This window comes from Pseudomonas sp. CYM-20-01, assembly GCF_023169845.1.
Lineage (GTDB): Bacteria > Pseudomonadota > Gammaproteobacteria > Pseudomonadales > Pseudomonadaceae > Aquipseudomonas > Aquipseudomonas azotoformans.
This window is the reverse complement of record NZ_AP025169.1, coordinates 6520701-6687537: the sequence shown is the minus strand read 5'-3', so window position 1 is coordinate 6687537 and position 166837 is coordinate 6520701. Positions and strand designations below refer to the sequence as shown.

The window sequence follows — 166837 nt, the reverse complement described above, 5'->3', positions numbered from 1 at the left end:
ACAGAATTCAGGGAGTCGTTGTTCAAAAGGGCGGGCATTTTAACAGGCTGGCAGGATTCTGCTCTGTCAGAACGACAGTGTGACGTACCACTCGATCTAAATTTGCCGGTTTTGATACTTTGCCGCAGGATGTGAGGGTTGTTTTGAGGCTAATGTTCACAGTTCGCGTGTTTGATAACCCCTATCATTGGTGATTCTCAGGCCGCACGTCATAATGCGCGTCGCCACGAATTTTTGCAGAGTCTAGGGAGCTAGCTTGTCTACGCCTGTCGAACCCTTGCGTTTGCTGCTGCTGGCCGATGAGCCCGCGTGGGCAGCGTTATTGCGCGAGTGCCTGGCGCCGATGGGCGATGGGGCTGTGCTGATCAGCGCACCAAACTGGGAATCCGTGAGCCGTCTGTTCGATGACGACCACAGCGCCGTACTCTTGACCACGCCCGGCCTGCAACCCGGGCCTGGCCGTTGCAGCCTGCCGTGTGTGTTGTTGCTGGAACAGGAGCCGCTGGTTTCACCGCTTGGCGTCAGCGATTGGCTGGTGCGTGATGTATTGGATGCCGATACAGTGCGCCGCTGCCTGCGCCACGTCCGCGAGCGTGGGGTGCTGGAAAACACCCTGCAACGCCTGGCTGAACAGGACCCGCTCACCGGCATTGCCAACCGCCAGGGCTTCCAGACCCTGTTGACCGCGCGCCTGGCCGAGAATGAAGGCCGTGGCCTGGCCCTCGGCCACTTGGACCTCGACAACTTCCGCCACGCCAACGATGCCCTCGGCCACCAGGCCGGCGACCGGTTGATCCTGCAAGTGGTGTCGCGGCTCAAGAGCCAGCTCGAGGTCGGCGACCAACTGGCGCGCCTGGGCAGCGATGAATTCGCCCTGCTGATCGACACCCGTCGTGCGCCCCAGCGTGCCGAGTGGATGGCCGAGCGCATCACCGAAGTCATGGCCGAGCCCTATTGGGTGGATGGCGAAAGCCTGCTGATCGGTTGTAGCCTGGGCGTGGCCCATGCCAGGGCCCGTGCCGGTGCCGACCCGCTGATGTGGCACGCTCATATCGCCATGCAGCAGGCCAAGAGCACCCAGGGCTGCACTTTTCATATCTTCAACGAACGTATCAACCGCAACGCGCGCAGCCTCGCCGACCTGGAAAGCGAGCTGCGCCGCGCCTTGCGCCGTGACGAACTGGAGCTGCATTACCAGCCGCGCCTGGACCTGGACGACGGCCATATCGTCGGCCTGGAAGCCCTGGTGCGCTGGCGCCATGGCGAGCGCGGCCTGTTGCCGCCGAGTGAGTTCGTGCCACTGGCCGAGCAAAGCGGCCTGATCGTGCCGCTGGGCTACTGGGTGATCTCCCGGGCCCTGCGCGACATGCAAGACCTGCGCGAACGTGGCCTGCCGCCGTTGCACATGGCGGTCAACCTCTCGTTCCGCCAGTTCCAGGACAGTCAGTTGCTCTCGACCCTCAGTCGGCTGATTGCCGAGCGGGGCGTGGAGGCGCAATGGCTGGAGTTCGAGCTGACCGAAACCGCCGTGATGCGCCGCAGTGACCTGGTCAAGCAGACCATGGATGCCCTCGGCCGCCTGGGTGTGCGGTTTTCCCTGGATGACTTCGGTACGGGCTTCTCATCGTTCGTGCACCTCAACAGCCTGCCGATTGCCTTGTTGAAGATCGACAAGAGCTTTGTTGGCGGTATGGAGGAGCGCGAAGAAAACCGCAAGCTGGTGCATGCCATGATCAACCTGGCGCACAACCTCAACCTGGAAGTGGTGGCCGAAGGTGTTGAAACGCCTGAGCAACTGGCGCTGCTGCGTTTGTTTGGCTGCGACCAGGCCCAGGGTTACCTGATCAGCAAGCCGCTGCCGTTGCCGGAGTTGGTGGAGTACCTGACTTTCGGCAAAAGCCAGCAAGCGCTGCTGGGCTGAGGTGGCAATCCAATCAAAAAGTGGGAGGAGGCTTGCCTCCGATTGCGGTGGGTCAGTCAAAAAACCAGTGACGGGCACGCCGCAATCGGGGGCAAGCCCCCTCCCACATTGTTAATCGTGCAGGGCCTCGGCTTGGAATGAGCCTTGAGGTTCAGGCTCCTGGCGAAGCATCCGCTTCATCTTTGCCTCAAACGCCCAGGTCAGGCTCACCGCCGCGCACGCCAGGCCCAACGCCAGGCCCCACCACACGCCGGTCGGTCCCCAGCCCAGGGTGAAGGCCATCAGCCAGGCCGACGGTGCGCCAATCAACCAATAGCAACCCGCGCCGATCAGGAAGGTGGTCTTGGCGTCCTTGAGCCCGCGAATGCAGCCCATGGCGATGGTCTGCACGCCATCGAACAGTTCGAACCAGGCGGCGACGGCCAGCAGGCTGACGGCCAGGACGATCACGTCGTGGAACGCCGGGTCGTTGTGGTCGATGAGCAGTCCGATCAGCGGGTCGGAATAGAGCCACAACACGCCAGCAAATCCCAGCATGATCGCCGCGCCAAAGCCAATGCCGACACGACCGGCCAGGCGCGCATGCAGCAACTGCCCGGCGCCGTAGTGCTGGCCGATGCGCATGGTCACCGCGTAGGACATCCCCGCCGGCACCATGAACGCCACCGAGACGATCTGCAATGCGATCTGGTGCGCGGCCAACTGCGTGCTGCCCATGGTGCCCATGCACAGTGCCGCAAACGCGAACAGCCCGACCTCCACCGCATAGGTGCCGCCGATCGGCAGGCCCAGGCGCCACAACTCGCGCAGGTACTGGGTGTTGAGGCGCAGCAGGCCGGTACTCAGTGGGTAGGCCGCATAGGTGCGGTTGCTGCGGATGTACCAAATCAGCGTCAGCGCCATGCCGTTGGCGACGATGGCTGTGACCAGGCCGATGCCCATCAGGCCAAGCTTGGGCAGGCCGAACATGCCTTCGATCAGCGCGTGGTTGAGCAGGTAGTTGATTACCGTACCGCCAAGGCTGATCACCATCACCGGCGTCGCCTTGCCGATTGCGCTGGTGAAGCCGCGCAGGGCCATGAAACTCAGGTAACCGGGCAGGGCGAAGGGCAAGATCGTCAGGAATTGCCCGGCCGAGTGCACGTTGGTCTCGGTCTGGCCAAACATCAGCAGCACAGGCTTGAGATTCCACAGCAGCAAACCGGCCGCCAGGGCCATCAGCCACGCCAGCCATAGCCCGGCCTGGGTCAGGCGGGTGGCGCCTTCGATATCGCCCGCGCCGTGACGGATGGCCACCAGAGTGCCCACGGCGGCAATCACGCCGATGCAGAAAATCGCCACGAACGAGTAGGTCGCCGCGCCCAGGCCGCCACCGGCCAGGGCTTCGGGGCTCAGGCGCGCCATCATCAGGGTGTCGGTCAGCACCATCAGCATGTGCGCCAACTGTGAGGCAATCAACGGCCCTGACAGCCGCAGAATGGCCCAGAGTTCGGTACGTGCCGGATGTTGCATGATCATCACGCTCGACAAGTCAGAGGGTTGGGGAAGGCTTGATTCTCGGCGCTCTGGGTTAATTACACAAAAGGATTAAAGCGATGGTGTACATGACTTAAACTCATGTGTATTGATCTGATAGTGTTGGTGGATCGCTATGCAGGAATTTACCGATGTCTCGTCGCCTTGCTCCGCTGTATGCCTTGCGCGCATTCGAGGCCGCCTCTCGGCACAATTCCTTCACTCGGGCAGCGGAGGAGCTCTCCATCACGCAAAGTGCGGTGAGCCGGCATATCCGCACGCTGGAAGAGCATTTCGCCTGTCGCCTGTTCCAGCGCAGCGGCCGCACCTTGCAGCTCACCGAAGCGGCGCGCCTGTTGTTGCCGGGCGTGCGTGAAGGTTTCGCCGCATTGGAGCGGGCCTGCCACACCCTGAACGCCGAAGACGACATCCTGCGCATGAAGGCACCGTCGACCCTGACCATGCGCTGGCTGCTGGCGCGGCTCAGCCGCTTCCGCGCGTTGCAGTCAGGCAATGAGGTGCAACTGACCAGCGCGTGGATGAGCGTGGACGAGGTGGATTTCAACCAGGAGCCCTTCGACTGCGCGGTGCTGCTGAGCTACGGGCACTTCCCGGCGGACTGGGAGGCCAGCTACCTGTTTCCGGAGCTGCTGATCCCGGTAGGTGCGCCGAACCTGCTGGAGGACGGGCCCTGGGATGCTGCACGCCTGGCCACCGCTGAATTGCTGCACCCCACGCCCGACCGTCGCGATTGGCGCAATTGGTTGGAGCGCATGGGGTTGTCATCCCAGGTGTCGCTCAAGGGCGGGCAGGTATTCGATACCCTCGAACTGGGCATGATCGCCGCTGCGCGGGGCTACGGTGTGTCCATGGGCGATTTGCTGATGGTGGCCGAAGACGTGGCCCAGGGTCGATTGAGCCTGCCCTGGCCAACGGCGGTGGCCAGTGGCGAAAACTACTACCTGGTATGGCCGAAAACCCGCCCCGGCGGTGAGCGTTTGCGGCGCTTGGCGGAGTTTCTGCAGGCGGAAGTCAAGGCGATGGAATTGCCTCAGGTCGAACGCCTCGAGTGAGGGGCGACAGACTGTTTGTGCAATCGTTTGCGTGATACCCCTGCGGATCGCTCAAGTATTGCCTCGGCTCGCCGAAGTAGGTGTGTTGGAACCATCGTACACCAACGTTTCCCACTGGATAATTTGCCGAGCAACGCTATGAGATCAGGATGATCCTGGCCTCGGCCAGGAGCCGTCATGTCTCAACCTCGCGCCCGGATAGCCTCCCAGTTAGGCCTGGCATTAGCCGTGATTCTGGCTGTCGTCATCAGCGGCAGCACCGTGTTTGCCTTGCGTTCCCTCGACTCCGCCAACCTCGCTACCCGCGAGGAGCACCTGGCCAGCGAGGCACGTTTGCTCGCCGACCAACTCAACACCTTCCACAGCACCTTGCGCGAAAGTACCCAGCGTTTGAGCGGGCTGTTTGAAAAGCGCTTCGGCGCTGGCTTGAGCGTGCATGCGGACCAGCTTGTGACCGTGGCCGGTGTGCAGACGCCTAGCCTGTACCTGGGCAATCAGGTGTTGAACAACAACTTCAATGAAGTGGATGAGTTCAAGCAGATGTCCGGCGGCGTGGCCACGGTATTCGTGCGCAGCGGCGAAGACTTTATCCGTATCAGCACCTCGTTGACCAAGCAGGACGGCAACCGCGCCATCGGCACGGTGCTGGATCGCCAGGGCCCGGCTTACCAGCGGGTGCTCGGCGGGCAGACCTATATCGGCCGCGCGGTGCTGTTCGACCGCTCCTACATGACCCAGTACAGCCCGGTGCGCGACAGCAGTGGGCAGGTGATCGCGGTGTTGTTCATCGGGTTCGACTACACCGATGCGCAGAATGCCCAGTTCGAGAACCTCAAGCGTTTCCGCATCGGCCAGACCGGCTCCCTCGCCTTGCTGGATGAACAGAAGCGCTGGCTGGTGCCGCCGGTGGGCGTGCAGGCGCTGGATCAAGCCATTCCCGTGATGCTGGACCTGGCCAAGACGCCGGGTACAGGGCGTTTCTGGGCAGACAAGAACGAAGACTTCTACAGCGTGTCGGTGCCTTTCGAAGGCGGGCCGTGGGCCGTGGTCGCGAGCATGCCCAAGGCCGAAATCCGCTCGGTGACGTGGGACGTCGGTATCCGCCTGGTGATCGGCAGCGTGCTGGCCATGCTGCTGGCGGTCGGTGCAACGGTGTGGCTGCTGCGCAGCAAGCTGGCGCCGTTGGGCGACCTGGTGCGCCAGGCCGAAGCCTTGGGCGCGGGCGACTTGAGCGCACGCTTGAACGTGTCCAGCCATGACGAAATCGGCCAATTGGCGCGCAGTTTCAACCAGATGGGTGAAGCGCTGTCGACCATGGTCTCGCATATCCGCAAGGCGGCCGAAGAGGTCAACAGCCGTGCCCAGGCGCTGTCCGGTTTGTCCGGTGGCGCCTATGAAGGCATGGAGCAGCAGTCCGGCGAGATCACCAGCATGGCCGGGGCGGTGGAAGAGTTCAGCGCCACCTCGCTGAACATTGCCGACAACATGGGCAGCACCGAACGCCTTGCCCAGGAAAACGCCCAACAGACCCGCATCGGGCGCAACTCGATGCAAGAGGCGTCGTCATCCCTGGAACACATCGCCACCGCGCTCAACAGCACGGCCACGGTGATCAACACCCTGGGCCAACGCTCCCAAGAGATCGGCGGAATCGTCGGCGTGATCACCTCGATTGCCGAACAGACCAACCTGCTGGCGCTCAACGCCGCCATCGAGGCCGCCCGCGCCGGTGAACAAGGCCGTGGGTTTGCCGTGGTCGCCGATGAGGTGCGCAACCTGGCGTCGCGTACCCGGGAGGCCACTGACGAAATCTCCGGAATGATCCAGAGCATCCAGCAGGAAACCGGCAACGCCATCAGCACCATGGAGCGCGGCAATGTGTTGATGCAGGAAGGCCTGTCGCGTAACGCCGACGTGGCGTCGGCCCTGGCGCGTATTGACGAGCAAAGCCGCTCGGCCGGTCAGCAGTTTGCTGCGATTACCACCGCCACCCAGGAACAGAGCAGCACCGCGACCTTGCTCAGCAGTAACCTGCAGAGCATTGCGCTGGCCAACAGCGAGCAGCGGGAAGTGGTGTCGAACCTGGCGATCACCGCCAAGGAACTCGAAACCCTGGCGGCGGGCTTGCGGCATGAGGTGGACCGGTTTCGTTGAGGCCTAGCGATCGCCCAGGCCAGGGTCAACGCGCTTGCCGATGTCCTTCAGGCGCGCCAGTTGGTCGACCATGCCGGGGGCTTCGTCCATGCTGGTGACGAAGGTCCACAGGTAGGTCATGACCGCGTAGATATGGCCAGCCTTGACCGCGGGTGACAGCGCCAATTGGCTGATGGCGACCACAAACAGCAAGGCGGCCAGCGTACCCAGAAACAGGTACGCAGCCGCCTCACGATCCGACAGCCAGATGCGCAGGCGTGAAAGCACTTGGTAGTGGCGCCGCAGGGTCGGTGCGCCGACCTTTTCCACCAGGCCGATTTCTTTTTCCAGCCGGTTGTTCAGCCGTTCATGCAGCTCCTGGTTGCGCCGGGCAAAGCGTGGCAACAACGTGATGCACAGCACCAGTGCGCCCAGGCACGCCAGGCCTACCCAGGGCTCGATCACGATCAACATCACCGCCGCGCCGATAATCGACACCAGCGCCGTGGCAATGATCGGTACATGCTTTTCAAAGAAGTCGACGAACTCCCGGGCGAGCACCACCCGTGCCGCCGATTTCGACGTGCTGTGGTTCTGCAGGCGTTGATTGAGGATCACCGGCACCGCCAGATCGGCGTAGATCCGTGTGAAGGTCCGCGTATCCAACGCCCGCCGCGCCGCGCCGACCACCCAGAATGCCAGGACCACGGCGGCGTAGAACAGCGCGTTGCTGGCGTCGCCACGGATGATCGCGTCCACCGCAAACCCGGCAAACAACGGGTAGGCCAGCAGCAGCGCGTTCTCCAGCGCGACCAGCGACAGCGTGGCAAACAGCTTGCCCGGATAGGCTTTGGCAATGGCCTTGAGCGTCTGGCCGGCGGATTGCTGGCCGATTTTCCGGCTTTCTTCGATCAGGATTTGAGGTGTGGCGGATGACATGGGGTGCACCAAAGGAGTGATAGACGCTATTATTGAGCGACTGCTCAAGTATCCTTGAGCGATCGCTCAAAAAGCAAGCGCCGCTTATCTGCCGGTGCCTGGAAGGAATTGCCCATGTCGCGTATCGACCGTAAAGACCAGATCATCGCCGCCGCCCTTGAGCTGTTTCGCAGCAAGGGTTTTGCCGATGTGTCCACCCGCGACCTGGCCGAACATGCCGGCCTGTCCCGCAGCCATGTCTATCACTACTTCAGCGACTGGAAGGAACTGCGCCGCGAAGCCTTCGTGCGGTTTGCCAACGAACAGTTGGACGAAGTGCGCGCGCCCCTGGCAGAAGCAGCGCCCCTGGACGCCTTTGTGGGTTTTTTGCGTGACTGCCTGCCAAGCACCGCTGATGCAGGGTGGGCACTGTGGCTGGATGCTTGGGACGAAGCGATGCAGGACCCGGAAATGGCCCAGGCTTACCTGGCGATCAACGCCCAATGGCAAGGCATGCTCGCCGAGGTGATCGAGCGGGGTGTGGCTGCCAATGTCCTGCGTTGTGACTCGCCACAACGCGCTGCCCGCCAGATCTTTGCCGTGGCGATGGGCTATGCCGACGACCTGATGCTCAAACCCTCCATGGAGTCGGCGGAAGCGGCCTTGGATGAAGTGATGGAAGTGGCGCGCCTGCTGTTGGACTTCCCAGAGGCACCCTAGCCGACGGCCGCGGGCCGATACTGCAACGCTTCCGCCAAGTGCGGTCGAGTAATGCTCTCGGCGTGCTCAAGGTCGGCCAGGGTACGCGCCACTTTGAGCAGGCGATGGGCAGCGCGCAGGGATAGTGTCAGCCGTTCACAGGCGGTTTCCAGCCAGCCTTCATCGGTCTTCGTCAGCTTGCAGTGCTTGCGCAGCCCCGGCAGATCAAGGAACGCATTTGCACAGCCCTGGCGTTGCTGTTGGCGATCGCGGGCCTGGGCGACCCGTGCCGATGCCTCGGCGGTGTTATCGCCCGCCTGCTGGGTTGGGTTCAATGCGGTGGTTTCTCGCGCCACAGTGAGGTGCAAATCAATACGGTCCAACAAGGGGCCGGAGAGCTTGTTGCGATAGCGCTGAATCTGCTCCGGCGTGCAGCGACAACGCCCGCTGGGTTCGCCCATGTACCCGCAAGGGCAGGGGTTCATGGCGGCTACCAGTTGGAAGCGGGCCGGGAAGCTGACGCGATCGCGGGCGCGGGAGATGACGATGTGACCCGATTCCAGAGGCTCGCGCAGCACCTCCAGCACCTTGCGGTCGAACTCAGGCAACTCATCGAGGAACAGCACGCCGTGATGGGCCAGGGTAATTTCCCCCGGCTGCGGTTTCGACCCGCCGCCCACCAATGCCGGACCTGAGGCAGAGTGGTGCGGCTGGCGAAACGGTCGGTGTGGCCAGTGACTCAGCGGCGCAAGGCTGACGACCGACTGGATCGCCGCCACTTCCAGGGCTTCCTGCTCGCTCAACGGCGGCAACAAACCCGGCAGGCGACTGGCGAGCAAGGTCTTGCCGGTGCCGGGCGGGCCGCTGAACAGCAGGTTATGCGCGCCCGCCGCTGCAATCAGCAATGCGCGCTTGGCGGCGAGCTGGCCCTGTACTTCGCTCAGGTCCGGGTATGGCTTGTTCAGGTACAGCAAGCCGTCGGATTTGTAGGGTTCTATAGGCTGATGCCCATTCAGGTGCGCCACCACCTGCAGCAAATGATCCACCGCGATCACCTTCAACCCCGAGGCCAGGCACGCTTCCTCGGCATTCGCCCGAGGCACTATCACGGTGCGCCCGGCCTTGCGTGCCGCCAATGCCGCAGGCAACACGCCTTTCACTGCGCGCACCTCGCCGGACAGCGCCAATTCTCCCAGACATTCCACGTCGTCGAGCAGCAAGGCTGGCACCTGCACGCTGGCCGCCAGGATGCCCAACGCAATCGCCAAGTCAAAGCGCCCGCCGTCCTTGGGCAGGTCGGCGGGCGCCAGGTTGAGGGTGATGCGTCGGGCGGGGTATTGCAGGGCGGAGTTGAGAATGGCGCTACGCACCCGGTCCTTGCTTTCCTTGACGGCTGTTTCCGGCAAGCCGACGAGTGTCAGGGACGGCAAACCATTGGCCATGTGCACTTCGACGGTGACGGCAGGCGCTTCGACGCCGATCTGGGCGCGGCTGTGGACGATGGCGAGGGACATGCTCGTTCCTTGAAAAGAGGGCCGCTTCCTGCGGGTTTTTCAAGGGTAGACGAGGTGGGGAAATGCGAGGCGAGGGAGGTTTTACAGAACGTATCCAGAGTCGTTCGCAGCGCTTTATGTGGGAGCAGGCAAGCCAGCTCCCACACTGACCGCGTTTATTCAGCAGAGGGCGGCGTCAACCTAGCTTCCAACTCCGCTACCTTCGCCTCCAGGCTCTCCAACCGCGCCCGCGTGCGGGCCAGCACCACCATCTGGCTATCAAACTCTTCCCGGCTCACCAGGTCGAGCTTGCTGAAGCCGCTTTGCAGCAGCGCCTTGAACTGGCTTTCGATTTCATTGCGGGGCAGCGGGGTGTCGCCGCTGAACAGGCGAGAGGCGTGGCCGCTCAGGGCGTCGAGGAGGTCTTTGGGCGCGAGCATGGGAAATATTCCGGAAAACTGTTGGCCGGCAGTGTATCACGCAGCGTCTATAGTCTTTTCCGTGGCGGCGAGCGCACGCTTTTCGCGCAGCGGGCCGGGCGGTGGCGCACTGTTTTTGTGCGCATTGACGCCATCAAAAAGCCCCGCAGTTGGGAGAAAGTGGGCAAAGGACTGATTTCAGTGATTTTTACGGAGCTGGCAAGGTTTCTGCTTAGACGATCATGACCCATGCACTGATGCAGTCGCTGTGACGAATGCAGTGCGCCGACGGATCAGGGGTACAGGTTTCGTCACCAGTGGTTCGCTGGCGTCGCAACGGCAAATGCCGAGGCGACGACGCGTTACAAAGCCAGGCACTGCGCTTAGACTTGAGACGGGTTTGTTTTCCTGGGGCAAGTCCACCAATTCGGGAGAGAGTTTTCATGAAGCTAGTCACTGCCATCATCAAGCCGTTCAAGTTGGACGATGTACGCGAGTCGTTGTCCGAGATCGGCGTGCAGGGCATTACCGTTACTGAGGTCAAAGGCTTCGGTCGGCAGAAGGGTCACACCGAGCTGTATCGCGGCGCGGAATACGTAGTCGATTTCCTGCCGAAGGTGAAGATTGATGTCGCCATTGACGACAAGGATCTTGACCGGGTTATCGAGGCGATAACCAAGGCTGCCAACACCGGCAAGATTGGTGACGGCAAGATCTTCGTGGTCAATCTGGAACAGGCTATTCGCATCCGTACCGGCGAAACCGATACCGACGCAATCTAAGCCGCCAAACCCCAACGCCCCAGGAGAAAACAATATGACTCTGCGTAAATTCGCAGGGCTCGGAGCCCTGTTGTCCATCGTAATGCCAAGCCTGGCCATGGCGGCAGACGAAGTGGCGGCTCCAGTCCTCAATTCCGGCGACACGGCGTGGATGCTCACATCCACCGCGCTGGTGCTGTTCATGACCATTCCAGGCCTGGCGCTGTTCTACGGCGGCATGGTGCGCTCCAAAAACATTCTTTCCGTGATGATGCAGTGCTTCGCCATCACCGGCCTGATCACCATCCTGTGGTTCGTGTACGGCTACAGCATGGCGTTCGACACCACCGGGATGGAAGCGGGCGTCGTCAACTTCAACTCGTTCGTGGGCGGTTTGTCCAAGTTGTTCCTCGCGGGTGTGACCCCGGCGAGCATCACCGGCCCTGCGGCGCTGTTCCCTGAGGCGGTGTTCGTCACCTTCCAGATGACCTTCGCCATCATCACCCCGGCGCTGATCGTCGGTGCGTTCGCCGAGCGTATGAAGTTCTCCGCGATGCTGATCTTCATGGGCGTCTGGTTCACCCTGGTGTATGCGCCGATTGCCCACATGGTGTGGGGCGGTCCGGGTTCGTTGCTGGGTGACTGGGGAGTGCTCGACTTCGCTGGCGGCACCGTGGTGCACATCAACGCCGGTGTGGCTGGCCTGGTGGCGTGCATCGTGCTCGGCAAGCGTAAAGGCTTCCCGACCACCCCGATGGCACCGCACAATCTCGGTTACACCCTGATCGGCGCGGCGATGCTGTGGATCGGCTGGTTCGGCTTCAACGCCGGCTCTGCCGCTGCGGCCAACGGCACTGCCGGCATGGCGATGCTGGTCACCCAGATCGCTACCGCTGCTGCGGCGCTGGGCTGGATGTTCGCCGAGTGGATCACTCACGGTAAGCCAAGCGCACTGGGCATCGCCTCGGGTGTGGTGGCGGGCCTGGTGGCAATCACTCCGGCTGCTGGCACCGTAGGCCCAATGGGCGCCCTGGTGATCGGCCTGGTCGCCGGTGTGATCTGCTTCTTCTGCGCCACCAGCCTCAAGCGCAAGCTGGGCTACGACGACTCCCTGGACGCATTCGGTGTGCACGGTATCGGCGGTATCGTCGGTGCGATCCTCACCGGTGTGTTCGCAGCCCCAGCACTGGGCGGCTTCGGCACAGTGACTGACGTGGCTGCACAGGTCTGGATCCAGGCCAAAGGCGTCGGCTTCACGGTGATCTACACCGCTATCGTGACGTTCATCATCCTCAAGGTGCTGGACATGGTCATGGGCCTGCGGGTGACCGAAGAGGAAGAGGCGGTCGGCCTCGACCTGGCGCAACACAACGAACGCGGCTACAACTTGTAAATACGCGAAAAAAAGATGCCCGGCTTGCCGGGCATTTTTTTGCCTGGTGTTTGTCAGTCGTAACACGCTGTAGCGGTTTTTAAGCGATGTTTGTGATGGGATGCACACGGCACTTTTCCGCATGCCAATGTCTTACAGGCATGTAGGCGTATTCGGCACTTTGTTTTTTCCCTGAGCGCGCTAGAATGCGCGCCGATGGGCGGAGAACTGTATGTGGCAACAGACCCTGATTACCCTGCGGGCCAAGCCCCGGGGCTTTCACCTGGTAACCGATGAGTTGCTGGCCGGCTTGCCTGAATTGAAGGCCTGTCGTGTGGGCTTGTTGCATCTGTGGCTGCAGCACACCTCGGCCTCGTTGACCGTCAACGAGAATGCCGACCCGGCGGTACGCCGTGACTTCGAACGTTATTTCAATTCGCTGGTGCCGCAAGGCCGTGCAGGGTTCGAACACAACGACGAAGGTCCGGACGACCTGCCGGCGCACTTCAAGGCCAGTCTCCTGGGCTGCCAGCTGAGTTTGCCGGTGAAGGCCGGCCGCTTGGCGATGGGGACCTGGCAAGGTGTTTATCTGGGCGAGCACCGTGATCATGGCGGTGCTCGTAAAATCCTCGCCACCTTGCACGGTGATGGGGCATAAGCCACTGGTTAACCAGTGGATGTTGATTTTTTTCCGGCAGCCGTCGACAGAGGGTGAAGCTGGGCTATAACTAATCTGCTTTTCGCAAGTCATGAGGTAGAACATGAGCGACGATGATCTGGAAAACGACGAACTCGAAGTAGGTGACGAAGACGACACCGAAGAAGGCCTCGAAGCGGCGGCGGAAGACGTTGCCGACGACGACGGTGGCGATGATGCACCTGTCCCGGCCGCCAAAGGCAAAGCCAAGGCAGCTGTGTCGGTAGACGAATTGCCAAGCGTTGAAGCCAAGAACAAAGAGCGTGATGCCCTGGCCCGTGCGATGGAAGAATTCCTCGCTAAAGGCGGCAAAGTGCAGGAAGTCGAGGCCAACGTGGTGGCAGACCCACCGAAGAAGCCGGATAACAAGTACGGCAGCCGACCTATTTGAGGTCCGTCACCTGCTTGTAAGAAAAAGCCCGCCGTCGCTGTGGGCTTTTTCATGCCTTGAGTAAAGGCCTGGAGGTCACCGGCGATAAAAAATGTGGGAGGGGGCTTGCCCCCGATAGCGGCGTATCAGCCAACGAATATATTGGCTGACCCACTGTAATCGGGGGCAAGCCCCCTCCCACATTTTGACCTGCGGTATTACTTCCAGCTGCGCAGCAGTTCCGGCAACTCTGTCAGGCTACGAATCTGCGCATCCGGTCGCTTGTCTCCCTCCCATACCTTACCCGTCGGGTTAAACCACACCGCCCGTAACCCCGCCTGCTGCGCCCCGGCAATATCATCCCCCGGGTGATCGCCAACATGCACCGCCGCACCAGCGTCTACGCCACCACGCTGCAACGCCTCCTGAAACAACCGCGCATCCGGCTTGGCGATGCCGATATCTTCGGCGCGCAGCGCAAAATGGAAGTAGTTCGCCAGGCCAACGCGCTGCACATCCGCATTACCATTGGTGATCACACCCAGCAGGAAGTGCTGGCGCAGTGCCTGGAGCATAGGCTCGGCTTCGGGGAACGGGGTGAGCTGGTGGCGCGCATGAATGAATGCTTCGAAGCACTCATCCGCCATTTCCGTGGCCTCAGGCTGTGGATAACCAGCCTCTTCAAACGCATGCTTCAACACCCGGTGGCGCAGGATGCTGATGCGGTGTTTCAGCTCGGGATGGCGCTCCAACACCTGCTGGCGAAGACTGGCGAAGTGCTCCAGCGGCAAATCGCCGACTTTGGCGGCGTTAAGCGCCAACCATTCGCGCATCGACGCTTCGGCGCTGATGATGACGGGTACGTTGTCCCAGAGCGTATCGTCCAGGTCGAAGGTGATCAGCTTGATACTCATGAGTCGCCGTCCTTGATGCGTTTGGCCCGTGGGTGGGCGCTGTCGTACACCGTTGCCAGGTGTTGGAAATCCAGATGGGTATAGATCTGTGTGGTCTTGATGTCCGAGTGGCCAAGCAGCTCTTGAACCGCGCGCAGGTCCTGGGACGATTCCAGCAGATGGCTGGCGAAAGAGTGTCGCAGCATATGTGGGTGCAGGTTCTGCCCCAGCTCTCGCTCCCCGGCGGCCTTCACCCGCACCTGGATCGCCCTTGGTCCAAGACGCCGGCCTTGCTGGCTGACGAACACCGCATCGTCCGCCGGGTTGGTCAACAGGCGCAGCGGCAACCACAGCTGCAACGCCTCCCGTGCCTTGCGGCCTACCGGCAGGACGCGGGTCTTGCTGCCCTTGCCGAGCACTTGCACCAGGCCGTCTGCCAGGTCCAGTTGATCCAGGTTCAGGCCGGTCAGCTCAGAAAGGCGCAGGCCCGAGGAATAGAACAGTTCCAAAATCGCCTGGTCGCGGTGGGCCAGGAAGTCATCCTCGACCGCACCATCGAGCAGTTGCAGGGCACGGTCAGTGTCCAGGGTCTTGGGCAGGCGCCGCTCGCCCTTGGGCGGCGACAGGCCGTTGGCCGGGTCGTGGTCGCACAGGCCCTCGCGATTCAGGTAGTGATAGAGCCCGCGCACCGCCGAGAGCAGGCGTGACAGGCTGCGCGAGGATTGGCCGGCCTGGTGCAGGCGCGCGATCAGGCTGCGCAGGCCCTGGATATCCAGGGCCTTCCAGCTGTCGATCCGTTGTTTCTCGCAGTACGCCAGGACCTTGTTCAAGTCCCGCCGATAGGCTTCCAGGGTATGGGGCGACACCTGGCGCTCGTTGCGCAGGTGAGCGCAGTAAGCGTCCAGTTGCCGTTCCATGGCTAGCGCACCGCGCGCAGGGCGGTGGTGAACCGCGGCAGGACGCGGCCCAGCACTTCGGCGATGTAGGTCAGGAACAAGGTGCCCACGGAGCTTTTGTAGTGCTGAGGATCGCGGCTGGCGATGGCCAGCACGCCATGCAGGCCTTGATGACTGAGGGCGACGACGGCGGTGGAGCCGATCTGCTTGCGCTGTTCGGCGCCGAACAGGAAGTCCAGCTCATGCTCGCGCAAGGTGCCGCTGATGGTCTTGCCCTCGGACAGCAGGCCGCCGATTGCGGTTTGTGCGTCGCTGCCGCTGACCCATCGACCCACCGGCATCGGGTTGTCGCTGAACAGGATCAGGCTCACGAATGGCACCTGGAAGTCCTGGCGCAGGCTGTCTTCCACCGCGATCACCGTTTCTTCCAGGCTGGTGGCGTCCATCAGGGTCAGGATCAGGCGGCGGGTTTTCTCGAACAGGCGATCGTTGTCGCGGGCGACGTCCATCAGGTGCGAGAGCTTGTGGCGCATTTCAATGTTGCGCTCGCGCAGGATCTTCATCTGCCGTTCCACCAGCGATACGGTATCCCCACGTTGATGGGGGATGCGCAGTGCCGGCAGCAACTCTTCGTGCTCGACGAAGAAGTCCGGGTTAGCCTCAAGGTACGCCGCAACAGTGGCGGCCTCCAGGCTGTCGCTCGGGGTAGCGGGTGCGGGTACTTGAGGCTTATCGGTCATTGGCTTGGCTCACTCATAGACGGACCTGTCCTTCGTATACGCGCGAGGCCGGCCCGGTCATCATCACCGGGTGGCCAGGGCCTGCCCACTCGATGGACAAGCGTCCGCCGGGCAGGTCGATCAGCAGTGGCGAATCCATCCACCCCTGGCTGATCGCGGCCACGGCAGCGGCGCACGCACCGGTGCCGCAGGCCTGGGTTTCGCCGGCGCCGCGTTCCCACACGCGCAATTGCGCGCGGGTACGGTCGATCACCTGCAGGAAGCCCACATTCACCCGTGCCGGAAAGCGCGGGTGGTGTTCGATTTTCGCGCCCAGCTCATGCACCGGCGCGTTGTTGATGTCGTTGACCCGCAGCACGGCATGGGGGTTGCCCATGGACACTGCAGCGATGTCGACGGTCTTGCCGTCCACGTCCAGCGCATAGCTGACGGCCTGCTCGGTGGCCTGGAACGGAATATCCGCCGGCACCAGGCGTGGCGCGCCCATGTTGACGCTGATCTGGCCATCGCTGCGGATATCCAGCTCGATCACGCCGCTCTTGGTCTCGACGCGGATCTGCCGCTTGGCGGTCAGGCGCTTGTCCAGCACAAAACGCGCGAAGCAGCGCGCACCGTTGCCGCACTGTTCCACTTCGGAACCGTCGGAGTTGAAGATCCGATAACGGAAATCCACTTCCGGGTTGCTCGGTGCCTCGACGATCAGCAACTGGTCGAAACCAATGCCAGTGTGACGATCGCCCCACTGTTTAGCGTGCTTGGGCAGGATATGCGCGTGCTGGCTGACCAGGTCGAGGACCATGAAATCATTGCCCAGCCCGTGCATCTTGGTAAAACGCAGCAGCATGGCTTACTCCGGCAGCAGGCTTTCGCCAGCATACAACTCGGCTACCGTCTCGCGGCGACGCACTTCAAACGCTTGATCACCGTCCACCAGCACCTCGGCGGTACGCCCGCGGGTGTTGTAGTTGGAACTCATGACAAACCCATAGGCACCAGCCGAATGCACGGCCAGCAGATCGCCTTCTTCCAGGGCCAGCTGACGATCCTTGGCCAGGAAGTCGCCGGTCTCGCAGATCGGGCCGACGATGTCGTAGGCGCGGGCTTCGCTGGCGCGAGGCGTCACGGCGGTGACATTCATCCAGGCCTGGTACAGCGCCGGGCGGATCAGGTCGTTCATCGCCGCGTCGACGATGGCGAAGTCTTTGTGCTCGGTGTGCTTGAGGTACTCGACCTGGGTCAGCAGCACGCCCGCGTTGGCGACGATATAGCGGCCCGGCTCGAACATCAGCGTCAGGTCGCGGCCTTCGATGCGCTCGCGCACGGCCTGGATATAGTCGGCAATCAGCGGCGGCTCTTCGTCGCGATAACGCACGCCTACACCACCACCGAGGTCGATGTGGTGCAGGTAGATGCCGCATTCACCGAGACGGTCGATCAGCGCCAGCAGGCGATCGAGGGCATCCAGGAACGGTGGCAGGCTGGTCAGTTGCGAGCCGATATGGCAGTCGACGCCCAGCACTTCCAGGTTCGGCAGTTGGGCGGCGCGGATGTACACGTCTTCGGCGTCGGCAATGGCGATGCCGAACTTGTTCTCTTTGAGACCGGTGGAAATGTACGGGTGGGTGCCGGCGTCGACGTCCGGGTTGACGCGCAGGGAGATCGGCGCGCGAACGCCCATCTCGGCGGCCACGACCTGCAGGCGCTCAAGTTCGTCGGTGGACTCGATGTTGAAGCAATGCACGCCGACTTCCAGGGCGCGGCGCATGTCTTCGCGGGTCTTGCCGACGCCGGAGAACACGATCTTGTCCGCCTTGCCGCCAGCCGCCAGTACACGTTCCAGCTCGCCACGGGAGACGATGTCAAAACCAGCGCCGAGGCGCGCCAGGACATTCAGTACACCCAGGTTGGAGTTGGCCTTGACCGCGTAGCACACCAGGTGCGGCACGCCGTCGAGCGCATCGGTGAACGAGCGGTACTGGGCTTCGATATGCGCACGGGAGTACACATAGGTCGGGGTGCCAAAGCGCTGGGCAATCGCGGACAACGCCACGCCTTCCGCGAACAGCTCGCCGTCCCGGTAGTTAAAAGCGTCCATGGAGTACCCTTATTCGTAGGTGTCGTGCTTATGCGCTTTGGATGGTTTTTGCGACGATTGCGCCTGTTCATTCGGGTCTTTGCTGTCATCAGGCAGGTACAGCGGGCCTTTTTGACCACAGGCACTAACGAGGCAAGCGACCGCGACGAGCGCAGCAAGGGAAGAGATCAGGCGCTTCATGGCGAAATCCTTGAATATGCATTAATTGCGCCCGAGTATACCGACCACCCGCCAGCTTGCCTATGCGCTGGAATACCCGTCCGGCGGGGGTTTGCCGACATGGTTACGAAGTGGACTACGCTGGCCGTGGATATTTCGTACCGCCAATCGCGATGGAATCGGTATCCTTTGCAATCGGCGGGGCTCGCCCGTATCGTGCGGCGCTTGAGCAAAACCAGACACTTTTGAGGTTGCCACAATGAGTTTGACCGAAGCCCGTTTTCACGACCTGGTGGATTCGACCCAGCAGGCGCTGGAAGATATTTTCGATGACAGCGGCCTGGACGTGGACCTGGAAAACTCGGCTGGCGTGCTGACCGTCAAGTTCGAGAGCGGTCAGCAACTGATCTTCAGCCGCCAGGAGCCTTTGCGTCAGCTGTGGCTTGCAGCACGTTCCGGTGGCGTTCACTTCGACTATGACGAAGAAAGCGGCAAATGGCAGTGCGACAAAAGTGAGGAGCTGTTGGGTGAAATGCTCGCGCGCCTGGTCGAGGAATATACCGGCGAAGCGCTGGACTTCGACGAGATTTGATCGTGACCCAGTCTGCAACCGTACGTCCGCCCAAGCCACTGTTCAGTAATGTCAGCCCGGCGGTGCCGTCACCTTGTATCAGTTTGTGTCGCCTGGATGAGCAGAAAGTCTGCCTCGGCTGCTTCCGCCATGTGGAAGACATCCGTGAATGGCGCTCTGCCGACGATGCACGGCGCCGGATCATCTGCGCCGAGGCCGAGCAGCGCCGGGCCCACGCCTGAGGCTGTCTTGTTTATTTGTGACGCTGTGGTAGTGTCCGGATACGCCTCAACTCATCGAGGCCCGTGAGAACCCCGCCTTTCCTGGCGGGGTTTTGCTTTTTTGTGCAGAAAAAAGGAGTCTGCCTGAATCATGACCACCGCACCGTCCATCATCCTCACCCGTCTTGACGTGCAGCGTCTGGAGCAACTGATCGACCGCCTGGGCGACGAATCTCCCGGCGTCGAAGCGTTGCAAGCCGAACTCGACCGCGCCGAAGAAGTGGTTGGCCACGATGAAGTGCCTGCGGGTGTCGTGACCATGAACTCCAGCGTGCATTGCCGTGAGCAAGGCAGCGGCAAGGATTACCACTTGACCCTGGTCTACCCGAAAGACGCCAATGCCGATGAAGGCAAGATTTCGATCCTGGCGCCGGTGGGCAGCGCCTTGCTGGGTCTGCAGGTTGGCCAGCACATCGACTGGCCGGCCCCGGGTGGCAAGACGCTCAAGCTGGAATTGCTCAGTGTTGAAGGCCAGCCTAAAGACGGCGGTGCCTTCCCCCTTTAAATCTGGCCCAGCGCCTCGTTGAGCGACAGTTCCAGCTCGGCCTTGTACCGCAGGTACAGGTTGCTTGGGCTTTGCACATCACCGAGCAGGCCGGACAGGTCGAGGTCGGTGATGTAGCAGCGGTAACGTTCGGGCTCCCGGCGTTGCCCGACGATTTCCTGGGCGACCACCGCAAACAACTGGTCGCCAAATTCCAGCTCGGAAAACTCCCGCTGATTGCAGTACAGGGTGATCCCCACCTGGCCCAGCGCTGCCTTGCCGATAATCGCCTGCACGTCATAGAACGGTTTGTTCGCCGGGTTCAACGGCGCAGGACGAGGCTCGATGCCGCGCGCGCGACCGCTGCCCGACGGCAACAGTTGGTAATACAAGGTTTGCACTGCGCCCAGTGGCTCATGCGGGTCCAGCGGTGACAGCGCGTCGCGGCGATAAATGATCGACTGCAAGAAACGCTGCAACGGCGCCAGCAGGCTCTGTTCGTCATGGAACGGCAAGCGCTGTTGCCACAGCGCGTTGAACTCATCCAGCACATACAGCTCGGCGAAGCCCTCGTTGACCCGGTAAAACACCTGCACACAATCGGCCAGGCCCATCGGCAGCAGCAGCGCCAGGTCATGGTCTTCCAGTGCCATGGCGTCCAGGTGCAGCGGGCTGTAGCTGGCCAGTTCTTCGCTGAGGTAGGCGATCAGCGCCTCCTGGGTCGGCAGTGACACGTGAGTGGCCTGGCCCGGTATCAACTCCATCACGTGATAGTGCTGCTGCACCTGGAGCAGGTAACGATGATTGCCCTGGCCCAGCAGCAGGTTCTGCGCGGTGTCGAAGATTTCTTCCACGCGCTGGGCAATGAACTGCGCACGGTTGTGACAGAAGCAGCGCACCCGCAGCCGTGGCAGATGGTCTTCCGGCAACTGGTTGAGGTAGTCGCGCAGGCAGTCGAGCAGGGCGTGAGGGCCGTCGTAGCGGCTGACCATCACCTCGTTCCAGCTATTGAGCGTGACTTGGTCCAGGGTCAGCACGAGGTTGTCGCGCACCCCGGCATAGCTCAGGGAGTCGGTGCGCTCGGTGGTCATCAGGATGTTCAGGTCGCGGTGGTGCTTGAGCGGGTCGACGCCGACGTTGATCAGTAGCAGCACTTCCTCGGGTACTGCCGAGCGCAGCAGGCGCTCTTCATCGACGCTGGCCAGGGGCAGGGCGATGCTCTGTTGCAGGCTGCCCAGCAGGTTGAACAGCTCGAACTCGGTCATGTCGCTGGTGCCGGGGTGCAGGGCCAGGCGGGTGCTGCTGTCGATCACGCCGTTGCGATGGCACCAGGTGAGCATCTCCAGCAGGTCGCGGCTGCGCTTGATCGGCGCGAAGTGCTCCCACTCCAGGGCTGTCAGGTTGCCGTTGTACAGGCCCCAGTGGTGCTGGCCCGGCTCCTTGCGATTGGGTGATTGCACCAGGGTCAGGGTGTCTTCGGCCAAGTCCGGGGCGATGCCGGGGTTGATGAACTCGACTTTGCCGGCCTTGCGTTCAAAGGCGGCGTACAGGCGCCGGCCCAGCACATTGAGGTCGCGCTTGTTGATCAGGCTGACGGTCTGTTCGGTGCGGGCGAACTGGGTCAGGAAGCGATAGCTGTAATTGAGCTCGTTGACCAGTGCGCGGCGCTCGGAGGCGACCTGGCGTACTTTCCACTGGCTGCGACTGTCCAGCAGTGTCAGTTGGCGCTGGTCCCAGCCCCATTCATGGGCCAGGCGCTCCAGCAGTAGGCGTTGCCAGCTGGTGCTGCGCTGGCCGGCGCTGAGTTTGCGGTTGACCTTCAGGTACAGCGCGCGCCGCACCAGTTCCAGGCGCTCGGGCTCGTTGCGGGCCTTGAGGTATTCCTCGATGCGGCGGTACACCACGATGTACGGGTCCAGCTCATCCAGATCCATCTGGTTGGCGAATACCGCGCGCTTGAAGCGCAGGCTCAGGCAGTGCACGTTCGGGTGTTCGCTGGCATAGACCTCGGTCAGCAGCAGCTTGAGCACCGACTTGTAGGGCGACTCGATACCCTTGAATAGTTGCCACAGCCCGGCGCCGATGAACTCGCCCGGGGGGATGCGCGCCAGATGGCCAAGGTCCAGGGTTTCGTCGGCGCGGATAAAGCGCTTGGAAATCAGCGTGTGGGTGAACTCGGCATAACGAGTCTCTTCATACACCGGCACCAGCCACCAGATCGGCGTACGCCCGGCCAGCCAGATGGCGGTGCGGTAGAACTCGTCCAGCAGCAGGTAATGCTGGGTGGTGCCGCAATCGTCGGAACTCAGTTGGGTGTCGCGCTCACCGAGCACGAAGCGTGTCGGCTCGATCAGGAAGAAGTGTGCCTCGGCGCCCATGGTCAAGGCCCAGGCTTCCAGCAGTTGGCATTTCTTGCGCAGTTCGGCCAGTTCGTTTTCGCCGAGATCGGGGGCGTGACACACCCACACGTCCATGTCGCTCTGGTCGGCCTGGGCCAGGGTGCCAAGGCTACCCATGAGGAACAGGCCGTGGATTGGCCGTGGTGGGTTGCCGTGGCGTGGCTTGTAGGAGAACGAGCGGGTCAGGCGCTGGGCTTCGGTCAACGCCTGGGCGTCGGGCTCGAAATTCGAGAGGCCGGCCGGTGTACTGCCCGACACATAGCCAGGCAGCAGCGGGTGATTGACGTGGAAGAACAGCGGCAACAAGGTCAGCACGCTTTGCTGGCGCGGTGTCAGCCCTTCGACAGCCCGGGCCATGCGGCCTTCGTTGAGGGCCATGAAACGCGCACGCAATTGGGCCAGCACCTTGCGGTCGATGCCTTCGTCCAGGTCGGGGCGGATTTCATGGGTGCGGGTCATGTCGAGGTCGGTGGCTCGCAGGGCCCGACGTGGGCAGCCGTGTAGGAGTTTACAGCCAGTAGCGTAGGAGGTTTAGAGAGAAATGGTTTTTGACGTCAGATTTTTTGCGCGTGCACGGCAACGCCCTCGGAATCCGCACGGGGCGGACTCCATGGGCGGTGTCAGGTATCAGGCGGCTTCTTTGGTGGTGGCGGTGGTCAAGATAGTCAGCAGGGTCTGGGCTTGTTCTGCAGCGTCCCGGCCAAGGCTGGTCAGGTAGCCCCCGTCCGGTTGGTCGATAAGTCCTTTCGCGTGCAGGCGCATGGCAGCGGCGATGGCAGTGGGCGCAGCGGTCTGGTGAACTTTCAGACCTTCCTTGGTGCTGTCCAATGGGAAGAGCACAAGGATTTCCAGTTCGGCAACCAACTCAGGGGTATACGACATAAGGACTCCAGACTTTCTAAGAATTTATTAGAGGCTAGCAGGCCATAAGGTGAACGCACTTTGCCGAACTGTCCAGCGTGTTGCTGCGCCCCTGGATTATTGCTTTTCCGGAGGCAGTTCTGGCAGGGCGCGCAGTGCAGTTTCATACCATTCGGTATTGAAGGCGCGGTCTTCTTCCAGCAGCGCATCGATTTCGACAGCCAGCACGTGGGCCATCAGTTGCAGAATCTCTTCACGTTCGTAACCCACCAGGGTCAGCTTGTTGAACGTGGCTTTGGCCGCCGGTGGGTTTTCGCTTTCGATCTGGTTTTCGATCGCTTCGATCAGGGTGGTTTCGGCGAATTCTTCTTCGTCGTTGTCGATATCGGTAGGCTCGCTCATGGCAGGCTCCTCAAGGAAAGGGCGCCAGTCTACCCCCATTCAGGCGGCTGATGCTGCTGGCAAGGCCGGGCCCTCGGGGCTATAACCCTTGCAGCCAACCCCATTCCCGGCCTGGAGGCACCTGCAATGCTCAAGCTCTACGGATTTTCGGTCAGTAACTACTACAACATGGTCAAGCTGGCGCTGCTGGAGAAAGGGCTGCCTTTCGAAGAGGTGCCTTTTTTCTCCGGGCAGACCCCCGATGTCTTTGCGGTCAGCCCACGTGGCAAGGTGCCGGTCCTCGGCGTCAAGCAGGGGTTTATCAACGAAACCAGCGTGATCCTCGAATACATCGAACAGACCCAGGAAGGGCCTTCGCTGCTGCCCGCCGAGCCGTTCCAGCGAGCCCAGGTGCTGGCGCTGTGCAGGGAGATCGAGTTGTACATCGAGCTGCCGGCCCGCGCGTGTTACGCCGAAGCGTTTATGGGCATGCCGGTGCCGGAGGCGATCAAGGAGAAGTCCAGGTCCGAGTTGCTACTGGGGGGCGGTGCGCTGAGCAGGCACGGCAAGTTCGCGCCGTATGTGGCGGGGGAAAGCTTCACGATTGCGGATTTGTACTTCATGTACAGCGTGAACCTCGCCTGTGCGGTGGGCGAGAAACTGTTTGGCCTGGATTTGTTGGCTGAACTGCCGAAGGCCAAGGCGTTGCTGGAGCGGTTGCATGTCATGCCCAACGCACAGAAGGTGGCGGCGGACAGGGAGGCGGCGATGCCGGCGTTTGTGGCGATGATCGCAGCCAAAAAGTGATCAAGTGTGGGAGGGGGCTTGCCCCCGATAGCAGAGTGTCAGGCAACACATGTGCTGGCTGGCCCACCGCTATCGGGGGCAAGCCCCCTCCCACATTTTTCAGCGGCTAGACAGTAAAGCCTGGCCGCGTACGACGGCTGCCTTGACCTGCGCCGGCGCAGTCCCGCCCACGTGGTTACGGGCATTCACCGAGCCTTCCAGGGTCAGCACGGCAAACACGTCCTGCTCGATCTGGTCGCTGAACTGACGCAGTTCTTCCAGGCTCATTTCCGCCAGGTCCTTGCCGGTGTCCACGCCGTACTTCACAGCGTGGCCGACGATTTCGTGGCAATCGCGGAACGGCAGGCCACGGCGCACCAGATAGTCCGCCAGGTCGGTTGCGGTAGAGAACCCGCGCAGCGCCGCTTCACGCATGATCGCGTGCTTGGGCTTGATCGCCGGGATCATGTCGGCAAACGCGCGCAGCGAGTCTCGCAGGGTGTCGGCGGCGTCGAACAGCGGCTCCTTGTCTTCCTGGTTGTCCTTGTTGTAGGCCAGGGGTTGACCTTTCATCAGGGTCAGCAGGCCCATCAAGGCGCCGAACACGCGGCCGCTCTTGCCACGCACCAGTTCGGGCACGTCGGGGTTTTTCTTTTGCGGCATGATCGAGCTGCCGGTGCAGAAGCGGTCCGGCAGGTCGATGAACTGGAATTGCGCGCTGGTCCACAGCACCAGCTCTTCGGAGAAGCGCGACAGGTGCATCATCGCAATACTGGCGGCGGCACAGAATTCGATGGCGAAGTCACGGTCCGACACGCCGTCCAGCGAGTTGCCGCCAACAGCGTCGAAGCCCAGCAATTGTGCGGTGTACTCGCGGTCGATCGGGTAAGTGGTGCCGGCCAGAGCGGCGCTGCCCAGAGGCATGCGGTTGGCACGCTTGCGGCAGTCCACCAGGCGCTCGTAGTCGCGACTGAGCATTTCGAACCAGGCCAGCAAGTGGTGGCCGAATGTCACGGGTTGCGCGGTCTGCAGGTGAGTGAAACCCGGCATTATGGTGTCCGACTCACGCTCGGCCTGCTCCAGCAATCCTTTCTGCAGGCGGGTGATTTCGGACAGGATCAGGTCGATTTCGTCACGCAGCCACAGGCGGATATCAGTGGCCACCTGGTCGTTACGGCTGCGACCGGTGTGCAGCTTCTTGCCGGTCACGCCGATGCGGTCGGTGAGGCGGGCCTCGATGTTCATGTGCACGTCTTCCAGGTCGACGCGCCAGTCGAACGTGCCGGCTTCGATCTCGCCACGGATGGTGGTCAGGCCGTCGATGATGCTGTCGCGCTCGGCATCGGTCAGCACGCCGACCTTGGCCAGCATCGTCGCGTGGGCGATGGAGCCCATGATGTCGTGGCGGTACAGGCGCTGGTCGAAGGTGACGGAGGCGGTGAAGCGGGCGACGAAGGCGTCGACGGGTTCACTGAAGCGGCCGCCCCAGGACTGGTTGGTCTTGTCGGTGCTCATGGATTCGCTCGTGATCTGCTTAATAAGAGGCATGGAAGTGTGCCGGCGATAATAACAGGGTTGCCCGTGGACGCGGTGCCGCGGGTCGTCGGCATTTTTATTTGTGCAAAGGATGGCTAAGTGCCTTGCCGCCGACCGCGTCCAGGACGAGACTGAGTGAAGGGGCTTATTGAAACGATATTTGACGATTGAGCAATATCGTCTCAGCGAGCGTCTACAGTTGGACTGATAGTGTGTGAATGCACCAAAGTCGGGTAATGCGGTCAGAGCCCAGACTATCCATTGAAAAGGGGGGTATTCGGATTGTGTATCAGCAAACCCTACGACGATGCCCGAAGGCAGCAGGTCTTGGGCGCTATTGAACAGGTCCGGGTAAATATGGGTGCCACTCCCAGGGCACTTTTTGCCGCTCGCGCTAGTCTTAGCGTGGATCGCTGTGACGCAAGTCACCGCACCTGTCTACGCTATCCTTGTGCGAGACTCACGCAGGAATCCAGCGCAATATGAATGTCCTGATCGTTGATGACGAACCCCAAGCCCGCGAGCGACTGAGCCGTCTGGTCAGTGAGCTCGAGGGTTACGCAGTATTAGAACCGAGCGCCACCACGGGCGAAGAGGCGTTGACGCTGATCGACAGCCTCAAGCCGGATGTGGTGTTGCTCGATATCCGTATGCCGGGCCTCGATGGCTTGCAAGTTGCGGCTCGATTGAGCGAACGAGAGTCGCCACCTGCCGTGGTGTTTTGCGCAGCCGGTGAAGAGTTTTCCGCGGAAACGCTGGAAGCCAGCGGTGTCAGCTTCCTCACCAAACCGGTGGTGGGTGACGCCTTGCTCAAGGCCCTCAAAAAGGCTGAGCGCCCAACGCGCGTCCAGCTTGCCGCCCTGACTCAGCCTGCCGCCCAAAGTGGTAACGGGCCACGCAGTCATATCAGCGCCCGTACCCGCAAAGGCATCGAACTTATCCCGCTGGGTGAAGTGGTCTATTTTATTGCCGATCACAAGTACGTGACGCTGCGTCACCAGGGCGGCGAAGTGTTGCTCGATGAACCGCTCAAGGCGCTTGAGGATGAATTCGGCGACCGCTTCGTGCGTATCCACCGCAACGCGCTGGTGGCCCGTGAGCGCATCGAACGGTTGCAGCGCACGCCCCTGGGGCATTTCCAGCTATTCCTCAAAGGCCTTAACGGCGACGCGTTGATCGTCAGCCGACGGCATGTGGCCGGTGTGCGCAAGATGATGCAGCAGCTTTAGCCCACGGGCTGTAGCGAGGCCTGCATTCCATATCCCGGTGCGACGTGGCCAGGGAGGCCCCGCACTTGCTGATTCAAATCAAAGCGTATTTGCCTGAGCTGTTATTATCTGCCGTATCTATTCAGTACGGATTGATCCATGTCCTCTCGCGAAATCCGCATCGCCACCCGTAAAAGCGCCCTGGCCTTGTGGCAGGCCGAATACGTCAAAGCACGCCTGGAGCAGGCCCACCCTGGCCTGAAGGTGTCCCTGGTGCCCATGGTCAGTCGCGGCGACAAGCTGCTCGACTCGCCACTGTCGAAGATCGGCGGCAAGGGCCTGTTCGTCAAGGAACTGGAAACCGCGCTGCTGGAAAACGAAGCCGACATCGCCGTGCATTCGATGAAAGACGTACCCATGGACTTTCCCGAAGGCCTGGGCCTGTTTTGCATCTGTGAGCGTGAAGACCCGCGTGACGCCTTCGTTTCCAACACGTATGCATCGTTGGATGAGTTGCCCCTGGGCAGCATCGTCGGTACGTCGAGCCTGCGCCGCCAGGCACAGCTGCTGACTCGCCGCCCGGACCTGCAGATTCGCTTCCTGCGCGGCAACGTCAACACCCGCCTGGCGAAGCTGGACGCCGGTGAATATGACGCGATCATTCTCGCCGCCGCCGGCTTGATCCGCCTGGGCTTTGAAGACCGTATCACCTCAGCCATTAGCGTCGAGGATAGCCTTCCCGCTGGTGGACAAGGCGCCGTGGGTATCGAATGCCGCACCGCCGACAGCGAAATCCATACCCTGCTCAAACCCCTCGATCACCACGATACCGAAGTGCGCGTCACGGCCGAGCGCGCCCTGAACAAGCACCTTAATGGTGGTTGCCAGGTGCCGATCGCTTGCTACGCCGTGCTCGAAGGTGAAAACCTGTGGTTGCGTGGCCTGGTGGGTGATCCGGAAGGCGGCACCCTGCTGGCCGCCGAGGTCCGTGGCCCGCAACGGGATGCCACGGCCCTCGGTATCCAGGTGGCTGAAGCGCTGCTGGAGAAGGGCGCCGGTGCCATTCTGCAAAAAGTCTACGGCGAGGCCGGCCCGCAGTGACCGAATGGCGTGTGCTGCTGACGCGGCCTGCCGAGGAATCGATGGCCCTGGCGGCCACGTTGTCCGATGCGGGGGTTTTCAGCAGCAGCTTGCCGTTGCTGGATATTGAACCGCTGCCTGTCACTCCTGAACAGCAGGCTGTCTTCCATGACCTGAGCCTCTACTGCGCGGTGATCGTAGTAAGCAAGCCGGCGGCGCGACTTGCGGTCGCGCAGCTGGATCGCCCATGGCCGCAGTTGCCATGGTTCAGTGTCGGCGCCGCCACCGCGCAGGTATTGGCTGATCACGGCCTCAACGTTCACTATCCCCCCACTGGCGACGACAGCGAGGCCTTGCTTCAATTGCCTGCGTTGCGCGAGGCTATCGCACGCCCTGATGCCCAGGTCTTGATCCTGCGAGGCGAGGGGGGGCGTGAGCTGCTGGCGGAGCGTTTGCGTGAGCAAGGTGCTAGTGTCGACTACCTGGAGTTGTATCGCCGTTTCCTGCCGGCCTACGACGCCGGGGTACTGATGCAACGCATCCAGTTGGAACGCTTGAACGGCCTGGTGGTCAGCAGTGGGCAGGGTTTTTTACACCTGCAAGCCCTGGCCGGAGCCGATTGGCCCCAAGTGGCACAGCTACCGTTGTTCGTGCCGAGCCCGCGAGTCCAGGAGATGGCGCGGGCCGCCGGTGCAGAAAAAGTTGTGGATTGTCGTGGTGCGAGTGCCGCGGCTTTGTTAGTGGCGATACGGAGCTATACCGTTCCCACTCTCTGAAACGCAAAGGACGGATACGTGAGCGAAACAGCCTTGCCTAAAGATGAAGCCCAGCCCGCGCTTGATGCGCCGGTTGAGTCACCGGTCACCGCGCCGCGCCGTGGCAATGGCCTGGCAATCATCGCCCTGCTGCTCGGCGCCGCCGGTGTTGCCGCCGGCGGTTGGGGGATTTGGCAGGTCCGCGCCCTGCAGGCCAGCAGCCAACAGCAGTTGGGCCAGGTGCAGACCCTCGATGACCAGTCCCAGTCCCTCAAGCAAAGCCAGCAACAACTGGCGGCGCGCCTGGCGCAGTTGCCGGGTGCGGATGAGCTGGAGGAGCGCCGTCGCCTGGTGGCCCAGTTGCAGGGCGACCAGCAACGCCTGAGCCAGCGCCTGGAAACCGTGCTGGGCGCCAGCCGTAAGGACTGGCGCCTGGCCGAGGCCGAACACTTGATTCGCCTGGCGAGCCTGCGCCTTTCTGCCCTTCAAGATATCAACAGCGCCCAGGCATTGGTGCAGGGTGCCGACGAGATTCTTCGCGAACAAAGCGACCCTGGCTCCTACGCTGCCCGCGAACAATTGGCTAAGAGCCTTGCCGCGCTGCGCAGCACCGACCAGCCGGACCGCACCGGGCTGTACCTGCAACTGGCGGCCTTGCGCGACCAGGTCGTGCAGTTGGCGGCCATCGCCCCTGAATATCAGTTGACCGAGCCGGCTTCCCAAGGACGCCCGACCTCGGACACCGAAAGCCGCTGGAGCCAATGGTGGGAGCAGATTTCCCGCTACTTCCGCATCGACTTCAACCCGGACGACAACATTCGTCCGCTGCTGGCCGGCCAAGGCTTGAACCAGGTGCGCCTGGCCCTGAGCCTGGCCCTGGAGCAAGCACAATGGGCTGCGCTCAATGGTGAGTCGGCGGTCTACAGCCGCTCCTTGGGCGAAGCGCGCAGCGTCTTGCAGGACAACTTCAACCAGGACAACCCGCAGAGCAAGGCGATGCTGGCACGTATCGCCGAGCTTGAGCCCAAGGCGGTGTCGGTAGTGACGCCGGACCTGGCTGCGAGCCTGGCGGCTGTGCAGGCGTACCTTGAGCGGCGTCATCTGTCTGCCGACGAAGCCAAGGCGGCGGCGACGCCGGCGAAGCAGGAGTAGAGCCGATGAAACGTTTCTATGTGATCCTGGTGCTGGCGATTGCCATCGCGCTGGCGCTGGCGGTGGGCATTTCGAAACACACTGGCTACGTGCTGGTCACCTATCCGCACGTGCTGCATTACGAGTCGAGCCTGTGGGCGACCGTGGTGGCGGTGTTTGCCATGGGTTTGACGATCTATCTGATCCGCGTGCTGCTGAGTCTGGTCACCACTTCCGGTGGCGTGGTCAACCCGTGGTCACGGCGCAACCGCAGCCGCCGCGTGCAGATCGCCATCGAACAAGGCCAGATGGACCTCGCCGAAGGCCGCTGGGCCAGCGCCGAGCGTCACCTGCACCGCGCTGCCGAAGCCGAGCGTCAGCCGCTGCTGTACTACCTCGGCGCAGCCCGTGCTGCCAATGAACAGGGGCGCTACGAAGAGTCTGATGGTTTGCTGGAGCGTGCCCTGGAGCGTCAGCCCCAGGCCGAGCTGGCGGTTGCCTTGAGCCATGCCCAGCTGCAACTGGACCGTGGTGATACAGAGGGTGCGCTGACCACCTTGCAAGCGATGCACGAGCGCCATCCCCATAATGCGCAGGTGCTGCGCCAATTGCAGCGCTTGCATCAGCAGCGGGGCGACTGGTCATCGGTGATCCGCCTGTTGCCGGAATTGCGCAAGGATAAAGTCTTGCCCGCCAGTGAACTGGCCGAGCTAGAGCGTCGTGCGTGGGGCGAGAACCTCAGCCTTGCAGCCCAACGCGAAGAACAGGGCGAGGCCGGCTTGCAGTCCCTTGAACGGGCTTGGCAACAACTCACCTCCGCACAGCGTCAGGAGCCGCAATTGGTCCTGGCTTACGCCGAGCAATTGCGCCAACTGGGTGCCGACGCCAAGGCTGAGGAAGCATTGCGTGGCGCGATCAAGCGTGGTTACGACAGCCACCTGATCCGGCTGTACGGTCTGTTGCGTGGCAGCGATCCGGCTCGGCAGCTGAAGTTTGCCGAAGGTTGGCTGAAGGATCATCCTGGCGATGCCAGCCTGCTGCTGACGTTGGGCCGTCTGTGCCTGCAAAACAGTTTGTGGGGCAAGGCGCGGGATTATCTGGAAAGCAGCCTGCAGGTGCAGCGCAACCCTGAGGCCTGCGCCGAGCTGGCGCGCTTGTTGGCCCAACTGGGTGACACCGAGCGCAGTAACCAATTGTTCCAGGAAGGGCTGGGGTTGCTGGATAACCGTTTGCTGGCTTCACCGCTGCCCGTCCCGGCGCGGGTTTGAGGTAGGAAGACAGGCGAGGGTTGGCTCGGATAGTTCTGGCAGCCAATCCCTCAGGACCTCAGAAAGCGGCTATCAGCGCGATTGTGGGCAAAGTCCGACACTCTGTTGTCCAAAGTCTTCCATCTTCTGGCGGGATCTCCTTACTCTCTCGCGGAATCGTCTGCTCCAGCATGTATTGAAAGCGGTCAGGCCTTTCCTCTACCGTAGCGACCTATCTTTCGCGATGCGGATAAAGCATGTCTTTGGCCCCTTCACGCTCCTTGTATGTCCTTGCGTTCCTGGCGGGTGCGCTGACATTGGGCGCCTCGTTTTACCTCGAGTTCGGGGTCTCGTTGCGTCCTTGCTTTCTGTGCCAGATGCAACGGGGTTTCCTGGCCGGTTTCACATTGGTCAATCTGGTCGCCGCCCTCCATCACCCCAAGCGCTTGGTTATCTACCTGTATGGGCTGGCGAGCATGGGCTTCGCACTGCTGGGTGCCATTACCGCCATACGCCAAGTACTGCTGCAAAACGCCGCACCGGGACAGTCGGCTGATTGCTGGCCCAGCCTGCATTACATGATCGAAAACCTGTCGTTTTGGCAGGCTCTGCAATTGACTGTCAAAGGCACCGTCGACTGCGTTGAGATCAACTGGACGCTGTTTGACTTGAGCCTGCCGGAGTGGAGCCTGCTGTTCTTCATTGGGATGTTGATACTGGGCGTCATGCAATTTTCACAGCTGTTTTTGAGCCAACGTTTGCGTCTGGCGAGGCGCTGATATCGGGTCGCAGTTTGTAGGGCGGGATTAAACACTTGTATGAACTTTCTCTCCTGCGTACCTTGAAGCCATAGTCATGCGGGCATAATCTGGCCCGCACGTGTTGTTGAAACCGTTTGTCAGATGCGGCCTTGTCCGGCTGCTGCTTTATCCTTGAAGTGTTGCGCGGGCACCAGGCGGCAGCGCCCCTATTAGGGAAGAGAGATCATCATGCTGGAAAGTTGTCAGAATGCTCAGGAACGCTGGGGTGGGGTGCACAAGCTGATCGACAGCTGGTTGAAGGCACGTCACGAACTGGTTCGGGCCTTTGATGCTCTTGGCGCCAAGCCTGAAGCACTGGCCGAGAACCGTGAACCGTTGCAGGACTTTTGTGGTGTGTTGGTTGACTACGTGTCAGCCGGCCATTTCGGTGTCTACGAGCAACTGACCAAGGAGGCGGAGGCCTTCGACGATCAGCGTGGCCTGGACTTGGCGGAGACCATCTACCCGCGTATCGATGTCATCACCGAGAAGCTGCTGGAGTTCACCGACCTGTGTGATGCCGGTAACTGCGTGGCGGATAAATTCAAAGAATTGGGCGCGTTGCTTCACGAGCGATTCGAACTCGAAGACTGCTTGATCGAAGTGCTGCACAACGCCCACAAGGAAGAGTCTGCTACTCAAGCTTGATCCACGACGGCGGTACAAAAAAACGGTGCGCATGGCGCACCGTTTTTTATTGCCTCAGTGTCGGGTACCGAGCAATTCGATCTCGAACACCAGGGGTGTATAGGGCGGAATCAATTCGCCGGCACCGTCGGCGCCATAGGCCTGGGCTGATGGAATCACCAGGCGCCATTTGGCGCCCACCGGCATCTGTTGCAACGCGCTGCTCCAACCGCTGATCACACTGTCCAGGCGAAACCATTGAGGTTGCGCGCTCTGGTCGAACACTGTCCCATCGGGTAGCCGTCCCACGTACTTCACTTGAACCTGGTCGCTGGCCCTCGGCTTGTCGCCAGTGCCTGGGGTGAGTTCGGTGAGCAGGACGCCATCCGCCAATTCGCGCACACCTTTTGCGGCTTTTTCTTTGCTCAGGAATTGTTGTTCGGCCGCGAGCGCTTTTTCGCTTTGAGGTGCCTGCGCATCAGCTTCGTTTTGTGCTTCGTGCTGGGCCAGAATCTGTTCGATGCGTGCGTTGTCCAGCGCCAGGGGTTTGCCTTGATAGGCTTGCTTGAGGCCGTCGATCAGCGCCTGGATCTGCAGGTCGGGAACCTCCTGGCGCAAGCGTTCACCGAGGCTGGCGCCCAGGCTGTAGGCGAGGTCGTGCTGGTTCTGCCCAGGGTTTTTTACCGGCGATTGTTCGCTCGCATTGGCCACCGAAATTGCCAGGCCGAGCACAAGAAAAAGGTAACGCGACATGGGCATCCTCCCGCCGAAAGTGCAACGGATTATGCCAGTGTGGTGACGTAAAAAGTGCCGCGTATTTTCGTTATATCGATAAGAATTTTCTCACGGTGCAACGCAAGGCAAACGATACTGTCAACATGCCCTAGCGGCGGTAAGAGCAGAGGGCTAGTATGAGCCGCACCCACGTCAGCCAGGAGGTAAACCATGTCGGCCAAACAGAAGCCTGTTAATACCCCGTTGCATTTACTCCAACAACTCTCGGGCAGCTTGCTCGAACATCTGGAAAGCGCCTGTTCCCAAGCGTTGGCCGATGCAGAAAAACTGCTCGCCAAGCTGGAAAAACAACGCGGTAAAGCGCAAGAAAAGCTGCACAAATCCCGCACCAAACTGCAAGACGCCGCTACTGCCGGCAAGGCCAAGGCACAAGCCAAAGCCAAAGACGCTGTCAAAGAACTTGAGGATCTGCTGGACGCCCTCAAGGATCGCCAAGCTGAAACCCGCGCCTACATTTCCCAACTGAAAAAAGATGCTCAGGAAAGCCTGAAACTGGCCCAGGGCGTTGGTCGTGTGAAGGAAGCCGTGGCTAAGGTGTTGGGCGCTCGCACCCCAGCCAAAGCTGTTGCAGCGAGCGCGGCGAAGAAGCCGGCGAGCAAAGCTGTTGCTGCCAAGGCACCCGCTAAAGCCGTAGCAAAACCTGCTGCTGCAAAGCCAGCCGCCAAGCCAGCTGCTAAAACCGCTGCTGCAAAACCAGCCGCCAAGCCAGCTGCTAAAACCGCTGCTGCAAAACCAGCCGCCAAGCCAGCTGCTAAAACCGCTGCTGCAAAGCCAGCCGCCAAGCCAGTTGCTAAAACCGCTGCTGCAAAGCCAGCCGCCAAGCCAGTTGCTAAAACTGCTGCTGCGAAACCAGCCGCCAAGCCGGCTGTTAAAACCGCTGCTGCAAAGCCAGCCGCCAAGCCAGCGGCTAAACCTGCTGCTGCGAAACCAGCCGCCAAGCCAGCTGCTAAAACCGCTGCTGCAAAGCCAGCCGCCAAGCCAGTTGCTAAAACTGTTGCTGCGAAACCAGCCGCCAAGCCAGCGGCTAAACCTGCTGCTGCGAAACCAGCCGCCAAGCCAGCGGCTAAACCTGCTGCTGCGAAACCAGCCGCCAAGCCAGCGGCTAAACCTGTTGCTGCAAAACCAGCCGCCAAGCCAGCGGCTAAACCTGCTGCTGCGAAACCAGCCGCTAAGCCAGCCGCCAAACCGGCTGCTGCCAAGCCAGCAACTCCTGCTGCCGCCCCGGCTGCATCCACCGCTCCAACTGCTCCGGCCAGCAGCACGCCTGCCCCGGTAGCGCCAAGCGCCACTCCAACCAGCGCTTCCTAAGTGCTGGTGGCCACGACGCGCAGCTGATGCAGCGCGTCGTGGTCAAGGTTGGCGGCATCCTCAGCCGCCAGTCCTTCCAGCCACCCTCGCCGGTCCCCCGCATCGCCAGTCGGCCACGTTTGTGCCAATGCTTCCAGGCGTGCCAGCAACTGCCGTTCGGCGTCCAGCTCCAGGGCCTTGACCCGCTCGCGTAACCTCGCCAAGTCCTCATCCTGCTGCGCTATGGCGCGCCATTGCATGCGCACCTCTCGTAACGGTTTGATTACGTGTGTCTGCCAAGGCCCGGCGATCTGTTTCAGCGCCTGCATGCGCTCGGCGGTCGCTGTCACCGCGCGCTGCTCCAGCCACGCACCACACAGCAACAGGCACACGTCCGCACCTTGCTCCTGCAAACGCAGGCAAGCGGCCTCGCACCCTGAGCGGGCGTAAGTCGAAAGGGCAAAGCTCCACAGGTCAGCGCACATATTCACACCCAAGCCAGCGGCCAACGAAGCTGGTAGACTCCGCCGCCATTATGATCCGACTTCAAAGCCTAACATTACAGCGTGGCCCGCAACGTCTTCTCGAAGACGCCGAGCTGACCCTGCACGCCGGTCACAAAGCCGGCCTGATCGGTGCCAACGGCGCCGGCAAATCCACGTTGTTCGCCTTGTTGCTGGGTGAGCTGACCCCGGATTCCGGGGACTGCTTGCTGCCGGCCGACTGGCGCATCGCCCATATGCGCCAGGAGATCGACACCCTGGACCGCATCGCGATCGACTACGTGCTCGACGGCGACCTGCGCCTGCGTCAGGTGCAACACGACCTGGCCGAGGCCGAGAAAGCCCAGGACGGCGCCGCACAGGCGCGCCTGCACTCGGAACTCGACAGCGCCGACGGCTACACGGCTGACGCCCGCGCGCGCAAAATGCTCGCCGGCCTGGGCTTTACCAACGAACAGATGGACCGCCCGGTCGCCGACTTCTCCGGCGGCTGGCGCATGCGCCTGAACCTGGCGCAGGCGTTGATGTGCCCGTCTGACCTGTTGCTGCTCGACGAACCGACCAACCACTTGGACCTCGATGCGATCCTGTGGCTGGAAGACTTCCTCAAGAACTATCAGGGTACGTTGCTGCTGATTTCCCACGACCGGGATTTCCTCGACGCCGTGGTCGACAACATCGCCCACGTCGAACAGAAGAAAATCACCCTCTACCGTGGCGGCTATACCGCGTTCGAACGCGCCCGCGCCGAACGCCTGGCCCAGCAGCAACAGGCCTACGAGAAGCAGCAGGCGCAACGTGCGCACATGGAAAGCTACATCGCCCGCTTCAAGGCCCAGGCCACCAAGGCTCGCCAGGCCCAGAGCCGGATCAAGGCCCTTGAGCGCATGGAAGAGCTGTCGGCGGCCCACGTCGACTCACCGTTCGACTTCGTGTTCCGTGAGTCGGTGAAGATCTCCAGCCCGTTGCTGGATCTTTCCGATGCGCGCCTGGGCTATGGCGACAAGACCATCCTGGAAAAAGTGAAGCTGCAGCTAACGCCGGGTGCACGTATCGGTTTGCTCGGCCCCAACGGCGCGGGCAAATCGACGCTGATCAAGAACCTGTCGGGAGAGCTGTCGCCCCTGGCCGGGCGCCTGACCCGTGGCGAGAACACGGTGGTGGGTTACTTCGCCCAGCATCAGCTGGACTCGCTGGACTCCAAGGCCAGCCCGTTGCTGCACCTGCAGCGCCTGGCACCGACCGAGCGCGAACAGACCCTGCGCGATTTCCTCGGTGGTTTCGACTTCCGTGGCGCGCGTATCGACGAGCCGGTGCTGAACTTCTCCGGCGGCGAAAAAGCCCGCCTGGCCCTGGCGCTGATCGCCTGGGACCGCCCGAACCTGCTGCTGCTCGACGAACCGACCAACCACCTCGACCTGGAAATGCGTCTGGCGTTGACCATGGCCTTGCAAGAGTTCAGCGGTGCGGTACTGGTGGTGTCTCACGATCGCCACCTGCTCAAGAGCACCACCGACAACTTCCTGCTGGTGGCGGATGGCAAAGTCGAAGAGTTCGACGGCGACCTGGATGACTACGCGCGCTGGCTGACGGATTACCGCCTGCGCAACGCGCCGGTCAGCAACACCCCGGTCAACCCGGACAAGACCGACAAGAAAGCCCAGCGCCAGGCCGCCGCCGCACTGCGTCAGCAGTTGGCGCCGCACAAGCGTGAAGCCGACAAGCTGGAAGCCGAGTTGGGCAAGGTGCACGAGCGCCTGGCCAAGATCGAAACCAGCCTGGGCGACAGCGCCGTCTACGAGGCGGCCCGCAAGGATGAATTGCGCGACCTGCTGGCTGAGCAGGCCAAGCTCAAGGTACGCGAAGGGCAATTGGAGGAAACCTGGATGGAAGCCCTCGAACTGCTGGAAACCCTGCAAGCGCAGCTGGAGGCGCTGTCCTGATGGAAGCGTTGCAACTGCCGATCCCGACGCAGTGGGTCGAACCCGTATGGGTCGGCGTGCAAATCCTGCTGATCCTGCTGGCCGGCTACCTCGCCCAGCGTTTTGTCGCCAAGGGTCTGACTCGCCTGGGCGAGCGCTACCCGTTCCCGCCGCAACTGCTGATGCCACTGCGCGGTGGCCTGCGCTGGCTGATCATGGGCAGTGCGCTGATCTTTGTGCTGGGGCGCCTGGGCGTGTCCGCCACGGTGTTGTGGACGGCGCTCTCCGGGTTTGTCGCGGTGGCCGCCGTGGCGTTCTTCGCCATGTGGTCGGTGTTGTCCAACCTGCTGTGCGCCATTCTGATCTTCACCGTCGGGCCGTTCCGCCTGGGTGATATCGTCGAGCTGGTGGACACCGTCGACAAACCGGGCGTGAAGGGCCGGGTCGTGGCGATCAACCTGCTCTACACCACGTTGGTCGAAGTGGCCGAGGCCGGTACCGACAGCGCGATGGTGCAGGTGCCTAACAGCCTGTTCTTCCAGCGCTCGGTGCGCCGTTGGCCGGGTACCCATGTCTTTCCGGGCGACCGCTAGCATTCACATCCTGTAAAAATCTATAGCCATCCTTTGGTCGGCGGAGTTAGCTTAAGGCACAACAGCAAACTCCCTCCTGAGGTGTGTAATGGCACTCGATACGTGGCTGGCCTTTTTCCTGGCCAGTTGGATCATCTCCCTTTCCCCTGGCGCTGGCGCCATCGCCTCGATGTCCAGCGGCCTGCAATACGGTTTCCTGCGCGGTTACTGGAATGCCATCGGCCTGCAACTGGGCCTGGCAATGCAGATTGCCGTGGTCGCGTGCGGCCTGGGTGCCATTCTGGCGACGTCGTCCACGGCGTTCTATGCGATCAAATGGTTTGGCGTGGCGTACCTGGTGTACCTGGCCATCAAGCAATGGCGTGCCTTGCCCATGGACATGGCCGATGACGCGAGCGTGCGCCCGATCGGCAAGCCGATGGCGATGATGTTCCGTGGCTTCCTGGTCAACGCCAGCAACCCCAAGGCCCTGGTGTTCATGCTGGCGGTGCTGCCGCAGTTCGTGAACCCGCAGGCGCCGCTGCTGATCCAGTACCTGATCCTGGGTGCGACGATGATCTGTGTCGATATGGTGGTGATGGCGGGGTATACGGGGCTGGCGTCGAAGGTGTTGCGTCTGTTGCGTACGCCTAAGCAGCAGAAGCGGATGAATCGTACGTTTGCGGGGTTGTTCGTTGGGGCTGCGGGCTTCCTGGCCAGCTTGCATCGTGCCACGGCATAACTGACACAACCGGATTAAAAAATGGGGGAGGGGGCTTGCCCCCGATGGCGGTGTGTCAGTCAGCTAACTTGTAGTTGACCCACCGCTATCGGGGGCAAGCCCCCTCCCACAATAGTTTTGCGGTGTTTGTGAATAGGGCGTCAGCGCAAAATTTTCGGCGCTTCATCCCTTGGCAGGTTATTGCGCAACGCAGGCTTGCCCGGGTCTTGATACCCACCACCCAGTTGCTCTGCCAACTGCCGCGCTACATCTTCACCCAGCGCTTTCGACACTTCCTTCACCACCCGCGGCCGGTTCAGGCTGACGCGTACATCGCGGTTGTTCACCAACTTGGTGTCCTGACCTTCACCCATGGCGGTGAACGCCGAGGTGATCTCGTAGGTGCGTGTATTGATCAGGCTGAAATCCGCCACCAGCGTCAGGCCCAGCACCGCCGAGTAGCTGTTGGTGTGGTCCAGGGCGTTGATGTCCTGGGTGAAGTCGATATCCGACAGCGTGCCAAACAGCACATAGTCCGCACCCTTGAAGTGGCCGGCCTTGATGCGCTTGATCACGTCGTAGACGTCACCCTTGGCATCGGCGGTGTAGGGCGTGCCCTGTACCAGCTGGAACTGGTGGGACTTGAGGATCTCGCCCTTGATATCCCCGCTGAATTTACGCAGCTCGGTCTGTTCGATGTAGCTGGTGCGGCTTTCGTACTCGCTGTAGTTCGACGCACCGCTGGCGTGGTAGGCGCTGGCCTGGAAGTTGTTGCTCGCCGACACCTGGTGAATGTATTCCTCGACCCGCGCCTCGTAGGCCAGGTCAGTCACCGCGATCTTCGGGGCGGCCGAGGCGCCGAAGGCGCACAGCAGGCCGATCATGCCGATCCATGCACGCATTGCTTAGCGCTCCGTGGTCTTGCGGATTTCTTTTTCGTCCATCCATTCGGCCAGGCCGCTCTCGACGTCGATCAGTTGCAGGCTGAATTTGTAGAACACGTCCTTGTAGTCCGAGCTGCGCTTGACGATGGAGCTGATGGAGCCTTCCAGGCGGTACTTGGCGGCGACCATGTTGCCGGTCTTGCTGACGGTGGACTTCTTGTACAGGCCGCTCTGGTTCTGCAGCTTGAGCTGGTCGACCTGGCTCTGCATGTCGGTGTTGTCGCTGGCGAAGCGTGCGGTGCCGGTCTTCATCAGCTGGGTCTTGATCGACGTGGTGATCTCGCGGGTATCGATGTACTCGCTGGTCTTGTTCTTCACGTCATACACCTGCACCACCGGGCGGCCTTGCAGGATGCCGGACTGGGCCAGGGAGCGGGTCATGCTTTCGGCGATCATCTGCAGGTCGGTGGAGCCGAACTCGTTGGTCACCAGTTCCACGGCCTTGGTATCGCCGTAGCTGATGTTCTTACCGCCCAGTACCGGCGAAGTGTTGGAGCAACCGCTGGCCAGGATGGCGACGACGGCAAGGATCGAGAAGCGTGCAAACATGGGGAAATCTCTCAGCAGCAAAGAAGGACGGCTCAAGGGGTTTTCACTTCAAGACGGAAGTCCGCCGCCTGCGGCAAATTGGCAATCGCCGGCAGGAAGGTCGCCTGGTTGGCGTACAGGTTCAGCACTTTCCAGGTTTCTTCATCGCCCACCGGGAAGCCATCGGCACCCAGCCAGGCAAAGCGGTAGTACATCATCTGGTTGCTGCTGGTGATGTTGCTCAACTGCACCTTGGCGGTCAGGAAGCCGTTCTCGCGGGCCACACGGATGGCGCCGACGGCGATGCCCTTGAACTTGCCCATCACCACGATTTTGCTCGCGGCGCTGCCGGGTTCCGGCGGTGGCGGGGTGGCGCAGCCGGCCAGCAGGACCAGCGCCAGGGCGCCGAGGATGAAATGACGCATAGCGTGCTCCTTAAGGTTGTTTGAGGGCGATGGCCTGGGCGGCGGTGCTCGGCACCACATGGGCGGCCAGGCCACCGGCGAATACCTGGTTGCCGACCACGCGCAGGGTGATCACCTGATAGCGCTGGTCGGCCTTGACCGTCACCAGCGTGCCACCCAGGGCGTTGGGCAGGCTGACCTGGTGCTCGCCGTGCTTGAGGCGCAGGCGGGTCACCTGGGTCATGTCCGGCAGGGTGCGCCAGGTGCGGGTGTCGGCACCTTCGGTGACGGCCGAAGCAATACCCAGCACCAGGCCGGCCATCGGGTTGGTCTTGTTCAGGTTGTTCTGCGCCACGCCACGGGTGACCGCCCGCACGGTGGTGCGCAGGATGATCCCTGGCATGTCATCGCGCAGGGCGCGGCGAGACATGGCCGTGGTGCTGTTGAGTGCGGTGAGGTTCTGTTGCTGGCCGTCGACGCCGATCTGGGCAAACGTGGCGGTGGATGTATCTGCCTTGATCACCGGGAACGACAGCGGGGTGATCACCAGGTTGCCATTGATCGGGATCGGCAGCGGCAGGCGAATCGAGTCGCGGGCCGGTGCCAGGCCGCTTTGCACCACGATCAGCACGTCGGTTTCATCGGCGCCGACCCTGGATTTGTCCAGGTCCAGCAGGGCCTGTTCCAGCAGCGGGGTATTGGGGCGTAATTCGGCAGCCTTGCGATAGCCGGGCGCGGCCAGGTCTTTTTCGCCCAGTGCTTCGTAGACGAAGCCCGCCAGGTAATGGCTGAACGCACTCTGGTAGCAGTTTTTCAGGCCGACCACTTCCGGTGCGTCGAGGGCTTCTACTGGGTAGCCGCGCAGGTCTTTCATCTGGGTGGTTACGCCTTCGCGCTGGGCTTCGTCCTCACGCTTGAGGTATTCCTTGTCGCGCAGGTCGGCGATCACCGCTTCGCGTTCGTGGGTCTTCTTGATTTCGGTGCGCGCACCGTCGAAGTCGTTCAGGGCCAGCAGGTTCAGCGCCATCTGGGTGGTCAGCATGACCTTTTCGTAGTCATAGCCTTCGTAGCGACGCACCTTGTCGTTGGCCAGGAAACTGCCGAACTGGGCGAGGTATTTTGCGCTGTCGAACTTGACCGACTCTTCCCACTTGTAGACTTGCAGGTCGGCGCTGCGCCAGGCGGTCTGGCTGCCGGTCAAATCACCCTTGGCACGCAGCAACTCGCCCTTCTCGAAGAAATAGAGCAAGTCCTTGTCGTCGCCGGTGTTGTTCTTTTCCAGCAGTGTCAGGGCTGCATCGACATTGCCGGTGGCCAGTTGCTGGTTGGTGGCTTGCAGTTCCGTGTCGTAGCTGCGGAACATCGAACAACCGGACAGCAAGGTCACCGCCACGAGCGCGAGCGAAGGTAAGGCGCGAAATGCCATGCAGACTTCTTCCCTGAAAGTATCAACTGATGTGGTCATTCCTTATAAAAAACAGGAATGAAATTCCCTTTCGCACTAACAGGGCGCGGCATTATAAGCGTCATTGCTGGCAAAACAATGGCTTTTTGCCCGGCTAAGTCGACAAAAGCGCCACTAGTCCGCTCCTGAAAATGCCTCGCCTCAAACAACGACAAATCACTTACGCCTTGAGTCAAACCCTTTAAGGCTTAACAATGTGTTACTTCGTATTTCCCTTTGAGATTCGTTCATGATTGCCCCCCTTCGTTTTCTCGCCTGGCTGATATTGCCGGCGTTGATGTCGTGCAGCGTCAACCTGTTGGCCGCGACGGCCGAGGGCGCGCCCCAAGCCCTGCATTTGCTGGATTACATTGGCGCTGACTACCCAGCGACGGTGGAGGCGGGCAAGGTTATCGATGAATCCGAATACCGCGAACAGCTGGAGTTTCTCGGGGTATTGCAGGGGCTGGTGGCAGAGCTGCCGCAGCGCCCGGAACGCGTGGCGCTGGTCAAAGGCGTCGACGAATTGTTAGCAGCCGTAACCGCCCATCAGGACGGTACGACAGTCGCCCGCCAAGCCCGTCAGTTAGGTGCCCAACTAGCCGTGGCCTATGAAGTCAGTCAGGCCCCGGCGATCACCCCTGATCCAACGCGAGGCGCGCCGCTCTATGCCCAGCATTGCTCGGTGTGCCACGGCACCGCTGGCGCGGGTGACGGCCCGGCCAGCGTGGGCATGACGCCACCACCGGCCAATCTGCGTGACGCCGTGCGCCTGGACCGCCTGAGCCTCTACGCGATCTACAACACCCTGGGCCTCGGTGTTGAAGGCACCGACATGCCGTCTTTCGCCGACCAGTTGGACGACCGCCAGCGCTGGGACCTGGCCACCTACATCGCCGGCTTTACTGCCGACCCGGTGGCTGCAAAAAGCGAGCAACCGTTCAACCTTGCCGACCTGGCCCGCCAGACCCCCAATGAAGTGCTGGCTGCCAACGGCCCAGCCGCCGCCGCGACGTTCCGCGCCCAGCGTGCGCAACCGCCGCAGGTCAAGCGTGGCCCTGCGCAGTTGCTCGACTACACCGCTGCCACCCTGGACAAGAGCCTGGCGGCGTTCCAGAAGGGTGATCATGAGCAGGCCTACGACCTATCCGTGGCTGCGTACCTGGAGGGTTTCGAACTGGTAGAGAGCTCGCTGGATAACGTCGACGCCAACGTGCGCAAGGACACCGAGAAGGCGTTGATGGCCTACCGGCAGTCGTTGCAGGACGGTTTGCCGGTTGAACAGGTGCAGCAACGCCTGGACGTCGCCAAGGGCAAGCTCACTGAATCCGCCGGCCTGCTCGGCGGTGATGGCTTGAGCTGGTCGTTGAGCTACATCTCCGGGTTGCTGATCCTGCTGCGTGAAGGTCTGGAAGCGATCCTGGTGCTGGCAGCGATCCTTGCGTTCCTGCGCAATACCGGCCAGCAATCGGCGGTGCGTAGCGTCAACGTCGGCTGGGGTCTGGCGCTGCTGGCGGGCCTGGCGACCTGGGCATTGGCCGCGTATGTGATCGACGTGAGCGGCGCCCAGCGTGAATTGCTTGAAGGCTGCACAGCGCTGTTTGCCAGTGTGATGGTGCTGTGGCTCGGCGTGTGGATGCATGACCGCCGCCACGCCGCCGCCTGGCAGGACTACATCAAGAGCAGCCTGGTAGGCGGCGGTGGGCGCTTCGGTTTTGCGGTGCTGGCGTTCTTCTCGGTGTACCGCGAGCTGTTCGAAGTGATCCTGTTCTACGAAACCCTGTGGCTGCAAGCCGGCCCGGCCGGGCACAACGCGGTGCTGGCGGGGGGCGCCACAGCGCTGGTGCTGTTGGTGGGCCTGGCGTGGGTGATTCTGCGGGGTTCGGCGAAGCTGCCGCTGGCGTTGTTCTTCGGCATCAACGCGGCGTTGCTGTGTGCGCTGTCGGTGGTGTTTGCCGGGCATGGCGTGAAGGCGCTGCAGGAAGCCGGCATCTTCGGCACCCGGCCGGTGGCGTTCTTTGACTTTGACTGGCTGGGTATCCACGCCGATGCGTACTCGTTGAGTGCACAGGCGGTGGCGATCCTGGCGATTGTGGTGCTGTATGGCCGCAGCCGCCTGGCCGAAAAGCGCCGGGTGGTTGCCTGAGCATGCGGGTGTGGATCGATGCCGACGCCTGTCCTCGGGCAGCCAAGGACCAGGTGGTGAAGTTCGCCCTCAAGCGCCAGTTCGAGGTGGTGCTGGTGGCCGGTCAGAGTCAGATCAAGCCGAGCTTCTCGTGTGTGAAGCTGATTGTGGTGCCCAGCGGCCCGGATGCGGCGGATGACTACCTGGTGGAGCACGCGGTGCCCGGGGAGCTGGTGATCTGCAGCGATGTGCCGCTGGCCGACCGCCTGGTGAAGAAGGGCGTCACGGCGCTTGATCCCCGCGGCAAGGAGTTCAGCCCGGCGAACATGAGTGAACGGTTGGCCGTGCGCAATCTGTTCACTGATCTGCGTGAGCAAGGCCAGATGGGCGGCGGGCCACCGCCCCATGGGGAGAAGGAAAAGCAGGCGTTTGCCAATGCGCTGGACCGCATTCTCACAAAGTTGATGCGTCCGGCTTGACCCTATGGTGATCCGGTTTCTTGTGGCGAGCGGGCTTGTTGTGGTGAGCGGGCTTGCCCCGCGCTGGGCTGCGCAGCAGGCCCAAACCCTGCAGTCATGTTCTAATTGACCCACCGCATCGCCTGAATTGGGGCGGCTTCGCCACCCAACGCGGGGCAAGCCCGCTCACCACAACAAGCCCGCTCACCACAACTAGCGATTTGCCACAGTTGGGGGCTATCAGTCGTTCTCGTGAGTCAGTTCCAGCACCCGATCCACCAGTTTGTTGATCCCCGAAGCGACTTCGCTGATGTTCTTGCCGAGCATATAGGCCGGGGTGCTCACCAGTTTGCGCGCCTTGTCTTCGACGATATCTTCCACCCCGCATTCCTGGTGCGTAGCGCCCATCTTGTCCAGTGCGGCGGCGGTGTCGGCGCAGTTGCCGATGGTGCAGATCACGCCGGGGCCGTAGATCTTAGCCGCCAGGGCCGGTGAGATGCAGATCAGCCCCACCGGCTTGCCCGCTTCGGCAAAGGCTTCGGCCAGTTCCAGCACCTGCGGGTTGACGCTGCAGCCAGCACCCTCCACGGCAAAGTTCGAGAGGTTTTTCGCCGCGCCAAACCCACCGGGCACGATCAGCGCATCGAAGTCGCCGGCGTTGGCTTCGCGGATATCTTTCACGTCACCCCGGGCGATCCGCGCCGACTCCACCAGCACGTTGCGAGACTCGGGCATCTCTTCGCCGGTGAGGTGGTTGATCACATGCAGTTGCGCAATATCCGGGGCAAAGCATTGGACCTGAGCGCCACGCTGGTCCAGGCGCAGCAGGGTGATCACGCTTTCGTGGATCTCTGCGCCGTCGTACACGCCGCAGCCGGAAAGGATCACTGCAATCTTTTTGCTCATGGGCATTTCTCCTGGGGTCTTGGCGTTAAATGTCTACTAATTTGTCATCTGTTGCCAATGGGATCTCACGCCGCTGCACCTAATCTTGATGTAACAAAAATAGACCGGACCAGACCATGGACTTCGTGCCTTACGCGGTACCGTTTTTCATCGCCTTGATCGTGGTAGAGCTGCTCGCCGATCGCTGGCGCGGCCAGCGCAACTACCGGGTGGCGGATGCTATCAACAGCCTCAGCACCGGGGTGCTGTCCACCACCACGGGGCTGCTGACCAAAGGCGTGGGGATTTTGACCTACGCGTTCGCCCTCAAGCATCTCGCCGTCATCGAACTGCCTGCCCAGAGCGTCTGGACCTGGGTGTTCGCTTTCGTGTTCTACGACTTCTGCTATTACTGGCTGCATCGCATGGGCCATGAACGCAACATCCTGTGGGCCGCGCACTCGGTGCATCACCAGAGTGAGGACTACAACCTCAGCACAGCCCTGCGCCAAACCAGTACCGGCTTCCTGCTGAGCTGGATTTTCTACCTGCCCCTGGCCGTACTCGGCGTGCCATTGGTGGTGTTTATCAGCGTGGCATCGCTTAATTTGCTCTATCAATTCTGGGTGCACACCCGGCACGTGCCGAAGCTCGGCTGGTACGAGTGGTTTTTTGTCACGCCATCCAATCATCGGGCTCACCATGCGCAGAACGCTCTCTACATGGATCGTAACTACGGCGGTGTGTTCATTATTTGGGACCGGCTGTTCGGCACCTTCCAGGAGGAAGACGACAACGAACCGGTGATTTTCGGCGTGACCACACCGTTGGCCAGTTGGAACCCGCTGTGGGCCAACCTGCAGTTCTATGCCCAGTTGTGGAGTGATGCGCGGCGCACCGAGCGCTGGTGGGACAAGCTGCGCATCTGGTTCATGCGCACCGGCTGGCGCCCGGCGGACGTGAAGGCCAAGTACCCGATGGTCAAGCATGACCTGAGCCAGTTCCGTAAATTCGACGTGTCGCTGGATGTGCGTCAACAGGTCTATATCGCCCTGCAATTTGCGGCGTATGTGGGCTTTGGCAGCTATCTGATGAATTTTGGCGAGGGTATGCCCACGGCGGCACTGATCCTGGGTTGGAGTGCCATGGCACTGGGCCTGTTTACCTTAGGAGTGGCGCTGGAGAACCGGCCGTGGGCGTGGAAGGCCGAGCTTTCGCGGCTGGTGCTGAATGTGCCGCTGGTGTGGCTGGCACCGTTGGTCGGGTTATGGCCGGCCAGCAACCTGGGCTGGCTGGGCCTGCTGAGCTATAGCTTGCTGAGTGTGATTGGCCTCTACTGCTGCAGAAGCCGGCTTACTCGACTGGCGTCTTAGGCGGCTCGACCGGGACCGGCTCTGCCGCGAGCCGGGCCTTGGCGTCGGCACAGGCTTCACGGGCAATGCGCGCATTCTTGATGCGGCGGCGCAGCCACAGGCCGAAGCCCAGTATCAGTAAGGCACCCAATACCCACAGCTCGTATTTCTTGATGCTGCCCAACATACCTTCCAGCACCGCGCCGAAGTGATAGGCCGCAGCGCCCAAAGCCAAAGCCCAGATCGCAGCGCCAATGCCGTTGAGGATCAGGTAGCGCAACGGCGGGTAGCCGGACAGGCCGATCGCCACGGGCATGACGGTGCGCAACCCGTATACGAAGCGAAAGCTCAGTACCCAGATATCCGGGTGCTTGCGGATGTGCTCCAGGGCCTTGTCGCCCATCAATTGCCAGCGTGGCTTGCGCGCCAACAGCTTGCGGCCGTGTCTGCGGCCCATGTAATACCAAAGCTGATCGCCGGCGTAGCTGCCGAAAAAGGCAACGACCACCACCAGGTTGATATCCATGTATCCACGGAACGCCAGGAAGCCCGCGAGAACCAGAATGGTCTCGCCTTCAAAGAAGGTGCCCAGGAAGAGCGCAAAGTAGCCGAAGTCATGCAGGAATTGTTGAAGCATGGTCTGGGGTGCTGGCGAAATGAACGCGCAGCCTACGCCTTCATGAAGATTCATGAAAGTATCGAGATGTGTCACGAAGTGAACAATTCCTACAGAAATGCCGAATGCGACTACAGGTCGCATCCTTAAGCACAACTGTCATACCTTCGTCATAATGGCCGCTTATAACTGCAACGCTCGCCCGTAAACCCGGGCTCAGGAGTCTGTCGTGAGCTTTACCCCTGCCAATCGCCTGTTCCCCGCCACCCGTCTGCGTCGCAATCGTCGTGATGATTTTTCTCGCCGTCTGGTGCGTGAAAACGTGCTGACGACCGACGATCTGATCCTGCCGGTGTTTGTGCTGGACGGGGAAAACCGTCGGGAAGCGGTGGCTTCGATGCCGGGCGTGGAGCGTTTGAGCATTGATCTGCTGCTTGAAGAGGCCGCGGGTTGGGTTGAATTGGGGATTCCGGCCTTGGCGCTGTTCCCGGTCACGCCGTCTGAACTCAAGTCGCTGGATGCTGCCGAAGCCTGGAACCCGGACGGGATCGCCCAGCGTGCTACCCGTGCCCTGCGCGAGCGTTTTCCGCAGCTTGGGGTGATCACCGACGTGGCGTTGGACCCGTTCACCACCCACGGGCAGGATGGCATTCTTGACGAAGACGGCTATGTTCAAAACGACATCACCGTCGATGCGCTGGTCAAGCAAGCCTTGTCCCATGCGGCAGCCGGCGCCCAGGTGGTTGCCCCGTCAGACATGATGGACGGCCGCATCCAGGCGATTCGCGAAGCCCTGGAGCTGGCCGGCCACGTCAACGTACGGATCATGGCCTACTCGGCCAAATACGCCAGCGCCTATTACGGCCCGTTCCGCGATGCGGTGGGCTCGGCGCTGAACCTGGGCAAGGCCAACAAGGCCTCGTACCAGATGGACCCGGCCAACAGCCATGAAGCCCTGCACGAAGTGGCGGCCGACCTGGCCGAAGGCGCTGATATGGTGATGGTCAAACCGGGGATGCCGTACCTGGACATCCTTTATCGGGTCAAAGACGAATTCAAGGTGCCGACCTTTGTTTATCAGGTCAGTGGCGAATACGCGATGCACATGGCTGCAATACAGAATGGATGGCTGAGTGAAGGGGTGATCCTTGAATCCCTGACAGCCTTTAAACGCGCCGGGGCTGATGGCATCCTGACCTACTTCGCCGCCCGCGCCGCCCAATTGCTTAGAGAGCAACAATAGCCCTCACAGGAACACTCGATGAATACCGAAGGACTCACAGAAGTTGCCGTAAAAGACGCTCACCCGGTGGTTGAACAAGTCACCGAGACCCCGCCGGAGCATGAGCCCGCCGCGCCCGTCGTGGTGGCCGAACCGCCCGTGCCGGCCCCGGTAGCGGCGGTGACCAACCTGGATGACAGCAGCCTGTACATCCACCGCGAGCTGTCACAACTGCAATTCAACATTCGCGTGCTGGAACAGGCGCTGGATGAGTCCTACCCGCTGCTGGAGCGGCTCAAGTTCCTGTTGATCTTCTCCAGCAACCTGGATGAGTTCTTCGAGATCCGTGTTGCCGGCCTCAAGAAGCAGATCACCTTCGCCCGTGAACAGGCCGGCGCCGACGGCCTGCAGCCGCACCAGGCACTTGCGCGCATCAGCGAGCTGGTGCACGGCCATGTGGATCGCCAGTACGCGATCCTCAACGACATCCTGCTGCCGGAGCTGGAAAAACATCAGGTCCGCTTCATCCGCCGCCGTCACTGGACCACCAAGATCAAGACCTGGGTGCGTCGTTACTTCCGCGACGAGATCGCGCCGATCATCACACCGATCGGCCTGGACCCGACGCACCCGTTTCCGTTGCTGGTGAACAAGAGCCTCAACTTCATCGTGGAGCTGGAAGGTATCGACGCCTTTGGCCGCGACTCGGGCCTTGCGATCATCCCGGCGCCGCGTCTGTTGCCACGGATCATCAAGGTACCGGAAGAGGTGGGGGGCGCTGGTGATAACTATGTATTCCTGTCGTCGATGATCCATGCCCATGCCGATGACCTGTTCCAGGGCATGAAGGTAAAAGGCTGCTACCAGTTCCGCCTGACCCGTAACGCCGACCTGGCGCTGGACTCCGAAGATGTCGAAGACTTGGCCCGTGCCCTGCGCGGCGAGCTGTTCTCGCGACGCTACGGCGATGCGGTGCGCCTTGAGGTGGCCGACACCTGCCCGAAACATCTGTCGGACTACCTGCTCAAGCAGTTCAACCTGGGCGAGACCGAGCTGTATCAAGTCAATGGCCCGGTGAACCTGACGCGCCTGTTCAGCATCACCGGCCTGGACAGCCATCCGGAGCTGCAATACACGCCGTTCACCCCGCAGATCCCGAAACTGCTGCAAAACAGCGAGAACATCTTCAGCGTGGTGAGCAAGCAGGACATCCTGCTGCTGCACCCGTTCGAGTCCTTCACGCCCGTGGTCGACCTGCTGCGCCAGGCCGCCAAGGACCCGCATGTGTTGGCTGTACGCCAGACCCTGTACCGTTCCGGTGCCAACTCGGAAATCGTCGATGCCTTGGTTGACGCCGCGCGTAACGGCAAGGAAGTCACCGCGGTGATCGAGTTGCGTGCGCGGTTCGACGAAGAGTCCAACCTGCAACTGGCCAGCCGGCTGCAAGCAGCCGGTGCGGTGGTGATCTACGGCGTGGTCGGCTTCAAGACCCACGCCAAGATGATGCTGATCCTGCGCCGTGAAGCCGGTGAGATCGTGCGTTACGCCCACTTGGGCACCGGCAACTACCACGCTGGCAACGCCAAGCTCTACACCGACTACAGCTTGCTGACCTCCGACGACGCCTTGTGTGAAGACGTCGGCAAATTGTTCAGCCAGTTGATCGGCATGGGCAAGACCTTGCGCATGAAGAAGCTGCTGCACGCGCCGTTCACGCTCAAGAAGGGCATGCTCGACATGATTGCCCGCGAAACCCAGTTCGCCCTCGACGGCAAGCCGGCGCACATCATCGCCAAGTTCAACTCGCTGACCGATCCGAAGATCATCCGCGCGCTGTACAAGGCCAGCCAGTCCGGCGTACGCATTGACCTGGTGGTGCGTGGCATGTGCTGCCTGCGCCCTGGCATTGTCGGGGTTTCGCACAACATTCATGTGCGCTCGATCATCGGCCGCTTCTTGGAGCACACGCGGGTGTTCTACTTCCTCAACGGCGGCGAAGAGCAGATGTTCCTCTCCAGCGCCGACTGGATGGAGCGCAACCTCGATAAGCGTGTAGAGACCTGCTTCCCGGTCGAAGGCAAGAAGTTGATCATGCGGGTCAAGAAGGAGCTGGAAAGCTACCTCACCGACAACACCCACAGCTGGAGCCTGCAGTCGGACGGTCGCTACGTGCGCAACACGCCGACCGGCAACCAGAACCCGCGCAGTGCGCAGGCGACGTTGTTGGAGAAGTTGGGTAGCCCGATTCTGTCGGTGAATTAAAAACCGACGCGGTCTGAAAATGTGGGAGGGGGCTTGCCCCCGATGACGGAGTGTCAGTCAACAGATTCATTGACTGGTCCACCGCCATCGGGGGCAAGCCCCCTCCCACATTTGTTTTGCAGCGTTCTTCAGGTCAGGTCAACGCAGGTTCAGGCTGAACCCCACTCGCGTCAACCACTCCGCTTCCTGGCCAAAATCCGCCTGGGTCAGTTGGTTCTCATCCAGCCAGCCTTTCGGGAACACCACGTCCAGGCTGTCGCCGTCGGCACGCAGCGTCACCTGGGGCATTTCCTGGGTGCCACGGATGTGGTGGAACAGGATCGCAAAGCGCAGCAGCACGCACAGGCGGATCAGCTTGATGCCTTCGTCGCCGAATTCAGCAAATTTGTCCTTGGGGATGTTACGGCGATGGCCGCGCACCAGCAGGGCGAGCATTTGCTGGTCTTCACGGGAGAAACCGGCCAGGTCCGAGTGCTCGATCAGGTAGGCGCCGTGCTTGTGGTAATGGTAGTGGGCGATGTCCAGGCCCACTTCATGCACCTTCGCGGCCCAGCCCAGCAGTTCGCGCCAGACGCCGTCTTCCAGGTCCCAGTCTTCGGCCACCTGGTCGAAGGCGTGCAGGGCTTTACGCTCGACGCGGGCGGCTTGTTCCAGGTCGACGTGGTAACGCTCCATCAACGAAGTGAGCGTGCGCTCACGCACGTCTTCGTGGTGATGGCGACCCAGCAGGTCGTAGAGCACGCCTTCACGCAGGGCGCCGTCGCAGTGGTCCATGCGTTGCAGTTCAAGAGCATCGAAGATCGCCTCGAGAATCGCCAGACCGGCCGGGAAGATCGCGCGACGATCAGGCTTGATACCGTCGAAGTCGATTTTCTCGGCATCCCCCAGCTTGAACAGCTTGCGCTTGAGCCATGCCAGGCCTTCGGCGTTGACCTCGCCGGTGCCATGGCCGCCGGCTTTCAGCGCCAGGCCGATGGCGCGGATGGTGCCGGACGAGCCGATGGCTTCATCCCAGGTCAGGCGATGCAGGGCGTGCTCGATGCTCATGATTTCCAGCCGCGCCGCCGTGTAGGCCTGGGCGTAGCGCGCCGGGGTGATCTTGCCGTCTTTGAAGTAGCGCTGGGTGAAGCTGACGCAGCCCATCTGCAGGCTTTCGCGCAACAATGGCTCGAATCTTTGCCCAATGATGAATTCGGTACTGCCCCCGCCAATGTCGGCGACCAGGCGTTTGCCCGGGGTGTCGGCCAGGGTGTGGGACACGCCCAGATAGATAAGACGGGCTTCTTCACGGCCGGAGATGACTTCTACCGGGTGCCCGAGGATCTCCTCGGCGCGGCGGATGAATTCGCCACGGTTGCGCGCTTCACGCAACGCGTTGGTGCCGACGATTCGAACGGCGCCCAGCGGCATGCCGTTGATCAGTTGCGCAAACCGCTTCAGGCAATCGAGCCCGCGTTGCATGGATTCTTCATTGAGCTGGCGCTCGTCGTCGATCCCGGCAGCCAGTTGCACTTTCTCTCCGAGCCGCTCAAGGATGCGGATTTCGCCGTTCTGGGCCTTGGCCACGACCATGTGAAAGCTGTTGGAGCCCAGGTCGATGGCGGCGATCAGGGACAGATTCTTGGCTTGGGATTGCGGCATGGTTTGGGGTCTCGGTCGATAACCTGACCATCGTGCCACGATCGACCGCTGGAGCCAACGCGTAGTGCGCCGGTAATTTTCCTGCGGGTGTCTGTGAGGAATTCTTGTGGGAAATGTAAGGCGGTTTTCAGGGCTATCAACGAAAGCGGTTTTATCTTTGTAGGAGTCTTTAACTTTTTATTGTCATCATGCTGTTTATGATTTTGCCTACAAGGGGGCGGTTAATAATTTATTGGTTATGTATTTGTGCCTACTCGGTGTTTTGATATGGCTCACTGTTTGTTTTTACGGTTCCCACAACAACTGGCGCCCCATCTGATTCTTTAATCGGGCGCCAAAACGACAGACTGTCATCCGGCAATTTCGCCGTGGTGTTATTTATGTATGGTCAGAATTCTTATCATCGTAAATTCACCTGCTGATTACAGATGACAGGTTAACTATGAAAAAAATGCTTGGTATGACAGTGGGTGTTCTTTGCCTGGCCGCGAGTATCGGGGCTCATGCAACGAATGTGGCTGAACTGATTGTACGAGGGACTATCAAACCGGTGGCCTGCAACCTTAGCCTCACCGGCGGCGGCATCGTCGATTACCAGACAATTCCAGCCGCAAGCCTGTCCCCGACGCAGTTCACTTCTCTTGCACCAAAAACGGTCAACTTGAACATCAGTTGCGGCCAAACGCCCGCGCAGTTTCGAGTAGCGCTGAGTGACCTGCAATCCGCGAGCAAGGTGCCAGGCATCCTCGGTGCTGGGTTCACCGAGGCTCAAAACTACGGCCTGGGTATCGCCAATGGCAAGCGTACCGGTGGGTACTCCGTTACTCTCAAAAACCTGCAATCGTCCAGCGGGGCCCTGAACCCCATCATGCGCAGCAGTCAGGGGGCGGCGTGGGGAAGCAGTGACGGCAAGGTCGCCCAATCGCCTGCCCAGTATTCGTGGCGTAGTGGTACCACTGCGGTGCCTGCATTCATCACCAGTCTGACTGGCATGCTTGAAGTGAAAGCCGTTATCAACCGCACGAACGATTTGGACCTGACCCGCGATGTAACGCTGGACGGTCGCACCAGTCTGTCAGTGGATTACATCTAACTACGCCTTTAACAGCCGACATTAAGCTGAAGATACTTTCGTGTCTCCGCTAAATGTCGGCAGTTTTAATGTGTGCAATTGTTGATGTTCGACTTTTTGGCTGTGGGGAAAATCGGTGAATGTTTTATCAATAACCGTTATGTCGCTGTTGCGATATATAAGCGTGTCCCTTTTTTTGTGCGGCATGGCCGTAGCCGACGGCATGCAGCCCGAAACAACCGTTGTTATTCTGAATGAAGAAGAAGGCGAGGCAACGCTTAATATTAAAAACACGGATCCTGGCCCTGCCTTGCTTCATTCAGTCATACAAAACATACCCGAAGACCTCGAACACTTGTTGATCGTGACGCCCCCGATTACTCGGGTTGAAGCGGGCGAGACACAACTTGTTCGCTTCATCAGTACCGCCAAGCAGCCGCTCAAGACCCAGCGCCTGAAACGCGTTTCCTTTGAAGGTATCCCTGAGGCACGTGCGCCCGGCGCTGCGACCATTGGTATCACCTTGCGCCAGAGCCTGCCATTGATCCTGCACCCCAAAGGCTTACCCAGGCATGACGCGCCCTGGCAGTTGCTGACATGGGAACGTAAAGGGGATCAGTTGAGGGTCCACAACAACAGCGCTTACGTCGTCCGCCTGGGGATGGAAGTACAGCTGCATCCGCAGGCAAGCGTAGCAACGTTGCCGCGAACCTACATCCTGCCGGGCGAAGTGCTGACGCTCGCGTCGGCAGGCTCGGTGGCGGGAGTGGTGGCGGTGGAGATTCACCCGGCCACGGTGTATGGGTTTACGGTGGACAGTTACCGCACGCCCGTCACGGCAGAAGCGGATTGACGGGCCTATGAAAAAGATCCGGCAATCAGGTCGCCCCGCCAAACGGGTACCGTGCAGTGGTTCCGCCCAGGCGCGCTCCAGGTTTTTATTGGGGCTCGCGACGCTGTGGAGTCTGCCAGGCACGAGCGCAGCGGTTGGGCTGGGGGAAGGCTTTGACCTGGTCGCATTGAACTCCCTCGGGATTGATCCACAGGTGTCTGAATACTTTCGCAGCGCAGCGCGCTTTCGCGAAGGTGTCCATATAGTCGGACTGCGAGTCAATGGCACGCCGCTGGGATTGGTTGACGCCCGTTTCGATTACCAGGGTCAGTTGTGCTTCACCCCGGCGTTACTGGCAAAGGCCGGTCTGATCACCCCGTCCAGGCTTCTGAGCGAGGGCGTTACTCCCGATCAGGCATGCCATGATTTTGTTGGAGAATACCCAGCGACCATGGTGCGGCTGCGCCCCAGCAGCGATGAGGTCACCCTGGTGGTGCCGACCCAGTCCCTGCGAGCACCGGAATGGGAGGGCGGTAATTTTTCCGAGGGTGGCGCGGCCGCCATCTTCAACTACGACGTATTGGGTTTCGATACCCACTCGCGCAGTGGGCCAAGTCGCTTCGTATCGGCCTATACGGAGGCGGGATTCAACCTGGGGAACTGGATTGTTCGCAGTCGCCAGTTTTATGTTTCCGACAATGGCAAGACGCGCACCGAACACGTGAATGCCTATGCCCAGCGTGACATCGCGGCGTTGCAGTCGACCTTCCAGGTGGGACAGATTTCCAGCAACAACCCGATCTTTGGCGGGGTACAGCTGACCGGCTTGCAGTTCTCCCCGGATGGCCAGCAGCGTACCGGCGCGGGCGACAGCAACGTGGTAGTCGAAGGGCTGGCGCAAAGTCAGTCGCGGGTCGAAGTCCGTCAGTCGGGCGCATTGATTCACTCCACCCTGGTGCCGGAAGGCCCGTTCAGGCTGACCGGTTTACCGTTGCTGAACAGTACCAGCGACCTCGATGTGAGCGTGATCGACGTGCGTGGGGCAAAGCGCAGTTTCGTGGTGCCTGCTGCTTCCTTTCGTGGTGGGGTTCCGGTTGCGCCGGGCTACTACTTTTCCCTCGGTAAGGTGCGTGAAACGTCTACCGAAAGTCGGGAGTCGCCCGTGGTCGCCATGGGCAGCGGCACTTGGGGGCTTAGTCCGCATTCGTCGCTGGGTTTCGGTTTGCTGGGTACCGATGAGTACCAGTCGGCAGGGGGGGCCCTGAGCAGTGTGTTTTTCCATCGGGTGACCGTGGGCGTGCGCCATAACGTGTCCCGTGATGCTCAAGATGAGGTGGGCGGTGCACGTAGCACGCTGTCTTTGGGGACTCCATTATTCGCCAACCTTGATATCAACCTGAGCGCCTCGACGCAGAGCCGCGGCTACCGGGAGGTACTGGACGCCGGTCAGGCGTCGCGGGGGTATAACCTCGATGCGCGTTTCAAACGCCAGTACACGGCAGGTTTGAGCTGGGCGGCGCCGTCCCTGGGTGGTTTCTCCCTCGGTTTCACCCGTAACTCGCAGTTTGACGGGCAATCCAACGATCACCTCTTTGCCTCATGGAACGACACCTTCAATGGCGTGGGTGTCGCACTCATCGCCGACGCTCAGGTCGGTGCGACCGCCCCTCGGCGCCCGGACCCAATTCGAGGTGGCCGCCGCGACGAGCGGCTGGACGAGGGTACGTCTGTCAGGCTGCAGGTCACGATGCCCCTCGGCAATGATCGGCGCATGAGCACTTACGTCAGTCGTCGAGGTGACCGGCTGGATGCCGGTACCGCGCTCAGTGAGCGGGTCAACGACTATGTGAACTATGAAGTCGGTGTTGATCGGGACGTGAAAGAACGGGAGCAAAGCGTGCGTGGTCGTGTGGATGTCTTGCCGCTGTATACCCGCGTGAGCCTGGGCGTCAGCCGTGACCCTTCGAACACCAACTATTCCGGCCAACTGCAAGGCGGCATCGTGGCCCATGAGCACGGCGTGACCTTCTCGCCGTATGCCGTGCAGGACACCTTTGGCATTGTGTCGGTGGGAGATATCGGAGCGGCCAAGGTCTCGACGCCCCAAGGGCCGGTATGGACCGATTTCAGCGGTCAGGCAGTGATCCCCGGTCTGCAGGCCTACAGCAACAACCATCTGCAGGTTCAGACCCAGTCGCTGCCCAAACGCGTCGACTTGAAGAACGGGACCAAAGTGCTCGCTGCCGGTCGTGGGTCAGTCAATATTCTCAACTTTGATGTGGTGAAAGTGCGTCGTCTATTGCTCGAAGCCCAGGACGAACAGGGTCGGCCCTTGCCTCAAGGGGCGGCGGTGTTCGGGCAGGACAACAGTTTTGTGACCAGTGTGGTGGGTGAGGGCATGATTTTCCTCAGCAACATCGATGGGCTGCAAACCTTGAAGGTTTCATTACCGAATTCGCAATCCTGTCTGCTGCAAGTCAATCCGGAGCAAGAGCCTGACGATGACCAATTCTATGAAACCGCGCCGGTGGTCTGCCATGCTCGCTAAACGCCGAAGCCTGTGGCTGTTGTGGGTGGCCCTTGTGGCGAGCCAGGCGCAGGCTGAAAACTGCCGGATGACCTTGAGCGAGCACCGGGTCGACTACGGGGTGATTCGCCCTTCGCAAGCGTCCTCCGGCAGGGCGACAATGACGCTCGACACGCCGCGTACGCTGCACCTGAGCGTGCTTTGCGCGGATCCTGCGGCAATGGCGCTGCGTTTCAGCGGTGTCGCCGCCGATGCACAAGGCTTTCAATTCGGGCGGCAAGGGCGTTTCACCTTGAACCTGAGGCAGGCTCAGGTCGACGGCAGGCCGGTGTCGTGGCAGCCCGATGAAGCCTCTGGTGGGCAGCTGTTACCGGGGCGGGCGTTGTATGCGACAGCAGGCGATGCGCCGGTGACGGGCCGTCGGCTGACGGCCCTGGTGGAGATAGCGGTTCAATTGCCGGCCGATGCCCTCTCAGTACGTCGGGAGATGCTGCTGGAGGGGCGTGGTCAATTCGAGCTGGTCAGTTCGGCTGTTCCGTAGAACCGATGAAGTTGGCCAGCTCGGCGGTTTGCGGGTTGGCGAACAGCACCTTCGGGTCGCCCACTTCATGCACCTTGCCCTGGTGCATGAACACCAGCTTGTCGCCGACTTCCCGGGCGAAGCGCATCTCGTGAGTCACCATGATCAGGGTCATGCCGTCCTTGGCCAATTGGCGCACCACGCTGAGCACTTCATTGACCAGTTCCGGGTCCAGCGCTGAAGTGATTTCATCGCACAGCAGCACCTTGGGCGACATTGCCAGGGCGCGGGCAATCGCCACACGCTGTTGTTGCCCGCCGGACAGGCGATCGGGGAAGGCGTCGAACTTCTCGCCAAGCCCGACGCGTTCCAGCATCTGTTTGGCCAGTTGGGCTGCCTTGGCCTTGGGTACTTTCTGCACCACTTGTGGCGCGAGCATGACGTTCTCGCCGACCGTCAGGTGCGGGAACAGGTTGAACTGCTGGAACACCATGCCGACTTTCTGCCGCAGGCTGCGCAGGTCCGCACGGGCGGCGTCGAGGTATTCGCCATCGACCTCGATCACGCCGTCGTTGATGGATTCCAGGCCGTTGAGCGTGCGCAGCAACGTGGATTTGCCCGAGCCGCTGCGGCCGATGATCGCCACCACCTGGCCTTCATCCACGGTCAGGTCGATGCCCTTGAGCACATGGTGATCGCCGTAATACTTATGCAGGGCGGAAATTCTAAGCAGAGGCATGCAGTCTCCTTTCCAGGTAGCGGGCACTGAGGGACAGGGGGTAGCAGAGCAAGAAGTAACCAAGGGCCACCAGGCCGTAGACCATGAAGGGTTCGAACGTGGCGTTGGCGAGCATGCCGCCGGTCTTGGTCAGTTCGGTGAAGCCGATGATCGAGGTCACGGCGGTGCCTTTGACCACCTGCACCGAGAAGCCCACCGTCGGTGCCACCGCAATGCGCAGTGCCTGGGGCAGGATCACGTAGCGCAGTTGCTCCAGCGGGTTGAGTGCCAGGCTGGCCGACGCTTCCCATTGCCCGTGGGCGATGGAGTCGACACAGCCACGCCAGATTTCGGCGAGGTAGGCGCTGGTAAACAGGGTCAGGGCAATCGCCGCCGCCAGCCAGGGCGAGATATCCACACCGAGCAGGGCAATGCCGAAGAACACCAGGAACAGCTGCATCAACAGCGGCGTGCCCTGGAACAGCTCAATATAGGTGCGTGCGACATTGCGCGGGAAGGCGTTGCGGCTGATGCGCATCGTCATCACCAGCAAGCCGATCACGCCGCCGCCGACAAACGCCACCAGTGACAGCAGCAACGTCCATTGCAGGCCGGTGGCCAGGTTGCGCACGATGTCCCAGAACGAGAAATCACTCATCGACTGTTCCTCATTACGAAGCGGCGGCCGATCCAGTTGAGCAACTGGCGAATCATCAGCGCCATGCACAGGTACACCAGGGTGGTCAGGGCATAGGTTTCGAACGCACGGAAGTTGCGCGACTGGATAAAGTTGGCGGCAAAGCTCAGCTCCTCAGTCGCGATCTGCGAGCACACCGCCGAGCCGAGCATCACGATGATGATCTGGCTGCTCAGGGCCGGCCACACCTTGCCCAGCGCCGGCAGCAGTACCACGTGGCGGAAGGCTTCGAAGCGCGTCATCGCCAGCGCGGCAGCGGCTTCCAGTTGCCCGCGCGGAATGGCCTGGATACCGGCGCGGATGATTTCCGTGGAGTACGCGCCCAGGTTGATCACCATCGCCAGCACGGCGGCTTGCCACTCGGTGATCTTCAGCCCCAGGGACGGCAGGCCGAAGAAGATGAAGAACAACTGCACCAGGAACGGCGTGTTGCGGATCAACTCGACATAAACGCCGAAGAACCAGGCGAACGGCTGGATCTTCCACGCCCGCACCACAGCGCCGACGGTGCCCAGGGCCACGCCGAGGATGGCGCCGATGGCCGTGAGCTCGAGGGTGAACAGCGCGCCGCGCAGCAGCAGGTCGGTGTTGGCCAGCACCGGCACAAAGTCAAATTGATACGCCATGGGTCAGCTCCGCTTTCAGAGATCGGCGGGCAGTGGCTCTTTCAGCCATTGCATAGCGTTCTTTTCCAGGCTGCCATCGGCCTTGGCCGCGATCAGGATCTGGTTGACCTTCTCCAGCAGGGCCGGCTCGTTCTTGTTCACGCCTACGTACACCGGCGAGTCCTTGAGCTTCACCTTCAGCGCGGGTACGCGTTTGGGGTTGCGTTCGCTGATCGCCACCATTACCACGTTGCCGCTGGCAATCAGGTCGACCTGGCCGGCCAGGTAGGCGGCGATGGTCGAGTTGTTGTCTTCGAAGCGCTTGATCGTGGCTTCCTTGGGGGCGACGGCGGTCAGTTCGATATCTTCGATGGCGCCACGGGTCACGCTGATGGTTTTGCCCTTGAGGTCGTCGGTGCTGCTGATGGCGGCGTCAGGCGGGCCGAACACGGCCAGGTAGAACGGTGCGTAGGCCTTGGAGAAGTCGATGACTTTTTCCCGCTCAGGGTTCTTGCCCAGGCTGGAGATCACCAGGTCGACTTTGCCGGTGGTGAGGAACGGGATACGGTTGGTGCTGTTGACCGGGGTCAGTTCCAGCTTGACCTTGAGCTGGTCGGCCAGCAGCTTGGCGGTGTCGATGTCCAGGCCGCGTGGCTTCATGTCGGGGCCGACCGAGCCGAAGGGCGGGAAGTCCTGGGGTACGGCGACCTTGAGGGTGCCACGGGCGACGATGTCGTCCAGACCATTGGCCTGGGCGGGTGCCTGGCTCAGCATCAGGCTGGCAAACAGGGCAGTAAGCAGGGCGCTGTAGCGCTTGGTCATGGCAACTCTCCGAGAAGGGCGAAGGGATTTTCTGGATTTGCCCAGTGCACAGCGCATGCCATCACCTTCTGAATCGTCTGCAGGGCCAGTATTTATTGAGTTTTGGTGGTCGGACTGGTCTGAACAGTGCAGGGGCTTTGCGCACTGTTTTCGAGCGTCGGCAAAACCTCGCGAGCCCCTTTGGGGCGTGGCTTGCCGCCCGCCACGAATAGCTTTACAACTAGCCACTCAGTTGACTGGAACCTTGAGTTTTTTATGAATTCCATCGCCCAAGCCGTACCGGAAGCGGCCCTGCAGGCCATTCGCAAACTGATCAAGGAGCAAGGCTTCGGACCGGGCGATGCGTTGCCGTCGCAACGGGATCTGGCGGTGCAGTTGGGGGTGAGCCGGGCGTCGTTGCGCGAGGCGTTGTCATCCCTCAGCGCGTTGGGTGTGGTCAGTGTGCAGCCGGGCAAGGGCGTGTTCGTGCAGACCGCCGAGGAGGCGCCGGGGTTTGCCTGGCCCTTCGCTGCGCAGGCCACGCCACTGGATATCTTCCAGTTGCGCTATGCCCTGGAAGGTTTTGCGGCGGGGCTGGCGGCGGTGACGCTGACCATCGATGAGTTGGACAGCCTGGAAGACAATGTCGAGGCCATGCGCAAGGTCCTCAAGGCCGGCGACTTCGAAGCCGCCGCCCGGCTCGACTTCGAATTTCACCAGCGCATCCTGCTCGCCAGTGGCAACCAGGCGATGGTGAGCATCCTGAGCGCGAGTGCCGAGGTTTTTCTGGAGAGCCAGAAGCTACCGTTCATCCGACCGGAACGGGCCATGGAAACCTGGCAGGAGCACCGCCGGATAGTGCGCGCCCTGGCCCGACGCGCCAGCGCGGCGGCGCAGAAAACCATGCAGGAACACGTGCGCAATGCGGCGTTGCGCACCGGTATTGCCTTCGTGACCCCCGTCACGCCCTGAGTTGGGCGATACCCAAACTCATGGGCCATCATAGGAAGACTCAATCAGAGGCGGCTTCCTGAACGGGGGAAGGGCAGCTATGATGGGCCACGTTTTTTTTGCTTACAATCCGGAGACATCCATGAGCAACGATCTTATCAAGCACGTCACCGACGCGACCTTTGAGGCCGAAGTACTCAAGGCTCAAGGCCCGGTGCTGGTTGACTACTGGGCTGAATGGTGCGGCCCTTGCAAAATGATCGCTCCAGTCCTGGACGACATTGCGACTACCTACGAAGGCAAGCTGACCATTGCCAAGTTGAACATCGACGATAACCAGGAAACCCCTGCCAAGCATGGCGTGCGTGGTATCCCGACCCTGATGCTGTTCAAGAACGGCAACGTCGAAGCGACCAAAGTAGGCGCGCTGTCGAAGTCTCAGCTGCAAGCTTTCCTCGACGCGAACATCTAAGCGTCGTCAAAAAAGCCCCGCAAATAGCGGGGCTTTTTCGTGAAACAGGGCTAGACGCTCCGAAACTCAGGTGGTACATTCGGCCCCGCACTGGTTTCTCCACTGCCCCCTGCAAGCCGTCGCCGACGCATTCCTTTTCGATTAGTACGCGATCCTGTCGCCTTCTCTGCGGCGCGGCCTCATTAAGCCAAAAGCTTAATTTCCCCCCTCCATAAATGATTACGTCATTCCTATATGAATCTGACTGAACTCAAGCAAAAGCCGATTACCGACCTGCTCCAATTGGCCGAAGAAATGGGCATAGAAAATATGGCCCGTTCGCGCAAGCAGGACGTGATTTTCTCCCTGCTCAAGAAGCACGCGAAAAGCGGCGAGGAAATCTCCGGTGATGGCGTGCTGGAGATTCTCCAGGACGGCTTCGGCTTCCTCCGCTCTGCTGACGCGTCCTATCTCGCCGGCCCAGACGATATCTACGTCTCGCCGAGCCAGATCCGTCGCTTCAACTTGCGCACCGGTGACACCATCGTTGGCAAGATCCGCCCACCGAAGGAAGGCGAGCGTTATTTCGCCCTGCTCAAGGTCGACACGATCAACTTCGACCGTCCCGAGAACGCGAAAAACAAGATTCTCTTCGAGAACCTGACCCCGCTGTTCCCGACCGTGCGCATGAAGATGGAAGCCGGTAACGGTTCCACAGAAGACTTGACCGGTCGTGTGATCGACCTGTGCGCCCCGATCGGCAAAGGCCAGCGTGGCCTGATCGTCGCGCCGCCGAAAGCCGGCAAGACCATCATGCTGCAGAACATTGCAGCGAACATCGCGCGTAACAATCCTGAAGTTCACCTGATCGTGCTGCTGATCGATGAACGTCCGGAAGAAGTAACCGAAATGCAGCGCACCGTGCGCGGCGAAGTGGTTGCCTCGACGTTCGATGAGCCGCCAACCCGCCACGTGCAGGTTGCCGAAATGGTGATCGAGAAGGCCAAGCGCCTGGTCGAACACAAGAAGGACGTGGTGATCCTGCTCGACTCCATCACCCGTCTGGCCCGTGCCTACAACACCGTGATCCCGAGCTCCGGCAAGGTATTGACCGGTGGTGTCGATGCCCACGCCCTGGAGAAACCGAAACGTTTCTTCGGCGCCGCGCGCAACATCGAAGAAGGCGGCTCGCTGACCATTATCGCCACCGCACTGGTTGAAACCGGTTCGAAGATGGATGAAGTGATCTACGAAGAGTTCAAGGGTACCGGCAACATGGAACTGCCCCTGGACCGTCGCATCGCGGAAAAACGCGTGTTCCCGGCGATCAACATCAACCGTTCCGGCACCCGCCGCGAAGAGTTGCTGACCGCTGACGACGAGCTGCAGCGCATGTGGATCCTGCGCAAGCTGCTGCACCCGATGGATGAAGTAGCCGCCATCGAGTTCCTGGTCGACAAGCTGAAAACCACCAAGACCAACGACGAGTTCTTCCTGTCGATGAAGCGTAAGTAATACGACGTTTCAGGTCCTGAAGAATGGCGCCCCCAGGGGCGCCATTTTTTTGTGCCCGTTTTTTAAGCGCTGCTGGCAGGCAAACGCACCCTGGAGCAGGTAGGATGTACGCCTATTTTACGGGTGGCATGGTTAATGAAATTCAAGGATCTTCGGGATTTCGTGCAGCAACTTGAGCAGCGCGGAGAGTTGAAACGTATCCAGATGCCGATTTCCCCGGTGCTGGAAATGACTGAGATTTGCGATCGTACCCTGCGCAACAAGGGCCCGGCGCTGCTGTTCGAGAACCCGACCGGCTTCGATATCCCGGTGCTCGGCAACCTGTTCGGAACGCCCGAACGCGTGGCCTTTGGCATGGGTGCCGAGTCGGTCAGCGAATTGCGCGAGATCGGCAAGCTGCTGGCCTTCCTCAAGGAGCCTGAGCCGCCCAAGGGGCTGAAGGATGCCTGGTCGAAGCTGCCGATCTTCCGCAAGATCATTGCCATGGCACCCAAAGTGGTCAAGGACGCGGTGTGCCAGGAAGTGGTCATCGAAGGCGATGACGTCGATCTCGCCATGCTGCCGGTGCAGACCTGCTGGCCCGGTGACGTGGGCCCGCTGATCACCTGGGGCCTGACCGTCACCAAAGGCCCGAACAAGGACCGCCAGAACCTCGGTATCTATCGCCAGCAAGTGATCGGCCGCAACAAGGTCATCATGCGTTGGCTGAGCCACCGTGGCGGCGCGCTGGACTTCCGTGAGTGGTGCGAAAAGCACCCCGGCAAACCGTTCCCGGTCTCCGTGGCCCTGGGCGCCGACCCCGCCACCATCCTCGGTGCCGTGACCCCAGTGCCCGACAGCCTGTCCGAATACGCCTTCGCCGGTCTGCTGCGCGGTAACCGCACCGAGCTGGTGAAATGCCGTGGCAACGACCTGCAAGTGCCGGCCACCGCCGAAATCATCCTTGAAGGCGTGATTCATCCGGGCGAAATGGCCGATGAAGGCCCTTACGGCGACCACACCGGCTACTACAACGAAGTCGACAGCTTCCCGGTCTTCACCGTCGAGCGCATCACCCATCGGATCAAGCCGATCTACCACAGCACCTACACCGGCCGGCCGCCCGATGAGCCGGCGATTCTCGGCGTGGCGCTCAACGAAGTGTTCGTGCCGATCCTGCAGAAGCAATTCCCGGAGATCACCGACTTCTACCTGCCGCCGGAAGGCTGCTCGTACCGCATGGCCATCGTGACCATGAAGAAGTCGTACCCGGGCCATGCCAAGCGGGTAATGCTCGGTGTGTGGTCGTTTTTGCGACAGTTCATGTACACCAAGTTCGTTATTGTCACCGACGACGACATCAACGCCCGCGACTGGAACGACGTGATCTGGGCCATCACCACGCGCATGGACCCCAAGCGCGACACGGTGATGATCGACAACACGCCGATCGACTACCTCGACTTCGCTTCGCCGGTGTCGGGCCTGGGTTCGAAGATGGGCCTGGATGCCACCCACAAATGGCCGGGCGAAACCACCCGCGAGTGGGGCCGGGTGATCGTCAAGGATGAAGCCGTCACCGCCCGTGTCGATGCGATCTGGAAAGAATTGGGAATAGATTGATGCGTGTAACCCTGCAACCTTCCGGCGCCGTGCTGGAACTGGTCCCTGGCGAGCGAATCCTCGAAGGCGCGCGTCGCCTGGGCTACGAGTGCCCACAGGCCTGCCGCAACGGCGTGTGCCATGTGTGCGCCGCGCTGTTGGTGGAAGGCCGCGTACAGCAGGCCGGTGAAGTGCGTGATCACGGTGAGTTCTACACCTGCATTGCCGAGCCGCTGGAAGATTGCGTTGTGTTGTGGGATGGCGTGCTGGCGCCGGGAGAGTTGCCGTTGCGCAAACTGTCGTGCCAATTGAGTGAATGCGTAGAGGTCGGTGGCGACGTGTGGCGGGTGCGCCTGCGTGCACCGGCCGGCAAGGCGGTGCGTTACCACGCCGGCCAGTACCTGATGATTGAGCGGGAGAACGGCGAGAAATCCGCATTCTCCCTGGCTTCTGCGCCTCATGCCGGACGTGAGCTGGAGTTGCATGTACTGGCTCGCGAGGACAGTGCCCGCACTTTGCTTGCGCAACTGCAACGCAACCAGATGGCCCGTGTGGAGCTGCCGTTTGGTGACACCCACCTGGCCGAGTTGCCGGACGGGCCGCTGGTGTTGATCGCCGCCGGCACCGGCATGGCGCAGATGCACAGCCTGATCGAACATTGCCGCGCCTCCGGCTTCAAGCACCCAGTGCACCTGTACTGGGGCGTGCGCCGCCCGGAAGATTTCTACGAGATCGAACACTGGGACCAATGGTTGCAACTGCCCAACCTGTTTTTGCACAAAGTCGTCAGCGACCTGTGCGGTTGGGAAGGGCGCTGCGGGTTGTTGCATGAAGCGGTGTGCGAAGACATTGCCGACCTCAAGTCGGTGCACGTCTACGCCAGCGGCTCGCCGGCAATGATCTATGGCACCCTGGATGCGCTGGTCGAAGCCGGCATGGATGCGCACCAGATGCGCGCCGACGTGTTTGCCTATGCGCCGCGTGCTTAAAATCGTACGCCGGTCGTCACCATCGCTGCGTTGAACCCCAGCAACACCAATTCCGCCGCCACTGGCCCGTAATGCGTGCCCACCGACGGAATGATCACCGGCGCCACGCCGAAACGGTTCAACGGGATCTTGTCGCGGTACTTGCCGCGATAGCCCTGGATCGCCCCGCCCGTCAGTTTCAAATACACCGGATAGTCGGCCATGTCGTAGCGTTTACCCGCGTACGCGTAGTACGAGTGCTGGCTGAACGAGTTGCGAAACGTCGCCCCGCCATACACAAAGCCTGAGGCTTCATTGCGCTCCAGGCCGATCAGGTCCTGGTTGTTGTTGTGGTCCGGGTCCGGCGCAAAGTGCCGGGTGTAGACGCTGGTCTGCGCGTACCAGAAACCTTTGTCGTCCTCGGTGGCCGGTGTTTCGCCCGCCAGGGCGGTGGTGGCCTGGGCCAGGAACAGCAGGCCAGGCAGTCGGAATTTTTTCATGGGTGCGACCTCGATAGTCGGTTTGATGCTCGGCTAGGTGGGTCATAAGGTGGGCGCCATTTTGACGGTTTGGCACGTTCCCAGGCTGAACCGGGGCTGAAACTACCGGGATTGGCCCGCGCAATCCTGATGAATGGGCGAGTTTGCTTATGCAATCACTTATGCTTTAAAGGTATTTAATTTGTTACATAAATATCCTTAAGCTATATCGCAACGGACTACCGACTCTTTCACAACCACTAATCACTGACCGCCACCGCCCGCCAGCCGGATCGATCGTAAGAACTCAGAGCACGACGTTCTGGTTTTTGATTCAAAGGGGAGCGGTATGGGGAGCTACAAGCAACACGCGCTGTACACGGCGATTTTGTCAGCCAATTTGCTGGCCGCCGTGGGTTTCAATCCTGTCTTCGCGGCCGAAACGTCGGCCACCGATACACCCAAGCTCGACACCGTGATCGTCACCGGCACCCGCGCCCAGGAGCGTACGGCCAGTGCTTCGCTGTCACCCATCGATGTGATTTCCGGCGATACCCTGCGCAGCACCGGCTCCGATGAGCTGGGCGCAGTGCTGGCGCGGCTGATTCCATCGATCAACTTCCCGCGCCCGAGCCTGGTGGACGGTGCTGAGCTGGTGCGTCCTGCGCAGTTGCGCGGCCTGTCGCCGGATCAGGTGCTGGTGCTGGTCAACGGTAAGCGTCGCCATACCAGCGCGTTCGTCAACCTGGGCGGTGCGGTGGGGCGCGGCTCGGCGCCGGCGGACCTGAACGCGATCCCGCTGTCGGCGGTAGACCATATCGAGGTGCTGCGCGATGGCGCTTCCGCGCGCTACGGCTCGGACGCCATTGCTGGGGTGATCAACGTGATCCTCAAGCACGCCGACCATGGCGGCTCAATCTCCACCAAGTTCGGCGAATACAAGAAGGGCGATGGTATCCAGCGTAACGTCAGCGGCAATACCGGCCTGGCATTGGGCGATAACGGCTTCATCAACCTCTCGGCCGAAGGTGCCGATAACGATTACACCAACCGTGCCGGCAATGATTACCGCCCAGCCAGTGTCGGCTCCACCACCTACGGCCAGCGCGTGTTCCGCCAGGGTGAACCGGCCACCAATGAAGGCAAGTTACAGTTCAACTCGGAATATTCGTTCAACGATGCCGCCGAGTTCTACACCTTCGGCGGCTACAGCAAGCGGCGCGGCGAGACGGCGGCGTTCTATCGGGCGAGCAACGCCTCCAACAACATTGCGGCGCTCAACCCCAACGGCTACCTGCCGTTGATCAAGGGCAACCTGGAGGACACCTCGCTGGTGGTGGGCCTGCGCGGGCTGTTGGCCTACGACTGGCACTACGACCTCTCGGCCAACTACGGCAAGAACCAGTACGAGTTGAGCACCGAAACCATCAACACCTCCCTGGGCCTGGCCACGCCGCGCAAGTTCGACAACGGCACCCTGAGCAACGACCAGAAGCAAGTCAGCCTCGACCTGTCCCGTGAGTTCGACGTGGGCTTCCTGCCATACCCGGTCTCCGTGGCCTTTGGCGGTGAATACCTGCGCCAGGGGTATGAGATTGAAGCGGGTGAACCGGCGTCCTACTACCAGACCGGCAGCTCGGGCCTCGGCGGCTTCCGTGATGCCGACGCCGGCAGCAGTTCGCGCCACAACTGGGCCCAGTACCTGGACCTGGAAACCAACTTCACCGAAAAACTCAGCGCATCGGCCGCCGTGCGGCATGAGGATTACAGTGACTTCGGTTCCAACGTCAGCGGTTCGCTGTCGGCCCGTTACGACTTCACCCCGCAGGTGGCCTTGCGCGGCAGTATCTCCAACGGCTTCCGCGCACCGTCCCTGGCGCAGCAGAACTTTGCGTTTACCTCGTCGCAGTTGATCGGCAGCGACATCCGCGAGGCCGGCACTTTCCCGGCATCGAGCCAGGTGGCCCGCCTGCTGGGCGCGGAAGACCTCAAGGCCGAGAAGTCGCGCAACTATAGCCTTGGCCTGGTGCTGGAGCCTGCCGACGACCTGACAGTAACCGTGGACGTGTACCGCATCGATATCCGCGACCGTATCAGCCTGTCGTCCAACCTCAATCTGGACCCGGCCACCCAGGCCTATCTGCGCGCCAACGGTGTCGGCAATATCAACTACACCACCGCCCGCTACTTCACCAATGCCACCGACACCAGCACCGACGGCGTCGACCTGGTGGCCAACTATCGCTATCAATTCGATAACGGCATCCGCTGGAACAGCACCGTGGGCTACAACTACAACCATACCCGGGTGACGGACGTGAAGCCCAACCCGGCCATCCTCGATAGCCTGGGTGCCAACCTGGTGCGGGTGGACCGTCGCGAAAAGAGCGGCTTGCTGCTGGGCGACACCACGCCTGAGCACAAACTGAGCCTGGGTAACGACTTCACATTCGGCAATTGGGCGCTGCACAGCAACCTGGTGCGCTATGGTGAATTCACCAGCTACCAGGCAGACAAGGTCAACGACCAGACCTTCAAGGCGGCCTGGGTGCTGGATTTGTCGGCGGACTATAAGTTGAAGAACTGGACCTTCACCCTGGGTGGCGACAACGTTACCGATAAATACCCTGAGAAGGTCAATGCCTTCGCCAGCAGCGGTGGCAATTTGGCCTATAGCACTTTTTCGCCGTACGGTTACAGCGGTGCGTTCTATTACGGTAAAGTTGCCTACAACTGGTAAAGCACAGGAGACCTAAGCGATTTGCCATGACCGTTATTGAATCCGATCTTTTGCAATTGGCTTACCCTCCGCGGCTCGATCTTGGGCCGCAACTCACTCACGAACAGTTGATGAGCTCGATGCAGGCCACCATGGCGCGGCATAAGGGTGGGCCGGTCTGGTTATTCGCTTATGGTTCGCTGATCTGGCGCCCTGAATGCTCCTCGACCGAGCGGGTGCGGGCACGGGTCCACGGTTATCACCGGGGCCTGTACCTGTGGTCCCATGAGCATCGGGGTACGCCGGAGCTGCCGGGGCTGGTCTTTGGCCTGGATCGTGGGGGCTCCTGCAGCGGGTTTGCCTACCGTTTGCCGGAAGATCAGCTGGAAGCCTCGCTGTACGCCCTGTGGCAGCGCGAGATGCCTTACCCGTCCTACCGGCCACACTGGCTCAGCTGCCGTCTGGAAGATGGCAGTACCGTACAGGCGCTGGGGTTTGTGTTGGAGCGGCACTTGCCCAGCTACGCCGGTAACTTGCCCGATATCGTACTGAACCATGTGCTGCAAAGTGCTTGCGGGCGTTACGGCACCACTCGCGATTATGTCGAGCAGACCGTCAACGCCCTGCGCAGCCACGCCATGCCAGATAAGAACCTGGAGGCGCGGCTCAAGCGTTGTGCAAAGGGTTGCTCAGGTGCTTAGCGCGCCGAACTGACGCTGTTGGTGTGCCACAGCGTCGGGATCAGGAAGGCGATTGCCAGCAGGCATGCGCCGATCAGCAGCACGAAACCGCCGTCCCAGCCGAAATGGTCGACGGTGTAGCCCATGGCCGCACTGGCCGCCACCGAGCCGCCCAGGTAACCGAACAGGCCGGTGAAGCCAGCAGCGGTGCCGGCGGCTTTCTTCGGTGCCAGTTCCAGCGCCTGCAGGCCGATCAGCATCACCGGGCCGTAGATCAGGAAGCCGATGGAGAACAGCGCAATCATGTCGATCATCGGGTTGCCCGGCGGATTGAGCCAGTACACCAGGGTCGCCACGGTCACCAGCGCCATGAACACGATGCCGGTCAGGCCACGGTTGCCACGGAAGATCTTGTCCGACATCCAGCCGCACAGCAGCGTGCCCGGGATACCCGCCCACTCATAGAAGAAGTACGCCCACGACGATTTATCCACCGTGAAGTGCTTGGCTTCTTTCAGGTAGGTCGGTGCCCAGTCCAGTACGCCGTAACGCAGCAGGTAGACAAACACGTTGGCGAAGGCGATGTACCACAGCATTTTGTTGCGCAGCACGTACTTGACGAAGATTTCCTTGGCGCTGAATTCATCTTCGTGGCTGGCGTCGTAGCCTTCCGGGTAGTCGTTCTTGTACTGCTCAATTGGTGGCAGGCCGACCGATTGCGGGGTGTCGCGCATGGTGATGAAGGCAAACGCCGCCACCAGCAACGCCACGGTAGCCGGTACGTAGAACGCCGCATGCCAGTCGTTGAACCAGGCCATGCCCAGCAGGAACAGCGGGCCGATCAGGCCGCCGCCGACGTTGTGCGCCACGTTCCACACCGACACCACGCCGCCGCGTTCCTTCTGCGACCACCAGTGCACCATGGTCCGCCCACTCGGCGGCCAGCCCATGCCTTGGGCCCAGCCGTTGATGAACAGCAAAATGAACATCATGGTCACGCTGGACGTCGCCCAGGGTGCGAAACCGAAAATGAACATCACCCCGGCGGAAACTAGCAGGCCGAAGGGCAGGAAGTAGCGCGGGTTGGAGCGGTCGGACACCAGGCCCATGAGGAACTTGGACAGGCCGTAGGCAATCGCGATGGCCGACATCGCCAGGCCCAGTTCGCCGCGGGTGTAACCCTCGTCGATCAAGTAGGGCATGGCCAGGGAGAAGTTTTTGCGCAGCAGGTAGTAGCCGGCGTAACCGAAGAAAATACCGGCGAAGATCTGCCAGCGCAGGCGTCGGTAAGTGCTGTCTATTTTTTCTTCAGGCAGGGGCGCCTGATGTGCGGCAGGACGAAAGAAAGCAAACATTCAAGAGCTCCAGATTTCTTGTTTTGACTGCGGATGCGAATGTTACAGTTTCGTTACCGAAAATAGCATCGCCTCTTATCTATAAACAACCAGAAATGAACGCTAATGAATGTTCCCTTACGAACACCGGAGATCGAAAAGTGGGAGGGGGCTTGCCCCCGATAGCTGTTTATCAGTCTGTATAGCTGTGACTGACACACCGCTATCGGGGGCAAGCCCCCTCCCACATTGACGGTATTTCAAATTTTTAGCGGGTTTGGACGACGACCTTTCCAACCGCCTTGCGCTGCCCAAGGTCATTGATCGCCTGGGCGGCCTGTTCCAACGGATACACCTGCGACACCAGCGGCTTGAGCTTGCCTTCACCGTACCAAGTGAACAACTGCTGGAAGTTCGCCGCATTATCCTGCGGCTGGCGCTGGGCGAAAGAACCCCAGAACACCCCGACCACCGCCGCGCCCTTGAGCAGCGCCAGGTTCACCGGCAACTCCGGTATGCGCCCGCTAGCAAACCCCACCACCAACAAGCGGCCGTTCCAGGCGATGGCGCGGATGGCCTGGTCAAACAGGTCGCCGCCCACCGGGTCGTAGATCACATCGGCACCATTGCCGTCCGTGAGGCGCTTGATCTCGTCTTTCAGGCTGGTTTCGCTGTAGTTGATCAACTCATCGGCGCCGGCGGCCTTGGCCACCGCGAGTTTGTCGGCGCTGCTGGCGGCGGCGATCACACGCGCGCCCATGGCCTTGCCGATTTCCACGGCAGCCAGGCCCACGCCACCGGAAGCGCCGAGCACCAGCAGGGTTTCGCCGGCTTGCAGGTTGGCCCGTTGCTTGAGCGCGTGCATCGACGTGCCGTAAGTCATGCTGAACGCGGCGGCGGTGTTGAAATCCATGCTCGGCGGGATCGGCAGTACGTTATAGCCCGGCACCGCGACCTGTTCGGCAAAGCTGCCCCAGCCGGTCAGCGCCATGACTCGGTCACCGACTTTTAGGTGGCCGACTTTTTCGCCCACTTCACTGACCACGCCAGCCGCTTCGCCACCCGGCGAGAACGGAAAGGGCGGCTTGAACTGGTACTTGCCCTCAATGATCAGCGTATCCGGAAAGTTGACCCCGGCCGCGTGCACGTCCAGCAGGATTTCGTTCTTCTTGATCGCAGGGCTTGCGACATCTTCCAGCACCAGGGTTTCGGCAGGGCCGAAGGCTTTGCACAGCACAGCTTTCATCGGACTATTCCTTTTGGCGTCGTGGCCGATAAGTGTAGGAGGGTACGCCCGTGGGTCAACGAGCATGCCCAGGCCTGATAAGCCGCCATAAGCTTGTGCTCTGCCTTGCTAGCGTTATGCTACCCGGCAACCGAATGTGAGGAATGAACTGTGAAAGCGTGGATCCTGTTGATGCTGGCCCTGACCTTGCCGATGGCGGCCCAGGCCGAAGAAGCCAAAGAGGGCGAGGCGCCGAAGGTCAGCTATATCAGCCTGAGCCCGCCGTTCGTGGGCAACTACGGCCTGGATGGCACGGCGAAACTCAAGGTGTTCAAGGCCGACATCGCCCTGCGCGTGACCGGCACCGAAGCGGCCGCCGCCGTCAAAGCCAACGATGCGTTGATCCGTAACCAGTTGGTGGCCCTGTTCACCCAGCAGACCAACGAGGCGATGAGCACCGTCGAGGGCAAAGAAAAACTGCGCCAGGAAGCCCTGAAGCAGACCCAGCAAGTGATGAATGACGAGACGGGCAAGCCGGTGGTGGAAGATCTGTTGTTCAACAACCTGATCATCCAGTAAGCCTCCTAAGTGTTATGGGCCTGGCTTCTGTGGTGAGCGGGCTTGCCCCGCGCTGGGCGGCGAAGCCGCCCCAAAACCATACACCTCGGTGTGCCTGAAGAAATGTGGTGAGTCTGATGGGGCTGCTGCGCAGCCCAGCGCGGGGCAAGCCCGCTCACCACAACAAGCCGGATCCAGGCTTATGAGGCGAGGCTTTTGCGGAACCGCGCCAACGCCACCGCAAAAAACACCAACCCAATCCCCGCCAGTGCCAGCAAATCCGGCCACACCACGCTCACCCCCGCATCACGAAACAGAATCGCCGCACTCAAACTCACAAAATGCGTCGACGGCGACCCCTGCATCACCCACTGCAACCACTCGGGCATGCTGTCCAGCGGCGTACTGCCGCCTGAGAGCAACAGCATCGGGATAATCACTGGAATTGCCAGCAGTCCGAATTGCGGTGTGGAACGGGCAAGCGTCGCCAGGAAAATCCCCAGCGCCGTACTGGCAAACAGGTACAGCGCGGTCACGAACAGAAACAACCCCAGCGAGCCGGCCAGCGGCACCCCAAGCAGGCCCTTGACCACCAGTTCCACCGACAGCCAGGTACACAGCACCACCACCAGCATGTTGCTCCAGATTTTCGCCAGCATGATTTCCAGCGCCGTCAGCGGCAGTACCAGCAGGTGGTCGAGGGTGCCGTGTTCACGCTCACGCAGCAGGGCGGTACCGGTCAGGATAATGGCGAGGATGGTGATGTTGTTGACGATCTGGATCACCGCCAGGAACCAGCCGCCTTCCAGGTTGGTATTGAACAGCGCCCGGGTAGTGAGCTGCGCGGGTGCCCGGCTGGCGGCATCGGCTTGTCCGCTGTAGGTCAGCAGTTCGCGCTGGAAAATCCGCCCGATGTAGCCCGCCCCCATGAACGCCTGGCTCATTGCCGTGGCATCCACATTCACCTGCACCCCCGGCTGGCGCCCCGCCAACAGGTCGGCCTGGAAATTCGCCGGCACATTGATTACGAAAGTGTACTTGCCGCTGTCCATGACCCTGTCCAGTTGGTCATAGGCCAACGGTGCAGGCGCCTGGAACTCGGGCGGTTGCAGCGCTTCGGCCATCTGCCGTGACAGGGCGCTGTGGTCTTCATCGACAAACGCTACGCTGGCATTGTGCACACCGATCACCGAACCGGCGGCGGGCATATAGATGGCGACGGTGAAGGCGTAGAACAGAAACAGCAGCAACACGCTGTCATGGCGCAGGCTGGTCAGTTCCTTGATCCCCAGCCGCAGAATGTGCGCGAACTTATGCATCAGGCCTCCTGCTTCTTGAGCATGACCAGGCTCAGCCCGGTAAACCCGACGAAGAACCCGAACAGCGCCAGGCACTGCGGCCACAACTGGCGCAGGTCCAGGGCCTTGGTGAAGGTGCCCACGGCAATGTCCAGGAAGTGCCCGGCCGGAAACAGCATGCCCATCAAGGCCGCCGCGCCTTCCAGGGACGAGCGCGGCACGATCAGCCCGGAGAACTGGATGGTCGGCAGACTGGTGATGATCATGGTGCCGAGGATCGCCGCGATCTGCGTACGGGTGAAGGCCGAAATCAGCAGGCCCATGCTGGTGGTCGCCAGCACGTAGAGCAGGCCGCCGAACGCCAGGGTGAGGGCGCTGCCCTTGAAGGGCACGCCGAACAGCCAGCGGTTCATCGCCACCAAGACCGTCAGGTTGACCAGGCTCACGGCCAGGTACGGTGCCTGTTTGCCCAATAGAAACTCCAGGCGGGTCAGCGGCGTGGCGTAGAAATTGGTGATCGAGCCCAGCTCCTTCTCGCGCACGATGCCGAGCGCGGTGAGCATCGCCGGGATAAACGCCAGGATCAGCGCCATCACGCCGGGGCCGATGGCGTTTACGCTGACCACGTCCTGGTTATAGCGAAAGCGCGTTTCCAGCTTGGCGGCGGCCGGGGTGTTGCGCGGCAGGCTGCTCAGTTCGGCCAGTTGCTGCAGGTTCTCCTGATGCACGGCCTCGACATAGTTACGGCTGGTTTCCGCGCGAAACGGCATGCCGCCGTCCAGCCACGCGGCCACCGTGGGCTGGCGGCCGGCGTAGAGGTCGCGGCCAAAACCGGGCGGGATCTCCAGGGCCAGTTTGATTTCCGAACGTTGCAGGCGCCGGTGCAGTTCAGTCGAGTCCTGGATCGGCGCTTGCTCAGCGAAATAGCGCGAACTGCGAAACGCCTCCAGATAGGCGCGGCTTTGCGGCGTCTGGTCCTGGTCGTAGACGGCGAAGGCGAGGTTTTCCACATCCAGGGAAATGCCATAGCCGAAGATCACCATCATGAACATCGCCCCCAGCAGGGCGAAGGCCATGCGCACTCTGTCGCGCAGCAGTTCCTTGCCTTCGCGGCTGGCCACGGCTACCAGACGGGCCAGGCTGAAACCGCGTTTACTCACTGGCGCTGTGCTGGTTTCGCTGACGGTCTTGGCCGGCGCGGTGGGTTCGGCTTCACCTTGGGCCTGTTCCAGGCACGTGACGAACGCGGCTTCCAACGTATCGCCGTGGAATTGCTGTTGCAGCGCATCCGGCGTATCGCAGGCCAGCACCTTGCCCGCGTGCATCAGGGAGATGCGGTCGCAGCGCTGGGCTTCGTTCATGAAGTGGGTGGACAGGAAGATGGTCACACCTTGTTCGCGGGACAGCTCGATCAGCAATCGCCAGAAGTCATCCCGTGCGGCTGGGTCGACGCCCGAGGTGGGCTCATCGAGGATCAGCACTTCCGGGCGATGCAGCACCGCCACCGCCAATGACAAACGCTGGCGCAGGCCGAGGGGCAGCTCGCCGGACGGTTGCTCGGCGACGTCACCCAAGTCGAAACGCTGGATCAGCTCATCAATGCGCGGTCCGCTGTCGGCCTTGGGCAGGTCGAACAGTTGCGCATGCAGCACCAGGTTCTGGCGCACGCTGAGTTCGCCGTACAGCGAAAAGCTTTGCGACATGAAACCCACGCGCTTGCGCGTGGCCAGGTCCTTGGCGTTCACCGGGTTGCCCAGCAGCGTCGCGCTGCCCTCGGTGGCCGGCATCAGCCCGGTGAGGACTTTCATGGTGGTGGTCTTGCCGCAGCCGTTGGAGCCGAGGAAGCCGAAGATCTCGCCGCGACCAATCGCAAAGCTGACCTTGTTCACCGCGGTGAAATCGCCGAAACGCAGGGTCAGGTCATGGGCCTCGATGGCGACATCGGTGTTGTCGCTCTCGCTCGGCGGAATCACCAGCGGCTGGTTGTCGTGGGCGCTGTCACCCTGGAAGTGGGTGAAGGCTTCGTCCAATTTGCCGCTGGGTGTCGCGGCGGCCAAGTCGCTGCTCAGGCCATCGGCGATCAGCTTGCCGCGATCGAGCATCAGGCAGTGTTCGAACTGCTCGGCTTCTTCCATGTAGGCCGTGGCCACCAGCAATGTCAGTTGCGGGCGTTCGCTGCGTACGCTGTCGACCAGTTCCCAGAAGCGCCGACGTGACAGTGGGTCGACGCCGGTGGTGGGTTCGTCGAGGATCAACAGGTCCGGGTCGTGGATCAGCGCGCAGCACAGGCCAAGCTTCTGTTTCATGCCGCCGGAGAGCTTGCCGGCCGGGCGCTCGGCGAAGCGTGCGAGGTCGGTGGCCAGCAGCAGGTTGTGCATGCGCTGGTCGCAATCGGCTTTGGACAGGCCGAACAGCGTGGCAAAGAAACGGATGTTTTCGCTGATGGACAGCTCGGGGTACAGGTTGCCGCCCAGGCCCTGGGGCATAAAGGCAATGCGCGGATACAGGCTGTTGCGGTGGCGGCGATCGTCGATGGCGCCGCCGAGCACCTGCAACTGGCCGTCCTGCAGCTTTTTAACCCCGGCGATCAAACCCAGCAGGCTCGACTTGCCCGCGCCATCCGGCCCGATCAACCCGCAGCGCGTACCGGCCGGCAGGCTGAAGGCGATGTCGACCAGGGCCTGCTGTTTGCCGTAGCGGTGGTTGATCCCCGTGGCCTGCAGCGCCAGGGCGGTCATTGCAGGTTGGCCGGCCAGTCGATGTCAGCCGTGCGCACATAGCCGGCGCCGGGCATGCCCGGTTTGGCCTGGGGCACGGCGCTGGGTTGGGTCAGGCGCAGTTTGACGCGAAATACCAGTTTCTGGCGTTCGTCGCGGGTTTCCACTTCCTTGGGGGTGAACTGGGATTTGGCGGCGACGAAGCTGATCCTGGCCGGCAGCGGCTGGTCGGGCAGGGCGTCGAGCAGGATGCGTGCGTCGCTGCCGACGGTGAGACGGCCGGTCACGGAAGCGGGCAGGTAGAGGTTCATGTATTGATCATTGGGATCGATCAACAGCAGTACACGGCCGCCCGCGCCCAGCACTTCACCCGGCTCGGCCAGGCGTAGCTGGATAACGCCGTCGATGGGCGCGCGCAGGCTGCTGTCGTCGATCTCGCTGGTGAGCTGGGCGACCTGGGCCTCGGCGGCGCCAATGGCGGCCTTTACCGAATTGACCTGGGCCTGCGCGGCAATCACGGCGGCGTTGCCGGTGTTCTGTCGCGCCTGCTGTTGATCAATCAGCTGGCTGCTGGCGAAGCCGCGCTTGTACAGCTCCTGGGTGCGCTTGAGTTCCTGGTTGGCCAGCAGTTGCTCGCTCTGGCGCAGTTGCACGTTGGCCTCGGCGGCGGCGAAGTTTTCCTTGGCGCGCAGCACTTCGGCTTCGGCCTGGGCGCGTTGGGCTTCGAGGGTGCGGGTGTCCATGCGTGCAAGCAGTTGGCCCTTGAGCACCTTGTCGCCTTCGTCTACCCGCACTTCGGCCAGGCGCCCGGGGATCTTGGCGGCGATCTGCACTTCGGTGGATTCCAGGCGCCCATTGCCCATGCTCAGGCCTTCGGGCAGGCGGTCCTGGGTGGAGCGCCAGTAACCGAAGCCACCGGCACCCAGCAACAGGGCGATGAGGGCAACGGCGAAAAGGCGGGAGGTGTGGTGGTTCGTCGACATGGCTGCTTCCTGCGGCGTTAGCGTCCTAGTGTGAGCGGTTTGCCCCGGTGGGGCGTTGATGCCGGTCAGTCAAATCAAATGGATCACGGCGTGCCATTGCTCGGGCGTGACGGCCATCACCGACAGCCGGCTGCCTTTTTGCACCAGGGGCAGTTCGGCGAGGGCGGCTTGTTGCTTCAGGTAGCCTAGGCCGAGCACCTTGGGAAAGGTCTGCACATGGGCAACGTTGATCGCGCTCCACGGATTTTTCTCCGGGGTGGCCTTGGCGTCGAAGTAGTGGCTTTCGGGCTCCAACGCGGTGGGATCCGGATAGGCCGCCTCGATGATTTTGCCGATGCCGGCAATGCCCGGCTCCGGGCAACTGGAGTGATAGAAGAAAAAATCGTCACCCACCGCCATGGCCCGCAGGAAGTTACGCGCCTGGTAGTTGCGTACCCCGTCCCAGCGGGCTTCGCCAAGCTTTTCCAGGCCTTTGATGGAGAGTTCGTCGGGCTCGGATTTCATCAGCCAATAGGCCATTGTTGGGCTCCTGAAATAAGCGGTGGGCAAGTTGTCCTGCAATTTGATGACAAACCGACAGTCGGTTGGCGCCAAGGTTTGCGTGTTGGTTCACGTTACCGCAGAATGCCGGCTTTTAAAGCTTGACGCAGCTGCAACGGACTCTTTGGAACGTTGTTGTCATCGTGTACGAGGTGCCTGAAGGGGGGCAATCGATGCAACGTAAACCGGATTTACTATGGATTTTGGTGATTTTGTTTGGTCTGGGCGTCGTGACCACCGGGTATGCCCAAAGCTTGTGGTCGAACAAGACCGATGCGCCCGTTGAACTGGCTCAGCAGCAGCCGCAACCGTTCAAGCGCTGACCCTTCTTCAAGGCGCCGCTGACTCCAGTGGCGTCTTCGCAATATACCAATGCTTATCGGTGACGGTGCCCGCCAACGGCACATCCCAGCTCGCCTGCGCCAATCGATCGACCTTCTGGCATTCATGGGCCAGGCCCAGCAGCGTCGGCTTGCGCCAGCTCTGGCGGCGCGCCAGGTAAGCCAGGCTGCGGTCGTAGAACCCGCCGCCCATGCCCAGGCGTCCGCCGGCATCATCAAAACCCACCAACGGCAGCAGCACCAGGTCCAGCGCCCAGACTTTGCGTTGGCGGCTGATGTTCACCCGTGGTTCCAGGATGCGAAAGCGATTGGGCAGCAGCTTCTCACCAGGCTTGACCCGTTGGAACACCATCTTGGTACGTGGCCAGGCGCTGAGCACCGGCAGATAGGTGGCTTTGCCCCGGCGCTGTGCTGCACGCAGCAGCAAGCGCGGATCGATTTCACCGTCCGTCGGTAGGTATAAGGAAATATGTTTGGCCCGGCGAAACAGCGGGTGCTGTGCCAGTTGCCGATACAGGCCGTGGGCGGCCTTGCGCTGCTCGCTCGGCGTGAGGGCGCGGCGGGCTTTGCGCAACATGCGTCGAAGTTGCGGACGGGAAAGCGGCGCAGGTTCGGTCATGGTTTCTGCTCATAAAACAATGCCAGTCCGAAGACTGGCATTGAGTTTGGGAATTCAGGCTCCCCGACAGAGCCGCTGTCGACTTAGCCCTTGAACCCGAAAGTTCAAGGTGGAAGATGCAGTAGGCTTTAAGGCTTTCCGTCTAGCGGACATGCACACCAGCCCAACGTGCAACTTCCAGGGTAGTGCGAATCGGCTCAGGGACATCGCCGACTGGCAAACACGCCAGGGAGTGGGGCGAGTATACCTTAAACAGTCGCGGCAATCAGCCCTTGGGTGCGTCTGCATCGCTGGAAAGCACCAGATCGACACGCTCCAGCAAGTCACGCACCTGCTCACGCGTCGAACCGCTGGCCTGCACGTCAGGGCGTTCCTGCTTATGCAGCAAATCGTGGGTAATGTTCAGGGCGGCCATCACGGCGATGCGGTCGGCGCCGATGACTTTGCCGCTGCTGCGGATTTCACGCATCTTGCCATCCAGGTAGCGGGCGGCGCTCACCAGGTTGTTGCGCTCTTCCTGGGGGCAGATGATCGAATATTCTTTGTCGAGGATCTGCACGGTGACGCTATTGCTTGAACTCATGAGTCTTGCTCCAGGGCCTTCAGGCGCGAAATCATCGATTCGACCTTACGCCGGGCGATTTCGTTTTTTTCAATGAGGTGAGCGCGTTCCTCGCGCCAGGTCTTTTCCTGAGCTAATAGGAGTCCGTTTTGACTCTTAAGTTGCTCGACCCGAGTAATTAGCAATTCGAGTCTGGCCATCAGCGCTTGCAGGTCGGTGTCTTCCATTGGGTTCCACTGGATTTGTCTGATGAATGGCAACTGCAGGATAAACGATCTGACGCCCTTGATAGTCTTGGTACGTCTGCCGGTGCTAGGATACAGCGCTCCATTCTAGACATTGCGCCGTCTGGCGCCTAGCTCACCATGCCTATTCAGAACTCCCCGTACGATGCTTTCTCCAAACTGCTGAGCACCAGCGGCCACCCCTGCTCGCCGGCCGAACTGCACGGCGTGTTGCTGGGCCGTAGTTGCACCGGCGTCGGCTTCGACGCCGACAACTGGCTGGCCGACGTGGCCGAACTGCTGGAAACCGAACCGACCGACAACGTGCGCAACGCGCTGATCGGCCTACAAGAGATGGTCAAGGGCGAGCTGACCGGTGATGACGTCACCGTGGTCCTGCTGCTGCCGACCGACGACGCGCCGCTAACCGAGCGTGCCGCCGCACTGGGCCAATGGTGCCAGGGCTTCCTCCACGGCTTCGGCGTGAACGCCGGCGGCCTGGAACTGAGCACCGACGCCAAGGAAGTGCTGCAGGACCTGGCAGCCATCTCCCAGGTGCAAGACGCCCTGGAAGAGTCCGAAGACGGCGAGGGCGACTACATGGAAGTGATGGAATACCTGCGCGTCGCGCCGCTGCTGCTGTTCACCGAGACCAAAAAATCGGCTGAGCCGGCTGCACCCAAGCCGTCGCTGCACTAAGAAAGGAAACCCCTCTGCCCATGATCCATATCCCCAAAGCGGAATACACCCGGCGCCGCAAGGCGCTCATGGCGCAGATGGAACCCAACAGCATCGCGATCCTGCCGGCCGCCGCCGTGGCGATCCGCAATCGCGATGTCGAACACGTGTACCGCCAGGACAGTGATTTCCAGTACCTGAGCGGCTTCCCCGAGCCGGAAGCGGTGATCGTGCTGATGCCCGGTCGCCAGCACGGCGAGTACGTGCTGTTCTGCCGCGAACGCAACGCCGAACGCGAACTGTGGGACGGCCTGCGCGCCGGCACCGAAGGCGCGATTCGTGACTTTGGCGCCGACGATGCCTTCCCCATCACCGATATCGACGACATCCTGCCCGGCCTTATCGAAGGCCGCGACCGGGTGTACTCGGCCATGGGCAGCAATGCCGAGTTCGACCGGCACCTGATGGAGTGGATCAACGTGATCCGCTCCAAGGCCCACCTGGGCGCCCAGCCACCGAACGAATTCGTTGCCCTGGATCATCTGTTGCACGACATGCGCCTGTATAAATCGGCGGCGGAAGTGAAGGTGATGCGCGAGGCGGCGCGAATCTCTTGCGCGGCCCACGTGAAGGCGATGCAGGCCAGCCGGGCCGGCCTGTATGAGTTCAGCCTGGAAGCCGAGCTGGATTATGAATTTCGCAAAGGCGGCGCGAAAATGCCGGCCTACGGTTCCATCGTCGCCGCCGGGCGCAACAGCTGCATCCTGCATTACCAGCAGAATGACGCGGTGCTCAAGGACGGTGACCTGGTGCTGATCGACGCCGGTTGCGAGATCGACTGCTATGCCAGCGACATCACCCGCACCTGGCCGGTCAATGGCAGATTTTCGCCGGAACAAAAGGCGATCTACGAGATTGTGCTGGCCTCCCAGGAAGCCGCCTTCGCGGAGATCGCCCCGGACAAGCATTGGAACCAGGCCCATGAGGCGACCGTACGGGTCATCACCGCCGGGTTGGTCAAGCTGGGGTTGTTGCAGGGTGACGTCGACGAACTGATCGCCAGCGAAGCCTATAAGGTGTTTTACATGCACCGTGCCGGTCATTGGCTGGGCATGGATGTACACGATGTGGGCGAATATAAAGTGGGCGGTGAATGGCGTGTGCTGGAAGTCGGCATGGCGTTGACCGTGGAACCGGGGATCTACATTTCACCGGACAACCAGAACGTGGCAAAGAAATGGCGTGGCATTGGCGTACGCATCGAGGACGACGTGGTAGTGACCAAGCAAGGCTGTGAAATCCTGACCGGCGGCGTGCCCAAGACTGTCGCCGATATCGAAGCGCTGATGGCGGCTGCGCGATGAGCCGGGTCAACCTGGCGATCATCGGCGGCGGCCTGGTGGGCGCCAGCCTGGCACTGGCGTTGCAGGCCGGGGCCAAGGCCCGGGGCTGGAAGATCGTGCTGATCGAACCCTTCGCGCCGGGCGACAGCTACCAGCCGAGCTACGATGCGCGTTCTTCGGCGCTGTCCTTCGGCGCCCGGCAGATCTATCAGCGGCTGGGCCTGTGGCAGGACATTTCACGCCGCGCCGAGCCGATCAAGCAGATCCATGTGTCCGACCGTGGGCGTTTCTCCACCGCGCGCTTGTCTGCCATGGAAGAGGGCGTGCCGGCCCTCGGTTACGTGGTGGAAAACGCCTGGCTGGGCCAATGCCTGTGGCAAGGCCTGGACAAAGACGTGGTCAGCTGGCGTTGCCCGGCCGAAGTCGCGCGCATGGAGCCGCTTCCCGATGGCTACCGCCTGACCCTTAACGATGAAACCGTGCTGGAGTGCGATCTCGCTGTACTGGCTGACGGCGGCCGCTCCGGCCTGCGCGAGCAATTGGGCATTGGCGTGAAAACCCGCCCCTACAACCAGAGCGCGCTGATCGCCAACATCACCCCGAGCGAAGCCCACAACGGCGAGGCGTTCGAGCGCTTCACCGATGAAGGCCCGATGGCCTTGCTGCCGCTGCCAGACAACCGCTGCGCGCTGGTCTGGACGCGCATCGGCATGGACGCGCAGCGCCTGGCCAATCTCGATGAACGCAGTTTCCTCAGTGAATTGCAGGGCGTGTTCGGCTATCGCCTGGGTACGCTGAAGCAAGTGGGCGCCCGTCACCTGTATCCGCTGACGCTGGTGGAAGCCGAGGAGCAAGTGCGCTCCCATCTGGCGATCCTCGGCAACGCCGCCCACAGCCTGCACCCAATTGCCGGGCAGGGCTTCAACCTGTCCCTGCGTGACGCGAATGCCCTGGCCGAGGCTTTGCTGGCCGGGCCGCAGGTGCCGGGTGATCTGGCCACCTTGCAGGGTTATCGCGAGCGCCAGCGCCTGGACCAGAAACTCACCGTGGGCTTCTCCGACCAGGTCACGCGCCTGTTCGGCAGCGCCCAACCGTTGGTCGCCCTGGGCCGAAACATGGGGCTGCTGGGGCTGGATTTGTTGCCGCCCGCCAAACGCTGGTTCGCCCGGCAAGCCATGGGCCTGGGCACGCGTCCCGATGCGTAAGTGGTTGATCGCGCGCCTGGGCAAGGCGAGATTGTTGCGTTGGATCATGACCCTGTACCCGCCGTACCTGGGCGCGGGGGTCAGCGTTCAGCGCATGAGCGCCGATTTTCGTCACGTCAAAGTGCGCATGGGCCTGGGCTGGTACAACCGCAACTATGTCGGCACGCAATTCGGCGGCAGCCTGTATTCGATGGTTGACCCGTTCTACATGTTGATGCTGATGGAGAACCTGGGCCGCGACTACATCGTGTGGGACAAGGCCGCGAGTATCGATTTCATTTCGCCCGGCAAAGGCCCGGTGTATGCCGAATTTTCCATCGACGAGGCCTTGCTGGACGAGGTCCGTCGACACACCGAAGGTGGCGAGAAGTACCTGCCCCACCTCAAGGTGCAGATTCATGACGGCTCCGGCACCCTGGTGGCGCGGGTCGACAAAACCCTTTACGTGCGGCGCAAGCCGCCAGTGAGACAGGCTTAAAGCATGGACATGCGCGCAGATGTGCTGATTGTCGGGGCCGGAATGGTCGGAAGCGCCCTGGCGCTGGCGTTGCAGGGCAGCGGCCTGCAGGTGCTGCTGCTCGACGGCAGCCCGCTGAGCGTCAAGCCGTTCGACCGCGAGGCCGCCTTCGAACCCCGTGTGAGCGCCTTGTCGGCCGCCAGCCAGCGCATTCTGGAGCGGCTGGGCGTGTGGGACGGCATCGTCTCGCGCCGCGCCAGCCCTTACGGCGAGATGCAGGTGTGGGACGGCAGCGGCACCGGGCAGATCCACTTTTCGGCCGCCAGCGTGCATGCCGAGGTGCTCGGGCATATCGTCGAGAACCGCGTGGTGCAGGATGCCTTGCTTGACCGTCTGCACGACTGCGACCTGGGCCTGCTGGCCAATGCGCGCCTGGAACAGATGCGCCGTTCCGGCGATGACTGGCTGCTGACCCTGGCCGATGGCCGCACGTTGCGCGCGCCGCTGGTGGTGGCCGCCGATGGTGCCAACTCCGCCGTACGCCGCCTGACAGGCACCGCGACCCGTGAGTGGGATTACCTGCATAACGCCATCGTCACCAGCGTGCGCAGCAGCCAGCCGCATCAGCGTACGGCGTGGCAACGCTTTACCGATATGGGTCCGCTGGCGTTTTTGCCGCTGGAGCGGGATGGGCAGGAGGATTGGTGTTCGATCGTCTGGTCGACCACGCCGGCCGAGTCCGAGCGCTTGATGGCGCTGGATGATGAAAGCTTCTGTCGCGAGCTGGAGCGCGCCTTTGAGGGACGACTCGGCAACGTGATCAGCGCCGACCCACGCGTATGTGTGCCGTTGCGTCAGCGCCACGCCAAGCGCTACGTGGCCGAAGGCCTGGCCTTGATCGGCGACGCGGCTCACGTCATTCATCCGTTGGCGGGGCAGGGCGTGAACCTGGGTTTCCTCGATGCAGCGGTGTTGGCCGAGGTGCTGTTGGCGGCAACCGAGCGCGGCGAGCGCCTGGCGGACGTTAAGGTACTGAGCCGTTACGAGCGTCGGCGCATGCCGCATAACCTGGCGCTGATGGCGGCGATGGAAGGTTTTGAGCGACTGTTCCAGGCCGATCAGCTGCCGCTGCGCTGGTTGCGCAACGCCGGGTTGAAGATGGTCGACCAGATGCCCGAGGCCAAGGCCGTGTTTGTGCGTCAGGCTCTCGGCCTGACTGGCGATCTCCCGGACCTTGCGAAACCCTGATATTGAAATGCGATCCCTTGTGGGAGGGGGCTTGCCCCCGATGAGGCCATCAGCCCACAACCAATCTCCGTCATGCAACATCTGGTAACGCCTCTACCAAGCACTACCAAATGTGAGTCCTTATCATTTGCCCTCTTTTTGCAAATGAGAGACCGCACCCATGTTGGCACCCAAGCGCCTCCTGACTGCCCTGGCACTCACCCTGATCGGCAGCACCACTGTGCAGGCCGCCGACGAAGTGGTGGTCTACTCCTCGCGCATCGATGAGCTGATCAAGCCGGTCTTCGATGCCTACACCCAGAAAACCGGCGTGCAGGTCAAGTTCATCACCGACAAGGAAGCCCCGCTGATGCAGCGCATCAAGGCCGAGGGCGCAAACGCCACCGCCGACCTTCTGCTCACCGTGGATGCCGGCAACCTCTGGCAGGCCGAGCAGATGGGGATCCTGCAACCGTTCACCTCCCCGGTGATCGACAAGAACATTCCCCTGCAATATCGCTCGTCAAAACACACCTGGACCGGCTTGAGCCTGCGCGCACGGACCATCGCCTATTCCACCGACCGGGTGAAACCGGGTGACCTCACCACCTACGAAGCCCTGGCTGACAAACAGTGGGAAGGCCGCCTGTGCCTGCGTACGGCGAAAAAGGTCTACAACCAGTCGCTGACCGCCACCCTGATCGAAACCCACGGCGCGGCCAAGACCGAAGAGATCGTCAAGGGTTGGGTCAACAACCTGTCCACCGACGTGTTCTCCGATGACATCGCTGTGCTCGAAGCCATCAACGCCGGGCAATGCGACGTGGGTATCGTCAACACCTACTACTACGGCCGCCTGCACAAGCAGAAACCGGACCTGGCGGTGAAGCTGTTCTGGCCGAACCAGGGCGACCGTGGCGTGCACGTGAACCTGTCGGGTATCGGCCTGACCCAGCACGCGCCGCATCCGGAAGCCGCCAAGGCGCTGGTAGAGTGGATGACCACGCCTGAGGCGCAGAAGATCTTTGCCGATGTGAACCAGGAGTTCCCGGCCAACCCGGCGGTGCCGCCGTCAGCCGAAGTGGCGACCTGGGGCAAGTTCGTGGCGGACACCTTGCCGGTGGAAGTGGCGGGCAAGCGCCAGGCTGAGGCGATCCGCCTGATGGATCGCGCCGGCTGGAACTGACACACTGCTGGTCAAAATGTGGGAGGGGGCTTGCCCCCGATAGCGGGATATCAGTTCACTCATCATGGACTGATCCACCGCCATCGGGGGCAAGCCCCCTCCCACATTGGATCGAGAGTTGAATTAAAGACATTCACTGAGAACTGACTTTGGCCCACCCCGCCCAACGCCGCTGGTACCTGCCGGTCTTCACCGTCGCCGCCCTCGTACTGCTGCCGCTGAGCGTGCTGTTACTGTCCTGGCAAAGTATCGACAACCAGATCTGGTCGCACCTGTGGGAAACCCAGATGCCGCGCCTGCTGGGCAACACGCTCACCCTGGTGCTGGGCGTCGGTATCGGCGTGACCCTGTTGGGCGTCAGCCTGGCCTGGTTGACCAGCCTCTGCGAGTTTCCTGGTCGGCGCTGGCTGGATTGGGCGTTGATGTTGCCGTTCGCCATTCCTGCCTATGTGCTGGCCTTTGTGTTTGTCGGCCTGCTGGACTTCTCCGGTCCCGTGCAAACCCTGTTGCGTGAATGGTTCGGCACCGGGCTGCGCCTGCCACGGGTGCGCTCCACCAGCGGTGTGATCATCGTCCTGGTCCTGGTGTTCTATCCCTATGTTTATCTATTGGCGCGCACCGCGTTCCTGGCCCAGGGCAAAGGCCTGATGGAGGCCGCGCGGGTGCTGGGGCAATCGCCATGGCGAGCGTTCTGGCACGTGGCCCTGCCCATGGCGCGGCCGGCGATTGGGGCTGGAGTCGCCTTAGCGTTGATGGAAACCCTGGCGGATTTCGGCGCGGTCTCAGTGTTCAACTTCGACACGTTCACCACCGCCATCTACAAGACGTGGTACGGCTTCTTCAGCCTTTCCAGCGCCGCCCAGTTGGCCAGCCTGTTGCTGCTGGTGGTGATGCTGGTGCTGTACGGCGAGCGGCGCGCCCGGGGCGCCAGCCGACCGAGCAATGAACGGCCACGTAGTAAGGCGTTGTACCACCTGCGTGGGTTCAAGGCGGTCGCGGCCAGCAGTTGGTGCGGGTTGGTGTTCGCCTGTGCGTTTGTCATCCCGATGTTGCAACTGGTGGCCTGGTTCTGGCAGCGCGGCCGCTTCGATCTGGATGAGCGCTATTCGGGCCTGATCCTCCACACGCTTTACCTGGGCGGCATCGCGGCCTTGATCACGGTCAGCGTGGCCCTGGTGCTGGCGTTCGCCAACCGCCTGGCGCCGACACGGGCGATCCGTTCCGGTATCAGCCTGGCCAACATCGGCTATGCCTTGCCGGGCTCGGTGCTGGCGGTATCGATCATGTTGGCGTTCAGCTATCTGGACCGTGAACTGGTGGTGCCTGTCTCCAGCTGGCTCGGTGGGGCGGGCAAGCCGTTGCTGTTGGGCAGCCTGTCGGCATTGGTGCTGGCGTACCTGGTGCGTTTCCTGGCGGTGGCCTATGGGCCGTTGGAAAACAGCCTGGCGCGTATCCGCCCGTCCCTGCCGGAAGCTGCACGCAGTCTAGGTGTGAGTGGCCCACGACTGTTTTGCAAAGTGTATCTGCCGTTGCTGCTGCCGGGTACTTTGAGCGCAGCACTCCTGGTGTTTGTCGATGTGCTCAAGGAAATGCCCGCCACCTTGCTGATGCGCCCGTTTGGCTGGGATACGCTGGCAGTGCGGATCTTTGAAATGACCAGTGAGGGCGAGTGGGCACGGGCCTCTTTGCCGGCGTTGACCCTGGTGCTGGTGGGCCTGTTGCCGGTGATCGGGCTGATCCGACGCTCCGCCCGGCAAATCGGTTAGGTGCCAGTCCTACGGCTTGCGGCTACAATGCGCGGCATTCGGTGCGCTTCGTCTTTTGGAGCGGGTCGCTGGACGTGGCTGCAGGCCTTGTGAGTCAAGGTGTTCAGCGCGGACAGTAGCTCCGCGCACCTTCGCCAAGCCCGGAAGGAGAAACCCATGGGACAGCGTACGCCTCTGTATGACCTGCATCTCGCCCTTGGCGCGAAAATGGTCGATTTTGGCGGTTGGGATATGCCTTTGCACTACGGCTCGCAAGTTGAAGAGCACCATCAGGTGCGACGCGACTGCGGGGTGTTCGATGTATCTCATATGACCGTGATCGATGTCAGCGGCCCCCAGGCCAAGGAATGGCTCCAGCACCTGCTGGCCAATGATGTCGAACGCCTGCACGGCTGCGGCCGTGCGTTGTACAGCGCCATGCTCAACGAACAGGGCGGCGTGGTGGACGACATGATTGTCTACCGCACCGAGGCCGCTTATCGGCTGGTGGTCAACGCTGCCACCCGCGACCAGGATATGGCCTGGATGCAAGCGCAACTGGGCGACTATCAGGTGCAACTGCATGAGCGCCCCGAGTTGGCCATGCTGGCCATCCAAGGTCCCCACGCCCGGCAAAAGATCGCCGAACTGGTCACGCAATCGCGCAGCACCCTGATTCACCAGCTCAAGCCCTTCGAAGGCCACGCCGATGGTGACTGGTTTATCGCACGCACGGGTTACACCGGCGAAGATGGCCTGGAGATTGTCTTGCCCGCTGATCAGGCTCCGGGCTTTTTCAATGACCTGGTGGGCGCTGGTATTTCACCCATCGGCCTCGGCGCCCGCGATACCCTGCGCCTAGAAGCGGGGATGAACCTGTACGGCCAGGACATCCACCAGGAGGTTTCGCCCCTGGCATCGAACATGGCCTGGAGCATCGCCTGGGAGCCTGCCGAGCGTAATTTCATTGGCCGCGCCGCGCTGGAAGCAGAAAAAGCAGCCGGGGTGCAGTTCAAGCTGGTCGGGCTGGTGCTGGAAGAACGCGGGGTTTTGCGCGCTCACCAGGTGGTTCGTATCGCCAATATTGGCGAAGGGGAGATCACCAGTGGTAGTTTCTCTCCTACGCTGAGCAAATCCATTGCCCTGGCGCGTGTACCGACGGCAACCGCTGATCGGGCCGAAGTGGAAATCCGCGGCAAGTGGTACCCGGTTCGAGTGGTCAAACCGACCTTCGTGCGCCATGGCAAAACCTTGATCTAACCTATTTCCGGCAGGCCAATGGCCGCTGACATTACTTCTTGAGGACACAGATTATGAGCGATATCCCTGCCGACCTGCGTTTTGCCGAAAGCCACGAATGGGCACGCCTGGAAGCTGACGGCACCGTGACCGTCGGTATTTCCGACCATGCTCAGGAAGCGTTGGGTGATGTGGTGTTTGTTGAGTTGGCCGAAGTGGGCGCCCAGTTTGACGCTGCTGGCCAGGCGGGTGTGGTTGAGTCGGTCAAGGCCGCCTCGGATATCTACGCCCCGGTTGCAGGCGAAGTGATTGCCGTCAACGAAGAACTGAGTGGCAGCCCGGAGCTGCTGAACTCTGATCCCTACGGCGCTTGGATCTTCAAGCTCAAGCCAAGCAACCCGGCTGACCTGGACAAATTGCTGGATGCTGCCGGCTACAAAGCCGCCATCGGCGAGTGATCCTGTTGCGGGAGCCGGTTATACGGCTCCCGCAATGTGCTTTTAGGGCTGTAGAACTGCCTTCACGGCTGCCACCGACCGCTCCACATCCGCCTCTGTCATCGCCGTAAACATCGGCAACGACACGATCAAGCGCCCCACTTTCTCCGCCACCGGGAACATGCCTTCCTTGAACCCCTGTGCCCGATAAAGGCTCAGCAGGTGGATCGGCGGGTAGTGATAGCCAATGCCGACGCCATGGGCCTGCATTTGCTCCATGAAGGTGGCGCGGGCTGGCAGGCCGTCCTGACGTTCCGGCAGCACCAGTTGAAACAGGTGCCAGTTGCTGTTTTCGAAGTCTGCCGGCGGCAGTTGTGCGCCGTACTGCTCTTCAAAGTCACTGCCAAAGCATTTGAAGTAGTGCCGCGCCAGGTTCTGGCGGTGAGCAGTGATCTGCTCGATATGGGCAAATTGCCCCAGGCCAATGGCGGCGGCGATGTCGGTCATGTTGAACTTGCCGCCTAATACATCCACGTCCAGGCCGTCGAAGCCGGTACGGGTAACACCTTGCAGGCGGTATTTTTCTGCCAGTCGCGCTTCTTCGGCGTTGTTCAACACCAGGCAGCCGCCCTCGGAAGAGGTGATGTTCTTGTTGGCCTGGAAACTGAACGACACAAAATCCCCGGTGGCGCCAATACGCTCGCCATCCCAGCTGGAACCCAGCGCCTGCGCCGCATCTTCGATAATGCGCAGGTTGTACTTGTTCGCCAGTGCATACAGCATCGGCATATCCAGGGGCAGGCCGGCCAGGTAAACCGGGATGATCGCCTTGGTGCGCGGGGTAATCGCCGCTTCCACCTGGGACAGGTCGATATTGCGGGTCACCGGGTCAATATCGGCAAACACCGGCGTAGCGCCCACTTCCAGAATCACGTTGGCCGTGGCTACCCAGGAAATCGGCGTGGTGATGACTTCATCGCCTGGCCCGATGCCGGCAATGCGCAAGGCAATCTCCATGGTGCAGGTGCCCGAGTTGAAGGTGCGCACCGGCCGACCGCCAAAGTACTCCGACAACTGAGCTTCGAAGGCCTGCACCTTCGGCCCGCTGGTGATCCAGCCCGAGCGCAGTACATCGCCGACCGCTGCAATGGTGGCTTCATCGATGGTGGGTTTGGAAAACGGCAGGAAGGGCAGTTGGCTCATGACGACGAAGGCATCCGTTTCAGGTTGGCGATGAGTAAGCGAGGTATCAGTACCGGCATGGTTGCACGGCTTGACTGAATATAGCCTGTCATCTGTGAATGAATCGTCACTATTGAGCCGAAGAATGCCACGTCGAAGGCGGCATTCTTCGCAAATAATCAGAAGGCAAGCCGCGCTTCCAGGAACATGTTCTGCTCCTTGAGTTTGCCTTTGAGTTGCTCATCCCGTGCATTTGCGCGGTTCGTGAAGGTGTTGTAACCGGTTTCGACGTCGCCCATGGCGGTGTAACGATAACCCGCCCCTAACGTGAGTCGCTCACTGGCCTTGGCCTCCAGCCCAATACCCAGGCTATAGGCAAGGTTATGTTGGCGGTTGCTGGCAAAACGACGGGTCTCAATGGTTTGATAACCTTCGGACTCAATGCGTGCGATGCCCACACCGGCCATACCGTAAAACGATAGCCACTGGTTGATCGGGATATCTTTATAGCCGTTGAGCATCAAGCGCTGGCTCTGCACATGCAGGCTGTTGACGTTGGCATTGAAGGGGGCCCAGTAGGATTTGAAGGTCGAACTGTTTGGCATCGTGTACTCCCCTTCCAGGCGCCAGCCATTGGCGAAGGCATAGCCTGCGGCGAAAGAGGCCACGAATGCTTTGCTGCTATCCGGGGCGTCCACCCTGTCCGTCACGCGCGGGCTGGTGAGCAGTGAACTGGAGAGGTTCTGGCGAGCGTTGTTGAATTTGGCTGATCCGTACCAGCTTTCTGCCTGGGCGTAGGCGGTGGCAAATGCAGAGAACAGCAGTGCGTAGGCAATCTTGTGCATGGGCAGTGATTCGCTTTGTTCAAAAAGGAATCCTTAGCTTGTGGCCCGGCAGAGTGAGGCTCGACAGGACTTCTCTGTATGCAGTTGGGAAAACAGCAATGCTTGTGTAGTGCCCAGCGATGATGACCGTAGGAATTGAGGACAAAAAAATGCCGCTGTTAACAGCGGCATTTTTATTGAGCCCGAGTTATTCGGTGACTGCATTTTTCGCGAGGATAGCGTTGGCCAGCTCCATGTCCGTGGCCTGCAGGCCAGGGTTGTCGGCGCGGACTTTCTGCATCGCGGCTTCCAGGTATGGGCCACGGATGCCGCCATCGCTGGCAACGAAGCTGCCGGCGTCGTCTTGGGCGGCGACCACCAGCTTGTGGTCCTTGAACGTCAGGTATGTCGAGCCGGTGGTGGCGCCCGACGAGATGACATTGCGCCAGAAACTGTCGGCCATGGCTGATCCGACAGGGAGGGAAAGCACAGCAAGGGTTGCGACAGCATATTTGAGACGCATGATGGGTGACTCCGGGTGGGTTATCTGTACTTTATGATTGTAGTTAGCCCAACCGAGTTCCATCACTGACTAAACAGTTTCAACCCTTAACACCACGCCTTCCTGGCCAACCACCCGCACTTGAGCGCCTACGGGGCTGTCCGGGCCGGTCACCATCCATACGCCATCACCGACTTTTACCTTGCCCCGGCCATCCACAATCGCCTGGTGCACCACGAAGGTGCGGCCGATCAGCTCGGAACCGCGCTCGTTGAGACCCGGCTGGTCGCTGGCCTTGGCGCTGCTGCGCTGACGCTTCCACCAGTACACCGCCGTCATTATCGACAACACGGCAAACAGCAGAAGTTGCCATTCCAGCCCCAGGGGTGGCACCAGAAACTTGATCACGCCCACGGCGGCCGCGGCGATACCCATCCACAACAGGTAACCGCCAGCGCCGAATACCTCAAGAATCAGCAGTACTGTGCCCAGTGCCAACCAATCCCAGAACGACAGATGCTGCAGGAAATCCCACATGGCGCTGGCCTCAGCCTTTCTTGTTGTCGAACGTTGCCTTGACGATCTCGCCGATACCGCCAACTGCGCCGATCACCTGGCTGGCCTCCAGCGGCATCAGGATAACCTTGCTGTTGTTGGCCGAGGCCAGCTTGCCCAGGGCGTCGATGTATTTCTGTGCGACGAAGTAATTGACCGCCTGCACGTTGCCTGATGCGATCGCTTCCGACACCACCTGTGTGGCGCGTGCTTCGGCTTCGGCCTGACGCTCACGGGCTTCGGATTCAAGGAACGCCGCCTGCCGGCTACCTTCGGCCTCGAGAATCTGTGCCTGCTTCTTGCCTTCGGCAGTCAGGATCGCCGAGGCGCGCAGGCCTTCGGCTTCGAGGATCTGCGCACGCTTGATCCGTTCGGCTTTCATCTGGCCCGACATGGCGGCCATCAGGTCGGCAGGCGGGCTGATGTCCTTGATCTCGATACGGGTGATCTTGATCCCCCACGGCGCGGTGGCTTCGTCCACGGTCTTCAGCAGTTTTTCGTTGATGCCGTCACGCTGGCTGAGCATGGCATCCAGTTCCATGGAGCCGAGCACGGTACGGATGTTGGTTTGCAGCAGGTTGCGGATGGCGTGTTCGAGGTTGTTGACCTCGTAGGCGGCCTGGGCGGTGTTTACCACCTGGAAGAAGCACACGGCGTCGATCTGCACGGTGGCGTTGTCGGCGGTGATGACTTCCTGGGGCGGGATATCCAGTACGCTTTCCATCACGTTGATCTTGCGACCGATGCGGTCCATGACCGGGATGATGATGTTCAAGCCAGGCTTGAGGGTGTTGGTGTAACGGCCAAAACGCTCGACCGTCCATTGGTAGCCCTGGGGGACCACCTTGAAGCCCATGAACAGGATGGCGATGGCCAAACCCACGAAAAGAAGCAGTACGGTTCCGATCTGCATAGCGATTCCCTATCTGATGGTGTCAGTGAAACGACGTTGGGCCGATTGTAACGGTGTTGTCACCGATAAGAACGGTTTCACTGCCTGACAAACAAAGGATTTGTTACCGAATCCCCGGGAGTCACCCGCAAGACTTCCGCCATCGTGGTGACCCCCGCCGCGACCTTCTGCATGCCGGCCATGCGCAAGCTGCACATGCCGTGGGTAACTGCGGCCTGGCGCAGGGCCTGCACATCGGCCCCAGGCGTGATCAATGTGTTGAGCGCTTCGTTCAAAACCATGATTTCGTAAACGCCGGCCCGCCCCTGATAACCGCTGTGTCGACATTCAACGCACCCGACCGCTTCATGGGCGTCACCCAGAGACCGCTTGCAGTGCGGGCATAAGACCCGCACCAAACGCTGCGCCATTACGCCGAGCAAGGTGGCCTTGATCAAATAATGCGCAATGCCCAGTTCCTGCAAGCGGCTGATGGCGCTGGGCGCATCGTTGGTATGCAGGGTCGACAGCACCAGGTGCCCGGTCAATGCGGCCTGGATCGCCATTTCGGCGGTCTCCTGGTCGCGGATCTCGCCGATCATGATGATGTCCGGGTCCTGGCGGAGCAGGGCGCGGATGCCGCTGGCGAAGGTCAGGTCGATATTGTGCTGCACCTGCATCTGGTTGAACGCCGGCTCGACCATCTCGATCGGATCTTCCACGGTGCACAGGTTGACCTCCCGCGTGGCCAATTGCTTGAGCGTGGTGTAGAGGGTGCTGGTCTTGCCTGAACCGGTAGGGCCGGTAACCAGGATGATGCCGTTGGTCTGGCTCGTCATGGCTTGCCAGCGTTGCTGGTCCTCAACCGATAAACCAAGCTGGTCAAAGCCCTTGAGCAGTACTTGTGGGTCGAAGATCCGCATCACCAGCTTTTCGCCAAACGCCGTGGGCAAGGTGGACAGGCGCAGCTCCACTTCCGCTCCGGTCGGGCTTTTGGTCTTGACCCGACCGTCCTGGGGCCTGCGCTTTTCCGCCACATTCATGCGGCCCAGGCTTTTGAGGCGGCTGACCACTGCCATCGTGACCTGGGGCGGGAACTGATAGACGTCGTGCAACAACCCGTCGATGCGAAAGCGCACACGGCCCTGTTCTCGGCACGGTTCAATGTGGATATCGCTGGCGCGCTGGCCGAAAGCGTATTGCAACAGCCAGTCGACGATGTTGACGATATGTGCGTCGTTGGCATCCGGCTCCTGGTCGCTGGCGCCGAGGTTGAGCAGTTCGTTGTTGCCCGGTGCCGCAACTTTTTGATCGGCGCCGCTGACGGACTTCGCCAGCCGGTAGAACTCGCCGATGCAGCGCGTTATGTCCTGGGGGTTGGCGACCACACGCTTGATCGAGCGCTTGAGCACCTGCGCCAGCCCGGCTTCCCAACTGGTGACGTGTGGCTGGGCGCTGGCGACGGTGACCGTCTGCGCGTCCACCGCCACCGCAAGGATCGAGTGGCGTTGGGCGAACGCGTGGGACATGAGCGGCACGACCGTCGCCACATCGATCTTCAACGGGTCGATACGCAGGTACGGTTGCCCGGCATGCTGGGCCAGCCATTCGGACAGGGTTTCCAGGCTGGGGCCAAGGGCTGCGATGCGTTCCAGGGGATGCAAGGTGTTGCTGGCCGGCAGCGCCGACAACTGCTGTGCAACTTCTGGGGTGATCAGTCGCCCTTCAAGCAAAGCCGGCAGCAGTTGATGCAGTTCCAAGCGTTGATCAACCGGCATGAAGGTTTTCCTGAGGGCAGTGGGCGTAAATCCCAGGCTAGCCAGCCCCTGGATATCTTCCTCCCGGCGTGTATTGCAGGTTCTTACTGAGCGACCGCCACCACTGCCAGAGGCCCCGCGGCATCAGCCGACCACACGTCCAGCGCGCACACGCTGATCAGGTTTCGAATCTTTTCACCGATCACCTGGGCGCGGTGCCAGCTCAGGCCGTCCATGACGATGCCGATGTTCAACAGGTCTTCTTCGCGGTTGACCGTGACCTGTTGCGGCGTGAGGCATTGCAGGGCGAAGTAGTTAAGTACCCGGCACACCACGTCGGGCTCCGCCTCGGCGACGATCTGGTAATGCGCCTGGCAATGGGCGTTGTTGACGGCCCACGCATCGACGCGGGTAGCGGGGTGGTTGGTTTCGACGGCGTGCATGGGAAAGCTCCAGATTCGACTGGAGAAATTTTTACATTCGCCACCGGAGATTTCTTATCTAAGATGGGCCTGTTTTGTAAAAAATCGAATCAATCAATTCAGAATAAGTGCGATGGAGGGTATTTATATGCACAGCGAGTTGGACGCCTACGACCGCCGTATCCTGGCCCTGTTGCAAGAAGACGCTTCTCTCTCCAGCGCGCAGATCGCCGAACAGGTGGGCCTTTCCCAGTCGCCTTGCTGGCGACGCATCCAACGGCTCAAGGAAGAGGGCGTGATTCGCGGCCAGGTGACCTTGCTGGATCGCAAGAAGATCGGCCTCAACACGCAGATATTCGCCGAAGTGAAACTCAACGCCCACGGTCGTTCCAACTTCACCGAGTTCACCGACGCGATTCGCGGGTTTCCGGAAGTGCTGGAGTGTTATGTGCTGATGGGGGCGGTGGATTTTCTACTGCGCATCGTCACCTCGGACATCGAGGCGTATGAGCGGTTTTTCTTCGAGAAGCTGTCGATGGTGCCCGGGATTCAGGAGGTCAATTCGATTGTGGCTTTGTCCGAGATCAAATCCACCACCAGCCTGCCAGTATTGCGCTGACAGGCTGGTGATAGCGGCCTTACAGGCGCAACAAGGTCTTCCACGCCCGGTTCTGATACACCGCAATCGCCTGATGCATCCGCGCATCCAGCGACTCATCGGTGATCGGCTGGTTGGCCAGTTGCACCAACTTGTTCAGCTCGCCGTACAGACGGTCCAGTTCGGGAATGTCGACCACCTGACGCGCATGGTGCAGCCAGGCCTGGATACGCTCGATGCGTGGCAATTGCTCGGCCAGGTCTTCCGGCTGTTGCTGGTAGCGCGGCAGTTGCAGGGCGACGGCATCGTCGGCCAGCAGGCGCGGCAGCCAGTTGGTGATTTGCGCGGCGCCTTGGCGGTTGCCACGCACGTTGCGGTCCGCGGTCCAGGTGCGGGCCAGCAGCCAGCGTGAAGCGTTCAGCGAGAACAGGCCCCAGCGCACGTCGTCCAGTTCTTCGGCGAACTGCTCCGGCGCGGCTTTGCGGATGTCTTCGTCGTCATCGCCGGCCTGCACCAGTGGGCGCCAGTCTTCCAGCAAGGCATCGAGTGCGCTGCGCAGTTCGCTGGTGGACTGACGCGGTGCCGCCTGGCCGAGGCTGCCGACCAAGGCACGCAGTTCGCCGAGGTTGTCGACCCAATCTTGCAGCAGGCGCCAGTGGCCATTGAAACGGTATTGCTCGGCCAGGCGCTGGCTGCTGCCCAGCAGGTGCCACATGATCGCGGCGAAGGCGTCATCCAGCGGCATTTCGGCGTGCAACTGTGGCGCCGGAAGGCTCAGGGAGTAGCTGCTGGCGTCGTACAGGCGGTAGCCGCGCTCGGCCTTGCTGATATCGCACGGCATCAACGCCAGGGTCGCGGCCAGTTCGGCGGCCAGTTCCAGCAGGGCAGACGGTTCGCCTTCGCGCAGTTCCAGTTCCAGCTCGCAGATTTCTTCTTTCTGCTTGCCGACCACCACGTGGCCCAGGTCCAGGGCGGCTTCGATCACCACCTTGGCCTTGCCGCGCCCCCAGGCGATTTCGGCGCGCTCACGCACGAAGTCGGTGGTGAAGATCGGCTTGAGGGTCTTTTTGTCCAGCTCGGCCAGTTGCTCGGGCCAGCATTCGCCGTCGAGTTTCTTTACGTCGAGCTTGGCTTTGGGCAGTTCCCAGTTGTATTCGTTACGTTCCGACAAGCCGGCGACGCTCTGACCACGGGTCTTGAGGGTCTGGATGATGTCGTCACCGTCCTTGCGCAGGCGCAGGGCGACTTTGGCCTGGGCCAGGTCGCGCTCGGGAGTGTCGAAGTACTGGTTCATCAACTCACGGCGTTCCCAGCCACTTTTGTTGCGTTTTTTCAGGAGCGGGTGCTCACGCAGCGCGGCGAGGGTCTCGCGGCTGACGCGGAGCTTGATTTCAGTTTCTTTTTGCATGGCCGGAACATCCAGGATCGGGAGCGCAGCCGGGTAAAAGAGTGGCTGCCAAGGTCGTGCAGTGTACAGGACTGAGCCCGGCAACGTGCCGCAACGGTTTATTGTGTCGTGCAGATGGCTCTATAGTGAGGTTCATCCGGGAAGTCGAGAGGCCGAGCATGCCGTTACCGTCCATGAAAGAGCAGTTTGCCGCGCTGATTGCTGCGCCATCCGTGAGCTGCACCCAGGCGTCTCTCGACCAGACCAACCGCCCGGTGATCGACTTGCTCGCCGCTTGGCTGGGGGATCTGGGTTTCGCCATCGATATCCAACAGGTCAGCCCCGGCAAGTTCAACCTGCTGGCCAGTTACGGCAGTGGGCCCGGTGGCCTGGTACTGGCGGGGCATAGCGATACCGTCCCTTATGACGCAGCGCTGTGGAAGACCGACCCGCTCAAGCTGACGGAAGTTGACGGCCGTTGGGTAGGATTGGGCAGCTGCGACATGAAGGGTTTTTTCGCGCTGGCCATCGAAGCGGTGTTGCCGCTGCTGGATCAGCCGTTCAAACAACCGCTGCTGATTCTCGCCACCTGTGATGAAGAAAGCTCCATGTCCGGCGCCCGCGCACTGGCCGAAGCAGGCCGCCCGCTGGGCCGCGCAGCGGTGATCGGCGAGCCGACTGGCCTCAAGCCGATCCGCCTGCACAAAGGCGTGATGATGGAGCGCATCGATATTCTTGGCCAAAGCGGCCATTCGTCGGACCCGAGCCTGGGTCACAGTGCCCTCGAAGCCATGCACGACGCCATCGGCGAATTGCGTGGCCTGCGCCTGGCCTGGCAGCGCGAGTACCGCAACCCGCAGTTCAGCGTGCCGCAGCCGACCATGAACTTCGGCTGTATCCACGGCGGCGACAACCCCAACCGCATCTGCGGCCAGTGCTCCCTGGAATTCGACCTGCGCCCACTGCCGGGCATGGATCCCCAGGTGCTGCGCGACGCCATCCGCCAGAAGCTCCAGCCGTTGGCCGAGCGCCATCAGGTCAAGATTGACTTCGCGCCGCTGTTCCCCGAAGTACCGCCCTTCGAGCAACCGGAAGACGCCGAACTGGTGCGGGTGGCGGAACGATTGACCGGCCATCGTGCCGAAGCAGTAGCGTTCGGCACCGAAGCGCCTTATCTTCAGCGCCTTGGTTGTGAAACCCTGGTGCTCGGCCCCGGCGACATCGCCTGCGCGCACCAGCCGGGCGAATACCTCGAAATGTCACGCTTGACGCCTACAGTGCGTCTATTGCGGGAACTGATCGAACATTACTGCCTGAAACCTGCATAAATTAACCCCTGCCTGTTCGTACATAGAAGGAGAGTGAGCGTGTCGCCAAGCCTGTTCCGACGATAACCATCAGCCCGCCGTGCGCTTTCACGAATCATCCTTTTTCGGCTGCTTTTTATTACAGGCCCAGGTTCTATGCCCGACTACGTTAACTGGCTTCGTCACGCGTCCCCCTACATCAATGCCCACCGCGACTGCACCTTTGTGGTCATGCTGCCCGGCGACGGTGTGGAGCATCCCAACTTCGGCAATATCGTCCACGACTTAGTGCTGCTGCACAGCCTGGGCGTGCGCTTGGTACTGGTCCACGGTTCGCGGCCACAGATCGAAGTGCGCCTTGAAGCGCGTGGCCTGATCCCGACTTACCACGAAGGCATGCGCATCACTGACGCGGCGACGCTGGAGTGCGTGATCGACGCGGTCGGCCACCTGCGCATCGCCATTGAAGCTCGCCTATCGATGGACATGGCCTCGTCGCCGATGCAGGGCTCGCGCCTGCGTGTAACCAGCGGTAATTTCGTGACCGCACGTCCCATCGGTGTATTGGATGGCGTGGACTACCACCACACCGGCGAAGTACGCCGCGTAGACCGCAAGGGCATCAACCGCCTGTTGGACGAACGCTCCATCGTGCTGCTGTCGCCGTTGGGCTACTCGCCGACCGGGGAGATCTTCAACCTGGCCTGCGAAGACGTCGCCACCCGCGCCGCCATCGACCTGGGCGCCGACAAGCTGCTGTTGTTTGGCGCCGATATGGGCTTGATCGATGAAAATGGTCGCCTGGTACGCGAGTTGCGCCCGCAACAGGTGCCGGCTCACCTGCAACGCCTGGGCAAAACCAACTATCAGGCCGAATTGCTCGATGCCGCCGCCGAAGCGTGCCGGGGTGGAGTAGGGCGCAGCCATATTGTCAGCTATGCCGAAGACGGCGCCTTGCTCACCGAGCTGTTTACCCGGGACGGCGGCGGTACGCTGGTGGCCCAGGAGCAATTCGAGCAGGTGCGCGAAGCGGCGATTGAGGATGTCGGCGGTTTGCTTGACCTGATCAGCCCGCTGGAAGAGCAGGGCATCCTGGTACGCCGTTCGCGGGAAGTGCTGGAGCGTGAGATCGAGCAGTTCAGCGTGGTGGAGCGCGAAGGCATGATCATCGCCTGTGCGGCGCTGTATCAGATTGCCGATTCGGACGCGGGTGAGTTGGCTTGCCTGGCAGTGAACCCGGAGTACCGTCATGGCGCACGTGGTGATGTGTTGCTGGAGCGCATCCAGGCCCGTGCCCGGGCGCAGGGGTTGAAGACCTTGTTTGTCCTCACCACCCGCACCGCCCACTGGTTCCGTGAGCGGGGGTTTGAGCCGAGCAGTGTTGACCGTCTGCCGTCTGCGCGGGCGTCCCTGTACAACTATCAGCGTAATTCGAAGATTTTCGAGAAGGCCCTGTAACCTCGATTTCGGGAACGACTCAGGTCAAAAAATGTGGGAGCAAGCCCGCTCCCACATGGATCAGTTCTCGGACTGATAAATTTGTCAGTCACCAAGGCCAAGTAATCCGGCAGCACCATCTCCACCTTTCCCTTTTCCTTCAAAAACTTTGCCGTGCCGCCTTTTAGCAGCGCATCGGCTTGTTGTGCCTGGGCATCCGGGAATGTCGTGCCTGCCAGCAGCTCAGGAGTGTCTGCGGCGTTGGCGCCTGTCATTTTCGCGATTTTGTGCACCGGTTCCGTATCCACTAATGACAAACGGCGTGGCGATGGTTTTACCGATCAAATCCCTGGGTGCGTCAATGTGGCTGTCATTACGCACCACCCATGCTTCAGAAGTATTGATCTGGGCCGATACGATGAACGCGACGATGGATAGATTCCGCTATGCCACTGCGGCAAGAGGGCTGGAACCGAGGTTGCCGATTCGCAAGTCGCCCGAGGCGATGGCGGTTACGACTTCCGGCCCACTGTTGAAACGGCACCAGGCAATTTTCTAGCCGATGGTCAAATCGGCGGCTTTGACACCAAAAGAAAGTATTAGTGACACAAAAACTGTAACAAATTGACGGGAGGATGTGCGTTTGGCCATGATGGCGTCGCCTTTTTGATCGTGGGTGACGTATGCAACAGTACGGCCACACTAAACGATCTAAAAAAGCGCTACCAAATACCTTTTAGGCATTAGCTTATTGAGTGGGTCGTCTACCCTGACGGGTCCGCGTCATGAAAAGGCTTATTCCCGAATCGTATGAAAAAGAATGAAACAATTCTTTTTGGGTGTATGAAAAACTCATTACCCTGCAGGGACCAAATCAACTGCGATTAGACGAAGGTAGTAGACACACAAGGTTACGATTGACTTGGTAGTCACTATCTGGCGCTAATCGCGCATCTGTGGATCGAGGGCGTCAGACCCGAGACCAAAGAAATACAAAAATTAGAAATGAGAGGAGCGGTACATGAAGAAGTCAACATTGGCGTTGGCCGTAGCTTTGGCTGCGATTGCCCAGCAGGCAAACTCCGCCGGTTTCATCGAAGACAGTAAGGCAACACTGGGGCTGCGTAACTTCTACATCAACACTGATAACCGTGACGGCCACCCTAACGCCACGTCCAACACACGTAGCAAAAACGCTGAATGGGGCCAAGGCTTCGATCTGCGTTTCATCTCGGGTTACACCCAAGGTACCGTTCAGTTCGGTGTTGACGCGATCGGCCTGTACGGCGTGCGTCTGGATTCGAGCCGTGCTGATCACGGTAACTACACCGGCACCGCTTCCGGCGGCACCATCTTCCCAAGCGACGGCAACAAAGCCGTCCACGATTACGCCAGCCTGGGCGTGACCGGTAAGGTGAAGATCTCCCAGACCGAACTGAAGCTGGGTACCCTGCAGCCAAAACTGCCGGTTATCGTGACCAACGATGGTCGTCTGCTGCCGCAAACCTTCCAAGGTGGCCAGATCACCACCAACGACATCAAGGATTTGACCTTGGTGGCCGGTCAGGTGGAAAAGGCCAAGGGCCGTAACTCCAGCAACAACGAAAACCTGTCGATTGGCGGCGCCAACGGTAGCTCCAACTACAACGCCGGCAAGTTCAGCAACAAGTTCTACTACGCCGGTGGTGACTACAAGCTGACCAAAGACCTGACTGCCCAGTACTACTACGGCAATCTGGAAGACTTCTACAAGCAGCACTTCCTGGGTCTGACCCACAACTGGGCAATCGGCCCGGGCGTTCTGAAGTCTGACCTGCGTTATTTCAACAGCTCGGACGATGGCAAGAACGGCGACACCGCCGCTTACTACTCCAGCGGTAACTACAACAACTTCAACGCCGGTAAAGGCAAGGTCGACAACAACCTGTACAGCGGCCTGTTCCTGTACACCGTTGCCGGTCACACCTTCGGTGGTGGTTACCAAGTCAGCAATGGCAGCAGCGACTTCCCTTGGTTGAACCAGGGTGACGGCTCGTCGGCTTACATCACTACCGACATGCAGATCCAGAAGTTCGCCCGCGCTGGCGAGCGTACCTGGCAAGCTCGCTACGCCTATGACTTCGCAAAAGTCGGTGTACCTGGCCTGACCGCTGGTGTTGTTTACCTCAAAGGCAGCGACATCGACACCATCGCCAACAACAACGGCCGTGCCGAAACCACCGGTCAATCCGAGTGGGAACGCGACATCACCGTTGCCTACGTGATTCCAGAAGGTCCGCTGAAAAACCTCGGCGTTGCCTGGAAAAACGCTATGTGGCGTACCGATCTGGCGAACACCCGTTCCCAGGACGAAAACCGCCTGATCGTCAGCTACTCGCTGCCACTGTTCTAGTAGCGTGACGCTGTTGTAAGCCTGTAAAGCCCTGCCCGGTGCAACACCGGGCAGGGTGTCTTGCTTTCAAGTCGGGCCAAACCCCCGCAGGCCCTTCCTGAACCCCTCTTTGTACAGCGTCTCAAGGCCTTCTCGAACCTTGAAAACGATGTTGCTCCTCGCCTGCACCCACGTCCAATGAACAGATTTTTAATATTCCTTTATCGTCTAGATAAATCGATATTTATTCTTTTTAAATAATCCGCAATCCATGCACAGTGGGCTCCATAAGCACTCATCAGGAGCCACACCATGAGCCTAAGACTGGGCGATATCGCCCCCGACTTCGAACAGGATTCCAGCGCTGGCACGATTCGTTTCCACGAATGGCTGGGCGATAGCTGGGGTGTGCTGTTTTCCCACCCGGCGGATTTCACTCCGGTGTGCACCACCGAACTGGGTTTTACCGCCAAGCTCAAGGACGAATTCGCCCAGCGTGGCGTCAAGGCCATCGCCCTGTCGGTCGACCCGGTGGACTCGCACCACAAGTGGATCGAAGACATCAACGAAACCCAGAACACGGTCGTCAACTTCCCGATCCTGGCCGACGCCGATCGCAAAGTGTCCGACCTGTACGACCTGATCCACCCCAACGCCAGTGACACCCTCACCGTGCGTTCCTTGTTGGTGATCGACCCGAACAAGAAGATCCGCCTGACCATCACCTACCCGGCCAGTACCGGGCGTAATTTCCACGAAATCCTGCGGGTCATCGACTCGTTGCAGCTCACCGACAACCACAAGGTCGCCACGCCCGCCAACTGGCAGGACGGCGATGAAGTGGTGATCGTGCCGTCGCTCAAGGACGAGGAAGAGATCAAGAAACGCTTTCCGAAGGGTTATCGCGCGGTGAAGCCGTACCTGCGCCTGACACCACAACCGAATCGCTGATCACATAGCAGGGGTTTTCAGGCCGTTTCGACGGCCTTTTTTTTCGCCTGGAGATCTATAACTCTCATATGCATTTAGAGAATAAACAAATGAAAAAATAAGATTTATAGATATATGAATCTGCTGATAAGGTCTGTTCCATCTTGGCGCCATCGCCACACAGCGAACCGCCGACACCTGCTCAAGGAATTCCTGCATGTTGGTCGTAACACTTGGAGGCAGTCCCAGCCAGCGTTCGCGCTCCGGGGTGTTGCTGGATAAAACCCGTCAGTGGTTGCAAGACAAAGGCGTAGAAGTGGTGAGTTACCAGATACGGGACTTCCCGGCTGAGGACCTGCTGCATGCGCGCTTCGACAGCCCCAAGGTCATCGACCTGCTGCAGCAAGTCGCCAACGCCGATGGCCTGGTGATCGCCACGCCGGTGTACAAGGCCTCGTTCTCCGGCGCGCTGAAGACCGTGCTGGACCTGCTGCCCGAACGCGCCCTGGCCCACAAGATCGTGTTGCCGATGGCCACCGGCGGCAGCATCGCCCACATGCTGGCGGTGGACTACGCATTGAAGCCGGTGCTGTCGGCGTTGAAAGCCCAGGAGTTGCTCCACGGCATCTTTGCCGAAGACAGCCAGATCGCGTACGGCGAAGGCAGTGCCCAGGCGCAATTGGTGCCGGTACTTGAACAGCGTTTGCACGAAGCCCTGGAAACACTTTACGGCGCCATGGCCCGTCGCCCGAAACCGCTGGACCCCCACGTGTTGAATGAACGTCTGTTGAGTGCTCGCTGGAGCATCTGAGCCTCACCGATATAAAAGAAACACTCACCTTACTCAGCCGCCAACGGCCAAGCAGGTGCAGCCAAAACCCCTAATCGCATTTTTGGAGAGAGCGCCATGCGCACTGTCATCTTGCGTCGTGGTCTGGTCGCACTGTTTGCTGCGGCTGTGTCCTTCGGCGCCATTGTTCAAGCTCAAGCGGCCGAGACCCTGCGGATCGGCTATCAGAAATACGGCACGCTGGTGCTGCTCAAGGCCAAGGGCACCCTGGAAAAACGCCTGGCGGCCCAAGGCGTCAACGTGCAATGGACCGAGTTCCCTGGCGGCCCCCAGTTGCTTGAAGGCCTGAATGTCGGCTCCATCGACTTCGGCGTGACCGGCGAAACCCCGCCGGTGTTCGCCCAGGCCGCCGGCGCCGACCTGCTCTACGTAGCCTACGAACCACCGGCGCCGACCAGTGAAGCGATCCTGGTGCCGAAAGACTCACCGATCAAATCCGTGGCCGAGCTCAAGGGCAAAAAAATCGTGCTCAACAAAGGCTCCAACGTGCACTACCTGTTGGTACGTGCCCTGGAAGACGCCGGCCTGAAATACACCGACGTGCAGACCGTGTTCCTGCCGCCCGCCGATGCCCGTGCCGCTTTCGAGCGTGGCAGCGTGGACGCCTGGGTGATCTGGGACCCGTACCAGGCCGCCGCCGAGAAACAGCTGCAAGCCCGCACCCTGCGTGATGGTACCGGTATCGCCGACAACCATCAGTTCTACCTGGCGACCAAGCCCTACGCCGAACAACATCCAGAAGTGATCAAGGCGCTGGTGGAAGAAGTGCGCGCCGTGGGCGAATGGTCCAAGGCCAATCCCCAGGAAGTCACCGAACAAGTCGCACCGCTGCTCGGTCTGCCGGCTGACATCACCCTGACCTCGGTGAAGCGCCAAGGCTATGGCGCATTGTTCCTGACCCCGGAAGTGGTCGCCGCCCAACAGAAAATCGCCGACAGCTTCTACCAACTCAAATTGATCCCCAAACCCTTGAGCATCAAGGACGTGATCTGGACGCCACCCGCCGCCGTTGCCAAAGCGCCGTAATCCGACTTCTTCAGGAGACAACTCCATGAGCCTCAATATTTTCTGGTTCCTGCCTACCCACGGCGACGGCCACTACCTTGGCACCGCCGAAGGCGCTCGCGCCGTTGACCACGGTTATTTGCAGCAAGTGGCCCAGGCCGCCGACCGCCTGGGCTTCGGCGGGGTGCTGATCCCGACCGGGCGCTCCTGCGAAGACTCGTGGCTGGTGGCCGCTTCGCTGATCCCGGTGACCCAGCGTTTGAAATTCCTTGTCGCGCTACGCCCCGGGATCATTTCCCCGACGGTGGCCGCGCGTCAGGCCGCGACCCTGGACCGCCTGTCTGGCGGGCGTGCGTTGTTCAACCTGGTCACCGGCGGTGATCCGGAAGAGTTGGCCGGCGATGGCCTGTTCCTCAGCCATGAGGAGCGCTACCAGGCCTCGGTGGAATTCACCCGTATCTGGCGCCGTGTGCTGGAAGGCGAGACCGTGGATTACGACGGCGCGCACATCAGCGTCAAAGGCGCCAAGCTGCTTTATCCGCCAATCCAGCAACCGCGTCCGCCACTGTACTTCGGCGGTTCCTCCGAAGCGGCCCAGGACCTGGCAGCCGAGCAGGTGGAAATGGTGCTGACTTGGGGCGAGCCACCGGCCGCTGTCGCGGAAAAAATCGAACAGGTACGGGCCAAGGCCGCCAAGCTCGGGCGTACCGTGCGCTTTGGTATCCGCCTGCATGTGATCGTGCGTGAAACCAACGAAGAAGCATGGAAGGCCGCCGACAAACTGATCTCCCACCTGGACGACGAGACCATCGCCCGTGCCCAGGCCTCCCTGGCACGCTTTGATTCCGTCGGCCAGCAACGCATGGCGGCGTTGCACGGTGGCAACCGCGACAACCTCGAAGTCAGCCCCAACCTGTGGGCCGGTGTCGGCCTGGTGCGTGGTGGTGCGGGCACCGCGCTGGTCGGCGATGGCCCGACCGTGGCGGAGCGCGTCAAGGAATACGCGGCGCTGGGTATCGATACATTCATCTTCTCCGGTTATCCACACCTGGAAGAGTCGTATCGCGTCGCCGAGTTGCTGTTTCCGCACCTGGATATCGAACGTCCCGAGCTGCCGAAAAGCGCCGGCTACGTCAGCCCGTTCGGCGAGATGGTGGCCAACGACATCCTTCCCAAAGCTGCGTCGCAGAGCTGAGGCCGCACCATGAGCTATGAAAAACTAAGCCACCGTGTGGCGCCCTGGATTCTGCCGGTGCTATTGCTCGCGGTGTGGCAGTTGTCGGTGTCGGCGGGCTGGTTGTCGACCCGTATCCTGCCGGCGCCTAGTGCCGTGATTGCGGCCGGTGTGCATCTGGTTGCCAGCGGTGAAATCTGGACGCACCTGGCGATCAGTGGCTGGCGTGCCGGCCTGGGGTTTGTGATCGGCGGCAGCATCGGCCTGGTCCTGGGCTTTATCACTGGTCTGTCGAAGTGGGGCGAACGCCTGCTGGACAGTTCGGTGCAGATGATCCGTAACGTGCCGCACCTGGCGCTGATTCCGCTGGTGATCCTGTGGTTCGGCATTGATGAGACGGCGAAGATTTTCCTGGTCGCCCTCGGCACGCTGTTTCCGATTTATCTCAACACCTACCACGGCATTCGCAACGTCGACCCGGCGTTGGTAGAGATGTCGCGCAGCTACGGCTTGTCCGGGTTCAGCCTGTTCCGCCAGGTGATCCTGCCGGGCGCGCTGCCGTCGATCCTGGTGGGCGTACGCTTTGCCCTGGGCTTCATGTGGCTGACGCTGATTGTGGCGGAAACCATCTCGGCCAGCTCGGGCATCGGCTACCTGGCGATGAACGCCCGGGAATTTCTGCAAACCGACGTGGTGGTATTGGCCATCGTCATGTACGCCATCCTCGGCAAACTCGCCGACCTGGCCGCTCGTGGCCTGGAGCGTGTATGGCTGCGCTGGCACCCGGCGTATCAAGTGAATAAAGGAGGTGCGGCATGACAGCTCAACAACCCCCGCGCCTGCTCAAGGGGATCCCCCTGGCAGTACGCAAGTTGCGCAAGGCCTTTGGCGCGCGCGAAGTGCTCAAGGACATCGACCTGCACATTCCGGCCGGCCAATTCGTGGCGGTGGTCGGTCGCAGTGGCTGCGGTAAAAGTACCTTGCTGCGTCTGCTGGCCGGGCTGGACAAAGCCAGCGGCGGCGAGCTGCTGGCCGGTTCCGCACCGCTGAGCGAAGCGATTGAAGACACGCGGTTGATGTTCCAGGAAGCGCGCCTGCTGCCGTGGAAAAAGATCATCGACAACGTCGGCCTGGGCCTCAAGGGCGACTGGCGCCCCAAGGCGTTGGAAGCCCTGGAAGCGGTCGGCCTGGCTGAACGTGCCAACGAGTGGCCGGCGGCGCTGTCCGGTGGGCAGAAACAACGCGTGGCCCTGGCCCGTGCGCTGATCCACCAACCGCGCCTGCTGTTGCTGGACGAACCGTTGGGCGCGCTGGACGCCCTGACCCGCATCGAGATGCAGCAACTGATCGAAAACCTCTGGCAGAAGCACGGCTTCACCGTGTTGCTGGTGACCCATGACGTCAGCGAGGCCGTGGCGATTGCCGATCGGGTGATCCTGATCGAAGACGGCGAGATCGGCCTCGACCTGATCGTCGACCTACCGCGCCCGCGTGCCCGGGGCTCACATCGCCTGGCCGCGCTGGAAGCAGAAGTGCTCAACCGCGTGCTGTCCCTGCCGGGCTCGCCGCCGGAACCCGAACCTGTTTCACCGCTGCCTACGCAATTGCGTTGGGCTCAATAACTCACTCGTCCCCTGAAGGAAGAACACCATGACTATTAAAGCCATCAACGTGCGTAACCAATTCAAAGGCACCATCAAGGAAATCGTCGAAGGCGACGTGCTGTCGGAAATCGACGTGCAGACCGCGTCCGGTATTGTCACCTCCGTGATCACCACCCGCTCGGTCAAGGAGCTGGAACTGGTGATTGGCAGCGAAGTGATTGCCTTCGTGAAGTCCACCGAGGTGTCGATCGCCAAGTTGTGATGGCGCTTGAGACCGCCATCGGGTGCAAGCCCCCTCCCACACTTTGATTTGTGAATACATTCAAAATGTGGGAGGGGGCTTGCCCCCGATGAGGCCGGCCCGGCCCCCACAAAATTAACGCTTGGGCAGGTAGGGCGGCAGGTACAGCCCCACATACGCATCAAACACCCGCATCCCCTCCTGCGCCATACGCGGCGTGATCAGCCCATGCTGATGCACCGAGCGCGCATACACGCGGTCGCTCAGCTCCAGCGCCAGGGCAAATACATCCACATCCTTCGGTAGCGTCGGCACTTCAAAGTGACGGTTGAACACGGTGAGCATCAGGTCGCCCAGCTCCAGATCATGCTGACGATCCGCCTGGGTTACTTCAGTCAGCCCATGCTGCGCCAGGATCAGCTGACGCGCGGCGGCGTCGTGCTCGTAGATGCTGAGCATGCGCTGTTCAACGATGCAGGACAGGTCGCGCCAGTGCTTGAGTGAGTCATGCTCGATGGGCGCCTGAATCGCCGCCCGGAAAGCGGCGTGCACATCGGCGGTCAAGGCTTCCAACAGCGCCGGCACACTGGCGAAGAAGTGATACACCGACGACGGCGGAATCTGCGCCCGCTCGGCCACGCCGTAGATCGACAAACCCGCCACGCCTTCGGCAGCCAGCAAGGTGCGGGCGGCGTCGAGGATCGCATCGATCCGGGCCTGGCTGCGGGCGCGGGGTTTGCGAAGGGGCGCGGGGCGGGTGGTCATGGAAGTCTCCTACAAGGCTGAGCGCATTGTACGCAGAGCATAAGGATGATCCATACCTGTGAGGCGACTGTGTATGTGTGGCGAGCGGGCTTGCCCCGCGTTGGGCCGCGCAGCGGCCCCAATAAAAAACACCGAGTTCCTTCTGAAAGAACTCGGCGTCTGGATTCAGGGCTGCTTCGCAGCCCAACGCAGGGCAAGCCTGCTCGCCACAACAAGCCCGCTCACCACATTTGATGCAGCCGTCGTTTAGACGGTATGCAAGTACCAGTTGTACTCAAGGTCGGAGATGGAGTGTTCGAACTCTTCCAGCTCACTTTCCTTACAGGCGACGAAGATATCGATGTATTTAGGATCGATGTACTTGGCCATCACCTCGCTGTCATCCAACTCACGCAGTGCATCGCGCAGGTTGTTCGGCAGGCTCTGTTCGTTCTGCTCGTAGCTGTTGCCTTCCACCGGTGCGCCAGGCTCGATCTTGTTGGTCAGGCCGTGGTGCACGCCTGCCAGGACCGAAGCCATCAGCAGATAAGGGTTGGCGTCGGCGCCGGCCACGCGGTGTTCGATACGTACGGCATCGGACGAGCCGGTCGGTACGCGAATCGCCACGGTGCGGTTGTCCAGGCCCCAGCACGGCGAGTTCGGCACGTAGAACTGTGCGCCGAAACGACGGTAGGAGTTGACGTTGGGGCACAAGAACGCCATCTGGGCGGGCAGGGTCTCGAGCACACCGCCGATCGCGTGACGCAATGCGGCGTTCTGCTCGGGATCCTCGCTGGCAAAAATGTTCTTGCCGTCTTTGTCCAGGATCGAGATGTGTACGTGCAAACCGTTGCCTGCCTGGCCTGGGTAAGGCTTGGCCATGAAGGTGGTGTCCATCTCATGGTCGTAGGCGATGTTCTTGATCAGGCGCTTGAGCAGTACCGCGTAGTCGCAGGCCTTGATCGGGTCGGCCACGTGGTGCAGGTTCACTTCGAACTGCGCCGGTGCACTTTCCTTGACGATGGCGTCGGCCGGGATGCCTTGCTCTTTCGCACCTTCCAGGATGTCCTGGAGGCAGTCGACGTATTCGTCGAGGTCGTCGATCAGGTAGACCTGTGTCGAGTGCGGGCGTTTGCCGGAGATCGGCGAGCGGGGCGGTTGTGGGCGGCCGTTCACGTTCTCCTGGTCGATCAGGTAGAACTCAAGCTCGAAGGCGGCGCAGATGGTCAGACCGAGGTCGTCAAATTTGCTTACAACTTGGCGGAGCACTTCGCGCGGATCGGCGAAGAAAGGTTCACCTTCAAGTTCGTGCATGGTCATCAGCAATTGCGCGGTAGGGCGCTTTTGCCAGGGTTCATTGCACAGGGTGTCGGGGATCGGATAACAGATTCGGTCAGCATCACCGATGTCCAGGCCCAGGCCGGTGCTTTCCACCGTAGAGCCGTTGATATCCAGGGCAAATAAAGAGGCAGGCAGGTTAATGCCCTTCTCGTAAACCTTGTGGAGGCTGGTGCGTTCGATGCGCTTGCCGCGCACCACACCATTCATATCCGCAATTAGAAGGTCTACGTACAGAACCTCAGGATGATCCTTAAGGAACGCGTTCGCTTCGTTAAGCTGAACGGCACGCGGGGGTACCGACATGATGCAACACCTTTGTTGTTAAAAATATCAATCATTGATCTTTTCTGGTTTCAGTCAACCCGAACGGCATGCCGAAGTCAAGCGAGGCCTTTTTTGCCCTAAAAAAGCGCCACGAAGGCTTTTTTGGGGCCTTTTGGGGCGGTTTTTTGGGTTTGAACGGCTTAGGACTCGCAGGCTTGAGCGGGCCGTGTTGTATTTTTTACGGGGGTGTTGTGTAAAAAAATGAACAAGGCTAAGCTCGATTCAAACCCATAACAGCAATAATACCGGGGTGCTTCATGTTTCACCTGCCGCCCAACGGCGTCTTGGCCTGCTTCAGCCAGGCTGTGTCATCCGTACATTCCTCCCGCGTGATAGCGCGCTCCCCGGCCAATATTCTTGACGCCCGGGCCGACCTCTTCTTTGCCTCTTCATCTGCCACCGAACGGCGTGCGCCCAGCATGCTGCTCAAGATTGCGCACAACTTTGGCGTGAGGAATGCAACGCAGCAGCAAATGGCAGGTAAGCTCCTACCCTGAACGAAAAAACGACGCGGATGCTGCGTCAAACAACGCCTGGCCTTTAATGGATGCCAGGAAACCCAGCCCAGAGGCATTTATGAGTAACAACCTCGACCAGCTCACCGATTGGTTGAAAGACCACAAGATCACAGAAGTCGAATGCATGATTGGCGACCTCACCGGTATCACCCGGGGCAAGATCTCGCCGACCAACAAGTTCATTGCCGAAAAGGGCATGCGCCTGCCCGAAAGCGTTCTGCTGCAGACCGTGACCGGCGACTATGTCGAAGACGACATCTATTATGAATTGCTCGACCCGGCCGACATCGACATGATCTGCCGCCCCGACCAGAACGCCGTGTTCCTGGTGCCATGGGCCATCGAGCCGACCGCCCAGGTGATTCACGACACCTACGACAAGCAAGGCAACCCCATCGAGCTGTCGCCGCGCAACGTGCTCAAGAAAGTCCTCAAGCTCTACGCTGACAAAGGCTGGCAGCCCATCGTGGCGCCGGAGATGGAGTTCTACCTGACCAAACGCTGCGAAGACCCGGACTTCCCGCTGCAACCGCCGATTGGCCGTTCCGGCCGCCCGGAAACCGGTCGCCAGTCCTTCTCTATAGAAGCCGCCAACGAATTCGACCCGCTGTTCGAAGACGTCTACGACTGGTGCGAACTGCAGGAGCTGGACCTCGACACCCTGATCCACGAAGACGGCACGGCCCAGATGGAAATCAACTTCCGTCACGGCGATGCCCTGTCCCTGGCCGACCAGATCCTGGTGTTCAAGCGCACCATGCGCGAAGCCGCGCTCAAGCACGACGTGGCCGCCACCTTCATGGCCAAGCCGATGACCGGCGAGCCCGGCAGCGCGATGCACCTGCATCAGAGCATCATCGACATCGCCACCGGCAAGAACGTCTTCTCCAATGAAGACGGGACCATGAGCCAGCTGTTCCTCAACCACATTGGCGGCCTGCAGAAGTTCATCCCTGAACTGCTGCCACTGTTTGCTCCCAACGTGAACTCATTCCGCCGCTTCCTGCCCGACACCTCGGCGCCGGTGAACGTGGAATGGGGCGAAGAAAACCGCACCGTCGGCCTGCGCGTACCGGATGCCGGCCCGCAGAACCGCCGTGTGGAAAACCGCCTGCCGGGCGCCGACGCCAACCCGTACCTGGCGATTGCCGCCAGCCTGTTGTGCGGCTACATCGGCATGGTCGAAGGCCATAATCCGAGCGCGCCGGTGGTGGGCCGTGGTTACGAGCGGCGCAACCTGCGCCTGCCGTTGACCATCGAAGACGCCCTGGAGCGCATGGAAAACAGCAAGACCATCGAGAAATACCTGGGTCAGAAATTCATCACAGGCTACGTCGCGGTCAAGCGGGCCGAGCATGAAAACTTCAAGCGCGTGATCAGTTCGTGGGAGCGGGAATTCCTGCTCTTTGCCGTCTGATGCGCCGGGCGCGCTGTGGGAACAGCGCGCCCTCACCTGAAAAGTCTAGGAGATTGGTATGTCCAGCAACAACCCGCAAACCCGTGAATGGCAAGCCTTGAGCAGTGATCACCACCTGGCGCCGTTCAGCGACTTCAAGCAATTGAAAGAGAAAGGCCCGCGCATCATCACCAAAGCCCACGGCGTTTATCTGTGGGACAGCGAAGGCAACAAGATCCTCGACGGTATGGCCGGCCTGTGGTGCGTGGCGATCGGTTATGGTCGCGATGAACTGGCTGACGCCGCCGCCAAGCAAATGAAAGAACTGCCGTACTACAACCTGTTCTTCCAGACCGCACACCCGCCGGTGCTGGAACTGGCCAAGGCCATTTCCGACATCGCACCTGCCGGCATGAACCACGTGTTCTTCACCGGTTCCGGCTCCGAAGGCAACGACACCATGTTGCGCATGGTCCGCCACTACTGGGCGATCAAGGGCCAGCCGAACAAGAAAACCATCATCAGCCGCAAGAATGGCTACCACGGCTCCACGGTGGCCGGCGCCAGCCTGGGCGGCATGACCTATATGCATGAACAGGGCGACTTGCCGATCCCGGGCATCACCCACATCGCCCAGCCGTACTGGTTTGGCGAAGGCGGCGACATGAGCCCGGAAGAGTTCGGCGTGTGGGCTGCCAACCAGCTGGAAGAAAAGATCCTGGAACTGGGCGTGGACAACGTCGGCGCCTTTATTGCCGAACCGATCCAGGGTGCCGGCGGCGTGATCGTTCCGCCAGACACCTACTGGCCGCGCATCAAGGAAATCCTCGCCAAGTACGACATTCTGTTTATCGCCGACGAAGTGATCTGCGGTTTCGGCCGTACCGGTGAGTGGTTCGGTAGCGATTTCTACGACCTCAAGCCGCACATGATGACCATCGCCAAGGGCCTGACTTCGGGCTACATCCCCATGGGTGGCCTGATCGTACGCGATGACGTGGTGGCGGTGCTCAACGAAGGTGGTGATTTCAACCACGGCTTCACCTACTCCGGTCACCCGGTGGCCGCTGCAGTGGCCCTGGAAAACATCCGCATCATGCGCGATGAGCAAATTGTTAAGCGTGTGCACGACGAAACGGCACCGTATTTGCAGAAACGTCTGAGGGAATTGGCGGAGCATCCGCTGGTGGGCGAAGTGCGCGGCGTGGGTATGCTCGGTGCCATTGAACTGGTGCAGGACAAGGCCACCCGCAAACGCTACGAAGGCAAGGGCGTCGGGATGATCTGCCGTACGTTCTGCTTCGAAAATGGCCTGATCATGCGCGCCGTGGGCGACACCATGATCATTTCGCCGCCGCTGGTGATCAGCAAGGCAGAAATCGACGAGCTGGTGACCAAGGCTCGCCAGTGCCTGGACCTGACTTTGGCGGCATTGCAGGGCTAAGTGCTAGGCTCAGAACGCAGCGGCTTTCGGGCGCTGCGTCCTGGGCAGTTATAAATGAGGCTTTGGTTGAAAGCCGGCCTCGGAACTTGCCAGACTGTCGCCCTGTTTTGTTGCCCTTTGGCTGGGCTACTCAACATAAAAAGCTTGTGGCCCAAAAAAGAAAAAATTGGAGCATCACCAAATGAAGGCATTAGGTTTGAAGAACGCTGGCAAGACCCTCCTCGCCTTGTCCCTGATGGGCGCAATGGCGGGCGCGGCCCAGGCCGACGATAAAGTGCTGCACGTGTACAACTGGTCCGACTACATTGCACCGGACACCATCGCCAACTTTGAAAAAGAGTCGGGCATCAAGGTGGTGTACGACGTTTTTGACAGCAACGAAACCCTGGAAGCCAAGTTGCTGGCAGGCAAGTCCGGTTACGACATCGTCGTACCGTCGAACAACTTCCTCGCCAAGCAGATCAAGGCCGGTGTCTACCAAGAGCTGGACAAGTCCAAGCTGTCCAACTACGACAACCTGAACAAATCCCTGCTTAAAGCCGTGTCGGTCAGCGACCCGGACAACAAGCACGCCTTCCCGTACATGTGGGGTTCGATCGGCATCGGCTACAACCCGGAGAAGGTCAAGGCCGCGCTGGGCGTGGACAAGATCGATTCGTGGGACGTGCTGCTCAAGCCTGAGAACATCGCCAAGCTGAAAAGCTGCGGCGTGAGCTTCCTCGATTCGCCAACCGAAATGCTGCCGATCGCTCTGCACTACCTGGGCCTGCCGACCGACAGCCAGAAGAAAGACGACCTCAAGCAGGCCGAAGCGCTGTTCCTGAAGATCCGTCCTTCGATCGGCTACTTCCACTCGTCCAAGTACATCTCCGACCTGGCCAACGGCAACATCTGCGTGGCCGTGGGGTACTCGGGTGACATCCAGCAGGCCAAGTCCCGTGCGGCTGAAGCCGGTGGCAAGGTCAAGGTGGCCTACGACATTCCGAAAGAAGGCGCTGGCAGCTTCTTCGACATGGTCGCCATCCCTAAGGATGCCGAAAACGTCGACGCGGCCTACAAGTTCATGAACTACCTGCTCAAGCCGGAAGTCATGGCCAAGATCACCGATAGCGTGCGCTTCCCGAACGGTAACGAGAAGGCCACCGCACTGGTCGACAAAGACATCACCAGCGACCCGGGCATCTACCCGCCAGCGGATGTGCAGGCCAAGCTCTACGCGATTGCCGACCTGCCGGCTGCAACCCAGCGTGAAATGACACGCAGCTGGACCAAGATCAAATCGGGCAAATAAGCCCTGAAACCTGTGGAGGGGCAGTTTGACTGCCCCTCTCACAAATTAAATGACAGAAAGTTTTGCCGGATCGGTTTATCGAGGGTAAGTTGCGCGCCGGTTTTGTTGCCGGGCAACAACTTTAAGGCCCAACTATTTAAGAGGACCTCCACTTGCCAATTTCTTTATTTCGCAAAGCCTTGCTGGTGGGTGCAGGTATCACGCTGACGTTGAGCGTGCAGGCCGCACCGACTGTGCATATTTATAACTGGTCGGATTACATCGGCGCCGACACCCTGGCCAACTTCGAAAAGGCCAGCGGCATCAAGCCCGTGTATGACGTGTTTGACTCCAACGAAACCCTGGAAGGCAAGCTGCTGGCCGGGCGTACCGGCTACGACGTGGTGGTGCCGTCCAACCACTTCCTGGGCAAGCAGATCAAGGCCGGGGCATTCCAGAAACTCGACAAGTCACTGCTGACGAATTACGCCAACCTCGACCCGGCGCTGCTCAAGCGCCTGGAAAAGAACGACCCGGGCAACCAGTACGCCGTGCCGTACCTGTGGGGCACCAACGGCATTGGCTACAACGTCGATAAAGTGAAGGAAGTGCTGGGCATCGACCATATCGACTCCTGGGCCGTGCTGTTCGAGCCTGAGAACATGAAGAAGCTGGCGACCTGCGGCGTGTCGTTCATGGACTCGGCGGATGAAATGCTGCCGGCAGTGCTCAACTACATGGGCCTGAACCCCAACAGCGAGAACCCGGAAGACTACAAGAAGGCCGAAGCCAAGCTGCTCAAAGTGCGGCCCTACGTGACCTACTTCCATTCTTCCAAGTACATATCGGACCTGGCCAACGGCAACATCTGTGTGGCCGCCGGGTTCTCCGGCGATGTGTTCCAGGCCAAGGCTCGCGCAAGCGAAGCGGGCAAGGGCGTGAACATCGCCTACGCGATTCCGAAGGAAGGCGGCAACCTGTGGTTCGACGTGCTGGCCATCCCCAAGGATGCCACCAACGTCAAAGAGGCCCACGCCTTCATCAACTATTTGCTGCAACCTGAGGTGATCGCCCAGGTCAGTGATTACGTCGGTTACGCCAACCCTAACCCAGGGGCGGACAAACTGATGAAGCAATCGATACGCACGGACGAAGCGGTTTACCCACCGCAGGCGGTACTCGACAGGACCTTCGTCAACTTCGAGCTACCCCCGAAAGTGCAACGCTTGATGACCCGTAGCTGGACCAAGGTCAAGACGGGCAAGTAAGGCTCAAACTATCCAAGGCAGGCCCGCATTGGGTCCGCTGCACTCTTTTTTTTCTGGGAGTTTCGTAAATGGCAGTTGCCTCCGGCGCCTATAAGAAAGCCCTCGAAGGGGACCAGACACCGAAGAAGGTGCTGGTCAAAATCGACCGGGTCACGAAGAAGTTCGACGAGACGATTGCCGTGGACGATGTGTCCCTGGAAATCAAGAAGGGCGAGATCTTCGCCCTGCTCGGCGGTTCGGGTTCGGGCAAGTCCACCTTGCTGCGCATGCTCGCAGGTTTCGAGCGCCCGACCGAGGGTCGCATCTACCTCGATGGCGAAGACATCACCGACATGCCGCCCTACGAGCGGCCGATCAACATGATGTTCCAGTCCTACGCCTTGTTCCCACACATGACCGTGGCGCAGAACATCGCGTTCGGCCTGCAACAGGACAAGATCCCCAAGGCCGAGATCGACGCCCGTGTGGCCGAGATGCTCAAGCTGGTGCAGATGAGCCAGTACGCCAAGCGTAAGCCGCACCAGTTGTCCGGTGGCCAGCGTCAGCGTGTGGCCCTGGCCCGTTCCCTGGCCAAGCGTCCGAAACTGCTGCTGCTCGATGAGCCCATGGGCGCCCTCGACAAGAAGCTGCGTTCGCAGATGCAACTGGAGTTGGTGGAGATCATCGAGCGCGTGGGTGTGACCTGCGTAATGGTGACCCACGACCAGGAAGAGGCCATGACCATGGCCGAACGCATCGCGATCATGCACCTGGGCTGGATCGCCCAGATCGGCAGCCCGATCGACATCTACGAGACGCCCACCAGCCGCCTGGTGTGCGAGTTCATCGGCAACGTCAACATCTTCGATACCCAGGTGGTAGACGATGCCGAAGGCCACGCGGTGCTCAAGTGCGCCGACCTGGACCGCGACATCTATGTGGGCTACGGCATCGCCACCTCGGTGGAAGACAAGTCGGTGACCTACGCGATCCGCCCGGAAAAACTGCTGGTCACCACCGAAATGCCGACCTGCGAGCACAACTGGTCCAGCGGCAAGGTGCACGACATTGCCTACCTGGGCGGCCACTCGGTGTTCTACGTGGAGCTGCCGAGCGGCAAGCTGGTGCAGTCCTTCGTGGCCAACGCCGAACGTCGCGGCCAGCGGCCGACCTGGGGTGACCAGGTGTACGTGTGGTGGGAAGACGACAGCGGCGTGGTACTGCGCTCATGAACATGAAGAAGCTCAAGCGCCGCCTGCAACGAATAACGCCCAGTGGCCGTCATGCGGTCATTGGCATTCCCTTCCTGTGGCTGTTCCTGTTCTTCATGCTGCCGTTCTTCATCGTCCTGAAGATCAGCTTTGCCGAAGCCGACGTGGCGATCCCGCCGTACACCGAGATCTACACCTTCGTTGAGCAGAAACTGCAATTGGTGCTCAACCTGGGCAACTACGCGATGCTCGGCGACGACGAGTTGTACATCGCTGCGTACCTGGGCTCGCTGAAAATGGCGTTCTTCAGCACGTTGCTGTGCCTGTTGATCGGCTACCCGATGGCCTACGCCATTGCCAGCGCGCGCAAAGAGATGCAGACCGTGCTGGTGCTGCTGATCATGATGCCGACCTGGACCGCGATCCTGATCCGCGTGTATGCGTGGATGGGAATCCTCAGCAACAACGGCCTGCTCAATGGCTTCCTGATGTCCATCGGCTTGATCAACGAGCCGCTGCAGATCCTCAATACCAACATCGCGGTGTATATCGGCGTGGTCTATTCGTACCTGCCGTTCATGATCCTGCCGTTGTACGCCAACCTGGTGAAACACGACCAGAGCCTGCTGGAAGCCGCATCCGACCTGGGTTCGAGCACCTTCAACAGCTTCTGGAAGATCACCGTGCCGCTGTCCAAGAACGGCATCATCGCCGGCTGCATGCTGGTGTTCATCCCAGTGGTGGGCGAGTTCGTGATCCCGGAACTGCTCGGCGGCCCGGAAACCCTGATGATCGGTAAAGTGTTGTGGCAAGAGTTCTTCAACAACCGTGACTGGCCGGTGGCCTCTGCCCTGGCGGTGGTGATGCTGGCGATCCTGATCGTGCCCATCATCCTGTTCAACCGCAGCCAAGCCAAAGAGATGGAGGGCAAGATATGAAGCGCTTCAGTTTCTCGAGTTTCATGCTGGTGGCGGGGTTGTTGTTTATCTACCTGCCGATGCTGATCCTGGTGATCTACTCGTTCAACGAATCCAAACTGGTGACAGTGTGGGGCGGTTGGTCGATCAAGTGGTACGTGGGCCTTTTGGACAACACTCAGTTGATGGGCTCGGTGGCACGTTCCCTGGAAATCGCCTGCTACACGGCGGTGGCGGCGGTGGCGCTGGGTACGTTGGCGGCCTTCGTGCTGACGCGCATCAGCCAGTTCAAAGGCCGCACGCTGTTCGGCGGCCTGGTGACCGCGCCATTGGTGATGCCGGAAGTGATCACCGGTCTGTCGCTGTTGCTGCTGTTCGTGGCCATGGCGCAGATGATCGGCTGGCCCCAGGAACGTGGCATCGTCACCATCTGGATCGCCCACACCACGTTCTGTGCGGCGTATGTGGCGGTGGTGGTGTCGGCGCGCTTGCGTGAATTGGACCTGTCGATCGAAGAAGCGGCAATGGACCTGGGTGCGCGACCGTGGAAGGTGTTCTTCCTGATCACCATCCCGATGATCGCGCCGTCGTTGGCGGCGGGCGGCATGATGTCGTTCGCGCTGTCCCTGGATGACCTGGTACTGGCCAGCTTCGTGTCGGGGCCGGGTTCGACGACCCTGCCGATGGAAGTGTTCTCGGCGGTGCGCCTTGGGGTCAAACCCGAGATCAACGCCGTGGCCAGCCTGATCCTGCTGGCGGTGTCGCTGGTGACCTTCCTGGTGTGGTTCTTCAGCCGGCGTGCCGAAGAGATGCGCAAGAAGGCCATTCAGCAAGCCATCGAAGAAGCCGCGGCGGATGGCTGGCAGCAGCCGGACAAGCGCCGGGCGGCTGCACCGGTCTAAATGTGGGAGGGGGCTTGCCCCCGATGACAGTGTGTCAGCCAATGGATATGTGGCTGATGCTCCGCTATCGGGGGCAAGCCCCCTCCCACATTTGATTGCATTTCAAGTCAACTATGCGACCCACGGCGACTTGCGGATCACTTCAACAAAATTCATCGGCTTGAACCCCGGCTCCTGATCCACCAGCACATCCGTCTTCACGTTGCCAAACGTGGTCTGCGGACGATGGCGCAAGCCGTCGGCAAACGCGCAGATGATGCACTCCTTGAACCCTTCACCGCGTGGATGCGCATGCACCACGGCTTCGCGCTGCACGCTGGAAAACGCGGCATAGTCCATGCCCAGCACGTCCATTTCCACACCGGCCGTCACCAGTGCCACGGTCGGGCGCAAATGCTGCGGCACGCCCGGCGTGGTGTGCAGGGCGATGGACAGCCACACCTGTTCGATGTCGTCATCGCTCAGCCCGTACGGCTTGAGGAACGCGGCCGCAGCGTTGGCGCCGTCGACTTCGAAGCGCTCGTTGTCACTGCGATGGCCCTCCACCAGGCCCAAGTCATGGAACATCGCGCCGACGTAAAGCAGCTCCGGGTTGTAGGCCAGTTGCTTGCGTTCACCGCTCAAGGCGCCGAACAGGAACACTCGGCGCGAGTGATGGTAGAGCAGGTCGGATTCGACGTCGCGGATGTACTCGGTGGTGGCCTTGGCCAGGGCGCTGTCCGGGATCTGGATGCCGGCGATGGTGGTGCTCATGGTCGTTCTCCTCTGGAAAGATTCCAGTCTGGTCTTGTGCCAGCGAAGGGGCCATTGCGGCGAGGGAGCAATCCCGGCCAATGTGGTTGTACATCGTGCCAAAGGTGTATTCGGTCAAATGTGGGAGCTGGCTTGCCTGCGATAGCATCGACTCGGTATACCTGAATGATCGAGGCGTCTGCATCGCAGGCAAGCCAGCTCCCACAGGGGTTCTGTGTTTATCCAGTTAGAGAAGGTGTGCCTGCTCATGAGCAAAACCGTCGCCATCCTGATCTTCCCCGGCGTCCAGTCACTGGATGTGACCGGTCCCATGGACGTGTTCTGCGAAGCCAACCGTTTTCTGCCGCCGCAGGATCATTACCAGCTGGAGGTCATTGGCGTTGGCCACGGCAGCATGGCCGCCTCCAACGGCCTGTCATTGCAGGCCCACCGGCACTACAGCGAAGCACTGCAGGTGTATGACCTGCTACTGGTGGCGGGCGGCCCGCAGTTGCCCTTCGAAGACTTCGGCGCCGAGTTCGATGCTTGGCTGCGTGGTGCCACGGCGCGTGCGCAGCGCTTCGGCTCCATCTGCAACGGCGCCTTCATGCTGGCCCGCGCCGGGCTGCTGGACGGGAAAACCGTCACCACCCACTGGAACGATGCGGCGGATCTGGCGCGCCTGTGCCCCACGGCCCAGGTCGAAGCCGATCGCCTCTACGTACAGGATGGCAATCTCTACACCTCGGCCGGGGTCACGGCGGGCATCGATCTGTCGTTGTATCTGCTGGCCCAGGACCATGGCCCGGAAGTCGCGTTGAGCGTGGCCAAGCGCCTGGTGGTGTTCACCCAGCGGTCGGGCGGGCAGTCGCAGTTCAGCCCGTTTCTGACGCCCCACGCCGAAACCACCTCGGCGGTGGCGCTGGTGCAGTTGTACGTGTTGGCGAACCTGACCGGGGACCTGACCATTGCCGACCTGGCCAAGGCCGCGAACATGAGTGCGCGCAATTTCTCCCGGGTGTTTGCCCGCGAGGCGCGCATCACGCCGGCGGAGTTTGTCGAGCGCGCGCGGGTGGACGCGGCGCGGGTGATGCTTGAAAGCAGCCCCGCACCGCTGAAGACCGTGGCCTATCAATGCGGATTTCGTGACGCCCAGCACATGCGCAGTGTGTTCAACCGTCGGCTGGGCGTGACGCCGCAACAGTTCCGGCTTAACTTTGCGGCGCCGGTTTGAGCGTGTCGTAGGCTTCCAGCGCGCGCAGCGAGTAGATGTACGCCGCGCCGGCATTCAGCGAGATCGCAGTGGCCAGCGTGGCAGCGACTTCTTCGCGGGTGGCGCCGGCCCTGATTGCCGCATCGGCATGCACGCCGATGCAACCGTCGCAGCGGGTGGTAATGGCCACGGCGATGGAAATCAGTTCACGGGTCTTGGCATCGAGGACGTTGTTTTCCTCGGCAGCTTCGCCCAGCGCCATGTAGGCTTTGACCATCTTCGGGTTGCTCTTGCCCAGCGCGCCAAAGGCTTTCTTCACGGTAGGCAGCAAGTCGGACCAGTTATTGAACATTGCGGTAACTCCTGAACGGGTAGGGTGGTGTGGAGCCAGTGTCTTCCGTTCGGGGGCGGCGTTATTGTTCAATCCGCTCATGTTTTTGACCGATGCTCGCAAATGAATTCGATCGACACGCTTATCGCGCTGGCCAACCTGCGCGGCAGTCTGGATCTGCGCTGCCAGTTCCAGGGCGACTGGGCCTTGGACCATGCGCCGGAAAGCCTGGGTATGGCGCCCTATCACATCGTGCTCAGTGGCACCTGCCGCGCCGAGTTGTCGGGTGGGCAGCAAGTGACCCTGGAGCAGGGCGATATTTTGCTGATGCCCGGCGGTGCCACGCATTTGCTGCGCAGCCAGGGCGCGCGGATCCGGCCGATGCAACCCAAGGTCATCGAAGGCGGTGTGCTCACCGTGCACCGCCTGGGCGGTGACCAGCCGGACCTGGACATGCTCTGCGGCAGCTTTCACTACAACCGCCAGTCGCTGCTGCTCGGCGCGTTGCCGGAATACCTGGTGGTGTCCAGCCGCGAGTGGCACGGCGACGGGCAACTGGCGGCGTTGATCGCGTTATTGCGCAGCGAAGCGGACGGCCAGCAACTCGGCGCCCGCTCGTTTATCGATGCATTGTCATCGGCGCTGTTCACCCTGATCCTGCGCGCCTGGCTCGCCCGTCAGGCACCGGTCGCCGGCACCTTCGCCTTGCTTACCGACAAGCGCCTGAGCAAGGCCTGGCAAGCCATGCTGGCCGATCCAGGGTATGAGTGGACCATCGACAGCCTGGCGGCCGCTGCGACGATGTCACGCGCCACCTTCATGCGCGCCTTTGTGAAAGTCGCGGGCGTATCGCCGTGGGTGCTGCTGACCCAATTGCGCATGGAGCTGGCGTTCAACCTGCTGCGCCAGTCACACCTGAGCCTGCTGGATATCGCCGCCCAGGTGGGTTACCAGTCCCAGGCGGCGTTCAGCAAGAAATTCAAGGAAACCTATGGCGAGGCGCCGGGGCGTTTGCGTTCATCGGGCGGGTAGCAACTTGAGGGTGCCACGGGTGTTGGCGGTGACTTCCTCGTCAGTGAAGTGCGCCTGCTCGTAGCCACCTTCGATGTAGGTTTCGGCCTGGTCGCTGTAGTGGCGGTCAAACGGCACGCCACTTTGCCCGACCGGGTTGATGGTCAGCGCGTGGGCCACGTCGGCGAAATCGATCAGGCGACGGGTCGAGGGGCCGTAGGTGACCGGCCACGGTGCCGGGCCGATCATGGCCGACTGGTTGTTCGGCACTTCATGGGTGCCCGGGGCAGGGAACGGGCCGACGTTGAACACCTTGTCCAAAGGCTTCTGCATGCCCAACGGATGACCGTGGGTGAGGGTATGCGCGGTGCCCCACTGCCATTGGCTCGGGTCATCGCCAAGGGTGGCCTTGAGGTGCGCGAGGCTGTTGTCCCAGGCGAGCTTGACGGTGTCGGCGCGCTTGCCGTCCCACCACGGCGAATCCGGCATGGCGGCCAGGCGGGGCAGCGCGGCGTCAATCACACGGGTGGTGAGCAGGGTCTTGAACATGCTGTCGCCGAGTTTCGGGTGGAAGGCCGCGTCCGCGAGGTTGAACAGGAACTGGTTGAACAGCGTGGCGCTGGTGGAGTCCAGCGGGTAGTCACCCTTCCAGCTGGCAAGCTGTTCCACCAGTTTCAGCTGCGCCGGGTCCTTGACCACCTCACGCAGTACCGGCAGCAGCGGCGCCAGCAGGCGCGGGCCGAAAGCGGTGGTGGTGCCCAGCTGCAAGGCCTGGCTGTTGTTCACGTCCCACTTCACGCTCTTGTCGCTCAACTGCGCATTCAACTGCTGGCCACGGTCGGCCAGGTTGTAATAGCCGGGGATTTCCATGCCGGTGGGTGACACGGGCTGAGCATTGGCCGACACCACATAGCCGCGCACCGGGTTCTCTTCCTGGGGGTTGGCGGTGAAGGGGTAGAAGCCCAGTTTATCGGCTTGTTCGGTACTGCCATCGAGGATGAAACCGGGGTTGGCTCCGGCCGGGCGGATCGGCAATTGCGCCGCTGCCCACCAGCCGATATCACCCTTGGCGTTGGCCCACACGATATTCAGGCCCGGTGCGGAAACCTTGGCTGCAGCGGCTCGCGCCTTGGCCAGGGTGTCGGCGCGGTTGAGTTGGTAGAAGCCTTCGAGGATCGGGTTCTGGGTATCGAGGAACGCCCACCACATAGCAATCGGTGTGTTGCCGGCGTTCTCGCCGAGCACGTCATTGATGATCGGGCCGTGGGGCGATTGGCGCAGGGTCAACGTCAGTGGCGCCTGGCCCTTCACCGCGATCTGTTGCTCGGTGCGGGTCATGTCGACCCACTGGCCGTGGTACCAGACCTGGTTGGGATTGTCCGGGTTGACCCTCTCGGCGATCAGGTCGAGGTCATCGTTCTGGAACATGGTCAGGCTCCAGCCGAAGTCCTGGTTGTGTCCCAGGAACGCCATCGGCACCAGAGCGTTGTGATAGCCATACAGCTCAAAACCCGGTGCCGACAGCTGCGCTTCGTACCACACCGATGGCACCGAGAAACGAATATGCGGGTCACCCGCCAGCAACGGCTTGCCGCTCTTGGTGCGGTTGCCGCTGATGGCCCAGGCGTTGCTGCCTTCGAACTGCGGCAGGCCGTTGTCGGCCAGGGCCTGTTCGCTCAGTGAGGCGAGGGCGCCGAGGGTCTGCCAATCGCTGGCGGCGAGGTTGAGCGCACCCTTGGGTTGCCAGTCGAGGTCGAAGACTTTCAGGTAGTCGCTGCCCAATTGGTCGCGTACGTAAGTCAGCAACGGCTCGGTACGAAACGCGGCGGCAAAGCTGTAGGCCATGTACCCGGCAACGCTGATGGTGTCTTCAGCGGTGAACGGTCGCTTGGGGATGCCCAGCACGTCGAACTCCATCGGGCGGGCGTGGCTGTCCTGATACTGGTTGATCCCGTCCAGATAGGCCTGCAGGGCCTTCCAGTGCGCCGACTCATGATCCAGTTGCGCCACATAGGTCGCGGCGCGGTCGCGAATTCGCAGGCTGCGGAACAGCTTGTCGGTCTCCAGCACTTTGGGGCCCAGCACCTCGGCCAGTTCACCACGCGCCAGGCGCCGCATGATCTCCATCTGGAATAGACGGTCCTGGGCATGCACATAGCCGAGGGCGCGATACAGGTCGGTTTCGTTCTCGGCGCGGATATGCGGCACGCCACGGTCGTCATAGCGCACCGTGACGGAGCCTTGCAGGTTGGCCAGCGTCACCGTGCCCTGGCGGGTGGGCTGTTTGCTATAGACGTACGCGCCTGCGCCAAGGGCAGCCAGCACGACCAGAACCGCGAACACCTGCAAGACGCGCTTCATGAATATTCCTTACCAAGAGAGAGGCGGGTTACGAGCCTTTTGGCCACGAACAATAGCAGCCCACTGCCAGGGTGTGAGTAGCATTTATCTGGCGTCCCGCGTCTAGGGCCTTGAGGATCGGCTCAATGAAGCTGTTGCTGGAGTTGCATGTGAGGCCCTCGCTGTAGGGCCCGAAATACGCGAGCTTGCCTGTGCGATCCCAGATCCCCACGGCCGGGCTGGCAGGCACCTGGTCGGCGCCGGGCAGGGTGGTGAGGGTTTTCATCGTGCGCAGGTTGTCGGGCAGTTGGCCGTGGCTGCCGGGCTTTTGCAGGGCGTAGAACTCGACGCCTTGGGGCGCGTATTGCTCGATCAGCTCGCCCAGGTGCTGCTGGTTGCCGACGTTGCACGGGCAGGCCGGGTCCCAGAAGTGCACCAGGCGGATCGGGCCGGGGCCGGCGAGGTCGGCGGGCAGCTTCAATGGGTCGCCGGAAAACACCGCCGTGTGTTCGCTGAAGGCGCGCAGGTAGCGGCCCTGGAACCAGTCATACGCCGCCCACAGCACGCCGGCGCAGATAACCAGGATCAGGCTGGCGAATAGGGCGGTGCGGTAGGGCGGTCGCATTCAGATGTATCCTCGAAGGTCGCGTAGCTTGCCATGCTTGTCCTGACAGATGAATATCGCAGCTCGATATTCATCTTCGCCGCCAGTCTGGAAGCCTTTATGCCCGTTACCTTTGACCCCGATCATCTGCGCGAAAGCTTGCGGCCCCTGGTGGATGCGCAACCGCTTTCAGCCGAGGCACGGGTCTACCAGCGTTTCTACGGGCTGGACCAGGCCGAGAGCCGCCTGGGGCGCTTCGAGGTGGACGGTTTCGAGGTGGTCGCGCAGGTGTGGTGGCCGCCCAGGCCTGTAGCGACGATGTTCATGTTCCACGGCTTCTACGACCACATGGGGTTGTACCGCCATGTGGTGAAGTGGGCGCTGGACCAGGGTTTTGTGGTGATCGCCTGCGATCTGCCCGGGCATGGGCTGTCCAGCGGCGCACGCGCCAGCATCGATGATTTCGCGGTGTACCAGCACGTGGTGCGGGCGCTGTTTACCCAGGCCGAAGCATTGCAGTTGCCGCAACCCTGGCACCTGTTCGGGCAAAGCACCGGCGGCGCGGTGGTGGTGGACCACCTGCTCAACCACGGCGCCGACAGCCCGGCCCAGGGCAAGACCTTCCTGCTGTCACCGTTGGTGCGGCCGCGTGCCTGGGGTTGGTCGCAGGTCAGTTATTACCTGCTGCGCCCATTCGTCAAAGGCATTGCGCGGCGGTTCAGCGAAAACACCCACGACCCCGCGTTCAAACCGTTCCTTGAAGTCGACCCGCTGCAGCCGCGGCAATTGCCGACCGCCTGGGTGGGTGCATTGGCGCGCTGGATCAAACGCATCGAAGCCGCACCGCGCAGCCCTCGGCGACCGGTGATTGTGCAGGGTGAAGAGGATATGACCGTGGATTGGCAGCACAACCTGCAGGTGTTGCGCAGCAAGTTCGACCAGCCCGAGGTGTTGATGCTGCCGCGTGGCAGGCATCATCTGGCCAATGAGATTCCGGAGATTCGTGAGCAGTACTTCAGCTATCTCACCCAACACCTGAACTAACGCGATCCAAATGTGGGAGGTGGCTTGCCCCCTCCCACACTTTTTACTGCGTAAGGCTGGAAGTGCTTTGCCCGACCGCCAGCCCGGCGCGAATAGCGGCAAGTGCCGCCTGGTAATACGCCTTGCCCTCCGGCGACTCCGCAAACGTCGCGAATTCTTCCAGCTCCGGGTCGGACAGATCCCGATAAACGTACAGCAGCGTGTTGTTCAGGTCCTTGTCGATCTGCTGCATCAACCGCTCGCGTTGGCCATTCAACATACCCTGGGCCTGGCCGCCGCCCAGCAGGCCGGGGATCATCTGGCTCAGGCTGTCGGCCGCCACGCCGGCAATCGCCAGGCTGACTTCCGCGCCGGCTTCGCGGGCCGGCAGGGCCTGGGCCAGGTGGCCGATGATCAGGCTGCGGGTGGCGTCGGCCTCGATTTTCGGCAGGCCCTGGGCATTTTTCGCCAGTTGGTCGCGGCGGGTGGCGAGCAATTCGGCGGCGACAATCTTGCGGCCCAGGGGTGATTGGAAAAACGCCAAGGCAGGCGCAGGGTCCGCCAGGTGCTTGCGCAATTGCGCTTCGGCACGCTGGTCCACCGCCTGGGCGGCGAAGCGTTTATTGCTGTTGTCCACCAGCGCCTGGTACACCGCTGGCGGCAGGCTATTGCGGTAGCGTTGCTGGGCGGCACTGAGGGCGTCATTGAAATGCGCACGTTGTTCGGCCCAGCCGGCGACCTTGTACAACTGGTCATGGCCGTCTGCCCAGGCGGGCAAAACGCAGAACATCAGCAAGGAAAAAAACAAACGACGCATAGGGACTCCTGTCAGTCGGCCACTATTGTCCGTGTCGGGCGTAGGATTTGTCGAGAAGTCCTATCAGTCACCTGACTAAAGTGCATTCAGACGCTCGGCGGCTCTGTCGGATTCACAGGCGTATGGATACTATGCGCGCCATGCAAATACCCCTCGATCACCCCTTGCTGCAACGTATTGTCGACGACCTGGCCGAAAAGGGCTGGTCCAGACAGGACGGCTTCCTGCCCCAGGCTCTGACCCTGGAACTGGCGGCTGAGTGCCGTAAACGCAAGGCCGAAGGTGAACTGGCCCCGGCAGCGGTAGGGCGGGGGCCGACCCAGGAGATTCGAGAAGGCATTCGCGGTGACCACATCCAGTGGCTGGAAGAGGGCGATGCGGCGGTTTGCGACACTTACATGGCGGTGATGGACAGCCTGCGCCTCGCCATGAACCGTGGCCTGTTCCTGGGCCTGGAAGACTTTGAGAGCCACTTCGCGATGTACCCGCCGGGGGCTTTTTACCTCAAGCACCTGGACCGTTTCCGCGACGATGACCGGCGCATGGTCTCGGCGGTGATCTACTTGAATGACGCCTGGCTGCCCGAACATGGCGGCCAGTTGCGCATGTACCTCAAGGACGGCGTCGAATACGATGTGGTGCCCACCGGCGGTTGCCTGGTGGTGTTCCTGTCGGGCGAGGTGCCCCACGAAGTGATGCCCGCTACGCGCGAACGCCTGTCCCTCACCGGCTGGTTTCGCCGGCGGGGCAACGAGCCGTTTTAAACATGCAAAAGATTCTGATCAGCCGCTGTCTGCTCGGGCACAAGGTGCGTTACGACGGCGGGGCCAGCGGGCCGTTCGACCAATTGGCGGCGTGGCAGGCCGAAGGGCGTGTGGTTGCGATCTGCCCGGAAGTGTCGGGTGGTTTGCCAACGCCACGACCTGCTGCCGAGATCCCAGGCGGGCAGGGCGTGGATGTGTGGGAGGGGCGTGCCCAGGTGCTGACGGCTGAGGGCGAAGATTTCAGCGCAGCGTTCCTTGATGGCGCCCGCCAGGCACTGGCGCTGGTTGAACGCCACGCTATCCGCATCGCCGTGCTCAAGGCCAATAGCCCGTCCTGTGGCAACCTGCTCACTTATGACGGTACCTTTACCGGCGTGAAAGTGAGTGGCGAGGGCGTAACCGCGGCGCTGCTCAAGCGCCACGGCGTGCAGGTGTTCAGTGAGTTGGAGTTACCTGAGGCTGCGCAGGCACTGGCGCAGTTGTAGTCGGGGCTTCTGCGTCAAACCACTTCTGCGACAGCGCCTTTAACCGGCCATCCTCCTTCACCCGCTTCAGCGCGCCGTCCAGGCTCGTCTTGAACGCGGGGTTGCCCTTCTGGAACGGGATCACCAAATCGGGCTTCTCGCGATAAGCCTCACTGAAATCGAACTGATCCTCAAGGTCGGCAGTCTTAGCGATATGGTTGATGGCCACGTCGTACTTGCCGGTTGCCACCCCTGGCAGCAAGTCGGCGTCATCGGTGGTGATGAACGAGGAGCGCACGTCCATTTCCTTGGCCAGCAGTTCACCCAGTTCCACTTCAAAACCGGTGAGTTTGTCGCCGTCCTTGAAGTTGAACGGTGGCGTATTGGCTTCAAGGGCGATGCGCAGTTCGCCACGATCGAACACATCATCGACCAGTTCGGCGTGAGCCAGGGGGCTCAGAAGGGGAAGCAGCAGTAACAGGCCAGGCGAAAAGCGCATGGTCACTCCTAGAGAATTTTTATGTGCGAGGCGCCGGTCAGCATCGCTTTGCTATGGTGTTGAGTGCCTTGGACAGCAATTTGTCGCGAAGTTGTCATAACCCTACAGATTTCACAGAAAAACTGGAGAAGCGAATGAAAGCCCTTTTGTCCCGTGCCACCCTGGCCTCCCTGATGCTGGGTGCTTCGATGTTGGCGAATGCTGCTGATGTTCCGCGCACCCCCGCCCCCAAAGGCGCCGAGGTGTTTATCGTATCGCCCAAAGATGGCGCGACCGTCGACAAGACCTTCACCGTCAAATTTGGCGTGAAGGGTCTGGACCTGGAACCGATCGACAAGCAGGTGCCAGGTGCCGGTCACCATCACCTGCTGGTCGACCAGGACGTGACGTCGCTCAAAGCAGACGAGGCTATCCCGGCCACTGCCACCTCGATTCATTTCGGTAAGGCGCAAACCGAAACCGAGTTGACATTGACCCCAGGCAAACACACCTTGCAGCTGGTAGCGGGCGATAACGTGCACCGCCAGTTCGAGCCCACTGTAGCCTCGAAAGTGATCACGGTTAACGTCAAGTAAGATTTGTTCAGATGCAAAAAAGGGAGCCCCGAGGGGCTCCCTTTTTCGTGGTGCGGTTGAAACCTTAGAACAACACGCGGCTACGGATAGTGCCGTTGATGTGCTGCAGCTTCTCTTGCGCCAGGTCCGAGTACTCGGCGTCGACGTCGATCACCACGTAGCCGACCTTCTCGTTGGTCTGCAGGAACTGACCGGAGATGTTGATGCCGTTTTCCGCGAAGACCTTGTTGATCTCCATCATCACGCCAGGGATGTTCTGGTGGATGTGCAGCAGACGGTGCTTGCCAGGGTGAGCCGGCAGGGCCACTTCCGGGAAGTTCACCGACGATACCGAGGTACCGTTGTCGCTGTACTTGACCAGCTTCTCGGCCACTTCCAGGCCAATGTTGGCTTGGGCTTCAGCGGTGGAACCACCGATGTGCGGGGTCAGGATCACGTTGTCCAGGCCACGCAGCGGGCTTTCGAAGATGTCGTCGTTGGAGCGAGGCTCAACCGGGAACACGTCGATGGCGGCGCCGATCAGGTGCTTGTCCTTGATCGCGTCGGCCAGGGCGTCCAGTTCGACCACAGTACCGCGTGCCGCGTTGATCAGGATGCCGCCCTTCTTGATGGCGCGGATTTCCTTCTCGCCCATCATCCACTGGGTCTCAGCGGTTTCCGGAACGTGCAGGGTCACGATATCGGACATGCCCAGCAGCTCGGTCAGGCTGGCCACTTGGGTGGCGTTGCCCAATGGCAGCTTGGTCAGGGTGTCGTAGAAGAACACCTGCATGCCCAGGCCTTCAGCCAGGACCGACAACTGGGTACCGATCGAGCCGTAGCCGATGATGCCCAGCTTCTTGCCACGGATCTCGAAGGAGTTGGCCGCGCTCTTGATCCAGCCGCCACGGTGGCAGGAAGCGTTCTTCTCGGGAATGCCGCGCAACAACAGGATGGCCTCGGCCAGCACCAGCTCCGCTACGGAACGGGTGTTGGAGTACGGTGCGTTGAACACCGCGATGCCACGCTCGCGCGCAGCAGAGAGGTCGACCTGGTTGGTGCCGATGCAGAAACAGCCGACCGCCACGAGTTTCTTGGCGTGATCGAAGATTTCTTCGGTCAGCTGAGTGCGGGAGCGAATGCCGATAAAGTGCGCGTCGGCGATCTTTTCCTTGAGCTGGGCTTCCGGCAGAGAACTGGTGATGTACTCAATGCTGGAGTACCCGGCGGCCTTCAGAACTTCGACGGCCGATGGGTGGACGCCTTCCAGAAGAAGGAACTTGATCTTGCTCTTATCGAGAGAAGTCTTGCTCATCTGCGTAAACCTGTATCCCGGAGAAAAATGGCAGGGAATCGGATCGCTTAAGCTGACCCGGACGGCAGGAAAGCCGTCACCGCAGAAACGCCCTTGGGCTCTGTCCTGCGGGGGCGGTATGCTAGCATACGCGCCCTGCTAAACACTCATTCCTGCGACGTGAAGCGTTCTCAGGATGACCATGAATTGTTCGAGAGTTCTGTCGATGACCCATCCTGCCCTGATTGATGAGCTAAAGACCCTGGTTGAGCCCGGCAAAGTGCTGACCGATGCAGACTCCCTGGAGGCTTACGGCAAGGATTGGACCAAGCACTTCGCACCCGCGCCGACCGCCATCGTCTTCCCCAAGACCACTGAGCAGGTCCAGGCCATCGTGCGTTGGGCCAATACCCACAAGGTCGCGCTGGTGCCATCCGGTGGGCGTACTGGCCTGTCGGCCGCTGCCGTGGCGGCCAACGGCGAAGTGGTGGTGTCGTTCGACTATATGAACCAGATCCTCGACGTGAACCTCACCGACCGCACCGCCGTGTGCCAGCCGGGTGTGGTCACCAAGCAATTGCAGAACGTCGCCGAAGAAAAAGGCCTGTACTACCCGGTGGACTTCGCTTCGTCGGGGTCCAGCCAGATTGGCGGCAATATCGGCACCAATGCCGGCGGGATCAAGGTGATTCGCTACGGCATGACCCGTAACTGGGTGGCCGGCATAAAGGTCGTCACTGGCAAGGGTGACGTACTGGAGCTGAACCGCGACCTGATCAAGAACGCCACCGGCTACGACATGCGCCAGCTGTTCATCGGCGCCGAAGGCACCCTGGGCTTTGTGGTCGAAGCCACCATGCGCCTGGACCGTGCGCCGAAGAACCTCACCGCCATGGTGCTCGGTACGACTGACTTCGACTCGATCATGCCGGTCTTGCACGCGTTCCAGAGCAAACTGGACCTGACCGCCTTCGAATTCTTCTCCGACAAGGCCCTGGCCAAGGTCATGGGCCGTGGCGATGTGCCGGCGCCGTTCGAAACCGACTGCCCGTTCTATGCGCTGCTGGAATTTGAAGCCACCACCGAAGAAGTCGCCAACCACGCGCTGGAAACCTTCGAGCATTGCGTGGAGCAGGGCTGGGTGCTGGACGGCGTGATGAGCCAGAGCGAAACCCAGCTGCACAACCTGTGGAAACTGCGCGAGTACATCTCAGAGACCATTTCCCACTGGACCCCATACAAGAACGATATCTCGGTGACTGTCTCCAAAGTACCGGCGTTCTTGAAGGAAATTGACGCGATCGTCGGCGAACACTACCCGGACTTCGAAATCGTCTGGTTCGGCCACATCGGCGACGGCAACCTGCACTTGAACATCCTCAAGCCGGAAAACCTGAGCAAGGACGAGTTCTTCGCCAAGTGCGCCACCGTGAACAAGTGGGTGTTCGAAACCGTCGCGAAGTACAACGGTTCGATCTCCGCCGAACACGGCGTGGGCATGACCAAGCGCGATTACCTGACCTACAGCCGCTCGCCGGTTGAAATCGAATACATGAAGGCAGTGAAAGCGGTGTTCGACCCGAACGGGATCATGAACCCTGGCAAGATCTTCGCTGTTTAACCGCCCTGAAGGAGTCGTTCCATGAGCTACCAGCACAAGTATGTCGACGGCACCAACATCCACTTTCCGGTCGGGAAAGTGGTGTGTATCGGGCGTAACTACGCCGAACATGCCAAGGAACTGGATAACCCGGTGCCGACCGAGCCGTTGCTGTTCATCAAGCCGGGCAGCTGTGTGGTGCCGTTGGAAGGTGGTTTCAGCATCCCGACCGAACGCGGTTCGGTGCATTACGAAGCGGAAATCGCGGTGTTGATCGGCAAGCCTTTGTCGAACAAGCCCAGTCGTGAAGAAGTGCTGGACGCTATCTCCGGCTTCGCCCCGGCCCTGGACCTGACCCTGCGTGACAAACAGGCCGAGCTGAAAGTCAAGGGCCTGCCGTGGGAAATCGCCAAGTCCTTCGACGGCGCGGCGGTGATTGCACCGTTCGTGGTGGGCAGCACCTTTGCCGATGTCACCGACATCGGCATCCGCCTGAGCATCAATGGCGAAGTGCGCCAGGACGGCAACAGCGCGCAGATGCTCAACCCGATCATCCCGATGATCCAGCACATGGCCGGCTGCTTCTCGCTGCAGGCGGGCGACGTGATCCTCACCGGCACGCCGGCCGGTGTAGGCCCGTTGAATGTGGGGGATGAGTTGGTGCTGGAACTGGCGGGCCAGAATCGCTTTGAAAGCGTTGTTCGTTAAGCACTGACAAAACGCGGTCAACATTGTGGGAGGGGGCTTGCCCCCGATAGCGGTTTATCAGTCAAACATCTGTTGCCTGACACTCAGCAATCGGGGGCAAGCCCCCTCCCACATCTCAGGCTTTTGCATTTTTTTCACACGCCATCCGGATAATCCTCAGCCTCGTGCGCGCAGGCCCGTTGTTCCTGTGCTATCACCTAACGCTGACTTTCCGGAAAAAGCGCCCAATGGCCGTGTCCCTGCCCTCCGCTTCACCCAAGCCGCGTTCCCGTTTTGCCATGCGCTGGTATTCCTGGCTGTTGCTGACAGGGGTGATCCTGTATGGCGTGGCCTGGGCCCTGCACTGGGACGATCGCGGTGTGCTGTGGGTGCTGGAGCGCTTTGAGACGCCGGCCGAACGCCAGCAGAGCGTATGGCTGCCTGACTACCATGCGGTCATCGATGGCAAGCTTTTGCCGGGGATGGAGAAGGACGAAGCGTCGGACGTTGCCTACAATCCACAGACCAAAACCCTGTTTTCCGTGATGGGCAAAAACCCGTTCCTGGCGGAGTTGAGCCTGCAAGGCGATGTGCTGCGCAAGATGCCGCTCAACGGCTGGGACAACCCGGAAGGCGTGACGGTAATGGAAAATGGCCTGTTGGCGGTGGTCGACGAGCGGCAGCACACCCTGACCATCGTCAAGGTCGATGCGAGCACCACCCAACTGAACAAGGCCGACTTCACCAGCTATGACCTCGGCCCGTCCAAGGACCAGAACAAGGCCTTCGAAGCCATCACCTGGGACAAGCGCAACCAGCAGTTGATCCTTGGCGAAGAGCGCCCGCCCGCGTTGTTCACCTGGAAAAGCGACGGCGGCTTGACCCTGGCGGGCGATAAACAAAAGCTGGCCAGCAAAGAACTGGACATGCGCAATCTCTCGGCCCTGGCTGTTGACCCGCGTACCGGGCATTTGCTGGTGCTGTCGGCCGACTCCCACCTGCTGCTGGAGCTGGACGAGAAGGGCCAGCAAGTCAGCTTCATGACCTTGCTCGGCGGTTTCAACGGCATCAAGCACACCATTCCCCGTGCCGAAGGGGTGACCATGGACGAGGAGGGCACGCTGTACATCGTCAGTGAGCCCAATCTGTTCTACCGGTTCGAAAAGCAGAAATAGCACACCGATTACGTCAGATAGGTCTCTGTGAGCGGCATCTGCCAGACATCCGGGCGTGTTTAAGTTTAAATTCAGACGGGCGTGATATTCATTCGCCACTTTTGACTTTGAGCCCGCCCGATGCAACGACTAGCCCGCCCCAAACCCCTGTTTATCATGCTTGCGCTGATCACCCTGGTCAGCGCCGGGGCCGTTGCGCAGCATTTTCGTCTGTTTGAACGCGCCTGGTTCAATTGGCAGGTATGGCGCCAGCCAGCGGACGAACGCTCCATCGGGCTGGCGGACTACCGCGTCACGCTTGAGGCTCAGGCCATTGAGGGGCTCGACGACGATGTGTCGGCCCTAACCTACGACCCGGTGCGCAAAAGCCTGTTCACCGTCACCAATAAAAACGCCGAGCTGATCGAGTTGTCCCTGGAAGGCAAGATCCTGCGACGCATCCCCTTGATCGGGTTTGGCGATGCCGAAGCCGTGGAGTTCATCAGCGACAACATCTATGTCATCAGCGATGAGCGCCAGCAGCGGCTGATCAAGGTGCACGTGGACGACGATACCCAATTCCTCGACGCCGCTGATGCGGAGCAGATGACCCTGGGTGTGCATGTCGGTGGCAACAAGGGCTTTGAAGGCCTGGCCTACGACTCGGTGGGCAAGCGCCTGTTCGTGGCCAAGGAGCGCGACCCGATGCTGATCTATGAGGTGCATGGCTTCCCGCATTTCAAACCGGAAAAAACCTACTCGGTGCACGTGATCAATAACCCCAAGCGCGACGCCGGGTTGTTTGTGCGTGACCTGTCGAGCCTGCAATACGATGAGCGCAGCGGCCATCTGCTGGCGCTGTCGGATGAGTCGTTCCTGGTGCTGGAACTGGATATCGACGGTCGCCCGCTGAGCAGTCTGTCACTGCTCAACGGGCGCCATGGCCTGACGAAGCGAGTGCCGCAGGCCGAAGGCATCGCCATGGATGACGAGGGCGCGTTGTACCTCGTCAGCGAGCCGAACCTGTTCTACGTCTTCAAGAAGCCTTGAGGGTCTTGACGCCTTCGGCGGTGCCCAGCAGCAGCACATCGGCCGGACGCGCCGCGAACAGTCCGTTGGTGACCACGCCGACAATCGCGTTGATCTGAGTTTCAAGCTCCACCGGATTGGTGATCTGCATGTTGAACACGTCAAGGATGATGTTGCCGTTGTCGGTCAGCACACCTTCGCGGTACACCGGGTCGCCGCCCAGCTTCACCAGCTCGCGGGCCACGTGGCTGCGGGCCATCGGGATCACTTCCACCGGCAGCGGGAAGGCGCCGAGTACGGGCACCAGCTTGCTGGCGTCGGCGATGCAGATGAAGGTCTTGGCCACGGCGGCGACGATCTTCTCGCGGGTCAGGGCTGCGCCGCCGCCCTTGATCAGGTTCAGGTGCGCGTCGCTTTCATCGGCGCCGTCGATGTAGAACTCCAGGTCGCTCACGGTGTTGAGCTCGTACACCGGAATGCCGTGGCCCTTGAGGCGTGCGGCGGTGGCTTCGGAGCTGGCCACGGCGCCGTCGAACGCGCCTTTGTGCTGGGCCAGTGCATCGATAAAGCAGTTGGCGGTGGAGCCGGTGCCGACACCGACGATGCTCTTGTCGTCGAGTTTAGGAAGGATTAAATCGACGGCGGCCTGGGCCACTGCCTGTTTGAGTTGATCCTGGGTCATGCGGGCTCCGGAACGGGCGGGGAGTTATCGAGGGGCGCGAGTATAACCCAACAAAACCTCTGGATTCGTGTGGTCGCCCGCCCGAACGCTGGGTTAGACTCCTTGGCCCTGCCCAACCCGCCCAGTGATATCCGCCGATGCTTGAACAGTACGTCAAAAAGATCCTCACCTCGCGCGTTTACGACGTTGCCGTAGAAACCCCGTTGCAGACCGCCCGCCAGCTCTCCGAGCGGCTGGGCAACCAGGTCTGGCTCAAGCGTGAAGACTTGCAGCCGGTGTTCTCGTTCAAGATTCGCGGCGCCTACAACAAGCTGACCCAACTGAGCGCCGAAGAACGTGCGCGCGGCGTGGTCACGGCTTCTGCCGGTAACCATGCCCAGGGCCTGGCCCTGGCGGCGAAGGTGCTGGGGGTCAAGGCCACCATCGTGATGCCCAAGACCACGCCGGAAATCAAGGTCGAAGGCGTGCGCTCCCGCGGCGGCAAAGTAGTGCTGCATGGCGATTCGTTCCCGGAAGCCCTGGCCTACTCGCTGAAACTGGTCGACGAAAAAGGCTACGTCTACATTCACCCCTACGATGATCCGCACACCATTGCCGGGCAGGGCACCGTGGCGATGGAGATCCTGCGCCAGCACCCAGGGCCGCTGGACGCGATTTTCGTACCGGTGGGCGGCGGCGGGCTGATCGCCGGGATTGCGGCGTACGTGAAATACCTGCGCCCCGAGATCAAGATCATCGGCGTCGAGCCGGACGACTCCAACTGCCTGCAAGCCGCCATGGCTGCTGGCGAGCGCGTTGTGCTGCCGACCGTGGGCATCTTTGCCGATGGCGTGGCGGTGGCGCAGATCGGCCAGCACACCTTCGACATCTGCAAGGACTATGTGGATGAAGTGATCACCGTGAGCACCGACGAGATCTGTGCGGCGATCAAGGACATCTACGACGACACCCGTTCCATCACCGAGCCGGCAGGGGCTTTGGGCGTGGCCGGGATCAAGAAGTACGTTGAAACCCGTGGTGTCACCGGGCAGACCCTGGTCGCCATCGACTCCGGTGCCAACGTCAACTTCGACCGCCTGCGCCATGTGGCCGAGCGCGCCGAGCTGGGTGAAGGCCGCGAAGCCATCATCGCCGTGACCATCCCCGAGAAGCCCGGCAGCTTCAAGGCGTTCTGCGAGGCCGTGGGTAAACGCCAGATCACCGAATTCAACTATCGCTACCACTCCGGCAGCGAGGCGCACATCTTTGTCGGCGTGCAGACCCATCCGGAAAATGATCCGCGCAGTGCCCTGATCGCCAGCCTGACCCGCCAGGGGTTCCCGGTGCTGGACCTGACCGAGAACGAACTGGCCAAGTTGCATATCCGTCATATGGTCGGCGGGCACGCTGCCAAGGTCAGCGATGAAGTGGTGTTGCGCTTCGAGTTTCCGGAGCGTCCGGGGGCGTTGTTCAACTTTCTTAACAAATTGGGCGGGCGCTGGAACATCTCGATGTTCCACTATCGCAACCACGGCGCAGCAGACGGCCGTGTGGTCGCCGGGCTGCAAGTGCCGGCGGATGAACGTCACCTGGTACCGGCCGCCCTGGAAGCCATCGGCTACCCGTACTGGGATGAAAGCCATAACCCGGCCTACAAACTGTTCCTCGGTTGAGCGACTACGCTGAGGGGGCGGCCTTTAAGGAAAACGACACATGGAAACCCTGACCACCCTGAAAGTTATCCACATGGCAGCCACCGTGGTGTTGCTGCTCAGTGGCCTTGGCCTGGCGCTGCTGGCCTGGCGCAAACGCAGCGCCGGCCCGGCGGCGACCGTGCAACGCCCGTGGGCCTTTGTTTGGTTGCTGATGGGCGTATGCGTGGTCAGCATGCCGTTTACCGGCTGGTGGCTGGTGCACCTGGTGGGCTGGCCGCTGGGCCAGACCTGGATCCTGGGCTCCAGCATCCTCTATACCGTGGCGGCGCTGGCCTGGTTCTGGCTGGTGGCGCGGCTCAATCGCCTGGGCAAAGGCGAGGGCGGTAGCCTGAACTTCACGCTGGTGCTGGCGGTGGTCAGTCTGGTGGGGTTTGTGGCGATTGCCGGTCTGATGGGCGCCAAGCCGGTTTAAGGCTTTGGACCGAGTCGTCTGCATCGGGGGCAAGCCCCCTCCCACATTTTGACCGTGTGAACCCGATCAAGTGTGGGAGGGGGCTTGCCCCCGATGGCTTCATCAGCTGCGCAGCGTGATTACCGGCCACCCGCGTTTCTCGGCCTCGGCCCGCAGATTCGGATCCGGATCCACCGCCACCGGGTGAGTCACTTTCTCCAGCAGCGGCAAGTCGTTCATCGAGTCGCTATAGAAGTAGCTGTCTTCAAGGCTGTACCCGGTTTCTTCCAGCCAGCGGTTCAAGCGCGTCACCTTGCCTTCACGGAAGCACGGCACATCGGTGCTGCGCCCGGTGTAGCGGCCGTTTTCCATCTCGCACTCGGTGGCGATCAAGGTTTCAACGCCCAGGCGTGCGGCAATTGGCGCGGTGACGAAACGGTTGGTGGCGGTGATGATCACCAGCGTATCACCGGCGGCGCGGTGCTTGGCCAGCAGCTCAATGGCCAGCGGCAGCATGATCGGCTCGATGCAGTCGCGCATATAGTCGTTGTGCCACTCGTCCAGCTGGGCCATCTCGGTGCGGCCGAGGATCTCCAGGCAGAAGTTCAGGTAGGCGGCATTGTCCAGCTTGCCGGCCAGGTAGTCCTGGTAAAACTCGTCGTTGCGGGCCTTGTAGGCCACCGGGTCGAGAATCCCGCGTTCACAGAGGTAATCGCCCCAGGCGTGATCGCTGTCACCGCCGAGAAGGGTGTTGTCCAAGTCGAATAAAGCCAGGCGCATTGCAGTTACTCGCTGAAAAGTCTGTAAAAAGGCGTCCAGAATACGGTCTTTTCACAAGAGTGCACATAAGGTACGAAGCCTCGTTGCCGCTTCATCAACCTTTGTGGAACAATGCGGCGACATGCGTTTGCGAGGTTGTTGCCGTGATCGACCCCGATGGTTTCCGTCCTAATGTCGGGATTATTCTTACGAATGATGCCGGACAGGTGCTATGGGCTCGCCGAATCAACCAAGATGCCTGGCAGTTTCCTCAAGGTGGAATCAACCCCGACGAGACCCCTGAAGACGCCTTGTACCGCGAGTTGAACGAAGAAGTCGGCCTTGAGCGCGAAGATGTGCAAATTCTGGCCTGTACCCGTGGCTGGTTGCGCTATCGTTTGCCGCAACGCCTGGTGCGTACCCACAGCCAACCGCTGTGCATCGGCCAGAAGCAGAAATGGTTTCTCCTGCGCCTGATCTCCAACGAGCAGCGGGTGCGGATGGATTTGACCGGTAAACCGGAGTTCGATGGCTGGCGCTGGGTCAGCTATTGGTATCCGTTGGGCCAGGTGGTGACATTCAAGCGCGAGGTTTATCGTCGCGCGCTCAAAGAGCTTGCCCCGCGCCTTTTAGCGCGCGACTGACGACGGAGTTCGACCCCGAGCCATGCTCAATACGCTGCGCAAGATCGTCCAGGAAGTTAACTCCGCCAAGGATCTCAAGGCGGCGTTGGGGATTATTGTGTTGCGCGTCAAGGAAGCCATGGGCAGCCAGGTCTGCTCGGTTTACCTGCTGGACCCCGAGACCAACCGTTTTGTGCTGATGGCCACGGAGGGCTTGAACAAGCGCTCCATCGGCAAGGTCAGCATGGCGCCCAATGAAGGTCTGGTGGGCCTGGTGGGGACGCGTGAAGAACCCCTGAACCTTGAAAACGCGGCCGATCACCCGCGTTATCGCTACTTTGCCGAAACCGGTGAAGAGCGTTACGCCTCGTTCCTCGGTGCGCCGATCATTCACCACCGCCGCGTCGTCGGCGTGTTGGTCATCCAGCAGAAAGAACGTCGCCAATTCGACGAAGGTGAAGAAGCCTTCCTCGTGACCATGAGCGCGCAACTCGCCGGGGTTATCGCCCACGCCGAAGCCACCGGCTCGATTCGCGGCCTGGGGCGCGAAGGCAAGGGTATCCAGGAAGCCAAGTTCGTTGGTGTACCCGGTTCGCCAGGCGCTGCGGTCGGTACGGCGGTGGTCATGCTGCCGCCGGCGGATCTGGACGTGGTGCCGGACAAGACCGTCACCGACATCGACGCTGAAATCAAACTGTTCAAGACCGCCCTGGAAGGCGTGCGCGCCGACATGCGCAACCTGTCGACCAAGCTGGCCACCCAACTGCGCCCCGAAGAGCGCGCGCTGTTCGACGTGTACCAGATGATGCTTGACGACGCGTCGCTGGGTAATGAAGTCAAGACCGTGATCAAGACCGGCCAGTGGGCCCAGGGCGCGCTGCGCCAGGTGGTCACCGATCACGTCAACCGTTTCGAACTGATGGACGACGCCTACCTGCGCGAACGGGCCTCGGATGTGCGCGACCTCGGTCGCCGTCTGCTGGCGTACCTGCAGGAAGATCGCACCACCAACCTGGTCTACCCCGACAACACCATCCTGATCAGCGAAGAGCTGACCGCCACCATGCTTGGCGAAGTGCCAGAAGGCAAACTGGTTGGCCTGGTCTCGGTGCTGGGTTCGGGTAACTCCCACGTCGCGATCCTGGCCCGGGCCATGGGCATCCCGACGGTGATGGGCCTGGTGGACCTGCCGTATTCCAAGGTGGATGGTATCGACATGATCGTCGATGGTCATCGCGGTGAAGTGTTCACCAACCCCAGTGAAGTGCTGCGCAAGCAATACGCCGAAGTGGTTGAGGAAGAGAAGCAACTGGCGCTGGGCCTCGATTCATTGCGCGAGTTGCCATGCGTGACCACCGATGGTCACCGTGTGCCGTTGCTGGTGAATACCGGCCTGCTCGCCGACGTGGCCCGTGCGCAACAGCGCGGCGCCGAAGGGGTGGGGCTGTACCGCACCGAAGTGCCGTTCATGATCAACCAGCGCTTCCCGAGTGAGAAGGAGCAGCTGGCGATCTATCGCGAGCAACTGCAGGCCTTCCACCCGTTGCCGGTGACTATGCGCAGCCTGGACATCGGCGGCGACAAGTCACTGTCGTATTTCCCGATCAAAGAAGACAACCCGTTCCTCGGCTGGCGTGGCATTCGCGTCACCCTCGACCACCCGGAAATCTTCCTGGTACAGACCCGCGCCATGCTCAAGGCCAGCGAAGGTCTGAACAACCTGCGCATCCTGCTGCCAATGATTTCAGGCACCCATGAGCTGGAAGAGGCGTTGCATCTTATCCACCGCGCCTGGGGCGAAGTACGCGACGAAGGCGCCGACGTACCGATGCCGCCGATTGGTGTGATGATCGAAATCCCGGCGGCGGTGTACCAGGCCAAGGAACTGGCACGGCAGGTGGACTTCCTGTCAGTGGGTTCCAACGACCTGACCCAATACCTATTGGCCGTGGACCGTAACAACCCACGGGTTGCCGACCTCTACGACTACCTGCACCCGGCGGTGCTGCAAGCCCTGCAACATGTGGTGCGCGACGCCCATGCCGAAGGCAAGCCGGTGAGCATCTGCGGCGAAATGGCTGGTGACCCGGCGGCGGCAGTGTTGTTGATGGCGATGGGCTTTGACAGCCTGTCGATGAACGCCACCAACTTGCCGAAGGTGAAATGGATGCTGCGCCAGGTGGAACTGAGCATGGCCAAGGAGCTGCTGGCGGAGTTGATGACTATCGACAACCCGCAAGTTATCCACAGCTCGTTGCAGTTGGCCCTGAAGAACCTGGGGCTGACGCGGATGATCAACCCGGCTTCTGCCAAAACCCTTTAAAAATGTGGGAGGGGGCTTGCCCCTCCCACATTGGGTTTCGGTGTGGTTATAGGTTGATTTCGACTTCGCCCAGCCGCCCACCATGCGGCCCAAAACTGCGCTCCACCATCCGCCGCGTTCCGTCGGCATTCACTATCAGCGCTGTGCTCGCCCGCGTGCCGTAACTCGGGCTGGCAATAAACACGCTCGACAGCAGGCTCTCCGTCGCCAAGCCCACCCCGGTGTCCGGCAAGTCCGCAAACGGCGCGGTCTGTGGGTCACTCAAAATATCCAACAACGCCTCTGGTTGCGGATCATCCAGCACCGCGCCCAACGCCGCCTTGGCCTTGAGCAACTTGGGCCACGGCGTATCCAGCCCCGCATTGGATAATCCATACACCCCGGCCGCCAGCCGCGTCGGCTCGGTATGGTTGGCGTTGTAATGCCACAACTCATCCCGCGTGCCCACCAGCAGGTTAAACCCGGCATATTCAATTGAACGGCCGTTAACGTCGGCTAAATACTCATCAATCGGCAGCGAGCCATTGAGAAATCGCGCAACCAGCTCCCCCCGTGACTTACGGGCCGGTGGCTGGTGCGGATCACGGATATTGGTCAGGGCGGCAAAGCGCCCATCGGCATTCACGCCCAGCCAGGTGCCACCGGCTTCCTGGTCACGACCGGCGTACACCTCTGGCGCATCCGGCCACTGGGCCAGCGGCAGGCTGGGGCGGGCGTAGAACTCGTCACGGTTGGCGGCGACGATCAGCGGCTGGGCGTGGCCCGGCCGCCAGGCAAAAACAATCAGGCACATCAGGCGATCCCTTTTGTGTTTTTTGTCACTCTACTCATACAGCGGCAGGCGTTCCATCGTATCGAAGTTGGGCGGCACGCCTTCCATCCGTTAACATGCCTGGCGTTTCGGTGCGTGTGAACTTCTTAATTTGAAACAGCGGCTGTAACGCAGGCTTAATCGCACACCGGCATGGTCCGCACGCCTAACGAATGATTTAACGAGGAGTCGCAATGCTGCCTTACCCGCAGATCGACCCGGTGGCCCTGGCCATCGGTCCGCTGAAAATCCACTGGTACGGGTTGATGTACCTGATCGGCATCGGCGGTGCCTGGTTTCTGGCCTCTCGACGCCTGAACCGGTTCGACCCGACCTGGACCAAGGAGAAACTCTCCGACCTGATTTTCTGGCTGTCGATGGGAGTGATCGTCGGCGGGCGACTCGGCTATGTGCTGTTCTACGACCTTTCGGCGTACATCGCCAACCCGACACTGATCTTCGAAGTGTGGAAGGGCGGCATGGCGTTCCACGGTGGGTTCATCGGTGTGATGATCGCCGCCTGGTGGTTCGGTCGCCGTAACGGCAAGTCGTTCTTCCAACTGATGGACTTCGTTGCGCCGATGGTGCCGATCGGCCTGGGCGCCGGGCGTATCGGCAACTTCATCAACGCCGAGTTGTGGGGCAAGCCGACCGACGTACCGTGGGCCATGGTGTTCCCGCCGTTCAGCGACCCGGCGCAATTGCCGCGCCACCCGTCGCAGCTTTACCAGTTCGCGTTGGAAGGCGTGGCACTGTTCCTTATTCTCTACATTTTCTCGCGCAAACCGCGCCCGACCATGGCGGTTTCCGGCATGTTCGCGCTGTTCTACGGGATCTTCCGCTTTATCGTCGAGTTTGTGCGCGTACCGGATGCGCAGCTGGGCTATCTGGCGTTCGGTTGGGTGACCATGGGCCAGATCCTCAGCCTGCCGATGATCATCGGCGGCCTGGGCCTGCTGTGGTGGGCGTACAACCGCCCGCAACCTCTGAAGAACACCGCGCTTTAAATTCGAATGCCCAGGTCTTTATCTGGCCTGGGCTTCAACGATACGGGTACCCACATGAAGCAATATCTCGAACTACTGAACGACGTCGTGACCAATGGATTGACCAAGGGCGATCGCACCGGCACCGGCACCAAGGCCGTGTTTGCCCGTCAGTATCGGCATAACTTGGCCGACGGCTTCCCGCTGCTGACCACCAAGAAGCTTCACTTCAAAAGTATCGCCAATGAACTGATCTGGATGTTGAGCGGCAACACCAACATCAAGTGGCTCAACGAAAACGGCGTGCGCATCTGGGACGAATGGGCCACCGAAGAGGGTGACCTCGGCCCGGTGTACGGCGAGCAGTGGACGGCCTGGCCAACCAAGGACGGCGGCACGATCAACCAGATCGACTACATGGTCCACACCCTCAAGACCAACCCCAACAGCCGCCGCATCCTGTTCCACGGCTGGAACGTCGAGTACCTGCCCGACGAAACCCAGAGCCCGCAGGAAAACGCGCGCAACGGCAAACAAGCCCTACCACCGTGCCACCTGCTGTACCAGGCGTTCGTGCACGACGGTCACCTGTCGATGCAGTTGTACATCCGCAGCTCCGATGTATTCCTCGGCCTGCCGTACAACACCGCCGCGCTGGCCTTGCTCACCCATATGCTGGCCCAGCAGTGCGACCTGATCCCCCACGAGATCATCGTCACCACCGGCGACACCCACGCCTACAGCAACCATATGGAACAGATCCGCACCCAGTTGGCGCGCACGCCGAAGAAGCTGCCGGAGCTGGTGATCAAGCGCAAACCTGCGTCGATCTACGACTATAAGTTCGAAGACTTCGAGATCGTGGGCTACGACGCCGACCCAAGCATCAAGGCCGACGTCGCGATCTGAAGGCTGTCCTGGTCTTAAGGTGTGGCTTGTGTGGGAGGGGGCTTGCCCCCGATAGCGGTGGATCAGCTAAGTATTGGGTGGCTGGAACTCCCCATCGGGGGCAAGCCCCCTCCCACATTTGAACCGTCTTCGTTTGAGTTAATGGCCGTGGCTTCTGCCCACATGGGAAGGCTCAGCCTCACTGGCCAACACACTGCCGCTGACTTCCAGCCGCTGCAGAATCCCGCACTGATCCCCGCCGCCACAGCGTTGGCGCAAGTCCAGCAATTGCTCCTGCAACGCCAACAGCCCATCGATCCGCGCCTTCACATGGTGGATGTGTTCGTCGATCAACGCATTCACGTTTTCGCACTGGTCCTGTGGGCTGTCCCGTAGGCCCAGCAGGCTGCGGATTTCTTCCAGGGTCATGTCCAGGCTGCGGCAGTTGCGGATAAACACCAGCCGCTCGGTGTGTGCCTGGGTGTATACGCGGTAGTTGGCGTCGGTGCGCGCCGGGGGCGGCAGCAGGCCTTCCTTCTCGTAGTAACGGATGGTTTCCACCGGGCAGTCGGTCAGTTTGGCCAGTTCGCCGATCTTCATCGCAACAATCTCCAAATGGGTGCTTGACCCTATAGTGGCTACAGGGTCTTTACTTGGCAACAGGCACCTTTACGGACGCGACAGAATGAGCGATTCCATCCACACCCCGCACAAGCACGATCACGACCATGATCATGGCCCGAAGAAATTGACCCCTGTGCATGACCACGGCCACGGCGGCTCCTGCTGCTCCGGCACGCCGGCCCCGGCATTGGTGCAATTGAGCGAAGCGCCCACCGCCGGTTCGCGGCTGAGCACCTTCCGCATCGAAGCCATGGACTGCCCCACCGAGCAGACGCTGATCCAGAACAAACTGGGCAAGCTTGCGGGTGTGCAGCAGCTGGAATTCAACCTGATCAACCGCATCCTCGGCGTCACCCACGACCTGCCGAGTACCGCGCCGATCATCGACGCCATCAAGTCCTTGGGCATGCAGGCCGATCCCATCGAAGAAGGCACCCCCGCCGCCGAACCGCCCGCCAAGAAACATTGGTGGCCGCTGGCGTTGTCCGGCATCGGCGCGTTGGCGGCGGAAGTGCTGCACTTCACTAACGCCGCGCCGACCTGGGTGATTGCCATCGTGGCGCTGGTGTCGATCCTCAGCGGCGGCCTCACCACCTATAAAAAGGGCTGGATTGCCCTGAAAAACCTCAACCTGAACATCAATGCCCTGATGAGCATCGCGGTAACCGGAGCGATCCTGATCGGCCAGTGGCCGGAAGCGGCGATGGTGATGTTCCTGTTCACCGTGGCCGAGTTGATCGAAGCCAAATCCCTGGACCGTGCGCGCAATGCCATCAGCGGCTTGATGCAGATGACGCCCGAGCAGGCCACCGTGCAACAGGCTGATGGGTCTTGGGCTGAACAAGAGGTCAAGAGTATCGATCTTGGCGCCATCGTGCGGGTAAAGCCTGGCGAGCGCATCGGCCTGGACGGCGAAGTCACCGCTGGCCAATCCACCATCGACCAGGCGCCGATCACTGGTGAAAGCCTGCCGATTGAAAAGACCGTGGGCGACAAAGTCTTCGCCGGCACCATCAACCAGGCTGGCTCCCTGGAATATAAAGTCACTGCCGCCGCCAACAACTCCACCCTGGCGCGCATCATTCACGCGGTGGAGCAGGCCCAGGGCGCCCGGGCACCGACCCAGCGCTTCGTCGACAGCTTCTCGAAGATCTACACCCCGGCGGTGTTCCTGTTTGCGCTGGGCGTGGCGTTGATCCCACCGCTGTTCATGGCCGGCGCCTGGTTCGACTGGATCTACCGTGCCCTGGTGCTGCTGGTGGTCGCCTGCCCGTGTGCATTGGTGATTTCCACCCCGGTGACCATCGTCAGCGGCCTCGCGGCAGCGGCGCGCAAAGGCATCCTGATCAAGGGCGGCGTGTATCTGGAGGGGGGTTACAAGCTCGACTACCTGGCCCTCGACAAGACCGGCACCATCACCCACGGCAAACCGGTGCAAACCGACTACCTGGCGCTGTTCCCCAACGTCGAAGACAGCGCACCGGCGCTGGCCGCCAGCCTGGCGGGGCGTTCCGATCACCCGGTGTCGCTGGCCATCGCCAACGCGGCTGTGGATAAAAACCTGCCCACCCACGTTGTGGATAACTTCGTGGCCCTGGCCGGTCGCGGCGTGCGTGGCGAGATCAACGGCGAAACCTACCACCTGGGCAACCACCGACTGGTGGAAGACCTGGGCCTGTGCTCGCCGGAGCTGGAAGAGAAACTCTTCGCCCTGGAAAAACAAGGCAAATCCGTGGTGTTGCTGCTCGACAAATCCGGCCCGCTGGCGCTGTTCGCCGTGGCCGACACGGTCAAGGACAGCAGCCGCGAAGCCATCCAGCAGTTGCACGAGCTGGGCATCAAGACCCTGATGCTTACCGGTGACAACACCCACACCGCCCAGGCGATTGCCACCCAGGTCGGCATCGACCAGACCCAGGGTGACCTGTTGCCGACCGACAAGCTGCAAGCCATCGAAACCCTCTACGGCCAAGGTCACCGCGTTGGCATGGTTGGCGACGGCATCAACGACGCTCCGGCCCTGGCTCGCGCCGAGATCGGTTTTGCCATGGCCGCAGCGGGTACTGACACGGCCATCGAGACCGCTGATGTGGCCTTGATGGACGATGACCTGCGCAAGATTCCGGCTTTCATTCGTCTGTCGCGGCAAACGTCGAGTATCCTCAAGCAGAACATCGCCCTGGCATTGGTGATCAAGGCGATCTTCCTCGCGGTCACCTTCCTGGGCATGGCCACCATGTGGATGGCGGTGTTCGCCGACATGGGCGTGAGCCTGCTGGTGGTGTTCAATGGCCTGCGCCTGTTGCGCAAATAAACGATGAGAGGGTGGTGTGCTGAGTGCCGAGTTGAAGGCTTTTTTCATGGTCGCCCGCCTGGGCAGCATTACCCAGGCGGCGAAAAAACTCGGCCTGAGCCAACCCACGGTCACCACCCAGATCCGTAACCTGGAAAGCCAATACGGTGTTGAGCTGTTCTACCGTGGCGGCCGTCGCCTCACCGTCAGCGACGAGGGCGCGCGGCTGCTGCCGATGGTCAAGGCGCTGTTGCAGCAAGAAGCCGACATCGAATTTTTTCTACGCAACAATGGCCAGGTCCAGGGTGCACTGAGGATTGCCGCCACGGCACCGTACTACATCCTCGATCTGGTCAAAGCCTTTCGTGAACGCCTGCCGCAAGTGGAAGTGTCGGTGGAAATCGGTAACTCCCAACAAGTGCTAGAAGCCTTGGACGATTACCGTGTCGACGTCGCCGCCTCCTCGCAACTGCTGGAAGACCCACGCCTGATTCGTCGTGTGCTGGGCACCGACCCGCTGGTGCTGGCGGTGCATCGCAACCATCCGTTGGCCAAGCTCGACCATGTGCCGCTCAACGCATTGGCCGGGCACACGCTGTTGATGCGTGAGGCGGGCTCTACCACGCGACGTTTGACCGAAGAACTGTTGCAGAGCGCAGGTGTGAGCTTCGGACCGCTGCTGGAAATCGGCAGCCGCGAGTCGATTCGTGAAGCGGTGCTGCGCAACATTGGCATCAGCATCATCGCCCGCCAGGAAGTGCCCCATGACCCGCAATTGCGCGTGCTGACGTTCGAGAACGCGCCGCAGATTCCGGAGTACCTCTACTGCCTCAAGGAGCGGAAAAGTGCTCGCCTGCCGGCGGCGTTTCTGGGGTTGGCGCAGGAAATGTCGCCGCTCTGAAGCGTGGTGATCGCCTTGAGGGCCAATCGGGGGCAAGCCCCCTCCCACACTTGACCGAGTTCCAACATGAGAACGGGGTCTAATGTGGGAGGGGGCTTGCCCCCGATAGTGATAGACCAGGCAACTCAGCGCTGAGAGCCCTACCCAAATCCACCAATACCACTATCACCGGGTTTTGCCTTTCTGCCACATGAGGGACGCATTGCCTGCCTAGCATGGCCTTCATCCGTTCGATGAGGTGCCTTGCATGAACACAGCCCTGACCCAACCCGGCGCGCCCATGAAGGTGCGTGGTATCCAGAAACGCTTCGGCGCGTTTACCGCGCTGGATAACGTATCGCTGGACGTCGCCGCCGGCGAGCTGGTGTGCCTGCTGGGCCCGTCCGGTTGCGGCAAGACCACCTTGCTGCGCTGCATCGCCGGCCTGGAACGCCAGGACAGTGGCGAGCTTTACCTGGGCAACCGCGATGTGTCCCGGCTGCCGCCCCAGGCGCGGGACTACGGCATCCTGTTCCAGTCCTACGCGTTGTTTCCCAACCTCACCGTCGAAGCGAACATCGGCTACGGCCTCACCGGCAGTGGTCGTGATGAAGTGCGCCAGCGTGTTGGCCAGATGCTCGAACTGGTCGGCCTGGTCGGCAGCGAAAAGAAATACCCCGGCCAGCTGTCTGGCGGCCAGCAGCAGCGCGTCGCTTTGGCGCGTGCCTTGGCGCCCGCGCCTTCATTGTTATTGCTGGACGAACCGATGTCGGCCCTCGACGCCCGCGTGCGTGAGCATCTGTGCACCGAGCTGCGCCAACTGCAACGGCGCCTGGGCATCACCACGCTGATGGTCACCCACAATCAGGACGAAGCCATGCTGATGGCCGACCGCATCGCCGTGATGAACAACGGCGAGGTCGAGCAATACGCCACGCCCCAGGAGATCTACGACCGCCCGGCCACGCCGTTCGTGGCGGAGTTTGTCGGCCAGGGCAATTGGCTGCCGTTCAGCCGCAACAGTGCCAGTCACGCCCAGGTCGGCGGGATGAACATGCGCCTGGCCGACGATGCTGGCGTGGCCAAGTCGGGCCGCCTGTTCTGCCGTCCGGAGGCGATCAGCGTCAACCCGCCGGTGCATGAAGAAAACCTGTTCCCGGCCAAGGTGCGCGAGATCACCTTCCTTGGCAACCGCTGCCGCATGAGCTTTGAACTGGAGCAATTGCCCGGCCACCCGCTGCTCGCCGAACTGGCCCCGGAAGCCATGCCGCGCCTGGGCGCCCAGGACATCTGGGTGGCCTTGCCGCCGCGCAGCCTGCAGGTGTTTGCCTGAGATGGCCGCTGTCATGACGCTGCCACGCCAGGTTTCCCGCGCCGAAACCGGCGACAGAATTTTCGTCGTCGGCGGCAAACTGCTGTGGCTGTTGCTGTTGGGTATCGCTGTATTGATGCCGTTGCTGGCGATCTTCTGGCGCGGTTTCAGCAGCGAGGCCGGGCAGGGCGGTGGCCTGTTGGCGGCGCGGGAGCTGGTGACCAGCGCCAACTTCCACTGGCTGCTGGGCAATAGCCTGAAAGTGTCCCTGAGCGTGGCAGCCATCGTCGTACCGCTGGCTTACCTGTTTGCCTACGCCCTGCAACGCACCTTGATTCCCGGCAAGGCGATCTGGCGCGGTATGTCGCTGCTGCCGCTGATGGCGCCGTCGATGCTGCCGGGCATTGCGCTGGTCTACCTGTTTGGCAACCAGGGCATGCTGCGTGGGTTGCTCTCGGAGAATATCTACGGTTTCTGGGGCATTGTGCTGGGGGAGGTGATCTACACCTTCCCACATGCCTTGATGATTCTGCTGTCGGCGTTGTCCCTGGCGGATGCACGCCTGTTCGATGCCGCCTCCAGCATGGGCGCCAGCCCGGCCCGGGCGTTTCGCAGCATCACCTGGCCGGCCACGCGCCAGGCGGTGTTCGCCGCGTTTTGCCTGGTGTTCACCCTGACCATCACCGACTTCGGCGTGCCCGTGGTGGTGGGGGGCGATTATCAGGTGCTGGCCCTGGAAGCCTACAAGGCCGTGGTCGGCCAGCAGCAGTTCGGGCGCGGTGCGCTGATCGGCATGGTGTTGCTGCTGCCGGCGCTGCTCAGCTTTGGGGTGGATGCCTGGCTGCGCCGTCGTCACGGCGATTCGATGAGCGGCCGTGCACAAGTGTTTCAACCGGTGCCCTCGCGCCTGAGAGACGCCTGTTACCTGGCCATCGTGCTGCTGATCTGCGCGGTGTTGCTGCTGGTGTTCGGCATGGCGGTGTACTCCTCGCTGGTTAAATTCTGGCCGTACAACCTGTCGCTGTCCCTCAACCATTACCAGTTCGAAGACACGGCCGGCGGCGGCTGGCTGGCCTATCGCAACAGCCTGACCCTGGCCCTGTGCACCGCATTGATCGGCAGCGCGCTGATCTTCACCGGCGCCTACCTGATGGAAAAAACCAAGGGCCAGAAGGGCCTAAACCTGGCCCTGCGCATGCTCAGCTTCGTGCCGATGGCCGTGCCGGGCCTGGTACTAGGCCTGGGCTACGTGTTCTTTTTCAACCTTAACGGCAACCCGCTGCATGTGTTCTACGGGACCATGACCCTGCTGGTGGTGTGCACCATTGCGCACTATTTGACCACCGCCCAGATGACCGCCACCACGGCGCTGCGTCAGCTGGACGCCGAGTTCGAAGCCGCCGCGCTGTCCCTCAAGGCACCGCTGTACCGGCATTACCTGAAAGTGACGGTACCGATCTGCCTGCCGGCGCTGCTGGATATCGTGCGCTACCTGTTCGTGTCGGCGATGACCACCGTGTCCGCCGCGATCTTCCTCTACAGCCCCGACACCATCCTCGCCGCCGTCGCCGTGTTGAACATGGACGACGCCGGCAACGTGGGCGGTGCGGCGGCGATGTCGACCCTGATCCTGTTCACGTCGGCCGGCGTCTCGCTGCTGCTGGCGTGGGCCTCACGTGGCGCACTGCGCCGCTCCCAAGCCTGGCGCCAGACCGCGCCCGGCCAATAATCCTGAAGGAGGTGTTCCATGTTCAAGCCCCTGGCGCTGGTCGCGGCGGTACTCACGGCATTCAGCGTGAATGCCTTTGCCGCGAAAACCGAGTTGACCGTGTACACGGCCCTCGAAGCCGAGCAATTGAAGACCTACAAAAAGGCCTTCGAACAGGCTAACCCCGACGTCGAGATCAAGTGGGTGCGCGATTCCACCGGCATCATCACCGCCAAGCTGCTGGCCGAGAAAGACCGCCCGCAAGCTGACGCAGTCTGGGGCCTGGCCGCGTCCAGCCTGGCGATCCTCGACCAGCAAGGTATGCTGGACAACTACGCGCCGAAGGACCTGGACAAGATCGGCAAGCACTACCGCGACGCCGCCAACCCTCCGGCCTGGGTCGGCATGGACATATGGGCCGCGACCATCTGCTTCAACACCGTCGAAGCCGAGAAACAGGGGCTGACCAAGCCGGTGAGCTGGCAGGACCTGACCAAGCCTGAGTACAAGGGCAAGATCGTCATGCCTAACCCTGCCTCGTCCGGCACCGGTTTCCTCGACGTCAGCGCCTGGTTGCAGACCTTTGGCGAGAAGCAGGGCTGGCAGTACATGGACGACCTGCACCAGAACATCGGCCAGTACGTTCACTCCGGTTCCAAGCCGTGCAAGCTGGCCGCTTCCGGTGAATTCCCGATCGGCATTTCGTTTGAATACCCAGCAGTACAACTCAAGCGCCAGGGCGCGCCGTTGGACATCATCCTGCCGAAGGAAGGCCTGGGCTGGGACATCGAAGCCACCGCCGTGATCAAAGGCACCGCGCACAAGGACGCCGCGCAGAAGCTCGCTGACTTCTCCGCCAGCCCGGCGGCCATGGGCCTGTACAAGGACAACTTTGCCGTGCTCGCCCAGCCGGGTATCGCCAAGCCGCAGACCGAATTGCCGGCCGACTACGAGCAGCGCTTGATCAAGAACGACTTTGCCTGGGCGTCGAAGAACCGCGACAGCATCTTGACCGAGTGGCGCAAGCGCTATGACGGCAAATCGGAGAAGGTTGCCGGTCAGTAAGGTTTTTCGTTAGGGCTACTGGCCTTATCGGGGGCAAGCCCCCTCCCACATTTTGAACTGTGAACACTTTCAAGTGTGGGAGGGGGCTTGCCCCCGATGGCGGTCTGCAAAACAGGACATCACGATATGACACACCACAGCGACCTGCTGATCATCGGCGCCGGCATCCTCGGCCTGTCTCACGCCTTTGCCGCCGCCAGGCGCGGCCTCAAGGTCAAGGTCTTCGAACGCAGCGCCACGCCGCTGGGCGCCTCGGTGCGCAACTTCGGCCAGGCCCTGGTGACCGGTCAACCACCTGGGCCGATGCTCGACCTGGCGCGAGAAAGCCGCGAAATCTGGGGCCATTGGGCGCAGGTGGCCGGGCTGCAACTCAAGCGCAACGGCTCATACCTGTTCGCCCGTACCGAAGCCGAAGAGCATCTACTGGAAGCGTTCTGCGCTGGCCGTGCGCAGGAGCACGGCTACCACGTCGAGTTGCTGCAAGGCTCCGCGATGAAGGACCTGTACGGCGGCCAGTTCCGCCATCACCGCGCCGCGTTGCACGGCAAGGATGACCAGCAGTTGTATTCGCGTGAAGCGATCCCGGCGCTGATCAACTACCTGGCGCAAGAGCTGAACGTGGAGTTCTACTTCTCCACCCTGGTGCGCGACGTCGAACCGGGCCAGTTGCACAGCACGGCAGGCAGCTTTCGCGCTGAACAGATCATCGTGTGCTCCGGCCACGACTACCAGACCCTGCTGGCCGAAGCGATGGCCGAACTCAACCCGAGCATCTGTCGCCTGCAAATGCTGCGCGCGCGGCCAGCGGTGAACCTGAACCTGCAACACGCCTTGCTCACCGGCTTGAGCTGCGTGCACTACGGCGCTTTCGCCGATCTCCCGGAAGCGCCGCCGATCCAGGCGCAGATCCTGCGTGAAGCGCCACACCTGCACGAACACGGCATCCATTTGCTGATCAGCCCCACGCCCCATGGCGAACTGATCATCGGTGACTCCCATGACTACGGCAGCGATGCATCGCCGTTCAATGCCGAGCAGGTGGATGACTGGATGATCGAGTTGGCCGAGCAGACCCTGGGCTGCAAGATCCAGGTGGTGGAGCGCTGGCAGGGTGTGTACGGCTCGCGCGGGCCGGCGCCGTTTTCGTTCCTGCGAGCGGCGCCGGGTGTGAGTGCAGCGTTGATGCACACCGGTGTGGGCATGAGCGTGGGGCCGGCGATGGCCGAACGCAATATCACAACCTTGTGGGGGTCGGCGTGATGACCTCTGAACAGACCATCGACGAAGTCTTCGGCTTGTACGAGCAACACGGCACGGCGGATTACATTGGCGAGCCGGTGTCGCAGATCGAGCACATGTCCCAGGCGGCGCAGTTGGCCATGGCCGAAGGCTTCGATGATGAAGTGGTGCTGGCGGCGTTTTTCCACGATATCGGGCACCTGTGCGGCGAGGGCAACGACAACATGGGCGGCTATGGCGTGGTCAGCCATGAGCGGCTCGGCGCCGATTACCTGCGTCGTGCAGGCTTCAGCGAGCGCATGGCCAAGCTGGTGGAATATCACGTGCAAGCCAAGCGCTACCTGACCTTCAGCCAGCCGGACTATTACGCCTGCCTGAGCGAAGCCAGTCGCCGTACGCTCGGGTACCAGGGCGGTGTAATGACCCAGGAAGAAGCGCGGGCGTTTGAGCAAGACCCGCTCTGCGAGATCAGCCTGCGCATGCGCCATTGGGACGAACAGGCCAAGGCAATGCACGTGCCGGTGCTCGACCTCGAGGTGCTCAAGGCCAAGGCGCGGCAAGTGCTGGCGGCTTAGGTTTCGTCGAGGCGCCGGGCCAGTGCTTCGACCTGTTCCTGGCGCTCCGCCTGGCTGAGCTTGGGGTGAGGGTTGAGCGACGACCATTGCGGATGGGCGCGGGCTTTGTGCAACGCGTCCGGCAACTTGCCTTCGCGCCAGGTCTTGTCCTGAGGCGTGTCGACCTTGATGCTGTGCATCGCCGCATGGCCGCGCAGGTCCAGGGCCTTGAGCAACTGGCGTTGGCGCAGGGCGAGCAGGCGCAATACGCTGTCGTCCACGGTCAGCTCGCGCTGGCCTTTGATCTTGCCCAGCAACCGGCTGCCATAGCTGCGCGCGGTTTGCAGCGCGCCGCCGGCAATGGCACCGGCCAGGGCGGCGGCGCCCAAGGTCAGGCCGCCGACCAACAGATCCACACCAGCACCCGCCGCCGCGCCTGCGGCGATCCCGCCACCGACGCGCACGCCGAGTTGCTTGAGGGTTTCCGGGTTGAACAGGTCGTCGCCCCAGCGCCCGTCCAGCAGCGGCAAGTCACTGGCGGCGGCATCCTGCGGGCGGAAGCCGAACAGCTTGAGCAGCGCCTCCACACACTTTTGTTCACGTTGGCGCACGGCTTTGCGCAGGTCGCCGATGGCGTGTTGCTCATCTTCGGTGACCACACTGCGGCGGCAGGCGGCGCAGTCGATCAGCAATTCGGCGATCAGCCGGGCGGCGCTTTGCTGACGGGCCTGGCTCTGCGCCTCTTGATCCAGGATCAGCCGTTCCAATTGCGGTCGTGCGTTTTCCAACAGCAGGGCCAGGCTTTCATACAGGCGCCGTTCGCCGTTTTCCGGTGGTGCCACGCTGTCGAAGCGCACCAGCGCGTGCAGGCCAAGCCGGGCCAGGGCTTCGCGCCAGTCCGGCTCGCGGTGGTCGCTGCTGCTGACAAAGTTGAGCACCGGCAGCAACGGTTTGCCGCAGCTGGCCAGCACTTGCAGCTCATCGCGGTACTTGGCCAGTACCGGCTCGCGAGCGTCGATCACATACAGGCCGGCGTCGGAGGCGAGCAGTTGGCGCAGCACCTTGGCTTCCTGTTCGAAACGCTGGCGCGCTTCGCTGCCTTCCAGGAAGCGCGCCAGGCGGGCCGGGCCGTCGAGGCGTTCGCCGGGGCGATCCAGGCGTTCCAGGTAGTCGAGCAGGGCGATGGCGTCTTCCAGGCCGGGGGTGTCGTACAGCTCCAGCAAGGCTTCGCCGTCGACCGACAAGCGCGCGCCTTCCACATGCCGTGTGGTGCTGGGACGATGGGACACTTCGCCGAAACCGACGTCTCGCGTGAGGGTGCGCAGCAGCGAGGTCTTGCCGACATTGGTGTGGCCAACCACGGCGAGTTTCAGGGGCTTAGTCATGACCGGTCTCCAGCCAGTTCAGCGGCGCGCAGTTGGCAAAGGGCAATTCAAGCTGCTGCAGCGCGGCATGCCAGTCGCCCAGGCGTTCGGCGTCCAGGGCCTGGCCGGGCGGCGCTTGCAGCAGCCATACGCGGGTGGCGGTGGCGCTGCGGGCGAGTTCGGCGATCAGCGCCAGGCTGCCGCGATCCGGCGAGCGGCGCGGGTCGCAGGCGATGGCCAGGCGGGCGGGCGGAAAGCGCGTGAGTTGCTCCAGCAGTTTGTTACGCGATTCGCGGCTGTCGAGGACGCCGGCGTTCTTCACGTTGTGCGGCAGTTTGGGCGGCCAGGAATGCTGGTCGTCCAGTTCGATGGCGACCAGCAGCGCGCCGTCGCTTTGCAGTTCGCTGACGCCGCCGCTGACGTGATGCAGTTGTTCGGGCGCGGCATCATTGACCCCAAGGCGCTCGCTGCTCGGCATCAGGCGCTCGCGCAATTGGCTGTAGCCGGGCAGGTTGAGGTCCAGGCGCAGCGCGGCGCGCCCACGCTTCCAGCGCCACAGGCACAGCAGGGCGAGGATCAATCGTGGCAACAGGCCATAGACCAGCAGCACGCCCACCAGCCATGCGGCCCAGGCTTGGCGGGCGCTTTCGATATTCAGCGCGGAATCGCCGCTGGCACGGATCATCTCGACGCTCGGCACATTGAAGCCCATCAGCACGGGCAGGGTGCCGAGGGCCTGGGTCACGGCGACGAAGGTGTCGGCGCCGAGGATGGTGGTTTCCCACACGAAGCCGTAGCGGCGGGTGGCGAGTAGCGTAAGAAGAATCACCAGGGCGCTGAGCAACGCCAACAACCACAGGCTGTTGACCAGCACACCCACGGCCCAGCGATTGAGTTTCTGGCGTTGCAGCAATAGCAGGAGTGCAGGCGCCAACTGCGCAGCCTTTGCGTCACGGGCGAGTTTTTCGCTGAGCCATAACCACAGTCGCCCGAGGCTGGCGCTGTGTTCACCGGCAAACAGCAGGCCCAAGGCCCAGCTGATCAGCAGGATCAGGTTCAAGCCGAGCAAGCTGCCCAAGGCCCAGAACACATTCACCGGGACCAGCCCGTTGCCCAGCGCGGCAAAGGCCAGGCCCGCGCCGCTGATCACGGCGATGACCGCCAGCAGCACCAGCGCCAGGCGTGCGCCTTGCAACCAGCGGGTGAGGGCGGTCGTGAGCCCATCGCGCTCGGCCAGGTGCAGGGCACGCTGCTGGATACGCGTCGGCAGATCGCCACCTGCCGAGCGGGCCAGGCGATTGGCTTCCAGGTCTTCCAGGGGGCCGGCGTGTTCTTCGCGCAGGCGCACGGTTTCTGTCAGCCAGAGAGTGTGCAGAGGAGTCACGCGTTGTCCTGTCGTGTTTGTGAGCCTGGAGCATAACCCCTGGCTCGGGGCTCTGGTATTCTCGTCGCCATGAAAAAAACTCTCCCTTTAAGCCTGATCGCAGCTCTCGGTGAAAACCGTGTGATCGGCGTCGACAACAGCATGCCCTGGCATTTGCCGGGGGATTTCAAATACTTCAAGGCCACCACGCTCGGCAAGCCGATCATCATGGGGCGCAAGACCTGGGATTCCCTGGGCCGACCGCTGCCGGGGCGCTTGAACCTGGTGGTTAGCCGTCAGACCGATCTGGCGCTGGAAGGTGCGGAAGTTTTTCCGTCTCTGGAGGCCGCGGTGGAGCGCGCTGAGGAATGGGCAACGGCGCAAGGTGTTGACGAGCTGATGCTGATTGGCGGTGCGCAGTTGTATGCGCAGGGGCTGGAGCAGGCGGATCGCCTGTATTTGACGCGGGTGGCGTTGAGCCCGGAGGGGGATGCCTGGTTTCCAGAGTTTGATCGGGGCCAGTGGAAGTTGGTTTCCAATCTGGAGAATCCAGCTGAAGGTGATAAGCCGGCGTACAACTTCGAAGTCTGGGAAAAAGCCTAAAAGCGTCGGGGGCAAGCCCCCTCCCACATGTTGACCGTGTGAGCCCAGTCAAGTGCGGGAGGGGGCTTGCCCCCGATTGCTATCTATCAGGCTTGCGCTAATTCCGCATGCTCATCCGCATTCAACAACGCCTTATCCGTCTGCCCCATGACCTGGCTGGTGATCGCACCTGCCGTCATCGAACCGTTCACGTTCAGCGCCGTACGGCCCATGTCGATCAGTGGCTCTACGGAAATCAGCAGCGCCACCAGTGACACCGGCAAACCCATGGCCGGCAGTACGATCAGCGCGGCGAAGGTTGCGCCACCGCCCACGCCAGCAACGCCTGCCGAACTCAAGGTCACAATTGCCACCAGGGTCGCGATCCACAGCGGGTCCAGCGGGTTGATGCCCACGGTAGGCGCGACCATCACCGCCAACATCGCAGGATAAAGACCGGCGCAACCGTTCTGGCCGATGGTCGCGCCAAACGAGGCAGCAAACCCGGCGATGGATTGCGGGATGCCCAGGCGGCGGGTCTGCGCTTCAATGCTCAGCGGGATCGCCGCCGCACTGGAGCGGCTGGTGAAGGCAAAGGTCAGCACCGGCCACACCTTGCGGAAGAAGCGCAGCGGGTTGATCCCGGCCAGGGACAGCAATAGGCCGTGCACCACGAACATCAGGCCCAGGGCCAGGTACGACACCACCACGAAACTGCCGAGCTTGATGATGTCTTGCAGGTTGGAACCGGCGACCACTTTGGTCATCAGCGCCAATACGCCATACGGCGTCAGCTTCATTACCAGGCGCACCAGACGCATTACCCAGGCTTGCAGGGTGTCGATGGCGTTGAGGACTTTCTGGCCTTTTTCCACGTCATCCTTGAGCAGTTGCAGCGCCGCGACCCCCAGGAACGCAGCGAAAATCACCACGCTGATGATCGAGGTCGGCTTGGCCCGGGCCAGGTCGGCGAACGGGTTGGCCGGCACGAACGACAGCAGCAGTTGGGGGATATTCAGGTCGGCGACCTTGCCCGCGTAATCGCTCTGGATCACTTGCAGGCGCGCCATTTCCTGGGTGCCGGCCACCAGGCCTTCGGCGGTAAGGCCGAACAGGTTGGTCAGGGCGATGCCGATCAGCGCCGCAATCGCGGTGGTGAACAGTAGTGTGCCGATGGTCAGGAAGCTGATCTTGCCCAGGGACGAAGCGTTGTGCAGGCGGGCCACGGCGCTGAGGATCGACGCGAATACCAGCGGGATCACGATCATTTGCAGCAATTGCACATAACCGTTACCGACCAGGTCGAACCAGCCGATGGAGGCCTTGAGTACCGGGTTGCCGTCACCGTAGATCGTGTGCAGCACGGTGCCGAACACCACGCCAAGGACGAGGGCAAACAGCACCTTCTTGGCCAGGCTCCAGTTTGTGCGACGGGTTTGTGCCAGGCCCAGCAACAGGGCCACGAACACCAGTAAGTTGAGAATCAGGGGCAGATTCATTGAAGCTCCGTTGAGAAGGCAGCCAATCGCGCGAGCCTGCGATTGCGAACCGGAAAGCCTAACAGCTTGAAATATATTGATTTAATACCGATATGGAATGGTGACTGTCGTTTTTGGAATAAGCCTTTGACGCCCAGGCACATGCCGTTGGCGCGATCACGACGCAAGCGGTCGTGCTCGGGCGATAACTGTCACAGGGATTTGTTAGCGTCGATGTTTTTCACTCAGGGAGAAACGCATATGAAGCTCGCTTCGAGATTGTTTGCCGCCGCGCTGTGCATTGGCCTTGCCGGACCAATCATGGCCGCCACCGAGTTGAAACACTGGCCGGCCCCGGCCGCCGAGCAACTGAACAAAATGATCGCCGCCAACGCCAACAAGGGCAATTTCGCGGTGTTCGACATGGACAACACCAGCTACCGCTATGACCTCGAAGAGTCCCTGCTGCCCTACATGGAAAACAAGGGCCTGATCACCCGCGACAGCCTTGATCCGTCGCTCAAGCTTATGCCGTTCAAAGACACCGCCGACCATAAGGAAAGTCTGTTCAGCTACTACTACCGCCTCTGCGAAGTGGACGACATGGTCTGCTACCCGTGGGTCGCCCAGGTGTTCTCGGGGTTCACCCTCAAGGAACTCAAAGTGCAGGTTGATGAGCTGATGGCCTCCGGCAAGCCCGTGCCCGTCACCTATTTCGAAGGTGACGCGGTTAAAAAGTCCGAGGTGCAACCGCCGAAAGTCTTCACCGGTCAGGCCGAGCTGTACAACAAGCTGATGGAAAACGGCATCGAGGTGTATGTGATGACCGCCGCTTCCGAAGAGCTGGTGCGCATGGTCGCCGCTGATCCGAAGTACGGCTACAACGTCAAACCCGAGAACGTCATCGGCGTGACCACCCTGCTCAAGGACCGCAAGACCGGCGAGCTGACCACCGCGCGCAAACAGATCACCGCCGGCAAATATGACGAGAAGGCCAACCTCGGCCTGGAACTCACGCCCTACCTGTGGACCCCGGCGACCTGGATGGCCGGCAAGCACGCAGCGATCCTCACTTACATCGACGAATGGAAAAAGCCGGTACTGGTGGGTGGCGACACCCCGACCAGCGATGGCTACATGCTGTTTCACGATGTAGACGTGGCCAAGGGCGGCGTGCATTTGTGGATCAACCGCAAGGACAAGTACATGACCCAACTCAACGGCATGATCGCCAAGCACGCGGCGGCGCAGGCCAAGGAAGGGTTGCCGGTAACGGCGGACAAGAACTGGGTGATCGTCAAGCCTGACGAAATCCAATAAGTCCGAGGTGGCTTTGATCGGGGGCAAGCCCCCTCCCACATTTCGACAGTGTGAACTCGGTCAACTGTGGGAGGGGGCTTGCCCCCGATAGCTATCTGATTGACACCCCAAAGGTCACAGCAAAAATAGATATCAATTGCGAGCCAATCTCATCCTCTGCTAGCGTGCGCACTTCCTGAACCCTCGGTTCTTCTCAAGGTAGTGCTGTGTCCTCCTGGAATTCGCAGATCGCGCGCCTGTTCGCGGAGCAGAAGAAAGCCCTCGAAGCCTTCGTCACCCGCCGCACCGGCAGCGCTCAGGTGGCCGCCGACCTGACCCAGGAATCGTTCCTGCGCCTGGCACGCCTGGATTCCGGCGAGAAGATCGACAACCTGCCAGCCTTCCTCTTCACCATCGCCAGCAACCTGGTGCGCGATCACCAGCGCCAGGCCATCCGCCGTGAGCGCCTGGATGCCGGCGAGCCCAGCGAAGAGCTGCCGTGCGGCAACCCCGGTGCCGACGAACAACTGGCCGCCTACCAGCAGGAGCGACTGATGCAGGACGCCATCCTGGCGTTACCCGAAGCGACTCGGCAGATCTTCCTGCTCTATCATGTCGACGAACTTTCCTACCGCGAGATTGGCGAACGCCTGTCGATCACCCCACGCAGCGTGGAATACCAACTGCGTCGCGCCTTGATTGAATGCCGCGCCTACATCAAGACGCGGCTCGCCTGCGACACACAAGGACGTCGGTCATGACTGCGTTACCCCCTGTCGACGTGTTGTTCGAAGAAGCGTCCGCCTGGTATTTCCGCTTGCAGGCCGAGGACGTGACCCCGGCCGAGATGGACGCCTTTGCCGCCTGGCTCGGGCAGGGCCAGCCCCAGGACGACGCCTGGCAGGAAGTGCAGGCGATGCTCGGTGGTTTGCGTGAACCGGCACGGCTGATCCGCCGCGCCGAGCAGGCCGCGTGGCGCAAACCCGCGCGGCGCTGGGCTTATGCCGCTGCGGTGCTGCTGACGGTTGGGTTGACCGTGCAGCACACGCCCTGGCTCGACCGCCTGCGCGCGGACTATGCCACCGGCACCGGCGAGTCGCGCACGGTCGAGTTGGCCGATGGCTCCCAGTTGCAGCTCAACACTGACAGTGCTGTTCAGGTACGCATGAGCGGCGGTGAGCGTCAGATCCGCCTGTTGCGCGGGGAAGGTTTTTTCAGCGTGACCAAAGACCCGGCGCGGCCCTTCGTGGTGCAGTCCGGCGAGGGCTGGGTGAAGGTGGTCGGCACCCAGTTCAGCGTGGCAAGGCGGGATGCGCAGACGCGCGTGCAAGTGGCGCAGGGCAAGGTGCAGGTCAGCGCGGGCGCCGGTGAGCCGGTCTACCTGGAGCCGGGACGGGCCGTGGAATATCAGGGCGAGCGCCTTGCCGAGGTGCACGGTTTCGATGCGGCCAGCGGTTTTGCCTGGCGCCAGCGACAACTGGTGTTTCGCCAACAGCCGCTGTCGGAAGTGGTCAGCGAGTTGAACCGCTACTGGCCTGGCACGACCCTGGTGCTGGGCGATTCGCTGCGTAATCGCGTGGTGTCCGGCGTGTTCGAGATCGACAAACCCGAGGCCGTGATCAAAGCGCTGGAATACACCCTCAACCTGCGCGCTGAGCGCTACACCCCGTATTTACTGGTGTTGCGCGAAGGCAAAGCCTCTTAGCGGCAACTTTTGCAAAATATTTTCAGGGTTTCCCCGCAAGCCATCGTCCTTGATCACTGAGGCGTAAATAGTAAGCACTCTCAAGTAGTGCGGCGCCGATCACAGACTTTTTGCACCGGGGAGCACTATCCATGGCACACCGATTCGCCGCACGGCCCTTGCTGGCACTGGCCATTTCCATGGCCTGCGGCACTGCGCCGCTGTACCTGCAGGCCGCCGAAACCACCCAGGCCCAGACCTACCGATTCGACATTCCGGGGCAGAGCCTGGACGGTGCGCTGGCGGCATTTTCGGCGGTGACACGGGTGCAGGTGCTGGTGAATGGTGAGTTGACCCAGGGGCTGGTGTCGCCAGGTGTCAGCGGTCACTTGGGGCAGCGCGAGGCAATGGGCTTGCTGCTGGGAGGTACAGGGCTGAGCGCGGCGTTCATCAATGCCGACACCGTCACCCTGGAAAAGCGCGTAGACACTGGCAGTGCCCTCGAAGTCGGCGCCACCACCATCAGCGCTGACCACTTGGGGACGACCACCGAAGGCAGCGGTTCTTACACCACCGGAGCCGTGACCATCGGCAAGGGCACGCAAAAGCTCAAGGACATCCCGCAATCGGTCAGTGTGCTGACCCGCAAAGCGATGGATGACCAGAACATAACCACCCTGACCCAAGCGATTGAAGCGGTGCCGGGCATGGCGTCGGTCAAGTCGCCAGGGCCCGGGATGTTCATGTTTGCGCGTGGCTTCGAGATTGAATCGCTGCAATACGATGGCGTGCCGGTACCCCGTAACGTGTATGCGTTGGGTAGCTACATCACCGAGAACATGGTGATCTACGACCGCATGGAAGTCCTGCGTGGTGCTGCTGGCCTGCTGCAAGGCGCCAACAGCCCGGGCGGGGCAATCAATCTGGTGCGCAAGCGTCCCCAGGCTGCACCGACTGTAACCTTGAGCGCCAAGGCTGGCAGTTGGGACCGGTATGCGTCCCAGGCGGACGTGGGCGGCCCATTGAACGAGGCCGGGACGATCCGTGGCCGCGCCGTGGTCAACTATGAGAAGGGCCACTCCTTCACCGACTACGTGTGGAATTGGGAGCAGACCGTGTACGGCGCGCTGGACTTCGACTTGGACGATGACACGACCCTGGGGGTCGGTTTCAGCAATAAAAAGAGCCATGGCCGTCCGTATTTGATCGCCTTGCCGCGTCACACCGATGGCAGTGCATTGGATGTGTCACGTTCGACCTATACGGGAGCAAGTTGGAACCGCTCGTTCAACGATCAGACGGCGGTATACCTGGATCTTGAGCACCGCTTTAACGATCACTGGAAATTCAACGCCTCCGCGCTGGCGATGAATGAATCCAATGAAGCCACTTATCAATTTATCGTGGGTGCGGTGCCGGTCGGCTCAACGCGCAGCGGTAACTACGCTGACTACTCCACAGATTTCTATGGCAAGAACCGCGGGTTCGACGCCTATGTCAGCGGAGATTTTGAAGCGCTGTCGTTCAAGCAGAGCCTGGTGCTGGGGGGCAACTATTCCAAGTACAACACGGATGACGGCTATGCCCGTGCGTTCACGCCGGGAGCCGATATCGGTGCCATCGACCATCACCGACCACAACCGACCTATAACAGCATTGCTGATCGCGCCAACTTGGCCTTGAGCACCTATGACATCACCCAAAAAGGTCTTTACGGCACCTGGCGGATCAACCTGACGGAGCCTCTGACATTGATCCTCGGCGCTCGTACCAGTTGGTACGACTTCGCCTTCGACCAAGACAACTACTATGCCCGTGAGTATCAGGAGGGTGGTGAAAAAAACTCGGTCAAGAGCAATGGCAAGGTCACACCCTTTGCGGGCCTGGTGTACGCACTGGACGACCAGTGGTCGGTGTATGGCAGCTACGCGGAGGTGTTCATCCCGCAAACCCAGTTGACCCAGCAAAAGACCGGTCTGCCGCCGATCGAAGGGCGCAACTATGAGGTGGGGATCAAGGGGGAGTTGCTGGATGGACGTCTCAATACATCCCTTGCGCTGTTCCGCTATATCCACGAAAACCGCGCCGTCACTGACTTCAGCACCGATATCGATGGACCAAACGCCTGCAGTGGCTGGTACTGCTCCACCGCCTCGGGCAAGGTGCGCAGCCAGGGGCTGGAGGCTGAGGTCAGCGGCCAATTGGCGCCGGGTTTGCAGGTCAGCAGTAGCTATACCTACAACACCACGGTGTTTTTGAAAGACACCGAACTGAAGGGTAAGGTCTTCAGTACGGCGGTGCCCAAGCACATGCTGCGGATCTGGGGCGATTACAAACTACCGGGGGATTTCAACCGTGTCAGCCTGGGTGCAGGGGTCAATGCACAGACGGCGACCACCAGCTTTGACCGCAACTTTGGCCAGGCCGGCTTTGCAATTTTCAATTCCCGAGTCGCCTACGATGCCAGTGATGAAGTCACCTTGGCGGTGAACTTCAACAACCTCTTGGACAAGCGTTACTACATCCCGTCCTACAGCCAGTTGGTAGGCAACAACTACTTCGGCGACCCGCGAAACATGATGTTCAGCGTGACGTACAAGCCGCAGTTCTAGAACCCGGCGCCTATACAAGGGGTCACTTCACCGATTTCAAATGCCAGTTCCATTGCGCAACCAACGCGTTCTCATGCAGTTTGATGAACAGCCCATAGTCGCTCAGGTAGGCTGCCTGATAAGTCCAACCTTTCATCTGAACGCAGTCGAGTACCTTGGCTTGTCCCTTCAGGTCCGGGGTGAGGGTGGCAGCCGGGATTTCCCGAGCGACCTTGCAGGTCACGGTTCTTGGCTCGCTGTTCTCTGGCGAAGGACTGCCATCGGGGTTGATGGATTTTGACCATGTCTGGGTGTAGCCCACCTCACTGGCGAGGGGCAAGTTACGCCAATCGCCTTGAAAGCTCAGGCCAACCAAGAGGCGGGTCTTCACCTTGTCACTGCCGGTTTTGCGGTCCAGACCTTGGCTGTCCAGATCAAACAGGCCTTGGAAGGTCAGCTCCTGGTTAAAGCCAAGTGCCGAGTCGCGTGTTTGTACCAGCGTCTGACCCGATGCGTTGTCGACACTGATGAATGTCTGTTTGGTCTGGTCGCCCACGCGGGTGTTGTTGAAGAGCACGGCGTCATAGTCGTAGGCCAGCTCGCTCAGGGTGCGGGTTGGCGCAGGCAGGCCGAGCGCTCGGATGGCCGCCAGTACGGCTGGGTTGGCATTCGTTGCGCTGGCAGCGGGTGGCAATGCCTGGCGCGCCTTGAAAGCGGGTAACTGGGCCAGCTCCATCGGCGCCTGGCACAGAGCCTTGAAGAGCTGGGCATGTTCGCCGGAAGCTTGCTCCAAGGCTTGCGGCTTGAATTGTCGACGGATTTCGCCGTTGATCATCTGGCGCGTTTCATCGAGGTTGAACTGGCTCATCAACGTAATGGTGCGTTGTGTGCAATCCAGGGTCAGCCGCTCCTGCCGTTGAGTAAACAACGATGCGTTCTTGGCGACCTGATAGTGCAGGTAATCCTGTGCGACCCAGGCGGATATCTGACTGCCTTGCTGCTGCACGCTGTTACGGTCGATCAGCAGCCAGCCCTGATCGGCAGAGGTTTGCAGCACCCGCCAGTCGGGCACGGGACGTGCCTTGCATACGCTCTGCAATTGAGCGCTTTGCTGCAGTTGTTGGGCCTGTGCCGCCGGCAGGTCGACGCCTGTTGCCGGTGAGGGAGTAAATGCCCGCAGGCCCGTGCGCGTGGGGTAGAGCATCCTTCCAGGACCTTGTGTGCAATAGGCGTCGAACTGCACAGAGATCGGGTTTTGCTGCAAATCGACGGAGTACGCGACTCTGTCGCCGTTGCGCAGGATGGTGTAGTCGAGCGCCGGCAGTGTCATGGCTTCGTTGAAGAGTGCCAGGCCTGGGTCCACCTGAGGCTTTTGCAGCGAGCTGCAACCGGCCAACGCCAATAGGGAAAGCGCCCATGCAGCTGGGCGTAGAGCGGAAGAGCGAGCATCCATGCGGGTAAGGTCCTTGAGAATACAGATGCGCCTGTTATCGGCCGGCGTATGAAAAACTACAGCGTCAGAACGCCAGGCAAAAAAATGCCCCGCACTTGGCGGGGCATTTTCATGGGCGAGGCTTACAGGCCGTCGAGCATCGCTTTGTTACGCACCGCACCCTTGTCGGCACTGGTGGCCAGCAGGGCATAGGCTTTCAATGCGGTGGTGACTTTGCGCGGACGCTTCTCCACCGGCTTCCAGCCTTTCTTGTCCTGCTCGACCCGGCGTGCCGCCAGTTCTTCGTCGCTGATCAACAGGTTGATCGAGCGGTTTGGAATGTCGATCAGTACCTTGTCGCCGTCCTGCACCAAGCCAATCGCGCCACCGGCCGCGGCTTCCGGCGAAGCATGGCCGATGGACAGGCCCGAGGTACCACCGGAGAAGCGGCCGTCGGTGAGCAAGGCGCAGGCTTTGCCCAGGCCCTTGGATTTCAGGTAGGACGTCGGGTACAGCATCTCCTGCATACCCGGGCCGCCTTTCGGGCCTTCGTAGCGGATGATCACGATGTCGCCTTCCTTCACTTCGTCAGCGAGGATGCCACGAACCGAGCTGTCCTGGCTTTCGTAGATCTTGGCGCGGCCTTCGAACACGTGGATGGACTCATCCACACCGGCGGTTTTCACCACGCAGCCGTCCAGGGCGATATTGCCGTACAGCACGGCCAG

The 166837-nt window shown here is 61.3% G+C and carries 159 protein-coding genes, 1 other RNA gene and 1 pseudogene (1 of these 161 running past the window's edge); 96 read left to right on the top strand and 65 right to left on the bottom strand.

Features of this window, described 5'->3' with window-relative positions; all coding sequences use genetic code 11:
* The first annotated feature begins 256 nt into the window (after nucleotides 1–256).
* On the top strand, nucleotides 257–1921 hold the full coding sequence (locus tag M2497_RS30640; RefSeq protein ID WP_058424227.1) for a bifunctional diguanylate cyclase/phosphodiesterase: 1665 nt from the start codon (nucleotides 257–259) through the stop codon (nucleotides 1919–1921).
* 111 nt (nucleotides 1922–2032) lie between these two features.
* Here M2497_RS30640 and M2497_RS30635 read toward each other — a convergent pair whose 3' ends face one another.
* Complete coding sequence (locus M2497_RS30635) at nucleotides 2033–3439, bottom strand: NorM family multidrug efflux MATE transporter (RefSeq protein ID WP_248485331.1); 1407 nt, start codon at nucleotides 3437–3439, stop codon at nucleotides 2033–2035.
* A gap of 149 nt (nucleotides 3440–3588) precedes the next feature.
* Here M2497_RS30635 and M2497_RS30630 point away from each other — a divergent pair, with 149 nt between their 5' ends.
* Complete coding sequence (locus M2497_RS30630) at nucleotides 3589–4509, top strand: LysR substrate-binding domain-containing protein (RefSeq protein WP_248485330.1); 921 nt, start codon at nucleotides 3589–3591, stop codon at nucleotides 4507–4509.
* A gap of 177 nt (nucleotides 4510–4686) precedes the next feature.
* Nucleotides 4687–6663 carry a methyl-accepting chemotaxis protein gene (locus tag M2497_RS30625; RefSeq protein WP_248485329.1) on the top strand — a complete coding sequence of 659 codons (1977 nt, stop codon included), beginning with the start codon at nucleotides 4687–4689 and terminating at the stop codon, nucleotides 6661–6663.
* 3 nt (nucleotides 6664–6666) lie between these two features.
* Here M2497_RS30625 and M2497_RS30620 read toward each other — a convergent pair whose 3' ends face one another.
* Nucleotides 6667–7581: an ABC transporter six-transmembrane domain-containing protein gene (locus M2497_RS30620; protein ID WP_248485328.1), complete on the bottom strand. Its 915-nt coding sequence runs from the start codon at nucleotides 7579–7581 to the stop codon at nucleotides 6667–6669.
* A 114-nt stretch (nucleotides 7582–7695) separates the two neighbouring features.
* Between M2497_RS30620 and M2497_RS30615 the strand changes: the two genes are divergently transcribed.
* Nucleotides 7696–8280, top strand: coding sequence for a TetR family transcriptional regulator (locus tag M2497_RS30615; RefSeq protein WP_248485327.1), 585 nt, complete (start codon nucleotides 7696–7698; stop codon nucleotides 8278–8280).
* Here M2497_RS30615 and M2497_RS30610 read toward each other — a convergent pair.
* Together M2497_RS30610 and M2497_RS30605 are read right to left on the bottom strand one after the other, a co-directional pair.
* On the bottom strand, nucleotides 8277–9773 hold the full coding sequence (locus M2497_RS30610; protein ID WP_248485325.1) for a YifB family Mg chelatase-like AAA ATPase: 1497 nt from the start codon (nucleotides 9771–9773) through the stop codon (nucleotides 8277–8279). The two genes, M2497_RS30615 and M2497_RS30610, sit on opposite strands and share 4 nt — an antisense overlap.
* Before the next feature lie 155 nt (nucleotides 9774–9928).
* Complete coding sequence (locus M2497_RS30605) at nucleotides 9929–10192, bottom strand: accessory factor UbiK family protein (protein WP_071488052.1); 264 nt, start codon at nucleotides 10190–10192, stop codon at nucleotides 9929–9931.
* A gap of 422 nt (nucleotides 10193–10614) precedes the next feature.
* On the opposite strand from M2497_RS30605, the gene glnK reads away from it, so the two are divergent.
* From glnK to sutA, 4 genes are all read left to right on the top strand, one after another.
* Complete coding sequence (gene glnK, locus M2497_RS30600) at nucleotides 10615–10953, top strand: P-II family nitrogen regulator (protein ID WP_002555808.1); 339 nt, start codon at nucleotides 10615–10617, stop codon at nucleotides 10951–10953.
* A 34-nt stretch (nucleotides 10954–10987) separates the two neighbouring features.
* Entirely contained in the window at nucleotides 10988–12325 is a 1338-nt protein-coding gene (locus tag M2497_RS30595; protein WP_248485318.1) for an ammonium transporter, read from the top strand.
* A 211-nt stretch (nucleotides 12326–12536) separates the two neighbouring features.
* The gene (locus M2497_RS30590) at nucleotides 12537–12962 is read left to right on the top strand and encodes a secondary thiamine-phosphate synthase enzyme YjbQ (protein WP_248485316.1); all 426 of its coding nucleotides are present in this window, start codon (nucleotides 12537–12539) and stop codon (nucleotides 12960–12962) included.
* A gap of 103 nt (nucleotides 12963–13065) precedes the next feature.
* Nucleotides 13066–13392: a transcriptional regulator SutA gene (gene sutA / locus M2497_RS30585; RefSeq protein WP_015886504.1), complete on the top strand. Its 327-nt coding sequence runs from the start codon at nucleotides 13066–13068 to the stop codon at nucleotides 13390–13392.
* A 197-nt stretch (nucleotides 13393–13589) separates the two neighbouring features.
* Here sutA and M2497_RS30580 read toward each other — a convergent pair whose 3' ends face one another.
* Genes M2497_RS30580 through M2497_RS30555 form a run of 6 tightly spaced genes read right to left on the bottom strand, consistent with a single transcriptional unit; the run spans nucleotide 13590 to nucleotide 18175 of the window.
* The gene (locus tag M2497_RS30580; RefSeq protein WP_248485314.1) at nucleotides 13590–14285 is read right to left on the bottom strand and encodes an HAD family hydrolase; all 696 of its coding nucleotides are present in this window, start codon (nucleotides 14283–14285) and stop codon (nucleotides 13590–13592) included.
* Nucleotides 14282–15181: a tyrosine recombinase XerC gene (gene xerC / locus M2497_RS30575; RefSeq protein WP_058424219.1), complete on the bottom strand. Its 900-nt coding sequence runs from the start codon at nucleotides 15179–15181 to the stop codon at nucleotides 14282–14284. The genes M2497_RS30580 and xerC overlap by 4 nt, the downstream gene beginning before the upstream one ends.
* 2 nt (nucleotides 15182–15183) lie before the next feature.
* On the bottom strand, nucleotides 15184–15900 hold the full coding sequence (locus M2497_RS30570) for a DUF484 family protein (protein WP_071494593.1): 717 nt from the start codon (nucleotides 15898–15900) through the stop codon (nucleotides 15184–15186).
* 13 nt (nucleotides 15901–15913) lie between these two features.
* Entirely contained in the window at nucleotides 15914–16744 is an 831-nt protein-coding gene (gene dapF, locus M2497_RS30565; protein ID WP_248485312.1) for a diaminopimelate epimerase, read from the bottom strand.
* Nucleotides 16745–16747: 3 nt separating this feature from the next.
* On the bottom strand, nucleotides 16748–17995 hold the full coding sequence (gene lysA / locus M2497_RS30560) for a diaminopimelate decarboxylase (protein WP_071494591.1): 1248 nt from the start codon (nucleotides 17993–17995) through the stop codon (nucleotides 16748–16750).
* Between the two features lie 9 nt (nucleotides 17996–18004).
* Nucleotides 18005–18175, bottom strand: coding sequence for a lipoprotein (locus tag M2497_RS30555; RefSeq protein ID WP_010207449.1), 171 nt, complete (start codon nucleotides 18173–18175; stop codon nucleotides 18005–18007).
* A gap of 238 nt (nucleotides 18176–18413) precedes the next feature.
* On the opposite strand from M2497_RS30555, the gene cyaY reads away from it, so the two are divergent.
* The 3 genes from cyaY (at nucleotide 18414) to rnk (ending at nucleotide 19511) form a co-directional block, all read left to right on the top strand.
* Nucleotides 18414–18746 (top strand): iron donor protein CyaY, encoded by a 333-nt coding sequence (cyaY, locus tag M2497_RS30550; protein ID WP_248485311.1) that lies wholly within the window; start codon nucleotides 18414–18416, stop codon nucleotides 18744–18746.
* A gap of 2 nt (nucleotides 18747–18748) precedes the next feature.
* A complete protein-coding gene (locus M2497_RS30545) occupies nucleotides 18749–18967 on the top strand; it encodes a DUF1289 domain-containing protein (RefSeq protein ID WP_248485309.1) in 219 nt (72 codons plus the stop codon).
* Between the two features lie 130 nt (nucleotides 18968–19097).
* Nucleotides 19098–19511, top strand: coding sequence for a nucleoside diphosphate kinase regulator (gene rnk / locus M2497_RS30540; protein WP_058424215.1), 414 nt, complete (start codon nucleotides 19098–19100; stop codon nucleotides 19509–19511).
* On the opposite strand, the gene M2497_RS30535 is transcribed toward rnk, so the two are convergent.
* The 3 genes from M2497_RS30535 to M2497_RS30525 form a co-directional block, all read right to left on the bottom strand.
* Entirely contained in the window at nucleotides 19508–22348 is a 2841-nt protein-coding gene (locus M2497_RS30535; protein WP_248485307.1) for a class I adenylate cyclase, read from the bottom strand. The two genes, rnk and M2497_RS30535, sit on opposite strands and share 4 nt — an antisense overlap.
* A 168-nt stretch (nucleotides 22349–22516) precedes the next feature.
* A complete protein-coding gene (locus M2497_RS30530; protein ID WP_248485305.1) occupies nucleotides 22517–22771 on the bottom strand; it encodes a TIGR02647 family protein in 255 nt (84 codons plus the stop codon).
* 96 nt (nucleotides 22772–22867) lie between these two features.
* Nucleotides 22868–23152 (bottom strand): hypothetical protein, encoded by a 285-nt coding sequence (locus tag M2497_RS30525; protein ID WP_010207441.1) that lies wholly within the window; start codon nucleotides 23150–23152, stop codon nucleotides 22868–22870.
* A 126-nt stretch (nucleotides 23153–23278) separates the two neighbouring features.
* Between M2497_RS30525 and M2497_RS30520 the strand changes: the two genes are divergently transcribed.
* Nucleotides 23279–23938, top strand: a complete 660-nt coding sequence (locus M2497_RS30520; protein ID WP_248485303.1) for a glutathione S-transferase — start codon at nucleotides 23279–23281, stop codon at nucleotides 23936–23938.
* Nucleotides 23939–24037: 99 nt separating this feature from the next.
* On the opposite strand, the gene argH is transcribed toward M2497_RS30520, so the two are convergent.
* The gene (argH, locus tag M2497_RS30515) at nucleotides 24038–25432 is read right to left on the bottom strand and encodes an argininosuccinate lyase (protein ID WP_248485301.1); all 1395 of its coding nucleotides are present in this window, start codon (nucleotides 25430–25432) and stop codon (nucleotides 24038–24040) included.
* Nucleotides 25433–25935: 503 nt separating this feature from the next.
* On the opposite strand from argH, the gene M2497_RS30510 reads away from it, so the two are divergent.
* From M2497_RS30510 to M2497_RS30480, 7 genes are all read left to right on the top strand, one after another.
* Nucleotides 25936–26682, top strand: a complete 747-nt coding sequence (locus M2497_RS30510) for a LytTR family DNA-binding domain-containing protein (protein ID WP_179028619.1) — start codon at nucleotides 25936–25938, stop codon at nucleotides 26680–26682.
* Between the two features lie 138 nt (nucleotides 26683–26820).
* Entirely contained in the window at nucleotides 26821–27762 is a 942-nt protein-coding gene (gene hemC / locus M2497_RS30505) for a hydroxymethylbilane synthase (RefSeq protein WP_248485299.1), read from the top strand.
* Nucleotides 27759–28517, top strand: coding sequence for a uroporphyrinogen-III synthase (locus M2497_RS30500; protein WP_248485298.1), 759 nt, complete (start codon nucleotides 27759–27761; stop codon nucleotides 28515–28517). Before hemC ends, M2497_RS30500 begins: the two co-directional genes overlap by 4 nt.
* Before the next feature lie 18 nt (nucleotides 28518–28535).
* On the top strand, nucleotides 28536–29648 hold the full coding sequence (locus M2497_RS30495) for a uroporphyrinogen-III C-methyltransferase (protein ID WP_248485296.1): 1113 nt from the start codon (nucleotides 28536–28538) through the stop codon (nucleotides 29646–29648).
* Nucleotides 29649–29653: 5 nt separating this feature from the next.
* On the top strand, nucleotides 29654–30895 hold the full coding sequence (locus tag M2497_RS30490) for a heme biosynthesis protein HemY (protein ID WP_248485294.1): 1242 nt from the start codon (nucleotides 29654–29656) through the stop codon (nucleotides 30893–30895).
* A 236-nt stretch (nucleotides 30896–31131) separates the two neighbouring features.
* A complete protein-coding gene (locus M2497_RS30485; protein ID WP_248485292.1) occupies nucleotides 31132–31653 on the top strand; it encodes a disulfide bond formation protein B in 522 nt (173 codons plus the stop codon).
* Between the two features lie 210 nt (nucleotides 31654–31863).
* Complete coding sequence (locus tag M2497_RS30480) at nucleotides 31864–32322, top strand: Rsd/AlgQ family anti-sigma factor (protein WP_058424204.1); 459 nt, start codon at nucleotides 31864–31866, stop codon at nucleotides 32320–32322.
* 54 nt (nucleotides 32323–32376) lie between these two features.
* Here the strand turns inward: M2497_RS30480 and M2497_RS30475 are convergent, their stop codons facing one another.
* Nucleotides 32377–33054: an FKBP-type peptidyl-prolyl cis-trans isomerase gene (locus M2497_RS30475; RefSeq protein ID WP_248485291.1), complete on the bottom strand. Its 678-nt coding sequence runs from the start codon at nucleotides 33052–33054 to the stop codon at nucleotides 32377–32379.
* A 192-nt stretch (nucleotides 33055–33246) separates the two neighbouring features.
* Between M2497_RS30475 and M2497_RS30470 the strand changes: the two genes are divergently transcribed.
* Nucleotides 33247–34404, top strand: coding sequence for an AlgP family protein (locus M2497_RS30470; RefSeq protein ID WP_248485289.1), 1158 nt, complete (start codon nucleotides 33247–33249; stop codon nucleotides 34402–34404).
* Here the strand turns inward: M2497_RS30470 and M2497_RS30465 are convergent.
* On the bottom strand, nucleotides 34401–34868 hold the full coding sequence (locus M2497_RS30465; protein ID WP_248488277.1) for a TIGR02444 family protein: 468 nt from the start codon (nucleotides 34866–34868) through the stop codon (nucleotides 34401–34403). The genes M2497_RS30470 and M2497_RS30465 overlap by 4 nt on opposite strands.
* Before the next feature lie 50 nt (nucleotides 34869–34918).
* Here M2497_RS30465 and M2497_RS30460 point away from each other — a divergent pair, with 50 nt between their 5' ends.
* The 3 genes from M2497_RS30460 (at nucleotide 34919) to M2497_RS30450 (ending at nucleotide 38122) form a co-directional block, all read left to right on the top strand.
* Nucleotides 34919–36829 (top strand): ATP-binding cassette domain-containing protein, encoded by a 1911-nt coding sequence (locus tag M2497_RS30460; protein WP_248485287.1) that lies wholly within the window; start codon nucleotides 34919–34921, stop codon nucleotides 36827–36829.
* Nucleotides 36829–37401 carry a mechanosensitive ion channel family protein gene (locus M2497_RS30455; RefSeq protein ID WP_028618427.1) on the top strand — a complete coding sequence of 191 codons (573 nt, stop codon included), beginning with the start codon at nucleotides 36829–36831 and terminating at the stop codon, nucleotides 37399–37401. Before M2497_RS30460 ends, M2497_RS30455 begins: the two co-directional genes overlap by 1 nt.
* 88 nt (nucleotides 37402–37489) lie before the next feature.
* Nucleotides 37490–38122 carry a LysE family transporter gene (locus M2497_RS30450; RefSeq protein ID WP_248485286.1) on the top strand — a complete coding sequence of 211 codons (633 nt, stop codon included), beginning with the start codon at nucleotides 37490–37492 and terminating at the stop codon, nucleotides 38120–38122.
* Nucleotides 38123–38262: 140 nt separating this feature from the next.
* Here the strand turns inward: M2497_RS30450 and M2497_RS30445 are convergent, their stop codons facing one another.
* The 4 genes from M2497_RS30445 to M2497_RS30430 are packed head-to-tail and all read right to left on the bottom strand — an operon-like array spanning nucleotide 38263 to nucleotide 41403.
* A complete protein-coding gene (locus M2497_RS30445) occupies nucleotides 38263–39003 on the bottom strand; it encodes a penicillin-binding protein activator LpoB (protein ID WP_248485284.1) in 741 nt (246 codons plus the stop codon).
* A 3-nt stretch (nucleotides 39004–39006) separates the two neighbouring features.
* On the bottom strand, nucleotides 39007–39594 hold the full coding sequence (gene lpoB, locus M2497_RS30440) for a penicillin-binding protein activator LpoB (protein WP_071494578.1): 588 nt from the start codon (nucleotides 39592–39594) through the stop codon (nucleotides 39007–39009).
* A 32-nt stretch (nucleotides 39595–39626) separates the two neighbouring features.
* Nucleotides 39627–39998, bottom strand: a complete 372-nt coding sequence (locus tag M2497_RS30435) for a YcfL family protein (protein WP_008439304.1) — start codon at nucleotides 39996–39998, stop codon at nucleotides 39627–39629.
* A 10-nt stretch (nucleotides 39999–40008) separates the two neighbouring features.
* Nucleotides 40009–41403 (bottom strand): hypothetical protein, encoded by a 1395-nt coding sequence (locus M2497_RS30430; RefSeq protein ID WP_248485283.1) that lies wholly within the window; start codon nucleotides 41401–41403, stop codon nucleotides 40009–40011.
* Nucleotides 41404–41671: 268 nt separating this feature from the next.
* Here M2497_RS30430 and M2497_RS30425 point away from each other — a divergent pair, with 268 nt between their 5' ends.
* Complete coding sequence (locus M2497_RS30425; protein ID WP_248485281.1) at nucleotides 41672–43567, top strand: FTR1 family protein; 1896 nt, start codon at nucleotides 41672–41674, stop codon at nucleotides 43565–43567.
* Nucleotides 43568–43569: 2 nt separating this feature from the next.
* Nucleotides 43570–44025 carry a YaiI/YqxD family protein gene (locus M2497_RS30420; RefSeq protein WP_010207421.1) on the top strand — a complete coding sequence of 152 codons (456 nt, stop codon included), beginning with the start codon at nucleotides 43570–43572 and terminating at the stop codon, nucleotides 44023–44025.
* A 219-nt stretch (nucleotides 44026–44244) separates the two neighbouring features.
* On the opposite strand, the gene elbB is transcribed toward M2497_RS30420, so the two are convergent.
* Nucleotides 44245–44910 (bottom strand): isoprenoid biosynthesis glyoxalase ElbB, encoded by a 666-nt coding sequence (elbB, locus tag M2497_RS30415; protein ID WP_248485279.1) that lies wholly within the window; start codon nucleotides 44908–44910, stop codon nucleotides 44245–44247.
* Between the two features lie 116 nt (nucleotides 44911–45026).
* On the opposite strand from elbB, the gene M2497_RS30410 reads away from it, so the two are divergent.
* Nucleotides 45027–46262, top strand: a complete 1236-nt coding sequence (locus M2497_RS30410) for a sterol desaturase family protein (protein ID WP_248485278.1) — start codon at nucleotides 45027–45029, stop codon at nucleotides 46260–46262.
* Here M2497_RS30410 and M2497_RS30405 read toward each other — a convergent pair.
* Complete coding sequence (locus tag M2497_RS30405; protein ID WP_248488276.1) at nucleotides 46243–46878, bottom strand: DedA family protein; 636 nt, start codon at nucleotides 46876–46878, stop codon at nucleotides 46243–46245. The genes M2497_RS30410 and M2497_RS30405 overlap by 20 nt on opposite strands.
* A gap of 208 nt (nucleotides 46879–47086) precedes the next feature.
* Between M2497_RS30405 and hemB the strand changes: the two genes are divergently transcribed.
* Both hemB and ppk1 read left to right on the top strand, forming a co-directional pair.
* Nucleotides 47087–48100, top strand: coding sequence for a porphobilinogen synthase (gene hemB / locus M2497_RS30400; RefSeq protein WP_248485276.1), 1014 nt, complete (start codon nucleotides 47087–47089; stop codon nucleotides 48098–48100).
* An 18-nt stretch (nucleotides 48101–48118) separates the two neighbouring features.
* Nucleotides 48119–50341, top strand: coding sequence for a polyphosphate kinase 1 (ppk1, locus tag M2497_RS30395; protein ID WP_071494573.1), 2223 nt, complete (start codon nucleotides 48119–48121; stop codon nucleotides 50339–50341).
* Between the two features lie 138 nt (nucleotides 50342–50479).
* Here the strand turns inward: ppk1 and ppx are convergent, their stop codons facing one another.
* Complete coding sequence (gene ppx, locus M2497_RS30390; RefSeq protein ID WP_248485274.1) at nucleotides 50480–51982, bottom strand: exopolyphosphatase; 1503 nt, start codon at nucleotides 51980–51982, stop codon at nucleotides 50480–50482.
* Nucleotides 51983–52424: 442 nt separating this feature from the next.
* On the opposite strand from ppx, the gene M2497_RS30385 reads away from it, so the two are divergent.
* The 4 genes from M2497_RS30385 to M2497_RS30370 all read left to right on the top strand — a co-directional run bounded on the left by M2497_RS30385 (nucleotide 52425) and on the right by M2497_RS30370 (nucleotide 56954).
* Entirely contained in the window at nucleotides 52425–53075 is a 651-nt protein-coding gene (locus M2497_RS30385) for a DUF1120 domain-containing protein (protein ID WP_248485273.1), read from the top strand.
* A gap of 139 nt (nucleotides 53076–53214) precedes the next feature.
* The gene (locus M2497_RS30380; RefSeq protein WP_248488275.1) at nucleotides 53215–53907 is read left to right on the top strand and encodes a fimbria/pilus chaperone family protein; all 693 of its coding nucleotides are present in this window, start codon (nucleotides 53215–53217) and stop codon (nucleotides 53905–53907) included.
* Between the two features lie 7 nt (nucleotides 53908–53914).
* Nucleotides 53915–56434: a fimbria/pilus outer membrane usher protein gene (locus M2497_RS30375; protein ID WP_248485271.1), complete on the top strand. Its 2520-nt coding sequence runs from the start codon at nucleotides 53915–53917 to the stop codon at nucleotides 56432–56434.
* On the top strand, nucleotides 56424–56954 hold the full coding sequence (locus M2497_RS30370) for a hypothetical protein (RefSeq protein ID WP_248485264.1): 531 nt from the start codon (nucleotides 56424–56426) through the stop codon (nucleotides 56952–56954). The genes M2497_RS30375 and M2497_RS30370 overlap by 11 nt, the downstream gene beginning before the upstream one ends.
* Here the strand turns inward: M2497_RS30370 and M2497_RS30365 are convergent.
* From M2497_RS30365 to M2497_RS30350, 4 genes are read right to left on the bottom strand one after another with little or no spacing between them, the layout of a single operon-like run.
* Nucleotides 56935–57672: an amino acid ABC transporter ATP-binding protein gene (locus M2497_RS30365; protein WP_248485262.1), complete on the bottom strand. Its 738-nt coding sequence runs from the start codon at nucleotides 57670–57672 to the stop codon at nucleotides 56935–56937. The two genes, M2497_RS30370 and M2497_RS30365, sit on opposite strands and share 20 nt — an antisense overlap.
* Nucleotides 57659–58309, bottom strand: coding sequence for an amino acid ABC transporter permease (locus M2497_RS30360; RefSeq protein WP_058426444.1), 651 nt, complete (start codon nucleotides 58307–58309; stop codon nucleotides 57659–57661). The genes M2497_RS30365 and M2497_RS30360 overlap by 14 nt, the downstream gene beginning before the upstream one ends.
* Complete coding sequence (locus tag M2497_RS30355; protein WP_017736949.1) at nucleotides 58306–58974, bottom strand: amino acid ABC transporter permease; 669 nt, start codon at nucleotides 58972–58974, stop codon at nucleotides 58306–58308. The genes M2497_RS30360 and M2497_RS30355 overlap by 4 nt, the downstream gene beginning before the upstream one ends.
* A 15-nt stretch (nucleotides 58975–58989) precedes the next feature.
* Nucleotides 58990–59775 (bottom strand): transporter substrate-binding domain-containing protein, encoded by a 786-nt coding sequence (locus tag M2497_RS30350; RefSeq protein ID WP_248485260.1) that lies wholly within the window; start codon nucleotides 59773–59775, stop codon nucleotides 58990–58992.
* Nucleotides 59776–60030: 255 nt separating this feature from the next.
* Between M2497_RS30350 and M2497_RS30345 the strand changes: the two genes are divergently transcribed.
* The 5 genes from M2497_RS30345 (at nucleotide 60031) to M2497_RS30325 (ending at nucleotide 65241) form a co-directional block, all read left to right on the top strand.
* Entirely contained in the window at nucleotides 60031–60726 is a 696-nt protein-coding gene (locus M2497_RS30345) for an FCD domain-containing protein (RefSeq protein ID WP_248485258.1), read from the top strand.
* A 121-nt stretch (nucleotides 60727–60847) separates the two neighbouring features.
* Nucleotides 60848–61177, top strand: coding sequence for a thioredoxin TrxA (trxA, locus tag M2497_RS30340; protein WP_003213989.1), 330 nt, complete (start codon nucleotides 60848–60850; stop codon nucleotides 61175–61177).
* 234 nt (nucleotides 61178–61411) lie between these two features.
* Nucleotides 61412–62671 carry a transcription termination factor Rho gene (gene rho, locus M2497_RS30335; protein WP_016973082.1) on the top strand — a complete coding sequence of 420 codons (1260 nt, stop codon included), beginning with the start codon at nucleotides 61412–61414 and terminating at the stop codon, nucleotides 62669–62671.
* Nucleotides 62672–62806: 135 nt separating this feature from the next.
* Nucleotides 62807–64273, top strand: coding sequence for a 4-hydroxy-3-polyprenylbenzoate decarboxylase (ubiD, locus tag M2497_RS30330; protein ID WP_003176824.1), 1467 nt, complete (start codon nucleotides 62807–62809; stop codon nucleotides 64271–64273).
* A complete protein-coding gene (locus M2497_RS30325) occupies nucleotides 64273–65241 on the top strand; it encodes a CDP-6-deoxy-delta-3,4-glucoseen reductase (protein ID WP_248485256.1) in 969 nt (322 codons plus the stop codon). The genes ubiD and M2497_RS30325 overlap by 1 nt, the downstream gene beginning before the upstream one ends.
* Here the strand turns inward: M2497_RS30325 and M2497_RS30320 are convergent.
* Nucleotides 65238–65720, bottom strand: a complete 483-nt coding sequence (locus tag M2497_RS30320) for a sn-glycerol-3-phosphate transporter (protein WP_248485255.1) — start codon at nucleotides 65718–65720, stop codon at nucleotides 65238–65240. The genes M2497_RS30325 and M2497_RS30320 overlap by 4 nt on opposite strands.
* Before the next feature lie 328 nt (nucleotides 65721–66048).
* Here M2497_RS30320 and M2497_RS30315 point away from each other — a divergent pair, with 328 nt between their 5' ends.
* Complete coding sequence (locus M2497_RS30315) at nucleotides 66049–68439, top strand: TonB-dependent receptor (RefSeq protein WP_248485253.1); 2391 nt, start codon at nucleotides 66049–66051, stop codon at nucleotides 68437–68439.
* Nucleotides 68440–68465: 26 nt separating this feature from the next.
* Nucleotides 68466–69119: a gamma-glutamylcyclotransferase gene (locus tag M2497_RS30310; protein ID WP_248485251.1), complete on the top strand. Its 654-nt coding sequence runs from the start codon at nucleotides 68466–68468 to the stop codon at nucleotides 69117–69119.
* On the opposite strand, the gene glpT is transcribed toward M2497_RS30310, so the two are convergent.
* Complete coding sequence (gene glpT, locus M2497_RS30305; RefSeq protein ID WP_025857408.1) at nucleotides 69116–70453, bottom strand: glycerol-3-phosphate transporter; 1338 nt, start codon at nucleotides 70451–70453, stop codon at nucleotides 69116–69118. The two genes, M2497_RS30310 and glpT, sit on opposite strands and share 4 nt — an antisense overlap.
* 247 nt (nucleotides 70454–70700) lie before the next feature.
* The gene (locus tag M2497_RS30300; protein ID WP_248485249.1) at nucleotides 70701–71678 is read right to left on the bottom strand and encodes an NADPH:quinone oxidoreductase family protein; all 978 of its coding nucleotides are present in this window, start codon (nucleotides 71676–71678) and stop codon (nucleotides 70701–70703) included.
* 150 nt (nucleotides 71679–71828) lie between these two features.
* Between M2497_RS30300 and M2497_RS30295 the strand changes: the two genes are divergently transcribed.
* A complete protein-coding gene (locus M2497_RS30295; RefSeq protein WP_032884296.1) occupies nucleotides 71829–72236 on the top strand; it encodes a flagellar basal body-associated protein FliL in 408 nt (135 codons plus the stop codon).
* 179 nt (nucleotides 72237–72415) lie between these two features.
* On the opposite strand, the gene M2497_RS30290 is transcribed toward M2497_RS30295, so the two are convergent.
* The 4 genes from M2497_RS30290 to M2497_RS30275 form a co-directional block, all read right to left on the bottom strand.
* Nucleotides 72416–73534, bottom strand: coding sequence for an ABC transporter permease (locus M2497_RS30290; RefSeq protein WP_248485248.1), 1119 nt, complete (start codon nucleotides 73532–73534; stop codon nucleotides 72416–72418).
* Nucleotides 73534–76251 (bottom strand): ribosome-associated ATPase/putative transporter RbbA, encoded by a 2718-nt coding sequence (rbbA, locus tag M2497_RS30285; protein WP_248485246.1) that lies wholly within the window; start codon nucleotides 76249–76251, stop codon nucleotides 73534–73536. The genes M2497_RS30290 and rbbA overlap by 1 nt, the downstream gene beginning before the upstream one ends.
* Nucleotides 76248–77213 (bottom strand): HlyD family efflux transporter periplasmic adaptor subunit, encoded by a 966-nt coding sequence (locus tag M2497_RS30280; protein WP_248485244.1) that lies wholly within the window; start codon nucleotides 77211–77213, stop codon nucleotides 76248–76250. Before M2497_RS30280 ends, rbbA begins: the two co-directional genes overlap by 4 nt.
* 69 nt (nucleotides 77214–77282) lie before the next feature.
* A complete protein-coding gene (locus M2497_RS30275) occupies nucleotides 77283–77732 on the bottom strand; it encodes an EVE domain-containing protein (protein WP_248485242.1) in 450 nt (149 codons plus the stop codon).
* Between the two features lie 194 nt (nucleotides 77733–77926).
* Here M2497_RS30275 and M2497_RS30270 point away from each other — a divergent pair, with 194 nt between their 5' ends.
* A complete protein-coding gene (locus M2497_RS30270) occupies nucleotides 77927–78076 on the top strand; it encodes a hypothetical protein (protein ID WP_010207387.1) in 150 nt (49 codons plus the stop codon).
* A 7-nt stretch (nucleotides 78077–78083) separates the two neighbouring features.
* On the opposite strand, the gene M2497_RS30265 is transcribed toward M2497_RS30270, so the two are convergent.
* The 4 genes from M2497_RS30265 to M2497_RS30250 all read right to left on the bottom strand — a co-directional run bounded on the left by M2497_RS30265 (nucleotide 78084) and on the right by M2497_RS30250 (nucleotide 79502).
* Nucleotides 78084–78713 (bottom strand): 5-formyltetrahydrofolate cyclo-ligase, encoded by a 630-nt coding sequence (locus tag M2497_RS30265; RefSeq protein WP_248485240.1) that lies wholly within the window; start codon nucleotides 78711–78713, stop codon nucleotides 78084–78086.
* A gap of 56 nt (nucleotides 78714–78769) precedes the next feature.
* A non-coding RNA gene (gene ssrS / locus M2497_RS30260) (6S RNA) lies at nucleotides 78770–78948 on the bottom strand.
* A gap of 30 nt (nucleotides 78949–78978) precedes the next feature.
* On the bottom strand, nucleotides 78979–79296 hold the full coding sequence (locus tag M2497_RS30255) for a cell division protein ZapA (RefSeq protein WP_248485238.1): 318 nt from the start codon (nucleotides 79294–79296) through the stop codon (nucleotides 78979–78981).
* Nucleotides 79293–79502 (bottom strand): TIGR02449 family protein, encoded by a 210-nt coding sequence (locus M2497_RS30250; protein ID WP_007982902.1) that lies wholly within the window; start codon nucleotides 79500–79502, stop codon nucleotides 79293–79295. The genes M2497_RS30255 and M2497_RS30250 overlap by 4 nt, the downstream gene beginning before the upstream one ends.
* A gap of 138 nt (nucleotides 79503–79640) precedes the next feature.
* On the opposite strand from M2497_RS30250, the gene M2497_RS30245 reads away from it, so the two are divergent.
* The 9 genes from M2497_RS30245 to gcvH all read left to right on the top strand — a co-directional run bounded on the left by M2497_RS30245 (nucleotide 79641) and on the right by gcvH (nucleotide 89037).
* Nucleotides 79641–80198 (top strand): YecA family protein, encoded by a 558-nt coding sequence (locus M2497_RS30245; RefSeq protein WP_015886444.1) that lies wholly within the window; start codon nucleotides 79641–79643, stop codon nucleotides 80196–80198.
* 20 nt (nucleotides 80199–80218) lie between these two features.
* Nucleotides 80219–81541, top strand: a complete 1323-nt coding sequence (gene pepP, locus M2497_RS30240) for a Xaa-Pro aminopeptidase (protein ID WP_248485236.1) — start codon at nucleotides 80219–80221, stop codon at nucleotides 81539–81541.
* Complete coding sequence (gene ubiH, locus M2497_RS30235) at nucleotides 81538–82725, top strand: 2-octaprenyl-6-methoxyphenyl hydroxylase (RefSeq protein WP_248485229.1); 1188 nt, start codon at nucleotides 81538–81540, stop codon at nucleotides 82723–82725. Before pepP ends, ubiH begins: the two co-directional genes overlap by 4 nt.
* Complete coding sequence (locus M2497_RS30230; RefSeq protein WP_248485227.1) at nucleotides 82718–83203, top strand: DUF4442 domain-containing protein; 486 nt, start codon at nucleotides 82718–82720, stop codon at nucleotides 83201–83203. Before ubiH ends, M2497_RS30230 begins: the two co-directional genes overlap by 8 nt.
* A gap of 9 nt (nucleotides 83204–83212) precedes the next feature.
* The gene (locus M2497_RS30225) at nucleotides 83213–84430 is read left to right on the top strand and encodes a 2-octaprenyl-3-methyl-6-methoxy-1,4-benzoquinol hydroxylase (RefSeq protein WP_248488274.1); all 1218 of its coding nucleotides are present in this window, start codon (nucleotides 83213–83215) and stop codon (nucleotides 84428–84430) included.
* Nucleotides 84431–84590: 160 nt separating this feature from the next.
* The gene (locus tag M2497_RS30220; RefSeq protein ID WP_071490448.1) at nucleotides 84591–85595 is read left to right on the top strand and encodes an extracellular solute-binding protein; all 1005 of its coding nucleotides are present in this window, start codon (nucleotides 84591–84593) and stop codon (nucleotides 85593–85595) included.
* A gap of 149 nt (nucleotides 85596–85744) precedes the next feature.
* The gene (locus M2497_RS30215; protein WP_248485225.1) at nucleotides 85745–87361 is read left to right on the top strand and encodes an iron ABC transporter permease; all 1617 of its coding nucleotides are present in this window, start codon (nucleotides 85745–85747) and stop codon (nucleotides 87359–87361) included.
* Nucleotides 87362–87517: 156 nt separating this feature from the next.
* Nucleotides 87518–88600: a glycine cleavage system aminomethyltransferase GcvT gene (gene gcvT, locus M2497_RS30210; RefSeq protein ID WP_248485223.1), complete on the top strand. Its 1083-nt coding sequence runs from the start codon at nucleotides 87518–87520 to the stop codon at nucleotides 88598–88600.
* A 53-nt stretch (nucleotides 88601–88653) separates the two neighbouring features.
* Nucleotides 88654–89037 carry a glycine cleavage system protein GcvH gene (gcvH, locus tag M2497_RS30205; RefSeq protein WP_058426466.1) on the top strand — a complete coding sequence of 128 codons (384 nt, stop codon included), beginning with the start codon at nucleotides 88654–88656 and terminating at the stop codon, nucleotides 89035–89037.
* Nucleotides 89038–89079: 42 nt separating this feature from the next.
* Here the strand turns inward: gcvH and M2497_RS30200 are convergent, their stop codons facing one another.
* The 7 genes from M2497_RS30200 to M2497_RS30170 form a co-directional block, all read right to left on the bottom strand.
* Nucleotides 89080–90219, bottom strand: coding sequence for a DegT/DnrJ/EryC1/StrS aminotransferase family protein (locus M2497_RS30200; protein WP_248485222.1), 1140 nt, complete (start codon nucleotides 90217–90219; stop codon nucleotides 89080–89082).
* A gap of 158 nt (nucleotides 90220–90377) precedes the next feature.
* Complete coding sequence (locus M2497_RS30195) at nucleotides 90378–91043, bottom strand: outer membrane beta-barrel protein (RefSeq protein WP_248485220.1); 666 nt, start codon at nucleotides 91041–91043, stop codon at nucleotides 90378–90380.
* 187 nt (nucleotides 91044–91230) lie between these two features.
* Nucleotides 91231–91545 carry a DUF2388 domain-containing protein gene (locus tag M2497_RS30190; protein WP_003176799.1) on the bottom strand — a complete coding sequence of 105 codons (315 nt, stop codon included), beginning with the start codon at nucleotides 91543–91545 and terminating at the stop codon, nucleotides 91231–91233.
* Nucleotides 91546–91614: 69 nt separating this feature from the next.
* On the bottom strand, nucleotides 91615–92061 hold the full coding sequence (locus M2497_RS30185) for an NfeD family protein (protein ID WP_071490443.1): 447 nt from the start codon (nucleotides 92059–92061) through the stop codon (nucleotides 91615–91617).
* Nucleotides 92062–92071: 10 nt separating this feature from the next.
* The gene (locus M2497_RS30180; RefSeq protein WP_010207363.1) at nucleotides 92072–92992 is read right to left on the bottom strand and encodes an SPFH domain-containing protein; all 921 of its coding nucleotides are present in this window, start codon (nucleotides 92990–92992) and stop codon (nucleotides 92072–92074) included.
* A 77-nt stretch (nucleotides 92993–93069) separates the two neighbouring features.
* Complete coding sequence (locus M2497_RS30175; RefSeq protein WP_248485218.1) at nucleotides 93070–94749, bottom strand: GspE/PulE family protein; 1680 nt, start codon at nucleotides 94747–94749, stop codon at nucleotides 93070–93072.
* Nucleotides 94750–94832: 83 nt separating this feature from the next.
* Entirely contained in the window at nucleotides 94833–95171 is a 339-nt protein-coding gene (locus M2497_RS30170) for a hypothetical protein (RefSeq protein WP_248485217.1), read from the bottom strand.
* A 127-nt stretch (nucleotides 95172–95298) separates the two neighbouring features.
* Here M2497_RS30170 and M2497_RS30165 point away from each other — a divergent pair, with 127 nt between their 5' ends.
* Nucleotides 95299–95769 carry an Lrp/AsnC family transcriptional regulator gene (locus tag M2497_RS30165; RefSeq protein ID WP_010207358.1) on the top strand — a complete coding sequence of 157 codons (471 nt, stop codon included), beginning with the start codon at nucleotides 95299–95301 and terminating at the stop codon, nucleotides 95767–95769.
* A 19-nt stretch (nucleotides 95770–95788) separates the two neighbouring features.
* On the opposite strand, the gene M2497_RS30160 is transcribed toward M2497_RS30165, so the two are convergent.
* A complete protein-coding gene (locus M2497_RS30160) occupies nucleotides 95789–97156 on the bottom strand; it encodes a CYTH domain-containing protein (protein ID WP_248485215.1) in 1368 nt (455 codons plus the stop codon).
* A 158-nt stretch (nucleotides 97157–97314) separates the two neighbouring features.
* Here M2497_RS30160 and argE point away from each other — a divergent pair, with 158 nt between their 5' ends.
* Together argE and argA are read left to right on the top strand one after the other, a co-directional pair.
* Nucleotides 97315–98463, top strand: a complete 1149-nt coding sequence (argE, locus tag M2497_RS30155; protein WP_248485213.1) for an acetylornithine deacetylase — start codon at nucleotides 97315–97317, stop codon at nucleotides 98461–98463.
* Nucleotides 98464–98598: 135 nt separating this feature from the next.
* Entirely contained in the window at nucleotides 98599–99900 is a 1302-nt protein-coding gene (gene argA / locus M2497_RS30150) for an amino-acid N-acetyltransferase (RefSeq protein WP_058426475.1), read from the top strand.
* Nucleotides 99901–99974: 74 nt separating this feature from the next.
* Here the strand turns inward: argA and M2497_RS30145 are convergent.
* Nucleotides 99975–100530, bottom strand: a pseudogene (locus M2497_RS30145) (ABC transporter substrate-binding protein); the annotation flags it as partial.
* A gap of 370 nt (nucleotides 100531–100900) precedes the next feature.
* Here M2497_RS30145 and M2497_RS30140 point away from each other — a divergent pair.
* From M2497_RS30140 to M2497_RS30105, 8 genes are all read left to right on the top strand, one after another.
* Nucleotides 100901–102271, top strand: a complete 1371-nt coding sequence (locus M2497_RS30140; RefSeq protein ID WP_248485211.1) for an OprD family porin — start codon at nucleotides 100901–100903, stop codon at nucleotides 102269–102271.
* Between the two features lie 291 nt (nucleotides 102272–102562).
* The gene (locus tag M2497_RS30135) at nucleotides 102563–103201 is read left to right on the top strand and encodes a peroxiredoxin (protein ID WP_248485209.1); all 639 of its coding nucleotides are present in this window, start codon (nucleotides 102563–102565) and stop codon (nucleotides 103199–103201) included.
* A gap of 196 nt (nucleotides 103202–103397) precedes the next feature.
* Entirely contained in the window at nucleotides 103398–103991 is a 594-nt protein-coding gene (ssuE, locus tag M2497_RS30130) for an NADPH-dependent FMN reductase (protein WP_058426479.1), read from the top strand.
* A gap of 96 nt (nucleotides 103992–104087) precedes the next feature.
* Nucleotides 104088–105056, top strand: a complete 969-nt coding sequence (locus tag M2497_RS30125) for a sulfonate ABC transporter substrate-binding protein (RefSeq protein WP_248485207.1) — start codon at nucleotides 104088–104090, stop codon at nucleotides 105054–105056.
* Nucleotides 105057–105081: 25 nt separating this feature from the next.
* Nucleotides 105082–106230, top strand: coding sequence for an FMNH2-dependent alkanesulfonate monooxygenase (ssuD, locus tag M2497_RS30120; RefSeq protein WP_248485205.1), 1149 nt, complete (start codon nucleotides 105082–105084; stop codon nucleotides 106228–106230).
* Between the two features lie 9 nt (nucleotides 106231–106239).
* The gene (ssuC, locus tag M2497_RS30115; RefSeq protein WP_248485203.1) at nucleotides 106240–107028 is read left to right on the top strand and encodes an aliphatic sulfonate ABC transporter permease SsuC; all 789 of its coding nucleotides are present in this window, start codon (nucleotides 106240–106242) and stop codon (nucleotides 107026–107028) included.
* Nucleotides 107025–107831, top strand: coding sequence for an aliphatic sulfonates ABC transporter ATP-binding protein (gene ssuB, locus M2497_RS30110; RefSeq protein WP_010207344.1), 807 nt, complete (start codon nucleotides 107025–107027; stop codon nucleotides 107829–107831). The genes ssuC and ssuB overlap by 4 nt, the downstream gene beginning before the upstream one ends.
* 28 nt (nucleotides 107832–107859) lie before the next feature.
* A complete protein-coding gene (locus tag M2497_RS30105; protein ID WP_003213899.1) occupies nucleotides 107860–108075 on the top strand; it encodes a TOBE domain-containing protein in 216 nt (71 codons plus the stop codon).
* A gap of 114 nt (nucleotides 108076–108189) precedes the next feature.
* On the opposite strand, the gene M2497_RS30100 is transcribed toward M2497_RS30105, so the two are convergent.
* Together M2497_RS30100 and M2497_RS30095 are read right to left on the bottom strand one after the other, a co-directional pair.
* The gene (locus M2497_RS30100; RefSeq protein ID WP_248485201.1) at nucleotides 108190–108819 is read right to left on the bottom strand and encodes a TetR/AcrR family transcriptional regulator; all 630 of its coding nucleotides are present in this window, start codon (nucleotides 108817–108819) and stop codon (nucleotides 108190–108192) included.
* A gap of 246 nt (nucleotides 108820–109065) precedes the next feature.
* Nucleotides 109066–110442, bottom strand: a complete 1377-nt coding sequence (locus M2497_RS30095) for a glutamine synthetase family protein (RefSeq protein WP_003213894.1) — start codon at nucleotides 110440–110442, stop codon at nucleotides 109066–109068.
* 597 nt (nucleotides 110443–111039) lie between these two features.
* Here M2497_RS30095 and M2497_RS30090 point away from each other — a divergent pair.
* The 7 genes from M2497_RS30090 (at nucleotide 111040) to M2497_RS30060 (ending at nucleotide 119368) form a co-directional block, all read left to right on the top strand.
* Nucleotides 111040–112398: a glutamine synthetase family protein gene (locus M2497_RS30090; RefSeq protein ID WP_003176780.1), complete on the top strand. Its 1359-nt coding sequence runs from the start codon at nucleotides 111040–111042 to the stop codon at nucleotides 112396–112398.
* 58 nt (nucleotides 112399–112456) lie between these two features.
* Nucleotides 112457–113821: an aspartate aminotransferase family protein gene (locus M2497_RS30085; RefSeq protein WP_248485200.1), complete on the top strand. Its 1365-nt coding sequence runs from the start codon at nucleotides 112457–112459 to the stop codon at nucleotides 113819–113821.
* A gap of 196 nt (nucleotides 113822–114017) precedes the next feature.
* A complete protein-coding gene (locus tag M2497_RS30080) occupies nucleotides 114018–115112 on the top strand; it encodes a polyamine ABC transporter substrate-binding protein (RefSeq protein WP_282579062.1) in 1095 nt (364 codons plus the stop codon).
* Nucleotides 115113–115264: 152 nt separating this feature from the next.
* Nucleotides 115265–116359 (top strand): polyamine ABC transporter substrate-binding protein, encoded by a 1095-nt coding sequence (locus M2497_RS30075; RefSeq protein WP_248485196.1) that lies wholly within the window; start codon nucleotides 115265–115267, stop codon nucleotides 116357–116359.
* A gap of 68 nt (nucleotides 116360–116427) precedes the next feature.
* Nucleotides 116428–117570, top strand: coding sequence for a polyamine ABC transporter ATP-binding protein (gene potA, locus M2497_RS30070; protein WP_016973037.1), 1143 nt, complete (start codon nucleotides 116428–116430; stop codon nucleotides 117568–117570).
* Nucleotides 117567–118487, top strand: a complete 921-nt coding sequence (locus tag M2497_RS30065; RefSeq protein WP_016979002.1) for an ABC transporter permease subunit — start codon at nucleotides 117567–117569, stop codon at nucleotides 118485–118487. The genes potA and M2497_RS30065 overlap by 4 nt, the downstream gene beginning before the upstream one ends.
* Nucleotides 118484–119368 carry an ABC transporter permease subunit gene (locus M2497_RS30060; protein ID WP_058426490.1) on the top strand — a complete coding sequence of 295 codons (885 nt, stop codon included), beginning with the start codon at nucleotides 118484–118486 and terminating at the stop codon, nucleotides 119366–119368. Before M2497_RS30065 ends, M2497_RS30060 begins: the two co-directional genes overlap by 4 nt.
* 111 nt (nucleotides 119369–119479) lie before the next feature.
* On the opposite strand, the gene M2497_RS30055 is transcribed toward M2497_RS30060, so the two are convergent.
* Nucleotides 119480–120121 carry an HD domain-containing protein gene (locus M2497_RS30055; protein ID WP_058426491.1) on the bottom strand — a complete coding sequence of 214 codons (642 nt, stop codon included), beginning with the start codon at nucleotides 120119–120121 and terminating at the stop codon, nucleotides 119480–119482.
* A gap of 247 nt (nucleotides 120122–120368) precedes the next feature.
* On the opposite strand from M2497_RS30055, the gene M2497_RS30050 reads away from it, so the two are divergent.
* Nucleotides 120369–121334, top strand: coding sequence for a GlxA family transcriptional regulator (locus tag M2497_RS30050; RefSeq protein WP_248485195.1), 966 nt, complete (start codon nucleotides 120369–120371; stop codon nucleotides 121332–121334).
* Here M2497_RS30050 and M2497_RS30045 read toward each other — a convergent pair.
* Nucleotides 121312–121665 carry a carboxymuconolactone decarboxylase family protein gene (locus M2497_RS30045; protein ID WP_248485193.1) on the bottom strand — a complete coding sequence of 118 codons (354 nt, stop codon included), beginning with the start codon at nucleotides 121663–121665 and terminating at the stop codon, nucleotides 121312–121314. The genes M2497_RS30050 and M2497_RS30045 overlap by 23 nt on opposite strands.
* Before the next feature lie 102 nt (nucleotides 121666–121767).
* On the opposite strand from M2497_RS30045, the gene M2497_RS30040 reads away from it, so the two are divergent.
* Complete coding sequence (locus M2497_RS30040; protein ID WP_248485191.1) at nucleotides 121768–122676, top strand: AraC family transcriptional regulator; 909 nt, start codon at nucleotides 121768–121770, stop codon at nucleotides 122674–122676.
* Here M2497_RS30040 and M2497_RS30035 read toward each other — a convergent pair.
* Both M2497_RS30035 and M2497_RS30030 read right to left on the bottom strand, forming a co-directional pair.
* Complete coding sequence (locus M2497_RS30035; protein WP_248485189.1) at nucleotides 122662–125016, bottom strand: penicillin acylase family protein; 2355 nt, start codon at nucleotides 125014–125016, stop codon at nucleotides 122662–122664. The two genes, M2497_RS30040 and M2497_RS30035, sit on opposite strands and share 15 nt — an antisense overlap.
* Before the next feature lie 28 nt (nucleotides 125017–125044).
* Nucleotides 125045–125620 carry a DUF6436 domain-containing protein gene (locus M2497_RS30030; RefSeq protein WP_248485188.1) on the bottom strand — a complete coding sequence of 192 codons (576 nt, stop codon included), beginning with the start codon at nucleotides 125618–125620 and terminating at the stop codon, nucleotides 125045–125047.
* Nucleotides 125621–125719: 99 nt separating this feature from the next.
* On the opposite strand from M2497_RS30030, the gene M2497_RS30025 reads away from it, so the two are divergent.
* On the top strand, nucleotides 125720–126643 hold the full coding sequence (locus M2497_RS30025) for an alpha/beta hydrolase (RefSeq protein ID WP_248488273.1): 924 nt from the start codon (nucleotides 125720–125722) through the stop codon (nucleotides 126641–126643).
* 43 nt (nucleotides 126644–126686) lie between these two features.
* On the opposite strand, the gene M2497_RS30020 is transcribed toward M2497_RS30025, so the two are convergent.
* Nucleotides 126687–127439 (bottom strand): DUF2059 domain-containing protein, encoded by a 753-nt coding sequence (locus M2497_RS30020; protein ID WP_248485186.1) that lies wholly within the window; start codon nucleotides 127437–127439, stop codon nucleotides 126687–126689.
* A 131-nt stretch (nucleotides 127440–127570) separates the two neighbouring features.
* Here M2497_RS30020 and M2497_RS30015 point away from each other — a divergent pair, with 131 nt between their 5' ends.
* Both M2497_RS30015 and M2497_RS30010 read left to right on the top strand, forming a co-directional pair.
* Entirely contained in the window at nucleotides 127571–128203 is a 633-nt protein-coding gene (locus M2497_RS30015; protein WP_248488272.1) for a 2OG-Fe(II) oxygenase, read from the top strand.
* A gap of 2 nt (nucleotides 128204–128205) precedes the next feature.
* Nucleotides 128206–128688: a DUF523 domain-containing protein gene (locus M2497_RS30010; protein ID WP_248485184.1), complete on the top strand. Its 483-nt coding sequence runs from the start codon at nucleotides 128206–128208 to the stop codon at nucleotides 128686–128688.
* Here M2497_RS30010 and M2497_RS30005 read toward each other — a convergent pair.
* A complete protein-coding gene (locus M2497_RS30005; RefSeq protein WP_248485183.1) occupies nucleotides 128639–129166 on the bottom strand; it encodes a transporter substrate-binding domain-containing protein in 528 nt (175 codons plus the stop codon). The two genes, M2497_RS30010 and M2497_RS30005, sit on opposite strands and share 50 nt — an antisense overlap.
* Before the next feature lie 134 nt (nucleotides 129167–129300).
* On the opposite strand from M2497_RS30005, the gene M2497_RS30000 reads away from it, so the two are divergent.
* Nucleotides 129301–129741 (top strand): DUF4399 domain-containing protein, encoded by a 441-nt coding sequence (locus M2497_RS30000; RefSeq protein ID WP_248485181.1) that lies wholly within the window; start codon nucleotides 129301–129303, stop codon nucleotides 129739–129741.
* A gap of 64 nt (nucleotides 129742–129805) precedes the next feature.
* On the opposite strand, the gene serA is transcribed toward M2497_RS30000, so the two are convergent.
* Nucleotides 129806–131035: a phosphoglycerate dehydrogenase gene (gene serA, locus M2497_RS29995; protein WP_058426502.1), complete on the bottom strand. Its 1230-nt coding sequence runs from the start codon at nucleotides 131033–131035 to the stop codon at nucleotides 129806–129808.
* A gap of 205 nt (nucleotides 131036–131240) precedes the next feature.
* Between serA and M2497_RS29990 the strand changes: the two genes are divergently transcribed.
* The 4 genes from M2497_RS29990 (at nucleotide 131241) to M2497_RS29975 (ending at nucleotide 135505) form a co-directional block, all read left to right on the top strand.
* Nucleotides 131241–132635, top strand: a complete 1395-nt coding sequence (locus M2497_RS29990; RefSeq protein WP_248485169.1) for an FAD-binding oxidoreductase — start codon at nucleotides 131241–131243, stop codon at nucleotides 132633–132635.
* Between the two features lie 21 nt (nucleotides 132636–132656).
* The gene (locus M2497_RS29985; RefSeq protein ID WP_248485167.1) at nucleotides 132657–133322 is read left to right on the top strand and encodes a fumarylacetoacetate hydrolase family protein; all 666 of its coding nucleotides are present in this window, start codon (nucleotides 132657–132659) and stop codon (nucleotides 133320–133322) included.
* Nucleotides 133323–133549: 227 nt separating this feature from the next.
* Nucleotides 133550–134476, top strand: coding sequence for an SdiA-regulated domain-containing protein (locus M2497_RS29980; RefSeq protein WP_248485165.1), 927 nt, complete (start codon nucleotides 133550–133552; stop codon nucleotides 134474–134476).
* Nucleotides 134477–134596: 120 nt separating this feature from the next.
* Complete coding sequence (locus M2497_RS29975; RefSeq protein ID WP_248485164.1) at nucleotides 134597–135505, top strand: SdiA-regulated domain-containing protein; 909 nt, start codon at nucleotides 134597–134599, stop codon at nucleotides 135503–135505.
* Here M2497_RS29975 and rpiA read toward each other — a convergent pair.
* The gene (rpiA, locus tag M2497_RS29970) at nucleotides 135492–136166 is read right to left on the bottom strand and encodes a ribose-5-phosphate isomerase RpiA (protein WP_248485162.1); all 675 of its coding nucleotides are present in this window, start codon (nucleotides 136164–136166) and stop codon (nucleotides 135492–135494) included. The two genes, M2497_RS29975 and rpiA, sit on opposite strands and share 14 nt — an antisense overlap.
* A gap of 137 nt (nucleotides 136167–136303) precedes the next feature.
* Between rpiA and ilvA the strand changes: the two genes are divergently transcribed.
* Together ilvA and M2497_RS29960 are read left to right on the top strand one after the other, a co-directional pair.
* The gene (gene ilvA / locus M2497_RS29965) at nucleotides 136304–137818 is read left to right on the top strand and encodes a threonine ammonia-lyase, biosynthetic (RefSeq protein ID WP_248485160.1); all 1515 of its coding nucleotides are present in this window, start codon (nucleotides 136304–136306) and stop codon (nucleotides 137816–137818) included.
* 40 nt (nucleotides 137819–137858) lie between these two features.
* On the top strand, nucleotides 137859–138272 hold the full coding sequence (locus tag M2497_RS29960; protein ID WP_248485158.1) for a DUF2269 family protein: 414 nt from the start codon (nucleotides 137859–137861) through the stop codon (nucleotides 138270–138272).
* A gap of 102 nt (nucleotides 138273–138374) precedes the next feature.
* Here the strand turns inward: M2497_RS29960 and M2497_RS29955 are convergent, their stop codons facing one another.
* Nucleotides 138375–139031 (bottom strand): HAD family hydrolase, encoded by a 657-nt coding sequence (locus tag M2497_RS29955; protein ID WP_248485156.1) that lies wholly within the window; start codon nucleotides 139029–139031, stop codon nucleotides 138375–138377.
* 143 nt (nucleotides 139032–139174) lie between these two features.
* Between M2497_RS29955 and M2497_RS29950 the strand changes: the two genes are divergently transcribed.
* Nucleotides 139175–139654 carry an RNA pyrophosphohydrolase gene (locus tag M2497_RS29950; protein WP_003176750.1) on the top strand — a complete coding sequence of 160 codons (480 nt, stop codon included), beginning with the start codon at nucleotides 139175–139177 and terminating at the stop codon, nucleotides 139652–139654.
* A gap of 22 nt (nucleotides 139655–139676) precedes the next feature.
* Nucleotides 139677–141956, top strand: coding sequence for a phosphoenolpyruvate--protein phosphotransferase (ptsP, locus tag M2497_RS29945; RefSeq protein ID WP_248485154.1), 2280 nt, complete (start codon nucleotides 139677–139679; stop codon nucleotides 141954–141956).
* Nucleotides 141957–142002: 46 nt separating this feature from the next.
* On the opposite strand, the gene M2497_RS29940 is transcribed toward ptsP, so the two are convergent.
* Nucleotides 142003–142749, bottom strand: coding sequence for an NRDE family protein (locus M2497_RS29940; RefSeq protein WP_248485152.1), 747 nt, complete (start codon nucleotides 142747–142749; stop codon nucleotides 142003–142005).
* A gap of 212 nt (nucleotides 142750–142961) precedes the next feature.
* On the opposite strand from M2497_RS29940, the gene lgt reads away from it, so the two are divergent.
* Entirely contained in the window at nucleotides 142962–143774 is an 813-nt protein-coding gene (gene lgt, locus M2497_RS29935) for a prolipoprotein diacylglyceryl transferase (RefSeq protein WP_058426513.1), read from the top strand.
* 54 nt (nucleotides 143775–143828) lie between these two features.
* A complete protein-coding gene (locus tag M2497_RS29930; RefSeq protein ID WP_071494804.1) occupies nucleotides 143829–144662 on the top strand; it encodes a thymidylate synthase in 834 nt (277 codons plus the stop codon).
* Between the two features lie 138 nt (nucleotides 144663–144800).
* Here M2497_RS29930 and cadR read toward each other — a convergent pair whose 3' ends face one another.
* The gene (cadR, locus tag M2497_RS29925) at nucleotides 144801–145241 is read right to left on the bottom strand and encodes a Cd(II)/Pb(II)-responsive transcriptional regulator (RefSeq protein ID WP_248485151.1); all 441 of its coding nucleotides are present in this window, start codon (nucleotides 145239–145241) and stop codon (nucleotides 144801–144803) included.
* An 85-nt stretch (nucleotides 145242–145326) separates the two neighbouring features.
* Between cadR and M2497_RS29920 the strand changes: the two genes are divergently transcribed.
* The 7 genes from M2497_RS29920 to M2497_RS29890 all read left to right on the top strand — a co-directional run bounded on the left by M2497_RS29920 (nucleotide 145327) and on the right by M2497_RS29890 (nucleotide 154337).
* On the top strand, nucleotides 145327–147579 hold the full coding sequence (locus M2497_RS29920; RefSeq protein WP_248485149.1) for a heavy metal translocating P-type ATPase: 2253 nt from the start codon (nucleotides 145327–145329) through the stop codon (nucleotides 147577–147579).
* A gap of 16 nt (nucleotides 147580–147595) precedes the next feature.
* The gene (locus tag M2497_RS29915) at nucleotides 147596–148459 is read left to right on the top strand and encodes a LysR family transcriptional regulator (RefSeq protein WP_248485147.1); all 864 of its coding nucleotides are present in this window, start codon (nucleotides 147596–147598) and stop codon (nucleotides 148457–148459) included.
* A 247-nt stretch (nucleotides 148460–148706) separates the two neighbouring features.
* The gene (locus tag M2497_RS29910; RefSeq protein WP_248485145.1) at nucleotides 148707–149771 is read left to right on the top strand and encodes a putative 2-aminoethylphosphonate ABC transporter ATP-binding protein; all 1065 of its coding nucleotides are present in this window, start codon (nucleotides 148707–148709) and stop codon (nucleotides 149769–149771) included.
* 1 nt (nucleotide 149772) lies between these two features.
* The gene (locus tag M2497_RS29905; protein WP_248485143.1) at nucleotides 149773–151479 is read left to right on the top strand and encodes a putative 2-aminoethylphosphonate ABC transporter permease subunit; all 1707 of its coding nucleotides are present in this window, start codon (nucleotides 149773–149775) and stop codon (nucleotides 151477–151479) included.
* A gap of 18 nt (nucleotides 151480–151497) precedes the next feature.
* Nucleotides 151498–152523: a putative 2-aminoethylphosphonate ABC transporter substrate-binding protein gene (locus M2497_RS29900; RefSeq protein WP_248485142.1), complete on the top strand. Its 1026-nt coding sequence runs from the start codon at nucleotides 151498–151500 to the stop codon at nucleotides 152521–152523.
* Between the two features lie 126 nt (nucleotides 152524–152649).
* Complete coding sequence (locus M2497_RS29895) at nucleotides 152650–153783, top strand: TIGR03364 family FAD-dependent oxidoreductase (RefSeq protein WP_248485140.1); 1134 nt, start codon at nucleotides 152650–152652, stop codon at nucleotides 153781–153783.
* Complete coding sequence (locus M2497_RS29890; RefSeq protein WP_248485138.1) at nucleotides 153783–154337, top strand: phosphonate degradation HD-domain oxygenase; 555 nt, start codon at nucleotides 153783–153785, stop codon at nucleotides 154335–154337. Before M2497_RS29895 ends, M2497_RS29890 begins: the two co-directional genes overlap by 1 nt.
* On the opposite strand, the gene M2497_RS29885 is transcribed toward M2497_RS29890, so the two are convergent.
* On the bottom strand, nucleotides 154334–155701 hold the full coding sequence (locus M2497_RS29885) for a DUF3482 domain-containing protein (RefSeq protein ID WP_248485137.1): 1368 nt from the start codon (nucleotides 155699–155701) through the stop codon (nucleotides 154334–154336). The two genes, M2497_RS29890 and M2497_RS29885, sit on opposite strands and share 4 nt — an antisense overlap.
* On the bottom strand, nucleotides 155694–157064 hold the full coding sequence (locus tag M2497_RS29880; protein ID WP_248485135.1) for a DUF2868 domain-containing protein: 1371 nt from the start codon (nucleotides 157062–157064) through the stop codon (nucleotides 155694–155696). Before M2497_RS29880 ends, M2497_RS29885 begins: the two co-directional genes overlap by 8 nt.
* A 69-nt stretch (nucleotides 157065–157133) precedes the next feature.
* Between M2497_RS29880 and M2497_RS29875 the strand changes: the two genes are divergently transcribed.
* A complete protein-coding gene (locus tag M2497_RS29875) occupies nucleotides 157134–157646 on the top strand; it encodes a dihydrofolate reductase (protein WP_248485134.1) in 513 nt (170 codons plus the stop codon).
* Nucleotides 157647–157732: 86 nt separating this feature from the next.
* Here the strand turns inward: M2497_RS29875 and M2497_RS29870 are convergent, their stop codons facing one another.
* Nucleotides 157733–159124, bottom strand: coding sequence for an L-cystine transporter (locus tag M2497_RS29870; protein ID WP_248485132.1), 1392 nt, complete (start codon nucleotides 159122–159124; stop codon nucleotides 157733–157735).
* Between the two features lie 300 nt (nucleotides 159125–159424).
* On the opposite strand from M2497_RS29870, the gene M2497_RS29865 reads away from it, so the two are divergent.
* From M2497_RS29865 to M2497_RS29850, 4 genes are all read left to right on the top strand, one after another.
* Nucleotides 159425–160423, top strand: a complete 999-nt coding sequence (locus tag M2497_RS29865) for a haloacid dehalogenase-like hydrolase (RefSeq protein ID WP_166794295.1) — start codon at nucleotides 159425–159427, stop codon at nucleotides 160421–160423.
* A 206-nt stretch (nucleotides 160424–160629) separates the two neighbouring features.
* Nucleotides 160630–161163, top strand: a complete 534-nt coding sequence (locus tag M2497_RS29860) for an RNA polymerase sigma factor (RefSeq protein WP_248485130.1) — start codon at nucleotides 160630–160632, stop codon at nucleotides 161161–161163.
* Entirely contained in the window at nucleotides 161160–162107 is a 948-nt protein-coding gene (locus tag M2497_RS29855; RefSeq protein WP_248485129.1) for a FecR family protein, read from the top strand. Before M2497_RS29860 ends, M2497_RS29855 begins: the two co-directional genes overlap by 4 nt.
* A 131-nt stretch (nucleotides 162108–162238) precedes the next feature.
* Nucleotides 162239–164698, top strand: a complete 2460-nt coding sequence (locus M2497_RS29850) for a TonB-dependent siderophore receptor (protein WP_248485127.1) — start codon at nucleotides 162239–162241, stop codon at nucleotides 164696–164698.
* A gap of 22 nt (nucleotides 164699–164720) precedes the next feature.
* Here the strand turns inward: M2497_RS29850 and M2497_RS29845 are convergent, their stop codons facing one another.
* Both M2497_RS29845 and ilvD read right to left on the bottom strand, forming a co-directional pair.
* Nucleotides 164721–166130: a surface-adhesin E family protein gene (locus M2497_RS29845; RefSeq protein WP_248485125.1), complete on the bottom strand. Its 1410-nt coding sequence runs from the start codon at nucleotides 166128–166130 to the stop codon at nucleotides 164721–164723.
* Nucleotides 166131–166252: 122 nt separating this feature from the next.
* A protein-coding gene (gene ilvD, locus M2497_RS29840; protein WP_248485124.1) for a dihydroxy-acid dehydratase crosses the window boundary here: on the bottom strand, nucleotides 166253–166837 show its end. 1257 nt of this gene lie beyond the right edge of the window; 585 of the gene's 1842 nt are visible here — the last part of the coding sequence; its start codon lies off the right edge, out of view; the stop codon is at nucleotides 166253–166255.

Bases quoted from the DNA above. Each gene is read 5' to 3' on its own strand.
- ubiD (WP_003176824.1), top strand. From the start codon at position 62,807: ATGAAATTCAAGGATCTTCGGGATTTCGTGCAGCAACTTGAGCAGCGC.
- M2497_RS30100 (WP_248485201.1), bottom strand. From the start codon at position 108,819: ATGACCACCCGCCCCGCGCCCCTTCGCAAACCCCGCGCCCGCAGCCAG.
- M2497_RS30085 (WP_248485200.1), top strand. From the start codon at position 112,457: ATGTCCAGCAACAACCCGCAAACCCGTGAATGGCAAGCCTTGAGCAGT.
- cyaY (WP_248485311.1), top strand. From the start codon at position 18,414: ATGAGTTTGACCGAAGCCCGTTTTCACGACCTGGTGGATTCGACCCAG.
- M2497_RS30005 (WP_248485183.1), bottom strand. From the start codon at position 129,166: ATGCGCTTTTCGCCTGGCCTGTTACTGCTGCTTCCCCTTCTGAGCCCC.
- M2497_RS30420 (WP_010207421.1), top strand. From the start codon at position 43,570: ATGCGGGTGTGGATCGATGCCGACGCCTGTCCTCGGGCAGCCAAGGAC.
- M2497_RS30125 (WP_248485207.1), top strand. From the start codon at position 104,088: ATGCGCACTGTCATCTTGCGTCGTGGTCTGGTCGCACTGTTTGCTGCG.
- M2497_RS30435 (WP_008439304.1), bottom strand. From the start codon at position 39,998: ATGCGTCATTTCATCCTCGGCGCCCTGGCGCTGGTCCTGCTGGCCGGC.
- ssuB (WP_010207344.1), top strand. From the start codon at position 107,025: ATGACAGCTCAACAACCCCCGCGCCTGCTCAAGGGGATCCCCCTGGCA.
- M2497_RS30165 (WP_010207358.1), top strand. From the start codon at position 95,299: ATGCACAGCGAGTTGGACGCCTACGACCGCCGTATCCTGGCCCTGTTG.
- M2497_RS30300 (WP_248485249.1), bottom strand. From the start codon at position 71,678: ATGAAAGCTGTGCTGTGCAAAGCCTTCGGCCCTGCCGAAACCCTGGTG.
- M2497_RS29975 (WP_248485164.1), top strand. From the start codon at position 134,597: ATGCAACGACTAGCCCGCCCCAAACCCCTGTTTATCATGCTTGCGCTG.
- M2497_RS29920 (WP_248485149.1), top strand. From the start codon at position 145,327: ATGAGCGATTCCATCCACACCCCGCACAAGCACGATCACGACCATGAT.
- M2497_RS29905 (WP_248485143.1), top strand. From the start codon at position 149,773: ATGGCCGCTGTCATGACGCTGCCACGCCAGGTTTCCCGCGCCGAAACC.
- M2497_RS30200 (WP_248485222.1), bottom strand. From the start codon at position 90,219: ATGAGCCAACTGCCCTTCCTGCCGTTTTCCAAACCCACCATCGATGAA.
- gcvT (WP_248485223.1), top strand. From the start codon at position 87,518: ATGGGACAGCGTACGCCTCTGTATGACCTGCATCTCGCCCTTGGCGCG.
- M2497_RS30595 (WP_248485318.1), top strand. From the start codon at position 10,988: ATGACTCTGCGTAAATTCGCAGGGCTCGGAGCCCTGTTGTCCATCGTA.
- M2497_RS30630 (WP_248485330.1), top strand. From the start codon at position 3,589: ATGTCTCGTCGCCTTGCTCCGCTGTATGCCTTGCGCGCATTCGAGGCC.
- M2497_RS30470 (WP_248485289.1), top strand. From the start codon at position 33,247: ATGTCGGCCAAACAGAAGCCTGTTAATACCCCGTTGCATTTACTCCAA.
- M2497_RS30025 (WP_248488273.1), top strand. From the start codon at position 125,720: ATGCCCGTTACCTTTGACCCCGATCATCTGCGCGAAAGCTTGCGGCCC.
- argA (WP_058426475.1), top strand. From the start codon at position 98,599: ATGCCCGACTACGTTAACTGGCTTCGTCACGCGTCCCCCTACATCAAT.
- M2497_RS30570 (WP_071494593.1), bottom strand. From the start codon at position 15,900: ATGACCGATAAGCCTCAAGTACCCGCACCCGCTACCCCGAGCGACAGC.
- hemC (WP_248485299.1), top strand. From the start codon at position 26,821: ATGTCCTCTCGCGAAATCCGCATCGCCACCCGTAAAAGCGCCCTGGCC.
- M2497_RS30325 (WP_248485256.1), top strand. From the start codon at position 64,273: ATGCGTGTAACCCTGCAACCTTCCGGCGCCGTGCTGGAACTGGTCCCT.
- M2497_RS30625 (WP_248485329.1), top strand. From the start codon at position 4,687: ATGTCTCAACCTCGCGCCCGGATAGCCTCCCAGTTAGGCCTGGCATTA.
- M2497_RS30460 (WP_248485287.1), top strand. From the start codon at position 34,919: ATGATCCGACTTCAAAGCCTAACATTACAGCGTGGCCCGCAACGTCTT.
- M2497_RS29895 (WP_248485140.1), top strand. From the start codon at position 152,650: ATGACACACCACAGCGACCTGCTGATCATCGGCGCCGGCATCCTCGGC.
- potA (WP_016973037.1), top strand. From the start codon at position 116,428: ATGGCAGTTGCCTCCGGCGCCTATAAGAAAGCCCTCGAAGGGGACCAG.
- M2497_RS30385 (WP_248485273.1), top strand. From the start codon at position 52,425: ATGAAAAAAATGCTTGGTATGACAGTGGGTGTTCTTTGCCTGGCCGCG.
- dapF (WP_248485312.1), bottom strand. From the start codon at position 16,744: ATGCTGCTGCGTTTTACCAAGATGCACGGGCTGGGCAATGATTTCATG.
- rbbA (WP_248485246.1), bottom strand. From the start codon at position 76,251: ATGACCGCCCTGGCGCTGCAGGCCACGGGGATCAACCACCGCTACGGC.
- M2497_RS30055 (WP_058426491.1), bottom strand. From the start codon at position 120,121: ATGAGCACCACCATCGCCGGCATCCAGATCCCGGACAGCGCCCTGGCC.
- M2497_RS30370 (WP_248485264.1), top strand. From the start codon at position 56,424: ATGCTCGCTAAACGCCGAAGCCTGTGGCTGTTGTGGGTGGCCCTTGTG.
- cadR (WP_248485151.1), bottom strand. From the start codon at position 145,241: ATGAAGATCGGCGAACTGGCCAAACTGACCGACTGCCCGGTGGAAACC.
- M2497_RS30455 (WP_028618427.1), top strand. From the start codon at position 36,829: ATGGAAGCGTTGCAACTGCCGATCCCGACGCAGTGGGTCGAACCCGTA.
- M2497_RS29885 (WP_248485137.1), bottom strand. From the start codon at position 155,701: ATGACTAAGCCCCTGAAACTCGCCGTGGTTGGCCACACCAATGTCGGC.
- M2497_RS29900 (WP_248485142.1), top strand. From the start codon at position 151,498: ATGTTCAAGCCCCTGGCGCTGGTCGCGGCGGTACTCACGGCATTCAGC.
- M2497_RS30275 (WP_248485242.1), bottom strand. From the start codon at position 77,732: ATGGCCTATTGGCTGATGAAATCCGAGCCCGACGAACTCTCCATCAAA.
- M2497_RS29855 (WP_248485129.1), top strand. From the start codon at position 161,160: ATGACTGCGTTACCCCCTGTCGACGTGTTGTTCGAAGAAGCGTCCGCC.
- rpiA (WP_248485162.1), bottom strand. From the start codon at position 136,166: ATGACCCAGGATCAACTCAAACAGGCAGTGGCCCAGGCCGCCGTCGAT.
- rho (WP_016973082.1), top strand. From the start codon at position 61,412: ATGAATCTGACTGAACTCAAGCAAAAGCCGATTACCGACCTGCTCCAA.
- M2497_RS30035 (WP_248485189.1), bottom strand. From the start codon at position 125,016: ATGAAGCGCGTCTTGCAGGTGTTCGCGGTTCTGGTCGTGCTGGCTGCC.
- M2497_RS30230 (WP_248485227.1), top strand. From the start codon at position 82,718: ATGCGTAAGTGGTTGATCGCGCGCCTGGGCAAGGCGAGATTGTTGCGT.
- M2497_RS29980 (WP_248485165.1), top strand. From the start codon at position 133,550: ATGGCCGTGTCCCTGCCCTCCGCTTCACCCAAGCCGCGTTCCCGTTTT.
- M2497_RS30380 (WP_248488275.1), top strand. From the start codon at position 53,215: ATGTCGCTGTTGCGATATATAAGCGTGTCCCTTTTTTTGTGCGGCATG.
- M2497_RS30185 (WP_071490443.1), bottom strand. From the start codon at position 92,061: ATGTGGGATTTCCTGCAGCATCTGTCGTTCTGGGATTGGTTGGCACTG.
- M2497_RS30175 (WP_248485218.1), bottom strand. From the start codon at position 94,749: ATGCCGGTTGATCAACGCTTGGAACTGCATCAACTGCTGCCGGCTTTG.
- M2497_RS30020 (WP_248485186.1), bottom strand. From the start codon at position 127,439: ATGCGTCGTTTGTTTTTTTCCTTGCTGATGTTCTGCGTTTTGCCCGCC.
- M2497_RS29960 (WP_248485158.1), top strand. From the start codon at position 137,859: ATGGAAACCCTGACCACCCTGAAAGTTATCCACATGGCAGCCACCGTG.
- M2497_RS30135 (WP_248485209.1), top strand. From the start codon at position 102,563: ATGAGCCTAAGACTGGGCGATATCGCCCCCGACTTCGAACAGGATTCC.
- M2497_RS29990 (WP_248485169.1), top strand. From the start codon at position 131,241: ATGACCCATCCTGCCCTGATTGATGAGCTAAAGACCCTGGTTGAGCCC.
- M2497_RS29985 (WP_248485167.1), top strand. From the start codon at position 132,657: ATGAGCTACCAGCACAAGTATGTCGACGGCACCAACATCCACTTTCCG.
- sutA (WP_015886504.1), top strand. From the start codon at position 13,066: ATGAGCGACGATGATCTGGAAAACGACGAACTCGAAGTAGGTGACGAA.
- M2497_RS30090 (WP_003176780.1), top strand. From the start codon at position 111,040: ATGAGTAACAACCTCGACCAGCTCACCGATTGGTTGAAAGACCACAAG.
- M2497_RS29845 (WP_248485125.1), bottom strand. From the start codon at position 166,130: ATGGATGCTCGCTCTTCCGCTCTACGCCCAGCTGCATGGGCGCTTTCC.
- M2497_RS30245 (WP_015886444.1), top strand. From the start codon at position 79,641: ATGCCTATTCAGAACTCCCCGTACGATGCTTTCTCCAAACTGCTGAGC.
- M2497_RS30225 (WP_248488274.1), top strand. From the start codon at position 83,213: ATGCGCGCAGATGTGCTGATTGTCGGGGCCGGAATGGTCGGAAGCGCC.
- M2497_RS29955 (WP_248485156.1), bottom strand. From the start codon at position 139,031: ATGCGCCTGGCTTTATTCGACTTGGACAACACCCTTCTCGGCGGTGAC.
- M2497_RS30365 (WP_248485262.1), bottom strand. From the start codon at position 57,672: ATGCCTCTGCTTAGAATTTCCGCCCTGCATAAGTATTACGGCGATCAC.
- glnK (WP_002555808.1), top strand. From the start codon at position 10,615: ATGAAGCTAGTCACTGCCATCATCAAGCCGTTCAAGTTGGACGATGTA.
- M2497_RS30360 (WP_058426444.1), bottom strand. From the start codon at position 58,309: ATGAGTGATTTCTCGTTCTGGGACATCGTGCGCAACCTGGCCACCGGC.
- M2497_RS30140 (WP_248485211.1), top strand. From the start codon at position 100,901: ATGAAGAAGTCAACATTGGCGTTGGCCGTAGCTTTGGCTGCGATTGCC.
- lgt (WP_058426513.1), top strand. From the start codon at position 142,962: ATGCTGCCTTACCCGCAGATCGACCCGGTGGCCCTGGCCATCGGTCCG.
- ssuD (WP_248485205.1), top strand. From the start codon at position 105,082: ATGAGCCTCAATATTTTCTGGTTCCTGCCTACCCACGGCGACGGCCAC.
- M2497_RS29940 (WP_248485152.1), bottom strand. From the start codon at position 142,749: ATGTGCCTGATTGTTTTTGCCTGGCGGCCGGGCCACGCCCAGCCGCTG.
- M2497_RS29850 (WP_248485127.1), top strand. From the start codon at position 162,239: ATGGCACACCGATTCGCCGCACGGCCCTTGCTGGCACTGGCCATTTCC.
- M2497_RS30060 (WP_058426490.1), top strand. From the start codon at position 118,484: ATGAAGCGCTTCAGTTTCTCGAGTTTCATGCTGGTGGCGGGGTTGTTG.
- M2497_RS30280 (WP_248485244.1), bottom strand. From the start codon at position 77,213: ATGTCGACGAACCACCACACCTCCCGCCTTTTCGCCGTTGCCCTCATC.
- M2497_RS30350 (WP_248485260.1), bottom strand. From the start codon at position 59,775: ATGACCAAGCGCTACAGCGCCCTGCTTACTGCCCTGTTTGCCAGCCTG.
- M2497_RS30195 (WP_248485220.1), bottom strand. From the start codon at position 91,043: ATGCACAAGATTGCCTACGCACTGCTGTTCTCTGCATTTGCCACCGCC.
- M2497_RS30615 (WP_248485327.1), top strand. From the start codon at position 7,696: ATGTCGCGTATCGACCGTAAAGACCAGATCATCGCCGCCGCCCTTGAG.
- M2497_RS30345 (WP_248485258.1), top strand. From the start codon at position 60,031: ATGAATTCCATCGCCCAAGCCGTACCGGAAGCGGCCCTGCAGGCCATT.
- M2497_RS30050 (WP_248485195.1), top strand. From the start codon at position 120,369: ATGAGCAAAACCGTCGCCATCCTGATCTTCCCCGGCGTCCAGTCACTG.
- M2497_RS30605 (WP_071488052.1), bottom strand. From the start codon at position 10,192: ATGCTCGCGCCCAAAGACCTCCTCGACGCCCTGAGCGGCCACGCCTCT.
- M2497_RS30265 (WP_248485240.1), bottom strand. From the start codon at position 78,713: ATGACCGAACCTGCGCCGCTTTCCCGTCCGCAACTTCGACGCATGTTG.
- M2497_RS29870 (WP_248485132.1), bottom strand. From the start codon at position 159,124: ATGAATCTGCCCCTGATTCTCAACTTACTGGTGTTCGTGGCCCTGTTG.
- M2497_RS29875 (WP_248485134.1), top strand. From the start codon at position 157,134: ATGAAAAAAACTCTCCCTTTAAGCCTGATCGCAGCTCTCGGTGAAAAC.
- M2497_RS29865 (WP_166794295.1), top strand. From the start codon at position 159,425: ATGGCCGCCACCGAGTTGAAACACTGGCCGGCCCCGGCCGCCGAGCAA.
- M2497_RS30410 (WP_248485278.1), top strand. From the start codon at position 45,027: ATGGACTTCGTGCCTTACGCGGTACCGTTTTTCATCGCCTTGATCGTG.
- M2497_RS30320 (WP_248485255.1), bottom strand. From the start codon at position 65,720: ATGAAAAAATTCCGACTGCCTGGCCTGCTGTTCCTGGCCCAGGCCACC.
- ssuE (WP_058426479.1), top strand. From the start codon at position 103,398: ATGTTGGTCGTAACACTTGGAGGCAGTCCCAGCCAGCGTTCGCGCTCC.
- gcvH (WP_058426466.1), top strand. From the start codon at position 88,654: ATGAGCGATATCCCTGCCGACCTGCGTTTTGCCGAAAGCCACGAATGG.
- elbB (WP_248485279.1), bottom strand. From the start codon at position 44,910: ATGAGCAAAAAGATTGCAGTGATCCTTTCCGGCTGCGGCGTGTACGAC.
- lysA (WP_071494591.1), bottom strand. From the start codon at position 17,995: ATGGACGCTTTTAACTACCGGGACGGCGAGCTGTTCGCGGAAGGCGTG.
- M2497_RS30095 (WP_003213894.1), bottom strand. From the start codon at position 110,442: ATGTCGGTACCCCCGCGTGCCGTTCAGCTTAACGAAGCGAACGCGTTC.
- argE (WP_248485213.1), top strand. From the start codon at position 97,315: ATGCCGTTACCGTCCATGAAAGAGCAGTTTGCCGCGCTGATTGCTGCG.
- trxA (WP_003213989.1), top strand. From the start codon at position 60,848: ATGAGCAACGATCTTATCAAGCACGTCACCGACGCGACCTTTGAGGCC.
- pepP (WP_248485236.1), top strand. From the start codon at position 80,219: ATGATCCATATCCCCAAAGCGGAATACACCCGGCGCCGCAAGGCGCTC.
- M2497_RS30445 (WP_248485284.1), bottom strand. From the start codon at position 39,003: ATGCGTGCATGGATCGGCATGATCGGCCTGCTGTGCGCCTTCGGCGCC.
- ilvA (WP_248485160.1), top strand. From the start codon at position 136,304: ATGCTTGAACAGTACGTCAAAAAGATCCTCACCTCGCGCGTTTACGAC.
- M2497_RS30000 (WP_248485181.1), top strand. From the start codon at position 129,301: ATGAAAGCCCTTTTGTCCCGTGCCACCCTGGCCTCCCTGATGCTGGGT.
- M2497_RS30290 (WP_248485248.1), bottom strand. From the start codon at position 73,534: ATGCATAAGTTCGCGCACATTCTGCGGCTGGGGATCAAGGAACTGACC.
- M2497_RS30160 (WP_248485215.1), bottom strand. From the start codon at position 97,156: ATGCAAAAAGAAACTGAAATCAAGCTCCGCGTCAGCCGCGAGACCCTC.
- xerC (WP_058424219.1), bottom strand. From the start codon at position 15,181: ATGGAACGGCAACTGGACGCTTACTGCGCTCACCTGCGCAACGAGCGC.
- M2497_RS30170 (WP_248485217.1), bottom strand. From the start codon at position 95,171: ATGCACGCCGTCGAAACCAACCACCCCGCTACCCGCGTCGATGCGTGG.
- ptsP (WP_248485154.1), top strand. From the start codon at position 139,677: ATGCTCAATACGCTGCGCAAGATCGTCCAGGAAGTTAACTCCGCCAAG.
- M2497_RS30635 (WP_248485331.1), bottom strand. From the start codon at position 3,439: ATGATCATGCAACATCCGGCACGTACCGAACTCTGGGCCATTCTGCGG.
- M2497_RS30525 (WP_010207441.1), bottom strand. From the start codon at position 23,152: ATGAGCGAGCCTACCGATATCGACAACGACGAAGAAGAATTCGCCGAA.
- M2497_RS30490 (WP_248485294.1), top strand. From the start codon at position 29,654: ATGAAACGTTTCTATGTGATCCTGGTGCTGGCGATTGCCATCGCGCTG.
- lpoB (WP_071494578.1), bottom strand. From the start codon at position 39,594: ATGTTTGCACGCTTCTCGATCCTTGCCGTCGTCGCCATCCTGGCCAGC.
- ppk1 (WP_071494573.1), top strand. From the start codon at position 48,119: ATGAATACCGAAGGACTCACAGAAGTTGCCGTAAAAGACGCTCACCCG.
- M2497_RS30555 (WP_010207449.1), bottom strand. From the start codon at position 18,175: ATGAAGCGCCTGATCTCTTCCCTTGCTGCGCTCGTCGCGGTCGCTTGC.
- M2497_RS30310 (WP_248485251.1), top strand. From the start codon at position 68,466: ATGACCGTTATTGAATCCGATCTTTTGCAATTGGCTTACCCTCCGCGG.
- ubiH (WP_248485229.1), top strand. From the start codon at position 81,538: ATGAGCCGGGTCAACCTGGCGATCATCGGCGGCGGCCTGGTGGGCGCC.
- M2497_RS30010 (WP_248485184.1), top strand. From the start codon at position 128,206: ATGCAAAAGATTCTGATCAGCCGCTGTCTGCTCGGGCACAAGGTGCGT.
- M2497_RS30030 (WP_248485188.1), bottom strand. From the start codon at position 125,620: ATGCGACCGCCCTACCGCACCGCCCTATTCGCCAGCCTGATCCTGGTT.
- M2497_RS30430 (WP_248485283.1), bottom strand. From the start codon at position 41,403: ATGGCATTTCGCGCCTTACCTTCGCTCGCGCTCGTGGCGGTGACCTTG.
- M2497_RS29930 (WP_071494804.1), top strand. From the start codon at position 143,829: ATGAAGCAATATCTCGAACTACTGAACGACGTCGTGACCAATGGATTG.
- M2497_RS30065 (WP_016979002.1), top strand. From the start codon at position 117,567: ATGAACATGAAGAAGCTCAAGCGCCGCCTGCAACGAATAACGCCCAGT.
- M2497_RS30180 (WP_010207363.1), bottom strand. From the start codon at position 92,992: ATGCAGATCGGAACCGTACTGCTTCTTTTCGTGGGTTTGGCCATCGCC.
- M2497_RS30520 (WP_248485303.1), top strand. From the start codon at position 23,279: ATGCTCAAGCTCTACGGATTTTCGGTCAGTAACTACTACAACATGGTC.
- argH (WP_248485301.1), bottom strand. From the start codon at position 25,432: ATGAGCACCGACAAGACCAACCAGTCCTGGGGCGGCCGCTTCAGTGAA.
- M2497_RS29910 (WP_248485145.1), top strand. From the start codon at position 148,707: ATGAACACAGCCCTGACCCAACCCGGCGCGCCCATGAAGGTGCGTGGT.
- M2497_RS30355 (WP_017736949.1), bottom strand. From the start codon at position 58,974: ATGGCGTATCAATTTGACTTTGTGCCGGTGCTGGCCAACACCGACCTG.
- M2497_RS30535 (WP_248485307.1), bottom strand. From the start codon at position 22,348: ATGACCCGCACCCATGAAATCCGCCCCGACCTGGACGAAGGCATCGAC.
- M2497_RS30475 (WP_248485291.1), bottom strand. From the start codon at position 33,054: ATGTCGCGTTACCTTTTTCTTGTGCTCGGCCTGGCAATTTCGGTGGCC.
- rnk (WP_058424215.1), top strand. From the start codon at position 19,098: ATGACCACCGCACCGTCCATCATCCTCACCCGTCTTGACGTGCAGCGT.
- M2497_RS30015 (WP_248488272.1), top strand. From the start codon at position 127,571: ATGCGCGCCATGCAAATACCCCTCGATCACCCCTTGCTGCAACGTATT.
- M2497_RS30485 (WP_248485292.1), top strand. From the start codon at position 31,132: ATGTCTTTGGCCCCTTCACGCTCCTTGTATGTCCTTGCGTTCCTGGCG.
- M2497_RS30105 (WP_003213899.1), top strand. From the start codon at position 107,860: ATGACTATTAAAGCCATCAACGTGCGTAACCAATTCAAAGGCACCATC.
- M2497_RS30375 (WP_248485271.1), top strand. From the start codon at position 53,915: ATGAAAAAGATCCGGCAATCAGGTCGCCCCGCCAAACGGGTACCGTGC.
- M2497_RS30510 (WP_179028619.1), top strand. From the start codon at position 25,936: ATGAATGTCCTGATCGTTGATGACGAACCCCAAGCCCGCGAGCGACTG.
- M2497_RS30255 (WP_248485238.1), bottom strand. From the start codon at position 79,296: ATGAGTTCAAGCAATAGCGTCACCGTGCAGATCCTCGACAAAGAATAT.
- M2497_RS30270 (WP_010207387.1), top strand. From the start codon at position 77,927: ATGCAACGTAAACCGGATTTACTATGGATTTTGGTGATTTTGTTTGGT.
- M2497_RS30580 (WP_248485314.1), bottom strand. From the start codon at position 14,285: ATGAGTATCAAGCTGATCACCTTCGACCTGGACGATACGCTCTGGGAC.
- ssuC (WP_248485203.1), top strand. From the start codon at position 106,240: ATGAGCTATGAAAAACTAAGCCACCGTGTGGCGCCCTGGATTCTGCCG.
- M2497_RS30220 (WP_071490448.1), top strand. From the start codon at position 84,591: ATGTTGGCACCCAAGCGCCTCCTGACTGCCCTGGCACTCACCCTGATC.
- M2497_RS30425 (WP_248485281.1), top strand. From the start codon at position 41,672: ATGATTGCCCCCCTTCGTTTTCTCGCCTGGCTGATATTGCCGGCGTTG.
- M2497_RS30610 (WP_248485325.1), bottom strand. From the start codon at position 9,773: ATGTCCCTCGCCATCGTCCACAGCCGCGCCCAGATCGGCGTCGAAGCG.
- M2497_RS30040 (WP_248485191.1), top strand. From the start codon at position 121,768: ATGAATTCGATCGACACGCTTATCGCGCTGGCCAACCTGCGCGGCAGT.
- M2497_RS30450 (WP_248485286.1), top strand. From the start codon at position 37,490: ATGGCACTCGATACGTGGCTGGCCTTTTTCCTGGCCAGTTGGATCATC.
- M2497_RS30620 (WP_248485328.1), bottom strand. From the start codon at position 7,581: ATGTCATCCGCCACACCTCAAATCCTGATCGAAGAAAGCCGGAAAATC.
- M2497_RS30045 (WP_248485193.1), bottom strand. From the start codon at position 121,665: ATGTTCAATAACTGGTCCGACTTGCTGCCTACCGTGAAGAAAGCCTTT.
- M2497_RS30530 (WP_248485305.1), bottom strand. From the start codon at position 22,771: ATGTCGTATACCCCTGAGTTGGTTGCCGAACTGGAAATCCTTGTGCTC.
- glpT (WP_025857408.1), bottom strand. From the start codon at position 70,453: ATGTTTGCTTTCTTTCGTCCTGCCGCACATCAGGCGCCCCTGCCTGAA.
- M2497_RS30405 (WP_248488276.1), bottom strand. From the start codon at position 46,878: ATGCTTCAACAATTCCTGCATGACTTCGGCTACTTTGCGCTCTTCCTG.
- M2497_RS30190 (WP_003176799.1), bottom strand. From the start codon at position 91,545: ATGCGTCTCAAATATGCTGTCGCAACCCTTGCTGTGCTTTCCCTCCCT.
- M2497_RS29890 (WP_248485138.1), top strand. From the start codon at position 153,783: ATGACCTCTGAACAGACCATCGACGAAGTCTTCGGCTTGTACGAGCAA.
- M2497_RS30315 (WP_248485253.1), top strand. From the start codon at position 66,049: ATGGGGAGCTACAAGCAACACGCGCTGTACACGGCGATTTTGTCAGCC.
- ppx (WP_248485274.1), bottom strand. From the start codon at position 51,982: ATGCCGCAATCCCAAGCCAAGAATCTGTCCCTGATCGCCGCCATCGAC.
- M2497_RS30465 (WP_248488277.1), bottom strand. From the start codon at position 34,868: ATGTGCGCTGACCTGTGGAGCTTTGCCCTTTCGACTTACGCCCGCTCA.
- M2497_RS30480 (WP_058424204.1), top strand. From the start codon at position 31,864: ATGCTGGAAAGTTGTCAGAATGCTCAGGAACGCTGGGGTGGGGTGCAC.
- M2497_RS30250 (WP_007982902.1), bottom strand. From the start codon at position 79,502: ATGGAAGACACCGACCTGCAAGCGCTGATGGCCAGACTCGAATTGCTA.
- M2497_RS30590 (WP_248485316.1), top strand. From the start codon at position 12,537: ATGTGGCAACAGACCCTGATTACCCTGCGGGCCAAGCCCCGGGGCTTT.
- serA (WP_058426502.1), bottom strand. From the start codon at position 131,035: ATGAGCAAGACTTCTCTCGATAAGAGCAAGATCAAGTTCCTTCTTCTG.